The following is a 225,135-nucleotide window of genomic DNA, read 5'->3' as shown; positions in this document are numbered from 1 at the left end:
CGAGCCGGAGTCGAAGCCCACCATGCTGGTGAAGACCACCGGCATCGCCGCTCCCGGCCGCCCGCCCAGCCGGCGGGCCCGCTCGCGCAGCACCCGCACACCCGAGAAGGTGGAGTGCCCGAGGTCCTCCAGGAGCTGGAGGTGCAGCCTCTTGGCCCGCCCGGCGAAGGAGTCCCCGGCGTCGGGGCGGGTCTCCAGCAGGACCAGCGAGGTGAAGTCGCCGATCACCTCGCCGATCTGCGGGTGCAGCGGCGGGCGGTTGAACAGCGTGAGGTTCATGGTCAGTTCGGGCCGCTTCGACCAGCGGCGCAGCACGTCGGCGTAGGCGGCCATGAGCACCGCGGAAGGGGTCAGGCCGCGGCTGCGGGCCGTCTCCTTCACCGCCGCCCACCGCTCGCGCGGCAGCCGGGCGTGCAGCCGGGCGAAGCGCGGCCGGCTGAGCTGCCCCGGCTGCACGGCCAGCGGGAGCTCCGGCGCGGGCGCCAGGGTGTCGAGCCGGTCCAGCCAGTAGCGGCGGTCCTCCTCGAAGCGCCGCTCGCGCTGCGCCTGCTGCTCGGCGAGGACGCAGTCGCGGAAGGTGACCTCCAGCGGCGCGGGCGGCTCCTCCGGACAGCTGTAGAAGCGGAACCAGTCGCGCTGGAAGATCCCGAAGCTGAAGCCGTCCATGATCAGCATGTCCAGGCTCAGGTGCAGCCGCCACCGGCGCTCGTCCAGCCTGGTGGCCCGCACCTCGAACAGCGGCCAGCGGTCGGCCGGCAGCACCTGGTGCGCGAGCTCCTCGCGGATCTGCGCGATCCCGGCCTCCTGCGCGGCCTCGTCCAGCCCGGACAGGTCCAGGGTCCGCACCTCGTACGCGGGCACCTCCGGCAGCACCCGCTGGCGGCCGTCCGGCTGGATGACGGCGCGGAGCATGTCGTGCCGCCGCACGAGCATGTCCAGGCTGCGGCCGAGCCTGGGCACGTCGAGATCGGCGGCGTCGAACTCCAGGTAGCAGTGCGTCGAGTTGCCGCCCAGCTCCACCGCGGGGGTCCGGCCCACCCAGTAGGCCTGCTGGATGTCGGTCAGCGGGAAGGGCTCGTGGCGTTCCTGCGGCCGGGGGGTCAGCGGCTGCGGCCCCTCCGCGGCCTCGGCGGAACGCGAGACGGTCTCGACCAGCTCGTCCCGGCGCAGCTTCATCTCCTCGCGAAGCTCGGGAGTCAGCGCACCGGGAGGCGCCGTCACATGCAGCCGGCCGTCGGCCACCCGCAGTCTCACCCCGCGGTGGTACAACTCGGCGAAGAGGTCCGTGGTAGTCATCTGGCTGCCCTTCTGGCGGATTAGAGGATGAGTTCTTCGAGGGGCTCGCCCGCCGCCGGCTCCTCGTCGCCGGTCGCGACGAGGCTGCGGGCGGCGAGGGACCGGCAGAGCAGGTCCACGACGTCCGCCACGGTGGCCTCGCCGAGCAGCTTCTGGGGCGGTACGTCCACCTGCAGTCCGGTGCGGAACTGCTCGCGCAGCCGCATCGCCCGCAGCGAGTCCAGGCCGACGTCGCCCAGGCGGGAGGCGGGGAAGCGGGTGCGCACGGTCGCCGGGTCGTCGGCGAAGGTGCCGACCATCGCGCTCACCCGGGCGAACAGCGCGTCGGTGAGCGCCCGCCGGGCGCCGTCCGGCTCCTCGACCGCGAGCCGCGCCAGGGTGGCGGCGTCCCACGGCTCGTCGCCGTCCGCGGTGTCCTGCACGGGAACGTCCGGCAGGTCCGCGCGCGCGAACGTCAGCCCGGCGACGGAGACGAGCGGCTCACCGGCGTCGTCGTACAGCTCGACCCCGGCCGCGCCCTCCCCGGTGCGGCGCACGTGGCACCACACCCGTCCGGCCGGCTCCCGGTGGCAGGTCAGGCGGTCCAGCGCCGCCGGCACCCACGGCCCGCCGCCGTCACCGACGGCGAGCGGCGCCGCGGCCAGCAGGCAGACCTCGAACAGGACGGGGTGCAGGACGTAGCGCTCCCCGTCGTCCGGGAGGACGCCGGTGTCCAGCAGCGCCAGCGCCTCGTTCGCGCCCTGCCACCAGCGCAGTGTGACGCTTCGGTAGGCGTCCCCGCAGCTGACGCCGTTCTCGCCGAGCCACGTGTGCAGCGCCTCCGGTTCCCGTTCCGCCAGCCGCTCCCGCAGGCGGCCGAGGTCGGCGCGGGCGGGGGCGGGCGGGTTCTTCTCCGCGGCGCAGGCGGTGAACCGCCGGGTCCACCGGGGGCGCCGGGCGGCGGGGGTGTCGCCCGCCCCGGCCGGGGGGTACCCGGCGCCGGAGGCGGGGCCGGTGCCGCCGGGCGGCGTGGCGGTTCCGGCGCCCGGGGCGGACGGGGCCGCGCCCGCGTCGGCGGTGAAGCCGCGTATCCGGCGGGTCGCGTCCTGCGTCTTTGCCGCCGTCTGGAGCCGCAGGGAACCGCCGCCGGTGAGGAGGACCGGCGGGCCGAGGACGAGGTCCTCGACGGTACGGACGTCCGCCGGGTCGACGCCCTCACCCGCGCTGTGGCGGGCGGCCGCGAGGGCCCATTCGGCGAGGGCGGCGGCCGGCAGGGAGGGGGTGCCGCGCAGCAGGTACTGCCCGGCGTACCAGGGCGCAGGGGCCGTCAGGGTACGGGCGAAGCGCTGCTCGGCGGGGTCGGCGAGGTCGATCTCGCCGCCCAGCAGCGGGTGTACGGGTTCGAGGGCGGACTCGGCCGGGCCGTGGCTGCCGAGGGCCGGCGAGGCGAGCCAGTAGCGGCTGCGCCGGAAGGGGTAGCCGGGCAGGCGCACCTGCTCGCCTGGCTCGGCGGCGCCGTCGAAGGCCGCCTCCCAGCGCACCGGCGCCCCCGCGGTGTACGCCGCGGCCAGGCGGGCCAGCAGCTCACCGGCGGTGGTGGCGCCGGGGTCCAGCTCCAGGCAGACCGACGCGCCCGCCTCCCGCGCGCGGGCCAGGACGTCGCCGCCCGGGCCGAGGAAGCCGCCGGACGCCCAGCGCCCGGGGTCGCCGGGGGCGCCGCCGGCGGCGAGGACGAGCGTGCGGTCCGGGGTGCCGTAGGCGACGCCCGCCGCGGCGGCCCGCAGCGCGTCGACGTGCTCGTCGGCGCGCGCCGCGGCGGCGGCGAGGCGCGCCGCGTCGGCGGGCGTCAGGACACCGGCGGCACACGCCGCGGCGATCTCCCCGACGCCCGCACCCGCGACGACCTCCGGCTCCACCCCGAGGGAGCGGACCAGCCGGAGCAGCGCCAGCTGCCCGGCGAACACCGCGGCCTGCCGGTAGGCGGCGGGCGGTGCGCCGAGCTCGGCCTCCAGTTGCGCGAGCACCTCGGCGTGGGCGGCGGCGAAGACGGGGAAACGTTCCGCCAGTTCCGCGGCGGCGTTCGCGTCCCACGGCACGTCGCCGGTGAGGACGAGCGCGGTCGCCGCGCCCCCCGTACCGGCGGCGGTGCCGGTGACGAGCCCGGGCGCCCCCTCACCGCGCGCCAGCGCCGCGAGCGCGGCCCGCCGCTCGGCGTGCGAGGAGCCCAGCACGACGGCCCGGTGGGCGAACCCGCCCCGCGTACGGGCCAGCGCCCGCCCGATGCCCTCCGCCCCGGCCGGCGGCCGGGCGTCGAGGAAGCTCCCCAGCTCCCCGGCCATGTCGCGCAGCGCCTCCGCGTCCCTGGCCGACAGCACCCACGGCACGAGGGCTGCGCCACTCCCGCCCGCACCCTCCGGACCGGCCGGCGCCGCACCGCCCGTGGCGGCGGCCGCGGCCGGTTCCTCCACGATCAGGTGCGCGTTCGTGCCGCTGATGCCGAAGGACGAGACGCCCGCGCGGCGCGGGCGGCCGGGGGAGGGCCAGGGGGCGGCCTCGGTGGTGAGCGCGACCGTGCCGGCGGACCAGTCGACGTACGTCGAGGGCCGGTCGATGTTCAGGGTGCGGGCGTGGACGCCGGCACGCATGGACATGACGATCTTGATGACGCTCGCCACGCCGGAGGCGGTCTGCGTGTGGCCGATGTTGGACTTCACCGAGCCCAGCCGCAGCGGCCGCCCCTCCGGGCGGTTCCCGCCGTACGTCGCGATGACGGCCTCCGCCTCGATCGCGTCGCCCAGCGCCGTCCCCGTCCCGTGGCCCTCGACCGCGTCGACCTGGTCGGGGGCGAGCCCGGCGGTGTCGAGGGCCTGGCGGATGACCGCCTCCTGGGCGGAACGGCTGGGCGAGGTCAGGCCGTTGGTGGCGCCGTCCTGGTTGACGGCGGAGCCGCGGATGACGGCGAGGACGTCGTGGCCGGCGGCCCGCGCCGCGGACAGCCGCTCCAGGACGAGCAGTCCGGCGCCCTCGCCGAAGCCCATGCCGTCGGCGCCCGCGGCGAACGGCTTGCACCGGCCGTCGCCGGCGAGGGCGCCGCGGCGGCCGAATTCCAGGATGACGTTCGGCGTCGCCATGACGGTGACCCCGCCGGCGAGCGCCAGCTCGCAGTCGCCGCGGCGCAGCGCCTGGCAGGCGAGGTGGATCGCCACCAGCGAGGACGAGCAGGCGGTGTCGATGCTGAGGGCGGGGCCGTGCAGCCCGAGGGCGTACGCGACCCGGCCGGAGGTGGTGCTGGGGGCGCCGCCGATGATCTGCTGGTCGGCCGCACCCTCGGGGAGCGCGCTCTGCGGGCCGGCGCCGTAGTGGCAGTAGGACACGCCGGCGTAGACGCCCGTGCGCGTGCCCCGCAGGCCCGCCGGGTCGATCCCGGCGTGGTCGACGGCGTCCCACGCGGTCTCCAGCAGCAGGCGCTGCTGGGGGTCCGTCACGAGCGCCTCGTGCGCGGTGATCCCGAAGAACCCGGCGTCGAAGCGGTCGGCCCCGGCCGGACCGCCGAGGAAGCCGCCGCGGCGCGCGCCCTCGTCGGGCCCGCCGCCGTGGCTCCCGCCCGGGCCCCAGCCGCGGTCGCCGGGGAAGGGCGAGATGCCGTCCCCCCCGTCCGCGACGAATTCCCACAGCTCTTCCGGCGAGCGCAGGCCCGGCGGGAATCGGCAGCCCATGCCGACGATCGCGACCGGCTCCGCGTCCTTGAGCTCGGCCTCCTGCAGCTTGCGGGCCGCGAGGCGCAGATCGCCGGTGGCCTTCTTGAGGTACTGACGCAGCTTTTCTTCATCAGCCATTGGCCCGCCGGCTCCCGATTCTCCAGAAATTCGCCGCTGTCGAAAGCAAATGATTTAGGATTCAGTGAATCCCGGTCGACCCTACTGTGCGGGGGGCTACCCTGATACCCCACCCCAACCCCTACGCATAAGTCTTACAGGGTCGGCTAAGGGTGGGATAGGGGTTGTTGGGGCATCGGGAGTGGGCTAGTACAGGCCGGTGGCCTGCTGGATCTCCTTCCGGCCGTGCCGGATGCATCTTCGATAGTGAGTTTCTCATATACCGTCGCGCTTTTATTATGGGTAATCTGGACCGCCAGGTCACAACCGTGCCGCGCTGATTCTGCGGGGGAGAGGTACCGTGTCGGGCTCAGTAGCAGTGGATACGCCCTGGGAAAGGGTCGCGGAGTCGATCGAGTTCATTCCCGCCGAATACTCGGTGCGGGACCAGCCGGAATCGGTGGCGCAGGAGATGCTGCGCTGCGGGCCGGCGGAGATCGACCGGCTCGTCGCCGCCGGTCTGCCGTACGAGGAGCGTGACAGCGTACGGCACTTCGACACGAACGACCTCTACAACCTCGGCATGTACTCGAACACCTCGAAGACCCAGCCGGAGATGGCCTTCCGGATGCTCTTCCGGTTCGCCGGCCGCCCGGTCGACGACCTGCTGCGGGCGAAGACCTGGGACTTCCAGGTCCACCTGGAGTGCCCGGACTGCGCCGGGGAGGCCCCGTGGCGCCTGGAGGCGCCGGACATCGACCGGTTCGGCGGACGGCTCGCCGAGGTGGCGGAGCCGGAGCCGGGCAAGGGCTCGGCGACGTACACCGCGACCGTCACCACCATCGGTGCGCGCACCCCGGTGATCTCCCCGGTGCTGCGCGAACTGACGCAGGAGTACCTGGGGCAGGGCTACCGCTGGCAGATGATCCCCGTGCCGATGCAGGCCGACTACGGCCTGGTGCACGAGCTGGGCGCGACGAGCTGCATCGCCGCCAGCCTGCTGCTCACCGAGCGCTTCCGGGACGCCGGCTACCGCGCCGAGGCCAAGCGCGGCTGGTTCTGCGGCGTGCTCGGTGGCGCCCTCGACCTGCCGCACGCCTGCGTCGAGGTCGAGGACGACGACGGCACGCTCAAGACCATCGACATCGCCAAGTCGCAGCTGGCCGCGCGGCTCTCCGCGAGCACCGGCGACTTCCAGGAGCTGTGCCTGGGCTCGATCTACAACAAAGTCATTCCGTCCACCGCTTCCGGCAACGCCGCCCTGGGCTACCACGAGTGCGGCTCGAAGACGCCGGTCCACGTGCGCGCGGATATCCGATCGGTGCGTTGAGGAGACGACTGAACCCATGGCTGTACGCGACATCGAGCCGGTCGAACTGGACCTGGACCGCCTGGAGCAACTGGCCTCGTCGGGCTACTACAACCCCTACACCTACTTCGACTGGCCGGACACCATCGAGCCGGACAAACCGTGGATGAGCGAGAGCCTGACCACGCTGGCCGGCACCGAGATGTGGGACGAGCTGACCCGCGAGCAGCAGGTCGCGCTGACCCGCTACGAGACGATCAACTTCTTCAGCCTCAACATCCACGGCATCCGCGAGCTGATGAGCGAAGTCGTCATGCGCATCCACGAGCGCACGTACGCGGGCGTCTCGGAGTTCATGCACCACTTCATCGGCGAAGAGAACGAGCACATGTGGTTCTTCGCCCAGTTCTGCCTGCGCTACGGAGGCAAGCTCTACCCGGCGCAGCCGAACCTGCAGGCCGACTCCGTCGAGCACCTGTCGCCGCTGGCCCGTGAGCTCATCGTCTTCGCGCGCGTGCTGATCTTCGAGGAGATCGTCGACTACTACAACGCGCACATGGCGACCGACGAGTCGCTGCCGTTCATCGCCCGCGAGATCAACCGGGTGCACCACCAGGACGAGAGCCGGCACGTCGCCTTCGGCCGGATGATCTTCGTCAACCTGCTGGAGCAGGTCAAGCAGCGCAACCCCGACGAGGTCCCGGTGATCGCCGAGTACCTGGAGAGCTACCTCCAGTACAGCATCGCCACCCTCTACAACCCGGCCGCCTACCGTGACGCGGGCATCCCGGACCCGCTGAAGCTGCGGCGGCGGGCGCTGGAGCACCCGGCCCGCAAGGCGGCGCACGAGCAGATCCTCAAGCGCACCCGGCGCTTCCTGGTCAAGGCCGGCGCGAGCGTGGGGGAGCCTGCCCAGTCATGAGCGAACCCATGGCGGCCGTCGAGGAGTTCATCCTCGGCCGCAACCCCAAGCTCGACACCCTGGCCGGCGACTTCGACCTCATCGACAGCCGGGCCATCAACTCGCTCGCCTTCGTCGAGTTCATCTTCCTGCTGGAGGAGCTGACCGGCGAGGCGATCGACCCCGAGGACATCGACCTCGACGACTTCCGGACCCTCGACGCGATCGAAGCGCGATTCTTCAAGCAGAAGGCGGCGTGATGACCACAGCGACCGACAACGGACTGGGCGTTCTCGACGGCGGCCAGCTGCGTCTGCTGCGCGCGATCGACGGGGTCTTCCTGCGCTTCGCCGAGAACTGGCAGGCCCCGGAGTTCCGCTTCCCGTTCCTCATCGGGACCGAGCACCTGGACCGCTTCGACTACTTCGACAACTTCCCGCAGCTGGGCCTGGCCGCCACCCGGCTCGACCCGCCGCGGCTGGCCAAGCTGCTCACCGACGCCGAGCGCCCGGTCGACCGGGTCCCGCCCGAGGTCATGGAGCCGACCGCCTTCGCGCTGCCGTCCGCGGCCTGCTACGCGATCTACGTCGACCTGGCCGGCCGGACGCTGCCCGCCGAGGGCCTCATGCGCACCACCGTGGCCACCTGCTTCCGCAACGAGGACCACTACGCGGGCCTCCAGCGGCTGCTGGGCTTCTCCATGCGCGAGATCGTCTTCATCGGCCCCGAGGACGGTGCGAAGGAGCACCTGGCGCGCGCCAAGGAGACCGTGCTCGCGCTGTGCGCGAAGCTCGGCCTCAAGGTCTCCGTCGAGATCGCGACCGACCCGTTCTTCGACAAGAACAGCAGCAAGGCCAAGATGCAGCGGCTCTTCCCCGTCAAGGAGGAGTTCGTCGTGGACGGCCTGTCGATCGGCTCGGTGAACTACCACCGCAACTTCTTCGGCGAGCGCTGCACCATCCAGGCCGGCGACGACACGGCGCACACCAGCTGCCTGGCCTTCGGCCTGGAGCGCTGGGTGCACACCCTGACGAAGGCGTTCGGCGACACCGCCGCCGCGCTCTCCGCGGTGGAGGCGCTGGCCTGATGCGCACCACGTTGGCAGAGGCGCTCGGGGTCCGGGTCGGCGTGCTCCAGTCCGGGATGGGCGGCGTCGCGGGCCCGGAGCTGGCCTGCGCGGTGTCGGAGGCGGGTGCGGCGGGCTGCCTGGGCGGCTACAAGCTGGCCGGCGACGCGCTGTCGGCCGCCCTCAAGCGGCTGGTGGCGGGCACCGAACGCCCTGTCGGCGTGAACCTCATCCCGGAGGTCGTCGGGCCCGAGGACCTCGACCTGCAGCTCGCCCAGGTGCTGAACGAGACCCCGCGGCACGTCTACGTGTCGCTGTTCGGCATGCCCGAGGACGCGGTCCTCGACCGCGTCACCGCCGCCGGCCGGGCGCTCGTCGTCCAGGTCGGCACGGTCGAGGACGGCGTGCGGGCGGCCGGGCACGGCGCGATCGTCGTCGTGCAGGGCACCGAGGCGGGCGGCCACCTGCTCGGCACGGCGCTGCGCGACGACCTGGTCGGCGAGCTGCGCGCGCTGCTGCCCGACGCCTGCCTGGTGTCGGCCGGCGGCATCGGGTCGGCGGACGAGGCGGCCCGCGCGGCGGAGGCCGGCGCGGACGGGGTGCTGCTCGGCACCGCCTTCGTGGTGGCCCGCGAGTCGATGGCCCACCCGGTCTTCAAGAACGCCGTCGTCGCCTCGCAGAAGGCCGACACGGTCATCTCCGACGTGTACGAGATCGGCTGGCCGGGCCGCCGTCACCGGGTCCTGGCGACCGATGTCACGCGGAATCCCGACCAGCCGAAGAAATTCATCGGCCGCACCGTGGTCGAGGGCAAGCCCTATGTCGTGCCGCGGTTCAGCGCCGCGGTTCCCACGACCGCCACGAGCGGCCGTATCGAGGAGATGGCGATGTACTGCGGGCTGTCCTGCGGTGCCATTTCCGGCGAACTCCCGGCGGCCGAGATCGTCGCCGGATTCGCCCGTATCTTCCCGGGCGCCGAGGCCCTCGAAGCAGGGAAAGGATAATCCGATGCCAGGTTACGAGAACCTGTCCCGTATGGACCTCACCTACCGTGAGGACACCCCGCGGATACCCACGCGTGAAGGGGTCGAGCTCTACTACGAGTCCCGCGGCGAGGGAATTCCCATCACGATGGTCAACCCGTTCTTCCTGACCAGCCCGTCCTGGCGGGTGTTCAGCGAGGAGCTGGAGAAGGACTACCGCCTCCTGAGCTACGACCTGGCCAACCACGGCGCCTCCTCGCACGGGGGCGCCGAGCCCACGTGGGAAGAGCACATGGAGGACCTGATCGCGCTGCTCGACGCGCTGGAGGTCGAGTCCACCTACCTCATCGGGGTCTCGACCTCGACCGTGCTGGCGCGCGAGCTGGCGATCAAGCACCCCGACCGCATCCGGGGCATCGTGCTGACCGGCCCCGTCTTCGGGCCCAAGGGCATGCGCCGCCAGCGGCAGGTGCAGCGGGCGTGGCTGCACACGCTGGAGACCCGCGGCGTGGCCGGGCTGTACGAGCACATGTACCCGGAGGTCTTCAGCGCCGAGATGAACGAGTTCCTCGGCTCCCCGGGCTACCTGGCCTTCCGCGAGGCCTTCTCGGCGCTGTCCACCGTCGAGGACCTGGTCAACGGGCTGTCGCAGGCCATGAAGGACGAGCACAAGCCGGAGATGCTGGCCGGCATCCAGGTGCCGGCGCTCGTCGTCGTCGGCGACGACGACTTCCTGATCGGCCCCACGGCCGCGCAGGAGCTGGCCGCCCAGTTCCCGAACGGCCGCGCCGAGATCATGCCGCGCTGCGGCCACGTGCCCTACGTGGACGACGCGGAGACCTTCCAGGCGCTGGTGGACGGGTTCATCAAGGAAGTGGAAGCACATGCCTGACCAGGCGGAGGAGGTGCGGCAGCGCATCCGGGGACTGCTCGTCGGGCTCTTCACCGACGCGGAGTTCCTCAGCGCCGTCCCCGACTCGGCGTCGCTGCGGCAGGCCGGGGTGTCCTCCAACGCCCTGGTCAGCCTGCTGGTGGCGATGGAGGACGACTTCGGCTTCGAGTGGGACGACGACGTGCAGCCCGAGGTTCTGCGGTCGATCGACTCGCTCGCGGGCCACGTGCTGGCCATCAGGGTCTGAGGGTGCGTGGAGCCCGTCGGTCTGCCGCTTCCCCCCGGGGTGGCGGCGCGGGTCCGGATCGCCTGGCGCCCGGTGCACCCGCCGTACGGCCCCGCGCAGGAGTCGGCGGCGGGCCGCCGGGCGGCGTCGGCGGCGCTGCTGGCGGCCGGCGCCGCCGTGTCGGCCGTGCCGCGCGAGGCGGACGGGCGGCCGCGCTTCCCGGCGGGCTACGCGGGCTCCATCTCGCACACCGCTCGGCTGGCCGTCGCGCTGGTCGTGCCCGGCGCCGCCGGTGCCGGGGTGGACATCGAGGACGCCGTCATCGGCCCGCGGGTCGCCCGCTTCGTGCTGCGGCCGGCGGAGCGCGGTGCGCTGCTCCCGCCCGCGGGGGATTTCACCCCGCGCGAGCTGTTCGCCGCCAAGGAGGCGGCATTCAAGGCCCTGTACGGTCCCCGGACCAGCGACCACATGGTGTTCTGGCGCGTCGAGCTAAATGCTTTTGGCAATTGCCTGGAAGCGTCCTACCGCGGTCTGCGGGTACCGGTCTGGATTCGCTCGGAAGCGGCGCTCACCTTGGCTGTCGCTATTCGAACACATAGCTGACCGCTGTTATTCACGACGTTTATCCCGCACTTTCACATGTGAATTCTGCATGTTTACCGGAATAGCCTGGAGCGGGTAACATGATCCTGCGGGGTCGCAAAACCCGGCCCTTTCCGTGAGGAGGAGTCGTCGTGTCGGATCCTAGGGACATCGCGGTTATCGGTATTGGATGCCGATTTCCGGGAGGAATTGATTCCCCGGAGGCTCTGTGGGATCTGATCGAGCGCGGTGGCGACGCGATCACAGAGATCCCCGCAGACCGGTGGAACGCCGAGGAGATCTACGACCCGGAGAAGGGGGTGCCCGGCCGGACCGTGTCCCGCTGGGGCGGCTTCCTCTCCGACATCGCGGGCTTCGACGCCAAGTACTTCAAGCTCAGCGAGCGTGAGGCGCTCTCGGTCGACCCACAGCACAGGCTCCTGCTGGAGACCTCCTACGAGGCGGTCGAGCACGCCGGCATGCGGCCGTCCGCACTCGCGGGCACCCGCACCGGCGTCTTCGTCGGCATGGCGCACTTCGACTACGCCATCGCCACCGCCGGGGCGCAGGAGCAGGAGAAGATCCACCCCTACGGCTTCACCGGCGGCGCCCCGAGCATGGGCTCGGGCCGGGTCTCGTTCTCGCTGGGCCTCACCGGCCCGTCCCTGACCATCGACACCGCCTGCTCCTCGGGCCTGGCGTCGGTGCACCTGGCCGTGCAGAGCATCCGCAGCGGCGAGAGCGACATGGCGCTGGCCGGCGGCTGCATGGTCATGATGATCCCGGACGCGACCATCTCGTCGTCCGGCCTCGGCATGCTCTCGCCCACCGGCCGCTGCCGGCCCTTCGACCAGGGCGCGGACGGCTTCGTACGCTCCGAGGGCTGCGGGGTGGTGCTGCTCAAGCGCGCGTCGGACGCGGTGGCGGACGGCGACCGCATCCTCGCCGTCATCAAGGGCGTCGCGTCCAACCAGGACGGCCGGACCGAGACCATCACGATGCCCTCGGAGTCCGCCCAGACCGCGGTGCACCGCGCCGCCCTGGCCGACTCGGGCGTCGACCCCGACACGATCGGGCTGGTGCAGGCGCACGGCACCGGCACCCCGGTCGGCGACCCGATCGAGTTCCGCGCGCTCGCCGAGGTCTACGGCCGCGACAGCGCCTGCGCGGTCACCTCGGTCAAGTCCAACATCGGCCACACGGAGTCGGCCGCCGGCACCGCCGGCCTCATCGCCGCCGTCCTGGCGCTCCAGCACGGCGCCGTCCCGCGCACCCTGCACCTCAACGAGCTCAACAAGGAGATCAGCGAGGTCAGCACGCAGCTGTTCGTGCCCGGCGAGATGCAGGCCTGGCCGGACGAGCGGCGGCCCCGGCGCGCGGCGGTCTCCGCCTTCGGCATGAGCGGCACCAACGTGCACGCCGTCCTCGAAGAGGCCCCCGCGCCCGTCGCACCGCCGGCCGCCGAGGACACCGGCGGCGCCGCCGACGAGCGGCTGCTCTTCCCCCTGTCGGCCACCTCCGAGGGGGAGCTCGCGCCGACCGCTACGCGCATTGCGGACTGGCTGGAGGCGCACCCCGAGGTCACGCCGACCGACCTCGGCCACACCCTCGCCCGCTGCCGCGAGCACCGCGACTTCCGCACCGCCGTCATCGCCCGCGGCAGGGACGAGCTGATCGCCGGGCTGCGCGGCGTCGGCGCCCAGGTCGCCGAGCGGCCCCCCACGGCGGTCGTCGGCGACGACACGCGCGGCCCCGTCTGGCTGTTCTCCGGCCAGGGCTCGCAGTGGGCGGGCATGGGCTCGCAGCTGCTGGAGACCGAGCCCGCCTTCGCCGCGAAGGTCGCCGAGATCGAGCCCCTCGTGCAGCGCGAGTCGGGCTTCTCGGTGACGGGCGCGATGACGCACCCCGAGACCGTCACCGGCATCGACCGGGTGCAGCCGACGCTCTTCGCCATGCAGGTCGGCCTCGCCGCCGCCTGGCGGGCGGCCGGCGTCGAGCCCGGCGCGGTCATCGGGCACTCGCTCGGCGAGGTCGCGGCCGCCGTCGTGGCCGGCTCGCTGACCCTCGACGACGGCGTCAAGGTCATCTGCCGCCGCTCCCGGCTGTGCGCCCGCCTGGCCGGCTCGGGCGCGATGGCCTCGATCGAGCTTCCCGCGGCGCGTATCGAGCAGGAGCTGGCCGAGCTGGACGACGTCGTCGTGTCGGTCATCGCCTCCCCGGAGTCCACGGTCATCGGGGGCGCCACCAAGAAGGTCCGCGACCTCGTCGCCGAGTGGGAGCGGCGCGGCGTGCTGGCCCGCGAGGTCGCCGTGGACGTCGCCTCGCACTCCCCGCAGGTCGACCCGATCCTCGACGAGCTGGCGCAGGTGCTCGCCGACCTGCGGCCGCTCGCCGGCACGGTGCCGTTCTACGGGACGGCCCTCGGCGACCCGCACGACCGGCCGTCGTTCGACGCCGCCTACTGGGTGGACAACCTCCGCCAGCCGGTCCGCTTCAGCACCGGCGTGATGGCCGCGCTGGACGACGGCCACCGCGTCTTCCTGGAGCTGTCCCCGCACCCGCTGCTGACCCGCGCCGTCGACCAGTGCGCCCGCTCCGCGAGCCTGCCCGCCACCGCGGTGGCGAGCATGCGCCGCGGCCAGGACATCCCGTACGGCCTGCTGGGCACCCTCGTCGAGGTGTACGCGGCGGGCGGCGGTGTCGACTTCTCCGCCCTCCACCCCGGCGGCAGCCTGGTCGACGCGCCGCTGCCGACCTGGACCCGGCAGCACCTGCTGGTCAAGACGGGCCAGTCGCGGCCCGCCCACACGGTGAGGATCCACCCGCTGCTGGGCGTCCACGTCCGCCTGGACGAGGACGAGGAACGGCACGCCTGGCAGTCGGACGTCGGCACCGGGGTGCTGCCCTGGCTCGCCGACCACCGGGTGCGCGACGTCGCGGCCTACCCCGGGGCGGCGCACTGCGAGTCCGCGCTGAACGCCGCCGCCGAGGTCTTCGGGCCCGGCGCCGAGGTGCACGGCCTGAAGTTCGAACGCATGCTGCTGCTCAGCGGCACCACGCAGCTGTCCACCTCGGCCGCGTCCGAGGCCCCGGGGCAGTTCCGGTGGGAGGCGGCCACCTCCGAGAACGGCGAGCGCTCCCGGCTCGCGTCCGCCACCCTGAGCCCCGCGCCGGCGGACCGGATCGAGCCCGTGCCGCTGGACATCGACCTGCTCCTCGACGAGCACACCGCGGAGCTGTCCGGCGACGAGCTGCGCGGCACCCTGGCCGAGCGCGGCATCCAGTACGGTCCCGCCTTCCAGGGCGCGCTGACGGCCCGCCAGGGCATCGACGAGGACGGCTTCCAGACGGTCCTGGCCGAGGTGAACCTCCCCTCGCCGCTGCGCAGCGGCAACGACGGCTTCCTCGTCCACCCCGCGCTGCTGGACGCCTGCTTCCAGACCGTCGCCGCCCTGCCCGCGGTCTCCGGCGACGGCGAGGGCGGCCTGCTGCTCCCGCTCGAGGTGCAGCGGCTGCGGCTGTGGTCGACGGCCGCGGCCAAGTTCTGCCACGTGCGGCTGCGCTCCGGCGACGGCAACCGGGTGATCGTCGACCTCCAGCTCACCGACACCTACGGTGCGGTGCTGCTGAGCGTCGACGGGCTGGTCATGGGCACCCGGGCCGGCGACGAGGACAACGCCGACCAGCTCCTGGCCGACCGGCTGCTGACCGTCGAGTGGCAGCAGCAGGAGGCCCCGCAGCCGGTGGGCGCGCCCACCGCCGAACCGTGGCTCATCCTGGCCTCGCCCGGGTCCGTGCCCGCTCCCGAGGAGCTGGCCGAGGCCCTCGGCGAGCAGGGCGGCCGGTGCGAGATCAGGACCTGGCCGGTGCCCGGCGAGAAGGTGCCGGTCGCCGACGCCCCCTGGCACGGCGTCGTCATGCTGTGCCCGCAGCCCGCCGGTGAGGAGGGCCCGGAATCTCTCGCCCGCGGTCTGGACCTGGTCGAGTCGGTCGTCGGCGTCGCCCAGGAGCTCGCGGCCGCCGACGGCACCCCGCCCCGGCTGTACGCGATCACCCAGAGCGCGCAGCACGTCGTGCCCGGCGACGAGGTCAACCTGGAGCACGCCGGCGTCCGCGGGCTGCTGCGGGTGATCGGCGCCGAGTTCCCCGACCTGAGGGTCACCCAGATCGACATCCACGCCGACCCGGAGGACGGCCCGGCCGCGAAGAACCTCGCGGCGGAGCTGACCTCCGACACCGCGGACGACGAGACCGCCTGGCGCGCCGACCGCTGGTTCACCGCCCGGCTGCGGCACACGCCGCTCGCCCCCGCAGAACGCCACCCGGCCACGGCGGGCGGCGGGGAGGCCCACGGCGTGCGGATGGAGATCCGCCAGCCCGGCGACCTCGACACCCTGGAGCTCACCGTCGTCCCGCGCCGCGCGCCGGGCGAGGGGCAGATCGAGATCGGCATCGGCGCCGCGAGCATCAACTTCCACGACGTCCTGTTCGCGCACGGCAACTACCACGCCTTCGAGGGCGTGAAGCCCGCGCTCGGCGTGGACTGCGCGGGCACCGTCGTCCGGGTCGGCGCGGGCGTCACCGACTTCGCGGTCGGGGACCGGGTCATGACCAGCGCGGCCACCGAGGGCGCCTGGGGTACCCACGCCACCCTCGACGCGGCACTCGCCGCCCCGGTGCCCGCGAGCCTGAGCCTGGAGGAGGCCGCGGCCGTCCCGGCGGTCTACGCGACCGTCTGGTACGGCCTGCGGGACCAGGCGCGGCTGCGCGAGGGCGAGCGCATCCTCATCCACTCGGCGACCGGCGGCACGGGCCAGGCGGCGATCGCGGTCGCCCGGCTCGCCGGCGCGGAGATCTACGCGACGGCCGGCAGCGAGTCGCGCCGCACGTGGCTGCGCGACCAGGGCATCGAGCACGTCTACGACTCCCGCAGCCTGGAATTCGCCGACCGCATCCGCGAGGACACCGGCGGCGCGGGCGTGGACGTCGTCCTCAACTCCCTGACCGGCGCCGCCCAGCGCGTCAGCCTCGACCTGCTGGCCTTCGGCGGCCGCTTCGTCGAGATCGGCAAGCGGGACATCTACCGCGACGCCAAGCTGGGCCTGGCGCCCTTCCGCCGCAACCTCGCCTTCTACAGCGTCGACCTGGAACTCATGGCGGTCGCCGACCCGGGCCGCCTGGGCCGCCTGCTGCGCGAGGTGTCCGAGCACCTGGCGGACGGCCGGCTCGCCGCGCCCACGACGGCCTCCTTCCCGCTGTCCGAGGCCGCGACGGCGATCCGCCGGATGGCCTCCGCCCAGCACCTGGGCAAGCTCGTGCTCACCACCGACGTGGCACCGGACACCCCGGCCGTGCTCGCCCCCGAGCACGTCCCGGTCTTCCGCCGCGACGGCGCGTACATCATCACCGGCGGCCTCGGCGGCCTCGGCCTGCGGCTGGCCCGGCACCTCGCGGCCGCCGGCTGCGGGCGGATCGTGCTCAACTCCCGCTCCGCGCCCGGCGAGGACGCGGAACGCGAGATCCGGGCGATGCGCGACGCGGGCGCCGAGGTGCACGTGGAGCGCGGTGACATCGCGTCCCCCGACACCGCGCAGCGGCTGGCGGCGGCGGCCCGCGCCACCGGGCTGGAACTGCGCGGCGTGCTGCACGCCGCGGCCGTGGTCGAGGACGCGACGATCCCGAGCATCACCCGCGAACTCCTCGACCGGGACTGGGCGCCCAAGACGTACGGCGCCTGGTACCTGCACGAGGCGACCGCCGCGGACGACCTCGACTGGTTCTGCACCTTCTCCTCGGCCGCCGCGCTGCTCGGCTCACCCGGCCAGGGCGCGTACGCGGCGGCCAACAGCTGGCTGGACGGCTTCACGGCCTGGCGGCGGAGCAAGGGCCTGCCGATGACCACGGTCGCGTGGGGCGCCTGGGGCGAGATCGGCCGCGGCGCCGTGCTCGCCGAGGCGGGCGACACCACCATGATCACCCCCGCCGAGGGCGTCCACGCCTTCGACGCCCTGCTGCGCCACACCCGCCCCTACACCGGCTACCTGCCGCTGGCCCGGGCGCCGTGGCTCACCTCGCTCGCGGCCCGCAGCGTCTTCGCCGAGTCCTTCCGCGACGACCGCGGCGACCACGCGGCGTCCTCCGAGGTGCGCCAGGAGTTCGACGCGCTGGCCGCGGAGGAGCGGATCGGCTGGCTGCGCCGCTTCGTCGCCGGGGAGGCCGCAGCGATCGTGCGCGGCGCCGTCGACCCGAGCCGGCCCTTCAACGACTACGGCCTGGACTCGCTCGGCAACCTGGAACTGCGCACCCGGATCGAGACCAACCTCGGCATACGCATCGCCCCCAAGGCGGTGGCCGAGAACCACTCGGCCCAGGCGCTGGCCCAGCACCTGGCCGACCTCATCGGCAGCCAGGGGACGATATGAAGGCGATCATCCTGACCGGTGCCACCGGGTCGCTCGGCGGCCACCTGGCGGCGGCCCTGCTCGAACAGCCCCACCCCGTCGTCTACTGCCTCGTGCGGGCCTCCGACGCGGCGGTGGCGGACCGGCGGCTGCGCGCGCGGATGGCCGAGATCGGCACCGACGACCCCTCCCGGCTCGTCGCGGTGCCGGCCAACCTGGAGTCGCCCCGGCTCGGCATGCTGCCGCAGGTCTGGAACGACATGACCGAGCAGGTCGGCCAGATCTTCCACTGCGCCGCGTCCGTCCACCTCACGGCCCCCTACCAGCAGCTGGCGCCCGCCAACGTCGGCGGCACCCGGGAGCTGGTGGGACTGGCCACCGCGATCGCCGAGCGGTCCGGCAGCGAGGTCGGCTTCCACTACGTCTCGACGCTCGCGGTCTTCCTCGACGCGATCAGGGCGGGGATCGCGGTGGCCGACGAGTTCACGCCGCCGACCATGCAGACCGCGGGGGAGCTGGGCTACCCGCGCTCCAAGGTCGCCGCGGAGCGCGCGGTGGCCCGGGCCGCCGACAGCGGCGTGGTCGGCACCGTCTACCGCCCGGGGCTCGTCACCGGCGACTCGGTGACCGGCGACACCTCGGCGTCCGACCTGCTCATGCCCGTGCTGCGGGCGGTCGTGGCGATCGGCTACGCGCCGGACCGGGCCGAGGCGGTGCCCGGCGAGGCGGTCGACCTCGTCGCCCGGCACATCGTCCGGCTCTCCCCGGGCGGCACCGGCGGCAGCGCGTACCACATGATCAAGCCGGAACTCGTCTCGCTCATGGGCGCCTTCGACGCGCTGCGGCGGGCCGGCTACCGGCTGGAGGAGGTCGCGCCCGACAAGTGGTGGGAGCTGGCCCAGCAGCGCCGGGACGACCGCGAGGTGGCCCCGCTGATGCACATGGGCCAGATCGGCCGCCGGATGCTGGGACTCGAACCCGACTACCCGATGCCGCCGGTCCGCAGCGACCACACCTACGCGACGCTGCGGCGCTCGTGGCCGGAGCCGGCGCCGCTGGACGACGCCTTCTTCGACCGGCTGGTCGCCCGCGGCTTCCGCCGCTTCGCCCCCGCGCCGCAGGGCTGAGGGGCGCACCGAACGCCGGTGCGCGGGCCCGTGCCCGTGCCCGCGGACCGGCCCGCCGGCCCCGGTCCGTCCCCCGTGGACCGGGGCCGGCTCATCTGTCCGCGCGGCGAGCGCGCAGCCCACCGAGGAGAGTTCCGATGCCACTGGACCGCCTGCTCCGGCACCTGATCGCCTGGCAGAGCCTCGACGGGCCCCCGGTCCCGGACCGCGACCTGACCGTCGCCGAGGCCCGTGAGCGGTACCTGGCGAACGCCGTCCGCACCCGCCGGGAGCAGGACGCCGGCCAGGACGTCACCGCGGAGGCCGGGCAGGCGGACGGCCCGGACGGGACGGCGGTCCCGCTGCGGGTCTACACCCCGCGGTCCGGCGGCGCGCGGCGGGTGCTCACGTACCTGCACGGCGGCGGCTGGGTCCTGGGCGACCTGGACAGCCACGACGAGGTCTGCCGGGTCCTCGCGGCGTCGCTGGACGCCGTCGTGGTTGCGGCCGACTACCGGCTCGCGCCGGAATTCCCCTTCCCCGCCCAGCTGCACGACGCCGTCGCCGCCGTCCGCTGGACGGCCGGCGCCTTCCCCGGGCGGGCACACGTCCTCGCGGGCGACAGCGCGGGCGCGAGCCTGGCGCTCGGCACCGCCCTCCGGGAGCGCGACCTGCCCTACGCGGCCCTCCTGCTCGTCTACCCGCCGGTGGACCCCAGCCTGACCTACGCCTCGGCCAGCGAGTGCGCCAAGGGCTACCTGCTCGGCGTCGACGACATGGCGTGGAACTACGACCAGTACGTCCCCGACCCGCGGCTGCGCGCCGACCCCGCCGTCGACCTGCTGGAGGCCGACCTGCGGGGGCTGCCGCCGGTGCTCGTCGCCACCGCCGAGTACGACCCGCTGCGCGACGAGGCCGTGGAGCTCGTCGCGCGGATGAGCGCCGCCGGGGTGGACGTGGCCCACCTGCCGGGGGAGGGGCTCGTGCACGGGTACTTCCTGATGCAGGCCACCGTGCCCGCGGCCGCCGCGCGCGCCCGGCAGGTCATCGGTGAGCTGGACGCGCTGCTGTCGGCCGCGGAGAAGTGAGCGGGCCGCCCTGCGGCCGGTCAGGAGACGGCGCGTTCCTGCCCGGCGCGCTCCGCCTCCTGGATGCGGCGCAGCCCCTCGACGAAGACGTTCAGCCCGTAGGCGAACCGCTCGGCCGGGTCGGTGCCGGACAGCGAGTCGAGCGCCGCGGCGTACTGCGGCGACACCTGGACGTCGAGCCGGCCGGTGCGCTCCCGCCAGTCGTGGTCGGGCGGCAGCCCCAGCTGCGCCTGCTCCTCTATGGCGTGGCCCAGGACGTAGTAGAACAGCGCGAAACTCACCCAGCCCGCCTGGGCGGGCGGCAGGCCGGCGCGGCAGAGCACCTGGACGGCCTTGTCCGTGCCGATGACCGTGTTCGCGCCGGGCGAGAAGGTGCCGGCCATCACCCGGGCACCGTCGCGGCGGCTGAGCAGCGCGGTGCGCAACCGATTGCCCAGGATGCGCACCTGCTCGAACCACTCGGCCTCCGGCAGCGGGTCCCCGATGCCCTCGACGATCTTGTCGGCCATCGCGTCGAGCAGCGCCTCCTTGTTGGGAAAGTGCCGGTAGAGGGCGCCACCCTGCACGTTCAGCGCTGCACCGAGCTTGCGCATGGTGAGCTGGTCAAGGCCCTCGGAGTCGATGAAGCGCAGGGCCTCGTCGACCACGTCGGCTTTGCGCAGTGGCATCAAAACTCCCTCTGATTGACATCCTCAGGCCGGTATCGTAGCGTGAACAGCGTTCACGTAAACGCTGTTCACGTGAACGTTCGTTCGCTCGTGGTTGCGTTGAGGAGACCTCATGCCCGAGACCCGAGTAACACCCACGCCACCCGCGGTTCTCAGGCCCAATTTTCCGCTCGGTGTTGTCGTGGCCATGTCTTGTCTGGCCCTGTTCATGGTGGTCCTCGACTCGACCATCGTCACCGTCGCGCTGCCCGACATGAAGTCCGGACTGGACCTCTCGAACAGCCAGCAGCAGTGGATCGTCAGCGGTTATCTGATCACCCTGGGCGGCTTCCTGCTCCTCGCCGCGCGGGCCGGGGACCTCTACGGGCACAAGCGGGTGTTCCTGTTCGGCGCGGTGGTCTTCACCGTCGCCAGCCTGGTCGGCGGCCTCGCCGGCGACGGCGGCGTGCTGATCGCCGCCCGCATCGCCCAGGGCACCGGAGCCGCGGCGCTCACCCCCGCGAGCCTGAGCCTGATCACCGCCAGCCACACCGACGAGCACGAGCGCGAGAAGGCGCTGGCCCTGTGGAGCATGATGGGCGGCGTCGCCGGCCTGTTCGGCGTGGTCCTCGGCGGCGTGCTCACCGCGGAGATCAGCTGGCGCTGGGTGCTGTTCGTCAACATCCCGCCCGGCGTCGCGCTGACGGTCGCCGGCGTGATGTTCCTGCTGCCCGCCGCCGGCTCCGGCGAGACCCGGCTCGACCTGCCGGGCGCGCTGTGCGTCACGGTCGGCATCGGGTCGCTCTCCTACGGGCTCTCCGAGGCCTCCAGCAAGGGCTGGGGCTCGGTGGAGGTGGTGGCGCCGCTCGTCGCCGCAGCGGTCCTCGTGGCGGCCTTCCTGGCCGTCGAGGCCAGGAGCGAACGCCCGCTCATCCCGCGGGAACTCGTCCGCCTGCGGACGCTGCGGATCGCGAACGTGCTCATGTTCACGGTGGGCGTGACACTGACCGCGCTGATGTTCTTCCTGTCGCTCTACCTCCAGCAGGTCATCGGCTACAGCGCGCTGAAGACGGGTATGGCGATGCTGCCGATCACCGTCGTCTTCATCATCGGCGGCCTGGTCTCCCGGCAGTTCACCCCCGTGCTGGGCGCGCGCACGATGCTGCTGGCCGGCGGCGCGCTGGCGACCGCGGGCACCGTGTGGCTCGCCACCATCCCGACGCACGCCGCCTACGTCTCGCACGTACTCGGGCCCAACCTGGTCGGCGGATTCGGCATCAGCATCATGCTGCTGGCGGTGACCGTCAGCGGCACGAGCGGCGTCGCCCCGCACAACGCCGGCGCCGCCTCCGGGCTGCTGAACACCTCGCGCCAGATCGGCGGCGCGCTCGGCCTCGCCATCCTCGTGACGATCGCCTCCAACGTCACCTCGCACGCGGGCGGCAGCCACGCCCACGCGCTCGTCCAGGGCTATCGCGTCGCATTTCTCGTGATCGCCGGGTGCATGTTCGTCTCCGCTCTCGCCGCCCTCGCTCTGCCGGCGGCCGCGCCGGCCGAAAAGAAGGACGCCGAGGAGCCGCTCGGCGGTAAGCCGGTGACCACCCGCTCGTAACCCGCGGGGGAAGGCAAACAGGATTCTGCCCGAGAAGCGGGCCGGGACACGGAAACGTGTCCCGGCCCGCTCTTTTGTGTGTCCACCGCGGGCGCGGGGCGCTACGATGCGCGGACTCGCCGCCCCGCGGCCCGCCGGCCCCGTGTTGTCAGTCTCTGCCAAGCGGCGCTAAAATCCGCAGAAGCAATTCTTGTCGCATTTACGGTAACGGCCAATACCGGAATTTCGGTTAATGCCCGAACCTGCACCCGGGGCATGTCTGTCACATGTCCGCGGCACGTTGCGGGATTGTTCAACGGTGGACCGAACCTTTGGCCGAAACCTGTTGACTTCAGTCATCCGGACTGACTATCTTCCATGAATGTCACACGTCGCTCAAAACGGGGGAGCACGGTGCGTTTCTTGATCACCCACGACATCTGTCGTACGGTACGGTTCTGCCGCCGAGAGGCCGGAGCGATCCTTTTCGGACGCGCCGGCCGTACCGGCGGGACCGACCTTCGGCGGGTACCCCGCTTCGAGCCCGGTGTCACGGGTGCCGGAGCCTTCGGGGCCGCCGGTGCGGGTGCTCTCGGCTCACGGCTCGCCCGGATCAGCACGAGGTCGAACGGGTCGCTCCAGGACTGAAGTCCTACTGACCCGTCATTCAGCTGGACCTATTCGCGGCCACCCGGCGAGTCGTTTCTCATTCCAGGGAGCATCGATGCGCATCAGAGTGATGTTATCAGATGATTTGCTGCTGTCCCGGAGTGCGCTCGGCGCATTACTGGAAAAGCGTACCGACATTTCTGTCGCGGGGTCCGTGGGCGGCGACTCGGAAGCCGTTGAATTCGCCGAGACGCATCGCCCGGACATCGCCATCATAGGTTTTGACGGTGCCGACGGCAGCGTGATAAGGGTCGCCGAGAAAATAGGGTCGCTGCCGGAATGCCGAACCCTGCTGCTGGCTGAGAGCTTCACCCGGTCCGTCGTCCGCCAGGCCTTCTCCGGCGGGGTCGACGGAATGCTCCAGCGGCGGGTTCCGCCCAGCTGGTTCTTCGAAGCCCTCCACCGGATCCACCAGGGCGAACGCGTCTTTGACGCCGACTTGACGGTCGCGGCACTGGCCAACGAGGGATGCCCCCTCACCTCACGCCAGCTTTCCGTGCTGGAACGCCTCTCCCAGGGCGACACGACCGTGGAAATAGCCTCCCGGCTTCATCTCTCCGAGGGCACCGTGCGCAATTACCTCTCGTCACTCGTGACGAAACTCGACGCACGCAACCGCATTGACGCCCTGCGAATCGCCAAGGACGCGCGCTGGATCTGAAAGTCCCCGCTTCCCCATGTCGTTCCGCCGATCAAGGGATGGTAATGAACTCGGACGCGCTGACTGCCGATGTCATCGGCGACATCGCCCTCGTCCTCGGGACGTCCAGCCTGCTCGGCGCCCTCGCGCGCAGGATCGGACAGCCCACCGTCGTCGGCCAGATCACCGCCGGTGTCATCCTCGGACCGAGCGTCCTGGGCCGGCTCCCCGGCAACCTGACGGAACGTCTCTTCACCCACGACGCCGTACCCTTCATCTCCCTCATCGCCCAGATCGCCGTCGTGATCTTCATGTTCGGCGTCGGCTACGAGATCGACCTGCGGTCCGTACGGCGGCACCGAAGACCCGTGACCCTCATCGCCGTCGGGGCGATCGCGGTGCCGCTGGCGATCGGCACCACCGTCGCCCTGACCATGGACCACCTCGGCACGATGCACGGCGCGCACACCGAAGGCCGCTCCTTCGTCCTCTTCTTCGGCGTGGCGACCTCGATCACCGCACTCCCGGTGCTCGCGGCGATCGTCCGGGAGCGCGGCATCGCCGGCACCCCCGTGGGTGACATCGCGACCTCCGCGGCGGGCTTCATGGACGTCGTCGCCTGGCTGGTTCTCGCAGCCGCCGTCGTCGGCACCGACGCGGCCGGCGACCGGTCCTTACCCCGGACCATCCTGCTGCTCGCCGGCTTCGTCGCGGTGGCGGTGGTGGTGGTCCGACCCCTGCTCAACCGGACACTCCTGCGCCCCGGTTCGGTGCTGTCCGACAAGGCCGCGATCGCCCTCGTCCTGGCGGCGGCCGGCGCCTGGGCCACCGCCTCCCTCGGGCTGCACCCCATCTTCGGGGCCTTCGTCGCCGGGATGATCATGCCGAAACCGCACGGAGCCCCGGACAAGGGCCTGCTGCGCGCGATGGAGCAGACCGGCGGGCTGCTGCTGCCGCTCTTCTTCGTCGTCACCGGACTGACGATGAACATCGGTTCGCTGGGCGGCGCGGGCTTCGCGGTGCTCGGCGTGGTGCTGGTGTGCGGGATCGTCGGCAAGGTCGGCGCCGGCTACACGATGGCGCGGCTCGGCGGCCTCGGCACCCGGCAGTCGGCCATGATCGGCGCGCTCGTCAACACCCGCGGCCTGACCGAGCTCATCGCCCTCAACGTGGGCCTGAACGCCGGCATCATCGACGCCCGGCTGTTCACCGTCCTCGTCCTCATGGCCCTGATCACGACCTTCATGACCGCGCCGCTGATCACCGTGATCGAGCGGCGGTACCCGGTCGCGGTACACCTGGCCGACCCGCTCGCGGCATCGTCCCCGGAGAGCGGAAGTGCCTCCGAGAGCCCGTACTCGACCGTTCGTCCGCGCTGAACCGGCGCAGCCCTGAATACGAGATGGTGAGTTGTCATGGAGAAACTGGTCGAACGGGACGAGGAAGAAAAGGTCCTCGCCCAGATCTACAGCGAATGTTCCGCGGGCCGATGTCAGATGGTCGCCATCGGCGGCCCGCTCGCACAGGGCAAGACCGCGCTGCTGGACTCCTTCGCGCGTGACGCCGACACCGCCGGCGCCACCGTCCTGAAGGCCACGGCGTCCAGCTTCGAGCGCTACCAGCCGCTCGGCGTCATCGACCAGCTCCTGCGCGGCTACCGGCCGCACCTGAGCGGTGCCGACCTGGAGGTGCGCGCCCTGGTGGAGAGCGTCGGCCAGGCCGGGGCGCACCGCCACCGGGAGCTGTCCGCGCCGATCCTCAGCCTGCTGCACGGCGCCTTCCAGTACCTGACCGACAGCTCGCCGCTCGTGGTGTGCATCGACGACGCGCACTTCATGGACGTCGAGTCGCTCCAGTACCTGCTGGCGCTCATGCGCCGGATGGGCGGCGCGCCGCTGACCGTCGTCCTCGCCTACTGCCCCGGCATGGGCCGCGACACCGTCCAGCGCATCCTCCAGGCCGAGGTGCTGCGGATGCCCAACTGCACCCAGCTGGACCTGGAGCCGCTGTCGGTCACCGGCGCCGCGACCGTGCTGGAGGAGTACTGCGACCTGGAGACGGCCAACCGCCTCGCCGCCGACACCGCGGCGCTGTGCGGCGGCCGCCCGCTGCTGGTGCACGCGCTGGCCGAGGACTGCACCGCCCGCACCGCCGATCCCGACAGCCCGCCGCCGTCCGCCGCCGGCAGCGCCTTCGGGCGCGCCGTGCTGAGCTGCCTGTACCGGGCCGAGCCCGTCGTGCTGCGGATCGCCCAGGCCATCGCCGCGCTCGGGGAGTTCCGCTCGGCGTCGGCCGTCGCCCGGCTGTGCGGCATGGACCCCGGCTCCGTCGAGTGCGTCGTCGCCTCGCCGGGCGTCGGCGGCCTGCTGGAGCACGAACTGCTCGGCCTGCCCTGCGTCCGCGAGGTCGTGCTCGGCAGCCTGCCGGCCAAGGAGCGGCACGAGCTGCGCGGCCGCGCCGCCCGGCTGCTCTACCAGGAGGGCGCCCCCGCCCTCGTGACCGCCGAGCACCTGATGCGCATCGACGACGCCGTCCCGTGGGCACGCCAGGTGCTGTGCGACGCCGCCGAGCAGGCCCTCGCGGCCGGCGACCACGAGCAGGCCGTCGGCTACCTGGAACGCGCCCACCGGGAGTGCGTCGACGGCCGGGAGCGCGTCGAGACCGCCGCCCGGCTCACCGACCTGCTGTGGCACTACGACCCCGCGGCCGTCAAGAGCTACCTGCCCGAACTGGTCGCCGCCGCCGAGGAGGGCGAGCTGTCCGTACGGCAGGCCGTGCCCGTCGTCCGCAGCCTGCTGTGGAACGGTCAGGTCGAGCAGGCTACGCGCGTCATGGCCCGCTTCGGCGACGGCACCTGCCCGCTGACCGGCAAGGACGCGCTGCCGTACGCCGAGCTGATACGCCGCTGGCTGCCGCTCACCTACCCCGGTATCGCGCGCACCGCGGCCGGCGCCGACAGGGCGCGGCCCGCCGCCCGCCCCGGCACCGCCGAGCACCGGGCCGCCGCCGCGTTCGGCGCGGTCCTGCGCAGCGCCGGGGAGGAGGGGGCCGTACCGGCCGCCGAACTGGTGCTCCGCGAGGCCCTGGCCGGAGCCGTCAACCCGGCGTCGTCGCTGGCGTCCCTCATGGTCCTCATCTACTCCGACAACCTCGACAAGGCCTCGGTGTGGTGCGACGCGCTGCGCGCCTCGCTGCGCGGGACGTACGGGCTGGTGTGGAACGCGCTGTTCACCTGCGCGCGCGCCGAGATCCACTACCGCCTCGGCGACCTCGCCAACGCCAACCGGCAGGCGCGGGCGGCGCTCACGCTCATGCCGCGGGAGAGCTGGGGGGCGGCCATCGTCATCCCGCTGTCCCAGCTCATCCTGAGCACCACGGCCATGGGCAACCTCGCGGAGGCCGAGAGCTACCTCGACATCGCCGTCCCCAGCGCCGCCTTCGGCACCCTCGGCGGGGTGGTCTACCTCGACGCCCGCGGCAACTTCCACCTCGCCCGCGGCCGCTACGACGCCGCCCTCCAGGACTTCCTGGCCGCCGGCCACCTGATGAAGCTCTGGGAGGCCGACTGCCCGTCGGCGGTGCCCTGGCGCACCAACGCCGCCCGCGCGTACCTCCACATGGGCCGCGTCGCCCAGGCCAGGGAACTGCTCACCGAGCGCATGTCGCTCTTCCCGCTGGGCCACGCGCGGGCCCGCAGCCTCACCTACCGCACCGTGGCGGCCACCCTGCGGCCCGACGAGCGCCCCCCGGTGCTGCTGAAGGCGGCCAACATCCTCGACCGCTGCGGCGACTCGCTCAACCTCGCCTACACCCTCGCGGACCTGGGACGCGCCTACGAGTCGCTGGGCCAGTCGGTGCAGGCCTGCCGGCACACCCTCAAGGCGCGCACCCTCGCGGAGCGGTGCTCGGCGGCCCCGCTGCCGGACCCTCCGGCCACGGCGGCGGCGGTCCGGGAGAAGGCGGAGACCCGCCCCGCGGGCGAGCCCGGCCCGGCGGCCCGGCGGCTCAGCTCGGCGGAGTGGCGCGTGGCCTCCCTCGCGGCGCGGGGCTCCACGAACGAGCAGATCGCCCGCAAGCTCTTCATCACCGTCAGCACGGTCGAGCAGCACCTCACCCGCGCCTACCGCAAGCTCGGTATCCGCCGCCGCACCCAGCTGCCCACCTCCCTCTCCCAGCTCGTCCCCTGACCCGCCGGCCCCGCCGCGCGCGGGGCCGGCTCAGGGCTGCGCGCTCAGCGCCCCGCACCCGGGCGGAGCTCGTGACAAGATCCAGACCTCACGTGCAGCCGGTCGTGACGCACCCCGCGATAGACATGTTCCGACCACAGGAATGAGCGTGTCGGGCACACACCGCACACGCGTCGCACCGTTCACGGGGGAGCACCATGACCAAGCACGCCCGCACGACCGCCTTCGCCGTCCTCGGCCTCGCCGTCGCCCTCTCGCTCACCGCCTGCGGCAGCGACGGTTCGGGCAAGGACACCTCCGCCAAGGACACCTCCGCCAAGGCAAGCCCCTCCGCGTCGTCTTCCTCGCCCTCCTCGCCCTCCTCCCGGCCTTCGCCCTCCTCGGACAGCGGTTCGTCCACGGACGGCGGCTCCGCGGGCAAGAAGAGCGCGGGGGCCGCGAACGCCGCAGCGGACTCCGGCGGCACGAAGGCGGGTGCCGGTGACGGCGGTGCCGGCCAGGACGGGGGGAACCTCCCGTTCTGCACGACGAAGAACCTGGCCGTCACGGCCGAGAACGTCTCGCCCGACGCGAGCACCGGCACGATCGACATCACCATGACCAACCGGGGCAGCGCCGCCTGCTCCGTGACGGGCTTCGCGGGAATCGGCATCACGGACGAGGACACCACCACGAATCCCGTCGAACGCGGCAGGGCCGAGCCGCGGATCACCGACCTCCGGGCCGGCGGGGCCGCCGTCTTCAACATCTCGTACGAGATCGACAACAGCGGAAAGAGCCTCACACGCCCGACCGCGATCCAGGTGACGCCCCCGAACCAGACCAGCTACGTGACGGTGAAGTGGCCCGCGGGCGCCGGCGACATCAAGGGCTCCTACACCGACGTCCAGGTCTACCCCACGCACAACAAGTAGGCGGGCCGCCTCCGCCGGCCGTCCGGCCGTCCGGGCCGGAGAGGCGCCGTGGCGGCCCCCGCCCGGGCGGCTCACATGTCGGCGAGCACGGAGCGGAACCGCTCGACCAGCGGGTTCCGGTCGCCGGTCCGCCACACCAGGTGCAGGGTGGTCGTCGTCCCGGCCAGCGGGCGGGCGGTGACACCGACCCGGCGCAGCACGCGGTGGGAGTCGGTCATGACGGCCGCGCCGAAGCCGGCTGCGACCAGGGCCAGTACCGTCTGCACGCTGTGTCCCTCCGCGCCGATCCGGGGGGTGACATCCGCCTGGCGGCAGAGCGCGAGGATCTCGTCGTAGGACCGGGGGGAGGTCTCCCGGGGCCACAGCACCAGCGGGATCCGGCCGAGGACGTCGAGCGGGGCGGGACCGGCACCGTGGGCGACGGGGTGGCCGCTCGGCGCGAAAAGGGTCATCGGCTCGTGCCACCAGGCCTGGGTGGTGAGCCCCGGGTCGCGCTGGGGGAGGCGCTGGACGGCGATGTCGAAGCGGCCGTCGAGGACGCCCGCCGACATCTCGGAGTCGCTGAAGCTCTCCTCCAGGCGGAGTTCGACACGCGGCAGTTCGCGGCGCAGCCGCCCGAGCATGCCGCCGAGCGGGCCGTTGATGCCCGATCCGGCGAAGGTGACGGTGAGCCGGCCGCTGCGGCCCTCGGCCGCCAGCCGGACGTCCTCCAGCGCGGCCTCGGCCTCGGCCAGCACGTGTGCGGCCCGCCGGGCCAGTGCCACACCGGCCGCGGTGGGGACCAGGCCCCGGCCCTCGCGGGTGAACAACTCGGTGCCCAGGCGCCGCTCGAGTTCCCTGAGCTGGCGGCTCAGTGTCGGCTGCGTCAGCGCCAGCCGGCGGGCCGCCCCGCTGATGCTGCCCTCCTCGGCGATCGCGACCACGTAGCCGAGCACGCGTAGCTCCATCCATACCTCCCAGGCATGGGAAGCATACCCATTGATGCGCGAAAGGCAGGGCGGCGCCCGTCGGGGGCGATGCTTGAGCCGTCGGAAAGCAGAGCCACCCGGAGGAAAAGTGAACCGCGAAGAGCGTTACGCGTACGGCATGAAGGTCCTGGAGCAGGTCGACGGCGAGGCCGGGCAGCGGGTCGTCGACTCGCTCGCGGACACCTCGCCCGAGCTGGGCCACCAGGTGGTCGCCTGGGCCTTCGGGGAGATGTACGCGCGACCCGAACTGCCGCCCCGCGACCGGCAGCTCGTCACGCTGGGCGTGCTCGCGGCGCTCGGCGGCTGCGAGATCGAGCTGGAGGTGCACATCAACGCGGCCCTCAACGTCGGCCTGACCCCGGTCGAGATCTCCGAGGCCCTGCTGCACACGGCCGTCTACGCCGGGATGCCGCGTTCGGTCAACGCCACCCTGGTCGCCAAGAAGGTCTTCGGCGCGCGCGGGCTGCTGCCCCTCACGAACGCGGCCTGACCGCACCGGGGCAGCGCCGTGGGGCGGGAGGCCGTGGGGCGGTCCTCCGCACGGGCGGCGGTCCCCCGGCCCGGCCGGTCCTCATCGCGCCGGGACGTCCGGCCCGGCGCGGCGGGCACGGTGCTTCCTCCACCGGTGCTTCACCAGCGCCCCCAGTCCTACGGCGGCCGCCAGGGCGAGTCCGCCGAGCCAGGACTGGCCCCACGGGTGGCCGCCGCCGGTGCGACCGCCGAAGTGCCAGACCAGCACGCCGATCGCGTACGTGCCGATCGCGGCTCCCGCCCACCGGATCCGTCTCATGCCCCACCGGATACCCGTGGTCCCGCGCGCGACGCACCCTGCGCAGCGGTCCGGTCACCGTTCCGGGCTTCCGGTGCCCGGGGGATGGGGCGAGGATGCAGCGTGTGGACTTACGGCGGCTGCGGCCGGCGGCAGGCCACGCACTGATCGACGACCCGCCGACCGCGACGGGGACCCGGACGCGCGACGGCCGCGCACCCGGGTCCCGCCGGGGTGCACGGCGGCCGAACCGAGGAAGACCGGCGCCCCATGCACATGTACGACAACCCAGTGATCAGCGGCTTCTATCCCGATCCGAGCGTGTGCCGGGTCGGCAGCGACTACTACGCGGTGAGTTCGAGCTTCGAGTACTTCCCCGGAGTGCCCCTCTTCCACAGCCGCGACCTGGTGCACTGGCGGCAGATCGGCAACGTCCTGGACCGCCCCGGGCAGCTGGGCCTGACCGAGGACCTGCCGTCCTCCCGCGGCATCTACGCGCCGACGATCCGGCACCACGACGGCCTGTTCTACGTGATCACCTCACGGGTGGGCGCCGGCGGAGTGCCCGCCGGGCATCTGGTCGTCACCAGCGAGCGGCCCGAGGGGCCGTGGTCCGATCCCGTCCATGTCGATCTGCCGGGTGTGGACCCGGACCTGGCCTGGGACGACGACGGCACCTGCTGGTGCAGCTGCTCCGGCGTCCGTACGGCGCGCATCGACCCGTCGACGGGGGCCGTGCTGGAGGGCCCGTGGCCGACGTGGTCCGGATCCGGCGGGCAGTACCCGGAGGCGCCGCACCTCCACCGCATCGACGGCTGGTGGTACCTGCTCGTCTCGGAGGGCGGCACGGGTGACGGGCACGCCGTGTCCATCGCGCGCGGCCGCTCCCCCCGCGGGCCGTTCGAACCGTGCCCGTCCAACCCCTTCCTCAGCCACCGCAGTACCGACCTGCCGATCCAGAGCACCGGCCACGCCGATCTCGTCCAGGCCGCGGACGGCACGTGGTGGCTGCTCCTGCTGGGCACCCGGCCCCGCGGAGCCTTCCCCCGATTCCACGTCATGGGGCGGGAGATGTTCCTCGCGCCGGTGCGGTGGGAGGACGGCTGGCCCGTCGTGGACCAGGTCCGGCCCCAGCACCCGGCCCCCTCGGCCTGGCACCCGTGGGCGCCCGAACCCACCCGGGACGACTTCGACGCCGCCACGCTCTCACCGGTCTGGATATCCCCCCGCAGCCGGCCGGACACGTCCTGGTCGCTCGACGACAGGCGCGGGTGGCTGACGCTCTGGGCGGCCGGCCCGAGCCTCGACCGCCCCGGCTGCACCTTCGTCGGGCGCCGCCAGCAGCACCTGGACTGCCGGGTCTCCGCCCGTGTCGATCCGGGGACGGGCCGCGGCGGGCTGTGCGTGCGCATGGACGAGGCACACCACTACGAGATCGAGGTCGGCGGCGGGGAAGCGAGCGTGGTCGCCCGGATCGGCCCGCTGCGGCAGACCGTGGCCCGGTGCGCGGTCCCGTCGGGACCGCTGACCCTGGTCATCGAGACCCGGACGACGGACGTGCTGCCCCCCGCCGTCACCTCCGCCGCCGAACTGGAGCTGGGCCCGCCCGGCGCGGAGGCCGCCGGGCCGGACACACTTGCCTTCTCGGTCGTCGGCACCGAGGAGACGCTGCTGGCCGAACTCGACGGGCGCTACCTCTCGACCCAGCTCAGCACCGGCTTCACCGGCCGGGTGATCGGGATGTACGCCACCGAGGGCAGCGTCGCCTTCGACTGGTTCGACCACGCGCCCGCGACACCCGCCGGTGCGGACGCCGGAACGGACGGTTCCTGACAGACCGCGGGCGGGGACGGGGCACGAGGGGGCGGCCGGTGCCTGCCGCCGGCCGCCTCAGCGGCGCAGGCCGCCGCCGTACGGGCCGTAGAGGTCGAGCAGCCTGGTGCGCGCGTCCTCCAGCCGGTGGCCGATGACCTCGGCGCAGGCGAGGAGGAAGGGGTAGCCGAACTCGGGGTGGTCCTCGCACAGCTGCCGTACGGCGGCCGCGTCGAACTCGAAGGCGCGCACGCCGGTCAGCGCGCGTGCCGACATGTGCCAGTGGCGCGGGGGGAACAGCCAGGACCACCCCAGCAGGGAGCCCTGCCCCAGCTTCTCGACGGCGGCGGCCGGGCAGCCGGGAACGTGCATCTCCAGGGCGACCTCCCCGTCGCGGAGGATCCAGAACCGGTCGGCCCTGCCCTTCTCCTCGAAGATCCGCCGGCCGGCGGGGAAGTCGACCTCCCGCGCGAGGGCCATCAGCCGGTCGAGGTGCTCGTCGGGAAGGGCGGCCAACCGCCCGGTCATCGTCATCTGCTGGGTCGTCATGGTCTGCTCCTCCACCTGGGCGGCGGCCGTCGGACCGGTCACCGGCTCCGGCCGTCACGGCCGTGTCCCCATCGTCGGGCCGGCGCCGCCGGTCCGTCGTGGGCCGAACGGCCCTGCGACGGGGGCCGCCCGGTGCCCGCCGCACCGGGCCGGTCGGGCGGCGGGCGCGGCCGGGGGCTCTCATACGGCGCGCAGGCCGTGGCCGCGGAACTGCGCGCGGACCCGTTCCACGAGATCCGCGCCGGGGACGGGGGTGTCCCTCAGGGGGAACGGGATGCCCAGCGCGTCGTACTTGGCGGCGCCGAGTTTGTGGAAGGGGAGCACGTCGACCTGCTCGACGTTGCCGAGGCCGGCGGTGAAGGAGGCCAGGCCCTCCACCGCGGCCTCGTCGTCGGTCCAGCCGGGCACCAGCACGTAGCGGATGCGGACGGGCACGCCGAGACGGTCGAGGCGGGTGGCGAAGTTCAGGGTGGGGGCCAGGGAGCCGCCCGTGAGCGCGCGGTAGGTGGGCACCTCGAAGGACTTGATGTCGAGCAGGACGAGGCTGGTGTCGGCGAGGAGCCGGTCGGTGGCGCGGGCGCCGAGGAACCCGGAGGTGTCCAGGGCGGTGTGCAGGCCCAGTTCGCGGCAGCGGCGCAGGATCTGCCCGGTGAAGCCGGGCTGGAGGAGGGGTTCGCCGCCGGTCAGGGTGACCCCGCCGCCCGCGGCGCGGAGAAAGGCGGTGTACCTGCCGATCTCCGCCACCACCTCGTCGACGGTCGCCTCCCGCCCGTCGCGCATGTGCCAGGTGTCGGGGTTGGCGCAGTACAGGCAGCGCAGCGGGCAGCCGCTGAGGAAGAGGACGAACCGCGTGCCGGGCCCGTCGACGCCGGTGGACAGGTCCCAGGAGTGGATGCGGCCGGTGGGGGGCGGGCCGGGCAGTGCCCGGTCCGCCGTGCGGCCGGTCGCGGGCTTCACCGGGCGCCGTGGAAGGTGCGGCTGATCACGTCGAGCTGCTGCTCGCGGGTCAGGCGGACGAAGTTGACGGCGTAGCCGGAGACGCGGATGGTCAGCTCCGGGTACTTCTCGGGGTGGGCCATCGCGTCCTCCAGGGTCGCCCGGTCCAGGACGTTGACGTTGAGGTGGAATCCGCCGGTGGCGGTGTAGGCGTCGAGGATGCCCACCAGGTTCGCGGCACGCTCGTCCGGGTCGTGGCCGAGTCCCTCGGGGGTGACGGTCGAGGTCAGCGAGATGCCGTCCCTGGCCTGGTCGTAGGGGATCTTGGCGACCGACAGCGCGGAGGCCACCATGCCGTGCCGGTCGCGGCCGTTCATCGGGTTCGCCCCCGGGGCGAACGGGGCTCCGGCGGGGCGCCCGTCGGGCGTGGCGCCGGTGTGCAGGCCGTAGACGACGTTGGAGGTGATGGTGAGCACCGACTGGGTGTGCTCGGCGCCCCGGTAGGACGGGTGGGCGGCGACCTTCGCCATGAACGACCCGACCAGGCCGGCGGCGAGGGCGTCGGCACGGTCGTCGTTGTTGCCGTAGGCGGGCCAGTCCCCTTCGGTCTCGTAGCCCACCGCGAGGCCGGTGCCGTCCCTGACGACCCTCACCCGCGCGTACCTGACGGCGGAGAGGCTGTCGGCGGCCACCGACAGGCCCGCGATGCCGCAGGCGAGGAAGCGGTGCACGGGGTGGTCGTGCAGGGCCATCTCCAGCCGTTCGTAGGCGTACTTGTCGTGCATGCAGTGGATGACGTTGAGCGCGCCCACGTAGGTGGCGGCCAGCCAGTCCAGCGTGCGGTCGTAGGCCGCGGACAGCTCGTCGTAGTCCAGGTACTCGCCCTCCAGCGGCGCGGCGGGCGGCGCGACCTGCTCACCGGTGATCTCGTCGCGGCCGCCGTTGACCGCGTACAGCAGGGCCTTGGCGAGGTTGACGCGGGCGCCGAAGAACTGCATCTGCCGTCCCACCGCCATCGCCGAGACGCAGCACGCGATCGCGGTGTCGTCGCCGGTACGCGGCCGCATCAGGTCGTCGGACTCGTACTGGATGGCGCTGGTGTCGACGGAGACCTGGGCGCAGAACCTCTTGAACCCGTCGGGGAGCCGGGGCGACCACAGCACCGTGAGGTTCGGCTCCGGCGCCGGGCCGAGGTTGTACAGCGTCTGCAGGAAGCGGAAGGAGGTGCGGGTGACCAGGGTGCGGCCGTCGGTCCCCATGCCGCCGATGGACTCGGTGACCCACGTGGGATCACCGGAGAACAGCGCGTCGTACTCGGGTGTGCGCAGGAACCGCACGATGCGCAGCTTGATGACGAAGTCGTCGATGAGCTCCTGGGCCCGCGTCTCGTCGATGAGCCCTGCGTCCAGGTCGCGCTGGAGGTAGACGTCCAGGAAGGTCGAGGTCCGTCCGAGCGACATGGCGGCGCCGTTCTGCTCCTTCACCGCGGCGAGGTAGCCGAGGTACAGCCACTGGACGGCCTCGTGCGCGGTGGCCGCCGGGCGGGTGACGTCGCAGCCGTAGGAGTCGGCCATCCGGGCGAGTTCGCCGAGCGCGCGGATCTGCTCGGCCAGTTCCTCCCGGTCCCGGATCACCTCCGCGGTGGAGGGCTCCCGGTCCAGCAGGGCGCGTTCGGCGCGCTTGGCGTCGACCAGGCGGGCCGTGCCGTACAGGGCGACCCGGCGGTAGTCGCCGATGATCCGGCCGCGGCCGTAGGCGTCGGGCAGCCCCGTGATGACGCCGGCCTTGCGGGCGCGGCGCATCTCGGGCGTGTAGGCGTCGAACACCCCGGCGTTGTGGGTCTTGCGGTAGGAGCCGAAGACCTTCGTGACGAACGGGTCGGGCTCGTACCCGTAGGCGCGCAGGCCGTTCTCGACCATCCGCAGGCCGCCGTTCGGCATGATGGCGCGCTTCAGGGGCGCGTCGGTCTGGAGGCCGACGATCAGCTCGCGGTCGCGGTCGATGTAGCCGGGGGCGTGCGAGGTGATGGTGGAGGGCGTCGCCGTGTCGACGTCGAGGACTCCCCGGCGGCGTTCCTCGGGCAGGAGGTCGGTGATCCGCGACCACACCGCGAGCGTGCGGTCGGTGGGGCCGGCCAGGAAGTCCGCGCCGCCCTCGTAGGGCGTGTAGTTGGCCTGGACGAAGTCGCGCACCGCGATGTGCCCGCGCCACCGCTCGCCCGTGAAGCCGGCCCAGGGGCCGGCCTGCGCCGGCCGGGTGCTGATCTCGCTGGTCGCCGTCATGGTGACAGCCCCCTCGTCGTGTCGTCGTGTCGGTGTGGTGGTGTCTTCGCTGCCGATCGTCGCCGGGAGCGCTCCCGGCGGGGCAGGGCCGACCGGTCCCGGGTGCGCGCCGGACGGCCCTTCGCACGCCGTGCCGTGCGGTCAGGGGGCGGTGCCGTAGTAGGCGGCGAGCATCAGCTCCCGCATGTCGCCGAGCATCGGCATGCGCGGGTTGGCGGGGGCGCACTGGTCGTCGAAGGCGTTGAGCGCCTGCTGCGGCAGGGCGGCGAGGAACGCCTCCTCCTCCACGCCCATCGCGGCGAACGACGGCTCGATGTGCACGGCGTCGCGCAGCCGCTCGACGGCCGCGGCGTACGAGGCGACGGCCTCGGCGGGCGTGGCGGCCGGGAGGCCGAGCACGCGGGCGATGTCCTGGAAGCGCTCCGGGGCGCGGTAGGTCTCGTACTTGGGCCAGCTGGTGAGCTTGGCCGGCACGCTGCCGTTGTAGCGGACGACGTGCGGCAGCAGCACGGCGTTGGCCCGGCCGTGGGCGATGTGGAAGGTGGCGCCCAGGGTGTGGGACATGGCGTGGACGATGCCGAGGAAGGCGTTGCCGAAGGCCATGCCGGCGATGGTGGCGGCGTTGTGCAGCTTCTCGCGGGCCACCGGGCTGGCGGAGCGGTCGTTCACCGCTGCTTCGAGGTGCTCGAAGACGAGCTTGACGGCGTGCAGGGCGAGGCCGTCGGTGAAGTCGTTGGCGTAGACCGAGACATAGGCCTCGGTGGCGTGGGTGAGGGTGTCGAAGCCGCTGTCGGCGGCTATGGCGGCCGGGAGGGCGGTCGTCAGCAGGGGGTCGACGATGGCGACGCTGGGGGTGAGGGCGTAGTCGGCGAGCGGGTACTTCTTGCCGCGGGAGGGGTCGGAGATGACCGCGAACGGGGTGACTTCCGCGCCGGTGCCGGAGGTGGTCGGGATGCAGACCAGCCGTGCCAGCCGGCCCGGGGCGGGGAAGCGGAAGGCGCGCTTGCGGATGTCGCTGAACTTCTGCCGCATGTCCGCGAAGTCGACGTCCGGGTGCTCGTACAGCAGCCACATGACCTTGGCCGCGTCCATCGGTGAGCCGCCGCCGAGGGCGATGATCGTGTCGGGCCGGAAGGCGCGCATCATGGCCGCCCCGCGCTGGACGGAGTCGATGCTCGGCTCGGGCTCGACGTCGTCGATCACCTGGATCGTGACCGGTTGGTCGCGCCGCTGCAGGACCTGGCTGACGCGGTGGACGTAACCCAGGCGGGTCATCGTCGCGTCGGTGACGACGGTGACGCGGCGGACGCCGGGCATCGAGCCCAGGTAGCGGATGGACTGCGGCTCGAAGTAGATCTTCGGCGGGACCTTGAACCACTGCAGGTTGTTCTGGCGGGTGGTGAGGCGTTTGACGTTGAGCAGATGGGGGGCCGAGACGTTCTCGGAGACCGACGTGCCGCCCCACGAGCCGCAGCCCAGGGTCAGGGAGGGGAGCAGCCCGTTGTAGACGCCGCCGATGGCCCCCTGCGAGGACGGCGCGTTGACGATGACGCGCACGGTCTGCATCCGCTGCCCGTACTCCTCCGCCATCGCCGGGTCGCCGGTGTGGATGACCGAGGTGTGGCCCTGCCCGTGGAAGGCGACCATGGCGGCGGCGTGGCCGAACCCCTGCTCCGTGGACTCGGCCCGCAGCACGGCGAGGACGGGGCAGAGCTTCTCGCGGGTGAGCGGTTCGTCCGGCCCGACCTCGCCGGCTTCGGCGAGGATGACCGAGGTGTCCGCGGGAACGGTGAAGCCGGCCTGCCGCGCGATCCAGTGCGGGCTCCGTCCGACGGCGTCGGGGTTGACCCGCTGCTCGTGTCCGGCCGGGGCGGGCAGGAAGAGGTAGGCCTCCAGCTGCCGCTTCTCCTCCGCCGTCGCGAGGTGCGCGTGCAGCTCGCCGAAGGCCGCGAGGGCCTTGTCGTAGATCTCGCCGTCCAGGATGACGGCCTGTTCCGAGGCGCAGATCATGCCGTTGTCGAACGACTTGGACAGGACGATGTCGTTGACCGCCCGTCGCAGGTCGGCGCTGCGGTGCACGTAGGCCGGCACGTTCCCGGCGCCGACGCCGACCGCGGGCTTGCCCGCCGAGTAGGCCGCCCTCACCATGGCGTTGCCGCCGGTCGCCAGGACCAGCGCGGTGCCGGGATGCCGCATCAGCAGCCCGGTCGCCTCGACCGAAGGCCGCTCGATCCACTGGACGCAGTGCTCGGGCGCCCCCGCCGCCACCGCGGCGTCCCGCACGATCCGGGCGGCCTCCGCACTGCACCGCTGCGCGCCGGGGTGGAAGGCGAAGACCACCGGGTTGCGGGTCTTGAGCGCCAGCAGGGCCTTGAACACGGTGGTCGAGGTCGGGTTGGTCACCGGTGTCACCGCGCACACGACGCCGACCGGCTCGGCGATCTGCACCACTCCCTCGATGTCGTCGCGGGCGACCACGCCCACCGTCGCGAGGTGCGCGAGGCTGTGCGCGACGTGCTCGCAGGCGAACATGTTCTTGGCCGCCTTGTCCTCGACGACCCCGCGGCCGGTCTCCTCGACGGCGAGCCGGGCCAGTTCCGTGTGGTGGTCCAGCGCGGCGACGGAGGCCTTGGCGACGATGCGGTCGACGGCCTCCTGGCCGAGGTCCGCGAAGGCGGCCAGGGCACGGGTGGCGCGCTCGACGAGGAGGTCGACCGCGCGGGCGTCCGGGCCGTCCTCGGCCGGCGCGCCGGGGCCGGTGCCCGCGGGGCGGGGGGCGGGGCGCTCGATCACGGGTGTCGCGGGTGTCACGGGTGCCATGGGGATCTCGTCCTCGGTTCGGCGGGTGCCGGGAACGCCCGGGGGCGTCCCGGCCGGGGGGGCGGACGGTGCGGTGGTTCCGGCGGGAGCCGGTCACGTCCTCAGGCTGTCGCGGCGGGGCCGCCCGGGCCGAGTGCCGAACGGCCCTGCCCGCAGGGCGGTCCGGGGCACCCCAAGGGCGGCGAACGGACCTGCCGCTCCTCGGCGGCAGCAGCCGGCCGGGGCAGTTCCGGGCACGGCCCTGCCCCGGCACGTGGCCGGGGACGGCTCAGCCCCGGCCGGCCAGCAGCAGCGGGCAGGGGGTGCGGTGCGCCACGGCGCGCGCGACGCCGCGCAGCCGGGCCGCCTTCGGCTGTCCCCGCCCCACGACGAGCAGCTCCGCGCCGGCCGAGACGCGCACCAGCGCGTCGGCGGCCCCGAACAGCCTCACGTCGGGCAGCACGCTCACCTGCGGGTACTTCTCCCGCCAGCCGCGCAGCGCGTCGTCCAGCAGCTGGACCTCCTGGTCCTCCCACTCCGCCCGGTCCTCCTCCAGCACGCCGAAGGCCGCACCCCGGCCCGGCGCCGGCAGGTCCCAGGCATGCACCGCCCGCAGCAGGGCGCCCCGTGACGCGGCCTCCTCGAACGCGGCGCCCACGGCGCCCTCGTCCGGGTGCCTCGCGTCGACACCCACCACCACCTCGTGCCTGCGCCCGCGCACGGGGGAGGGCGCCGGCACGAGGGCCACCGGGCACGGTGCCCGGACGGCCACCGCGAGCGCCACTGAGCCGAGCCACGGCCCGTCGAACCCGCCTGCTCCCCGGGTCCCGACCACCAGCAGCGCGGCCCCCTGCCCGGCACCCGGCAGTACCTGGGAGGGCTCTCCGGCGATCTCCCGGGCGTCCACCTCCAGGTCGGGGTGCGCAAGGGCGATGTCACGGGGGACCCCGGCCGGACCGGGCACCGGCTCCGCCCGCCGGGTGGATCCGGCCGTGGAGGGAGCCCGCGGCAGCCCGGGCGGGACCACCGTGACGAGCCGCAGGGCCAGCCCGCGGGCCCCGGCCTCCGCGGCCGCCCAGCGTGCCGCCCGCCGTCCGCCGTCCGAACCGTCCACTCCTGCCACCGCGTACTGCCGCATCCCGCCCACCTCCGGCCGTAGGTCCCGCGGTGCCGTCACCCCGGGCTCCCCCCGCCCACGCTCCTGGGTCCGCCCGTCTCCCGGCCACGGGCCGACCGGCCCCGATCGGGCCCGGACGGCCCATCGCGGGGGAGGGGCGCGGCCCGGGCCGCCGCGCGGGCCCCGTGCGTTCCGCGCCGCACGCGAGGGCGGATCCGCCGCGCCGCCCGTCAGCGGTGGCACAGGAGCCGCGCCCCTCCGGGCAGCCCCCGTCCTGCCTCCGCGGCCGTGCGGGGCCCAGGCCCCGGCATCCCCGGCGAGCTGATCCCGGCGCCCGGAATTGCTGCGGCCGGCGGAGATCTCCGGCAAAGGCGCGCCCCGCGCGGTTCCCGGCCGGCCGCCGGCGCATTCCGTCCGCGCCATGCCGATCCGGGCGCGTGACGAGGTGTTCGGGAACATCGGCCGCACCGGGAAGCGCGGTGGCGCGCCGCTCGGCGGTGTGGACGAGACCGTGCCGCGCACGCCCGCGGTGACCGCCGGTGCGGCTGCCGGGAACGCCCGCCGCCGCACGGCCGCCCGCGACCGGCGGCAGGGGCCGCAGACCTGACGGCAGATCGTGGCGGCCGGCCGTCAGGCCCTCGCCACCGGCGCCCGGAAGGAGGGACGGCAGGGGCGGGAGGCCGCCGGGCGGCAGACCGGCCGCCCGCGTCTCAGCGCCGGCCGCTCCCGGGCTCGGACGGCGACGCGCTGTTCGACGCGATGACGGCGGCCTGCACCCTGCGCTCCACGCCCAGCTTGGCCAGCAGCCGCGAGACGTTGTTCTTCACGGTCTTCTCCGACAGGTACAGCTGCTTGCCGATCTGCCGGTTGGTCAGGCCCTCGCCGATGAGGGCCAGGATCTCGCGCTCCCGGGGGGAGAGGGCGGCCAGCGCCTCCGGCTCGGAAGACACGCCCGAGTGCTCGTCGCGCAGGCTGCTCATCAGACGAGCGGTCGTGGCCGGGTCGAGCAGCGACTGGCCCGAGGCCACCGTCCGTACCGCGGAGACCAGGTCGGAGCCCTTGATCTGCTTCAGGACGTAGCCCGCGGCGCCTGCCATGATCGCGTCCAGCAGCGCGTCGTCGTCGTCGAACGACGTCAGCATCAGGCAGGCCAGCGAGGGCATGGCCGAACGCAGTTCCCGGCACACCGAGATCCCGTCGCCGTCGGGCAGGCGGATGTCCAGCACCGCCACGTCCGGGCGCAGCGCGGGGCCGCGGGCCAGGGCGTGCCCCGCGGACTCCGCCTCGCCGATCACCTCGATGTCGGGTTCGGCGTCCAGCAGGTCGTGGACGCCCCGGCGCACGACCTCGTGGTCGTCGACCAGGAAGACCCGGATCGGGGACTGCGCGGAGAACCGCGGCACGTCGTTCATGAGCGAACCCTCACCTGTCGTCTGCCGGCCCGATGCCGCCCTGGACCTCCGATCATCGCGCGGACGACGGCCCGCGCAAAGGGCCGAACGGCCCTCTGCGCGGGCCGCTCGGTCCCAGGGGCGGGGAGGGCGGGCGGCTCAGAGCCTGTGCAGCCACTCGCCGGCGACGCCGTGCGGGGACGGGGCGACCGCACGCAGCGTGGAGTCGTCCCACTGGCTGGTGAGGCGGTTGTCCACCGCGACGACGCCGTCGATCCGGGCGGTGGCGTTCGCCGCGACGGACACCTCGCTGCGGCGTTCCAGCTCGCCCTCCAGCGTCACGACGCCGTCCTCGACCTTCACCTCCACTGCCGACGGGGACAGCCACAGGGTGTGGACGACCACCTCCTGGACGACCTCCTCGCGGATGTCGGTGTCGGGGCGGAGGAAGACCTGGAGCAGGTCGCGCCTGGTGACGATCCCGACCAGCCGCTCCTCCTCGTCGAGGACCGGAAGGCGCTCGACCCCGTGCTCGGCCATGGTGCGGGCCGAGAAGGCGATCGAGTCGTCCGCGTGGACGGTCACCGGCGGGGTGGACATCAGCCGGCCGGCCGTCAGCGCGGCCGCCTTCGCCGCCGTGCGCCGGGACGCCGGCCCCCGCGGCAGCCGGCGGCGCGCGGTGGTCGCGCCGTCCCGGACCTGGCGGGCCGTCAGGTCCGACTGCGAGACGACACCGACCACCTTCTCGTCGTCGTCGACAACGGGCAGGCCGCTGATCCGGTGGTGTGCCAGCAGGATCGCGATCTGCTTGAACGAGGTCGCCTCCGCGACCCGGACGACGTCACTCGTCATGACGTTGCCGACCTTGCGGTGCTTCATGGTGTGCCTCCTGTGGAGTGCGGGCCGAGCGCGCGGTGCGCGGACGGCGGGGACGGGCGGTGCGGGCGAGGACGGGCGGTGCGGACGAGCGCGGACGGCGAGGACGGGCGGTGCGGGCGGGGACGGGTGGTGCGGCGGAAGTGCCGGTGGCGGGCCGGCGGTTACCCGGCGGCCGTGTTCGCGACGCCGCCGCCGACCGCGGCGGAACCGTCCAGGTACCGCAGGACACCGTCGACCAGGAGCTCCACCTGCGTCCGGACCGGACGCTCGACGGCCGGCCACCGCCCGCCCCTGCCGGGGACGACGACGTAGATGTCGGCGCGGCCCGTCGACGGCAGGCCGTCCGCGGCGATCGTCAGGTGCCCGGCCGTGGTGGGCGGCAGCCGGTGCCGGCCGGTGGCCAGCACCAGCACGCCGTAGGGAACCGTGGTGCCGTCGGTGAGGCAGACCTCCTTGCGGTCGGGGTCGATCGTGGCGACGTCCGCGAGGCGCCGCTCGATCCCGTCGCGCAACCGGACGTCCTCGGGCGGCTGCAGGGTCCCGGGACCGTAGATGCCGAGGGACACCAGCAGGTCGAGTTCCTGGTCGCACGGATCGGCACGGTCGATGACGACGATCCGGTGGGCGGCGGCGTCCAGTGCGGCGCGCAGCCGGTTCGCGGCCAGCGTGCCGGCGGGGCCCGCGCCGGTGATCACTATCTGCTCGTTCACGGGGGCTTCCTCTCGTCGGACGGCACGCGCCCGATCGGGCCGCAGTGCCGCGTTGTGGTCGATCCGGTGGTGCGGCCCGCCGGCGCACGGGTCCCGGGACCGGACGGCGCGGGGGCTCGCGCCGCCACCGGGACAGCGGGGGGGCGGGGCGTTCAGGCGTTGCGGTGGTCCCAGGTGGGGCCGACCCGCGCCCATTCGGTCTCCCAGCGGCCGAGGCGGCGGCGTTCGAGGGAGGCGGCCGCGAGCCCGCCGCCGATCACGGCGCCCGCACAGATCCCGAGCCCCGCGAGCGCTCCCGTGGCGGCCGCACGGCGCCGGGCCGCGGACGGGGAGAGCGGCTCGGCGACCGGCCTGCCGCCGCCGTCCAGCCAGATCGTGGTCCGCTCGCCGCGCCTGAGTCCGTCACCCACCCGCGCCGGAGCCGTACGCGACGCTCCTCCGGGCAGAACGAAGCGCACCCGGGTCCACGGGGCCGTGTAGTCGGCGTCCTCGACCAGTACCGCTGTCACGGGAGAGCGGTCGTGCCGCTGGTGCGCGTACCGCGCGACGGCATCCCCGGCGACGAGCGAACCGGCGAGCGCGGCGCCCGCGACGGCCGCCGCGCCGAGCGCGAACAGCGCCCAGCCCTCCGCCAGGTACGAACGGCGGCGCAGCGGGTTGCGCCGGAACCGCCACAGCACGGTGCTGCGCTTCATGGCCGGCCCTCCCTCTCGAATCTGGACGGACAGCCGCCCGTCGCCTTCACGGTCCCGGGTGGGACCCGCCGCCGTGGAGAGCCGAACGGCCCCCGCGGGAGGGCGGACAGGTCCCTCGATGCGACGCGGAAGGGCCCTGCCGCCACCCGGAGCGGGCCCCCACGATCGGATCGGAAACCCGGCGCGGGAAAGGAGTGGCCATGAGTCCGCCGCAGGTGGTCGTGGGGATCGACGGGTCGGTGCCGTCCTTCGGCGCCCTGGACGTGGCGGCCGGCGAGGCCCGGCTGCGTACCGCCCGTCTCGACGTGATCACCTGCGTCGGTGATCCGGACGAGGCCGGCCCCGTCCTGCGGGCCGCGGCGGCACGGCTCGCCCGGCGCCACCCCGGTGTCCCCGTGACCACGAGCTCGGCCGTCGGCGACCCGGCCGCCGTACTCGCCGAGCGGGGCGCCGGGGCCGCCCTCACCGTCGTCGGCAGCCGCCACGTCCGCGGTGCCGCCGGACTGCTGCTGCACTCGGTGAGCCGGCGGCTGGCGGCACGGACCGTCGCGCCACTGCTCGTCGTGCCCGGTGCGGGCCTGCCGACGGCCCCACGACGGCACCGCGCGGGCGGTCTGCTGCTCGGGCTGGAGAGCGACGCCGACGCGGACGCGGCGCTGTTCGCCTTCGAGGAAGCCGCGCTGCGCGGGGCCCGGCTCGACGTCCTGCACGCCTGGACCTACCGGCCGCCTCCGCCCGGCGCGGCGGGCGGCCGCCCCGGCCCCCCGCACGATCCGGCCGGGCACCGGGCCGGAGCCGGGGCCGCTTCGGCCGCAGGCCTGCTCGCACCGCTGTGCCGGAGCAGCCCGCACCAGGCCCTGCACAGCGGGACGGTGCCCTCCACGCCGTGCCGTGCGCTGATCGCGGCGACCTCCCAGGCGGACCTGGTGGTGATCGGCACCCGCGCGGGTCGCGGCGGGAACGGCTCCCCGCCGGGCCCGGTCGCCCGCGCGTTGCTGCGCCACGCGCACTGCCCCGTCGTGCTCGTCCCGGCTCTCGCCGCCGGGGGCCGCCCGGGCGGTTAGGGGCAGCGGAAGAAGGGACCAGTGGCCCTGGCGGCCGCCCGTGCGGCCCTGTTCCCCGGCAGCGGGGAGGGCAGAAGGTGGTTCAGGCGCGACACCCCCCGAACCCCAGGAGATCCCCATGTCCTCCGTCACGGCGACCACCGAACTCGGCGACCAGGAGCTGCAGGCCCTCGACGCCCACTGGCGTGCGGCGAACTATCTCGCGGTCGGCCAGATCTACCTGATGGCCAATCCGCTGCTGACCGAGCCGTTGCGTCCGGAGCACGTCAAGCCGCGGCTGCTGGGTCACTGGGGCACATCGCCGGGGCTGAACCTGGTGCACACCCACCTCAACCGGGTGGTCAGGGCGCGTGGTCTGGACGCGATCTGCGTGTGGGGCCCCGGGCACGGGGGGCCGGCGGTGCTGGCGAACTCCTGGCTGGAGGGCAGCTACAGCGAGACCTACCCGGACGTCAGCCGGGACGCGGTGGGGATGGGCCGGCTGTTCCGGCAGTTCTCCTTCCCCGGCGGGGTGCCCTCGCACGTCGCGCCCGAGACACCGGGTTCCATCCACGAGGGCGGCGAGCTGGGCTACTCCCTCTCCCACGCCTACGGCGCCGCACTGGACAACCCCGGCCTGCTCGTCGCGTGCGTCATCGGCGACGGCGAGGCCGAGACGGGACCGCTGGCCGCGTCCTGGCACTCCAACAAGTTCCTCGACCCCGTCCACGACGGGGCCGTCCTGCCGATCCTGCACCTGAACGGCTACAAGATCGCCAACCCGACCGTCCTGTCCCGGCTCCCGCAGTCCGAGCTCGACGACCTGCTGCGCGGCTACGGCCACGATCCGCTGCACGTCACCGGCGACGACCCCGCCCAGGTGCACCGCGCGATGGCCGCGGCGATGGACACCGCCCTGGACCGCATCGCCGCCTACCAGCAGGCCGCCCGGGAACAGGGCTCCACCCAGCGGCCCCGCTGGCCGGTCATCGTGCTGCGCACCCCGAAGGGATGGACCGGGCCCGCCGAGGTCGACGGCCTGCCCGTGGAAGGGACCTGGCGCGCCCACCAGGTCCCGCTGTCCGAAGTGCGCGACAACCCGCAGCACCTGCGGCAGCTGGAGGAATGGCTGCGCTCGTACCGTCCCGAGGAGCTGTTCGACGAGGACGGCCGCCCGCGCCCGCAGGTCCTGGAGTGCGTCCCCGACGGTGAGCGGCGGCTCGGCGCCAACCCGCACACCAACGGCGGCCTGCTCCTGCGCGACCTGCCACTGCCGCCGCTGGACCGCTTCGCCGTCCCCGTCGACACACCCGGGGGCTCGCTTCACGAACCCACCCGCGTCCTCGGGGAGCTGCTGGAACAGGTCATGGCCGGCACCGCAGACCGGCGCAACTTCCGGATCGTGGGGCCCGACGAGACGGCGTCCAACCGGCTGCAGGCCGTCTACCAGGCGACCGGCAAGGCGTGGCAGGCGGAGTTCCTGCACGTCGACGAGGATCTGGACCGGCACGGCAGGGTCATGGAGATCCTCTCCGAACACACCTGCCAGGGCTGGCTGGAGGGCTACCTGCTCACCGGGCGGCACGGCCTGTTCTCCTGCTACGAGGCCTTCGTGCACATCGTCGACTCCATGGTCAACCAGCACATCAAGTGGCTGCGCACCACCCGCACCCTGCGCTGGCGCCGCCCCGTCGCCTCCCTGAACTACCTGCTCACCTCGCACGTGTGGCGGCAGGACCACAACGGCTTCTCCCACCAGGACCCCGGCTTCGTCGACCACGTGCTCAACAAGGCCCCCGAAGTCGTCCGCGTCTACCTGCCGCCGGACACCAACACCCTGCTCTCCGTCGCCGACCACGTGCTGAAGTCGAAGGACTACGTGAACGTCGTCGTCGCCGGCAAGCAGCCCTGCTTCGACTGGCTCTCCATGGACGCCGCCCGTGCCCATTGCGCGCGCGGCGCCGGGATCTGGCAGTGGGCGGGCAACGAGGACGGCCGCGCCGAGCCCGACGTCGTCCTCGCCTGCGCCGGCGACGTCCCCACCCAGGAGGTCCTGGCCGCCGTCCAGCTCCTCCGCCGGCACCTGCCGCAGCTGGCCGTACGCGTCGTCAACGTCGTGGACCTCGCACGGCTGCTGCCCCGGGAGGAGCACCCGCACGGCATGCCGGACGCGGAGTACGACGCCCTGTTCACCCCCGACAAACCGGTGATCTTCGCCTACCACGGCTACCCGTGGCTGATCCACCGCCTCGCCTACCGCCGCCGCGGCCACACCAACCTGCACGTCCGCGGCTACAAGGAGATCGGCACCACCACCACACCCTTCGACATGGTCGTCCGCAACGACCTCGACCGCTACCGCCTGGTCATGGACGTCATCGACCGCGTCCCCGGCCTCGCCGTCACCGCCGCCCCCGTCCGGCAGCTCATGGAGGACACCCGGCTGCGCCACCACGCCTGGATCCGCGAGCACGGCACCGACCTGCCCGAAGTCGCCGACTGGAGCTGGGAGGGCTGACCGCGGCACCCCCACCGCACGTCCCTGAGGGGCCCGCCAGGCACGCCTGGCGGGCCCCTCCGTGCGCTCCCCGCCGGGCGACGGCGGCCCGAGCCCAACCGGGCCCGGCAGCAGGGCCGTTCGGCCCCGCACCTCGGGCCGTGGGCCCCCAGCGCCGGCACCCCCGCGCGCAGGACAGTAATGGCGTACCGAACAGCACCCCACCGATCAGGGAGTCATCATGGCCGTCCACCACAACACCCCCCACCGCGCGGCATTCCACCTGCCCACCTGGAACAGGGCATCCGCCGGCAGCGTGAGCGACACGGCCGCCGCCGCCACCGGCGCCACCCTGGCCGCCAGGGCCTCGGCCGCCGTGCGCATCGCGACCGGCTTCGTCTTCCTGTGGGCGTTCCTCGACAAGACCTTCGGCTGGCACTACGCCACCGGCTCCGGCAAGGGCTGGATCGACGGCGGCTCGCCCACCAAGGGCTTCCTGACCGGCGTGTCCGCCGGCCCGCTCCAGTCGTTCTTCCACGACATCGCCGGCAAGGGCTGGACCGACACGCTGTTCATGCTCGCGCTGCTCGGCATCGGCGTGGCCCTCACCGCCGGCATCGCCCTGCGCGTCACCGCCGTCGCGGGCACCGCGCTGATGGCCATGATGTGGGCCGCCGAATGGCCGCCCGCCCAGCACCTGACCGGCGGCGCCCCGAGCATGTCGTCCAACCCGATCGTGGACTACCACGTCATCTACGCCCTCGCGATGATCCTCTTCGCCCTCACCGCGGCGGGCGCCACCTGGGGACTCGGCCGGCTGTGGGCACAGCTCCCCGTCGTCCGGAGCCACCGCTGGCTGCGGTGACCGCGTCCGGCTCCCGCGCTGCGGGGCACCGCCCGACGGGCGGTGCCCCGCAGCGCGCTGTCCCGCCGGGGCAGGAGCCGGCGGGCTACTGCGTCCTCCTGGCCGCGGCCGCGCGGCGCGCGAGATGGACGAGCATCCGCCCCGGCTCCTGGCCCGCACCGCTCACGCGTGCCCCGCTGGGGTCGTGGGCGGTGAACGGCCGTCCGGCGAGGAGCAGGTCGGGCCGGGGCAGGACGACCGATCCGCAGAGTCCGGCGTCCGTGGGTGTGGGGCCGTGGTAGAGGAAGAAGCGGAGCAGCCCGTCGGGACCGGTGCCGGTGACGAGGCAGTGGGCGGGCGGGGTGATGCCGTTGACGCCCTGTTCGTGGATGGTGATGTCGACCAGCGGGAAGGTCACCACAGGGCTCTCCTCTCATCGGGACCGGTGCCGCCATGGTCGTGGACGCGACAGCCGGACGCCAGGGTCCGGCCATTCGTCACCGCCGTCACCGCCGTCACCGCCGTCACCGCCGCCCCCCGCGGCCTCGCCGCCGGCGCACGCCGTGTCGGGCGGCCCTCAGCGGCGGGGACCTCCGTCATCCCGGGAGCGGAACGGCCGGCTCGGGGCCGGCGTGATCAGCACTCGATGACGTTGACCGCGAGGCCGCCGCGGGCGGTCTCCTTGTACTTGACCTTCATGTCCGCGCCCGTCTGCTTCATCGTGGCGATGACCTTGTCGAGGGAGACGTGGTGGCGGCCGTCGCCGCGCATCGCCATCTTCGCGGCCGTCACGGCCTTGACGGCCGCCATGCCGTTGCGCTCGATGCACGGGATCTGGACCAGGCCGCCGATCGGGTCGCAGGTCAGGCCGAGGTTGTGCTCCATACCGATCTCCGCGGCGTTCTCCACCTGCTCGGGGGTGCCGCCGAGGATCTCGGCGAGGCCGCCGGCGGCCATCGAGCAGGCCGAGCCGACCTCGCCCTGGCAGCCGACCTCGGCGCCGGAGATCGAGGCGTTCTCCTTGAAGAGCATGCCGACGGCCCCGGCCGCGAGGAGGAAGCGGACGATGCCGTCGTCGTCCGCGCCCGGGACGAAGTGCTGGTAGTAGTGCAGGACGGCGGGGATGATGCCGGCCGCGCCGTTGGTGGGGGCGGTGACGACGCGCCCGCCCGCGGCGTTCTCCTCGTTGACCGCCATCGCGTAGAGGGTCAGCCACTCGGTGGCGTGCGCGGCCGGGTCGCCCTCGGTGCGCAGCTGGCGGGCCGACACGGCCGCGCGGCGGCGCACCTTCAGGCCGCCGGGGAGGATGCCTTCGCGGGACAGGCCGCGCTCCACGCACTCCCGCATGACCTGCCAGATCTCCAGCAGGCCGGTGCGGATCTCGGCCTCGGTGCGCCAGGCCTTCTCGTTCTCCAGCATCAGCGCGGAGATCGACAGGCCCGTCTCGCGGGAGCGGCGCAGCAGCTCGTCGCCGGTGCGGAAGGGGTGGCGCAGTTCCGTGTCGTCGAGCTTGATCCGGTCGGCGCCGACGGCGTCCTCGTCGACGACGAAACCGCCGCCGACGCTGTAGTACGTCTTGGCCAGCAGTACCTCGCCGCCGTGCCCGCGGGCGGTGAGCGTCATGCCGTTGGCGTGGTAGGGCAGCGAGCGGCGGCGGTGCAGCACCAGGTCGGCCGCCGGGTCGAACGGCACCTCGTGCGCGCCGAGCAGCGCCAGCCGCCGGGCGGTGTGCACGGCGGCCACCTCGTCGTCCGCGGTCTCGACGTCGACCGTGCGCGGGGAGTGCCCGGCCAGGCCCAGCAGCACCGCCTTGGGGGTGCCGTGGCCGCGGCCGGTCGCGCCCAGCGACCCGAACAGCTCCGCACGGACGCCGGCGGTGGCGGTGAGCAGGTCCTCGTTCTTCAGCCGCTGCGCGAACATCCGGGCGGCGCGCATCGGTCCCACCGTGTGGGAACTGGAGGGTCCTATGCCGATGGAGAAGAGGTCGAATACGGAGATAGCCATGGGTCGTGTGCTCCCTGGTCTCCGCGGACGCCGTTGTCCGCGGGGTGCTGCCGGCGGTGCGGGACCGCGGCCGCGGGGCAGGACGTGCCCCCGCGGCCGCGGGCGGTCAGGCGCCGAGGTCCGGGTAGAGGGGGAAGCGCTCGGCGAGCGCCTTCATCCTGGCCCGCAGGCCGTCGGCGTCGAAGACCGGCTGGAGGGCGGCCGCGATGACGTCGGCCACCTCCCGGAAGGCGTCGGCGTCGAAGCCGCGGGTGGCCAGCGCCGGGGTGCCGATCCGCAGCCCCGAGGTGACCATCGGCGGGCGCGGGTCGTTCGGCACCGCGTTGCGGTTGACCGTGATGCCGATGTCGTGCAGCCGGTCCTCGGCCTGCCGGCCGTCGAGGGCGGAGTCGCGCAGGTCGACCAGCACCAGGTGGACGTCCGTGCCGCCGGACAGCACCCTGACACCGACCGCGGCGAGGTCCTCACGGCCCAGCCGCTCGGCGAGGACGGCCGCGCCCTCCAGCGTACGGGCCTGCCGCAGGCGGAACTCCTCGGTCGCCGCGGCCTTGAAGGCCACCGCCTTGGCGGCGATCACATGCTCCAGCGGGCCGCCCTGCTGGCCGGGGAAGACCGCGGAGTTGATCTTCTTGGCCAGGTCGGCGGTGGACAGGATGACGCCGCCGCGCGGTCCGCCGAGCGTCTTGTGCGTCGTGGTCGTCACCACGTGCGCGTGCGGGACGGGCGAGGGGTGCAGCCCCGCCGCGACCAGGCCGGCGAAATGCGCCATGTCGACCATGAGGTAGGCGCCGACGCCGTCCGCGATCCGGCGGAAGGCCGCGAAGTCCAGCTGCCGCGGATACGCCGACCAGCCGGCGATGACCAGCTGCGGCCGGTGCTCCTTGGCCAGCCGCTCCACCTCGTCCATGTCGACCCGCCCGGTCTCGGCGTCGACGTGGTAGGCGGCGACCTTGTAGAGCTTCCCGGAGAAGTTGATCTTCATGCCGTGGGTCAGGTGCCCGCCGTGCGCCAGATCCAGGCCGAGGATCGTGTCGCCCGGCTTGAGCAGCGCGAACATCGCCGCGGCGTTCGCCTGGGCGCCCGAGTGCGGCTGGACGTTCGCGGCCTCGGCGCCGAAGAGCGCCTTGACCCGGTCGATGGCCAGCTGCTCGATGACGTCGACGTGCTCGCAGCCGCCGTAGTAGCGGCGGCCGGGATAGCCCTCGGCGTACTTGTTGGTCAGCACCGAGCCCTGAGCCTCGAGGACGGCGACGGGCGCGAAATTCTCCGACGCGATCATCTCCAGGGTGGACTGCTGGCGGCGCAGCTCGGCGTCGACCTCGGTGGCGACCTCGGGGTCGAAGTCGTGGAGCGACTGGTTCAGGAGCGACATGGGATCTTCCCTCGGGTACGGGTGGGGGGCGAAGGGTCAGGCCGCGGTGAAGTCGTCGTACTCGGCAGCGGTCAGCAGCTCCGCTTCCTCGTCGGCGATCCGCACCTTGAACAGCCAGCCGCCTTCGAAGGGCGCGGAGTTGACCAGCGAGGGATCGTCGGCCACGTCCTGGTTGACCTCGGTGACCTCGCCGGACACCGGGGCGTACAGCTCGCTGACGGACTTGGTGGACTCCAGCTCGCCGCAGCCCTGGCCCGCGGCGATCGTCGAGCCGACCTCCGGCAGCTGGACGAAGACGACGTCACCGAGCGCGTCGGCGGCGTGCGAGGTGATGCCCACGGTGGACACTCCCGCCTCGGCGGGGGAGACCCACTCGTGCTCCTTGCTGTAGCGCAGGTGCTCAGGATTGATGCTCATGACGGAATTCTCCCGGATGCGAAGGGTTGCTGGTGGAAGGGGCGCGGCGGCCTGTGGACAACTCTCGTCCCCTCGGGTGGCCGCGCCGTGTGGATCGGCGTGGACAAGCGGGGTCCCGGCGGGACGACGTGGTGGTCGTTCCGGCGGGCACCCGGCCGGCTCAGCGCTCGCGGCGGTAGAAGGGCAGGGCCACGACCCGGTACGGTTCCCGGCTGCCCCGGATGTCGACGGCGACGCCCGGTGTGCCCGGCGCTGCGGCGGACGCGTCGACGTAGGCCATGGCGACGGGCACCCCGAGGGTGGGCGACGGGGCGCCCGAGGTGACCTCCCCGACGACCGCGCCGTCCGGGCCCGTGACGGCGTACCCCGCGCGCGGCACCCGGCGGCCCTCGGCGACCAGCCCGACGAGCGTGCGCGGCGGCTGCTCCGCGGCCCGTGCCGCGGCCGCCGCCAGTGCCTCGCGGCCGACGAAGTCGCCCGGCTTGTCGAACTTCACGACCCGCCCGAGCCCGGCGTCGAAGGGTGTCGTGTTCGCCGTCAGCTCGTGCCCGTACAGCGGCATCCCGGCCTCCAGGCGGAGCGTGTCGCGGCAGGACAGGCCGCACGGTACGAGACCGGCCCCGGCCCCGGCCGTCAGCAGCGCCTCCCACAGCCGCTCGGCGTCCGCGGGCGCCACGAACAGCTCGAAGCCGTCCTCGCCGGTGTAGCCGGTGCGGGCGATGAGCGCGGGCACGCCCGCGACCGTGCCGGGCAGCCCGGCGTAGTAGCGCAGGGCCGGCAGGTCCGCGTCGGTCAGCGATCCGACGATGCCGGCCGCCTGCGGGCCCTGCACGGCCAGCAGCGCGTAGGCCTCCCGGTCGTCGGTCACGGTCGCGTCGAACTCCGCGGCCCGCAGCGCGAGGGTGTCCAGGACCGTCTGGGCGTTGGAGGCGTTGGCCACGACCAGGTAGCGCTCCTCGGTGAGCCGGTAGACGATCAGGTCGTCCAGGATGCCGCCGTCCGGGGCGCACACCATCGTGTAGCGGGCCCGGCCGACCGCGAGCGCCGACAGATGGCCCACCAGGGCGTGGTCCAGCGCCTGCCCGGCCTGCGGGCCCGTCACGGTGATCTCGCCCATGTGGGACAGGTCGAAGAGCCCCGCGCGGGTGCGGACGGCCTGGTGCTCCTCGCGCTCGCTGCCGTAGCGCAGCGGCATGTCCCAGCCGGCGAAGTCGGTCATGGTGGCGCCCAGCGCGCGGTGGACCGCGTCGAGCGCGGTGCGGCGCGGTGCGGCGGGGGACGGGCTCGGTGCTGCGCTCATCAAGGTGCTCCCAATTGCGGCGGACGGGTCGTGGACTTCCGGCCGGGACTCTTCCCGGCCTCCCCATCTGTCATCGGAACCTGAGAGGTTCACCGTGACCCTGCGGGCCGCGGCTTGCACCTTGGGTGGGGCGGGACCGGTGAACGCGGCCCGCCCGCTTTTCAGATCTGCCTCGTCCGCGCGGTATGTGTGCCTGAGAGATTCAAGGGAGGACTTGCTCCTTCGGCGCCCGCCCCCGCGGTCTGCGAGGGGTGGGACTCTCCCGCGCGGCCTCCAAACGGCCGGTATGCGAATTGTGGGTGCTGCTCGTACTGCGGGTCGTGCGGGTGCTGCTCGTGCCGTCGGTGCAGGTCATGCCCTTCCCGCCGCCGACATGCGCCGCCATCATCGCATGCCCCGGCGTGCGCGGCGGCCAGCAGATAGGGTTTCCGGGCAGGCAACGGGTGGCGCCGACAGCGGCACACAGCGCGGACGAGGATGGACATGGACAATCCGGCACCGTACATATGGCCGGCGAACGAGCTGGAGGAGGTGCTCGCCGCCAGCCTCGGCAACCCCTCCGCGACCCCCCGGCTGCTGGAGGTCCTGGGCCGCTCCCACGTGTGGGTGCCGCTGCCCAACGGCGGCTCGCCCGCGTCCACCGACCTCGACCTGCCCACCGTGGAGCTGGGCGGCGCGCCCTACGTGCCGGTCTTCAGCTCCGAGCAGCAGTACCGGCTCGCCGCCGAGGGCATGTCCTGCACCGTCGCGCCGGTGCGCGAGTTCGCCCGCGGCCTGCCCCCGATGGTCGGCATCGCCGTCAACCCCGGCGGGGCCGTGGGGGTGCCGCTGCCACCCGCTGCCGTCGCCGAGCTGTGCCGCGGCGCCCGGCCGCCCGGGGCGTACGGCGAGCAGGCCCCCAGCGGCGCCCGGGTGCGCCTGTGGGAGCCCGCGCCGGACGAGGAGCCGGTCGACTTCCTGGCCATCACCGCCGCCGAGTACGCCGTCACCCCCGTGGTGCTGAGCGCCCGCCGGGCCATGGCCGCCGTCGAGGAGGAACCGCCCGCGCTCTTCGTCGGAGTGGAACTGGACCGCTGGCAGGAATCCGACCGCGCCGCCGCCATGGACGCGCTCGGGCGTGCGCTGGGCGCCGCGCCGCTGCCCTGGCCGGTCCATCTGATCCTGCTCGACGTCGCCCAGGACCCGGTCGCCGACTGGATGCTGGAGACCGTCCGGCCCTTCTACGCCAGGGACTGACCCGGACCGGCGACCGGTGCGGGCGTATACGAGCCGTATACGAGCCATTTACCCCGTACCGCTTGAGTCGGTCAGCGTTCCACCGGTCAGAGCCGACCTGGTTTGATGGCGTAACGACGGCGTAAGACGAACAGACGGGAAAGGGGCGGTCCGACGTGATCGCGGGCGCGCACGGCGGCGCGGCGGCCGGCCACGTGGAGCAGATGCTGCTCCAGGTGGCCCCGGGCCGCTACGACGCATACGAGAACCTGCTCACGTCGCTGGCCGAGGGCCAGGTGTGGATGCTGCTCTGGCAGGGCGCCCCCGGCACCCCCGACGCCCAGTACGCCGCGATGGAGGTCGCCGGCCACCGCTACGCCCCGTGCTGCACCTCCCCGCGCGAGCTGGGTGCCAGCGGCTGGAACCGCGAGCACGAGGTGGCCGCGGGCCGGGACATCGCGCTCACGCTCTTCCCCGACCACTGCGGCCTGTGGCTCAACCCGCACGCCCCGGGCGGCGGTGTCGGCGTCCCCTGGCCCGACCTGCGCCGCGTCGCCGCGGGCCTCGACCTGCTGCCCGCGGGCCCCCTGCGGATCGGCGAGCCCGCGGTGCAGATGCCGCAGTTCTACGCGCTGCTCGCCACGGCGGCGCAGCGTACGCCCGCGGTACGCGCCCTGCGGCAGGCGTGGGTGCAGCCCGCGCTCGGCGAGGCGTACCTCGCGATCGGCGTCGAGGTCTACGACTCCTCGCCGCAGGCGGTGGAGGCCGTACGGCTGATGATGCAGCAGGCCGTGCCCGGCGTCCCCGAGGGTCTGCCCGTCTCCACGGTCGCCATGTCCGACCCCCACGACCCGGTGGCGATGTGGCTGCGCGCCAACGCCCAGCCCATCTTCGACCGCGACGCCTTCAGCAGCCCGCCCGCCTGGGGCCCGCCGCCGCGCTACTGAGCATCCCGGCCCCCCGCCACCGCGTCCAGCAGGCCCAGGGGCGGCGCCCCGAGCGCCAGCAGCTCGGCGTGGAACGCCGGCAGGGAGAAGCCGGGGGAGCGCTGCGCGCGTTCGCGGGCCCGCATGATCTCCAGCTTTCCCCACGTGTACCGCCCGTAGCCCGCGTCGAAGGTCCCGCGGCGCGCCTCGGAGGCGGCCCCCGCCGGGGCCAGGTGCGCGTCCCTCACGAACAGGTGCGTGGCCTCGGCCACGTCCATCGCGCCGGTGTGCAGCCCGATCGCGCAGGTCAGCCGCGTCACCCGGATGAGCGCCTCCAGGGCGACGCCGATCGCGAAGCGGGGGTCGCGCGCCCGGAATCCCTCGTCGAGGCAGACCTCCTCGACGTAGTGCGCCCAGCCCTCGCAGAAGGCCAGGCTGTGCAGCACCCGGCGGACCGGGCCGGCCGCCCGCCGCAGGGCGCGGCCGTGTGCGAAGTGGCCGGGCGCGACCTCGTGGACGGTGACGGACGGCAGGCTGGTCCGGCTGAAGACCGTCAGCCACTCCTCCCGCTCCTGCGCGGGCCAGTCCGGTTCGGGCGGCGTCACGTGGTACCAGGACGGCGTCTCGGGCTCGCCGGGGCCCGCCCACGTCATCATGGCCATCGCCCAGCGGCGCGAGGGCGGGGCGGGCCCCACCAGGCACTCGCCGTCGAGGTAGGGGGCGAGCCGGCGCTCCCGGGTGAAGGCGATGACCTCCTCGGTGAGCCGGGCGGCGGCCGGGATGACGCCCTCGGCGCTCGGGTGGTCGGCGAGCAGTTCGGGGATCAGGTCGTCGACCGCGCGGTGCGGGTCGAGGGCGCGGCAGGAGTCGGTGAGCAGCTGCCCGAGCCGCACGCGTTCCCGGTCCGCCGCTTCCGCCAGGGCCGTCAGGTCCACCCGCATGCCCTCCTGCGAGCCCATCAGCGCGGCCAGTCCGGGCCCGCCGAGCCGCGGGTCGGGGTCGCCGTGCTCGGCGGCGTGCTCCAGGTGCGCGATCAGCCGGGCGTGTGCGTCCAGCGCGTCGGCCTCCACGCCCTCGTCCGGGTCGAGGCCGAAGGCCAGCCCCCGGGCCGAGCCGAGCAGCGCGGAGGCCACGGGCGCGCTCACCCGGTCGAGTGAGGCCAGCGCCGCGTCCACCGCGTCGGGCCACTGCGCCAGGTGCCGGCGGCGCGCCGCGGCGCGTTCCTTGCGCGGGGCGTATTCCCGGTCGTAGCAGGCGAGTTCGAGGTTGGACAGATGGGGGTAGGGGTCGCGCCGGTGTATCTCCAGCTCGCCGTACTGGACCCGCATCGCCTCCTCGAAGACGCGCAGGTGCGCCTCCTCGTGCGGGTCGGAAAGGCGTGGCGTACTGCGCCGGGCAGCGTCGACCGCGGCGAGGGCGCGGCGTATCCCGTCGGGGGAGAGGTCCTGCACGCGGCCGTCGTACTCGTGCAGCCCGGCCATCTCCCGGACGGTGGGCATCATCAGGTCGCAGACCGCGCGGAGCCGATCATCCATGCTCCGACCGTAGCGTTGCGCCCGCCGCCCGTCTGCCCTCGGGGCGGGTGAGTCGGGCGGTTCGGTGCGGGGCGCCCGGTCAGGTCTGGCCGGCGCTCCTGGCGCGCTCGACGGCGGGGCCGATCGCCCGTACCAGCTCCGCCACCTCGTCCGCGGTCGTGGTGTGGCCGAGGGAGAAGCGCAGTGTCGCGCGGGCGTCCGGGGCGGGGCGGCCCATCGCGAGCAGCACATGGCTGGGCTGGGCGACGCCCGCGGTGCAGGCGGAGCCGGTGGAGCAGGCGATGCCCTGCGCGTCCAGCAGCAGCAGGAGCGCGTCGCCCTCGCAGCCGGGGAAGGTGAAGTGCGCGATCGAGGCGAGCCGGCCCCCTTCCGCCGGGTCGCCGTTGAGCACCGCGTCCGGCACCGCGGCCCGCACCCCGCGGACCAGTTCGTCGCGCAGCGCGCCCACCTGGGCGGTGTACTGGGCGCGGCGCCGTGCCGCCGGCGTGCCCGCGGCCGCGAAGGCCGCGATGGCCGGGACGTCGAGGGTGCCGGAACGGCTGCGCTCCTGCTCGCCGCCGTGCAGCAGCGGGACGGGGGTGTCGTCGCGGCGCAGCAGCAGCGCGCCCACCCCGTACGGGCCGCCCACCTTGTGCCCGGTCACCGTCATCGCGTCCAGGCCCGAGGCCGCGAAGTTCACGTCGGCCTGACCGAAGGCCTGCACCGCGTCGGAGTGCATCGGCACCCCGAACTCCGCGCACACCGCGGCCAGATCGGCGACCGGCAGGATCGTTCCGACCTCGTTGTTCGCCCACATGACGGTGACCAGGGCCGTCTCGTCGGGGCGCGCGGCCAGGGCGTCACGCAGCGCCTCGGGGTGCACCCTGCCGTAGGAGTCGACCGGCAGCCACTCCACGACGGCGCCCTCGTGGTCGGCCAGCCAGTGCACCGCGTCCAGCACGGCGTGGTGCTCCACCGGGCTCGCGAGCACCCTGACCCGGCGCGCGTCGGCCGCCCTGCGCGCCCAGAACAGGCCCTTGACGGCCAGGTTGTCCGACTCGGTGCCGCCCCCGGTGAAGACCACCTCGCTCGGCCGGGCTCCGAGTGCCTCGGCCAGGGCCTCGCGGGACTCCTCGACCGTCCGCCGGGCCCGGCGGCCCGCGGCGTGGAGTGACGAGGCGTTCCCGGTCACCGTCAGGTGCGCGGTCAGCGCCTCGACCGCCTCCGGCAGCATGGGCGTCGTGGCGGCGTGATCGAAGTAGGCCATGGTCCGTCGATTCTACGGGCCGCGCGGCCCGCCTCCCGGCCCTCTGCGGACGCGGCTCCCGGCCGGCCGGCCGGGAGCCGCCGGGGTCAGGCGCGCAGAGCCCGCGCCAGCTGGCGGGACTGCGCCACCAGCCGGTCCTGGGAGTCCCAGACCTCGGCGTCCTCCTCCAGCAGCCCGCCCGCCAGGTTGCGGGTGGTGATCGAGACCCGCACCGGCCCCGGCGCCGGGAGGGCCCGCAGGTGGACGGTCAGCTCGACCGTCGGCACCCACCCGGCCAGGCCCAGGTCGAAGGCGGTCGGCGGCAGGGCGTCGACGGCCAGCAGCAGGGACAGCGCGTCGTGGTCGCGCCCGTCCGCCAGGCCCAGCCACCCGCGCATCTCGCCCGCGCCGGACGGCGCGCCCACCGCCCAGCCGGCGGTCGCCGGGTCCAGGCGCAGATCGAGCCGGCCGAGGATCGCGGTGGAGCCGGTGACCGGACCGCCGCCGGGCGGCGCGTCCTGCGAGCCGACGCAGTCCCCGTAGGACGGCATGAGCGGCGGCTTGGCCGAGGTGCGGACGTCGCCGGGGAGCGCCGCGAGGTCGCCGTAGCCGGCGATCACCCGGATCCGCTCGACCTCGCGTCCCTCGGCGTCGCGCTGGAAGAGCGAGGCCTGCCCGGTGGACATGCTGCGCCCGGCCCGCACCGTCTGCGTCCTGATGACCGCGGGCCCGGGCTCGGAGGCCGTCAGGTAGTGCGCCGTGACGGTCAGCGGGTCGGGGTGCGGCAGCGCGGCGCGCAGCGCGCGGGCGACGACGGCCAGCAGGTAGCCGCCGTTGACGGCCCGGATGATCGTCCAGCCCCCGGAGAGCTCTGCGTCGTACGTGCCCGGTTCGTCCGCCCGTGCGACCACCGTGGTGTCGCGGTCGAACTCGCTGTCCCCGACGGCCGCGCGGGCCGGTGCATCTGCCATGGATCGATGTTACCCATCGGTAGTCGGCGGTTGTCCAGTCCCGGGGACAGTCTCCCGCGTCACCGTCCCGGCGAGGGCCGCACCGGTCCTCACGCGGCAACTCCCGGGGCACGCACGCCCCTTCCGCCTGCACCAGGCCCGGTCCGCCCGGGTGTGCGGGCCTGTGGACAACCGGCGGGGGCCGTCCGGGGCGGGCCGTTACCCTGGACAGGTGAACGACTTCCCCCAGCCCGCAGAGCCGCGCAAGCTGCGCGTGCTCGCCGCCATGAGCGGCGGTGTCGACTCCGCGGTGGCCGCCGCCCGCGCCGCCGAGGCCGGGCATGACGTGACCGGTGTCCACCTGGCCCTGTCGGCGGATCCGCAGAGCTTCCGGACGGGCGCCCGCGGCTGCTGCACGGTGGAGGATTCGCGTGACGCGCGCCGTGCGGCCGACGTCATCGGCATCCCCTACTACGTCTGGGATCTCGCCGAGCGCTTCCGTGAGGACGTGGTGGCGGACTTCGTCGCCGAGTACGCCGCCGGCCGCACCCCGAACCCGTGCCTGCGGTGCAACGAGAAGATCAAGTTCGCCGCGCTGCTCGACAAGGCGCTCGCGCTCGGCTTCGACGCGGTCTGCACCGGTCACTACGCCACGATCGTCACCCGCGAGGACGGCGCCCGAGAGCTGCACCGCGCCGGCGACGCGGCCAAGGACCAGTCGTACGTCCTCGGCGTGCTCGACGAGCGGCAGCTCGCCCACGCCATGTTCCCGCTCGGCGACACCCCGGCCACCAAGGACGAGATCCGCGCGGAGGCCGAGCGGCGCGGCCTGGCCGTCGCCCGCAAGCCCGACAGCCACGACATCTGCTTCATCGCGGACGGCGACACCCAGGGCTTCCTCGCCCGCCGGCTCGGCAGCGCCGAGGGCGCGATCGTCGACGAGAGCGGCGAGCGGGTCGGCACCCACCAGGGCGCGTACGGCTTCACCATCGGCCAGCGCAAGGGCCTGCGGCTCGGCGTCCCCGCCGACGACGGCAAGCCGCGCTACGTGCTGGACATCTCGCCGGTCGACAACACCGTGACGGTCGGCCCGGTCGAGGCGCTCGACGTCACGTCGCTCACCGCGATCCGCCCGCGCTGGTGCGGCGCCCCGCCGGCCGGCCCCGCGGCGTACACGGCGCAGCTGCGTGCCCACGGCGAGGACGTCCCGGTGACGGCCGAGCCCCACGGGGACGAGCTGCACGTCCGTTTCGACGCCCCCGTCCGGGGCGTCGCCCCCGGCCAGGCGGTCGTCCTCTACGACGGCACCCGCGTCGTGGGCTCGGCCACCATCGCCACCACCGACCGTGCCGCGCGCACGACCCGTCACCAGGAGAAGCCCGCGGTGAACGTATGAACATCGGAGTGTTCCTGTCGGCTGCCGACCTGAGCGAGGAGTACACGCAGCCGGCCCGCGAGTTCGGCAAGCTGATGGGCGAGGGCGGCCACACCCTGGTGTGGGGCGGCTCCGAGTCCGGCCTGATGAAGGTCCTCGCCGACAGCGTCCAGGAGGCGGGCGGACGGCTCGTCGGCGTCTCGGTGGAGTTCCTGCAGCACAAGGCGCGGAAGAACGCCGACGAGATGATCGTCACCGTGGATCTCGCCGCGCGCAAGGCCGAACTGCTGCGCCGCAGCGACGCCCTCGTCGTGATGGTCGGCGGCACCGGCACGCTGGACGAGGCCACCGAGATCCTGGAGCTGAAGAAGCACGGACTGCACTCCAAACCGGTGGTCCTGCTGGGCAGCGCCGGTTTCTACGACGGCCTGGAGCTCCAGCTGCGCAGGATGGACGCCGAGGGCTTCCTGCCCCTGCCGCTGTCCCAGCTCGTCCACTTCGCCTCCGACGGGGCGGACGCGCTGGCCTACATAGGGGAGCAGCTGTGAGCGACGCACGCGAGGCCGCCGGCCTGCGGCCGGCCGGTGGGGCGCGCCTTCGCCGAGTGGGCGGAGAAGCGAACGGGGAGCAGTTGTGAGCGACGCACGCGAGGCCGCCGGCCTGCGGACGGCCGGTGGGGCGCGCCTTCGCCGGGTGGGCGGAGAAGCGAACGGGGAGCAGCTGTGAGCGACGCACGCCGCGTGCATCTCGTCACCGGGGCCGGGTCGGGGATCGGGAGCGCCGTCGCGCGGCGGCTGCTGGAGCGCGGGGACGAGGTCTGGCTGCTGGCCAGGAACGCCGCCCGGGCGCGGCAGCTCGCCGAGCTGCATGCGGGCGCCCGCACGCTCGTCGGGGATCTCGCCGAGCCGGCCCGGCTCTCCTGGGCGATCGGCCACCAGTCGCCGCCGAACCGGCTCGACTCGCTGCTGCACGTCGCCGGCACGGTCGAGCTGGGTCTCGTCGGCGACCTGACGCCGAAGGTCTGGCAGGAGACGCTCGCCGTCAACCTCATGGGCCCCGCCGAGCTGACCCGGCTGCTGCTGCCCCAGCTGCGGCTGTCCCGCGGCAGCGTGGTCTTCGTCAACTCCACCTCCGGCCTGAGCGTGAGCGGTGAGTGGAGCGCGTACGGTGCGAGCAAGTTCGGGCTGCGCGCGCTGGCCGACGCGCTGCGCGCCGAGGAGCACGCGGCGGGCGTGCGGGTGACGTCCGTCTACCCGAGCCGCACCGCGACACCCATGCAGCAGAAGGTCCACCAGCAGGAGGGCAAGTCCTACGACCCCTCGCGCTGGATCGACCCGGAGTCGGTGGCCACCACCGTCCTGGCCGCCCTGGACCTGCCGCGGGACGCCGAGCTGACCGACCTCACCGTCCGCCCGGGCCGGTGAGGCGCGGCCCGCGGGCTACCCTTCGGGCGTGATCAGCGACCTGCACCTCCCCCCGGCCACCGCCACCGGCGTCGGCTCGATGCCCGGCACCGACGCCCGCGAGGCGGCCCGTGTGAGCACCGAGGCCCCGCAGGGCCTCCCGTTCCTGCCCGAGCTGCCCGCGCGCGGTCCCGGCGCGGACATGATCGGCCGCAGCGTGGGCCTGCTCGCGGAGCTGTACGCCCGCCTGGAGCCCAGCGGCTGGCGTTTCGGCGACCGCCCGGGCCGGGACACCCGGCGGGCGCGCTCCTGGCTGGGGGAGGATCTGGACGCCCTGGAGGAGTTCACCCAGGGCTACGAGGGCCCGCTCAAGCTCCAGGCCGTCGGGCCGTGGACGCTCGCGGCGTCCGTGGAGACCCGGCACGGCGAGGCGGCGCTGGGCGACCCGGGCGCCTGCCGTGATCTGGCGGGCTCGCTCGCGGAGGGCCTGGCGGCGCACCTGGCGGACGTCCGGCGCCGGGTGCCGGGCGCGCAGCCGGTGCTGCAACTGGACGAGCCGTCCCTGACGGCGGTGCTGGGCGGCCGGGTCCGCACCGCGAGCGGCTACCGCACCTACCGGGCGGTGGACCGCGCGGTCGTGGAGCAGACGCTCCGCGAACTGATCGCGGCGGCCGGGGTGCCGGTGCTCGTCCACTCCTGCGCCCCGGACGTCCCCTTCGGGCTGCTGCGCGCCGCCGGCGTGTCCGGCGTGTCCTTCGACTTCGCCCTGCTCACCGAACGTGACTGGGATGCCGTGGGCGAGGCGGTGGAGGCGGGCACCGCGCTGCTGGCCGGTGTCGTGCCGGGCGCTGACGCCCCATTGTCAGACCCTGCCAGTAGCGTAAGTGGTGTTCGGGCGTTGTGGCGCAGGTTGGGGCTGGCACCGGGGGCGTTGGGGTCCTCCGTCGCCGTGACCCCCTCGTGCGGTCTGGCGGGGGCCTCACCGGCCTATGCCCGTGCCGCTCTCGTGCACTGCGCGCAGGCGGCGCGCTCGCTCGTCGACAACCCTGAGTAGTGAGGAAGGACGGGGTCGTGGAGGACACGGAGATTCCGGCGGAGGCCCGCGAGGAGCACGCGCGCCTTGCCGAGCAGGTCGAAGAGCACCGCTTCCGCTACTACGTCAAGGACGCGCCGGTCGTCAGCGACGCCGAGTTCGACCGGCTGCTGCGCCGGCTGGAGGCGATCGAGGAGGCGCACCCGGCGCTGCGCACCCCGGATTCCCCGACGCAGAAGGTCGCCGGCTCGTACGAGACGGAGTTCACCTCCGTCGAGCACCGCGAGCGACTGCTGTCGCTGGACAACGCGTTCACCGACGAGGAGCTGACGACCTGGGCGGACCGGGTCGCCGCGGAGCTGGGCCCGCCGGACAACGGCCACCACCCCTACCACTTCCTGTGCGAGCTGAAGGTCGACGGCCTCGCCGTCAACCTGACGTACGAGAACGGCCGGCTGACGCGCGGCGCGACGCGCGGCGACGGCCGCACCGGCGAGGACATCACGCCCAACGTGCGGACGATCGCCGGCATCCCCGAGCGCCTCTCGGGCGAGCGCGTACCGGAGCTCGTCGAGGTCCGCGGCGAGGTCTACTTCCCCGGCGAGAAGTTCGAGGAGCTCAACGCCCGGCTGGTCGAGGCCGGCGAGAAGCCCTTCGCCAACCCGCGCAACGCCGCGGCCGGCTCCCTGCGCCAGAAGGACCCGCGGATCACCGCCTCCCGCCCGCTGCAGATGGTCGTGCACGGCATCGGCGCCCGCGAGGGCTTCACCATCGACTGCCAGTCGCACGCGTACGAGCTGCTGCGCGAATGGGGCCTGCCCACCGCGCGGCACAACAAGGTCGCCGGCAGCCTCGACGAGGTGCGCGCCTTCATCGCCCACTACGGCGACCACCGGCTCGACGTGGAGCACGAGATCGACGGCGTGGTCGTCAAGGTCGACGAGATCCCGCTGCAGGGCCGCCTCGGCTCCACCTCGCGCGCGCCGCGCTGGGCCATCGCCTGGAAGTACCCGCCGCAGGAGGTCAACACCAAGCTGGTGGAGATCCGCGTCGGCGTCGGACGCACCGGCCGGGTGACGCCCTTCGCCGTCGTCGAGCCGGTCACGGTGGCCGGCTCCGAGGTGGAGTTCGCCACGCTGCACAACCAGGACGTGGTCAAGAAGAAGGGCGTCCTGATCGGCGACACCGTGGTGCTGCGCAAGGCCGGCGACGTCATCCCGGAGATCCTCGGCCCGGTGGTGGACCTGCGGGACGGGACGGAGCGGGAGTTCGTCATGCCCGCCGAGTGCCCGGACTGCGGCACCCCCCTGCAGCCGATGAAGGAGGGCGACGTCGACCTGCGCTGCCCCAACGCCCGCTACTGCCCCGCCCAGTTGCGCGAGCGCGTCTACTACCTCGCCGGCCGCCGCAGCCTGGACATCGAGGCGCTCGGCTACGTCGCCGCGACGGCCCTGACCCAGCCGCTGGACGCCGAGCCGCCGCTCAGGGACGAGGGCGACCTGTTCTCGCTGGACATCGAGAGCCTGCTGCCGATCCGCTCCTACGTCCTGGACCAGGACAGCGGCCTGCCCAAGCGGGATCCGGAGACGGGCGAGCCCAAGATCGTCACCTTCTTCGCCAACCAGAAGGGCGAGCCGAAGAAGAACGCGCTGGCGATGCTGGACAACATCACGGCCGCCAAGGACCGCCCGCTGGCCCGCGTCATCACGGGGCTGTCCATCCGCCACGTGGGGCCGGTCGCCGCCGCGGCGCTGGCCCGCGAGTTCCGCGACCTCGACCGCATCATGACGGCGGCCGAGGAGGAGCTGGCGGCGGTCGACGGTGTCGGGCCCACGATCGCCGCGTCCGTCAAGCAGTGGTTCGCCGAGGAGTGGCACCAGGAGATCATCCGGAAGTGGCGGGAGGCCGGTGTCACCTTCACCGAGAAGGGCTCGGACGAAGGGCCGAGGCCACTCGAAGGAGTGACGGTCGTCGTGACCGGAACGCTCTCGGCTTATACCCGGGATGGCGCAAAAGAGGCCCTGGGCAGCCGAGGTGCGAAAGTCACCGGTTCGGTGTCCAAGAAAACGGACTTCGTGGTCGCCGGCGACAATCCGGGATCCAAGTTCGACAAAGCCGTGCAGCTCAAAGTGCCGGTGCTGGACGAAGCGGGCTTCACCGCCCTGCTCACGGACGGTCCGGAGGCCGCCCGGGCAATGGCGGTGAATCCCGCGGAGCCCGCGGACACGGGGGAAGCGGCCGGCGCCGCGGAGGGCCCGGGCAGCACCGAAACGGCCGCCGAATCCGGCTGAATGGCCCGGAGATGTCACTCGATCGGCCTATATCAGAATACGTCGATGTGCCTGGTCGCATTCGGGCAACCCCGTTCGATCGGTGCCCGGGACGGCGCCCGGCGGCCTAGTGTTGAGACGCGTCCCCGCCGCGGCGATACGTTCCGGCAGCCGGAACTCCTCGGCGCTCAGGGGGCAATGCCACCTGCTTGCTTCACCGGGCTGGAAGAGGGACGGGCATGCATCCGACGGAGAGTGCCGCAACGGCGCCGCTGCCGCCGCGCGCTCCCGCCGCGCTGCCCTCCCTCGCCCCGTCCCTGTCCCGCTCGCTGGTGCGCACCGCGGTACCGCCCGCCGCGGTGATCTGCCTGGCCGTCGGCATCTGCCGGGCGCTGGAGCACGGCCACGCCCTCTTCCCCGCCGGCACGGGGGGCTGGGGCTTCGCGATCCTGACCGGCATCATCGTCGGCCATCTGGTGGCCATCGGCCGCGACCGCTGGTGGGGCGGCACCGGATCCGGTGCCGCCCTCACGCTCGCCATGCTGCTGGTGCACGGCTGGGTGTCCGCCCTGCTGGTCAGCCTCGCCGTCGTCACCCTGGTGGGCGCCGCCCGGCGGCACCGGTGGCGGCAGGCCGCGCTGTACGGCTCCATCGACATCCTCGGCCTCGGCGCCGGCGCCGCCGTGCTCAGCCTGTGCGGCGCCCATCCGTCGGTCGAGCACCCCTGGGCCCCCGACGTCTGGTCGCTGACCGCCGCCCCGATCGTCGCCGTCGCCGCGCTGACGTACCTGGCCGCGACCCGCGCCCTGCTGTGGTGCGCCTTCGCGCCGCGCGGCGGCGGCCTGCCCACCGTCGCCCGCTCCGCCCTCATGCGGCAGGGCATGCTGGGCTGCGCGCTGCTCGGCATCTCCCCGCTCATCCTGGTCGTCGCGTGCGACAAGCCCGCGCTGCTGCCGCTGTTCTCGGTGCCGCTCATCGCGCTGGACTCCACCTTGTGGATCGCCCACGCCCGCGCCGAGGAGCAGTTGCGCGACCCGCTCACCGGGCTGCCCAACCGCCAGTGGCTGCTGGAGCGCGCCTGGAGCGCGCTGGACGACGCCCAGGAGGACTGCGAGCGCGCCGAGCCCGGCTTCCTGGCCGCGTCCGGCGGTACGGGCACGCACCCGCCGGACGGCTGCGGCCGCGTCGGGCTGATCCTCATCGACCTGGACAAGTTCCGCTCCGTCAACGACACCCTCGGCCACCGTGCGGGCGACCGGCTGCTGCTCCAGGTCGCCGACCGGCTGCGCACCGCCCTTCCGCGTGGTGCCGAGGCCGCCCGGCTCGGCGGGGACGAGTTCGCCGTCCTGCTGCCGGGGTGCGACTCCACCACCCGCGCCCAGCGCGTCGCCCGCACCCTCGTCGCCGCCCTCGCCTCACCCCTCAGCCTCGACGGCCTGTCCCTGGTGCTGGAGGCCAGCGCGGGCGTCGCCGTCTTCCCGGACCACGCCCTGGACGCCGAGGGCCTGCTGCGCCGCGCGGACGTCGCCATGTACCAGGCCAAACGCGACCGCAGCGGCGTCGAGGTCTACGAGGCCACGCGCGACGGGAACACCCCCGACCGGCTCGGCCTGCTCGGCGACCTGCGCCGGGCGCTCGACTCCGGCGACGTCGAGCTCCACTACCAGCCCAAGGTGCGCTTCGACGGCCGGGTCGCCGGCCTGGAGGCCCTGGTCCGCTGGGAGCATCCGGAGCGGGGCCGGGTCAGCCCCGACGAGTTCATCACCATGGCCGAGACGTCCGGCCTGATGCCGCTGCTCACCGAATACGTGCTGGACACCGCGCTCGCCCAGGTCGCCCGCTGGCGCGAACTGGGCCTCGACGTGCCGGTCGCCGTCAACGTCTCGCCGCGCGACGTCCACAGCCCGGGCTTCGCCGGCACGGTCGCCGCCCGGCTGGCGCGGCACCAGGTGCCGCCGCACTGCCTCCAGTTGGAGATCACCGAGCACGTCCTGCTGGAGGATCCGCAGCGGGCCGCCGACACCCTCCTCGGACTCACCGGCCACGGCGTCACGATGTCCCTCGACGACTTCGGCACCGGCTACTCCTCCCTCGTCCACCTGCGCCGGCTGCCGGTCAGCGAATTGAAGATCGACCGCTCCTTCGTGGCCCGGCTCGTCGTCGACACCGAGGACGCGGAGATCGTGCGCTGCACCGTCGACCTGGCCCACTCGCTGGGCCTCATGGTCGTCGCGGAGGGCGTCGAGGACGACGAGACGTGGGAGCGGCTGCGCGACCTGCGGTGCGACGCGGTGCAGGGGTGGCTGGTCGCCGCCGCGATGCCGCCCGAGGAGGCCACGAAGTGGCTCCTCGCCCGAGGCGAGCGCGGCGCCCTCCCGGCGTCCGCCGCCGCGGCGGCCCGCCGGGCCCTTCCCCCCGCGGGCGGGTCCGCGCCCTCGGCGGTGCCGGCCGTCGCACCGGTCGAGCGCCTGTAGCCCGCGGGGAACCGCGCGCGGCCGGCCGCCACCCGCCGGCCGGTGGCCCGGTACGGAACCGGACCGCCCCTGCCGGCCAGTGACGAGCCGCGCCCCGGTGGCGGGCCGGGCGCGTCCGGCGAAAACGCCCGCCCCGCGCGGCAGGCGCCGCCCCCTCCGAGGCGAAGGCCGCGGCCTCCCGGCCCCCCGCAGGGGTAACGGCTTCGCGGGCGCGGGGCCGAGCCCCATAGGATTGGGGCCCACACCGTTGTCTCACCCGCAGAGGATCGAATGAGCATCACGCGCGAGGAGGTAGCCCACCTCGGCCGGCTGGCACGGCTGGAGCTGTCCGCCGATGAGCTGGACCACTTCGCCGGACAGCTTGACGACATCATCGGCGCGGTCGCCCGCGTCTCGGAGGTGGCCGGCGAGGACGTCCCGCCGACCTCGCACCCGCTGCCGCTGACGAACGTGATGCGTCCGGACACCGTCCGGCCGTCGCTCACCCCGCAGCAGGCGCTGTCGGGCGCCCCGGCGCAGGAGCAGCAGCGCTTCAAGGTGCCGCAGATCCTGGGGGAGGACTGATCCGATGACGGACATCATCAGGCTGACCGCCGCGCAGACGGCGGAGAAGATCGCGTCCGGCGAGCTGACCGCGGTCGAGGTGACCGAGGCGCACCTGGCCCGCATCGAGGCCGTGGACGAGAAGGTGCACGCCTTCCTGCACGTCGACCGGGAGGGCGCCCTCGCGCAGGCCCGCGCGGTGGACGCCAAGCGCGCCGCGGGTGAGCCGCTGGGCCCGCTGGCCGGTGTGCCGCTGGCGATGAAGGACATCTTCACCACCGAGGGCGTGCCCACCACGGTCGGTTCGAAGATCCTGGAGGGCTGGATCCCGCCCTACGACTCGACGGTCACGAAGAAGCTCAAGGCCGCCGACGTGGTGATCCTGGGCAAGACCAACATGGACGAGTTCGCGATGGGCTCCTCCACCGAGAACAGCGCTTTCGGCCCGACCGGCAACCCGTGGGACCTGACGCGTATCCCGGGCGGTTCCGGCGGTGGCAGCGCCGCGGCGCTCGCGGCGTACGAGGCCCCGCTCGCGCTCGGCACGGACACCGGCGGCTCCATCCGGCAGCCCGCGTCGGTGACGGGCACGGTCGGCGTCAAGCCCACCTACGGCGGTGTGTCCCGCTACGGCATGGTGGCCTTCTCGTCCTCGCTCGACCAGGGCGGCCCCTGCGCCCGTACGGTGCTGGACGCGGCGCTGCTGCACGAGGTCATCGGCGGCCACGACCCGCTGGACTCGACGTCGATCGACGGCCCCTTGCCGCCGGTCGTCGAGGCGGCCCGCAGCGGTGACGTGCGCGGGATGCGCATCGGCGTCGTCAAGGAGCTGGGCGGCGAGGGCTACCAGCCCGGTGTGGTGCAGCGCTTCCAGGAGTCGGTGGAGGTGCTGCGCGAGCTGGGCGCGGAGGTCGTGGAGATCTCCTGCCCGTCGTTCGTGTACGCGCTCGCCGCGTACTACCTGATCGCGCCCTCGGAGTGCTCCAGCAACCTGGCCCGCTTCGACGCGATGCGCTACGGCCTGCGGGTCGGCGACGACGGCACGAAGTCCGCCGAGGAGGTCACCGCGCTCACGCGCGAGGCGGGTTTCGGCGCCGAGGTCAAGCGCCGCATCATCCTCGGCACCTATGCGCTGAGCTCCGGCTACTACGACGCGTACTACGGCTCGGCCCAGAAGGTCCGCACGCTGATCACGCGCGACTTCGAGAAGGCCTTCGAGCAGGTCGACGTGCTGGTGTCGCCGACCACGCCGACCACTGCGTTCCCGCTCGGGGAGCGGGTAGACGACCCGCTGGCGATGTACCTGGTCGACCTGTGCACCATCCCGGTCAACCTCGCGGGCAACGCGGCGATGTCGCTGCCCTGCGGGCTCGCGCCGGAGGACGGTCTACCGGTGGGCCTGCAGATCATCGCTCCCGCACTCAAGGACGACCGGCTCTACCGGGTCGGCGCCGCCGTCGAGGCCGCCTTCGTGACGAAGTGGGGCCACCCGCTGCTTGAGGAGGCACCGCAGCTATGAGCACCAAGGGCAACAAGAAGAAGGGCAAGGCCGGTACGTACCTGGCCATCGGCAGCACGCTCTTCGCCGCCTTCAGCAACGTCAAGAAGGTCCGTACCGCGCGTGGCGAGCACGACACCCTCCAGCTGATCGACGGTCTGATCCGGGTGGCCGCGGTGGCCACCGGTGTGGCCCTGCTGGTCCGGGATCTGCGCCAGCCGGACGACGACGTGCTGACGGACTGACAGGCCAGGAGGAAGAAACCACGTGACCGTCACGGAACTGCTGTCCTACGAGGACGCGCTCGCGGCCTACGACCCGGTGATGGGCCTGGAGGTCCATGTCGAGCTGGGCACCAGGACGAAGATGTTCTGCGGCTGCTCCACCGCGCTGGGCGCCGAGCCCAACTCGCAGGTCTGCCCGACCTGCCTGGGCCTGCCCGGCTCGCTCCCGGTCGTCAACGAGACCGGCGTCGAGTCCGCCATCAAGATCGGCCTCGCGCTGAACTGCCAGATCGCCGAGTGGTGCCGCTTCGCCCGGAAGAACTACTTCTACCCGGACATGCCGAAGAACTTCCAGACGTCGCAGTACGACGAGCCCATCGCGTACGACGGCTACCTGGACGTCCAGCTGGAGGACGGCGAGGTCTTCCGGGTGCTCATCGAGCGCGCCCACATGGAGGAGGACACCGGGAAGTCCACGCACGTCGGCGGCGCCACGGGGCGCATCCACGGCGCCTCCCACTCGCTGCTGGACTACAACCGGGCCGGCATCCCGCTCATCGAGATCGTCACCAAGCCGATCGAGGGCGCGGGCGCCCGCGCCCCCGAGGTGGCCCGCGCCTACGTCGCGGAGCTGCGCGAGCTGATCAAGGCGCTCGGGGTGAGCGAGGCCCGGATGGAGATGGGCCAGATGCGCTGCGACGTCAACCTGTCGCTGCGCCCGCGCGGCGAGCAGAAGTTCGGCACCCGCAGTGAGACCAAGAACGTCAACTCGCTGCGCAGTGTCGAGCGCGCCGCCCGCTTCGAGATCCAGCGGCACGCCGCCGTCCTCGGTTCCGGCGGCACGATCGTGCAGGAGACCCGGCACTTCCACGAGGAGGACGGGTCCACGACCTCCGGGCGCATCAAGGAGGAGGCGGAGGACTACCGCTACTTCCCCGAGCCCGACCTGGTGCCGGTCGCCCCGTCCCGCGCGTGGGTCGAGCAGCTGCGCGCCGGCCTTCCGGAGCTGCCGCGGCTGCGCCGCAAGCGGCTCCAGGAGGAGTGGGGCATCGCCGACCACGAGATGCAGTCGGTGCTCAACGCCGGGGCTCTCGACCTCATCCTCGCCACCATCGCGGAGGGCGCGGACCCCGCGGCCGCGCGCAAGTGGTGGATGGGCGAGCTGGCGCGGCACGCCAACGAGTCCGGCACCGAGCTGGCCGCGGTGCCGATCACCCCGGCGCAGGTCGCCCGGGTCGCGGCGCTCGTCGCCGCGGGCGACCTCAACGACAAGCTGGCCCGCCAGGTCATCGAGGGCGTGCTCGCGGGCGAGGGCGGCCCGGACGAGGTCGTGGACCGGCGCGGCCTGAAGGTCGTCTCGGACGAGGGCGCGCTCGGCAAGGCCGTGGACGACGCGATCGCGGCCAACGGCGCCATCGCGGACAAGATCCGCGGCGGCAACCTGGCGGCGGCCGGCGCGCTCATCGGCGCGGTGATGAAGGCCACCCGGGGCCAGGCGGACGCCAAGCGGGTCCGCGAGCTGGTCCTGGAGAAGCTGGGCGTCCAGGGCTGATCCCGGGCCGCGCCGGCTCCGACCGGCCGGTCCCGCACGGCGCCACGAAGGACGGCACCCCATCCCGGGGGTGCCGTCCTTCGGCATGTCGCGGTGTATTCCTTATCCGTCTTTTACCCCTTGTGAGGAAGGGCACGAAAGTCCCAAAGGATCATTTCCTCCTGCGACAGTGGGGCGGACGTCGAGTACACAGGAGCAGCTGGTTCATGGCCGCACTCGCACGGTGGTGTCTGCACCGCCGCCTCACCGCCGTGCTGCTGTGGCTCGCGGTCCTCGCCGGTCTCACCGCCGCGGCGGGCGTCGCCGGCTCGGCGTACTCCCGCCACTACGAGGCCCCCGGCACCGAGTCCGGGTACGCCGCCGCCCTGCTGCGGGAGGCCTTCCCCGGGCAGGCGGGCGACAGCGACACCGTCGTCTGGCACACCGGGCACGGCACCGTACGCGACGCCGGTGTCCGGCAGACCATGACCGCGGTCCTGGACGAGGCCCGCCACCTGCCCGGCGTCGCCTCGGTCGACAGCCCGTACGCCGCCGACGGCGGGTCGCAGATCAGCGCCGACGGGCGTACCGCCTACGCCGTCGTCGGCTTCGCCGCGGACGCCGACGCCGTACCGCGCGAACAGGCCCAGGCCCTCGTCGACACCGCCACCGCCGCCCGGCACGGCGACCTGCGGGTGGAGCTGGGCGGGCAGGCGGTCGGCAGCACCGAGAGCGCCGGCGCGCACCTCAGCGAGGTCGTCGGGATCGGCGTCGCCGCCGTGGTGCTGCTGATCGTCTTCGGCTCCTTCGCCGCGATGCTGCTGCCCATCGCGACGGCGCTGGTCGGCTGCGGCACCGCCTACATGGCGATCGTGCTGCTCGGCCACGCCATGACCGTCGCCGACTTCGCGCCCGTGCTGGGCATGCTCATCGGGCTCGGCGTCGGCATCGACTACGCCCTCTTCATCGTCAGCAGGCACCGCAGGGGCCTCAAGCGCGGTCTGGACGTCGCCGAGGCCGCGCAGCAGGCCGTCGCCACGACCGGCAGGGCGGTGGTCTTCGCGGGCGGCACGGTGTGCGTGGCGCTGCTCGGCATGCTGGTGCTGCGGCTGAGCTTCCTCAACGGTGTCGCCGTGGCCGCCGCGCTCACCGTGCTCCTCACCGTCGCCGCGTCCGTCACGCTGCTGCCCGCCCTGCTCGGCTACATCGGAGAGCGCGCCCTCAGCCGCCGTGAGCGCCGCGCGCTGGCCGAGCACGGCCCGCGCCCCGAGCCGCCCGCGGGGTTCGCCGCGCGCTGGTCGGCCTTCGTCGAACGGCACCCGAAGCTGCTGGGTGTGGCGGCCGCGGTGCTCATGGCCGTCCTGGCGCTGCCCGCGCTCACCCTCCACCTCGGCACCTCCGACCAGGGCAACGGCCCCGCCCGGGCCACCACCAGGCAGGCCTACGACCTGCTCGCGGACGGCTTCGGGCCGGGTAGCAACGGCCCGCTCACCCTCGTCGCCACCACGGACGGCGCGCAGGCCAGGATCGCCCTCGACCGCCTGCCCGAGACGCTGCGCGACACCCCCGGCGTCGCCGGGGTCAGCCCCGTCGAGCTGTCCGGCGGCACCGGCGTCATCACCGTCACCCCCGACAGCGCCCCGCAGTCCGGCGCCACCTCGCAGCTGGTCGACCGGCTGCGGCACGACGTGCTGCCCGCCGCCGAGCAGGGCAGCGGGCTGCGCGTCTACGTCGGCGGCCCGACGGCGAGCTACGACGACTTCGCGGACGTCGTGGTCGGCAAGCTGCCGCTGTTCGTCGGCAGCGTCGTCGGCCTCGGCTGCGTACTGCTGCTGGTCGCCTTCCGCTCGATCGGCATCCCGGTCAAGGCGGCGGCGATGAACGTCGCCGCGGTCGCGTCGTCCTTCGGCGTCGTCACCGCGGTCTTCCAGTGGGGGTGGGGTGACGAGTGGCTGGGCCTGGGCAGGGCGGGCCCGATCGAGCCCTTCCTGCCGGTGATCATGGTCTCGGTGCTCTTCGGGCTGTCCATGGACTACCAGGTCTTCCTGGTCAGCCGGATGTACGAGGAGTGGCGCGAGACCCGCGACAACTGCCGGGCGGTACGCGTCGGGCTCGCCGAGACCAGCCGGGTGATCACCTCGGCCGCGGTGATCATGATCGCGGTCTTCCTGGCCTTCGTGCTCAGCGGCGACCGGGTCATCGCGATGTTCGGCATCGGCCTGGCCTCCGCCGTCGCGCTCGACGCCTTCGTGCTGCGCACGCTGCTGGTGCCCGCGCTGATGCACGTCCTCGGCGCCGCCAACTGGTGGCTGCCGGGCTGGCTGGACCGCAGGCTGCCGAAGATCAGCATCGAGGGCCCCGCCCCGGCACCGGCCCCGGCCGCCGCCGTGCCGGAGCCCGCGCCGGTGCTGGTGTCTCAGGGGATCAGCGTCGGGTCGCCCAGCACGGCGGTGGGGCAGTTCCCGTCGTCGTCCGAGACCCACTCCACCCGCAGCCGCAGCACGCCGGAGACGTCGAACCCCTTGTGAAACGGCTTCCCGACCGTCGCCCGGTCGCGGAAGATCCGCTTGCCGTCCGCGACGACGGTGAAGGTCTCACCGGTGTTCGGGCTGTTGTCGTCCAGGCCGATCACGACGTCCAGCGTCGTGTACTTCTTGCCGAGGTTGTACTCGGCGTAGCCGTCCAGGCCGCTCGCGTCGCGGTAGCAGTACGACGAGGTGAGCGAGTCCGGGTACTGCACGCCGTCGACGGCCGCGGTGCCGCGCTCCAGGGAGAAGGTGCTCTCGTCGGTGGGGGTGAGGTCGGCGAGCGAGGCCCCGTCCGCGGCCGCGGGGTCCGTGGTGCCGTCGCCTCCGCCGCCGTTCCCGCCGTCGCCGGGACCGGTGGGGGTGCCGGTGCCGTCGCCCGCGGCGGGCTGCTGCGACGTGGGTGAGCCGGGCGAGGTGGGCGAGCCGGCGCCGCCGGCCGAGGCGGGCGGGGCGGAGGAGTGCCCGCCGGCGTCGTCGTCGCCCTTGCCCCCGCCGGACAGGACGACGCCGAGCGCCGCCCCGCCGCCGACGAGCGCCGCCGCCACCACCGCGGCGAGCGTGATCCGCAGGCCACGCTGCCTCTGCGGCGGCGGCGCGGTGACGGCGGGCGCGGCCACGGGCACCGGCGAGCGGAAGACCGGCTGCGGCGCGTGCACCGGCGGTGGCGGGAGGACCGGCGCGGCGGGCGGCCCCTGGGGGACGGGCGGCGGTACGGGCGCGACCGCCGGTACGGGCGGCCGCTCGGGCCGGGTGGCCGACACGACGAGGGAGCGCAGCTCCCGCACCCACCCGGTGAGCGACGCCGGGCGGGACTCCGGGTCCGCCGCGAAGATCGCCGCGACCCGGGCGGCCCTCTGCGGGGCCAGCCCGGCCAGGGCCGGGAGCGCGAGCAGCGCCTCGCGAAGCGTCTCCGGCACCGTCGCCGGGGCCTCGCCGCTCAGCAGGAAGTACGCGATGGCGCCGAAGGCGTAGCGGTCCGTGGCCGGGCTGCGGATCCCCTCGAAGACCTCGGGCGCCGCGAAGCCGGGGGTGAACCACACCTCGGCGGTCTGGTGTTCGGCGGCGAGCTTGCTCAGGCCGAAGTCCACGAGGGTCGCCTGGCCGTGGTCGTCGATCATCACATTGCCGGGGGAGAGGTCCCCGTGCACGACCCGGCGGCCGGAGGGGGTGGCCGAGCCGCTGTGCAGCCAGTCGAGCACTTCCGCGAGCTGTTCCAGGCAGCGCACCGCCGCGCGGCGCTCCTGCGCGGATTCCAGGGTGCGCTCCGCGCGCCAGTCGCGCAGGTCCAGGCCCTGCACGTGGTTCATGACGAGGTAGAGCGCCCGGCCGCCCGACTCCGGCAGGACGCCCGCGGGATGGGCGGACGGCCCCTCGAAGTGCTCCCGGATCCCGACCACGCCGGGCCGGTGCACGAAGCGCAGCAGCTCGGCCTGCTCCCGCCACTTCGCGCTGACCCGCGCGAACAGCTCGGGGGCGAGGGCCTGCCGGTCGTCGAGCATCTTGACGACGACCGGCTCCGTCGCGCCGCCCAGCTCCAGCTCCGCGAGGTAGAGCACGGCTTCGCCGCCGCGGCCGATCGACCGCCGCAGGCGGTATCTGTCGGGCGCGTCGTCCGGCCCTATGTAGGAGGCGGTGTCCACGCCGCTCAACTTACTCCGGGCGGTTCGCCCCGAGGTGCGACTTGAGCCGGTCCGTGCGGCCCCCCGGCCGCAGGCCCGGTGACGCCCCGGCCCCGCGCCCGCCGGCGCCGCGTACCGGGCAGGGCCTTAGGCGCCTCAGCCGCGGGGGCGGCGTGAGGCGCGGGTCTAAGGAGGCGGAGCCCGCGCGGAGCCCGCGGCTAAGGACCCCGCGGGGGCCAGGGTTGGGGCAGGTGCCCGATGCGCGGGGGGTGCCTCACGGACGAGGCTGGAGGCACCGAGAAGGAGACACACTCCCAAGGAGAAGAAGATGTTCGCGTACGAACTGCACCAGGCCCGTAGGGCCGACCTCACGCAGCAGGCCGACCAGTGGCGCCTCGCCCAGCAGGCCAGGGCGGCCCGGGCCGAGCGCCGCGCGGCGGCCCGCCGCTCCGCCGTCAGACCCGCGGTACGAACCGACCGGGAGGCCGCGGAGAGTCCGCGCCCCGAGCGGCACCACCTGCGCGCGCACGGCGCGTCATGACCGCCGCGCCCGCGGAGGCCCCGACGGGGGCCGGGGCCTCCGCTCCCTCCTCCCGGCCGGTCCGGGCGGAGGGAGCGCGCAAAGTATTGGGTGTCGGCACCGCCCCCGGCCGTGACATGCTCGGGGGCGTGCAGACCCAGTCCTTCAGCCCCGTGTTCATCGGCCGGGACGCCGAGCTGACGCGGCTCGCCTCGGCGCTGGCGGCGGCGGACGCGGGCGAGTCGCAGGCCGTGCTGATCGGCGGCGAGGCCGGCGTCGGCAAGACGCGGCTGATGGAGGAGTTCCTGACCGCCGCGCGTGCGGCGGGGGCGGTCACCGCACTGGGCGCCTGCGTGGAGATCGGAGCGGAGGGCCTGCCCTTCGCCCCGGTGTCCGGCGCCCTGCGCGACCTCTACCGCCGGCTCGGGCCCGAGCTGACCGCCGCCGCGGCGGGCCAGCAGGCCGAGCTGGCGCGGCTGCTCCCGGAACTGGCGAGCCCGGACGGCGCCCCGCGGGACACCTACGACGAGGACGGCCGCGCCCGGCTGTTCGAGCTGACCGTCCGGCTCCTTGAGCGCCTGGGCGCCGACCGCACGCTGGTCGTGGTCGTCGAGGACCTGCACTGGGCCGACCGCTCCACCCGCGAACTGCTCGCGTACCTCTTCCGCTCGCTCCAGCGCTGCCGGGTGCTGGTCGCCGCGACGTACCGTGCGGACGACATCCACCGCCGGCACCCGCTGCGGCCCTTCCTCGCCGAGACCGACCGGCTGCGCCGCGTCGAGCGCCTGGAGCTGTCGCGCTTCACGCGCGCGGAGGTCCGCAGCCAGCTCACCGCGATCCTGCCGGCCGCGCCGGACGAGTCGGTCGTCGACCGGGTCTTCAAGCGCTCGGACGGCAACCCGTTCTTCGTCGAGGAGCTGGCGTGCTCGCTGGGGCTGGGCTGCGCGACGGGCCTGAGCGACTCCCTGCGCGATCTGCTGCTGGTCCGGGTGGAGGCGCTGCCGGAGGACGCCCAGCGGGTGGCGAAGTTCGTCGCCGAGGGCGGCAGCACGGTCGAGTACAAGCTGCTCGCGGCCGTGACCGGGCTGTGCGAGGACGACCTGCTGGACGTGCTGCGCACCGCCGTGGGCGCCAACATCCTGCTGCCCACCGACAGCGGTGAGGGCTACCGCTTCCGCCACTCCCTGGTACGGGAGGCGGTCGGCGACGACCTGCTGCCCGGCGAGCGCAGCCGTATCAACCGGCGGTACGCCGAGGCCGTCGAGGCCGATCCGTCGCTGGTGCCCGCGGACGAGCGGGCCGCGCGGCTGGCCAACTACTGGTACGCCGCCCACGACACCGGCCGGGCGCTGCCCGCGGCGCTCAGCGCCGCCGTCGAGGCGCGGCACCGGCACGCCTACGCCGAGCAGTACCGGCTGCTGGAACGCGCTCTCGAACTGTGGGACGACGCTCCCGCGGAGGTGCGCGCCGGACTGCGGCCCACCGACTACACCGAGGCGTATCCCCCCTGCGACTGCCCCACCGACCAGCCGCTGGACCTCGTCGACCTGCTCGCCGAGATCACCGTCGCCGCGCGTCTCAGCGGTGAGCAGGAGCGCTCCTACACGATGTCCAAGCGGGCGCTGCGGCTGCTGGAGCGCAGCGGCAGTCCCGACCCGCTGCGCGCCGCCTGGTTCTGGGCGCAGCGCGCCTACACGGCCGAGAACCTGGGGCGCAGCGACGGCTGGGAGGAGCTGGCCCGGGCCCGCGAGCTCGTCCGCGGCCTGCCGCCGTCGGCCACGCACGCCGAGGTGCTGGTGAAGATCGCCGGGTGGATCATGGTCCACAAGTCCGGTGCCGAGGGCACCGCCATCGCCGGCCAGGCCGCCGAACTGGCGAGGATCGCCGGGGCCCGCGACACCGAGCTGCACGCCCGCATCACCCTCGGCCTGCTCCAGGCCGACGCCGGTGACGTCGACGGAGGCATCGCCGTCGTCGAGGAGGTGCGCCGGCAGATCGCCGACCGGGCCGCCCCGCGGCTGATATCCCGCACGTACGGCAACCTGTCCTCCGCCCTGGAGGGCGCCGGCCGCTCCGCCGAGGCGGTCCTGGTCAGCCGCGAGGGCCAGGAGCGCGTCGCGGGACAGGTGGCCAACGCCACGAATTCCTGGCTGCTCGCCAACGAGGCCGAGTCGCTGCTCATGCAGGGCTCCCTCCGGGAGGCGGCGCCCAAGTTCACCGCCGCGCGCCGGGCCCAGGACGTCGAGGGCGGTGTGCTGTGCGCGGGCGTCGAGATGTTCCAGGGCTTCCTGGCGCTCATCGTCGGTGACGTCGAGGCCGCCGCGAACCACTACGCCTCCGCCTCCGAGGGCCTGCGCTACGACACCCAGCCGCAGCACCAGATCCCGCTGCGCGGCCTGGGCCTGCGGCTCGCCGCCGTGCAGGGCCGGTACGAGGAGGCGCGGCAGCGGCTGCTCGCCGCGATCGACGCCGGCTTCCCCAACGGCACCGCCCGCTACGCCTGGCCGCTGCTCGCCGACGGAGCCGCCGCCGAGGCCGACGGGCCGTGGCCGCTCACCGGCGACCCGGCCCGCGGGCACGTCCTGGAGCGCATCCGCGCCGCCCTCCGCGAGACCTCGCGGCCCGCGCCCGTCCACAAGGCCTACGCGCTGCGCGTCGAGGCCGAACTGGCCCGCGCGGAAGGGCGCCACGAGCCCGAGCTGTGGGCCGCCGCGGAGGCCGCCTTCGCGGCGGAGGAAAGGCCCGTGGAACTCGCCACGATGCGCTACCGGCACGCCGAGGCGCTGCTCGGCCGCGGGCCCGACACCCGCGAGGCCGCAGGCCGCCTGCTGGCCCTCGCGCACGAGGCGGCCGCCGCACTCGGGGCGAAGCCGCTCGCCGCGGACGTCGCCGCGCTCGCCGCGCGGGCCAGGCTGCCCCTCGACGGTCCCGCGCCCGCGGCCGCTGCGCCGGTGGAGCCCGCCGACCCGGTCGGGGCACTGGGCCTGACGGCCCGGGAGCGCGACGTGCTCCGGCTCGTCGCCGACGGGCGCACGAACCGGCAGATAGCGGAGGAGCTCTTCATCTCGCCGAAGACGGCGAGTGTCCACGTGTCGAACATCCTGGCCAAGCTCGCCGTCGCCACCCGCGGCGAGGCCGCCGCCCTCGCCCACCGCCTCCGCCTCTTCGCCCCCGCGGGGTGAGCGTTTCCGCTCCGGGCGGTCCCGTGCGGCAGGCACCGCGGCCGGCCCGCAGCGTCGCCGCCCCGCAAGGGGGCGGCCCGGAGCAGGAGTTCAGCTCACCGACACGCGCAGGACGCGGTCGTCGCCCGGCTTGGGCGTTCCCCGCCCGTCCGTGTTGCTCGTCGTCACGAGCAGGGTGTGGTCGTCCACGGCCACCACCGTGCGCAGCCGGCCGTACGTCCTGACGAAGAACGCCTGCGGCGCGGCCGCCGCCTTCGTCCCGTCGAGCGGGACGCGCCACAGCCGCTCGCCCTTGAGCGAGGCCACCCAGATGCAGCCCGCCGCGTAGGCGATGCCGCTGGGGGAGGCCTCGTCCGTGTGCCACTGCACGACGGGGTCGACGTACCCGGCGCGGTGCGCGACGCCCTCCACCACGGGCCAGCCGTAGTTCTTGCCGGGCTCGATGAGGTTGAGCTCGTCCCAGGTGTCCTGGCCGAACTCGGAGGCCCACAGGTGGCCTTCGGCGTCCCAGGCGAGGCCCTGGACGTTGCGGTGGCCGGGGGAGTAGACGAGGGAGCCGGAGACGGGGTTGTCCGGCGCGGGCTGCCCGTCGGGCGTCATCCGCAGGATCTTGCCGCCCAGCGAGGACATGTCCTGGGCGAGTCCGCGGTCGCCCGTCTCGCCGGTCCCGGCGTAGAGCATGCCGTCGGGGCCGAAGGCGATCCGCCCGCCGTTGTGGAGGGAGCCGGTGGGGATGCCGCGCAGGATCGTGTCGGGAGCGCCGAGCCGGTCGCCGGCCGAGCGCGCGGGGTCGTAGAGCATGCGCGCGATGCGGTTGTCGGAGTCGGTGCTGAAGTACGCGTAGACCAGGTGGTCGGTGCCGAAGTCGGGGGAGAGGGCGAGTCCGAGCAGGCCGTTCTCGCCGCCCTGGGTGTGGGTGACGCCGGGGACGGTGCCGGCCAGCGTGGTGGTGCCCTTCTCCGGGTCGACGAGACTGACCTTGCCGGTGTCGCGGGAGCCCACGAGCAGCGTGCCGTCGGCGAGCTGGGCGACGCCCCAGGGCGCGGTGAGTTTCGTGGCGACCGTGGCGTCCGCCTTCGCGCTGCCGGTGGCGGCCGCTGCGGGCTCGGTCGGCGTGGCCGGCGCGCTGGGCGCGGCGCCGGTGGTGGCGGCGGTGGACGCGGTCGGTGCGCCCGTGGTGCGCGGCGACAGCGAGGGCCGCATGCCCGGCGGTGTCCCGTCCGAGCACCCCCCGGCCAGCAGCGCGGCGGCCGCCGCCACCGCCGCCCCGCGCACGACCCCGCGCGCCCGTCGCCGACGCCCTGTGCTCACCGTCTGCCCTCGCAAATCGTCCGCCGTGATCATGGTCCCCCGTCCCGTCCCAGCCAAGCACACGGCCGGGCGCGCCGCCCCCAGAACGCCCCCACCCGCCGGGGCTCCCGGCAGCCCGGGGGCGTGCCCTAGCCTCCTGGCCATGAACGACTTCACCCAGGACCCCGCCGCGGGCCGGCGGCCGCAGGTGTGGCTGTCCCTGCCGCCGGACGAGATCGGCGGGCTGCCGGACACCCTCGACTACGTCCACTGGGACGGCACCGGGGACTTCCCCGCCGACCCGGCGGAGGCCGCCTTCTACGTCGTGCCCTACATGAAGGGCGCGACCGCGGGGGCGCTGCCGCTGCCGCACATGACGTCCGTGCAGGTGATCCAGACCCTGAGTGCCGGGGTGGACCACATCACGCCGCACCTGCGGGACCTCGCGCCGGGTGTGCGCCTGTGCAACGCGCGCGGGGTGCACGAGGCGAGCACCGCGGAGCTGACGCTCGCCCTCGTGCTGGCCTCGCTGCGCGGCATCCCGCGTTTCGTCCGCGGCCAGGACGCCGAGAAGTGGTACGGCGGCTTCTATCCCGCGCTGGCCGACCGCCGGGTGCTGATCGTCGGCTACGGCGCCATAGGAGCCGCCGTCGAGGACCGGCTGGTGCCCTTCGAGGTCGAGGTCACCCGGGTCGCGCGCACCGCCCGCAGTTCCCCGCGCGGCCCCGTGCACGCGCTGGCCGACCTGCCCGCGCTTCTGCCGCAGGCCGACGTCGTGGTGCTCACCACGCCGCTGACCGAGCAGACCAGGGGGCTCGCGGGCCCGAAGTTCCTGGCGGCGATGAAGGACGGCGCGCTGCTGGTGAACGTCGCGCGCGGCCCGGTCGTCGACACCGAGGCGCTGCTGGCGGAGACCGGGTCGGGCCGGCTGACGGCGGCGCTCGACGTCACCGACCCCGAGCCGCTGCCCGCCGGGCACCCGTTGTGGCACGCGCCCGGCGTCCTCGTCAGCCCGCACGTGGGCGGCAGCACGTCGGCGTTCCTGCCGCGCGCGCAGCGTTTGATCCGCGCCCAACTGGCCAGGTTCGCCAAGGGGGAGGAACTCGCGAACGTCGTCCACGTGACCGGCTGAGCGGGGCCGCCCACCGCGGAGCGGCACCGGCCGACTGCGGCGGGTGTGCGGCCGCCTCCTTGTGGTTACGCTCAGTAGAGAGACCCTATCGCTGAGTGACGATTCTGGTGTATCGTCCCGAAGCGGGGGCGCCGCGCGCAGCAGACGGCCGCGGTGAGGGAACGACGAGCGAGGTAAGGGGGGCGACGGGCGATGGACGGACCGAGGCGGTTCCCCGGCGGGCACACCCAGCGCACCGCACGACCCGGCCGGCCGCGCGCCGGACGTCCGCTGTGCCCCGTGCACCGGCGGCGCCCGGCGGAGGCCCCGGCGTACGGGACACCGAGGTGACCACCACCGGCGCGGTGCTCGCCGGAACCCGGCCGCGCCCCGGCGGCGGGCTGCTGCCGCAGATCCTGCTGGGCCTGGCGTGCGCGGGCTACACCACCGGGGCGGTGCTCGGCTGGGGCAGCGGCGGGGTGGCCGCCTTCATGGGCGACTTCGGGCTGTCGGCCGCCGCCGCGACCGCCGCCGTCTCGATGCTGCTGTACGCCCGCCGGTGCGGCCCCGGGCACCGCGCGGCGTGGGTGCTCTTCGCGGTGTCCTCACTGATGGCCGCGCTCGGCAACGCGGTGTGGGGCTGGTACGAGGTGGTGCTCTGCCGCCCGGTCCCGCAGACCTCGCCCGCCGACTTCTGCTTCCTGCTCTTCGCGCCGCCCGCCGTGATCGGTCTGCTGGTGCTCGCCAAGCGGCCGGTGACGAAGGCCGGCTGGATCTGCCTGGGCCTGGACACCTGGCTCATCGGCGGCTCGCTGGTCACCCTGTCCTGGAGCCTCGCGCTCGCCCGCGCCGCCACCTACGACGGCCCGAGCACCGCCAAGGTCGCGCTGTCGCTCGCCTACCCGCTGCTGGACATCGTGCTGGTGAGCATGGTGCTGGCGCTGCACTTCCGCCGCTCCGCCGCCAACCGCGCGGCCGTCAACACCGCGCTCGCCGCGCTCGCGCTCACGGTGCTGTGCGACGCGCTGTTCACCTCGCCGCTGCTGCGCGAGCACTACCAATCCGGCCAGATCCTGGACGCCGGCTGGTTCGCCGGCAGCATGCTCATGGCCTACGCGCCCTGGGTCGGCCGCCGCGACCTGCCGCTGCTGCGGCCGAGCGTCACCACCCGCCGGGTGACGGGCTCGCTCGCCGCCCTCACCCCGTACCTGGCCGCGGGCGTCTGCACCCTCGGCATCCTCTACGACATGATCACCGGCGAGAAGTGCGACAAGGTCGTGCTGCTCACCGGCACCACGGTGGTCCTCGCCCTGGTGGTCCGGCAGGCCATCATGCTGCTGGACAACATCGCGCTGACGCAGGAGCTGGCGCAGAAGGAGAACCACTTCCGCTCCCTGGTGCAGGGGTCCAGCGACGTCATCATGATCGCCGCCCCCACGGGGGTGCTGCGCTACGTCAGCCCCGCCTCGGCGGGCGTCTACGGGCGCGATCCGGAGGAGATGGTCGGCACCGAGCTGTCCGCCCACATCCACCCCGACGACCTGGGCCGGGTCGTGCACGAGGTGCGCCGCTTCCTCGCCGCCCCGCCCGGCGAGGAGTCCGCCACCCGCATCGAGTGCCGCATCCGGTCCGGCCGCCGCGGCGGCCCGCACGGCGGCGAGGACGGCTGGCTCAACGTGGAGTCCAGCGTCACCCGCTACCAGGGCGGCCTGATCTTCAACAGCCGCGACGTCACCGAACGCGTCCGCCTCCAGGCCCAGCTGCAGCACAACGCCTCGCACGACCCGCTCACCGACCTGCCCAACCGCTCCCTCTTCCTGGACCGGGTCGGCAAGGCGCTGGCCGGGCGCCGCCCCGGCGACGAGCGGGTCGCGGTGCTCTACGTCGACCTCGACGGCTTCAAGGCCGTCAACGACTCCATCGGCCACCAGGCCGGCGACCACCTGCTCACCCAGGCCGCCCGCCGGCTCCAGGGGGCGCTGCGCGCGGGCGACACCGCCGCCAGGCTCGGCGGCGACGAGTTCGCCGTCCTGGTGTGCGGCGCCGACGAGGAGAAGGCCGCCGAGATCGCCGAGCGGCTGCGCGCCGCCCTGTGCGAGCCCTACCGGGTGGACGGCGGCGAGGTACGGGTCGGCGCGAGCATCGGCATCGCCTTCGGTGAGCCCGGGGGCTCCGCGGGGGAGCTGATGCGCGACGCCGACCTGGCGATGTACCGCGCCAAGCAGGCCGGCAAGGGGCGCGTCGAGGTCTACGCCCCGCAGCTGCGCACGGCCGCCGTGCGCCGCACCGAGATGGCCACCCGGCTGCACCGGGCACTGCACGACGGCGAGTTCACGCTGCTGCACCAGCCGGTCGTGGAGCTGTCAGGCGGCCGTATCGCGGGCGTCGAGGCGCAGGCGCGCTGGCGCTCCTCGCAGGGCATCCTCTTCACCCCCGCGGAGTTCCTGCAGGCCGCCGAGGACACCGACCGCACCGCGGAGCTGGGCCGCTGGCAGCTGGAGCAGGCCGTCGCCCAGGCCGCGCTGCGGTACGGGGCCGGCCACCGGGTGCCCGTCACCGTCAAGCTGTCCGCGCTGCGGCTGCTGCACCGCGACCTGCCCCCCGGCGCCGTCGAGGGCCTGCTGGAGCGGTACGGGCTGCCGCCCGGCGCCCTGGTCGTGGAGCTGACCGGCGGCGCCCCCGGCGTCGCGCTGGACGAGCTGGAGCGGCGGCTGCGGCAGCTGCGCCGCACCGGTGTGCGGATCGCGCTCGGCGGCTTCGGCACCGGCCACGCCGCCCTCGGCGCGCTGCGCACCCTCCCGGTGGACGCCGTCAAGCTGGACCGGGTCTTCGTCGAGGGCGTGGCCGACTCCCCACGGCTGCGGGCGATCACCCGCGGCCTGCTGCGGATGGCCGCCGACCTCGGGCTGCGGACGGTCGCCGACGGGGTGGACCGGCCGGAGCAGGTGCACGCGCTGCGCGAGATGGGCTGCGGCCAGGGCCAGGGCATGGCCTTCTCCGGGCTGCTCGACGAGCACCGGCTGCGCGGCTCGCTGACGCGCGGCGGCTACCCTCTGCCGGGTGATCCGGGCCACCGCGGCGGTCCCGACGGACCCCGCCCCGTACCGCAGGAAACCGCACGTGAGCAGGTTGCGCAGCGCACCGTGCAGCTGCCGTCCTGCCGATCACATAGTGAGACGCGTGTCCCACCCGCTTGACACCCCCAGGGGGGCCGGAGGAAGGTCGAGGCCATGCGCACCCGAATTCTCGTACTTGGAAAGCGCGTCGGCTGACCGAGGCATCATCGCCTCGCACTCGCACCGGCGCGCTCCCCTCGCTTGCCTCACGGCACGAGGGGTTTTTTGTTGTCCGGCAACCGGCCGACGCGCCCACCGCCCCCACTTCACCACCCTCATCTTCGAGAGAAGAGAACGCAGATGACCGAGCAGGCCACCGGGTCCCACCATCCGCAGCCGCGGACCCGCACCGCGGCTCCCGCCGCCTCCCCCGCCGAGCGCATGACGGGTGCGCAGGCGCTCATCCGCTCCCTCGAGGCCGTAGGCGTCGACACCGTGTTCGGCATCCCGGGCGGTGCCATCCTGCCGGCGTACGACCCGCTGATGGACTCCTCCAAGGTCCGCCACGTCCTGGTCCGGCACGAGCAGGGTGCGGGGCACGCGGCCACCGGTTACGCGCAGGCCACCGGCCGGGTCGGGGTGTGCATGGCGACCTCGGGGCCGGGCGCGACCAACCTGGTCACGCCGATCGCCGACGCGCACATGGACTCGGTGCCGATCGTCGCCATCACCGGCCAGGTCGCGTCGAAGTCCATCGGCACCGACGCGTTCCAGGAAGCGGACATCTGCGGCATCACCATGCCGATCACCAAGCACAACTTCCTGGTGACCGACCCCGCCGACATCCCGCACACCATCGCCGAGGCCTTCCACATCGCCGCGACCGGCCGCCCCGGCCCGGTCCTGGTCGACATCGCCAAGGACGCGCTGCAGAACCTGACGACCTTCTCCTGGCCGCCGCAGCAGGACCTGCCCGGCTACCGCCCGGTGACCAAGCCGCACGCCAAGCAGATCCGCGAGGCCGCCCGGCTGATCAACGAGGCCCGCCGCCCGGTCTTCTACGTCGGCGGCGGCGTGGTCAAGGCGCACGCCACGGCCGAGCTGAAGATCCTCGCCGAGCTGACCGGCGCCCCGGTCACCACGACCCTGATGGCGCTCGGCGCCTTCCCCGACAGCCACCCGCAGCACGTCGGCATGCCCGGCATGCACGGCGACGTGTCGGCGGTGACCGCGCTGCAGAAGTCGGACCTGATCGTCGCGCTCGGCGCCCGCTTCGACGACCGCGTCACGGGCCGGCTGGACACCTTCGCGCCCAACGCCAAGGTCGTCCACGCCGACATCGACCCGGCCGAGATCTCCAAGAACCGGGTCGCCGACGTGCCGATCGTCGGTGACGCCCGCGAGGTGCTGGCCGACCTGATCGTGGCCGTCCAGGCCGAGCACGACGCCGGTCACAAGGGCGACTACACCGAGTGGTGGAACCACCTGAACTTCTGGCGCAACACCTACCCGCTCGGCTACGACGTCCCCGCGGACGGCAGCCTCGCCCCGCAGCAGGTCATCGAGCGGATCGGGCAGCTCGCCCCGGAGGGCACGCTCTTCGCCGCGGGCGTCGGCCAGCACCAGATGTGGGCCGCGCAGTTCATCAAGTACGAGCAGCCGGGCACGTGGTTCAACTCCGGCGGCGCCGGCACCATGGGCTACGCCGTTCCGGCCGCGATGGGCGCCAAGGCCGGCCGGCCGGACGCCACCGTGTGGGCGATCGACGGCGACGGCTGCTTCCAGATGACCAACCAGGAACTGGTCACCTGCGCGCTCAACGGCATCCCGATCAAGGTCGCCGTCATCAACAACGGCGCCCTGGGCATGGTCCGCCAGTGGCAGAACCTGTTCTACGGCGAGCGCTTCTCCAACACCGTGCTGCACGCCGGTGCCGAGCACGTCCCCGGTTCCACCCAGGGCGTCGGCTCCATCACCAACCGCGGCACCCGCGTCCCGGACTTCGTGAAGCTCGCCGACGCCATGGGCTGCGTGGGCCTGCGCTGCGAGTCCGCCGAGGACCTGGACAAGGTCATCGCCGAGGCCAACGCGATCAACGACCGGCCCGTCGTCGTCGACTTCATCGTCCACGAGGACGCCATGGTCTGGCCCATGGTCGCGGCCGGCACCTCCAACGACGAGATCATGGCGGCGCGCGACGTGCGTCCCGATTTCAGCGACGACCTCGACGACTGACCGCGCGGAAGAGCGAGAGAAGGAAGCACGAAGACATGTCCAAGCACACGCTCTCCGTCCTGGTGGAGAACAAGCCGGGCGTCCTGGCCAGGATCACCGCCCTGTTCTCCCGCCGCGGCTTCAACATCGACTCCCTGGCCGTCGGCACCACCGAGCACCCGGACATCTCCCGGATCACCATCGTCGTCAACGTCATCGACGAACTGCCGCTGGAACAGGTGACGAAGCAGCTCAACAAGCTGGTCAACGTCCTGAAGATCGTCGAGCTGGACCCGGCCGCGGCGGTCGCACGCGAACTCGTCCTGGTGAAGGTGCGCGCCGACAACGAGACGCGCTCCCAGATCGTCGAGATCGTCCAGCTCTTCCGCGCCAAGACCGTGGACGTCTCGCCCGAGGCGGTCACCGTCGAGGCCACCGGATCGGCCGACAAGCTGGAGGCCATGCTCAAGATGCTGGAGCCGTTCGGTATCAAGGAGCTGGTCCAGTCCGGCACCATCGCCATCGGCCGCGGGGCCCGGTCCATCACCGACCGCTCGCTGCGCGCGCTGGACCGTTCGGCGTAGCGCCCGGCGCCTTCCCGCGCTCGCCGATCCGCATGGCGAGACCCGACAACCCGTATCCGCCCGCCCGACGTACGGTGGGCCGCACAACCCGAAACAAGGAGAACCCCAAGTGGCCGAGCTGTTCTACGACGACGACGCCGACCTGTCCATCATCCAGGGCCGCAAGGTCGCGGTCATCGGCTACGGCAGCCAGGGCCACGCCCACGCGCTGTCGCTGCGCGACTCGGGTGTGGACGTGCGCGTCGGCCTGCACGAGGGCTCGAAGTCGAAGACGGTTGCCGAGGAGCAGGGCCTGAAGGTGCTGCCGGTCGCCGAGGCCGCCGCCGAGGCCGACGTCATCATGATCCTGGTGCCGGACCCGATCCAGGCCCGGGTCTACGAGGAGTCCATCAAGGACAACCTCAAGGACGGCGACGCCCTCTTCTTCGGCCACGGCCTGAACATCCGCTACGGCTTCATCAAGCCGCCGGCCGGTGTCGACGTGTGCATGGTCGCCCCCAAGGGCCCCGGCCACCTGGTGCGCCGCCAGTACGAGGAGGGCCGCGGCGTCCCGTGCATCGCGGCCGTCGAGCAGGACGCGACCGGCAAGGGCTTCGCGCTCGCGCTGTCGTACGCCAAGGGCATCGGCGGCACCCGCGCCGGCGTCATCAAGACCACCTTCACCGAGGAGACCGAGACCGACCTCTTCGGCGAGCAGGCGGTGCTGTGCGGCGGCACCTCCGCGCTGGTCAAGGCGGGCTTCGAGACCCTGGTCGAGGCCGGCTACCAGCCGGAGATCGCGTACTTCGAGTGCCTGCACGAGCTCAAGCTCATCGTGGACCTGATGTACGAGGGCGGCCTGGAGAAGATGCGCTGGTCGGTCTCCGAGACCGCCGAGTGGGGCGACTACGTCACCGGCCCGCGCATCATCACCGACGCCACCAAGGCGGAGATGAAGAAGGTCCTCGCCGAGATCCAGGACGGCACCTTCGCCAACAACTGGATCGCCGAGTACAACGCCGGCCTGCCGAAGTACAACGAGTACAAGAAGGCCGACGAGGACCACCTGCTGGAGACCACCGGCAAGAAGCTGCGCAAGCTCATGAGCTGGGTGGACGAGGAGGCGTAAGGCCCCCGCGCGGCCGCCCGCCGCGCACCCCGGTTGCGTCGCTTCGTGGCGTCCGCACGGTGCACCGTGCACCGTGCACCGGTGGCTGACCGCCATCTGGTACGCACTTTGTACGAAGCGACGCAACCCCTCCGGGTGATCCTTCCATTTCGGCGAAGGCGCGCGATCGCCCCGCCGATACACTGCTCCGACAAGCGCGTTCAGGCTCACAGCGTCGTGCGTCTTCCACGCGGCAAGCCCCCCGAAACCTCCCTGGTAGCGGTCGTACGGGACTCGGCCGCCCACGAAGGACAAGTGAGGACCACGTGAGCCAGAAGCCTGTCGTACTCATCGCAGAAGAGCTGTCGCCGGCCACGGTGGACGCGCTCGGGCCGGACTTCGAGATCCGGCACTGCAACGGTGCCGACCGAGCCGAACTGCTTCCCGCGATCGCCGACGTGGACGCGATCCTGATCCGCAGCGCCACCAAGGTGGACGCCGAGGCCATCGCCGCCGCCCGCAAACTCCGGGTCGTCGCCCGCGCCGGTGTCGGCCTGGACAACGTCGACGTCTCCGCCGCCACCAAAGCCGGCGTCATGGTCGTCAACGCGCCGACCTCCAACATCGTCACCGCCGCCGAGCTGGCCTGCGGTCTGCTGATCGCCACCGCCCGCAACATCCCGCCGGCCAACGCCGCGCTGAAGAACGGCGAGTGGAAGCGCAACAAGTACACCGGCGTCGAGCTGAGCGAGAAGACGCTCGGCGTGGTGGGCCTCGGCCGCATCGGCGTCCTGGTGGCGCAGCGCATGTCGGCCTTCGGGATGAACGTCGTCGCCTACGACCCCTACGTGCAGCCCGCGCGCGCCGCCCAGATGGGCGTCAAGCTGCTGACGCTGGACGAGCTGCTGGAGCAGTCCGACTTCATCACCGTGCACCTGCCCAAGACGCCGGAGACCCTCGGGCTCATCGGCGACGAGGCGCTGCACAAGGTCAAGCCCTCGGTCCGGATCGTCAACGCCGCCCGCGGCGGCATCGTCGATGAGGAGGCCCTGGCCTCGGCCCTCAAGGAGGGCCGGGTCGCGGGCGCGGGCCTGGACGTCTTCGCCAAGGAGCCGTGCACCGACTCGCCGCTCTTCCAGTTCGACAACGTCGTGGCCACCCCGCACCTGGGCGCCTCCACCGACGAGGCGCAGGAGAAGGCCGGTATCGCCGTCGCGAAGTCGGTGCGCCTGGCGCTCGCCGGCGAGCTGGTCCCGGACGCGGTCAACGTCCAGGGCGGTGTCATCGCCGAGGACGTCAAGCCCGCGCTGCCGCTGGCCGAGAAGCTCGGCCGGATCTTCACCGCGCTGGCCGGCGAGGTCGCCGCCCGGCTCGACGTCGAGGTCTGCGGCGAGGTCACCCAGCACGACGTGAAGATCCTCGAACTGAGCGCGCTCAAGGGTGTCTTCGAGGACGTCGTCGACGAGACCGTCAGCTACGTCAACGCGCCGCTGTTCGCGCAGGAGCGCGGTGTCGAGGTGCGGCTGACCACCAGCTCGGAGTCGCCCAACCACCGCAACGTGGTGACCGTGCGCGGCACGCTCGCCGACGGCACGGCCGTCGCGGTGTCCGGCACGCTGGCCGGCCCCAAGCACCTGCAGAAGATCGTCGCCGTGGACGACAACGACGTGGACCTCGCGCTCGCCGACCACATGGCCTTCCTGCGCTACACCGACCGCCCCGGTGTCGTCGGCACCATCGGCCGCATCCTCGGTGAGGTCGGTGTCAACATCGCCGGCATGCAGGTCGCCCGCTCCACGGCCGGTGGCGACGCGCTGGTCGCCCTCACCGTCGACTCGACGATCCCGGCGGGCGTGCTCACCGACATCGCCGGCGAGATCGGCGCCACCTCGGCCCGTGCGGTCAACCTGACGGACTGAGCCTTCGGCACGTCCCCGGCGCCGCCCCCTCGCACCGAGGGGGCGGCGCCGCGGCGTTCCCCGGGCGGAACGTCACAGCCGGGCGGCCTTGAGCGCCATGTGCAGCAGCAGCCGGGCCTCGCCGTCCGCGAGGTCGAGACCGGTGAGCTGCTCGATCCGGGAGAGCCGGTAGTACAGCGTCTGCCGGTGGATGGCGAGCGCGGTGGCCGTCCGCCCGGCCTGGCCGGCGTGGTCGAGGAAGACCTCGGCGGTGTGCGCCAGCTCCTGGTGGTCCGGGGTGAGCAGCGGCGCGACCGCGGGGTCCGGAGGCGTCCCGGTGGGCAGCGCGGTGAGCAGCCGGTAGGGGCCGAGCGTCGACCACTTCGCGATCGGGCCCAGCTCGGGCTGCGCGTGCGCGGCCCGCGCCGCCGACGTGGCCTCGCGCCAGGCCGCGGGAAGCTCGCCCAGCGTGCCGCGCGGCGCGCCGATCCCGGCCACCGCGCCGGGCGATCCCACCGCGTCGAGCAGCCGGGCCGCGGCCGTCCGGGCCGGGCCCAGCACCTCCCGGGCGCGCAGCCGCACCAGCAGCGCGACCAGCTCGCCGCGCCCCCGCTCCGGCACCCGGGCCAGCGCCGCGCCCGACGGGACGGTCCGCAGCCCCGGCAGCGCGCCCGGGGTCTCCCCGGCGGGCGCGCGGACGCACACCAGCGCGTGCGGCTCGTCCGCGTCGCGGTCCAGGGCCAGCCGCAGCGCGTCCTCGGCGGTGTCCCGGTCGGCGCGCCCGGAGGCGGTCAGCAGCGCGCGCAGCGCCCGCCCGGTCTCGGCCCCGGCCAGCGACATCGCGGCGAGCCGCTCGCCGATCCGGCCGGCCACCGCCATCGCGGCGGACAGCTGGGCGGGGGAGTGCTCGGCCTCGTCCAGCAGCCACACGTAGCCGTAGACGAACCCGGCGTGCCGCACGGGCAGGCACAGCCGTCCGCGCACCACGCCCGCGTCGGGGGCGGCGGGGATGCGGAGCGGGCCGGTGGCGCGCGCGATGCCGAACCGCTCGAACCACGCGCGCACCTCCGCGGTGGAGTGGCGGGTCAGGATGGAGCGGGTGCGCACGGGGTCGAGCGCCGCCGCGTCCTCGCTGTCGTGCACCCCGAAGGCGATCAGCCGGAAGTCCCGGTCCTCCAGCGTGGCGGGGGCGCCGAGCAGCGCCGACACCTCGTCGACCAGGTCCTGGAGATCGCTGTGGTCCCCGTACTCAGCTCGCACCCGGCCATTGTCCCTCATACATCTGTATGAGGGACGGCGGGGCGATGCGTGACAGCTGTCGATGGCCGGGCGGGCGGGCGAGGCCTAGATTTCACGGTGTCGGAGCCTGTCCGCCGACGATCCTGCTGTTCCGGACGTGTTCTGGAGGACACCCGTGTTCGGTCCCGTGTTGCTCGCCGCCTCGCGCAGCGACCGCATGCGCCGCGTCGTCGCCGCCGCGCCCGTCACCCGCCCGGTCGTGAACCGCTTCGTCGCCGGCGACGCCCTGCACCCCGCCCTCGACACCGTGCGCGCCCTCACCGCGAGCGGCCTGGACGTCACCCTCGACCACCTCGGCGAGGACGTCACCGACCGGGCCACCGCCACCGCGACCCGTGACGCCTACCTGCGTCTGCTGGAGACGCTGCGCGACGAGCGGCTCGGCGCCCGCGCCGAGGTCTCGGTCAAGCTGTCCGCCTTCGGCCAGGCCCTTCCCGACGGCGGCCACGACATCGCGCTCGCGGGTGTCCGGGCCGTCGCCGAACTGGCCTCCGAGACCGGAACCACGGTGACGCTGGACATGGAGGACCACACCACCGTGGACTCCACGCTCGCGATCCTCGCCGAGCTGCGCAAGGAGCACCCGGGCACCGGCGCGGTCCTGCAGTCCTACCTCTTCCGCACCGAGGAGGACGCCCGCGCGCTCGCCGTCGCCGGCTCCCGGGTGCGGCTGGTCAAGGGCGCCTACAAGGAGCCGGCCCGGGTCGCCTTCCAGAACAAGCGGGACGTCGACAAGGCGTACGTCCGCGCGCTGCGCACGCTCTTCGCCGGCGACGGCTACCCGATGGTCGGCTCGCACGACCCGCGCATGATCGCCATCGCCCAGGAGTTCGCCGCACGCCACGGCCGCGCCCCCGGCACGTACGAGTTCCAGATGCTCTACGGCATCCGCACCGCCGAGCAGCGGCGGCTCGCGGACGAAGGGGAACGTATGCGGATCTATGTGCCGTACGGCGCAGACTGGTACGGATACTTCATGCGCCGCCTCGCCGAGCGCCCCGCCAACCTGGCCTTCTTCCTGCGCTCCTTCGCCCCCGCCGCCGGCCGCTGACGGCCCGACCCCCCGAGGAGACACTCCCATGGACGCCGTGACCCAGGTCCCCGCCCCGGTCAACGAGCCGGTGCACACCTACGCCCCCGGCAGCCCCGAGCGGGCCCGTCTGGAGGCCAGGCTCAAGGAGCTGGCCGCGCACCCCGCCGAGCTGCCGATGACCATCGGCGGCACCGAGCGGATGGGCGGCGGCGAGCGCTTCGACGTCGTGCAGCCGCACAACCACGCGCAGGTCCTGGGCACCTACGCCAACGCCACGGAACAGGACGCGCGCGACGCGATCGACGCCGCCCTGGCCGCGGCCCCGGCCTGGCGCGCGCTGCCCTTCGACGAGCGCGCCGCGGTCTTCCTGCGCGCCGCCGAGCTGATGTCCGGCCCCTGGCGGGAGACGCTGGTCGCCTCCACCATGCTCGGCCAGTCCAAGACCGTGCAGCAGGCGGAGATCGACAGCCCCTGCGAACTCGTCGACTTCTGGCGCTTCAACGTCCACTACGCCCGGCAGATCCTCGCCGAGCAGCCGGTCGTCAACGCGCCCGGCGTGTGGAACCGGCTGGACCACCGGCCGCTGGAGGGCTTCGTCTACGCGATCACACCCTTCAACTTCACCGCCATCGCCGGCAACCTGCCCACCGCGCCCGCCCTCATGGGCAACGTCGTGGTGTGGAAGCCGTCGCCCACACAGACCCACTCGGCGGTGCAGGTCATGCGGGTGCTGCGGGAGGCCGGCCTGCCCGACGGCGTCATCAACCTGGTGACCGGCGACGGCCTGGCGGTCTCCGAGGTCGCGCTGCCGCACCCGATGCTGGCCGGCATCCACTTCACCGGCTCCACCCGGACCTTCCGGCACCTGTGGCGCACGGTCGGCGAGAACATCGAGCGCTACCGCTCCTACCCGCGGATCGTCGGCGAGACCGGCGGCAAGGACTTCCTGGTCGCACACCCCTCCGCGGATCCGGCGGTGCTCAGGACGGCGCTGACGCGCGGCGCCTTCGAGTACCAGGGCCAGAAGTGCTCGGCGACCTCGCGCGCGTACATCCCGCGCTCGATCTGGGAGTCCGGCTTCAAGGAGGACTTCGCGGCCGAGGTCGACGGCATCACGATGGGCGACGTCACCGACCTGTCCAACTTCGTCGGCGCCCTCATCGACGAGCGGGCCTTCGCCAAGAACAAGGCCGCCATCGACCGCGCCAAGGCCGACCCGACGATCGAGGTCGTCGCGGGCGGCACGTACGACGACTCGGTGGGCTGGTTCGTCCGCCCGACCGTGCTCGCCTGCACCGACCCGGGCAACGAGGTCTTCACGCAGGAGTACTTCGGCCCGGTGCTCGCCGTGCACGTCTACGACGACGGTGAGGAAGGGGCCTACGAGGCGATGCTGGACCAGATGGAGTCCGTCGCCGACTACGCCCTGACCGGGTCGGTCATCGCCCGGGACCGGACCGCGGTGACGTACACGACCGAGCGGCTGCGGGACGCGGCGGGCAACTTCTACGTCAACGACAAGTCGACCGGTGCCGTCGTCGGTCAGCAGCCCTTCGGCGGCGGCCGCGCCTCGGGCACCAACGACAAGGCGGGCGCGGCGCAGAACCTGATGCGCTGGACGTCCACCCGGGCCATCAAGGAGGCCCTGGCGCCGCCCACGGACTACCGCTACCCGCACATGGGCTGACGGCGGGCGCCGCGGGCGCTCCCCGACGATCACCCGTTCGCGACCACCGGGTCCGCGAACGGGTGATCGTCTGTCTCAGATAGTAGGAAGTCCGAGTAATTGTGGCGACAGGACGAGCAGGCTGTCCTAGCTTTGTAGGAAGCGAGACGTCTCGCCCATCCGGCGAGCGGCGGAAGTGCGTCCAGCAGGCCACCCGAGCGGGTCACCCCCGCGGCCGGACCCCCGCCCCGTTCCGCGTCCTCCTCGCAGTACCGCGGCACCTCCGCCCGTTCCTCCCGCTTTCTTCCAGGAGTTGATCCCTCATGGACGACACCGCCCGCCAGAACGCCCTGCGCGCCCTCCAGCGCAGCCTGGACCGCCGTGACAACGGCGGCAGCACCGGCCACGAGAACGACTGATCCCACTCCCTGCCGGGGCCGCGCGCCCCTGACCGGGCCGCCGTCCACCGATGTCCGACATGCGGACATCGGATGTCACCGGCTGGGATGGGGAGTACGGTTCCGGACATGTCTCGAAGCCTCAGCCTCGCAGTGATCCCCGGTGACGGAATCGGCCAGGAAGTGGTCGCCGAGGGCCTCAAGGTCCTCTCCGCCGTCCTTCCCTCCGACACCAAGCTGGAGACGAAGGAGTTCGACTTCGGCGCCAAGCGGTATCACGCCACCGGGCAGACCCTCACCGACGAGGACCTGGAGCAGCTCAAGCAGCACGACGCGATCCTGCTGGGCGCGATCGGCGACCCGTCCGTGCCCTCGGGCGTGCTGGAGCGCGGCTTCCTGCTCAAACTGCGCTTCGCCTTCGACCACCACGTGAACCTGCGCCCGAGCAAGCTCTACCCGGGTGTCGGCACCCCCCTCGCGGGCAGCCCGCAGATCGACTTCGTCGTCGTCCGCGAGGGCACCGAAGGCCCCTACACCGGCAACGGCGGGGTGATCCGCACCGGCACCCCGCACGAGGTCGCCACCGAGGTCAGCCTCAACACCGCGTTCGGCATCGAGCGCGTGGTGCGCGACGCGTACGACCGGGCGCAGGCCCGCCCGCGCAAGAAGCTCACGCTGGTGCACAAGAACAACGTGCTCGTGCACGCCGGCCACCTGTGGACCCGGATCTTCGAGCAGGTCGGCCGGGAGTACCCCGAGGTCAGCACCGACTACCTGCACGTCGACGCCGCGACCATCTTCCTGGTCACCCAGCCCGAGCGCTTCGACGTCATCGTCACCGACAACCTCTTCGGCGACATCATCACCGACCTCGCCGCGGCCGTCTCCGGCGGCATCGGCGTCGCCGCGAGCGGCAACATCAACCCCGGCCGTGAGTTCCCGTCGATGTTCGAGCCGGTCCACGGCTCGGCCCCGGACATCGCCGGCCAGTCCAAGGCCGACCCGACCGCGACCGTGCTGTCCGTGGCGCTGCTGCTGCGCCACCTCGGCTACGACGCGGAGGCCGACCGGATCGACGCCGCCGTCCAGGCCGATCTCGCCGAGCGCACCGGCGGCCCCGCCCGCTCCACGGTCGAGATCGGCGACGCGCTGGCCGCCCGGGTTTCCGGCTGACCCGGCACCGCAGGTAGGTACCCGGCCCCGCCACTGCGATAATCGGAGGCGGGGCCGCGTTACGGCCTGGAACTTGGACGTCCTAGCAAATGGGGCGCCACAGGTGGCAGCGGACACGGCAGCAGAACACGACGCACCTGAAGGACACACACCATGACGACGCCCACGATCGAGCTGAAGCCGTCCGCGCACCCGCTGCCCGTCGCCGAGCGCGACGCGATCCTGGCCGACCCCGGCTTCGGCCGCCACTTCACCGACCACATGGTCACCATCAAGTGGACCGAGGGCCGCGGCTGGCACGACGCGCAGCTGGTGCCGTACGCGCCGCTGTCGATCGAGCCCGCGAACATGACGCTGCACTACGCGCAGACCATCTTCGAGGGCCTCAAGGCCTACCGGCAGCCCGACGGGACCGTCGCCACCTTCCGCCCGGAGGCCAACGCCGAGCGCTTCCGGGCCTCCGCCCGCCGGCTGGCCATGCCCGAGCTGCCCGTGGAGACCTTCATCGAGGCCTGCGACGTGCTCGTCCGGCAGGACCGCGGCTGGGTCCCCAGCGCCGGTGAGGCCTCCCTGTACCTGCGGCCCTTCATGTTCGCCACCGAGGTCGGCCTCGGTGTCCGCCCCGCCAACGAGTACCTCTTCGTCGTCATCGCCTCCCCGGCCGGTGCGTACTTCTCCGGCGGTGTCCAGCCCGTCTCCGTGTGGCTCTCCGAGGAGTACGTCCGCGCCGCCCCCGGCGGCACCGGCGCCGCCAAGACCGGCGGCAACTACGCGGCCTCCCTCGTCGCCCAGGCCCAGGCCACAGAGCACGGCTGCGACCAGGTGGTGTGGCTCGACGCGATCGAGCGCCGCTGGATCGAGGAGATGGGCGGCATGAACCTGTACTTCGTGTACGGCAACCGCATCGTCACCCCGGAGCTGAGCGGCTCCCTGCTCCCGGGCATCACCCGCGACTCGCTGCTGCGCATCGCCGCGGACCTCGGCTACGAGGTGGCCGAGGGCCGTATCGGCGTCGACGACTGGCGCAGCCACAACGAGGACGGCAGCCTCACGGAGGTCTTCGCCTGCGGCACGGCCGCGGTCATCACGCCGGTCGGCTCGGTGAAGTCCACCCGGGCCGACTGGGTCGTCGCGGACGGGACCCCCGGCGAGGTCACCATGCGGCTGCGTGCCGCGCTCCTCGACATCCAGACCGGCCAGGCCCCCGACCCCCACGGCTGGATGCACCCGCTCGGCGCGTGACCGCCCCCGCCCCGCGGCGGCGGGTCGCCCGGGGGCGCGGTTCCCCGCGTCCCCGGCGCACCGCCCCGCTCGGCGCAGGCGCCCGCATGGTGAGATCCCGTCCCGCGGAGCGGCGGGGTTGTGCAACACTGACCGCGTGCATCTCGCCGTCATTATTGGCAGCAAGCACGCCGGTCCGCAGTGACGTTGCCCTGACCCCAGTGGAACGTCACCGTGTCCCAGACCCGCGTGCAGACCTCTCGCATCCGCGAGAGGTTTTTTCGTTTCCGGACCACCCGCGCCGGAGGCGGAAACGCACGGGGATGATGGGGGCAAGTGGAGCTGGATCCGCCCGGGGCCGGAGCCCCGGGCGGTAACCCACTCACCACCCGACAGGAGTTTCTCAAGCCATGACTGCCGCACCGCACGACAGCTTCCACGTGTTCGACACCACGCTGCGCGACGGCGCCCAGCGTGAGGGGATCAACCTCACCGTCGCCGACAAGCTGACGATCGCCCGGCACCTGGACGACTTCGGGGTGGGGTTCATCGAGGGCGGCTGGCCCGGGGCGAACCCACGGGACACCGAATTCTTCGCACGAGCCGCCCAGGAGCTGGACCTCGAACACGCCACCCTGGTGGCGTTCGGCGCGACCCGCCGGGCGGGTGGGAAGGCCGCGGACGACCCGCAGGTCAAGGCGCTGCTCGACTCGGGGGCGCCGGTGATCACGCTCGTCGCCAAATCGCACGACCGGCACGTCGAGCTGGCGCTGCGCACGACGCTGGACGAGAACCTGGCGATGGTCTCCGACACCGTCTCCCACCTGGTGGCGCAGGGGCGCAGGGTGTTCGTCGACTGCGAGCACTTCTTCGACGGCTACCGCGCCAACGCCGAGTACGCCACCGCGGTCGTACGGGCCGCGCACGAGGCGGGCGCGTCCGTGGTCGTCCTGTGCGACACCAACGGCGGGATGCTGCCCGCGCAGGTGCAGGCCGTCACCGGACTGGTGCTCGCCGACACCGGCGCGCGGCTCGGCATCCACGCGCAGGACGACGGCGGCTGCGCGGTCGCCAACACCCTTGCCGCGGTCGACGCCGGTGCCACGCACGTGCAGTGCACCGCCAACGGCTACGGCGAACGGGTCGGCAACGCCAACCTCTTCCCCGTCGTCGCGGCGCTGGAGCTCAAGCACGGCCGCCGGGTGCTGCCCGAGGGCGCGCTCGCGAAGATGACCAGCATCTCGCACGCCATCGCCGAGGCCGTCAACCTGCCGCCGTCCACGCACCAGCCGTACGTGGGGGTCTCGGCGTTCGCGCACAAGGCGGGCCTGCACGCCTCGGCGATCAAGGTGGACCCGGACCTCTACCAGCACATCGACCCCGAGCTGGTCGGCAACACCATGCGGATGCTGGTGTCCGACATGGCCGGCCGCGCCTCGATCGAGCTCAAGGGCCGCGAGCTGGGCATCGACCTCGGCGAGGACCGCGAGCTGGTGGGCCGGGTGGTGGCGCGTGTCAAGGAGCGCGAGCTGCAGGGCTACACGTACGAGGCCGCGGACGCGTCCTTCGCGCTGCTGCTGCGCGGCGAGATGGACCGCACGGTGGACGGCGGGCCGCGGCGCTTCTTCCGCACCGAGTCCTGGCGGGTCATCACCGAGGACCGTCCCGACGGCGTGCACGCCAACGAGGCGACGGTCAAGCTGTGGGCCAAGGGGGAGCGGATCGTCGCGACCGCCGAGGGCAACGGCCCGGTCAACGCGCTGGACAGGGCGCTGCTGAAGGCGCTGGAGCGGATCTACCCCAAGCTCGCCGAGTTCGCGCTCGTCGACTACAAGGTCCGCATCCTGGAGGGCACCCGCGGTACCGACTCCACGACGCGCGTGCTGATCACGACCACGGACGGCGAGTTCGAGTGGTCCTCGGTGGGCGTCGCGGACAACGTCATCGCCGCGAGCTGGCAGGCGCTGGACGACGCCTACGCCTACGGGCTGCTGCGGGCCGGGCTCGAACCGCAGGAGTGAGGCGGGCGGCGGGGCGGGCGCCGGGCATCCGGCGGCCCGCCCCGCGCGCGTCAGCACCCGGCGGGAGCGGGGGATCGCGCACGATGGGGGCGCGGACCTGACGTCCGGTGACCAACAGCACACATACTGACGGGTAACCTCCGCGGCCCGGCGGCCATAGGGTGAGCGGCGAACCCTCGACCCGACCCACCGGGAGAACGCATGCGCTCGGCGAAGGACTTCTTCCGCCCGCTGGCCGTGGGGGCGCCGGCCCCCCTGCACGAGGTGCCCTTCCGGCCCTCGCGGATGATCCACTTCTTCGACCCCGGCAACGAGAAGATGGCCGCCAAGGTGCCCGCCCTGGCCCGGCGGGTGGACGTGCTGCTCGGCAACCTGGAGGACGCCGTTCCCGCCGACCGCAAGGAGGCCGCCCGTGCGGGGCTGGTCTCCGTCGCACGGCAGGCCGACCTCGGCGGCACCCAGCTGTGGACCAGGATCAACAGCCTGGACTCGCCCTGGGCCCTGGACGACCTGATCACCCTGGTCACCGAGATCGGCGACCGGCTCGACGTGGTGATGGTGCCCAAGGTGGAGGGCGCCCAGGACATCCACTACGTGGACCGGCTGCTCGCCCAGCTGGAGGCACGCGCGGGCCTGGACCGGCCGCTGCTGGTGCACGCGATCCTGGAGACCGCCGCAGGCGTCGGCAACGTCGAGGAGATCGCCGGCGCCAGCCCCCGCATGCAGGGCATCTCGCTCGGCCCGGCCGACCTGGCCGCGAGCCGACGGATGAAGACCACCCGGGTCGGCGGCGGCCACCCCGGCTACCTCGTCCGCGAGGACCCCCAGGGCGACGCCCCCCGCGTCACGCACCAGCAGGACCTGTGGCACTACACCATCGCCCGCATGGTGGACGCCTGCGCCGCGCACGGCATCCTGCCGTACTACGGGCCCTTCGGCGACATCCAGGACCTCACGGCCTGCGAGGACCAGTTCCGCAACGCCTTCCTGCTCGGCTGCGTCGGCGCCTGGACGCTGCACCCTGCCCAGATCGACGTCGCCAAGCGGGTCTTCTCGCCGGCGCCCGCCGACGTGGCGTGGGCCCGGCGGGTGATCGGCGCGATGGGCGACGGCACGGGCGCCGTCATGATCGACGGCAAGATGCAGGACGACGCGACCTACAAGCAGTGCCGGGTGGTCGCCGAACTCGCCGACGCGCTCGCCGCGCGCGACCCCGAACTGGCCGCCTCCTACGCGGCGGCCGAGAGGGTGGGCCTGTGACGACCGCCCCCGCCGGGACCCCGCGTCCCCGCCGCTCCGTCCTCTACATGCCCGGCGCCAACGAGCGCGCCCTGGAGAAGGCCCGCACCCTGCCGGCCGACGCGCTGATCCTCGACCTGGAGGACTCCGTCGCCCCCGACGCCAAGCCCGCCGCCCGCGAGCGGGTCGCCGCCGCCGTCGCGGCCGGCGGCTTCGGCCACCGCGAGGTGACCGTACGCGTCAACGCGCCGGGCACCCCGTGGCACGCGGACGACCTGAGGGCCGCCGCGCAGGCCGGGCCGGACGCCGTCGTCGTGCCCAAGGTGGACGACCCCGGCACCGTGACCGCCGTGGTCACCGCCCTGGAGGCGGCCGGCGCCCCGGACCGCACCGCGGTCTGGGCGATGGTCGAGACGCCGGCTGCGATGTTCGCCGCGCGGGCGGTCGCGGCCGCCTCCGAGCGGCTGACCGTGCTGGTCCTGGGCACCAACGACCTGGCCAAGGAACTGCACGCCGAGCACGTCCCGGGACGCGCCCCGCTGCTCGGGGCGCTCTCCCTCGCGCTGCTCGCGGCCCGCGCCGAGGGCAAGGCCGTCTTGGACGGTGTCTACAACGACGTCACGGATCTGCCCGGATTCGAAGCGGAAACCCTCCAAGCCCGCCAGTTCGGCTTCGACGGCAAGACCCTCATCCACCCGAAGCAGATCGAGCCCTGCAACCGGATCTTCGCACCGGCGAAGGAGAACGTCGAAAGGGCCCGGAGGATCGTCGAGGCCTTCGATCAGGCCACGTCACAGGGCCGTGGAGTGGTCACCGTGGACGGCAGGATGATCGAGAACCTGCATGTCGAGGAGGCCCGCCGGCTGCTCGCACTGGCCGCCGCGGTCGAGGGCCGCTGACCCGGCGGGGACGGTGAACGAGGCGGGGCCCGCGGATTGCGCGGGCCCCGCGCACGGAAGCGGAACACGGCCGCCGACCGGCTTCTGTGGGATTCCGCCATGAAGCGGCGACGGACACTGTACGAAGTCGATGGCCCATTTCCCGGCTCCCGGCTCGTACTGTCGTTGCATGACCACATCGGAAGAGGTGCCCGCAGAGGTGACCGACACCCGGGGACGGGTGGCCGAGCTCCTCGCCATCCGCGCCCAGGTCGTCGCCGGACCGAGCGAGAAGGCGACCGAGGCACAGCGCGCCAAGGGCAAGCTGACCGCCCGCGAGCGGATCGACCTGCTGCTCGACGAGGGCACCTTCCGCGAGGTGGAGCCGCTGCGGCGGCACCGCGCGACGGGCTTCGGCCTGGAGGAGAAGCGCCCCTACACCGACGGTGTGATCACCGGCTGGGGCGCCGTCCACGGCCGGACGGTCTTCGTCTACGCGCACGACTTCCGGATCTTCGGCGGGGCGCTCGGCGAGGCGCACGCCACGAAGATCCACAAGATCATGGACATGGCCATCGCGGCCGGCGCCCCGCTGATCTCGCTCAACGACGGCGCCGGCGCCCGTATCCAGGAGGGCGTCTCCGCGCTCGCCGGCTACGGCGGCATCTTCCAGCGCAACACGCGCGCGTCCGGTGTCATCCCGCAGATCAGCGTGATGCTCGGCCCGTGCGCGGGCGGCGCCGCGTACTCCCCGGCGCTCACCGACTTCGTCTTCATGGTCCGCGAGACCTCGCAGATGTTCATCACCGGCCCGGACGTGGTCCAGGCCGTCACCGGCGAGCAGATCACCCAGAACGGGCTGGGCGGCGCGGACGTCCACTCCGCGGTCTCCGGCGTCGCGCACTTCGCGTACGACGACGAGCAGACCTGCCTGGAGGAGGTGCGCTACCTGCTCTCGCTGCTGCCGCAGAACAACCGGGAGAACCCGCCGGCCGTCGAGAGCCAGGACCCGGCCGACCGGCGCAGCGAGGCGCTGCTCGACCTGGTGCCCGCCGACGCGAACCGCTCGTACGACATGCACAAGGTCATCGAGGAGATCGTCGACGACGGCGAGTACCTGGAGGTCCACGAGCGCTGGGCCACCAACATCATCTGCGCCCTGACCCGGCTCGGCGGCCAGGTGGTCGGCATCGTCGCCAACCAGCCCGCGTCGCTGGCCGGCGTGCTGGACATCGAGGCGTCCGAGAAGTCGGCCCGCTTCGTGCAAATGTGCGACGCCTTCAACATCCCGATCATCACCCTGTTGGACGTCCCCGGCTTCCTCCCGGGCGTCAGTCAGGAGCACGGTGGGATCATCAGGCACGGTGCCAAGCTGCTGTACGCCTACTGCAACGCCACCGTGCCGAGGATCTCGCTGATCCTGCGCAAGGCCTACGGCGGCGCGTACATCGTGATGGACAGCCAGTCCATCGGCGCCGACCTGACCTACGCGTGGCCGACCAACGAGATCGCGGTGATGGGCGCCGAGGGCGCGGCCAACGTCATCTTCCGCCGGCAGATCGCCGGTGCCGACGACCCCGAGGCCATGCGCGCCGCCATGGTCAAGGAGTACAAGGCCGAGCTGATGCATCCCTACTACGCCGCCGAACGCGGCCTGGTGGACGACGTCATCGACCCGGCGGAGACCCGCGAGGTGCTGATCAGCTCGCTGGCCATGCTCCGCACCAAGCACGCGGACCTACCCTCGCGCAAGCACGGCAACCCGCCGCAGTAGCCCGCACCCGCAGCCGCCCACCCCGCGAACCTGCCGCCCGGCAACCGCCACCACCCCGGTAGCCAGTACCCATGGAGACCACTGTGAGCACACCCGCCGATTCCCTCGTGCGCGTCGAGAAGGGCCATGTCGCCCCCGAGGAGCTGGCCGCGATCACCGCGATCCTGCTCGCCCGGGCCGCGGCCGGCGGTGACGGCGCTCCCGCCCGTCCCGCCCGCTCCACCGCCGGCTGGCGCCGGCTGGAGCGCACCCCGGGCTTCCGCGCCCCGCACTCCTGGCAGGGCTGAGCCCGCCCCGCGCCGTACGCGAAGGGGCCCCGCAACCGGAACGGTTGCGGGGCCCCTTCGCGTACGTGCGCTCAGCGCAGGCGGGCCAGCAGGGCGTGCTCGACGAGGGTGATGAGCGCGCTCTTGGCCTCGGCGCGGTGCCGGGCGTCGGTGGTGATGATGGGCGCCTCGGGACCGATCTGCAGCGCCTCGCGGACCTCTTCGGGGCTGTACGGCTGGTGTCCGTCGAAGCCGTTGAGGGCGATGACGAAGGGCAGGCCGCTGTTCTCGAAGTAGTCGACGGCGGGGAAGCAGTCGGCCAGCCGCCTGGTGTCGACGAGGACGACGGCGCCGATGGCGCCCCGCACGAGGTCGTCCCACATGAACCAGAAGCGGTCCTGGCCGGGGGTGCCGAACAGGTAGAGGATCAGGTCCTGGTCCAGCGTGATGCGGCCGAAGTCCATGGCGACCGTGGTGGTGGTCTTGTCCTGGACGTGGCTGAGGTCGTCGATGCCGGCCGACGCCGAGGTCATGACGGCCTCGGTGCGCAGCGGGTTGATCTCGGAGACGGCGCCGACGAACGTGGTCTTGCCCACGCCGAAGCCGCCCGCCACGACGATTTTCGCGGAAGTAGTGGCGCGCGCCGGGCCGCTAGAGCTTCCGAAGTCCACTGAGCACCCTCTCAAGCAGTGTCACATCTGGCTGTCCGCCGGCGGCCTCGTCGCCGCCCGGCTGGTGAATCGTGACCAGCCCGGCCTCGGCCAGGTCGGCCACCAGGATCCTGACCACGCCGAGCGGGATCGTCAGCAGCGCGGAGATCTCCGCGATCGACTTGACCTCACGGCACAGCAGGCAGATCCGCTGGTGCTCCGGCAGCTGACCGCGCAGCCGCTCGGGGTCCGCGGTGGTGCTGACCAGCGCCTCGATGGCGAGCTGGTAGCGCGGCCTGGTGCGGCCGCCGGTCATGGCGTACGGACGTACGAAACCGCTCGGCGTCTGCGGGCGCCGTCCCGCGGCCGTTGGCTGCGGGTGGTACGGATTCGCAGGCGGCTGGTGCGAGCTGCCGTACGGCTGCGCGCCGGGTGACGTGCTCACGAGTCCTCCTCCTTGCGGCCGCGGTGCCCGCTGCCCGCCCCTGTTCCGGGACGGTCGCGGGCCCGCACGCCCGTTCGCTGGTAAGACGACGCTCAGTCGAGCAGGCTGCCCTGCAGTTCTGCCCTGAGGTCGGGGGTGAGTACGGTGCCTGCGCGGTCGACGAGCAGGGCCATTTCGTAGCCGACGAGGCCGATGTCGCACTCGGGGTGGGCGAGTACTGCGAGGGAGGAGCCGTCGGAGACGGACATGATGAAGAGGAAGCCGCGTTCCATCTCGACGACGGTCTGGTTGACGTTGCCGCCCTCGAAGATGCGGGAGGCCCCGGCGGTCAGCGAGGTCAGTCCTGACGCGACGGCGGCGAGCTGGTCGGCGCGGTCGCGGGGGAATCCGTCGGACATCGCGAGCAGCAGGCCGTCGGCGGAGACCACCACGGTGTGGGACACCCCGGGGGTGTTGTCCACGAAGTTGGTGATCAACCAGTTCAGGTTCTGTGCCGCCTGGCTCATCGGACTCAACTTAGCGCTCCTGGTTCTGTGGGCCGCCGAAGTGGGGGTCGGAGGCCTGTCCGTTCGTGTCAGTTCCAGCAGTGCGCCCTTGCTGGACGCCACGCCGCAGGTTACTCAACCGGCCGCGGACGTCTTCGGGTGCGCGGGAGACCTGTGGGCCGCCCTGCGGGGTCTGCGTTGCGGCACCCGGGACCAGGTTGGCCTTGGGTACCCGCCGTGGCAGGCCGGAGGGGGTGACCCCGCCTGCCTTCGGCTCGCGGACCGTCTCGGCCCGCTGCCAGTTCTCGTCGTTGTTCGACCGCCAACCGGAGGCGTCCGGCTGGGGCTGGTTCTGGGGCTGTGGCGACTCCTGAGCGGGCTGATCCTGCTGTGACGTACGGGGCTTCCGGTCGCGGCGCGGCAGTCCGGCGTCCGTCAGCGAGGGGGAGCCTACGCTGTCCGACGGCTGCTCGGGGAGCTGCGGAACGGATTCGGTTACACCCCCGTCCGATCCCGGCCACTCGCCCTGAGCAGGCCGGTAGTCTGCGGCGCCGGCCTGCTGCCCGCTCCCGCCGCCCGCCGGCGGGTAGCCGCCCGCGCCGTAGCCGCCGTCGCCGCCCGCGTCGTAGGACGCAGGGGCGCTCGTGCCCTGCCGGTCGTACGTCTGCCCGAAGAATCCGTTCTGCTGGGGCGGCTGCCCGTAGCCCTGCGCGTAGGGCTGCTCGTAGCCCTGGCCGTAGGACGTCTCGTAACCGCCCCCCTGGGCGTAGCCGTCCGGCTGCTGCGGCACGGGGTAGCCCTGCGCGTCGTAGCCGCCCTGGAGGGGCTGCTCGTACGACTGCTGGGGGAAACCGGCGTCGTAGCCCTGCGAGTAGCCCTGCGCGGCCTCGTAGCCGCCCTGCGGCCCGTATCCGGCCTCCGGGTCCTGCTGCGGTGCTGCGGCGCCCTGCGCGGGCGCCTGCCGGTGCTCCGGCGGGGCGGGCGGCTCGGCGGCGCGGTCGGCGGCGACGGCCGCCTCCAGCTGCGCCCGGCGGTCGCCGTGCCGCAGCGAGCGGCCCACGGGGTCGAGGCCGCCCTGCTCGTAGCGGGAGTCGTCGAAGCCCAGCTCGGCCGCGGTGCGGCCGCTCGGCGTGGCCGTGCCGAAGGCGTCCGGGACGATCCGCGAGACGGTGAAGTCGTTCTCGCTGCCGCCGAGTTCCTCCTCGCCGCCACCGCCGTGGGTGATCGGCTCGGGCAGCATCACCAGCGAGGTGGTGCCCGCCTGCTCCCCGGAGGGCCGCAGCTGGACGCGGATGCCGTGCCGGTCGGCCAGCCGGCCGACCACGAACAGGCCCATGCGCTTGGCGACCTCGACGTCCACCGTGGGCGGGTCGGCCAGCTTGTGGTTGATGTCGGCGAAGTCCTCGGCGGTCAGGCCGATGCCCTTGTCGTGGATCTCCACCATCACCCGGCCGTCCGGCAGCCGGGTCGCGGTCACCCGCACCTTGGTCTGCGGCGAGGAGAAGGTGGTGGCGTTCTCCAGCAGCTCGGCCAGCAGGTGCACCAGGTCGCTGACCGCGCTGCCGTGGATGTCGGTGTCCGGGATCCCGATCAGCTCGATGCGGTCGTAGGCCTCCACCTCGGAGGCGGCCGCGCGCAGCACGTCGACCAGCGGCACCGCCTGGTTCCACTGCCGGACCGGCTCCTCGCCCGCGAGGACCAGCAGGTTCTCGCCGTTGCGCCGCATACGGGTCGCGAGGTGGTCCATCCGGAAGAGGCTCTCCAGCTGGTCCGGATCCGCCTCGTTGTTCTCCAGGTCCGTGATCAGCTCCAGCTGCCGCTGGATGAGGCCCTGGTTGCGCAGGCTGAGGTTGGTGAAGATCGCGTTGACGTTGCCGCGCAGCAGCGCCTGCTCCGACGCCAGCCGGACCGCCTCGCGGTGGACCTGGTCGAAGGCGCGGGCGACCTCGCCGATCTCGTCGCGGGTGGTGATGGGGATGGGCGCGACCGAGGTGTCCACCCGCCCGGGGTCGGTGCGCGACAGCTGGTCGACCATGGCGGGCAGCCGGGTCTCGGCGATCTCGAAGGCCGCCCCGCGCAGCCGCCGCATGCTGCGGCTCATGGTGCGCGCCATCATGCCGGCCACCACGAAGGCGGCGATCAGCGCGAGGACCACGACCACCGCGTTGACGATCGCGTCCCGCTTGGCGTCGGAGGCGATCTTCGCCGCGTCCGAGGCCGCCTGGTCGGCGAGTGCCACCTCGACGGTGCGGTAGGCGTCGAAGGACAGCGTGGAGGCCGCGAAGTAGGTCTCGGGCGTGATGCCCTCGGCGGCGAGCTGCTCGGTGGTGCGGCCCGGGGTGGCGATCTCGGTGACCATCTTGGTCAGCGCCGGCGGCACCACGAACTGCTGCCCGGCGGCGGTCGCCTTGTCCTTGGCCTGCGCCGCGGCGTCCCGGCCCTTCTGGAGCGCGGCGTTCTGCGCGTCCTTCAGCCGCTGCACGTCCTGCGTGGTGCCGCCGCTGTTGTACTCCTCCAGGGCGATGCCCTCCAGGTACTGGTACGAGCCGAGCGCCGTCTTCATCAGCGCCAGCTCGTCGGGGGAGGGGTCCTGCTCGACCAGGATGTGCATGCCGATCGCGCGGGTCAGCGACTCCGCCGCCTTGGACAGCGAGTCGGCGTAGAGCGTGCGGCCGTAGGCGGTGATGTTGCTGGTGCCGTAGCCCAGCTCGTTGGCCAGCTCCATCAGCGGGTGCTGGATCCTGACGTACCACTCCTCGGTCTGCACGCCGCTGAGCTTCTTGGTGTACGCGGCCTTGCGGAGTGAGGCGAGCTGCGGCTCGACCGAGCGGAAGGTGGCCATCCGGCGCACCAGACCGGCCTCGTGCGGCATGCGGGCCGCCGCGTCGTTGAAGGACTGGGCGGCGGTGTCGGTGGCAACCCGCGCGGCCTTCACGGCCGGGTCGTCGGTCTTCCCGGCGAGCAGCGGAACCACCGTGTTGTCCCGCTCGTTGATCAGTGCGTTGCTGTACGTCGCGGCGGCGCGGACCAGTTCGGCGGTGCGCACCGCGTCGTCGGCCTGGTGCCAGGTGGTGACGGCGCTGTTGACGCGGAAGCCGCCGAAGACGAGGGCGACGAGCACGGGTATGAGGAGGATCGCGTTCAGCCGGGTGGCCACCCGCCAGTTGCGCACGCTGAAGCGGCCGCCCGGGTCGGGCGGTGCGGGGACCTCGCCCGCGCTGTCCGCGGGAGTGCCTCCGGGGCGCTGGGGCGGGGTGAAATTCCCCCGCGGGCCGTGCTCGGACCCCGTCTCGGCTCGCCTGGTGTTCCTCACTGGACCAACAACCTCTCGGCGACGGCGCAACGACGGCCGTTCCTACGCTCGGGTTCTGCGAATTCCAGCACGTCATGGGGGTACTAGCCAAACGTGTGGGAAGAGCGCGGGGGAGGCGTGTCCGGCGTGCGGAGAGCCGACGATCCTCCGAAAACCAGACATACGCCGGCAAATATGTACGCGCTGCGACACCGGCCGAGCGCGTCCCGTGGTCGCCGCGGGCGGAAACTCTCTCGAAATGTTATGAAGGCGGGCCGCCCGTGTCGCACGACACGGGCGGCCCGCCACGAGCCCCTCCACCGGCAAGTCGCCGGTGGCATGTGCTACTTGAGACGTGCCAGCAGGGCGTGTTCGACGAGGGTGATGAGCGCGCTCTTGGCCTCGGCGCGGTGCCGGGCGTCGGTGGTGATGATGGGCGCCTCGGGACCGATCTGCAGCGCCTCCCGCACCTCCTCGGGACGGTACGGCTGGTGTCCGTCGAAGCCGTTGAGGGCGATGACGAAGGGCAGGCCGCTGTTCTCGAAGTAGTCGACGGCGGGGAAGCAGTCGGCCAGCCGCCTGGTGTCGACGAGGACGACGGCGCCGATGGCGCCCCGCACGAGGTCGTCCCACATGAACCAGAAGCGGTCCTGGCCGGGGGTGCCGAACAGGTAGAGGATCAGGTCGTCGTCGAGCGTGATGCGGCCGAAGTCCATGGCGACCGTGGTGGTGGTCTTGTCCTGGACGTGGCTGAGGTCGTCGATGCCGGCCGACGCCGAGGTCATGACGGCCTCGGTGCGCAGCGGGTTGATCTCGGAGACGGCGCCGACGAACGTGGTCTTGCCCACGCCGAAGCCGCCCGCGACCACGATCTTCGCGGAGGTGGTCGACCGCGCCGGCTGCGAGCCGTACGACGGCTGCGGCTGTGCTCTAGAGCTTCCGAAGTCCACTGAGCACCCTCTCAAGCAGAGTCACGTCTGGCTGGCCGCCGGCCTCGCCGCTGCCGGGCTGGTGGATGGCCACCATGCCGGCCTCGGCGAGGTCGGCCACGAGGATGCGGGCCACGCCCAGGGGGATGGCGAGCAGTGCCGAGATCTCGGCCACCGACTTGATCTCGCGCGTCAGGTGGCAGATCCGCTGGTGCTCCGGCAGCAGTCCCGCGTACTGCATCGGGTCGGCGGTGGTGCTCACCAGCGCCTCTATCGCCAGCTGGTAGCGGGGCCTGGTGCGGCCACCGGTCATGGCGTACGGCCGCACCAGCGGCTGGTCGCCTTCCACTCCGTACGGCGCGTGATGTGACGCGCCGTACGGGCCTTGGCCCGGCGAGGCGGGTGGCGGGGTCATGAGGGTCCTCCGTGTCCGGGCAGTGCGTGTCGCGGTGCGGAAAAACGGGAACGTGCGGGCGGATGTTCGGACGGTGGCGCGGGCGGCGGAGGGAGGTCCGCGCGCCCGCGTCGGGTGCAGGGCTACTGCATCAGGCTGCCCTGCAGTTCTGCCCTGAGGTCGGGGGTGAGTACGGTGCCTGCGCGGTCGACGAGCAGGGCCATTTCGTAGCCGACGAGGCCGATGTCGCACTCGGGGTGGGCGAGTACTGCGAGGGAGGAGCCGTCGGAGACGGACATGATGAAGAGGAAGCCGCGTTCCATCTCGACGACGGTCTGGTTGACGTTGCCGCCCTCGAAGATGCGGGAGGCCCCGGCGGTCAGCGAGGTCAGTCCTGACGCGACGGCGGCGAGCTGGTCGGCGCGGTCGCGGGGGAATCCGTCGGACATCGCGAGCAGCAGGCCGTCGGCGGAGACCACCACGGTGTGGGACACCCCGGGGGTGTTGTCCACGAAGTTGGTGATCAACCAGTTCAGGTTCTGTGCCGCCTGGCTCATCGCACTCAACTAACGCTCCTGATGATTCGTACCGAAACCACGGCCGTCGGTGGGCCCGCCACCGGCCTGCCGGCCCTGCTGGATACCCCGCCGGAGGTTGGTCAGCCGGCCGCGGACGTCGTCCGGGGCGCGGGAGACCTGCGGACCGCCCTGCTGCGGCTGCGCCTGCGCGGCGCCGCCGGGCACGAGGTTCGCGCGCGGCACCCGGCGCGGCAGCCCCGACGGGGTGACCCCGCCCGCGGACGGCTCGCGCACCGACTCCGCGCGCTGGCGCAGCGCGTCGTTGGGCGACGTGCGCCAGTTCGGCGTCTCCCGCGGCAGCGGCTGCGCCACCGGCCCTGCGGGCGCGGCCTGCGCCTGCTGGGGGGAGCTCTGCGGGGCGGCGGGCCGCGCCTGCGGGGCGGCCGTACCCGGGCGTTCGGTCGTGCGGGGGCGCTGCGGCGGCGCGGTGCGGCCCACCGGGCGCGGCGCGGGAGCCTGCTGGCCCTGGCCGGCCTGCTCGACGTGGATCTGCTGCATCCGCTCCGCCTGGCCCGTGCGGAACCAGTCGGACTCGATCGCCGAGAAGATCGGCGTCGGCTCGTCCCCGCGCGTCGGGGCCGGCGGCAGCGCCATCGGCTCCGCGGGCTGCGGCTCCTGGCGCGGCTGGTCCCGGCGCGGCTGGAACAGGCCGCGGTGCGAGCCGGTGCCGTCGCCGCCCTCGGGCCCGTCGAGACCCGGCACCTGGTAGGGCTGCTGCGGGGGCAGGCCGTGCCCGGCCGGTGCGCCCTGCGGGCGGCCGGCGGGCGGTGCGAACTGGCCGGTGCCGCCGCCGAAGCCGTCCTCGGCGCGGACGGCCGGGAACTGCGCGGTGTCGCCGGGGCCGCTGCCCTGGCCGGGCTGCACGGGCCGCGGCGGGGCCGGGACCGGCGGGAACTGCGCGGTGTCGCCCGGACCGGCGGGGGCCCGGAAGCTGCCGGTGTCGGCGGGGGCGGCGGGGTTCACCCGGCCGCCGGGGCCGCCGGGGAGCCGGAACTGCCCGGTGCCGTCGCCCTGCTCGCGGCCGGGGCGGGGGAACTGCCCGGTGTCGCCGGGACCGCCCTGCACCGGGAACTGCCCGGTGCCGTACGTCTCCTGCGGCGTGCGGCCGCGCGGGAGGTCCCGCTCGGGGCGCTCGCCGCCGTCCTGCTGCCGGACCGGGAACTGCCCCGTGTCCTCGCGCCGCGGCGCGTCCTGGCCGAAGCCGTCCTGGCCGAAGCCGTCGCGGCCGAAGCCCTCGGGTGCGAAGTCGTCCTCGGCGCGGATCGCCGGGAACTGCGCGGTGTCGCCCGGGCCGCCCTGGCCGGGGCGCCCGCCCTGACCCTGGCCGGGCTGCGCGTCGGGAGTGGCCGACGGGCCCTGGCGCGGGCCGGGACGGCCGCCGAAGACGTCGGAGCGGAAGCCGCTGGGGCCGGTGTCCTGCGTCTGCGGGGCCGGGAACTGCCCGGTGCGCCCGTCCTGACGGGCGCCGAACGGGTCGTCCGCGCCGCCCTGCCGGAAGTCCGCGCGGGCCCCGGTGCCGGGCGCCGGCTCGACGTCCTCGTGGCCGCGCGGTGCGTCCGGCAGGCCGCGGTCGTCGCCGAAGCCCTGGCCCTGCCGGCCCTCCTGCGCCGCCCAGCGGGGCGCCGGGGGCTGCTGCGGGCCACCGGGGCGCCCGGAGGCGTCCGGCACGTTGCCGGGGCTGAGCGCCGGACGCTGCCCGCCGCCCTGCACCTGGCCGCGCTGTGCGGACCTGCCGACCTGCGGCGAGTTGCCGAACGCGCTGGTGAGGCCGGGACCGCCGGGGCCGGACGGCACGGCGCCGGCCGCCGCGGACTGGCCGCCCGGGGCCGGGGCCGGGGCCCCGGGACGCTGGCCGGCGGCTCCGGCGTTCGCCTTGGCGGCGCCCTGCGTGACGTCGACCGGCAGCATGACCAGCGCCGTCGTACCGCCCGAGTCGGACGGGCGGAGCTGGATGCGGATACCGTGCCGCAGCGACAGCCGGCCGACCACGAACAGGCCCATGCGGCGGGAGACGGAGACGTCCACCGTCGGCGGGTTGGCCAGCCGCTCGTTGATGTCGGCCAGGTCCTCCGGGGACAGGCCGATACCGGTGTCGTGGATCTCGATCAGCACCCGCCCGTCGGGCAGGGCGTGACCGGTGACGCGCACCTTGGTCTGCGGCGAGGAGAACGACGTGGCGTTCTCCAGCAGCTCGGCGAGCAGGTGCACGAGGTCGTTGACGACGCGGCCGGTGACCTCGGCCGAGGGCACGGAGGTCAGCTCGATGCGTTCGTACTGCTCCACCTCGGAGGCTGCGGCGCGCAGCACGTCGACCAGCGGGACCGGCCGGGTCCACCGGCGGCCCGGCTCCTCACCGGCGAGGACCAGCAGGTTCTCGCCGTTGCGGCGCATACGGGTCGCGAGGTGGTCCAGCTTGAACAGCGAGGACAGCTGGTCCGGGTCGGCCTCGCGCGACTCCAGTTCGGAGATGAGCGACAGCTGGCGCTGGATGAGGCCCTGGCTGCGGCGCGAGAGGTTGGTGAACATCGCGTTGACGTTGCCCCGCAGCAGGGCCTGCTCGGCGGCGAGCCGCACGGCCTCGCTGTGGACCTCGTCGAACGCGCGGGCCACCTGGCCGATCTCGTCGCGGCTGTTGATGCCGATCGAGGCGACCGAGGTGTCGACGTCCTGCGGGTCGCTGTCGGACAGCTGCTTGACCAGCTCGGGCAGCCGCTTCTGGGCGACCTCCTGGGCGGTCTGCTGCAGCCGGCGCAGCGAGCGGATCATGGAGCGGGCGACGACGAAGGCGCCGACCACGGCGATGCCGAGGACCAGCAGGATGAGCGCGCCGGAGATCAGCGCGTCCTGCTTGGCGGAGTCCTGGAGCTCCAGGGACTTCTGCCGCATCTCCTCCAGCAGCGACTGCTCGATGCGGTTCATCGCGTCGATCTTCGTCTTGGCGGCGTCGTCCCAGTCCAGGTACGACCCCGACAGGCCCGCGATGCCGTCGGGCGAGCGCGCGACACGCACCGCGTCGGTGTCGTGCTTGGTGATGGTGGTGTTGCCGTCCTGGATCGGCTTGAGCAGCTCGGCGCTGCGCGTGCCGTAGATGTTGGCGAACCGGGTGAGGTTGACCTCCTCCTGCGAGGAGGCCAGCTTCATCTCCTGGTAGTCACCGGGCAGCAGGGTGGCCTTGCCGCCGCTCCTGCTCTGGGCCAGGGCCGCGCTGACCACCGCGCGCTGGATCGACTCGTACTCCTTGGCGGACGAGAAGGCCGCCAGGGCACGGGTGCTCGTCACCATGTCGGAGTTCTGGGTCGCCTGCGCCATGTCGACCGACAGGCCCAGCAGGGACTGGATGAAGCTGTCGTACGTGGTGACGGTCTGGGCGATCGACGAGGTCTCGGTGAAGGCGCTGTCGCGCAGCGCGGTGAGGCTCGCGAGCTGGACGTCGATGGCGATGAGGCTGGAGCGGACGCCGCTGTAGAGGTCGCCGGACGACGAGAGGTTGTCGCTCGCGGTGCGGTACGCCTTCTCCGCGCGGTCGGTGGCGGTGCGGGCCTGGGAGACCGCGTCGGTCGTGTGGCCGGACGAGAGCGGTCCGGCGGAGCTGTCGCGCTCCTCGGCCAGGGCGTCGGCCAGCACGGTCGCCTTCTCGGCGATCTCGGTCAGCGAGTCCAGCCGCTGCAGCTGGTCGATGTTCTGCAGCGTGGTGTTGACGCGCATGCCGCCGAGCGCGCCGGCGGTGACCACCGGCAGGGCCAGCAGCGACACCAGGCGGGTACTGATGCGCCAGTTGCGCACGGCTATTCGGGAGCCGGGTTTGCCGTTCAGACCGGTGATCCGGCCCGCCTCGATACCGCTGGGCGTGCTCGTCCGTCCGCCGGCCGCAGACGTGCCCGGCGTGGCCGTCCCGGAGTCGCCCGCCGCCTGCGCAGGACCGTTGCCGGTCCCGCCGGGCTGCTGCTCCGGGTCGCCCGCCGCGCCGCTGTCCCTCTTGAAACGTCCCTGCACTAGCGTCGCAACCTCTGGACCAGGCGTCCCCCGCGGTGAGGCGAAAGGGACGGTGTCGAGTCATGGGGGCCCTGGCCGCCCCGTTCTGAGTGTCGAGGAGGCCGTGCAGGCCCTTCACCGCCGCTCGGCACTCGTGCACGCCCCCTGCGCGCGCCGGCTCGATGTGATGCGGCGGTCCGGGAGATTCCAGCACAGTGCCGGATCCCCCAACAAGGCCCGTAGCCGACCTGTTGGAATCCGTGACCGAACGTGGCAGGACTCCCACGGTGCGTATACCGATGATCTTGTGGATTCCGGCCATTACCGGCATCCCGGACAAGATCACCCAGGTGGTGCGCGGAGGTGTGTGAGCGCTGCGTGCGGGATTTTTCCCCTGTTTCGCCCCGGTTGCCGGATTCCGGTGCGGGCCGGAGTGTCCGTGATGCCGGAAAACGTACGCACTTCGTGAGCAAAATCACAGCCCGTCAGATGACTGGGCCGCCGGGGGCGGGGAATGGGCGCCGCTAACGTTGTGGTGTACACGAGTCGTACCCCTGTCAACCGCGGCCCGCCCGGCGGGTCCCCGAGTCCGCGAGGTCCCGAGCGCCGATGAAGACCACCCTGACGTTCCGCCGGATCGCCAACCCTCGGCGTACCACTCTCGCGCACCTGAAGGACGCCTCGGAACTCACCTCCGCTGTGACGTCCGTCGCGCCCGAGGTGCCCGCCGCGGCGCGCCCGCTGCCGGCCAGGACGGCCAACCCGCGCCGCACCGTTCTCAACGAACTGCCCAAGCCGCCCGCCGCCTGACCCCCGCACCCCGCGGCTGACCTGCGGCGACGCTCCGTCCGGCAAAACGGCCCCGGACGATAGGCTTGCGCTCATGCGCATCGCCAGGTTCTCCATCGACGGCAACGTCGCCTTCGGCGCGGTCGAAGGCGACCAGACCTCCGGCCCGGGCGGTCCCGGCAGCCTGGACGGCCTCGTCGTCGACATCATCAAGGGAGTCCCCTTCGGGGACTTCGAGCTGTCCGGCACGAAGGTGCCGCTGGGCGGGGCGGGCGCCGTACGGCTGCTGCCCCCCGTCCTCCCCAGCAAGGTCGTGGCGATCGGCCGCAACTACGCCGCCCACGCGGCCGAGCTGGGCAACGAGGTGCCGGACGCCCCCTGGGCCTTCTTCAAGCCCTCCACGTCCGTGATCGGACCCGGCGACAGCATCGTCTACCCGTCGTTCTCGCACGAGGTGCACCACGAGGCGGAGCTGGCCGTCGTCATCGGCCGGCTGTGCCGGGAGGTGCCGCGTGAGCGGGTCAAGGACGTCATCCTCGGTTACACCTGCGCCAACGACGTCACGGCGCGCGACACCCAGCGGACCGAGAAGCAGTGGGCGCGGGCCAAGGGCTTCGACTCCTCCTGCCCGCTGGGCCCGTGGATCGAGACCGGTATCGACCTGGCCGGGGCCGCCGACCTGGCGGTCACCGCGACCGTCAACGGCGAGCTGCGGCAGGCCGGACGCACCGGGCAGATGATCCACTCCATCGAGGACATCGTCGTCAACGTCAGCGAGGCGATGACCCTGCTGCCCGGCGACGTCATCCTCACCGGCACCCCGGCCGGGGTCGGTCCGCTGACCCCCGGCGACGAGGTCGCCGTCACCATCGAAGGCATCGGCACTCTCACCAACAAGGTGATCTCGCGTGGCTAGCGCCCCCACCCCCGTTCCCGCGGACTCCGGCATCCGGGTCCGCTTCTGTCCCTCGCCGACCGGCAACCCGCACGTCGGGCTGGTCCGCACGGCCCTGTTCAACTGGGCCTTCGCCCGCCACCACCAGGGCACCCTGGTGCTGCGCATCGAGGACACCGACGCCGCGCGCGACTCCGAGGAGTCCTACACCGCGCTGCTGGACTCCCTGCGCTGGCTCGGCCTCGAATGGGACGAGGGCCCCGAGGTCGGCGGCCCGCACGCGCCCTACCGGCAGTCCCAGCGCATGGACCTCTACGCCGACGTCGTCCGGCGGCTGAAGGAGGCCGGCCACGCGTACGACTGCTACTGCTCCACCGAGGAGCTGGACGCCCGCCGGGAGGCCGCCCGCGCCGCCGGCCGCCCCTCCGGCTACGACGGCCACTGCCGCGACCTGACCGCCGGGCAGGTGGCCGCCTACACCGCCGAGGGCCGCAGCCCCGTCGTGCGCTTCCGGATGCCGGACAGGACGATCACCTTCACCGACCTGGTGCGCGGCGAGCTGTCCTTCAGCCCGGAGAACGTCCCCGACTACGGCATCGTGCGGGCGAACGGCGCCCCGCTCTACACCCTGGTCAACCCGGTCGACGACGCCGCCATGGGCATCACGCACGTGCTGCGCGGCGAGGACCTGCTGTCCTCCACCCCGCGGCAGATCGCGCTGTACGAGGCGCTCACCGAGCTGGGCGTGGCCAAGTACACCCCGAGCTTCGGGCACCTGCCGTACGTGATGGGCGAGGGCAACAAGAAGCTGTCCAAGCGCGACCCGGAGTCCTCGCTCAACCTCTACCGCGAGCGCGGCTTCCTGCCCGAGGGGCTGCTGAACTACCTCTCGCTGCTCGGCTGGTCCTTCTCCGCCGACCGCGACGTCTTCTCCAAGGACGAGATGGTCGCGAAGTTCGAGATCGGCGACGTCAACGCCAACCCGGCGCGCTTCGACCTGAAGAAGGCCGAGGCGATCAACGCCGACCACATCCGGCTGCTGGACCCCGCGGCCTTCGCCGAGGCGTGCGCCCCCTGGCTGCACGCCCCGTACGCGCCGTGGGCGCCGGAGGACTTCGACGAGGCCGCCTGGCAGGCCATCGCGCCCTACGCGCAGACCCGGCTGACGGTGCTCTCCGACATCACCGCCAACGTCGACTTCCTCTTCCTGCCCGAGCCGGCCCACGACGAGGCGTCGTGGGCCAAGGCCATGAAGGAGGGGTCCGACGCGCTGCTGCGCACCGCGCGCGAGAAGCTCGCGGACGCCGACTGGTCGAGCCCGGAGGCGCTCAAGGAGGCCGTCCTGGCCGCCGGAGAGGCGCACGGCCTCAAGCTCGGCAAGGCGCAGGCGCCGGTACGCGTCGCGGTCACCGGGCGCACGGTCGGGCTGCCGCTCTTCGAGTCCCTCCAGGTGCTCGGGCGGGAGCGCGCGCTGGCGCGGATCGACCGCGCCGTCGCCCGGCTCGCGGGCTGAGCGGGGGCGTACGCCGCGCTGTCCGGGGGCACGCCCCCGGCGCCTGACCGCAGCGGCCCCGCGGCCGCCGCCCGGCCCGGTTAGATTGGCCGGTATGGCCATCCGCGCGGTGCTGTGGGACATAGACGACACGCTCTTCGACTACGCCGGCGCCGAGCGCGACGGCATGCGGCGCCACCTGGCACACGAGGGCCTGCCCGACGGTTACGACGACGTCGAGCAGGCCCTCGACCGTTGGCGCGACCTGACCGTGCTGCACTGGGCGCGGTTCGCCGCCGGCGAGGCCGACTTCCCCGGGCAGCGCAGGGACCGGGTGAGGGACTTCCTGGGTGTGCCGCTGCCGGACGCCGAGGCCGAGGAGTGGTTCGGCCGGCACGAGGCGCACTACGAGGCGGCGTGGGCGCTCTTCCCGGACGCCGTGCCCGCCCTGGACGGCCTCGCCGCCGGCTACCGGCACGCGGTGCTGTCCAACTCCGCCTTCGAGCCGCAGGACCGCAAGCTGCGCGCGCTCGGCGTCCGCGACCGCTTCGAGGTGCTGCTGTGCGCCGCCGAGCTGGGCGTCCACAAGCCGGACCCGGCCGCCTTCCACGCCGCCTGTGAGCAGCTGGGGCTGCCGCCGGAGGAGGTCGCGTACGTCGGCAACGAGCCGGACATCGACGCCCGCGGGGCCATGGACGCCGGCCTGCTGGGCATCTGGCTGGACCGCCGCGGAAGCGGCGGCCGCCCGGACCTCACCCGCATCACCGGGCTCGGCGAGCTGGCCGCGATGCTCCGTCCCGATACTCGTTTTGGTGCGGTGTCCCTGATCGGGTAATGTTCTTCCTGCGCCGCCGGAGAGGCCGAAAGGCCCGGACCGGAAGCGCAAGCCGAACAAGACCCGCAGGGGTTGCGTTCTGGTGGGGTATGGTGTAATTGGCAACACGGCTGATTCTGGTTCAGTTGTTCTAGGTTCGAGTCCTGGTACCCCAGCGCGTTTCGTGCGAGCCCCCGTTGTGTAGCGGCCTAGCACGCTGCCCTCTCAAGGCAGTAGCGCCGGTTCGAATCCGGTCGGGGGTACTGATCCTTCACTCCGTCCTCATCGGGTCGCTCCCGGTTCGGACGATGACAGGATCGCCAGGCCTGCCCCCGTTGTGTAGCGGCCTAGCACGCTGCCCTCTCAAGGCAGTAGCGCCGGTTCGAATCCGGTCGGGGGTACGCATCCGCAGATCATGCGAAACCGAGCCCGTCGCGCCAGTCGCGGCGGGCTCCGGTGTTTTCCGGGGCCGGTACGCGGGGTGCGCACGCCGCTGCGCACGCGTCGTGTGTCCCGCGTCACGTCCTCCCGGTCCACGGCGTCGTCGGCGCGGACCGGGCGGGCGGAAGGGCGGGGGAGGGGTCAGCCGGAGCGGCGCAGGGCCTCGGAGAGCCGCGCGGCGGCGTCCACGACGGCCTGCGCGTGCATACGGCCCGGGTGCCGCGTCAGCCGCTCGATCGGGCCGGACACCGACACCGCGGCCACCACCCGGTTCGAGGGCCCGCGTACCGGGGCCGAGACGGACGCCACACCCGGCTCCCGCTCGCCGATCGACTGCGACCAGCCCCTGCGCCGCACGCCGGAGAGAGCGGTGGCCGTGAAGCGCGCGCCCTGCAGCCCGCGGTGCAGCCGCTCGGGCTCCTCCCAGGCCATCAGGACCTGGGCCGCCGATCCGGCCTTCATCGGCAGCGTGGAGCCGACCGGCACCGTGTCCCGAAGGCCGGACAGCCGCTCGGCGGCGGCGACGCAGATGCGCATGTCGCCCTGCCGCCGGTAGAGCTGGGCGCTCTCGCCGGTCACGTCCCGCAGGTGGGTGAGGACGGGGCCCGCCGTGGCGAGCAGCCGGTCCTCGCCGGCGGCGGCGGCCAGCTCGGAGAGCCGGGGGCCGAGGATGAAGCGGCCCTGCATGTCGCGGGCCACCATGCGATGGTGTTCGAGCGCGACCGCCAGCCGGTGCGCTGTGGGGCGGGCGAGACCCGTGGCGCCGACAAGCCCGGCCAGGGTGGCCGGTCCTGACTCCAGTGCGCTGAGCACCAGAGCGGCCTTGTCGAGAACGCCGACGCCGCTAGAGTTGTCCATGCAACGATACTCGCGTCTCACACTCTGAAACGCAAGTTCAATTTCTCCCGGAACCCGTCAGGCTGGGAGGACAGCGCAGAAACACACACCGAGTTGGCCGGGGTCGACGACGCCCCAGGCCGGAGGGACAGCGATGGGTAGGACACTCGCGGAAAAAGTCTGGGACGACCACGTCGTCCGCCGCGCCGAAGGCGAGCCCGATCTGCTCTTCATCGATCTCCACCTGCTCCATGAGGTGACCAGCCCGCAGGCGTTCGACGGGCTGCGGATGAACGGCAGGAAGGTGCGCCGCACCGACCTCACCATCGCCACCGAGGACCACAACACCCCCACCCTCGACATCGACAAGCCGATCGCCGACCCGGTCTCCCGCACGCAGCTGGAGACGCTGCGCAAGAACTGCGCCGAGTTCGGTGTGCGGCTGCACCCGCTGGGCGACGTCGAGCAGGGCGTGGTGCACGTGGTCGGCCCGCAGCTGGGCCTGACCCAGCCGGGCACGACGGTGGTGTGCGGTGACAGCCACACCTCCACCCACGGCGCCTTCGGCGCGCTGGCGTTCGGCATCGGCACCTCGCAGGTCGAGCACGTGCTGGCGACGCAGACGCTGCCGCTGGCCCCGTTCCGGACCATGGCGGTCACCGTCGACGGCGAGCTGCCCGACGGCGTCACGGCCAAGGACCTGATCCTCGCGGTGATCGCGCAGATCGGCACCGGCGGCGGCCAGGGCTACGTCATCGAGTACCGCGGCTCGGCCATCGAGAAGCTGTCGATGGAGTCCCGGATGACCGTCTGCAACATGTCGATCGAGGCGGGCGCCCGGGCCGGCATGATCGCGCCCGACCAGACCACCTTCGACTACCTGGAGGGCCGCGACCACGCGCCCAAGGGCGAGGACTGGGACGCGGCGGTCGCGTACTGGAAGACGCTGCGCACCGACGAGGACGCGGTCTTCGACCACGAGGTGCGCATCGACGCGGCGACCCTGTCGCCGTTCGTCACCTGGGGCACCAACCCCGGCCAGGGCGCGCCGCTGAGCGCGTCGGTGCCCGACCCGGCCTCGTTCGCCGACCCCGGCGACCGGCTGTCGGCGGAGAAGGCGCTGGAGTACATGGGCCTGAACCCCGGGCAGCCGCTGCGCGAGGTCGCCGTGGACACCGTCTTCGTCGGCTCGTGCACCAACGGGCGGATCGAGGACCTGCGGGCCGCGGCCTCCGTCGTCCAGGGCCGCAAGATCGCCGACAGTGTCCGCATGCTGGTCGTCCCGGGTTCGGTACGGGTCGCCCTGCAGGCCGTCGAGGAGGGCCTGGACAAGGTCTTCACCGAGGCCGGCGCGGAGTGGCGGCACGCGGGCTGCTCGATGTGCCTGGGCATGAACCCCGACCAACTGGCGCCCGGCGAGCGCAGCGCGTCCACGTCCAACCGCAACTTCGAGGGACGTCAGGGCAAGGGCGGCCGCACCCACCTGGTCTCCCCGCAGGTGGCCGCCGCGACCGCGGTGCTGGGCCGGCTCGCCTCGCCCGCCGACCTGTCCGACGCGCCCGTACTGACGGAGGTCTGAGCCCCGATGGAAGCCTTCACCACCCACACCGGCCGGGCCGTGCCGCTGCGCCGCGGCAACGTCGACACCGACCAGATCATCCCCGCGCACTGGCTCAAGAAGGTCACCCGCAACGGCTTCGAGGACGGGCTGTTCGAGGCCTGGCGCAAGGACCCGGAGTTCGTCCTGAACCGTCCCGAGCGGCAGGGCGCCACCGTGCTGGTGGCGGGCCCCGACTTCGGCACCGGCTCCTCCCGCGAGCACGCCGTGTGGGCGCTGCAGAACTACGGTTTCAAGACCGTGCTCTCGTCCCGCTTCGCCGACATCTTCCGCGGCAACTCGCTCAAGAACGGCCTGCTCACGGTCGTGCTGCCGCAGGAGACCATCGACGCCCTGTGGAAGCTGACCGAGGCCGACCCGGAGGCGGAGATCACCGTCGACCTGGTCGCCCGCGAGGTCCGCGCCGAGGGCGTGACCGCGTCGTTCGAGCTGGACGACAACGCCCGCTGGCGGCTGCTGGAAGGCCTCGACGACATCAGCCTGACGCTGGCCAACGAGGCGGACATCGCCGCCTTCGAGGCCCGCCGGCCGTCCTTCAAGCCCAGCACCGTCCGGGTCTGAGCCCCGGCGGACGGCTTCGCCCCCCAAGCGCCCCCCGCGTTCTCGCGGGGGGCGCTTCGCTGTCCGCGCACGCCCCTGCCGCGGGTGCACGCGCTCGACCAGAAGACCGGTCCGCGGGCGCCGGAACACCCGCTTGGCCCTGTCAGGCCTGACAACTCGCCGCAGATGGCACAATCGACGCATGGAACCCGACGGCCAACTCCAGCTCTACGGGGTTCTCGCCGCGCGGCTGAAGCAGGCGCACACCCGCGTCGCCAATCCCGAAGTCCCTGATGAGACCAGGCGGGAGTTGACCCGCAGGCTGCTCGCGGTGACCGCCGCGGCCAAGCACGACCTCGCCGACGCGGCCCGGCGTCTCGACGTGCTGACCGCCGAGTTGGACGCCCTCGGAATCCCCGACCGGTGATCGTCTAAGCCCTGAGTGTGTTGCGGCACAAGGGTGATTCGCCCGTTTCGTATTTGATTTGCGGTATATATCCCCCTAGCGTGCGAAAAGGCCCGCACTCATTCGCCGGGCAAGTTTCCGAAGGGGAAGACGTGAACAAGGCGCAGCTCGTAGAAGCGATTGCCGACAAGGTAGGCGGCCGGCAGGCCGCCGCGGACGCGGTTGACGCGGTTCTCGACGCGGTCGTCCGTGCGGTGGTGGCCGGCGACCGGGTGTCGGTCACCGGCTTCGGTTCGTTCGAGAAGGTGGAACGGCCCGCCCGCTACGCCCGCAATCCCCAGACCGGGGAGCGGGTCCGGGTCAAGAAGACCTCCGTGCCGCGCTTCCGCGCCGGTCAGGGCTTCAAGGACCTGGTCAGCGGCGCGAAGAAGCTCCCGCGCAGCGGCGAGGTCTCGGTCAAGAAGGCCCCCAAGGGCAGCCTGACCGGCGGCGGCGCCTCCACCACCGCGCGGACCACCACCAAGAAGGCCGCCGCGAAGAAGGCCACCACCGCCCGCAAGACGGCGGCGAAGAAGACCACCGCGGCCAAGAAGACCGCCGCCACCAAGACCGCAGCGGCGAAGAAGACCGCCGCGAAGAAGGCCTCGACGGCGAAGAAGACCACCGCCAAGAAGGCGCCGGCGAAGAAGGCGACCGCCAAGAAGACCCCCGGCAAGAAGACCGCGTCCCGCAAGACGACGGCCAAACGCGCCGCCGCCAGGTAGGCCGCCCCCACCACCCCGCCGGGGCGCCGTCCGGGCCGCAGTGCCCCCGACGCAGGCCCCGCAGGACCCCAGAACCGGAGTTTCGCACCGGGCCGGGCACCCCCAGGGTGACCCGGCCCGCGCCGCGCCCGGACCCGCACGCCGTGCCGGACGCCGGGGAGCGTCCCCGTGCCCGGACGCCGTGGGGCGGCCCCGGCCTACGCGCCCGGGTCGGGATACGTCTGCAGCGTCACGAAGACCACCCGCCGTGCCGCGCCCTCGCCCTCGGTGCGGATCCGCACCCGCTGGCCCGCGCGCAGCAGCCGCAGGCCGCCCGCGTCGAAGGCCGCCGCGTCGAAGGGCACCGGTGTCCCGTCGTCCAGCAGCACGCTGCCCTCGCGGGTGCCGGGGTCAAAGGTGAACGCGGTGGCTTGCATGGGCCCAGCCTACGGGGTGCCCGCTCACGCGGGGCGGGCCGTGAAGAGGGCGGCGGTGCGCGGGCCCAGGCCCAGCGCGCGGGCCGCGTCCAGGTCGGCCGCGGTGTCGACGTCCTGCCGTACCGAGCGCACCGCGGGCAGCGTGATCTCCCGCGCGCCCGAGGCCAGGTGGCGGGCCCGGGAGGCGCCGCCGAAACCGGGGGAGAGCGGCACGCCCGGCGACGCGGTCAGCAAGGTTGTCCCCACACCCGCCGCATCGGCCAGGAAAGCCCGCCCGGGCCGCCGCGCGGCGTGCGCCAGCACCTCGTCCAGCTCCGCGGGCCGCAGGGCCGGGAGATCGCCGTTGAGCGCCCCGACTGCGGCGCCGGGATCCCGCTCGCGCACCCGCCCGGCGCCGTACCGCAGGGCCGCGTTCAGGCCCGCCGCCGGGAGGTCGGGCAGGACGAGCGCGCCCAGCGCGGCCGCCTCCGCACCCGCCAGCGGGTCGTCGGTGACCACCGTGACGTCCGCCACCCGCGGGCACGCCAGCGCGGCGGCGAGCGTGTCGAGGACGAAGGCCAGCGCGAGCGCCGGGCGCCCCGGCCCCGCGGCGCCCGCGAGCCGGCTCTTGGCCGTCGCGAGCGGTTTGAGCGGCACGACCAGCGACCAGCGCGGCGTCATCTCCACCGGACCATCCACCGCACCATTGTCACCGAGTGCCAGAGGCGCCCCGCAGCCGCCGCGGCCCTGGCGTTAGTCTCTGGTAGCCGCGATGCTGAGCGGCAGCGCCGTCACAACGTAGAGGAGTCCGGGTGTCTGGCCGCAGAATCGGTTTCTGGTACCGCCTGGCGGCCGTCATCGTGAAACCGCCGCTCATTGCGCTGTTCAAGCGGGATTGGCGCGGAATGGAGCACATTCCGGCCGACGGCGGATTCATCACGGCCGTCAACCACAACTCGTATCTCGACCCGCTGTCGTACGCGCATTACCAGTACAACACCGGGCGGGTGCCGCGCTTCCTCGCCAAGGCCGCGCTGTTCAAGCCGAAGTTCGTCGGGTCGGTGCTGCGCGGCACCGGCCAGATCCCGGTCTTCCGGGACAGCTCGGACGCCGCCAACGCCTTCCGCGCGGCCGTCGCGGCGATCGAGAAGGGCGAATGCGTCGCCTTCTACCCCGAGGGCACCCTCACCCGCGACCCGGACCAGTGGCCCATGATCGCCAAGACCGGCATCGCCCGCGTCGCGCTCATGACCAAGGCCCCGGTCGTCCCGGTCGCCCAGTGGGGCGCCAACGAGGCCATGCCGCCCTACGCGAAGGAGAAGCGGCTGCGGCTCTTCCCGCGCAAGACGCTGCGCGTGCTCGCCGGGCCGCCCGTCGACCTCTCGGCGTACTACGGCCAGGAGCCCACCGCCGAGGTGCTGCGCGAGGTCACCGCGGTCATCATGCGCGCGGTGACCGAACTGCTCGCCGAGGTGCGCGGCGAGCCCGCCCCCGAGGGGCTCTTCGACCCGCGCGCGGCACGGGAGGGCAAGTGACGGCACGCTGCGCGGTCTTCGGCACCGGCTCGTGGGGCACGGCCTTCGCCATGGTGCTGGCCGACGCCGGGTGCGAGGTGTCGCTGTGGGGCCGCAGGGCCTCCGTCGCCGAGGCCATCAACACCACACGGCGCAACCCCGACTACCACCCCGGGCTCGAACTGCCCGCCGCCGTGACCGCCACCGCCGACGCCGCCGAGGCGGCGCGGGACGCGGACATGGTCTTCCTCACCGTGCCCTCGCAGACGCTGCGCGGCAACCTGGCCGAGTGGGCGCCGCTGCTGCGCCCCGACGCGGTGCTGGTCAGCCTGATGAAGGGCATCGAACTCGGCACCGCCAAGCGGATGAGCGAGGTCATCGAGGAGGTCGCCAAGGCGGGCCCGGAGCGCGTCGCGGTGCTCTCCGGCCCCAACCTCGCACCGGAGATCGTGCAGCGGCAGCCCGCCGCCTCCGTCGTCGCGTGCGCGGACGACGCCGTGGCCCGGCGGATCCAGGCCGCCTGCCACACCCGCTACTTCCGCCCGTACACCAACACCGACGTGGTCGGCTGCGAGCTGGGCGGTGCCGTCAAGAACGTCATCGGGCTCGCGGTCGGCATCGCCGACGGCATGGGACTCGGCGACAACACCAAGGCCTCGCTCATCACCCGGGGTCTGGCCGAGACCACCCGGCTGGGCCTGGCGATGGGCGCCGACGCGTACACCTTCGCCGGGCTGGCGGGCATGGGAGACCTCGTGGCCACCTGCTCCTCGCCGCTGTCCCGCAACCACACCTTCGGCACGAACCTCGGCCGCGGCATGAGCCTCGCCGAGACCATCGCGACGTCCCGGCAGACGGCGGAGGGCGTCAAATCCTGCGAGTCGGTGGCCGAACTCGCACGGCGCCACGGCGTGGACATGCCGATCACGGAGACCGTGGTCGATATCGTGCACAACGGAAAGCCGCCGGTCGTGGCCGTGCGGGAACTGATGTCACGGTCCGCGAAGTCCGAAAGGTAAGGTCGACGCGACATGACCAACCTGCCTGCACCCCACAGCCAGAGCCCGGGCGGCGAGCCCGCCGCCCCGGCCACCACCGCCCCCGCCCGGGGCGGGTACGACCGCAAGCCGCGGGTCGCCGTCGTCTTCGGCGGCCGCAGCTCCGAGCACGGCGTCTCGGTGGTGACCGCGGCGAGCCTGCTGCGCGCCATCGACCGCAGCAAGTACGACGTCCTGCCGATCGGCATCACCGGGGAGGGGCGCTGGGCGCTCACCGCCGACGAGCCCGACCGGATGGCCATCGCCGACCGCACCATGCCCACCGTGGAGCAGGTCACCGACCACGAGGGCGCCGTGGTGCTGCCCGTCGACCCGGCCAACCGCGAGGTCGTCTACACCGAGGCGGGCGCGGTGCCCAAGGCGCTCGGCGAGGTCGACGTCGTCTTCCCGCTGCTGCACGGCCCGTACGGCGAGGACGGCACGCTCCAGGGACTGCTGGAACTGTCCGGCGTGCCCTACGTCGGCGCGGGCGTCCTGTCCTCGGCCATCGGCATGGACAAGGAGTACATGAAGCGGATCTTCACCTCCTTCGGGCTGGCCGTCGGCCCGTACACGGTGATCCGCCCGCGCGACTGGGAGCGCGACGCCGACGCCGCGCGCGACCGCGTCCTGGCCTTCGCCGCCGAGCACGGCTGGCCGCTCTTCGTGAAGCCCGCCCGCGGCGGCTCCTCCTTCGGCATCAGCAAGGTCGACGGTCCCGAGGGGCTGGACGCGGCCATCGCCGAGGCCCGCCGGCACGACCCGAAGGTCGTCGTGGAGGCGCTGGTGCGCGGCCGCGAGATCGAGTGCGGGGTGCTGGAGTTCGAGGACGGGCCGCGCGCCTCGGTGCCCGCCGAGATCCCGCCGGTCACCGAGCACGCCTTCTACGACTTCGAGGCGAAGTACATCGACTCCGCCGAGGGCGTCGTGCCCGCGCCGCTCACCCCCGAGCAGACCGCGCAGGTGCAGCGGCTGGCGGTCGCGGCGTTCGAGGCCGCGTCGTGCGAGGGGCTGGTGCGCGCCGACTTCTTCCTGCGGGAGGACGGCGAGTTCGTGATCAACGAGATCAACACCATGCCGGGCTTCACGCCCATCTCGATGTACCCGCGGATGTGGCAGGAGAGCGGCGTCGACTACCCCGAGCTGGTCGACCGGCTCATCGAGGCCGCGCTGCGCCGCTCCACGGGCCTGCGCTGAACCGCCGAAACGTCCCTGCGGAGCGGCGGTCCCGCGGGGACGCCACCGCGGCCGTCACACGGTGGACGGGACGGTCCGCCTCACCGCGTCCGCGAGGTCGGTGAGCGGGCCGACGTCCGCGGCGTACTTCTCCGGCAGCGTGACCTCGACGTAGGCCTTCCGGTACGTCGTGGTCAGCCGCAGCGAGCCGTCCGGCCCGTGTTCGACGGACCAGCCCACCCCGTCCACGTCGACGCCGTCGGCCTGCGGATCGTCGTCCACGGCCGGCCGCGGCACCCCGCAGCGCAGCACGATCGCCGGATCACCCCACCCGGCGGTCAGCTCGGAGCGCGGCTTGAGATCATGCCGGGGGAGCCCGCCGACGCGCTGCGGCAGGACCTCGTGCAGCGCTCGGCAGTAACTCGACGTGAGGGCGTCAGGAACCGGCACGGCGGCCGAGTCGTCACCGCTACCGGAGACGGCGAAACCGTACGCCGCCGCCGCGGACAGGCATGCGAGGACGGAGACGTTGATGAGGACGACCCGGTGAAACAGCGCCACCGGACGAGCATAACGGGGGCTAGATATGGACCACGGGGCAGGTGAGGGTGCGGGTGATGCCGTCCACTTGCTGGACTCTGGCCACCACCATGCGGCCCAGCTCGTCGACCGTGTCCGCCCGGGCCCGGACGATCACGTCGTAGGGTCCGGTGACGTCTTCGGCCTGGATGACGCCGTCGATCTTGGAGATCACCTCCGCGACTGCCGAGGCCTTTCCGACCTCGGTCTGGATCAGGATGTAGGCCTGTACCACGGAACCTCCAGGGCGGCTACGAGGATCATGTGGGAAGGGGGACGCCACGTTATCGCGTCGTCGCGCACGGCGGGGAGACCCGCGCGGTACCTGACCCCCGTATTGACGCCGAGAAATGCCGATTGACGCCGATGCGCGCCGTAGCACGCGAGCGGAAGAACCAGAGGGGACGGAACAGATGAAGGGCACTGTGGGGGAGCTGGGGGAGTTCGGGCTCATCAGGGAGCTGACCTCGCGCCTCACCTCGACCCCGGCCGTCAAGATCGGCCCGGGCGACGACGCCGCCGTCGTCGCCGCGCCCGACCGCCGGGTGGTCGCCACCACCGACCTCCTCATCGAGGGCCGGCACTTCCGCCGCGACTGGTCCACCGCCTACGACGTGGGACGCAAGGCCGCCGCGCAGAACCTCGCGGACATCGCCGCCATGGGCGCCGTCCCCACGGCCGTGCTGCTCGGCCTCGTCGTGCCCGCCGAACTCCCCGCCACCTGGCCGGTGGAGCTGATGGACGGCATCCGCGACGAGTGCCAGGTGGCCGGCGCGGCCGTCGTCGGCGGGGACGTCGTACGCGGCGACACCATCACGGTGGCCGTCACCGCGCTGGGTGACCTGCGCAACCGTTCGCCCGTCACCCGTTCGGGGGCGCGTCCCGGCGACGTCGTCGCCGTCACCGGATGGCTCGGCTGGTCCGCCGCCGGCCTCGCCGTCCTCTCCCGCGGCTTCCGCTCGCCGCGCGCCTTCGTCGAGGCCCACCGCCGGCCCGAGCCGCCGTACCACGCCGGCCCGGCCGCGGCCGAGCTGGGGGCGACCGCCATGACCGACGTCAGCGACGGCCTGGTCGCCGACCTCGGCCACATCGCCGCCGCCAGCGGCGCCGACATCGACCTGCGGTCCGCCGACATCGACGTGCCCGCGCAGATGACCGACATCGGGCAGGCCGTCGGGGTCGACCCGCTGCACTGGGTGCTCACCGGCGGCGAGGACCACGCCATCGTCGCGACCTTCCCGCCCGACGTGAAGCTCCCCGCGCGCTGGCGCGTCATCGGCTCCGTCAGCGCGCCCTCCGGCCGCGCCCCGCAGGTCACCGTGGACGGCGCGCCCTGGGAGAAGGCCGGCGGCTGGGACCACTTCGGCCCGGACGCGTGACGGCGTGCCCGCCACCGCACCCGTCCGCGTGCTCTCCGTCGCCGGATCCGACTCCGGCGGCGGGGCCGGCATCCAGGCCGACCTCAAGACGGCGACCGCACTCGGCGCCCACGGCACCAGCGTCGTCACCGCGGTGACCGCGCAGAACTCGCACGGCGTGCACGGTACCTGGGAGCTGCCGCCGGACGCGGTACGCGCGCAGTTCCGCGCCGTCGTGGACGACATCGGGGTGCAGGCCGTCAAGACCGGCATGCTCGGATCCGCGGAGATGGCCGGCACCGTCGCCGACCTGCTCCGCGACGTCGCGGTGCCGGTCGTCATCGACCCGGTGGGCGTCTCCAGCCACGGCGAGGCGCTGCTGCACGAGGACGCGACCGCGGTCGTCCGCGACCGCCTGCTGCCGCTCGCGACCGTCGTCACCCCCAACCTCGACGAGGTCCGGCGGCTCACCGGCACCGTCGTCACCGACGAGGACGGCATGCGGGCCGCCGCCCGCGCCCTCCTCGCCCTCGGCCCGCGCTGGGTCCTGGTCAAGGGCGGCCACCTGCCGGCCGCCGACGCCCCCGACCTGCTCAGCGACGGCCGCACCGAGCACTGGTTCCGCGCCCCCCGCCACGCCGGCGCGCACACCCACGGCACCGGCTGCACCCTCGCGACCGCCCTGGCCACCCACCTCGCCCTGGGCCGCCACGTCCCCGAGGCGGCCGCCCTGGCCAAGACCTTCGTGACCGCCGCGATCACCGCCGGCTACCCCCTGGGCACGGGCACCGGCCCCGTCGACCCCGCCTGGCGCCGCTGAGGCGGCGCCCGCCGGGGCGCGGGCACGCAAAAAGCCGGCCCACCTTCGGTGAGCCGGCTTTTCGAAGCCGGAAGGCCGCGCCGCTGCGGTACGACTGCCGCGTGTACACGCGGCAACGGGCCACTCGCTAGCGCGAGACCTTGCCGGCCTTGATGCACGAGGTGCAGACATTGAGCCGCTTCGGCGTCTTCCCCACAACCGCGCGCACCCGCTGGATGTTGGGGTTCCAACGGCGCGGGGTACGGCGGTGCGAGTGGGAAATGCTGTTGCCGAAGCCCGGCCCCTTGCCGCAGACGTCGCAGTTGGCAGCCACGGGACACTCCAAAGACTTCAGATGCATTTACGAGGAAAAACCCGGGAGAACCCCAGGCAACCGGAGCAGCATACAACGCCTGCACGGCTCCCATGAAATTACCATGCCCCGCCCCCCGCCCCGCCCGCCCGGCGGGCGGGGGCCCGTGGATCCGCCCGCGCGCGGCGCCGGTGGGCTGCAGGCCGGCGGGGGCGGGTGCGGTGGGCGGGGGTACGGGGTGGCGGGGCCGCCCGCCGGTGGGGCGGGGCCCGGGGCGCCGGTGGTTCGGCCGCGTCTGGGGGAGGGCGGCGCGCGCGACCGGGGCGGGATCGGCTGCGGCCGCCCGGCGGGCGGGGGCCCGTGGATCCGCCTGCGCGCGGCGCCGGTGGGCTGCAGGCCGGCGGGGGCGGGTGCGGTGGGCGGGGGTACGGGGTGGCGGGGGCGCCCGCCGGTGGGGCGGGGCCCGGGGCGCCGGTGGTTCGGCCGCGTCTGGGGGAGGGCGGCGCGCGCGACCGGGGCGGGATCGGCTGCGGCCACCCGGCGGGCGGGGGCCCGGCTGGGAGGGCGGCCCGGGGCATTCCCCGGCTCCACCTCGGGCCGCGGTCCGGTCGCGGCCGTCCGCGGCGCGCACGTGCCGGCGGGGCGGGGGCGGCGTCCCGCGGCGGCCGGGGCGGCGGCCGTCGCGAAGGTCCGTCCGTGGGGGGCGGCTAGGCTCGGACGCAGTTGCCGCGCTCGCAGGAGGATCCGTGCCGCCCTCGCTCGACGCACCCACGGTGCGCACTTGGTGCCGGCTCGCCCTCGCGGCCCTCGGCCGCGCCCGCGAGGAGATCGACGCGATCAACGTCTATCCCGTCGCCGACGGCGACACCGGCACGAACCTCTACCTCACCGTGGAGTCCGCCGCCCAGGCGGTGGACGCGGTGTGCGACGGCCATGCCGCGGCGGACCCGGAGGCCGGCCCGTCCCTGCCGGAGGCCTTCCGCGCCATGTCCCACGGCGCCCTCATCGGTGCCCGCGGCAATTCCGGCACGATCCTGGCGCAGCTGCTGCGCGGCATGAACGAGTCGCTCGCGGCGGCCCCGGCGCCGCAGCCGGACGCCGCCGCCCTGTGCCGGGCCCTGCGGGCGGCGGCGGACTCCGCGTACGAGGCCGTGGCCCGCCCGGCGGAGGGCACGATGCTCACGGTCGCCGCGGCCGCGGCGGAGGCGGCGCGGGCCGCGCTGGAGCCCGCGCCCGCCGCCGGCGGCGCATCCCGCGCGGAGGGTGCCCCCGGGGGCGACCTCGGGACGGTCGTCCGGGCCGCGCACCTCGGGGCGCGGGAGGCGCTGGCCGCGACGCCGGGGCAGCTCGGCGTGCTGCGGGAGGCCGGGGTCGTGGACGCCGGCGGGCTCGGGCTCGTCGCCGTGCTGGGGGCGCTGGCCGACGCCGTCACCGGGGAGGCCCCGCGCCGCCGCGAGGCCGCGGGCGCGGCCGCCCGGGCCCCCGTGGTGAAGGCGGCGCAGGAGCATTCCTGCCCGGAGGGCGACGCGGCGCCCGGCGGCCCGGCGTTCGAGGTGATCTACCTGCTGGAGGCGCCGGCTGCCGCCGTCCCGCCGCTGCGGGCCCGGCTGGACGCGCTCGGCGACTCCCTGGTCGTCGTCGGCGGCGACGGGCTGTGGAACGTCCACGTGCACGTCGACGACGTGGGCGCGGCCGTCGAGGCGGGTATCGAGGCGGGCCGCCCGCACCGCATCCGGGTCACCCACTTCGGCGCCCAGACGCGCCGCACACCGGGCGGCCGCGGCCGTGAGCGCGCGGTGGTCGCGCTGGTGCGCGGCGAGGGCATGGCGGCGCTGTGCGAGCAGGCCGGCGCGGTCGTGGTCGCGCTGGGCGCGGGGGAGGCGCCGGCCAGCGGGGAGATCTCCGCGGCGGTCCGGCGCACGGGCGCCCGCGAGGTGATCCTGCTGCCCAACGGCACCGAGCTGCGCCCCGCGGCCGGCGCGGCCGCCGCGCAGGCCCGCGCGGACGGGGTGCGTGTCGCGCTCATCCCGACCCGCTCCGCGGTGCAGGGCATCGCGGCGCTCGCCGTCCACGAGCCGTCGCGCCGCTTCGACGAGGACGTCGTGGCGATGACGTCCGCCGCGGGCGCGACGCGTTACGCCGAGCTGGCCGTCGCCGAGCGCGAGTCGTGGACGATGGCGGGCGTCTGCCAGGCCGGCGACGTCCTCGGCCTCATCGACGGCGACGTGGCGGTGATCGGCGCGGACATCGCCGGGACGGCCGTCCGCGTCCTGGACCGGATGCTCGCGGCCGGCGGCGAGATGGTCACCCTGGTGCTCGGCGCGACCGCCCCGGCGGGACTCGCCACCCGCCTGGAGGCCCACGTCCGCGACACCCACCTCGCGGTGGACACCGTCACGTACGAGGGCGGCCAGGCGTCCTGCCCGCTGCTGATCGGCGTGGAGTAGCGCAGGAGCGGCGCGCGGGCCGGGCGGCGCGGCCTGGTTGTCGGTGGGGTGCGCGAGGATGGGGACGATGACCGGAAATCCGTTGGACGAACCGCTGCGCAAGCTCGTCGGTGACCGCACCGCGAAGGTGCTCGGCGAGCATCTCGACCTGCACACCACCGGTGACCTGCTGCACCACTACCCCCGGCGGTACGCCGAGCGCGGGGAGCTGACGAGGCTCGCCGACCTCCCCGTCGACGAGTACGTCACGGTGGTCGCGCAGATCGCCAAGGCCGACAAGCGGACGTACGGCGGCGGTTCGGGCGTCCGCCTGGAGGTCGTCGTCACCGACGGCAGCGGGTCCCTCACGCTGGTCTTCTTCAGCAAGGCCGCGCACGCGCACGCGCACCGCCTCCTCCCCGGCCGCCGCGGGATGTTCTCCGGCAAGGTGTCGGTCTTCAACCGCACCCGTCAGCTCGCGCACCCGGACTACCAGCTGCTGGACGCCGACGACGACGGCAGGCAGGCGGCCGACGACTTCGCCGGCCGCCGGATCCCGCTCTACCCGGCCTGCAAGCAGATCACCTCGTGGAAGATCGCCCAGGCCGTCGAGACGGCGCTGAACTCACTGGAGGCGACCGGCTGGGCGGGCGTCGGCGACCCGCTGCCCGCGCAGCTGCGCGCCGACCGCGGCCTGGTGGGCCTGCCGGAAGCGCTGGAGAAGGTGCACCGGCCGCGGACGAAGGCCGACGAGGAGACCGCGAAGAAGCGGCTGCGCTGGGACGAGGCGTTCGTCCTCCAGGTCGCGCTGGCCCGGCGCCGGGCCGCGGAGTCGGCGCTGCCCGCGGTGCCCCGCCGCCCCGGTGGGGACGGACTGCTCGCGGCCTTCGACGCCAAGCTGCCCTTCACCCTCACCGAGGGCCAGCAGGCGGTGTCCGCCGAGATCTTCGCCGACCTGGCCACCGACCACCCCATGCACCGGCTGCTCCAGGGCGAGGTGGGCTCGGGCAAGACGCTGGTGGCGCTGCGCGCGATGCTCGGCGTCGTCGACGCCGGCGGCCAGGCCGCGATGCTCGCGCCCACCGAGGTGCTGGCCCAGCAGCACCACCGGTCGATCACCGAGATGATGGGCGAGCTGGCGGAGTCCGCGGGCATGCTCGGCGGCAGCGAGCTGGGCACCAAGGTGGTGCTGCTGACCGGCTCGATGGGCACGGCCGCCCGCCGCCAGGCGCTGCTGGACCTGGTGACGGGAGAGGCGGGCATCGTCATCGGCACGCACGCGCTGATCGAGGACAAGGTCAAATTCCACGACCTGGGCCTGGTCGTGGTGGACGAGCAGCACCGCTTCGGCGTGGAGCAGCGCGACGCGCTGCGGGCGAAGGCGCCCAAGCCGCCGCACCTGCTGGTGATGACGGCCACCCCGATCCCGCGCACGGTCGCGATGACGGTCTTCGGCGACCTGGAGACGTCCGTCCTCGACCAGCTCCCGGCCGGCCGCTCGCCGATCGCCACGCACGTCGTCCCCGCTGCGGAGAAACCGCACTTCCTGAGCCGGGCGTGGGAGCGGGTCCGCGAGGAGGTCGAGGCCGGCCACCAGGCGTACGTGGTGTGCCCGCGGATCGGCGACGACGAGGAGCCCGCCCAGGCGGAGGGCAAGGGCGCGAAGAAGACCGCGAGGACCGCCAAGGCGGACAAGCCCGCCGAGGACGCCGAGCGCCGCCCCCCGCTGGCCGTCCTGGAGGTCGCCGAGCAGCTCGCGGCGGGCCCGCTGCGCGGGCTGCGCGTCGAGGTGCTGCACGGGCGGCTCGCGCCGGACGCCAAGGACGACGTGATGCGCCGCTTCGCCGCCGCGGAGCTGGACGTCCTGGTGGCCACCACCGTCATCGAGGTGGGCGTCAACGTGCCGAACGCGACGGTGATGGTGATCATGGACGCCGACCGCTTCGGCGTCTCCCAACTGCACCAGCTGCGCGGCCGGGTCGGCCGCGGCAGCGCCGCGGGCCTGTGCCTGCTGGTCTCCGAGGCGCACGAGGCGAGCCCCGCGCGGGGCAGGCTGGACGCGGTGGCCGGCACGCTGGACGGCTTCGAGCTGTCCGAGATCGATCTCCAGCAGCGGCGCGAGGGCGACGTGCTGGGCCAGGCGCAGTCGGGCAGCCGGTCCTCGCTGCGCATGCTCACGGTGATCGGTGACCGGGACATCATCGACGAGGCCCGGCAGGAGGCCGTCGCGGTGGTCGGCGCCGACCCCGAGCTGGCCCGCCACCCCGACCTGCGCAGCGCCCTGGAGAGCCTGCTCGACGCCGACCGCGAGCGCTACCTGGACAAGGGCTGAGCCGCGGGCCACGCCGGCGGCGGATAGGGTGCGGAAGGTGAGCAGCTCATGACCCGCGTGATCGCCGGAGCGGCCGGCGGCCGGCGGCTGGCCGTACCGCCGGGCACGGGCACCCGCCCGACCTCGGACCGTGCGAGGGAAGCCCTCTTCTCGACCCTGGAGTCGCTCCGCGGCACCCTCGGCGGCGCGCGCGTCATGGACCTGTACGGCGGCTCGGGCGCCGTGGGCCTCGAAGCGCTGTCCCGCGGCGCCGCGCACGTCCTGCTCGCCGAGTCCGATCCGCGCGCGCTGCGCACCATCAGGGAGAACGCCGCGGCCGTCGGCCTGCCGGGCGCCGAGGTGCGCGGCGGGCGGGCCGAGAAGGTGGCCGCGGGACCGCCGCCCGCGGAGCCGTACGACGTGGTCTTCCTGGACCCGCCGTACGACGTCCCGGACGACGAGCTGCGCGAGATCCTGCTCACACTCGGCGCGGGCGGCTGGCTCGCCGAGGACACACTGGTCACCGTGGAGCGCAGGACCAGGGGAGGCGAATTCCGCTGGCCGGCCGGCTTCGAGCCGCTCCGCTCCCGGCGGTACGGCGAAGCCACTCTTTGGTACGGTCGCGCCGCCCCGGTTACCCACAGGTAACGCCCGTCAGCAGAGCGAGGAGCCTGCCATGCGCCGCGCAGTCTGTCCCGGGTCCTTCGACCCCGTCACCAACGGACACCTCGACATCATCGCCCGCGCCTCGCGGCTGTACGACGTCGTGCACGTCGCCGTGATGATCAACAAGTCCAAGAAGGGCCTCTTCGACGTCGACGAGCGGATCGCGCTCATCGAGCAGGTCACCGCCGATCTCGACAACGTGGTGGTGGAGTCCTTCCACGGCCTGCTGGTGGACTTCTGCAAGCAGCGCGACATCCCGGCCATCGTCAAGGGCCTGCGGGCGGTCAGCGACTTCGACTACGAGCTCCAGATGGCCCAGATGAACATCGGCCTGTCGGGGGTCGAGACGCTCTTCGTGCCCACCAACCCGGCCTACAGCTTCCTCTCGTCGTCTCTGGTGAAGGAAGTGGCCCAATGGGGCGGTGACATCTCGCACTTGGTGCCGGCTCCCGTCCTGGAGGCGCTGAACTCCCGGCTGCGGCAGCGCTAGAGTCGACACGTGGACGTCCAGAAGAAGCTCGACGAGATCGCGGCCACCGTGGCGAACGCCCGGTCGATGCCGATGTCTGCCTCCTGCGTGGTGAACCGGGCCGAACTGCTGGCCATGCTCGAAGACCTCGCCGCGGCGCTGCCCGACTCCCTGGCCCAGGCCCAGGACCTGCTCGGCGACCGCGAGCAGATGGTGGAACAGGCCAGGGACGAGGCCCAGCGGATCATCGAGCAGGCGCACGCCGAGCGCAGCTCGCTGACCGCCGAGACCGCCGTCGTCCGGCAGTCCCGGGACGAGGCCGAGCGCATCCTCGCCGAGGCCCGCCGCGAGGCCGACGAGATCCGCGCCGAGGCCGACGACTACGTCGACAGCAAGCTCGCCAACTTCGAGGTGGTCCTCACCAAGACCATCGGCTCCGTCGACCGCGGCCGCGAGAAGCTGCTCGGCCGCCGGCCCGGCTACGACGAGGGCTACGGGCAGGAATACGCCGAGGACGACCCGGAGGCCCCCGAGCGCAGCAGCGACCCGGAGACGCTGCGCCGCCGCGCCGACGAGTACGTCGACGCCAAGCTCGGCGCCTTCGAGGCGGTGCTCACCAAGACCCTGGAGGCCGTCGGCCGCGGCCGGCTCAAGCTCACCGGGCACAACCCGATCGACGACCTCGCCGCCCAGATCGCCGCGGCCGACCGGGAGACCGGGGAGGACGGCCCGCACCGGCAGTCCGACGCCGACTACCTCGCGGGCCTCGCCGCCCCCGTCGCCGAGCAGGCCGACCTGACGCAGTACGGCTACCGCCCGCAGGAACCCGTGGAGCCGGCCGCCCAGGCCCCGCAGGACCCCGGCTACGGCGGCTACCCGCAGGAGACCTACCAGCAGGACTACGGGCAGGAATACGCCCAGCAGGCCGGCTACGCGGACCCGTACGCCCCGCAGCAGGGCTACGGCCAGGAGCAGCAGGGCTACGACTACGGGCAGCAGCAGCCCGGCTACGGCGACCAGCAGCAGCCCGGCTACGGCGACCAGCAGCAGTACCCGGCGCAGGCCCCGTACCCGCAGCAGGGATACGACCAGGGACAGCCCGCCGCCCTCGACGAGACCAGCTTCTTCGACACCGGCATGATCGACCTCGACCGGCTGCGGGAGCTGGAGCAGGGACGCTGACGGAAGGGCCGCGGACCGCCCCGTTTGGGCGGGGACGGCGGTTCCAGTATCCTGTCACTTCAGCCGTGTGAATCGCCGGCGCTTCTGCCTGCCCATCCGCATCCCGCGACCGGGCAGGCACGACCGAGGAAAGCAGGAGCCCTGAACACCCGCCTTGACCACCGTGAGCCCCTCGTGTTCGACACGCACGAGCTGGGCAGGCGTCCGGGCGCGATGAAGAAGGTCTCCCGCTCGGTGCCGGCCCCCGTGGATCTCGGGATCCGCGACGTCATCGGCGTGCCCGAGGGCGCGACGATCGACTTGGACCTCCGCCTGGAGTCGGTCATGGAGGGCGTGCTCGTCAGCGGCACCGCCCACGCGACCGCCCGGGGGGAGTGCGTAAGGTGTCTGGAGCCCGTCGAGCGCGAGCTCGACGCGGACATCCAGGAGATGTTCTCCTACCCCGACGCCGACACCAGGACCGCCCGCAGGGACGAAGCCGGTGCCGACGCCGAGGCCGACGAGGACGACGACATGCCGGTACTGGAGGACGATCTCTTCGACCTCGAGCCGGTGCTGCGCGACGCGGTGGTGCTCGCACTGCCGATGCAGCCGGTGTGCCGGGAAGACTGCCCGGGCCTGTGCCCCACCTGTGGAGCACGCCTTGCGGACGACCCGGGCCACCACCACGAGGCCACCGACATCCGGTGGGCGGCCTTGCGGGATCTGACACTCGACCCGTCGGATCCGACCATCCAGCAAAACGGTGCCGGAAACGGCTCCGATGACGACCAGGAGAAGTAGCCGTGGCTGTTCCGAAGCGGAAGATGTCGCGCAGCAACACGCGTCACCGCCGTTCGCAGTGGAAGGCTGCGCCCGTGAGCCTGGTGGCGTGCGAGCGTTGCCACGAGCCGAAGCTGCAGCACATCGCGTGCTCCAACTGCGGCACCTACAACCGCCGTCAGGTCCTCGACGTCTGATCGGCAGGTGACAGGCTCCATGTCAGACGCCCCAGCGCCCCAGCAGGCCGCCAAGGACGCCACGACGGAAACAGCCTCGTCCCACACGCTCCTGGAAGGGCGGCTCGGGTACCGACTCGAGCCCGCCCTTCTGGTGCGTGCGCTCACCCACCGCTCGTACGCGTACGAGAACGGCGGGCTGCCCACCAACGAGCGGCTGGAGTTCCTCGGGGACTCCGTGCTCGGCCTGGTGGTCACGGACACCCTCTACCGCACCCACCCGGACCTGCCGGAGGGCCAGCTGGCCAAACTGCGGGCCGCGGTGGTCAACTCGCGGGCGCTCGCGGGGGTCAGCCGCGGGCTCGACCTCGGCGCGTTCATCCGCCTGGGCCGCGGCGAAGAGGGCACCGGCGGGCGGGACAAGGCATCGATCCTCGCGGACACCCTGGAAGCGGTCATCGGCGCCGTCTACCTCGACTGCGGCCTCGACGCCGCCTCCGAGCTGGTGCACCGGCTCTTCGATCCGCTGATCGAGGAGTCCTCCAACCTCGGCGCCGGCCTGGACTGGAAGACCTCCCTCCAGGAGCTGACGGCGAGCGAGAGCCTCGGCGTGCCCGAGTACGTCGTCTCGGAGTCCGGTCCCGACCACGAGAAGACCTTCACGGCTGCCGCCCGCGTCGGTGGTGTCGAGTACGGCACCGGCACCGGCCGCAGCAAGAAGGAAGCCGAGCAGCAGGCGGCCGAGGCCGCCTGGCGCGCCATCCGCAAGACCGCCGCCCCCGCGGCGGGCGGTGTCCCCACCGCGTAGGGCCCGTGGCTGCGCCGCGGGGCGCCCCCTCGGGGCGCGGGACGCTGCGCGGGCATCCACCCGCCGGCCGGCACGAACGGAACCGCCCCTTCGGGCCGGTGACGGCGTGCACCGCACCGGCGGGCCGGCCGCGCGGTTCCCCGCGCCCCTGAAGTGCGTTCGCCCCGTGCGGCAGCGCAGAACGCCCGCCCCGCGGCGGAGCCGTACCGCACCTCGCTGAAGGAGACCCCGTGCCGGAGCTGCCCGAGGTGGAGGTGGTGCGGCGCGGGCTCGCCCGCTGGGCGGCGCGGCGAACCGTCGAGACGGTGAGCGTGCTGCACCCGCGGGCGGTGCGCCGCCACGCGGCCGGCCCGGCGGACTTCGCGGCGGGCCTGCGCGGCGCGGCGCTCGGCGAGCCCCACCGCAGGGGCAAGTACCTGTGGATCCCCCTCCGGCCGGGCACGGCCCTGCTCGCCCATCTGGGCATGAGCGGCCAGTTCCTGGTCAAGCCCGCGGGCGCCCCGCCCGAGACGCACCTGCGGGTCCGCTTCACCTTCGCCGACGAGCTCGGCACCGAACTGCGGTTCGTCGACCAGCGCACCTTCGGCGGCCTGTCGGTGCAGCCCGCCGTGCCGGGCGACCCGGAGAGCCTGCCCCAGCCGCTCGCGCACATCGCGCGCGACCCGCTGGACGACGCCTTCGACGAGGACGCCTTCCACGCGGCGCTGCGCCGCAAGCGCACCACCGTCAAGCGCGCGCTGCTGGACCAGAGCCTGATCAGCGGGGTCGGCAACATCTACGCCGACGAGGCGCTCTGGCGCACCCGGCTGCACTACGAGCGGCCGACCGCGACGCTGACCCGGCCCCGTACCGCCGAGCTGGTGCGGCACATCCGCGAGGTGATGGCCGACGCGCTGGCCGCGGGCGGCACGAGTTTCGACAGCATGTACGTCAACGTGAACGGCGAGTCGGGCTACTTCGACCGCTCGCTGGACGCCTACGGCCAGGAGGACCGGCCCTGCCGGCGCTGCGGCACGCCGATCCGGCGCCGCCCGTGGATGAACCGGTCGAGCTACTTCTGCCCGCGCTGCCAGCGCCCGCCGCGCGCGGGGTGACACCCGCCCGGCGGCGTCCTCAGTAGCCGAAGTCCTGGGTCCACCACGGACCGCCGGAGCCGAAGTGGACGCCGACGCCGAGCGTCGTGTAGTCGCAGTTGAGGATGTTGGCGCGGTGGCCCGGGCTGTTCATCCAGGCGGTCATCACGGCCTCGGCCGTGGCCTGCCCCTTGGCTATGTTCTCGCCGCCCAGATCGGTGATGCCGCGGGCCTTGGCGCGGTCCCAGGGGTCGTCGCCGTCCGGGTCGGTGTGGTCGAAGAAGCCGCGCGCGGCCATGTCGTCGCTGAAGGCCTGTGCCAGGCCGTCCAGCGCGCTGCTGGCGGTGAGCGGCTTGCATCCCGCGGTGGACCGCTCCTGGTTGACCAGTGAGAGGATCGCGGCCCTGGTCGCGGCGACCGTGTCCTTGGTGGGCGAGGCGGTGGCCGGCGAGGTCGGCGGGTGCACGGTGCGCACCGGGGTGGTGGGCGCCGCGCTGGTGCGGGTCGGGGTGGGCTTCGCGGAGGTGGGCGTCGCCCTGGGCGTGGCCTTCGTGGTGGCCGCGGAGGCACTGGGCGAGGGCGTGCCGGAGGCGGACGGGGTGGTGGTGCCGCCGGGCAGCGGGGAGCCGGTGGTGCTCAGCGGGGAGGGCGCGTCGCTGCCGTCCTGCGCGGGGCGGTCGGGGGCGTCGGCCTGGGTGGTGCCCGCACCGTCGTCGTAGCCGAGCCGGTCGGCGACGGAGGACAGCAGCCCGGACGAGCTGACGACCGCGCCGACCGCCAGCGCGGTGGACGTGGTCAGCATCCCGGTGCGCAGCGGGTGGTGCCTGCGCCGCCCGCGGTGACTGCGCGGGGCGGCGGGCTGCTGCGGCGCGGCAGGCTGCGCGTGGCGGCTGTGTCGGCCCACGATTGCGCTCCTCATGCTCCACGGTGCCTCACCCGTTCGAGTGAAGTCCTGCTGCGGGGCGACTGTAGCGAATCGCGCCCGCCGTTGCCGTGATGCGGTCGCAAGCGGTGGCCCGGAGACCGGATAACGTGCGGGCATGAGCGAAAATGTCCGGCTCACCGCCTGGGTGCGCGGCCGGGTGCAGGGTGTCGGCTTCCGCTGGTGGACCCGCGCCACCGCGCTGGAGATCGGCGGGCTGTCCGGCTACGCGGGCAATCTCGCCGACGGGCGGGTCCAGGTCGTCGCCGAAGGCGCCCGTGACCGGTGCCAACGCCTGCTCGACCGGCTGGGGGAGGGCGACACGCCCGGAAGGGTGGACGGGGTGACCGGGATCTGGTCGCAGCCGCGCGGCGGCTACGCCGGCTTCGAGATCCGCTGACCGTCCGGCCGCCGCTCGCGGGCGGTACCCGGACGGCGGAAGTTTTGCGATGCCATGAGGACGACCGGTTGCCATATCCGGGATGTCGTGTCAGGCTGCCCCCATCGAGAATGATCTCGACTCCGGGCGGGTGGCCACCGGCGTGTCGACGCCGTGTTTTCTGAGGCGGACCCTGCGGCTGGGCTGTGATCGTGTTGACCGCCCACATTTTTGGTGAGACGCTGGAAGCCCAGCGCAACGTGGCTCCATGGAATGCTCACAGCGAGCCACGGCATACACCCTGCGCGTGGGCTTTACCCCCTCACCCACGACCCAAACCGCTCTCGGTCGGTCACTCAGCGTGGAGGACCTCTCATCATGGCAAAGGCGCTTCTCGGTTACGTCGGCGGTCCCGACCCGCGACTCCTCTCCGAGATGCGAAGGCTGCAGCAGCGCGTTCAGGACCTGGAAGCCGAGCTGGTCAGGATGCAGGCCCAAAATGACGCTCTGACTGTCGCGTCGCACGAAGAGTCGCTGCTCAGCATGGATGTCGCTCACGGGGAGCCAGTCCTCGCCTGAGCCGGCGCCGGTCTTCGCCGCCGTCACGCGCATCGCGCAGCAACAGCGCTACGGCATCGGCAGTATTCGCACCATTGCAGCACCGCCAAGGGACGCTTCGGCGTCCCTTCGTCGTGGCATTCCCCCCTCCGGTACCGGATGGTCACCGGCTCTTACCGTCTGATGTGCCCTGCACATTCCCTGGTGAAACCGCAGGCGGCTAGTAGAGTCGGCGGGCGTGCATCTCAAGAGCCTCACGCTGCGCGGCTTCAAGTCCTTCGCCTCGGCGACGACGCTGCGCTTCGAACCCGGTATCACCTGTGTGGTCGGCCCCAACGGATCGGGCAAGTCCAATGTGGTCGACGCGCTCTCATGGGTCATGGGCGAGCAGGGGGCCAAGTCGCTGCGCGGCGGCAAGATGGAGGACGTCATCTTCGCCGGCACCACCGGGCGTCCCCCGCTCGGCCGGGCCGAGGTGTCGCTGACCATCGACAACACCGACGGCGTGCTCCCCATCGAGTACGCCGAGGTGACGATCACCCGGATCATGTTCCGCAACGGCGGCAGCGAGTACCAGATCAACGGTGACACCTGCCGCCTGCTGGACATCCAGGAACTGCTGTCGGACTCCGGTATCGGCCGCGAGATGCACGTCATCGTCGGCCAGGGCCAGCTGGACTCCGTGCTGCACGCCGACCCGATGGGCCGCCGGGCCTTCATCGAGGAGGCCGCCGGCGTCCTGAAGCACCGCAAGCGCAAGGAGAAGGCGCTCCGCAAGCTCGACGCCATGCAGGCCAACCTGGCACGTGTCACCGACCTGACCGGTGAGCTGCGCCGCCAGCTCAAACCGCTCGGCCGGCAGGCCCAGGTCGCCCGCCGGGCCGCCGTCATCCAGGCCGACCTGCGCGACGCCCGGCTGCGGCTGCTCGCCGACGACCTGGTCACCCTGCGGGAGGCGCTGCGCGCCGAGGTCGCCGACGAGGCCGCCCTCAAGGAGCGCCGGGCCACCGTCGAGGCCGAACTCGCGGCCGCCACCCGACGCGAGGCCCGGCTGGAGGAGCAGGTGCGCGCCCTCACCCCGCGGGTCAACGAGGCACAGGCCACCTGGTACGCCCTCTCCCAGCTCGGCGAGCGGGTCCGCGGCACCGTGGGCCTGGCCGAGCAGCGCCACCGGCACGCCACCGGCCAGCCCGCGGAGGAGCGGCGCGGCCGCGACCCGGAGGACATGGAGCGCGAGGCCGCCCGCATCCGTGAGCAGGAGGCCGAGCTGACCGAGGCCCTGGACGCCGCCCAGCGCGCCCTCGACGACACCGTCGGCCACCGCGCCGAGCTGGAACGCCGGCTCGCCGAGGAGGAGGCCCGGTTGCGCACCGCCGCCAGGGCCATCGCCGACCGCCGCGAGGGCCTGGCCCGGCTCGGCGGCCAGGTCAACGCCGCCCGCTCGCGGACCGTGGCCGCCGAGGCGGAGATAGAGCGGCTGACGGCGGCCCAGGAGGAGGCCCGCGAGCGGGCGGAGTCCTCGCAGGCCGAGTACGAGGAGCTGGCGGCCCGGGTCGAGGGCCTGGAGGCGGACGACAGCGAGCTGGAGGAGCGTTTCGAGGCAGCGCGCGCCGAGCAGGCCGCCGCCGACGAGGACTTCACCGCCGCCCGCGAGGCCGCCACCGCCGCCGAGCGCCGCCGCGCCGCGGTCGCCGCCCGGCGCGACGCGCTGGAGCCGGCGCTGCGCCGCAAGGACGGCAGCGGCGCGCTGCTCGGCGGCGGCGGCCTGGCCGGGGTGCTCGGACCGGCCGCCACGCTGCTGCGGGTCGCGCCGGGTTACGAGATCCCGGTCGCCGCCGCCCTGGGCGCCGCCGCCGACGCGGTCGCCGTCACCGGGGTCGGCAGCGCGGCGGAGGCGCTGAGGCTGCTCCGCAAGGAGGACGCCGGGCGCGCCGCGCTGCTGCTCGCGGGCGCCCCGGAGCCCGCCCCGCGCCCCGCCGCCGGTCTGCCGGCCGGCGCGCGGTACGCCGCGGAGCTGGTGACGGCGGGTGACGAGCTGGCCGCCGCGGTGCGCACCCTGCTGCGGGACGTCGTGGTCGTGGGCTCGCTGGAGGACGCCGAGGCCGTCGTGACCGCCCGCCCCGAGCTGACCGCGGTGACGGCGGAGGGCGACCTGCTGGCCGCGCACACCGCGGTCGGCGGCAGCGCCAAGGCCCCCAGCCTGCTGGAGGTGCAGGCCCAGGTGGACGAGGCCGCGGCCGAACTGGAGCGGCTCGCGGAGGAGTGCGCCGAGCTGGCCGAGCGTCAGGCCGAGGCCAGGGACCGGCGCGCGGTGGCGTCCCGCGCCGTCGACGAGCTGGGCCGGCGGCGCAGGGAGGCGGAGAAGGCGAAGTCCTCCGTCGCCCAGCAGCTGGGCCGGCTCGCCGGGCAGGCCAGGGCGGCGGCGGGGGAGGCCGACCGGGCGGCCGTCGCGGTCGGCCGCAGCCGGGAGTCCCTGGCGGCGGCCCGCGAGGAGTTCGAGGAGCTGTCCTACCGGCTGGGCGAGGCCCAGCAGGAGCCCGGCGAGGAGGAGCCCGACACCTCCGCGCGCGACCGGCTCGCCGCGGACGGCGCCAACGCCCGGCAGACCGAGATGGAGGCCCGTCTCCAGCTGCGCACCCACGAGGAGCGGGTCAAGGGCCTGGCCGGCCGCGCCGACGGCCTGGACCGCGCGGCCCGCGCCGAGCGCGAGACGCGGGCCCGGGCCGAGCGGCGCCGGCAGCGGCTGGCCTACGAGGCGTCGGTGGCCGCCGCCGTACGGGACGGGGCGCGCGGCCTGCTGGAGTGCGTCCAGGTCTCGCTGGCCAGGGCCGAGGCCGAACGCGTGGCCGCCGAGCAGGCCCGGGCGGAACGGGAGGCGGAGCTGGGGCAGGAGCGGCGCCGCGGGCGGGAGCTCAAGAGCGAGCTGGACCGGCTGACGGGTGACGTCCACAAGGGTGAGGTGCTGGGCGCCGAGAAGCGGCTGCGGATCGAGCAGCTGGAGGCCCGGGCGCTGGAGGAGTACGGCATGGAGCCGGCCGGGCTGGTCTCCGAGTACGGCCCGGACCAGCCCGTACCGCCCTCGCCGCCGGCCGAGGGGGAGGTGCTGCCGGAGGATCCGGAGGACCCCCGCAACCAGCCCCGTCCGTACGTGCGCACCGAGCAGGAGAAGCGGCTGCGGATCGCCGAGAAGGCCTACGCCCAGCTCGGCAAGGTCAACCCGCTGGCGCTGGAGGAGTTCGCGGCGCTGGAGGAACGGCACAAGTTCCTCACCGAGCAGCTGGAGGACCTCCGCAAGACCCGGGCCGATCTGCTCCAGGTGGTCAAGGACGTCGACGAGCGCGTCGAGCAGGTCTTCACCGCCGCCTTCCACGACACGGCCCGGGAGTTCGAGGGCGTCTTCTCCCGGCTCTTCCCCGGCGGCGAGGGGCGGCTGCTCCTGACAGATCCGGACAACATGCTCACCACGGGCGTCGAGGTTGAGGCACGGCCGCCCGGGAAGAAGGTCAAGCGGCTGTCGCTCCTGTCGGGTGGTGAGCGCTCACTGACCGCGGTGGCGATGCTGGTGTCGATCTTCAAGGCACGCCCCAGCCCGTTCTACGTGATGGACGAGGTCGAGGCGGCCCTGGACGACACCAACTTGCAGCGGCTGATCCGGATCATGAGGGAGCTCCAGGAAAGCTCCCAGCTCATCGTCATCACGCACCAGAAGCGGACGATGGAGGTCGCCGACGCGCTCTACGGCGTGTCCATGCAGGGCGACGGGGTGTCCAAGGTGATCAGCCAACGGCTGCGAGAAGGTCAGCGGAAGACCGCCTGACGGCCTACTCCCAGTGGTGGGCCAGGTGGCCTCCGCCAACACTTGGAGGTCCGGCCCCCGGTCGTGGGGGCCGGACGCCGATGGCGAGGAGATACTGTGACCACCAGCGCGGAGCGAGCCTCCGGGACGGGCGACAGCACGCCGCCGGAGCATCTGGGCCACGTCATCTTCATCACGGCCGCCGCGGCCATGGGCGGCTTCCTCTTCGGCTACGACAGTTCCGTCATCAACGGCGCGGTCGAGGCCATCCGCGACAAGTACGACATCGGATCCGGCACGCTGGCCCAGGTCATCGCGATCGCCCTGATCGGCTGTGCGATCGGCGCCGCCACCGCGGGCCGGATCGCCGACCGGATCGGGCGCATCCGCTGCATGCAGATCGCCTCGGTGCTGTTCACCATCAGCGCCATCGGATCCGCGCTGCCCTTCGCCCTGTGGGACCTGGCCTTCTGGCGGATCATCGGCGGCTTCGCGATCGGCATGGCCTCGGTCATCGGCCCCGCCTACATCGCCGAGGTCTCGCCGCCGGCGATCCGCGGCCGGCTCGCGTCCTTCCAGCAGGCCGCGATCGTGCTCGGTATCGCCGTGTCGCAGCTGGTCAACTACGCCATCCTGCAGGGCGCGAACGGCGACCAGCGCGGCAAGATCATCGGCCTGGAGGCCTGGCAGGTCATGCTCGGTGTGATGGTCATCCCGGCGGTGGTCTACGGGCTGCTGTCCTTCACGATCCCCGAGTCGCCCCGCTACCTGCTCAGCGCCGGCCGGGACGCCCAGGCACGGTCGGTGCTCGCCGAGGTGGAGGGCAAGGACGTCGACCTGGACGCGCGCGTCGACGAGATCCGCACGGCCATGCGCCGCGAGCACAAGGCGAGGTTCTCCGACCTGCTCGGCTCGCGCTTCGGCTTCCTGCCGATCGTCTGGATCGGTATCGGCCTGTCGATGTTCCAGCAGCTGGTCGGCATCAACGTCGCCTTCTACTACTCCTCGACGCTGTGGCAGTCGGTCGGCATCAACCCCTCCAGCTCCTTCCTCTACTCCTTCACCACCTCGATCGTGAACATCATCGGTACGGCCATCGCCATGGTCTTCGTCGACCGCGTCGGCCGGCGCCCGCTGGCCCTCATCGGCTCCGCCGGCATGGCCGTGTCGCTGGCGCTGGAGGCCTGGGCCTTCTCCTACCGGCAGGGCACCACGCTGCCCACCGCCCAGGGCGCGGTCGCACTGGTCGCCGCCCACGTCTTCGTGCTCTTCTTCGCCCTGTCCTGGGGCGTGGTGGTGTGGGTCTTCCTCGGCGAGATGTTCCCGAACAAGATCCGCGCCGCGGCCCTCGGCGTCGCCGCCTCCGCCCAGTGGATCGCCAACTGGGCGATCACCGCGAGCTTCCCGAGCCTGGCGGACTGGAACCTGTCGGCGACGTACGTCATCTACACGTGCTTCGCCATCCTCTCCATCCCCTTCGTGGTCTTCTTCGTGAAGGAGACCAAGGGCAAGACGCTCGAGGAAATGGGCTGAGGCGCTCCGACACCCCCGGGCGGGCCGCCGCGGGCGCCCCCGCGGCATCAGCCGAGCGTGGATACTGGTCAGGTTATGGAAACCGTCATCCTTGTCGTAGTCATCGCCCTGGTCGTGATCCTCGGGGCCGGCGGCCTGGTGGTGGGCAGCCGCCGCAGGAAGCAGCAGCCGCCGACCGGCAAGCCGCCGGGCACGCCGACGGCTCCCCCTCCGCCCGCGGAACCGCAGGTCGGGGAGGAGCCCGCGCCGCCGCAGGAGGAATCCCGGCGGACCATCAAAGAGGTCCCGCTGCCGGGGGCCACCGTCGCGCCCGAGACCGTCGAGGAGATCGAGCTCGAACCGGCGCCGCCGCTGGAGCAGCCCGAGCCGACCGCCGGACGGCTGGTCCGGCTGCGGTCGCGGCTGTCCCGCTCCCAGAACACCCTGGGCAAGGGCCTGCTGACCCTGCTCTCCCGCGAGCGCCTCGACGAGGACACCTGGGAAGAGGTCGAGGACACCCTCATCACCGCGGACGTCGGTGTCGCCCCGACCCAGGAGCTGGTCGAACGGCTGCGCACCCAGGTGCGGGTGCTCGGCACCAGGACGCCGGAGGAGCTGCGCGGCCTGCTGCGCACCGAGCTGCTCACGCTCGTCGACCCGACGCTGGACCGGGCGCTGCGCACCGAGAGCCACGAGGACTCGCCGGCCGTCCTGATGGTCGTCGGGGTCAACGGCACCGGCAAGACCACCACCACCGGCAAGCTCGCCCGCGTGCTGGTCGCCGACGGCCGCAGCGTCGTGCTCGGCGCCGCCGACACCTTCCGCGCGGCGGCCGCCGACCAGCTCCAGACCTGGGGCGAGCGCGTCGGCGCCCGCACCGTGCGGGGCCCGGAGGGCGGCGACCCGGCGTCGATCGCCTTCGACGCGGTCAAGGAGGGCATCGCCGAGGGTGCCGACACCGTCCTGATCGACACCGCGGGCCGGCTGCACACCAAGACCGGCCTGATGGACGAGCTGGGCAAGGTCAAGCGGGTCGTCGAGAAGCACGGCCCCGTCGACGAGGTGCTGCTGGTGCTGGATGCCACCACCGGTCAGAACGGACTGGTGCAGGCCCGCGTCTTCGCCGAGGTCGTGGACATCACCGGCATCGTGCTGACCAAGCTGGACGGCACCGCCAAGGGCGGCATCGTGATCGCCGTCCAGCGCGAGCTGGGTGTGCCGGTCAAGCTGATCGGCCTCGGCGAGGGCGCCGACGACCTGGCACCGTTCGAGCCCGAGGCGTTCGTGGACGCGCTCATCGGCGAGTAGCCGGGGCCGCGCCCCGCGCGGCCCCCGACGCGTGAGGGGCACCCGCCACCGGCGGGTGCCCCTCACGCGTTCCCGGTGCTCTCAGACCGGGGAGCGGTCGCGGTGGCAGACGTACGCCAGCGTGCCCAGCAGCAGCCGGGCCTCGGGGGCGTGCGGCGCGCCCTCCGGCGGCGGCTCGCGCAGCCAGCGCACCGGGCCGAGGCCGCCGAGATCCGAGGGCGGAGCGGTGACGTGCTCGCCGGGTCCCAGGCAGCGCAGGTCGAGATCCGCGTCGTCCCAGCCCATCCGGTAGAGCAGATGCGGCAGTTCGGCCGCCGCGCCCGGGGCCACGAAGAACTGCGCCCGCCCCGCGGGGGTCTCCAGCACCGGGCCCAGCCGCAGGCCCATCCGCTCCAGCCGCACCAGCGCCCGCCGCCCCGGCTCCGCGGCCACCTCGATCACGTCGAAGGACCGCCCGGCCGGCAGCAGCACCGCGGCGCCCGGCACCCGCGTCCACGCCTCCGCGGCGTAGGCGGCGGGCGCGCCGGCCGGGATCTCGTCGGCGAAGGGCAGCGGATGCGCGCCCGGCGCCGGGCAGCCGGGGTCGCCGCAGGAGCACGGTCCGCCGCCGCGGGCGACCCGGGCGCCGGGCACGACGGCCCATCCGCAGCGACCCGTGTAGTCACCAACTGTGGTGCACACCCCGGCGTGCAGCCGACGGCGTACGCCCGGGCGCACAGGGGGGCGCGGCCGGGGGAGCTCCCGGACCCCGGTCCGCTGCTGCCGCGCGTCGCGCGACTCCCGCATCCCGCTGATCGTGAACACCATGCACCTCCAACGGATCGCCGCCGCCGATGGTTACGCGCCGGGCCGGTCGTCGGGACCGCGCCGACCAGCGGTGTGTCAAGTGAATCGCCTGTTGCTGCCGAGGAGTTCATTCGTTGGGGTGGCGAAAGGTGGCGTTTCGCCACGGGGGCTCGTCCGGTGCGTGATGGTAGGACTACTTTCGGTTGTGCGTCCCCGGCGGCCGCACGCATGCCTGAACGCGTGCCGTGCGCCTATGCCGCGGGCAGTTCCGGGCGGTCCAGGACCGCGCTACCGGACCCCGGCACTTTCGGCAACCGGCGGACAGGACTCGGCGGACCCTGGTAATCACTGGGTGTCGGGGTCGGGCAAGACCAGGATGGGGGCTTGACCGTGGGCGGCGCAGCAGAAAAGCAGCCCAACGCGCAGCTGAATTCGTGGTTCGTACGCAGCGGCTGGTCCAAGGGCGAGCTGGCGCGTCAGGTGAACCGCAGAGCGCGCGAGCTCGGCGCGCACCACGTCAGTACGGACACCTCACGGGTGCGCCGCTGGCTCGACGGCGAGCAGCCGCGCGAGCCGATACCACGCATCCTCTCCGAGCTGTTCTCCGAGCGCTTCGGGTGCGTCGTCCCTGTCGAGGACCTGGGCCTGCGGGCGGCGCACCAGCCGCCCTCCGGCGGCGACGTGGACCTGCCGTGGGCGGGCCCGCAGACGGTCGAGATGATCAGCGAGTTCTCCCGCAGCGACCTGATGCTGGGGCGCCGCGGCTTCCTCGGCACCTCGCTCGCACTGTCGGCCGGGCCCGCGCTGATCGAGCCCATGCAGCGCTGGCTGGTGCCCACCTCGCCGGCCGGTTTCGGCGCTCCCGAGGCGCCGGCGAAGCCGGCCGCGCCCCGGCCGTCGCGCCTGTCGGAGCAGGAGCTCCAGCTGCTGGAGACGACCACCGCCATGTTCCGCGACTGGGACAACCAGTGCGGCGGCGGGCTGCGCCGCAAGGCGGTCGTCGGCCAGCTGCACGAGGTCACGGACCTGCTCCAGGAGTCGCACCCCGAGGGGGTCGCCCGCCGTCTCTACCGGGTCACCGCCGACCTCGCGTCGCTGGCGGGCTGGATGAGCTACGACGTGGGCCTCCAGCCGACCGCGCAGAAGTACCTGGTGCTGGCGCTGCACGCGGCCAAGGAGGCCGGGGACCGGCCGCTGGGCGCCTTCATCCTGTCCTCCATGAGCCGCCAGATGATCCATCTGGACCGCCCCGAGGACGCGCTGGAGCTGATCCACCTCGCGCAGTACGGCAGCCGCGACACCGCGACCGCCAGGACGCAGGCGATGCTCTACGCGCTGGAGGCGCGGGCGTACGCCAACATGGGCCAGGTCAGCAAGTGCCACCGGGCCGTACGCGCGGCCGAGGACACCTTCACCGAGGTCGGCCCCGGCGAGGACCCCAGCTGGATCAGCTTCTTCACCGAGGCCGAACTGCACGCCGAGAACGCCCACTCCTACCGCGACCTGGCCTATGTCGCCGGCCGCAGCCCCGCGTACGCCTCGCTCGCGCACCCGGTGATGGAGAAGGCCGTGGAGGGCTTCCGCGAGGACACGGTCCACCAGCGGGCGTACGCCCTCAACCTGGTCGGCCTGGCCAGCGTCCACCTGCTCCAGCGCCGGCCCGAGGAGGCGGCGCTGTTCACCGACCGGGCGATGGACGTCGCCAGGAGGCTGCGGTCGGAACGCGTCAACACGCGTATCCGCAAGACCACCCGCACCGCGGTGCGCGACTTCGGCGACCTCCCCGCCGTCGCCGCGCTCGCCGAACGGCTCTCCGTCGAACTCCCCGAGGTCGCGGAAACCGCCTGACCGGGCACTCCCGCGGGCCGCACGCCTTCCCGGCGTGCGGCCCGCGGGCGTTCGGCGGTGATCTCCCGATCCCCCGCGTTCCCACCCGTATACACAATTCACCGAACCGGGGGACGGTTCACCCCCGCGTAACACACCCGACTTCTTCGTCACCGCGGCGAAACACCGTACGGCATCGGCGGAAACCCGGCTCAGCCAATCTCATGGCGAAAACCGGCCCACCCAGCACAGCCCGCTCGGGCCGTTCGGACGACGAGGAGACGCCGATGGCACCAGCCATCACGACGCTGGCCGCGGATGCGCCCGCGCTCGACACCGGTAGTACGGCGTTCATGCTGCTCAGTGCGGCCCTGGTGATGGTGATGACCCCGGGTCTCGCCTTCTTCTACGGCGGCATGGTGCGGGTGAAGAGCGCCCTGAACATGCTGATGATGAGCTTCATCAGTCTCGGCATCATCACCCTCCTGTGGACGCTGTACGGATTCAGCCTGGCCTTCGACTCCGGCAACGGATTCCTCGGCGGCGGCGACTGGCTCGGCATGCGCGGCATAGGAATCGCCGAACTGTGGCCCAACTACGGCATTCCGGTCTACGTATTCGCCGTCTTCCAGTTGATGTTCGCCATCATCACCCCGGCCCTGATCAGCGGGGCCCTCGCCGACCGCGTCAAATTCACCGCGTGGGCGGTCTTCATCACGCTGTGGGCGACGGTCGTCTACTTCCCCGTGGCGCACTGGGTGTGGGCCGGTGACGGCTGGCTGTTCAAGAAGGGCGTCATCGACTTCGCCGGCGGTACGGCGGTGCACATCAACGCGGGTGCCGCGGCCCTCGGCGTCATCCTGGTGATCGGCAAGCGGCACGGCTTCAAGCGCGACCCGATGCGCCCGCACAACCTGCCGCTGGTCATGCTCGGCGCCGGCCTGCTGTGGTTCGGCTGGTTCGGCTTCAACGCCGGCTCCTGGCTCGGCTCGGACGGCGTGGCCGCCGTCGCCTTCACCAACACCCAGGTCGCCACCGCCGCCGCCATGATCGGCTGGCTGATCTACGAGCGGCTGCGGCACGGCTCCTTCACGACCCTGGGCGCGGCCTCCGGCGCCGTCTCCGGCCTGGTCGCCGTCACCCCCGCCTGCGGCTCGATCTCCCCGCTCGGCGCGATCGCGCTCGGCCTGGTCACCGGCGCCATCTGCGCGGCCGCGGTCGGCCTGAAGTACCGTTTCGGCTACGACGACTCGCTCGACGTCGTCGGCGTCCACATGGTCGGCGGCATCGTCGGCTCGCTGTCCATCGGCCTGCTCGCCACCGGCGGCGTCGGCCAGACCGCCAAGGGCGTCTTCTACGGCGGCGGCTGGCACCAGATGGGCCTGCAGCTCATCGGTGTCGGCTCGGTGCTCGGCTACTCGCTGGTGTGCTCCGTGGTGCTCGCGAAGATCATCGACGTGGTCATGGGCTTCCGGGTCACCGAGGACGAGGAGATCGCCGGTGTCGACCAGGTCCTGCACGCCGAGACCGCCTACGACTTCGCCGGCGTCGTCGGCGCCGCCCGTACCGCTCTGACCGGCTCGGACAGCGAGGCCGGTGCTCCCGTTAAGAAGGTGGACGCGTGAAGCTCATCACCGCCGTCGTCAAGCCGCACCGGCTGGACGAGATCAAGGAAGCCCTCCAGGCCTTCGGCGTCCACGGCCTCACCGTCACCGAGGCGAGCGGCTACGGCCGCCAGCGCGGCCACACCGAGGTCTACCGGGGCGCGGAGTACACCGTCGACCTGGTACCGAAGATCCGGATAGAGGTCCTGGTGGAGGACGCCGACGCCGACCAGCTCATCGAGGTCGTGGTGAAAGCCGCCAGAACAGGCAAAATCGGAGACGGCAAGGTCTGGTGCCTGCCGGTCGACACGGCCGTGCGGGTCCGTACCGGCGAGCGCGGCCCCGACGCGCTCTGACCCCCGAACCAGCGCTGGAGAACGAGTGACCGACAGCGTCGAAGCGCAGGACGACAGCTACGCGGCGGCCCGGCTGCGCCTCCTCACCCAGGAGGCGCGGTCCGGGCCGCCGCGCCGCGCCGAGCTGGCGGCGCTCACCGACCGCTGGCTCGCCGGACTCGCCGGGGCCGCCGCGGAGGCGACCGGCGCCACCGGCTGGGCGCTGATCGCCGTCGGCGGCTACGGCCGCGGCGAGCTGTCCCCGCGCAGCGACCTGGACCTGGTGCTGCTGCACGACTCCGAGCGCACCGTCGGCGCCTTCGCCGACCGGCTCTGGTACCCGGTGTGGGACCTCGGCCTGGCCCTCGACCACTCCGTGCGCACCCCCGACGAGGCCCGCAGGGCCGCCGCCGACGACCTCAAGGTGCAGCTCGGGCTGCTCGACGCCCGCCACCTGGCCGGCGACCCCGCGCTCGGCTCCGCCCTGCGCAGCGCCGTACTCGCCGACTGGCGCAACCAGGCACCCAAGCGGCTGCCCGCGCTGCGCGAGCTGTGCCAGGAGCGCGCGGAGCGCCAGGGCGAGCTGTCCTACCTGCTCGAACCCGACCTCAAGGAGGCCCGCGGTGGACTGCGGGACGCCACCGCGCTGCGCGCCGTCGCCGCCTCCTGGCTCGCCGACGCCCCCCGCGAGGGCCTGGAGCAGGCCCGCACCCGGCTGCTCGACACCCGCGACGTCCTCCACCTCGTCACCGGCCGCGCCACCGACCGGCTCGCCCTGCAGGAGCAGGACCAGGTCGCCGCCGCCCTCGGTCTGCTGGACGCCGACGCGCTGCTGCGCCAGGTCTACGAGGCCGCCCGGCGCATCTCCTACGCCTCCGACGTCACGTGGCGCGAGGTCGCCCGGGTGCTGAAGGCCCGCGAGTCGCGGCCCCGCCGCCGGCTGCTCGGCCGCGGCCGCACCACCCCCGCCGCGGGCGTGCCCGAGCGCGTACCGCTGGCCGAGGGCGTCGTCGAGCAGGACGGCGAGGCGGTGCTCGCCCTCGCCGCCAAACCCGACCGCGACCCCGTCCTGCCGCTGCGGGCCGCCGCGGCCGCCGCCCAGGCGGGCCTGCCGCTGTCGCCGCACGCGGTACGCCGGCTGGCCGCCGCCGCGCGACCGCTGCCCGTACCGTGGCCGGCCGAGGCCCGCGAGCAGCTGCTGACGCTGCTGGGGGCCGGGGAGCCGACCGTGCAGGTCTGGGAGGCGCTGGAGGCCGAGGGCCTGGTCACCCGGCTGCTGCCGGACTGGGAGCGGGTGCACTGCCGCCCGCAGCGCAACGCCGTGCACCGCTTCACCGTCGACCGGCACCTGGTCGAGACCGCGGTGCAGGCCGCCGGGCTCACCCGCCGTGTCGGCCGCCCCGACCTGCTGCTGACCGCGGCGCTGCTGCACGACATCGGCAAGGGCTGGCCCGGCGACCACAGCGAGGCCGGCGAGGTCATCGCGCGCGACGTCGCGACCCGGATGGGCTTTCCCGCCTCCGACGTGGAGACCCTCGCGCTGCTGGTCCGCCACCACCTGCTGCTCATCGACACCGCGACCCGGCGGGACCTGGACGACCCGGAGACCGTCCGGGCGGTCGCCGGGACCGTCCGCGACACCTCCACCCTGGAGCTGCTCGCCGCACTCACCGAGGCCGACGCGCTCGCCACCGGTCCCGCCGCCTGGAGCACCTGGCGGGCCTCACTGCTCGCCGAACTCGTCGACCGGGTCGCGGGCGCGCTCGACACCGGGGCGCTGCCCGAGGCCGCCGAGCGCGCGACCACCGCGGAGGAGGAGCGCCTCGCCGTCGAGGCCGCGCGCACCGGAGGGCCGGTGCTGGCGCTGCGCGCGCACGCCGAGCCCGACGCCGAGGGCGAGGCCGCGCACGAGGCGCTGGGCGTGGAGCTGCTGCTCGCCGTGCCGGACCGCCCCGCGCTGCTGGCCCAGGCCGCCGGCGTGCTGGCACTGCACCGGCTCGGGGTGCGGGCCGCGGACCTGCGGGCCGTCGACCCGGTGGGGGAGGGGCCGATCGCGCTGCTGACGTGGCGGGTCTCGGCCGAGTACGGCGCCCTGCCGGAGGCCGCGCGACTGCGCGCGGACCTGGCCCGCGCCTTCGACGGCACGCTCGACATCGAGGCGCGGCTCGCCGAGCGCGAGGCCGCCTACCCGCGGCGGCGCGGCATCACCCCGCCGCCGCCCCGGGTCACGGTGGCGCCCGGCGGCACCTCGCAGACCGCCACCGTGCTGGAGGTCCGCGCCCACGACGCCCCCGGCCTGCTGCACCGCATCGGCCTGGCCCTGACCGCGACCGGCGTGACCGTGCGCTCGGCCAGGATCTCCACGCTGGGGGCGAACGCCGTGGACGCCTTCTACGTCGTCGGCAAGGACGGCAGGGCGCTGCCCCCGCTCCGCGCGGCCGAGACCGCCCGGCAGCTGGAGGCGGCACTGCGCTGAGCAGCCGCCGCGCGAGCCCTCGCCCGCCCCAATCCGGCGGGCGAGGGTTCGACGCCCTCCGGGCCGGATACCCTGGAAGGCGATCGTCTCCCGCCCCCCGACCCGAGGATCTGCAGCCACCGTGTTCGATACGCTCTCCGACCGCCTCGCAGCGACGTTCAAGAACCTCCGGGGCAAAGGCCGGCTGTCCGAGGCGGACATCGACGCCACGATGCGCGAGATCCGGATCGCGCTGCTGGAAGCCGATGTCGCGCTGCCCGTGGTGCGGGCCTTCGTCGCGAGTGTCAAGCAGCGCGCGCTGGGCGCCGAGGTCTCCCAGGCGCTCAATCCGGCCCAGCAGGTCATCAAGGTCGTCAACGAGGAACTCGTCGGCATCCTCGGCGGCGAGACGCGGCGGCTGCGCTTCGCCAAGCAGCCCCCGACGGTGATCATGCTCGCCGGCCTCCAGGGCGCGGGCAAGACGACCCTGGCGGGCAAGCTCGGCCGCTGGCTCAAGGGCCAGGGCCACACCCCGCTGCTGGTCGCGTGCGACCTCCAGCGGCCGAACGCGGTGAACCAGCTCAGCGTCGTCGCCGAGCGCGCGGGCGTCGCGGTCTTCGCGCCCGAGCCGGGCAACGGCGTCGGCGACCCGGTCAAGGTCGCCCAGGACTCCCTCGCGCACGCGCGGACGCAGCAGTACGACATCGTGATCGTCGACACCGCCGGCCGCCTCGGTGTCGACCAGGAGATGATGCAGCAGGCCGCGGACATCCGCGACGCGGTCCACCCGGACGAGATCCTCTTCGTCGTCGACGCGATGATCGGCCAGGACGCGGTCAACACCGCCGAGGCCTTCCGCGACGGCGTCGGCTTCGACGGCGTGGTGCTGTCCAAGCTCGACGGTGACGCGCGCGGCGGCGCGGCCCTGTCGATCGTGCACGTCACCGGCAAGCAGATCATGTTCGCGTCGAACGGCGAGAAGCTGGACGACTTCGACGCGTTCCACCCGGACCGGATGGCGTCCCGGATCCTCGGCATGGGCGACGTGCTGTCGCTGATCGAGAAGGCCGAGCAGACGTTCAGCCAGGCCGAGGCCGAGAAGATGGCGGCCAAGCTGGCGAAGGGCCCCAAGGAGTTCACGCTCGACGACTTCCTGGCCCAGATGGAGCAGGTCCGCAAGATGGGCTCCATCTCCAAGCTGCTCGGCATGCTGCCGGGCATGGGCCAGATCAAGGACCAGATCAACAACCTCGACGAGAAGGACGTGGACCGCACGGCCGCGATCATCAAGTCGATGACGCCGGGCGAGCGCGCCGACCCGCACATCATCAACGGCTCGCGCCGGGCCCGTATCGCCAAGGGCTCGGGTGTCGAGGTCAGTGCGGTCAAGAGCCTGGTCGAGCGGTTCTTCGAGGCCCGCAAGATGATGTCGCGGATGGCGCAGGGCGGCGGCATGCCGGGCATGCCGGGGATCCCCGGCATGGGCGGCGGGCCCGGGCGGCAGAAGAAGCAGCAGAAGCAGGCCAAGGGGCGCCGTCAGTCCGGCAACCCGATGAAGCGCAAGGCCGAGGAGGCCGCCGCCGCGGCCCGCCGCGAGGAGCAGCAGAACCAGGGCGCGGGTCCGGGCGGGAGCCCGTTCGGCCTGCCGGGCGGCGGCGAGGACTTCGAACTGCCCGACGAGTTCAAGAAGTTCATGGGCTGACCCCGGCCGGCGGGCGGTGCCGGGGATGATGGACGCATGCGCGTATCGATCAGAGAGCCCAGGCCCAGCGACGTCGAGGCCCACCGAGCGGCGGTGCTGCGCTCGGTGGAGCACCTCAGCCCGTGGAATCCGGTCGAGCCGGACGTCCTGCCGGACCTGCTCCTGCGGCAGGGCCCCGGGCTGCGTACGTTCCTCGTCCTCGACGACGAGGACGGCGGCATCGTCGGCAAGTGCAACGTCGCCAACATCGTGCTGGCGCGCTTCCGCAACGGCGCCCTCGGCTACGACAGCTACGTGCCCTACAACGGCACCGGCAGGATGACCGAGGGACTGCTCCAGGTCGTCGACCGCTGCTTCACCCCGGAGGCGGAGGGCGGCCTCGGGCTGCACCGGCTGGAGATCAGCGTCCAGCCGGACAACGCCCGCTCCATCGCCATGGCCAAGCGGCTCGGCTTCCGGCACGAGGGCTTCTCGCCGCGGATGCTCTACATCAACGACGCCTGGCGGGACCACGAGCGCTTCGCCCTCACCGTCGAGGAGTGGCCGGGGCTGTAGCCGGGCGGGCCCGGCCCCGGACCGCCGGGCCTCAGCGCAGCAGGGGTGCGAGTCCGCCCGCGCGGCGGGCCAGTGCCTCCAGCTCGTCCAGGGCGCGGGCGGCCCGCTCCGCGGCGTCCGGGTCGCGCTTCGCGAGCCCGCTCGCGGCGAACTCGTCCTCGTCCAGCCGCAGCACGGTGCCGCCGTCCGCGGACACCCACAGGTCGAGGTCCAGGTCCTCCGACACCAGCTCGCCGCCCGCGACGGCCACCGGGCGGGTGACGTCGCAGTACCAGCCCTTGAGCCCGCCCTGCGGGCCGCGCACCTCCTTGACGGCGAACCAGCGGTCGCGCCAGTAGTGCTCGGTGAACACGTCGCCGGGCGCGAAGGCGACGAAGCCGAAGTCACGCGTGTGGGGCAGCGACCAGGGAGCGGTGACGGTCACCCGGACGCCGTCGTCGGCGGTGACGGTCGCGGCGTAGCGGACCTTCTCACGGCCGGCCTTGATCAGGCGGACGGTGACGGGGGCGCCGGGCGGCAGCGGCGCGGGGGAGCGGGGCACGGTGTCGGACATGCCCTCACCCTCGCGGACGCCGCGCCCGGCGGCCACCGGTTTGCCGGCCGGCCGCCGGACGGGTCAGGTACGGGCGACGAGGTAGCGGAAGACGTTGTCCAGGCGGATCGTCCCGTCCGGGCGCCGGTACGGGTGCAGCGCCTCGGCCAGTTCCTTCTCCACCTGCTGCTGGTCGGTCGCGGCCGCCGCCGTGTCGAACAGCCCCGTCGACAGCAGCCCGCGGACCGCCGCGGCCTGGTCCGGATACCCGAACGGGCAGGCCACCCGCCCCGAACCGTCCGGCCGCAGCCCCGCCTCCACCGCCAGGTCCTCCAGGTCGTCGCGCCCGCTGAGCCGGGGAACGGCGCCGGTGCCGCCCCCGCCGCCCGGTTCGGCGAGCCGGGCGGCGACCCGCAGCACCGCGGCGGCCGCGCAGCGCTCGGGCGGCCCCCACCCGGCGAGCACCACGGCGCTGCCCCTGGGCACGGCGGCGGCGACGGCGGCCAGCGCGGGCCGTAACGCCGCCGCGGGCGCCGCCGGGTCGAGGGCGGTGACCACGCCGTACCCGGCGCCGCGCAGCCCGGCGGCGTCCGGCGCCCCGGGACGCAGCGTGAACGGCTCCGCAATGTACGGCGGTCCGGCGGTACGTGCGCCCGTGCGCAATACGCCGAGCCGTTCGCGGGCCAGCCGCAGCCGGGCCGGGTCGCGGTCGTAGCCGGTGACGGCGGCGCCCCGGACCGCCGCGAGCAGCAGGGCGAGGCCCGTGCCGCAGTCGAGGGCCAGCAGCCGGGTGCCGGGGCCGACGCCGAGCCGGTCGTGCACGCGGTCGTAGAGCGGTACGAGCATGCGCTCCTGGATCTCGGCCCAGTCGCGTGCCCTGTCGGTGTGTGCCTTCGCAGGCCTGGATCCGCGAGAGAGAGTAGGTGCCATCGAAGCCCCAATCAGCCGCGCTTCGCCGTGAGCCCCCGTGGGAATGTGTGCCGCACGTGTCCCCGAGAGCCAGACAACTGCTCTTTGCGGGCGCCGTCCAGGGGGTCAGGGAGGCGTTTTCGGTCCGTTCCGCGCCTGTCCTCGGGGGCGTAACCGATTCGGAGTCCGGCGGCCTCGCCCCGTACCATCGCCTCCATGGCAAAGGCTCCCGTTCTCACCCCCCAGGCGGACGACTTCCCGCGCTGGTACCAGGACCTGATCAACAAGGCAGAGCTGGCCGACAACGGCCCGGTCCGCGGCACCATGGTCATTCGACCGTACGGCTACGGCCTGTGGGAGCGGATGCAGCAGGACATGGACGCGCGCATCAAGCAGGCGGGTGCGCAGAACGCGTACTTCCCGCTCTTCATCCCGCAGTCCTACCTGACCCGCGAGGCGGAGCACGTCGAGGGCTTCGCCCCGGAGCTGGCCGTCGTCACGCACGCCGGCGGCAAGGACCTGGAGGAGCCGGTCGTGGTGCGCCCCACGTCCGAGACGATCATCAACGAGTACTTCTCCAAGTGGGTGCAGAGCTACCGTGACCTGCCGCTGCTGATCAACCAGTGGGCGAACGTGGTGCGGTGGGAGCTCCGCCCGCGGCTCTTCCTGCGCACCACCGAATTCCTGTGGCAGGAGGGCCACACCGCGCACGCCACGTACGAGGACGCGCGCGACTACGCGGCGAAGATCCACCGCGAGGTCTACCAGGACTTCATGAACAACGTGCTGGCGATGGACGTGGTGCCGGGCCGCAAGACGGCCAAGGAGCGCTTCGCGGGCGCCATCAACACCCTCACGCTGGAAGGCATGATGGGCGACGGCAAGGCCCTCCAGCTGGGCACCAGCCACGAGCTGGGCCAGAACTTCGCGAAGGCCTTCCACACGCAGTACCTGTCCGCGGAAGGCGAGCAGGAGCACGTCTGGCAGACCTCCTGGGGCAGCACCACCCGCATGATCGGTGCGCTCGTGATGATGCACGGGGACGACAACGGGCTGCGGGTGCCGCCGCGGCTGGCGCAGATCCAGGTCGTGGTGCTCGCGATCAAGGGCGACGACGCGGTGGTCGCCAAGGTGCGCGAGGTCGGCGACAAGCTGACGGCCGCCGGGCTGCGGGTCGTGGTCGACGACCGCACCGACACCCCCTTCGGCCGCCGCGCGGTCGACTGGGAGCTCAAGGGGGTCCCGGCCCGGGTCGAGATCGGCCCGCGCGACCTGGAGGCCGGCACTGCGATGCTGGCCCGCCGGATCCCCGGCGGCAAGGAGCCGGTCGCGCTGGACGCCCTCCCCGCACTGCTGCCCGGGCTGCTGGAGGAGGACCAGGCGCAGCTGCTGCGCGAGTCCCGCGAGCGCCGGGAATCCCGCACTGTGGACGTCTCCGGCATCGACGAGGCGGCCGAGGCCGCGGCCACCGGCTGGGCCCGGATCCCGTGGGCCGACCTCGGTCCCGAGGGCGAGGCCAAGCTCGCTGAGCAGGGCGTTTCGGTGCGGTGCCTGGTCGGCGCCGACGGCGGGGTGCCGGACACCGACGACGCTCCGGGCGCCCTGGCGGTCGTGGCGCGGGCCTACTGACGTCCGCTGACCGAAAACGCGCGTACGTAATACGTGGTTCGTCCGTCCGTGGGGCGGGTGCGCAGGTTCCTCACCGTCCTCCGCACCCGCCCCTCGTCATGCCCATCCCATGCGCATCATCCGTCATCATCCGCACATCAACCGGAACTGACCGATCAGTGCAAATTAATTGGGCTGGCCCGGAATCGGAACACCGGGAGCGCCCGGCTCGTTGTCACGGCGTGAGCACGACACCACCTGTCCTCGCCGCCGAGCTGGCAGTCGCCTGGGCCGACATTCAACGGCACCATCCCGAGCTGCCCGACCTGGCCGCCCCCGAGTCCCTGATCGGAGAGTCGTCGTCCGCGTGCGGTACCGAACTCTCCTTCGAAAGGCTGCTGCACGAAGCCGTGCACGGCATCGCCGCGGCCCGCGGCATCCGTGACACCTCGCGCGCCGGCCGCTATCACAACCGCCGATTCCTGGCCATCGCCGACGAGATGGGCCTCGACCACGCCGAGGAGCCGCACCCCAGCAGCGGCTTCTCCCTCGTGGTCATGCGCCCGGAGACCCGCAAGCGATATCGGCCGACGATCGAGCGGCTGCAGCGTGCCCTCAAGGCGCACACCGTGGCGACCACCGCGGACACCGCGCGTTCCTTCCGCGGTCCCGCCGCGCGGCACGGCTCGTCGGGCGGCGGTGTCCGGGTCAAGGCGGTCTGCGACTGCGGGCGCAACGTCCGGGTGGTGCCCTCCGTGCTGGCCCAGGCCCCCATCATGTGCGGTGCGTGCGGGCAGCCCTTCCGGATTCCCGAGGTCGTGGGCGCTGCCTGAGTGTGGCAGAATGGCCAGCTGAGAACTCGACAGCCGTGCAGGAACCCTCTCTCCTTCGGCTGACGCGTCCGCCGGGCGCACGACTCCCGCAACCCCACGTGGAAGCTCGTCGTGCCCAAACACGTCAAAAACCAGGAGAACCCACTCCCGTGGCAGTCAAGATCAAGCTGAAGCGTCTGGGCAAGATCCGTTCGCCTCACTACCGCATCGTCGTCGCCGACTCCCGTACCCGCCGTGACGGCCGGGCCATCGAGGAGATCGGCCTGTACCACCCGGTGCAGAACCCGTCGCGTATCGAGGTCGACTCGGACCGTGCCCAGTACTGGCTCTCCGTCGGCGCGCAGCCGACCGAGCCGGTGCTCGCCATCCTCAAGCTCACCGGCGACTGGCAGAAGTACAAGGGCCTGGAGGCCCCTGCACCGCTGCAGGTCGCCGAGCCCAAGGCCGACAAGCGCGCGCTGTTCGAGGCCGCGGCCAAGGACACCGCCGACGAGCCCAAGGGCGAGGCGATCACGCCCAAGGCCAAGAAGGCCGAGAAGAAGGCCGACGACACCGCCGAGGCCCCGGCCGCGGCTGAGTCCACCGAGGCCTGAGCGTGCTTGAGGAGGCTCTTGAGCACCTCGTGAAGGGCATCGTCGACAACCCCGACGATGTGCAGGTGGACATGCGCACCCTGCGCCGCGGCAACGTGCTGGAGGTCCGGGTGCACCCCGACGACCTCGGCAAGGTGATCGGCCGCAACGGCCGTACCGCCCGCGCGCTGCGCACGGTCGTGGGCGCGCTCGGTGGGCGCGGCATCCGTGTCGACCTGGTCGACGTCGACCAGGTGCGCTGACCGCCCGCCGTACCGCACGAAACACCGGCTCGGGCCGGGGGTGGCGCTGCCGCTCCCGGCCCGAGCCGTCTGACGTACCCGCGCCGGCCGCAGGCAGGACCGGGGCGGGTACGGCCCCCGTAGCACGCACGAGAGGTGAAGGGCTCCATGCAGCTGGTAGTCGGCAGGATCGGCCGCGCCCACGGCATCAAGGGCGAGGTGAGCGTGGAGGTGCGCACCGACGAGCCGGAGCTGAGGCTCGCGCCCGGCGCCGTCCTCGCCACCGACCCGCCCACCGCCGGGCCGCTGACCATCGCCACCGGCCGTGTGCACAGCGGACGGCTGATGCTGCGCTTCGAGGGCGTCAGCGACCGCAACGGCGCCGAGGCGCTGCGCAACACCCTGCTGATCGCCGAGGTGGACCCGGAGGAGACGCCGGAGGACCCCGAGGAGTTCTACGACCACCAGCTGATCGACCTGGACGTCGTCACCGCCGACGGCCGCGAGATCGGCCGCATCAGCGAGATCAGCCACCTGCCCTACCAGGACCTGCTGGTCGTGGCGCGGCCGGACGGCAGCGAGGTGCTGGTGCCCTTCGTCGCCGAGATCGTGCCGGAGATCGACCTGGAGGAGCAGCGCGCGGTCATCGACCCGCCGCCCGGCCTGCTGGACGACGTCCCGGAGGAGCCGGGGGAGCCGGACGCAGGGGCCACGGGGGACGAGCGCTGACATGCGGATCGACGTCGTCACGATCTTCCCCGAGTACCTGGAGCCGCTGAACGTCTCCCTGGTCGGCAAGGCCCGCGCCGCCGGCCGGCTGGACGTGCGCGTGCACGACCTGCGCGACTGGGCCCACGACCGGCACAACACCGTCGACGACACCCCGTACGGAGGCGGCCCCGGCATGGTCATGATGACCGGCCCCTGGGGCGAGGCACTCGACTCCACCCTCGCCGCGGGATACGAGGCGGGCGCCGGCGGCCCCGCGCTCGTCGTCCCCACCCCGAGCGGCCGCCCCTTCACCCAGCAGCTCGCCGGCGAGCTGGCCACCCGGCCGTGGCTGATCTTCGCGCCCGCCCGCTACGAGGGCATCGACACCCGCGTCACCGACGAGTACCGCACCCGGATGCCGGTGTACGAGATCTCCATCGGCGACTACGTGCTGGCCGGCGGCGAGGCCGCGGTCCTGGTCGTGACCGAGGCGGTGGCCCGGCTGCTGCCCGGCGTGCTCGGCAACGCCGAGTCGCACAGGGACGACTCCTTCGCCCCCGGCGCCATGGCCGACCTGCTGGAGGGCCCCGTCTACACCAAGCCCCCGCAGTGGCGCGGCCGCGGCATCCCCGACGTGCTGCTCAGCGGGCACCACGGCAGGATCGCCCGCTGGCGGCGGGACGAGGCCCTGCGCCGCACCGTCGCCCACCGCCCCGACCTGATCCGGCGCTGCGACCCGGCCGCCTTCGACAAGAAGGACCGGGAGATGCTGAGCATCCTGGGCTGGCAGCAGGGCCCGGACGGGCGATTTGGGCCGAGCCCGCACCTCGTGGAAGAATGAGCGGCTGCTGCCGGTCCGGCGCGCGCCCCTGCCACAGGGGGAACGACGCCCGCCCCGACCGGCCGCGAACCACCTCATCCGACTTGATGTTCCGCCGATGACCTGTGGCATCGGCGAGGAAGCAGACACCGACATGACCAACCTGATCGCGGACGTCAACAGCGCGTCGCTGCGCACCGACGTCCCCGCCTTCCGTCCCGGCGACACCGTCAACGTCCACGTGCGCGTCATCGAGGGCAACCGCTCCCGTGTGCAGCAGTTCAAGGGCGTCGTCATCCGCCGCCAGGGCGCGGGCGTCAGCGAGACCTTCACCGTCCGCAAGGTCAGCTTCTCGGTCGGCGTCGAGCGCACCTTCCCCGTGCACACCCCGATCGTGGAGAAGATCGAGGTCGTGACCCGCGGTGACGTCCGCCGCGCCAAGCTCTACTACCTGCGCGAGCTGCGCGGCAAGGCCGCGAAGATCAAGGAGAAGCGCGAGAACTGAGCGCGCCGCGGGCCGTCCGCGGCGGCCGGATAGGCTCTGGCCCCGATGGACACCGACGTATCACCACCGGAACGCGATCGTTCCCCCACCGCCTGCGAGGCGGAGGCGGAGGAGCGGTCGCGTTCCGCTGTGTCCGGCGGCCGGTGGCCGCGCGCGCTGCTTGCCCTGTGGGTGCAGTGGCGGCGTACGATCCTCCTCGCGGCGGCAGGCGTGTGCGCGATGCTGCTGGTCACCGCCTTCGTGGCACGGCCCTACCAGGTGCCGAGCGGCTCGATGGAGGGCACCTTGCGGATCGGCGACCGGGTGCTGGTCGACAAGCTGGCGTACCGCTTCGGCGGCACACCGCGGAGGGGGGACGTGATCGTGTTCGACGGCGACGGCTCCTTCACCCAGGGACCCGGCACGGACTTCGTCAAACGGGTGATCGGCGTCGGCGGCGACCGGGTCACCTGCTGCGACGCCGAGGGCCGGATCCTGGTCAACGGCCATCCGCTGGACGAGACCTACCTTTATCCCGGTAACACGCCCTCCCGGGTACGGTTCGACATCGTGGTGCCGGACGGAAAGCTGTGGGTGATGGGCGACCACCGCGACGACTCCCGAGATTCACGTGACCACCTGGGCGAACCCGGCGGCGGCACCGTCCCGGTCGGCCGGGTGGTCGGCCGCGCCGACTGGGTCCTCTGGCCGGCCGGCCACTGGACCCGGCTGCGCCGTCCCGCGACGTTCTCCGGCGTGCCCGCCCCGGCCGGTGCGCATGGGTAACCGCGGCAGGGGCCGCCGGACACTGTTCGGCGGCGTGGTGGACACCGGGCCGGAGCCGTCCTCCGCCGAGGACGCCGCGGACACCGGGCCCGGGGACGCGCCGCGGCTGCCGGGCAGCAGCCGGGTCGAGCGGCGCCGGCTGGCCCGCAAGGTGGCCCGCAGGCGGCGGCACTCGCTCGTACGGGAGGTGCCGCTGCTCGTCCTGGTGGCGCTGGTGATCGCGCTGGTGCTGAAGACGTTCCTGGTGCAGGCGTTCGTCATCCCGTCCGGGTCGATGGAGCAGACCATCCAGATCGGCGACCGGGTGCTGGTGGACAAGCTCACCCCGTGGTTCGGCGCCCAGCCGCACCGCGGCGACGTGGTCGTCTTCAAGGACCCCGGCGGCTGGCTGAACGGCGAGCCGAAGCCGAAGTCCGACCCGGTGGTCGTCAAGCAGGTCAAGCAGGTCTTCACCTTCATCGGGCTGCTGCCGGCCAGCGGAGAGCAGGACCTGATCAAGCGGGTGATCGGCGTGGGCGGCGACACGGTGCAGTGCTGCGACGCCCAGGGCCGGCTGCTCGTCAACGGCACGCCGCTCGACGAGCCCTATCTGTACCCGGGTAATCCACCCTCATTGATGAAATTCACCGACCATGTTCCTGAGGGGCGGCTGTGGGTCATGGGCGACCACCGCTCCGATTCCGCCGACTCGCGCTACCACACCAATCAGCCCGGCGGCGGCACGATTCCCGAGAGTCTGGTGGTCGGACGGGCTTTCGTGATCGGCTGGCCGGTCGGCCACTGGCAGCGGCTCAAGGAGCCGGAGACGTTCGCGGGCGTCGCGGACCCCGGTTCTGCGACGACGGCGGACACAGCCGCGACCACTAGTGTGGGCTCGGCCAAGAACGGTCCAAGAACGGACCAGCTCGCGACCCCCGTGGAACTGTCACTCGTTATGGGTGTGGCAGGGCTGCGCCGGAGGCGCGGCGGGCGGCGTTCCAGAGTGAGGAGTGGATGTGGGGGACCTGGTGGTCGGCGCACGATCTGGACCCGGCGAGCCCGAGAAGCGGGATGCCGCGGTGCCCCCGGCCGACGCGTCGGCGGCGGACGCCGCGGTCCCTGGACGCTCCGCGGCCGGGCCGTCGTACGCCGATGGTTCGGGCACCCCGCCCGTTCCGGGAGCCGGGCCGGTTCCCGGAGCGGGGCCGTCGTACGGGGGCTCCGGCGCGGCATCCGCTCCGGCGGCCGGCCGGGGCACGACGCCGGGCGCTGAGGCGCCCGGGGCCATGCCCGGGGCCGTGCCCGCGGGGGTCGGCTTCCCGGCGATGGCCGGCGAGCCGGTCGGCCCGGTGGGGCCCGCCGACCCGGATCCGGAGGACGGCGACGGCGGCGGCGGAATCGACGGGGCGGACGGCGGCGACGGAGAGGCCGGAGGGTCGCGTCGCGCCTCGCAGGGAAAGCCGCGGTCGTTCTGGAAGGAGCTTCCGCTGCTGATCGGCATCGCGCTGGTGCTGGCGCTGCTGATCAAGACGTTCCTGGTGCAGGCCTTCTCGATCCCCTCGGACTCGATGAACAACACCCTGCTGCAGGGCGACCGGGTGCTCGTCGACAAGCTCACCCCGTGGTTCGGCTCGGAGCCCAGCCGCGGCCAGGTCGTCGTCTTCCACGACCCGGGCGGCTGGCTGCCGGAGAACCCGGAGCCCAGCAGCAACCCGGTGGTGCGGGGGCTGCAGAAGGGCCTCAGCTTCATCGGCCTGATGCCGTCAGCCGACGAGAAGGACCTGATCAAGAGGGTCATCGGCGTCGGCGGCGACACCGTGTCCTGCAGCGGCACCGGACCGGTGACGGTCAACGGCAAGGCGCTGGACGAGCCGTACGTCTTCCCCGGCAACACCCCGTGCAGCCCCGACAAGCCCTTCAAGGTGACGGTGCCCAAGAACCACATCTGGGTCATGGGCGACCACCGGCAGGACTCGCTGGACTCGCGCTTCCACATGGACCAGCCGAGCCACGGGTTCGTCGACGACAAGTACGTGGTCGGCCGCGCCATCGTGGTGGCCTGGCCGGTGAACCGCTGGGACTGGCTGTCCATCCCGTCGACCTTCTCGCAGCCGGGCATCTCGGCGGCCGGCGCCGCCGCTCCCGCCGCCGCGGGTGTCGCGGGCGCGCTGCCGCTGGTGATGTGGCGCAGGCGGCGGCTGCTGCTCGCCGCGGGCGGCCCGGTGGCCGGCGACGGCGGTGCGGACGGTGCGGACGGCGACGCGGAAGACAGCTGACCGAGGGGCGTACCGCCGGGTAGGGTTCGGCTCCATGAGCAGCAGCAGCGGTGCGGTGACCAGCACCACGGGAAGCGGGACCGCACGGCGGAGCACGTCCGGCGGTGGCGGCGGGATCGGGCACCGGGTGTCCGGCATCGTCGTGGCCGTCGGCAGCGTGCTCTTCATCGGCTCCTGCGTGTGGGCCGCGCTGGTCTACCGCCCCTACACGGTGCCCACCGACTCGATGGTCCCGGCGGTCCAGCCGGGCGACAAGGTGATCGCCCAGAAGGTCTCCGGCTCGGATGTGCACCGCGGCGACGTCGTGGTCTTCCAGGACAAGCTGTGGGGCAACGAGCCGCTGGTCAAGCGGGTCGTCGGGATCGGCGGCGACACCGTGCGGTGCTGCGACCCACAGGGGCGGCTGCTGGTGAACGGCAAGCCGGTCGACGAGACCTACCTCAAGGGCGGGGCGCCCTCCGGCAAGGACGGTGGGAGCCGGGCCTCGGTCGAATCCTTCAGCACGCGCGTCCCGGCCGGGGAGCTCTTCCTGCTGGGGGACAACCGTTCGGTGTCGCAGGACTCCCGGCTGCACCTGGCCGACGCCGAGGGCGGGTCCGTACCGGCGAGCGACGTGAAGGCCCGGGTGGACGGCATTGCCTGGCCGACGTCGCGGATCGGCCTGCTGCCGCGCACCTCGGCGTTCGACGTCGTCCCCGGCGGGGCTTCCCCGGGGCGGGGGCCGCTGGGCATCCTGGTGGTCGCGGCGCTCGTCGGAGTGGTGTTCATCCTGGGCGGCGCGGCCTACGACCCGCTGGCCAAGCTGCTGCGGCGCAGATGACCACCCCGCCGGCCGCACCGGCTCCGCCCCGTGCCGCCACGGTGTCCGCACCGGCCGTGCGGGAAAGTCCCGCGGTGTCGTGGGAGCGTGTGACGCACAATGGGGTGCACGTACGGCTGAAGGGGAACACACGATGAGCGCCGAGGACCTCGAGAAGTACGAGACCGAGATGGAGCTGAAGCTCTACAGGGAGTACCGCGACGTCGTCGGCCTGTTCAAGTACGTGATCGAGACGGAGCGGCGCTTCTACCTCACCAACGACTACGAGATGCAGGTGCACTCGGTGCAGGGTGAGGTGTTCTTCGAGGTCTCGATGGCCGATGCATGGGTCTGGGACATGTACCGCCCGGCCCGGTTCGTGAAGCAGGTGCGGGTGCTCACGTTCAAGGACGTGAACATCGAGGAGCTGAACAAGGCGGACCTGGACCTGCCCTCGGACGATTCGGGCTTCGGCAGCTGAGGAGTTATCCACAGGGCCGGGATCAAGATCATCTCCAGGGGGCCACTCTCTGTCACAGTCGGTGACGGAGGTGGTACGCATGAACGCGCGAGGTGCGCTGGGGCGGTACGGAGAGGACGTCGCGGCCCGGGCGCTGCAGGCCGCGGGCCTGCGGGTGATCGGGCGGAACTGGCGGCACGGCCGCGGCGGTGAGATCGACATCGTGGCGGCCGAGGGCGACGCCCTGGTGGTCTGCGAGGTCAAGACACGGCGGGCCGGGCCCTTCCAGCACCCGAGGGAGGCCCTCTCGCCCGCCAAACTGTCCCGGCTGCGGTCGCTGGCCGAGCACTGGACCGCCGAGCACGGCGGGGCACCGCCGGGCGGGATCCGGATCGACCTGGTGGGTGTGGTCCTCCCCGACCGCGGGGCACCCGAGGTCGACCACGTGCGGGGGGTGGCGTGATGGGCTTCGCCCGTACGTGCTCGGTCGCGCTGGTCGGTGTCGAGGGCGTGGTGGTCGAGGTCCAGGCCGATCTCGAACCGGGCCTCGCGGCCTTCACCCTCGTCGGTCTGCCGGACAAGAGCCTGGTCGAGAGCCGGGACCGGGTCCGCGCCGCGCTCGTGAACAGCGGCGAGGTCTGGCCGCAGAAGAAACTCACCGTGGGCCTGAGCCCCGCCTCGGTGCCCAAGGGCGGCTCCGGCTTCGACCTCGCGGTCGCCTGCGCGGTGCTCGCGGCCAACGAGCGGATCGCGCCCTCCGCCATCGCCGATCTGATGATGATCGGCGAGCTGGGCCTCGACGGCCGGGTGCGCCCGGTCCGCGGCGTGCTGCCCGCCGTGCTCGCGGCGGCCGAGGCGGGATACCACCAGGTGGTGGTGCCCGAGCGGACGGCGGCGGAGGCGTCGCTGGTGCCGGGGGTCGCGGTGCTGGGCGTGCGCAGCCTGCGCCAGCTGGTGGCGGTGCTCAACGACGAGCCCGTCCCGGAGGAGGAGGACGAGACGCTGCGGGACGGCGGCCGGCCCGACCCGATGCTCGCGGGGCTGACCGTGCCGGGCGGCGGGGTCGGCTCCGGTCTGGCCGTCAGCCTGGGCGGCGGTTCCGGCCGGAGCGGGGCCGAGGGCAGTGCCCCGGTGGGGCCGGACCTCGCCGACGTCGCGGGACAGGGCGCCGCCCGGCTCGCGCTGGAGGTGGCCGCGGCGGGGGCCCACCACCTCTACCTCAAGGGCCCGCCCGGCGCCGGCAAGACGATGCTGGCCGAGCGTCTGCCGGGCATCCTGCCGCCGCTGACACGGCAGGAGTCGCTGGAGGTCACGGCCGTCCACTCGGTGGCCGGCATCCTCCCGGCCGGCCGCCCGCTCGTGGACACCCCGCCGTTCTGCGCGCCGCACCACTCGGCGACGATGCCGTCGCTGGTCGGCGGGGGCAGCGGGCTGCCCCGGCCGGGCGCGGTCTCGCTGGCGCACCGTGGAGTGCTCTTTCTGGACAGTGCCGCCAATACGAGTGGGGCCCCCGGGGCTCGATAGCAACGGGGGCCGCTGCGTGGGGGATGATGTGGGCACCCGCGCCCCCCTGTGCTGGGGCCCATCCCCAGGGGGGCGCGGGCTCGCGCCGGCCCGATGCCCATCGTGGCCGGCCGTCTTGCGTGGGGGGTGGTGTCAGCCTGCCCCCTAGGGCCGTAGCCCCGCACTAGGTGTATCAGGAATTCACCCGATCGAGCGAACGTGTGTGCGATTTTGGGCAGGCTGCGCCGCGCCCAACGGAGTAGGGCCGCGGGGCAGCGGTGCCCCTGTGTTTACCGGTACCCGTCGCCCGGGGCAACCGGTTCAGCGATTTTGGTCCGCCGCAGCGGACTGACAAAGATCATTGCGCGCGTAATCGTTTCGACGTGCCGACCGATCCGCCACTACCCGACTGGGTGGTGCCCCGCCGCCAGGCGCTCGGCCGTCACATCGCCCGCCAACGGCACGCCCGCGGCCGCACGGTCGACGACGTGGCCGAGGCCTCCGGACTCAATCGCAAGACCGTCATGGCCGCAGAGAACGCGCAGGACGTGCCGAGCCTCGTCACCCTGCTGCTGATCGCGGACGCCCTCGGCATCAGCGTCAGCGAGCTGCTGGACGACGGCCCCGCCGCCGCCACGGGGGAAGCAGACGGCAGGGCCACGCGCCCGTGACGATCGGCCGTCACGAGCCGCCTGTGGGCGGCTGCGGGCACCGGCCCGCGCACCGCACCAGATCCCGGCACACGTAGCTGCCCGCCGTGTAGTACCGCGTCACCGCGTCACCAGGATGCTCAGCAAGGCGGGCGCGCGCGTACCCGAGCACCGTCTCCGCGGGCAGCGCCGTGGGCATCGGCGGCGTCTCGGCGAGCTGCTGCTCCAGCCACCCCGCCGCGGCCTCAGCCGACGTGTGCGTGCCCGCGAGCATCGAGCGGGGCTTCCCCAGCCACTCGGCGATCACCAGCGGCGGCGTCGGCGACAGCGGGTCGCGTGCCTCCCTGTCCGGCGGGCGCATGTGGCCGGTGTAGCTGTAGGCGTGCCAGTGCGTCATGGTCCTCTCCTACCAGGTGGGGCCGACAACCGGTCGGCTGTCGGCCCCGGTCGGGTGCTACTGCCTGCCGCAGCCGTCGCCGCCGCCGCAGTCCGGCTCGTCCGCGGGCGGCGTCGGGTCGTCGTCGCCGGGGTCGATCGCGAGTACGATCATGGGTGTCACCTCCCCTCGCGTGAGCGGTGGGTGTGCACCCCTCTCCGGGTCTGCCGCCAAGCTCGGCCCGGCGAGGGGAGATCAGGACGCGGGCGCCTGCGCCCGCAACGCGCGGGACACGACCGAGCCACCCGTGCGGGCCGGGTGACAGGCCCGCCAGTCGCGGCACCACACGACCGCATCCGGCCCGTGGTCCGCCTCGATGTCGTGCACGATGAAGTCGTCAGTCGGCTGGCCGCACCAGCCGCAGATGCGGGTCACTGCGTCTCCCAGGTGAGTTCAGCCCACAGCCCGCGCTCATCCACGGTCAGGCCGTGCGCGGCGGACAGGGCGCGGATGATGATGCCGCCGGGGCCCCGTAACCCGTGCTGGACCAGCGGCCCCGACCCGGACGCCGAGATGCGGCGCCGGCGGCCGGCCGTCGAGACGGTCATCTCGATGAGGCTGGGGCGGCTGGCGAGGACGGCGAGGTACAGCTCGGCGGCTACCTGCCGGGCGTCGGGGTGTACGGCGTGCATGGCGGCCCACTGCCGGGCGGCGCGGGCGTCGGTGGCGGTGGCCGGGAAGGTCCGCTGCCAGGACGTGCCCGTGATGGCGTCCGCTTCGGGCATGGGGTGACCCCGCATTCCGTGTCATTCTGTGTACGGATATCTGCGTTCTGTACTCAGAATCCACGGAGTGTTGGTGCTGGTCAACCCCATCGGCAAATATGTGAGTACAGAAACGAAGTGGATCACTCGGAGGGGTGGCGGTGCGCATGACTGAGCGACCCGAGTACCTGCGCATCGCGGGCGTCCTGCGCGACCAGATCACCACCGGCCAGCTCCCGGCCGGCGCGCGCCTGCCGACCCTGCCGGAGCTGTGCGCCACCTACGGCGTGTCGGAGACGACCGCCCGCAACGCCATGGGGGTGTTGCGCGGTGAGGGCCTCGTTGAGTCCCGCACGCGGGCGGGCACGGTCGTGCGCGAGCGGCCGCCCGTGCACCGCCTCGCCGCCGACCGGTACCGCACCCCGGCCGGCGGCCCGCCGCAGACCGCCTTCACCCGCGACCAGGGAATCGGCTGGAGCGAGTACAAGCTCGACAAGAAGTTCGAGCAGGTGCGCGCCGGTGCCAACCTCGCGGCGCTGTTCGAGGTCGAGCCGGGCGAGCTGCTGCTCGCGAGGCACTTCGTGTTCTACGACAGCGACGCTCCGACGCAGATGTCCACGTCGTACCTGCGGTGGTCGGACGTAGGCGGGACGCCGGTTGCCGATCCGATCCATGAGCCGTGGCCGGGCGGTACCCGCGCGCAGCTCGCCACGCTCGGAATCGAGGTCGTGCGGATCACTGAGGCGTTCAGTGTGGGCATGCCCAGCGAGGAGGAGGCAACCACGCTCCGGATCGGGTCCGCCGTGCCAGTGATCCGCTTCACCCGGCGACACCTCGCCGCCGATGGGCGGGTCGTCGAGGTGGCGCACCCCATCGTCCGCAGGGGCGATGCGACGGTCGTCGAGTTCGCCATCGACCTGGAGGACTGAGCCGAGGGGCGTGGCACGGGGAGGGCGCGCGCCCCTCGGCTACGGGCGCCACCGCGCACCGGAGAGGGGGACGCTCCGGCGTAACCCCGGCGGCGACGCCCTGCGGGGGATGGGGGCAAGCCTGCGCCCGTCAGGCGGGGCGGACCATACGACAATCGGCGTAGAACCGGGCATCCGGGCACCCACGATTGACACCTCGCCTCACGTGAGGCATAGTTAGGCTCTCGGCAGGGACAAGCCCCGCCGCCGCAGAAGGGCCGACCGATGACCTTCACCACCACCTACAGCCACACCATCGAGATCAGCACGGACGGCGAGACCTGGCAGGCCGTCCATGTCGCCGCCGCCCCCGAGGAGTACGACGGCACCCCCCGCTGAGTACGCCGCTGCCGTCCTCAACCAGTGGATCACCGACGAGCACCCCGAAGGTGCCCCCACGGACAACGACGGGAACCCCCTGCTCCGCGTCACCGCCCATCACGCCGGTAGCGACCTCGCCGCCGCCACCGCCTACCCCGTGGGCCAGTGACCGAGGAACTGTGGTCGATCCGGGACGCCGCGCAGTTCCTCGGCGCGGCGTCCACCGGGTCCGCCCGCCGAACCCTGTCCCGCTGGGGCGTGGCCGCCGTCCGCCACGAACCCGGGCCGTCCGGCCGCGTCGAGGCCCGCTACGACGCCGAGCAGGTCCGCCAGGCAGCCGCCAACCGGCCCGGCCGCGGCACCCGAACCGACCTTCGGGCATGACGAAAGCGGCCCACCGGCGCGGTGCCGGTGGGCCATAAGCAGGTGCCATCAGTGGCCGAGCAGCGACGCGGCGACGCCAACGCCGGCGCCAACCACGGCGGCGACGCCGGACGCCCGCCACACCGCCTTCTCCAACGCCCGCAGGCGCGACTCATGGTCGGCAATGTCCCGGGACGTGTCCGTGCGGAACGTGTCCAGGTCATTGGCCGCCCGGGTGGAGCGCTCCACCAGCACCGCAGTGCTGGTCTTGACCTCAGCGAGATCACGGCCCACCTGCACGAACGCCTCACGCAAGTGCGCCAACTCCAATGCGATGGCGGCTGCCGAGTCGGTGGGGACCGGCGCCCCCACTGTCAGACGCCCTTGATCAGCGACGCGCTGTTGCTGTCGCCGAACGCCTTGGCGAGAACGCCCTTCACCAGCGAGTAGGCCGCGGCCACACCGCCGGCGCCGACCGCCTGCCAGAAGCTGGCGTGGCCGACGTTGCCCGCGGTCGCGGTGGTGAGGACGGCGCCGGTGGCGACGGCGAACGTGGCGAGCACGCGCTCACCGAGGTCGAGGCCGTACGTCTTCGCGGTCTTCGCGAGGGCGCCGAGGTCGGACAGGTTGGGCATGGACATGGGGGTCTCCCGGGTGGGTGTCAGTGGTGCGTGGTAGGTCAGGACTTCGCGGGCGCGGGCGCGGGCACGGGCGCGGGCACGTCGGTGGTCGCGGGCGCGGGGTCGCCGTCCACGACCTCCACGCGCACGACCGCGCGCGCGATGGCGTCCTCCACCGCGGCCACGATCGTCTTCGCGTCCGCACCCTTGCCGAGCTGTGCGGCCAGCGCGGTGATCGCGGCCGTCTGCGCCGCCTGCTGTCGGTAGATCGCCTGCACGTAGGCGGAGAGCGACCAGTCCGTCTTCGGGTCGCCGGGTGCGTGCATCCCCGCCGCACCGGTCACCACCTGGCGGGCGATGCGCCGTACGTCGTCGTCGGTCAGGGCCATCGTGTCCTCCGTGGTGCCGCCGGCCCACGCGCGCAGCGCAGCCGGGGTCATGTAGCAGATGGATCGGTCTACGGGCGTGCTGGTGAACTGCCAGAACAGCGCCTTGATGCCGCCCAACACTGGGCGCGTGCGCTGCTCGGCCTGCGTGTAGGTCATGGCCCCCGCGGGGTACGCCGGATACCACAGGAAGTCGCTGTTGCGCGGGTAATGGCCGCGCTTGATGTCGTCGCCGGACGTGTAGCAGCCGACGCGCTGCCGCGGGTGTGCCGCGCGCACGCGGTCGATCCACGCCTCCGCGTACGCCCTGATCTCAGCATCGGACGCGCCCACGTAGTTCTTGCTTCCCTTCGCGCGCTCCAGGTCGAGGGCGTGCGAGAACGCCGGGTGCGCGTCCGCATCGTCGTTGACCGCACCGAGGTAGTTGTCTGCCTCGCGGTGGGCGTCCTGATTGGGCCACCCGTAGTGGTAGCCCATCGGCAGCAGCGACGGTACGGCGAGCACGCCGTCCATGTGCATCTGGTAGTGCTCATCGCGGCTGTGCTCGCCCTCGCTGGCCTTGACCTGCGCGAAGGTGAGGCCCCCGCGGGCGAGCGCGGCCCAGTCCTGCGTGCCCTGGTAGCTGCTGACGTCGATCCCGCGGCTGGTCGCGGCCATCTCACACCACCTCGTAAATCGTGACGATCAAGCTCGTGTTCGTGCCCTGGATCGTCTGGGATGCGGCCGGGCTGCCGACCAGCGTGAACGTGTGGCTGCCCGCGCTCGCGAGGGTGCCGCTGTACTGCTGCGGGATCGTGGAGCGGTTGCCGGACGCCGACGCGGCGAAGGTGCCCAGCGGCGCGACCGTCGCCCCGTCCACAGACAGGCGCACCGTCAGCAGGCTCGTCGTAGCCCCGGTGAGCGTCACGTCCCACACGCACGCCACCGTGTACCGGGCCCCCGCGGTCGCCGTAGTCAGCGTGACCGTCGCCCCCGGCACGGCGGCGTTGGTCGCCGCGCCCGTCACGTTGCCCGTGCCCACCGCCGAGTACACGGCCGGCTGGAGCCGGTTGAGAGTGGACGCGAGGACGCGCTGTCCTGCTGCTACGGGCATGCGGGTCCCCCTACAGTGCGATGATCATTGGGTGGGCGAGGCGCACATCAGCGCCGGACGGCAACGCCTTGGTGATGCCGTTGATGCCGCGGATGACGGTGAACGTCTGCGGGCTGCTGCTGCCCGTGATGCCGGTTACGGTCATGACCTCGCCACTGCACCTGATGTCGAACGGGAACTCGGCGGGGAGCAGCGCGGTGGTGACCCACAGCGGGCCGGCGGTGACCGCCACGGACAGGCTGGTGGCGGTCGCCGAGGCGCCCGCGGCCAGTTGGCTGCCGTCCGTATCCGCCCGGCCGAGCACCGGATCGTCCAGCACGCCGACCGTCCACGGCCCGCCGGGCGTGCAGTTGTACGTGATCGTCCAGTCGGCCCAGCCGATCGTCTCGCTGTACCCCTGCGCCATCAGCGTGATGGTGTCGGGCGGGAGCCACGGCGGGGGGTTGCTGATGGTGATCAAGTCGCCGAGGTCGACGTTGCACGCGGAGCTGATCAGCCCGGGACCTGCCGCCAGATTGACGGTGACCTGCGGGTACCGTGCCTCGTCCCAGGTGCCCAGGTGCAGCAGCCACGACGCGAGGTCGAGCAGCTGATCGTCCGTCTGCACGTTGAGCGCCTGGGATGTGGTGTACCGGCCGACGCCGAGCGGGGGCGCCAGCGTCGACAGGGCCCCAGTGTCGAGCGTGGCCCGCGCCGAGCTCCCAGATGGGCGGCTGATGGTGATGTCGTTGCGGGTGGCCGTGTCGTCCTCGGTCGGCTCCAGCGTCGTCAGGCCCCGCGCCGTGTAGTCGAGGGCGAGCTGCGGCGTCTGGTTGTAGAGGCTCACACGGGGCCTGTACGCCAGAGCAATGGTGTCCCGCGCCTCATACAGCACGCCCACGTCGGCGTCTGTAGCCTCCTCCAGAAGATCGAGTACAGCACCAGGCCGCTGCGGACCCACCTCGGCCGCCCCCGCGGCGCCGTACGGCAGCGTGGCCGGGATGCCCTCCTCGGAGCACAGCCGCGTGTACCGTCCGGCCGCGTCCTCCGTGGCGAACCCACTGTCAGCGCCATTGAACGCCGTGGGCTCGAAGGTGCTGAATACGGCGATGTGGCCAATGGACATACCGGCCAGGGCGGTGGAGAACGCGGTCTTTATCGACGTGACCACGCCAGCGGACCCCGAGAATGACCCCGTGTCCGATAGGCCGCTGCTACCGATTGCGATCCAGGCATACGTGAAATTCACTGTGCTGCCGGACTGCTGTGCCTCCACGTAGAAGCGGCCCCAGTCGCCGGCGAACTTGCTGGGGTTTACCGTTGTGAAGCCGACCAGGCTAGTGCCGTCCGACGCTGTGACATCTACGTGGATGGCAGATGCGCCCACGCCTATGCGCCAGGTCGTGTTGCCGGTCGTGGTGAACACCAGAAACTGCTGGTTTGCGTCACCGGCAGGCATGGTGGGGAGTTTGTAGACGAACTCGATGCACCACGCGCCCGTAGACGCGGCAGATGGGACAGTGCCGAGGATGCTGGCGGCGCTGCCCACGGTCGGCAGCGCGGATGACCCGGGAAGGCTGTCGTCCGCAGCGAACGTCAGCCCCGTCGTGCGCATCGGCTGCACGCCCGCGAGCGGGCTGTACGCCTGCCCTGCGGTGGCGCCGTCCTCCAGCGGCCAGTACGCCACCAGTCCAGCGGCCGAGGGGATACGGCGGCGCAGCGTGGAGTCCAGCGGGCTCGCACCTTGCCCCAGCCGGCGCATGATCCCAGCGGCCTGCACGGGCACGTACACGTCCCCGCCGGACACGTCCCACCGGGACGGCCACGAGCTGATCTCGCCGAGAAATCTGATGCGCCGGTTGGTGATACCTCCCGCGGTCACCGTCCAGGCGCGTCCCGTGGAATCCACGAAAGAGGTCGCACCAGCGGTCAGCGCGGTGAAATCCGGGGCCGCCACGATCGTGCCGCCAATGCCGTTACGGATCTGCGCCGCGTAGATGCGACCACCCGCATTCGCGGCACTCACGAAAACCGTTGACGTAATGTCGCCGATTTCGAGCGGGGCAGTATTGGCGAAAATGCTGGTGACCCCTGCGGACACCTGATCGGTGCCGATCTGCGTCCACGGCCCCGAGAGGCTGGGACCGGTGTAGAAGCGGACGGTATTTCCGCTGGCCCCGTTGTCCACGTCCATCGTCGCCCGCAGGCACAGGCGTGGCTGTAGCGCACTGGCGGTCAGCGGAGCAGTCACGGCCAATTCCGTGGTGCCGTTAGCGCTCCACTCAAAGTAAAACAGTCCCTTGAACAGGAAAGAGCGCCACCCGTATTGGCCGCTCGCGCCGCGCTTCCCGCCGAGCTCAAATACGCCTGTCGACGTCCAATCGACTGGCTGTACGTCAAACCGGATGTCGATATCGCCCGTGATGTCGAGCGCGCTGGCGTCTGGAGTGCTCGCTCGTGCGCGCGGATCCGGATCTGCCGGGACGCCCAGCCATGGGGTGCCGCCGGCTGCGGACACCCGCACCGGGGTGTTGCGCCCGATCTGTCCGTACAGCGGCGACCGTGGGTTCCTGGGGCTGAAGCGCCCGTCCTTGTTGTTCAGCGTCAGCGAGCACGACCCCGGGTCCACGCGGGACCCCTGGTCCTGCCGGCCGCGCGTGATCCGGATCCGGTCCCGCAGGTACACGCGGTCGGTGATGTCCGCCCATGTGCCCCCGGCCTGGATCTCGACCATAGCCCCGGTAGCAGGCACGGACCACCTCCGGGAAACGGGCATCGGGCGGCGTGTCACGCCGCTACGGTGTGGCCGACCACATCCGACCTGGGGGGAACATGCGCATACGTACCGTCGCCGTCGCGCTCGCCGCGGCCGCCACCATCACGCTCACCGGCTGCTCGTCCGGCAGTAGCAGCAACGACGACACGGCAGACGAGCCGAGCGGCACCACGGCGCCTGCGGCCACCACGGCGGCAGTCTCCGACAGCAGCGACGGCAGCCTCGCCGCAGCCGTCACCGCGTACAGCGACGCCTACTTCAAGCCCGACGCAGCCGCGGCCCTGGCGCTGCTCTCCGCCCGCTGCCGAGCACAGGTGACCGCCGAGGCGTACCGGGCCGAACTGGACCAGGCCACGGCCACCTACGGCCACCAGCGGGTGAAGGCGGTCACGGTGGACCGCCTGTCCGGTGACATGGCGCTGGTGTCATACACGTACGACGTGCCCGCGCTTGACCAGCACGGCCAGCCGTGGGCACGCGAGCACGGCGCCTGGCACTACGACGCCTGCTGACCGGTGCGCCCCCGGCCGACAGCCGGGGGCGTCACCCGAACACGCGCTGCACGGATCCGGACCCGCCGCCACCGTCCCGCTGCACAATCGTCCGAATCAGGCGCTTGACCTCATCCGGGCCCGAGACCTCGATACGGATGGTCTGCACACCGGCAGCGCCGCCGCCGGCCGGGCCCGCCCCGGCCCCGGCGAGCGCCCCGGCCCTGGGCCCGGCGCCGAGCGGCAGCGCCATACCACCGCTGATCGCGGACAGCTTGCGTGCGAGCGGCGCCTCGCCGTCCGAGATGCCGTCGACCAGACCGCCCATGATCAGGCGCCCGGCCGGCCGCAGCAGCACCGCGTCCTTCGACGGCGGCCCCTTGTGGAGCGGGATCAGGCTGGTGACATGGCTCAGCGTGCTCGTCAGGGAGCCGATCTCCGACGTGATACCGGAGATCAGACCGCCCATGAGCGACTTGCCTGCCTTGATGAGCAGGCCCGACAGGTCACCGAGCGCACGGACCGCCCGCCCGGGGAGGTCGCCGATCCACGACACGACGGCCGCGAGACCCACCCTGGTGGCGTTGATCATCCGATTGGTGGCGTCGACCATCACCGCGGCCACCTGTCGGGGCAGCGCGGCGATGGCAGCGAGCACCTTGCCCGGCAGCCCCGTGAACCAGCTGACGATAGAGCGGATCAGGTCCGGGATGATGCTGTGACCCACGAGCACGTCGTACAGCCAGGTGAAGAGCCGCACGACCTCCTTGACCAGCCACGACACCCAGCCTGCCACCGTGCCGACCGCGGACTGCAACCCGCCGAGAGCCTTGACCAGCCCGGTGAGGACCGGCACGACCACACCGGTGATGACGTCCGTCGCAAAGATCAGCAGTAGCGTCGTGAGCTGCGCCAGCGGCGGGATCAGCGGCAGGATCGCAGGCAGCAACTGCGAGATGAACATGATCGTCATCGTGGCGAGTTGCGGCAGCAGCGGCGCCACCGCCTGCAAGATCTGCCCGAAGCTCTTGCCGAGCTGGATCAGCACCGGCGTGAGCACGGGGATCAGCGGCGTGAGCTGCGTCAGCAGGTCGAGGAAAACCGAAAGGTACTGGTCCACGAGGTCTTGCACGACCACGGACAGCCCCTTGACCACCGGCTTGAGCGCGGTCCCGAGGGCCACCGCGATCTGCTTGATGGGCCCCGCCAGGTCCGTGAAGATCCCGGTGAGCAGGTCGAGGACCGGCACCAGGATCGGAAGGAGCTGCGCGATCAGGTCCCCCGCCACACCGATCAGCGGGCTGAGCGCGATCACCAGTTTGCCCACGGCCTGCGCCGCACTGAGTAGCACCGGGCCGAGCGCCTTGATGATCGGCGACAGCGCGGCGCCGAGCGCCTGGATCAGCACCTGCGCGGGCGGGCCCAACTCGGCCAGCACCGGGGCGAGGGCGCCGAGCGCCTGCGCGACCAGCGGCCCCAGCGTCTCGCCGAGCGTCTTCATCGTGCCGAACAGGGCGCCGAGTGCGGCCTGCACACCGGGCGATGCGAACGCCGTTTTCATGGCGCCCGTGATGTCCTGGAGGATCCCCAGCCACGACCCGCCGGCCGAGTCCGCGGCCTTGAACACCGAGCCGAGGATCGACCCGACGTTCTTGAGCACGTCGCCGATCTGGCCGATGACCTTGGCGGCCTGGTCGATCGCCGCCGTCATGCCGCCGCTGTTGAAGGACTTCGTAAGCCGGTCCGCGAGGGAGTCCGCGTGGCCGGCGAGATCCTTCGTGAGCCTCTGGAAAAGCGGCGCGCCGGCGGCGGCTACCTGCCCGAAAGCGGTGACGACCTGGCCCGGAATGCGGGTCATGTTGCGGAGCCCCGCGTTGGCGCCGTCCAGCGCCTGCCCGAGGATGCCCGACTTGCCGAGCCCCCGCGCCGCGGCGAACACGCCCTTCGCCATGCCGTTCAGGGCGCCCGCGGTGCCATCCAGGCCGCGCCGCAGGATCGGCAGATCCGTGGCCGCCGTCGCCGCGAGCGCACCGGACAGCCCAGCGAACAGGCGCTGCTGCAGGTCGAGGCGCATGGCGTCCCACGCCGGCTTCAGCGCGATCACCTCGCGCACGAAGCTGCGGGCGTTCGGCGCCAGCTTGGCCATGGCCTGCGCGAACTTGTCCACCCCGCCGGCCCCACCGCCGCCGGCCGCGCCCGCGTTGGCGAGCGCTTCCTGCGCCTGCCGGATCTGGTCGAGGCCCTGTTGCGCCGTGCGCTGCTGCTGCTCCTGCGCGTTGGACAGAGCGAGGGTCTTGTCCGCGACCGCCTGCACGGCCTGCGCCTCGGCGTCCTTGGCGCTCTTGACGCCCTTGCTTCCCTCCACGCCCGCCTTGTTCGCCGCGGCGGTGTCGACTGACAGGCGCTGCACCTGGAGCTGCTGCTCCCGTAGCGCCTGCTGCGCCTTGTCGTAGGCGAGCTGCGCCCGGCTGATCTCCTCGGGGTTGCCGAAGAGCTTGGCCTGCGCGAGCGCGGCGGCCGCGTCCTCGACCGAGTTCTTCGCGTCCTCCTCGGCGTACTGCGCGTCGACGAGGCTGTTGTTCATGTCCTGGAGGTCGCGGGTTGCCTGCTGGCGGGCGTCGTTGACGGCCTGCTGTGCGGCCAGGGCGGCGTGCTGCGCGGCGGTCAGGTCCCGCTCGGCGGCCGCGGTCTGCTGCGCCGCCTGCCGGTTGGCGTAGGCCGCGTTGCTGGTGGCACGAGCGAGGTTGCGCTGCGCGTCGGCCACCTGGTTGGTCGCCTTGGCCGCGCCGCCGACCGCGGGGGCGAAAGCGGCCTTGAGCGCGCCGCCGATCCCCGACGTGCCGAGCTTGACCGCACCCACCGCGGACGCGAGCGCGAGCACCGCCGTCGCCCCGGCAGCCGCCGCGGGCGCGATGGACTCCAGCGTGCCGATCATGGCCGCGATCAGCGGGACCGCGGCACCCACGGCAGCAGCCGACGACGCCACGCTCATCAGCGCGGACGACCCGGCGGCGCCCACGGACGTGAACAGCCCGCCGAGGCTGCCGAAGATCCGCGCGAGCATGCTGACCTGCGACGTGTCCGTGTGGACGTCGATCGTCGGGTCGAGCCGCCCGACCGCGGTAGCCGCAGCCGTGACCCCGGCGAGCGCGGCCGTAGCCGTCCCCGTCGAGGCGTGCACCGTGACCGTGGGGTCAGCGGCGGCCACGGCGCCCGCGGCCGCGAGGGTGGCGTCCAGGGCGGTGACGGCGTGGTCCACCTGCGCCTGCACCGTCACGTCCGGGTGCGTCCCGGACAGCACGGCGAGGCGGGCCCGCAGCGCCTCGATGTCCCGCTGCGCCTCGGCCTGGTCGATGTCGACGCCGATGGTCAGCGATGACATGACCTCCAGGCGCTGCCGCAGGGCGTGCACCTCGCGGTCCGCCGGGCTGGTATCGGCGTCGATGACGACCTCGGGCAGTTCCGACACGGCCTCTTCGAGACCGCGGTGGATCTGCTCGCCGGTGCTGATCGCGGTGGCGCCGAGGTGGCGCATGCCCGCCTCGGCACCGGCGAGGCCCATGACCATGCCGCGGTCGTTGAGATCCACCGTGGCGACGAGCTCGCCCACGCTGAGTGCCATGGCGGACCCCCTACGAGTGGAGTGCCGCCCTGGTCAGAGCGGGATCGTCGATGATCGAGATCTCGTCGCGGGCTACCTGCCGCCACACGGACTCGCCGGACAGGCCAGCGAGCAGCACGCCGAAGCGGCGCCGCGTCAGGCGCCCGATGTCCGCCGGGCCGAGGCGGTACTCCCGCTGGAAGTCCGCCTCGATGTAGCCCCAGTGCTGGAGGACGGCGATTTCGTAGCGGCTCGGCGCGCGGCCCGATTCGGCTGCGCGGATGGCGCTTTTCCCTCAGCCTCGGCGGCCACGACTCGCTCGTACGCCTCGCGGAACGACAGGGGCTGACCAGTACCGTTGGCGACGCCCCACGCGAGGACGACCTTGAACTCTCGCGAACCCATGTCGTTGGCGATCCACTGGTCGAGGACACCCTCGCCGAATACCAAGGCGACCAGCTCGCGCACGTCCTCGTCGGCCGTGGAGTCCCGCAGTTCGTTGACGCGCTGCTGGAACCCCAGCGGCAGGTCGTTGGGCACGCGTACGGTGACGCGGCGGATGACCTCCGTGGCCCCTGCGTCCGCGTTGACCTCGGCCCAGAACGCATCCCACGACGACGTGTCGACCGTCTCGGCGGCCGCCTTACGTGCCGCCATCAGGACTTCGCCGCGGTCGTGCTGGCGCCGGACCGGGTGATGGTCACACCCCAGCTGACCTTGTCGTTGCTGCCGCCGCCCTCGTCGTCCAGCTCGGCCGTGGCCGTCCAGACCTCCCACGTGGTGTCACCGGGCGCGGCGAAGCGGAAGCTGCGCAGGCTGTCGTCGCTCTTGTCGTCGGCCCACGCCTCCACGATGGCCTGCCCGGCGTCCAGGGCCCCGGTGTCCGGGTCCATCAGCCGGAACCCGCCGAGCTTCATGCTCTTGCCGCGCGACATGATCTGCTGCTCGTCGTCACCGTTGCTGGCGAAGGTGGTGGTGTCGGCGTTGTTGCTGGACCGGCTCTTGGTGAAGGTGTTGATGCCGCCGATCGCCACCCACGTGCCGGGGGTGTCGGACTCGACCTCGAACTCGCAGTCGCGAGCGTCGTACTTCTGGGCGGACATGGCGGGCCCTCCTCGGGCATGCAGGGATGGCCCGCCGGCCGGTCGGCCGCGGGCGGATGGTGGTCAGGGGGTCAGGCGGGGCGGTGCGCGCTCGGCGCGTACACCTCGAGCGAGAAGTTCACGACGTACTCGAGGCGGCCGAGGTCGTCCTGCCCCATCGAGCCGGGCGACTGGTTGGCCACGGCGAGGATGAGGCGGGTGCCGTCCGGCAGGTCGACGGGGCCGAGGCCGTGCAGGGCGCCGTACAGCGCCTGCGCGCGGGTGCGCGCCTGTGCGCGGTCGGTCGCGGGCGCACGCACGCGCACTTGGAGCGACGGGGAGTCGTACGGCAGCTTGCTGTCCACCGGGGCGCCGCCGTACACGGTCAGCGTCACCGCGGCGTCCGGGCTGGCGGGCGTGAGGTCGAAGAAGACGTCACCGGGGTAGGTGACGAGGCCCTGCGCGGCGAGGTAGCGAGCGATGCCGTCGTGGAGGTCAGCCACGGGCCCACAGCCTGATCGGCACGGCCATCAGCGCGAGCATAGCTGTGCGCTCGTCCAGCACGGACGACTCCAGGTACTTCGCTCGGCGGCCGGGCAGGTGCTGCCAGTCCAGCTCTTCGTGCTGTCTGACCGCATACACCGTGTCGTAGGAGATCGCGCCGTTCAGGCCCTCCACGGTGACCTTGCCGGACCGTTCGAGGGTGCCCTCACGGAGCGGCACGCGCTGGTTGCTAACGCCGAGGCCGTGCTCCAGCGCGCGCGCCAGTCCCTCGGACGCGGCCTGACGCCCGCGCTCCGTCCACAGGCGGCGGCCCTCCCACCGCACCTCAGCACGCATCGGCATGACGGCCTCCTACACGAGCAGCAGTTCGAGGTGGTCGGGTGTTGGCAGCCCGCGGGTGGTCGCGGGCCACGGCTGCATGACGGTCGTGACACGCCCGTCCGACAACGTGACACGGCTGAGCGCTGGGGCGTCCGGGCCGAGTCGGGCGTACAGCACGGCGGCTGACATAACCTGCGTGCCGTCCGTGCCACGCGCCGCCTTGGCCTTGTTCTCCACGTAGCACTCCACGGTCACCGGGGCGGCGAAGGTGGGGCCGTCCGGCCCCTCCCCCTGCCACGCCTCGATGGTCGCCGTGTCCCTGCGGATCAGCCACCGGGGGATGGTGCCCATCAGGAGATCACCAGGCCGATCGTCAGCACGTCCGGGGTGAGGTCGGGGGAGCGGAGCACGTCCCACACCTCGGACGCGATCTGCCGCGCCGGGCTGGCCTCCGCGCTCACGTTGGTGACGGAGCGCGACAGGTTGACGGAGCCGATCTGCACGCTGCCCCAGCCCGCGCCCATCGCCCCGGTGGAGTCGCCGAGCTCGTCCCACCACGCGGCCTGCGCGCAGCACGCGTCCTTGAACGCCTGCTGCACGAGCGGGTTGGTGGGCAGGCCGTCGCCGTCCGCCTGGTACCAGCACAGCCGGAACACGGCGCTGTCGAGCATGCGCGACGCCTTGGCGAGCAGCGCGGCGGCGTTGTCCGGCGCGGCCGTCCCGGTGTAGGCGGCGAGGTCGTCCGTTGTGGCGTAAGTCGGCACGGCCGCCCACCTCCCGTCAGGCGCTCGCGCCGATGAGGATCACGTCGTACGTGATTGCCGTACCCGCGCCGGAGTTGGCGACCTGGAGCAGGTCCCCGGTCCCGGCGGTCACCGGGTACGCGGTCGCGGCCGGCGCGAACAGGGCGAGGATCCCGCCCGGGCGCACCTTGATCTTGTCCGTGGCGTCCGCGAACGGGCCCACGAACGCGTTCGAGACGGCACCGCCGATCACGACGTCGTTGACGTTGCCGGGCGCGGCGTAGACGATCAGGCCCTTCACGCGGGCGAACGTCAGCGTGGCGCCGATGGCGTCGACCAGCGACCCGGCGAGGTCCAGCGTCTCGCTGGCGCTGGCGGCGAGGGTGCGGGTGTCGGAGAAGATCAGGTCCGCCTGCCCGGCGGCGGTGCCGGACGCGAGGGTGAGCGCCTTGGCGTAGTCGATCGGCGCCCGCACGCTGGTCAGATCCTTGTTGCTGACCTGCACCGCGTTCAGGGTGACGGCCAGCCGTGTGGTGAGCGACATCAGGCGTCACCCTTCCCGTACCGGTCGATGAGGTCCGCCTTGGTCATCGCCGCGGCGTCGTCCGGGGTGGCGCCGTTGGTGACGGCCCAGCCCACCCACTCGTCCTTCGACGCGGACTGCGCCGGCCGGGACGTGATCGCTGTCGGCCCGCCGTCCTCGCTGTCGCCGGTGTACGGCGACCCGTCCTCGTTCACGCGGCGCAGCTCGCCGCGCGTGAGGCGCTTCTCGATGCCCTCGCCGAGGGGGTGCGACATGGCGATGACCATGCCGCCCTCCCCCCGGACGTAGATCAGGTCGGCGGCCATCAGTGCCGCGGCACCTTGAACGCGGTCATGGTCATGGCGACGGAGGTCTCCACGATCAGGGACCCGTCCGACTGGAGGAACCGGCCGGACTCGATCGGGCCGATCCACTGCGTGCCGGAGTTGGCCACGGTGACCACGAGGTTGCCCTGCCCGGCGGCGAGCGCCGGGGGGTACGTGCCCGCGAGCAGGGTGGCCGTGCCGGAACCGCCCGAGGCGTTCGACAGGCGGATGAGCGTCAGCTCGGGGGCGGCCTTGGCGACCTGCCCACCGTTGCCGGCGCCGGACGACACGGAGGTGCCGGCCGGGTCGGACAGGTTGCTGTTGGTGCTGAGGGTGCTGTATGCGACAGCGGTGCGTGCCATGGTGGCTGCTCCTTACGCGGGGTCGATGAAGGCGCAGGCCATGAAGTCCGGGCGCACCAGCTTGGCGCCGTAGAGCATGAGGCCCTTGACGGCGTCCGAGAAGCTGGACTCCGGCCGGTACGCCTCGGTCTTGTTGATCTGCTCGGCGAGGCTGATCGCGGCGTTGGTGCCCGCGATGATCACCTGGGTGTCGCTGGCCGGGTTCGGGGTGTTGTTCGACTCCACGATGTTGAAGCCGGCCGCCCGGCCCACGAAGCCGTTGAGGCGCGCGGAGCCGCCGTCGCCGGACTCGTTCGCCTTGATGAAGCGGGGGTCCAGCAGCAGCGACGCGGTGAACTCGGGGCTGACGACGACGAACCGGCCCTCGGTGGGCACGTTGGCCTTGGCCAGGCGCGTGCGCAGCGGAACGAGCACCTTGTCGTAGGCGTCGGTGACGGTGGTGTGCGTGTCGATCGGCGAGCCGGTCGAGCCGAGGACGTTGGCCGAGACGATGCCGGTGTACAGGCCCGCGAGGTACTGGTCCTGCGTGTCGGCGAGCTTGTACGCGGCGCGGGTCATGGCCTCGGGCATGACGTTGCCGGCGGCCTGGCGGGCGTCCACGTCGTCGACCTTGAACGCGAAGTACTTCGCCTGGTCCACGGTCAGGGTCCGCTGCGCGTCGGTCAGCTCTTCCGGGCTGATGACGGTGCTGTTCGGCACGTAGTCGCCGATGGTCGGGTCACCGATGCTGGTGATGCGCACGGTGTCGCCGGCCTGCGAGATCTCACCCTCGTAGTCGCGGTTGACCATGCCGGGGCCGCCGTAGACGAGGGCCTTGCGCGTGGCGACCAGGAGCCGGGCGCTCCAGATCTCGGGGCGGAATCGAGTGATGGCCACGGGTGGCCCTCCGTTCGGTGGTTGGGGTTACCCGCCGAGGAGGTTGCGAAGGAGCCCGTCGTCTTGGGCCTTCACGATCTGCTCGGGGGTCATGGTGGCGAGGTCGGCCTCGGTGAGCTGCCTCGGTGCGCCGGGGTTGCCGCCGTCGAGGTCGGCGGGGCCCGCGGGGGGTCCGGCCGGCGCGGTGGGGGTGGCGGCGAGCGACGCGTTCGCGGCGACAGCGGCCCTCGCGGCAGCCACGACGGCGGCCGTGTCGGACGGGTCGATGCCCTTGGCCGACTCCAGGAAGCTCACGGAGTCGCGCAGCGCGGCGGGGTTGGCGCCGTGCTCGCTGGCGGTCTCGTACAGGGCGGCGCGCAGCGCGTTCTGCCGGGCGGTCTCCTGCGCGGCGGACAAGCTCGCCTGGAGCTGCGCCGGGTCGGGGGTGCCCTGCGGGGTGATACCGAGGGCCTGCGCGATGCCCTGCAACACGGTCTGCTGCTGCTGTTCGGCGGCGGTCGCCCGCGTGCGGTGGCCGGCGGCCTCCTGGCGGGTGTTGTGGATGAGCGTCTGTGCCCAGTCGGGGAGGCTCGCGACGTCCTGCGGCTGGCCCGCTGGGGGCTGCGCCGGGGGAGTGGCGGGCGGTGCCGGTACGGGCGCGGGTACGACCGGGGCCGGCGGGGTGGGGTCGCCTGCGGGCGCCGGTGCGGCGGGGGCGGGCGGCGGGGTGGGTGTGGACATGACGGGGCCCTCCTGGAGCCGTGTCGGGTGCCGGCCGCGCCTGGCGGCCAGCGGGTTACCGCGCGCTGGTGATCTGCTCGCGCGCTGGTTGGCGGTGCAGCCCGGTGCCCGCGATGTGCTGGCGGATGCGGGCCTGGTACTGGCGGACGCGGGCGTTGGCCGCCCTGCGGTCCGTGTCGGTGAGGGCAGCGGCGGCGCGGCGTTTCCACGCGCGCACCTGGCGCTCGTAGTACCGCTGCCGCTGCGTGTCCTCGTACGTCGCACCTTGCGGGTGCGGCGGGCTCTGGGGGCGCCGGGTGACGCCCGGCAGGTAGACACTCAAGCTGTGGCGGCAGTTCGGGTGCATCAGGCCGGCTGCGCGCGCCTCGGGCAGCGATCCGGCGACGTGCACGGCGACCGTCTCGGGCGGCCGCAGCAGGGTGCCGGGGTCGTCCGCGCGCGGCAGGCGCAGCGTGTGCGGGCCGGACTGGCCGTTGATGGCCAGCACCTCCCCTTCCCAGGGGCGGCACAGCGGGCACTCTAGGGGCGCGTCGGAGACGATCACGAGCTGCTGGCCGAGGGCTTGCAGCTGCTCCACGTGCCCGGTGATCGCGGCGCGGGCGGTGACGGACCGTACGGCCATCTCGGCGTAGGCGGCCATCTCCCACCGGCGCCCGCGCACGTCCGTGAACGACGTGACGCCGCGGGCAGCGAACTGGCCGAGGACGCGGCCAGCGGCCTGCCTGCGGGTCAGCACGCCGAGCAGCGGTGTGGCGGCCACGCGGGCGACCACGGACCGGTAGATGTCCAGGGGCTCGCGGAGGATGCGGCCCCACGTCGGGCCCTGCTCGTGCACGGCGGCGCGGGCGAGGCGGTCGGCGGCGGATGCGCCGGGAAGGTGCCGGGCGACGTAGTGCCGGTGGCCTTCGGCGAGCGCGCCGAGCTCGGCGACGGCGGATTGCCCGCCGCGCCGGTACGCCTCCTCCACCGCGCGGCTGATCGCGCCCGAAGCGTCGCGCTGGAGTGCGGTGGTCACGTCCTCCAGGGCCCGGCGCAGGTCCCCGATCGCGTGCAGCTTGGCCTGCGCCCACGACGGGCTGTCGATGCCCTCCGCGAGCGCCTGCGCGACGATGCGCAGCAGAGCGTCCTCGGCGTCCTCGTACAGCACCGCAACGGCGCGGGCGAGGTCGATCGTGTCCGCGGGGGAGACGGGCATGGGGCCTCCGCTCAGGCCGCGGCCGGGTCACCGCCGGGCGGCAGCAGGTCGTGCCCGCCGGCGCCGTGCATGGTCGGGTCGGAGAGCGGCCCGAGCTGCTGCTCGGTGGTGATCCGCGCGACCTCGGCCTGCACCTGCTCGTCCGGCCACTCGGGGTGGACGAGGCGGACGAGGGTGTCTGTGCTGGCGGCCTGTGCGGTGCGCAGCAGGTTGGCGGTGGTGGCGATGGTCTGCGGGTCCTCGGACACGCTGTCGGCGAACTCCACGGCCACGCCGGGCTGCACGCCACTGCCGTACACCACCTTGTCGATGGCGAGCAGGGTCTCTACGTGGTCCACGAGCGCCGGCCGCCAGTACACGACCTTGGTGTCCCGGGTGGTGAAGCTCTGCCGGTTGCGGGCCACGACCTCGGTGGCGGTCATCGCCACGTCACCCTTGGAGCCGAACGACGCCGCGGAGTATCCGGCGCTGCTGACGATCTGCTCGAACAGGGCCTCGCACGTGTCCCGGTGCTCGGTCACGCGGATGGCGAACTGCACCACGTCGAACTGCTTCCCGGTGTCACCCGGGCGCGGCAGCATGTCGAGGCCGGTCCAGATCTCCCGCTCGGCCTCCCACGACACGCCCTTGCCGGCGCCGTTGGAGGTGAGCATGGAGTTCGGGACGATGACGCGCCCGCGGCCGTTGCGGAGGTCACGCATCCACGACGACCACGACTCGTCCAGCGAGTCCATCAGGGGCTCTACGCCCGCGTAGTCGCTGCGGCCGAGGCGTGCGGCGGCGGGGATGCCCTTCCACAGCCGGTTGGGGCGGATGTTGGGGACGTACGTGGCGGTGAGCTGCTTGATGCCGGTGGGGATGCCCCCGGCGGCGTTCACGCGGGCAGCGAGCGGCGCGGTGGCCGGCTGGTCGTCCAGTGGTACGGCCCGGCCAAGCTTGTCCCGGTCGCCCTTGTACAGCCCGTGCATGATCCAGCCGGGTTCGTGGCGCTCCAGGTGCCGCCACACCGTGCTGCCGTCCGAGGCGACGACGCGCCAGAACGTCACCGCGTTCAGGCGGCCCCACTGCCACTCCGGGACGGCCATGTCGGCGGGCACCGCGTCGGACCACGGCGCCGGGTACAGGTCGCGGTCCCAGCACACGCGCAGGTACACGCCGCCGCCGGCCGCGGCCTGCTCGGCGGCCTCCATGAGCGTGGCGTGGAGGTCGTCTCCGGCAAGCTCATCGAGGCGGGCCTGCGTGGTGGTGTCGTCGCTGCGCAGCTTGGGCGGCTCGGAGAACAGCAGCGAGGCGGAGGTGCGGGCGATGTCCGCGGCGAGGGGCACGTGCAGTTTGGTGCGCTGCTCGCCGGCGGCCGGGGGCTTGCCCCAGAACCAGCGGCTCACGGCGTTGACGACACGCCGGCCGATGCCGCCCTGCTGCGAGGCGTAGAACCCGGTGCCGCCGGGGTCGGTGCCGTAGCGGCCGCCGTAGACGGAGGAGAGTACGTCGGCGTCGCCGCAGTACCAGGCGTCCCACTCGGTGAGCTTGGCGTAGACGGGGGCGAGCTGCTGGGGCGGCCAGGGCTGGTCACTGGTGGGCAGCGGCATCCGGCACCCCCTCGGCGTTGGCCTCGAACCGGTCGGCGGCTTGGCGCAGCACCTCGGCGAGTGCGTGGTCGAGGCGGGGGATGCCTTCGGCGGAGGTGATGACGATGTGGCCGAGGTCGATGGGGTCGCCGCTGTCGCCCACGGTGAGGCGTACGGGGATGTTGGCGGTCCACGCCACGGCGCACCTCCGGCGGGTGTCAGGCCGCGGTGGCGGCGAGGGGTACGTGCGGGCGCCACAGGGCCTCGGTGGTGCGGATCGCGTAGCGCGTCGCATCGAGGGAGTGGTCCTCGGCCTTGACGGGCTTGTCCTCGCCTGCCTCGGCGGCCTTGTCGTCCCATGCGTACGCGGGGAACTCGTTGATCAGCCCGTGGCAGGACTTGTGGACCTTGAACCGGTCAGCGGACAGCAGCGACGACACGGTGCGGATGCCGTCCATGACGGCGTTGTCCGCGCCGTACGGGGTCACCCCGTCGCGGTGTAGCTGCTCGATCATCGACGCGGCAGAGGGGTCTACGACAACGTACTCAGGTCGGACGTGGAGGCCGTCCAGCCAGCCCCGGACCTCGCGGCTGTACTCGGCGTCGGTCATCTGCCGGCGCGTGATGCGCGCCTCATGGCGCCACTCGGACGCGGCGTAGAGCACACCGTCTGAGCCGAGGCCGAGCAGGACCGCGGCGAACGGGTTGAGGGTGCCGTAGTCGATGCCTGCGGCCAGCCAGCGGTGCATGGGCGGCAGCTCGGCGACAACGTGCCGGTCGGGCTCCCACATGTCGTAGACGACGCCTTCGGCGAGGCACCACTCGCCAAGGATGAAGCGGCGGTACCACAGGCCGACGTACTCGGCCTTGAGCGCGGCCACGTAGGCGGGCTCAAGGGAGGGGTTGTCGTCGAGGGTGAAGTGCCAGGTGCCGAGGTTGAGCTGCCCGGCGCGCAGGAGGAACTTCTTCCGGAGCCAGTGCGCGGGCCCGTCCGGGTTGGTCGTGGCCAGCAGCCGCGCCCCGGGCACGCTGAGGCGCGCAAGGAGCTGGTTGAAGAACCCCTCGGGGAGCAGTGTGGCCTCGTCCACGTAGGCGAGGTACACGGTCGCGCCTCGGATGCGGCCCTCAGCGCGTGCGTCGCTGGCGCCGATGAGGTGCACGGTCCGACCGAGGATCACGGCCGTGGTCGCACCGCGGGTGTGGACGACCAGCCCGGCGAGCGGCCCGAACAGCGCCCGATCCTGGAGCGGGTCCAGGATGTTCCGCTCGATGGTCTGGAGCGACCGCCCGCAGATGATGATGAGGCCGGACGAGGGGGCGCCGGCCACGGCGATCAGGAACGCGATCAGCGAGGCGATCGTCTTGCCCGACCGCACGGCGCCGGACCAGACCGACAGGCGGTGCCGTTCGGACTCGGCGATGCTGCGGATCTGTTTGCGGGACAGCGGCAGGGTGTCGAGCATGCTTACCCCCCGCTGTCGGCCTCCTGCTCGGCGATGCGGCGGATGCCGGCGGCGAGGTTGGTGAGCATCGACACGGCGTCGGTCACGTCCGCGCCGCCGCTGTGGTCGTGGCGGTCGAGGGCGAGGTGCTTGTCGACGACGATGCCGACCGCGGTGTAGGCGCTGCGGACGTCGCCGAGCGGGGGTAGTTCGAGGGTGACGGTTTCGGCGCCTTGCGCGGTGCCTACGACGACGGTGTACTCCTCCCACGCGCGGGCGCGGAGGCGGGCGGCGTCGTCGAGGAGGTCGGCGGCCAGGGCGGCGCGGCGGGCCCGGCTGTCCGCTTCTACGGCGCGCGTCGCCTTTTGCGTCTGCGACCGGTCGAACGTGGTCGCATCGCCGGTGGTCTTGGCGAGCTTGGTGACGGTGGCTGCGCCTACGCCGTGCTTGCGGGCGATGGCGTTGCGGGACAGCTTCCCGGCGCGGATGTCGGTGAGGATGGCGGCCCGCTTGGTGTCGTCGAGTGGTCGCGGCACACGAGCTCACCTCCCCTACGTGGGCGTGCTCGGGGTCTCTACGGCGGTGGCGGCGTGCAGCATGCCGAGGCGTTCGGTCCAGCCTTGGCCGTCGCTGTGCACGAGGCTCAGGCGTTCGGCGCCGTCCTGTTGGATGACGCGGAGCAGGACGACGGCGGACGCCACGAGTTCGCCCTCGTCGATGGTGGCGGTGACGCCGAGACTGTCGAGCAGGTCCCCGATGGGGGCGCTCAACTGCGTTCGATGGAGACGAGTGAGCTGGTCTGGATGGCGTAGACGGCCTGGTTGTCCTCGTCCTTGAAGATCGTCAGGGAGCCGTCCTCCTTGAAGTAGGAGGCGGTGACGGTCTTTTGGTACGGGATGCTGGTGGCGCCGGTGTGGGTGACGATGAAGGCCATGGTGGTGTCCTGACGGTGGTGGTGGGCATGGCGAACGCCCCGCGGCGTTGGCCTGCGGGGCGTTCGGTGGCGACCGTCTTGAGCCGCCTTGGCGGGTGTCGCAGCTTCGTGCGACAGGCGGTCGTCCGTTCAGGTTCCGGGCACGCCGGAAGCGGCACCAGTAGATCACGGATTGGTAACGGCGCGCAACTGCGGCTGTGGGCGGGCCTCGCCGCGGTAGGTGCAGCCGGTGATGACGGGGTCGGTGCCTTCGGGTACGTCGCCGTAGTCGTGGGCGCGGCGGTAGGCGTTGGCGGCGTGGTGGACGGCGGCGCGGATGACGTCGGATGCGCGGGCGCCGTTGGCCATGAGCACGGCGAGGTCGGCACGGAAGTCGGCGGTGAGGTGGACGGGGACGTTCTTGCGGTCGGGTGGGATGCTGTTCGCTGCCATGCTGGTGCTCCGGTCGTGGTGAGGCCCGCACGGCGGTTGCGTCGCCGTGCGGGCCGGTCGGCGGTGGGTCAGTGGCCGAGGTGGTACGCGCAGGCGGCGAGCGGGCCGGCGGTGGCGTAGCGGCTGCCGATGATGGGGTTGGGGCACGGCACGTCCGGCGCGTCGCCGAGCACGCAATTCGTCGCGACGACGGCGCTGCTGTACTGGGCGGCGTAGGTGTCCGCGCTCGGGCGGTCGTTGAAGTAGGTCGCGCTGCGGCCGATCAGCACGGTGAAGGGGTAGTGGCGCCCGTCCTCGTCACTGGCGTCCTCCTCGTCGTCCCGCTCCACCTCGGCGGGCAACGCCGAGAGTCGCGTGATCGTCCAGCCGCGCGACTCGGCCTCGGCACGGTCGAGGCGGGTGCAGTTGTCGCACGCGTCCAGGCTGAGGGAGCCCTCGCGGGTCAGGGTGTGGGTGGCGGCCTGACGGCAGTTCCAGCAGGCGCGGAAGGTGGCGGTGGCGTTCATGTTCGTTCTCCCTGCTCCGGGGTGGTTGACCACCTCCAATATGACAGACGCTTGCCGGGTGGTCAACCACCTGTCAGAATCTCTTCATGGCGAACCAGCACAAGCACCCCGTCCGCGGACTGCGCGGCATCCCCACGGACCTGTGGGACGAGTTCGAGCAGGCCACCGGCCGCGCCGGCACCGACCGCTCCGCGGCCCTGCGCGCGTACATGGAGTGGTACGCGGGCCGGCCGGGCGCTGAGTTGCCCGACCGGCCGCCGGCTCAGGCGGCGGACCGTGCAGCGGACAGCGCGCCGTAGAGCTGGACGAGGTCGCGGCCGTGCCACGTGCGGCGGGCGCGGTCGTCGTACGGTGCGGGCGCCGTGCACATCGGGCCGCTGCCGCACGTGATGGTCGCCGCCATCGGGTCGCCAGACGTGGTACGGGCCGTCAGCTCGCCTCCGCACCACGGGCACAGGTCGGCGAGGACCGTGGTACGCCCGTCGCGGCCCAACGCGCGGGCGAGGGTGGTGTGCGCCTGCGCGGTGACACGCTCGGCGTGGTCGCGTAGCACGCCCCGTACGACGCCGTGGAGGTCGGTGGGCTCGGTCTGGTCGAGGCGGTCCTCGATCCAGCAGGCGGCCCAGTGCAGGCCGAGGGCGCGGGATCCGGCGGTGGCGATGGGGGCGCGGCGGTCGAGGTGGCGGAGTCCGGCGTAGTGCCAGCGGTCGGGGTCGTCGCGGCCCACGGTGGTGCTCTGGTGGGCGGCGGCGATGCGGTCGGCGAGGTCGAACAGGTCGGCCTCGATCGACAGTGCGGCGTCGAGGGCGTCGAGGTTGGCGGGTGCGGGGTGCTGGCGGAGGACGAGGGGCAGCCGGCCGATGCGGGGTCGGTCGGCCGGGTCGCCAGGGTCGATGTACCCGCGACCGTGGCGGGGCGGCCACTCGGTGGTGTCGTCACCGTCGAGGCTGTGGCGGAGTTCGCGCGGGGGCCACTCGGGCGCCGGGGGGCGGGCGATGGCGGTGAGGAGGTCGCCCCACTGCTCGCGGATGTCGCGGAGCTGCTGCACGGCGGTGTCGGTCACGACGGGCTCCCGGGGGTGCGGAACGCGCGGCGGATGGCGGCGGTGAGGGCGGTGTCGTCCAGCTCGATGCTGATCACCAGCGGGCGGGGCTCCGGTCCGACTGTGCCGGGGCAGCCGTACGCCTCGGCGTCGATGACGTACGGGAAGCGCGTATACCGGTGCGCGGGGTGGGGGCCGACTTCGCCGCAGGGGCGCCGCAGGTAGCGGGTCCAGTCCGGCCCGGCGGGCTCCGCCTCGGTGGCGGGCTGCGCGCTGCGGATCATGTCGGCGGTGAGGCGCTGGCCGGGCCGGGGCGGCGTGCTGCTGTCGTCGTCCGGCAGGTCGGTCCGCTGCCCGGCAACGGCCTGGTGTGCGGCGCACTTCCACCAGTCGCGCTGCGCCCGCACGCGGGTGATGGCGGCCTCGGCCGCCTCGGCGCGCTCGTTGGCGCGGCGGAGGTCGGCAGCGCAGATGTCGAGGTCGTGCGTGCCGAACCGGCGGGCGTCGGCGTCGGCGAGTGCCGTCACGGCGTCGGCGAGCAGGTCGCGTTCGGCGGGGAGCAGGCGGCCGTCCCGCAGGCGGCTGAGGAGGTGCAGCAGCCGGGTGCGGTCCCGCTGCGTGTCGGCGGCGGGGGAGGGCTCGGCGCCGGGGCAGCGGAAGACGCGGCCCCACACCTCGAAGTCGTGCGGGCCGTGCTGGTCGTCGCGGCGGCAGGGACTGGCGGGCGGCTGGTCGGTCACTTGCCCTCCTCGGGCTGTGGTGCGGGCTCGGGTTCGTCGTCGTCGGCGCCGCCGGGGAACCAGCCCCGGCTGTCTGCGGCGAGGTGCCCGGTCGGCACCGCGGCGAGCAGGGCGACCAGCGTCACGAACAGGGCGTCGGCGAGGGCGGTCACGCGCGGCTCCCGCAGAGGGCGCAGGGCGCGTCGGTCTCCTCCAGGTCGAGGCACACCACGCAGGCCGTGTCCACGTCGTCGACGAAGGTGGCGCCGGTGATGTCGGTGCCGCAGAGGGCGGTGTCGGGGTCGCAGGGGCAGTAGATGTGGTCGAGGTCGCAGCCGGTGCTGGTGGTGGCGGGCGTGGGCGCGGTCGCGGTCGTCATGAGGTGCGCTCCCGGGGCGTCAGCGTGGGGGCCAGGGTCACCAGGCGGTGTGCCAGGGCCAGGGCGACCAGGTGGGTGGTGTTGCGGGCGCCGAGGCGCTGCGCGGCGTCGTCGCGGTGGTTCTTGACGGTGCCGGGGCTGATGCAGAGGCGGGCGGCGGCCTGCTGGTAGGTGTCGCCGTGGGCGAGGCGGGTGACGACGCGGGTCTGTGCGGGGGACAGCAGCGGGCGGCTCACTTCGGCACCGCCGGGGTGGGCGGCGCGGGCAGGGCAACCCCGGCGGGGATGAGCCGGTACCCGATGGCGAGCGCGATCAGCTCGGATGTGGTGCGGGCGCCGACGTGCTTCATGGCGCGCCGCCGGTAGGACTTGACCGTGTCGGGGGTGATGTACAGCTGTGCGGCGATGGCGGCGTACCGGTGGCCCTGCGCCATGAGGACGACGATGCGCTCCTCGGCGGGTGCGAGGTACGGGGCGGTTTTGGTGGCGGTCACAGAAGCCCCCTGAGGGCGTCGAGGGCGGGCCCGCACTGGCCGGTAAGGCACACGGTCTCGCCGTAGGCGTGGAGGTGGGAGTGGTGGCCGGCGGCGGCGAGCTCCCGGGCGACCTGCCGGGCGGCGTTGGGGCCGTGGTGGGCGGTCGCGGGGGGCAGCTCGGGCACGAACGGGTCGGGGTCCGGGGTGGTGCGGAGGGCGGCGGCCAGGGCGGCGGATCCGGCTGCCGCGTGGTCGGCGGCGGGGCCGAGGGCGGCCAGGGCGTGGCGCATGGCGGCGAGCGTCGTCACGACCCACCGTCCGCGGTCTGGTCGAGGTTGTCGGCGTACCGGTGGAGCGCCTTGGTCACGGTGTCCCTGCCGCCGCAGTAGGCGACGCGGGAGCGGTCGCCCCGCTTGCGCATGTCGTTGCCGATCTCCCGCGTCCGGGTCTCCTGCGCGTCGGCCAGCTCACGGGCGTGATCGGCCAGTAGTTCGCGGGCGTCCTCCAGCGCTTCGGCGGGCGTCAGGGCGGGGCTGGCGAGGATGGCGTCGCGCAGGCGCCGCAGCGTCGGCGACAGGGCGTCGTCCGGCTGCGTGGTGTCGGCGGTCGTGTCGATCGACTCGGCGGTGCTCACGACTGACCTCCGGCGAGCTTCCGCAGGGATGCGAGCGCGGCGCGGTCGTCGTCGCCGAACTCGGTGCCGCGGGCGCGCATCTCGTCCTCGGCCAGCTCCAGCGCGAACAGCAGGTACGACCGCTCGCCGTCCGACAGCACCGGCGCCGGGGCGGGCTGCGGCGCGTAACGGTCGGCCACGTACCGCAGCAGGTTCGCCACGGCCTCGGGCTGCATGTTCGAGGCGATGTCGACCGGGCCCTCGTTGGGCACGGTCAGGATCAGCCGGTGCGTCTTGAGCGACGCGACGGCGATCGAGTCGGGGGCGGGCTCGCTCACGCCTGCTCACCGCCCGCCGGGGCCTTGAACCCGCCACGGACGACCGCGCGCCGGACCGCGGTGGCCTCGTGCACCCAGTAGTCCCGATCGGCCTGCTCCGCCTGCACCTGCACGGCAGGAAGTCCCCGCCGTGCAGGTGCCGGCCGAAGCGGTTGTACAGCCACTCCGGCAGCGTGTCGGCGGCGGCCGGGGTGTCGCCCACGAACCGGGCCCACACCGTGTGCTCGCCGAGGGTGCTGCGGGACTCCGCCTCGAACGCCCCGGCGGGCCGGAACGCCGCGAGGCGCCCGGTACGGATCAGCGACGCGGTGGTACGGGCGGAGTCGCCGGTGCTGTACATGCCGACCCGCGCCCACTCGCCCGGGTGGGCGGTCAGGTCGGCGGCGAGCGCGGCAATGGCGCGGGTACGCGGTCCACCGCGCGTGGCAGTCGACGGCGGCGGGGTCTCAAACGTCGTGGTCATGCTGGACTCCTGGCGCATCAGGGATGGGTGGTCAGGCGGCAGGCAGGAAGGCGTCGACGTCGAGCCGAACGCGCGCGGCCTCAACGGCCGAAGCGGCCTGCTCAGGGGTGTCGTAGGTGCCGAGGTTGTGCTTGACCCGGTGGCGCTTGAGCCGAGCCGCGTACCGTCCGCTGCGAGTCAGGTAGACGCCGAGCGGCAACTCGCGCGGTGTGGGCGTGCGGTTCAGGTTGTTGCCGGTGGGCGTGGTCAACCGCAGATTGCTGCGCCGGCAGTCCAGGCGGTTCCGGTTGATGTGATCCACGATCACGCCGTTGTTGGCGCCGGGCTGTACGTTCATGAGCCACCGGTGCACGGTCTTCATGTGCGGCTTGTCCCATATCTGGGCGTAGCCGTGGCTGCCAACCGAGACGGCGCGACCGTTCAGCCGCTCGTACGTCTCAACATCCACCAGCACGGTTGCGAACCCGTCACGTGTGCTGGCGGGTATCTCGACGTACGCGGTAGCCACTAGAAGCCCGTGCCCTGCTGCGACGCCCACGGGTCGGCGGCGGGCTGCTGGCCCCAGCCGGCGCCCTGCTGCTGCGCGGGCTGCTGGTCGCGCCCCTGGCCGCTGTTGCTGCCGGTGGTCTTGGTGACGACGGCGGTGGCGTTCTTGAGCGACGGCGCCACGTCCTCGGCCTCGATTTCGTAGACCGTCCGCTTGACGCCCTCGCGGTCCTCGTAGGACCGCTGCTTGAGCGCGCCGGTCACGATGACGCGCATGCCCCTGCGCAGGGACTCGGCGCAGTGCTCGCCGAGGCTGCGCCACGCGGAGCAGGTCATGAACAGGCTGTCCCCATCGGCCCACTGCTGCGACTGCTTGTCGTACGTGCGCTCGGTGGAGGCGACCCGGAACTTCGCGACGGCGTGGCCGGCCGGAGTCCAGCGAAGCTCCACGTCGTCAACGAGATTCCCGGCGATGGTGATGAGCGTGGCGCCCGCCATGCGGGGCTCCTCTCTGGGCTGCTGCCCACGTCAGGGGCTCGGTTCGGCATTGCAAGCTTCGTACGTTGCTTGCTGGCGAGAAACGTATCACGCGTGCAAGGTCTACGCGACCCGTTCGACCGAGCTCCTCGCGGCGTCCCGTGCGGGCATCTGGCGGCCTGTCGCGCCCACGGTGGGGGCGATGGTCCAGCCGGCGTCTGCGAGCGCCTTGGCGGCGGCTTGGGCGAGCACGGTGGGGTCGTTGACGCCGTCGCGGAGGCGGTCCTCGATGGCGGCGGCCATGGTGGCGCGGGCGGCGAGGGGCGGCAGGCGGGGCGTCACGCCGTGCCCCGGTGCTGCCGGCGGGCGTCGGGCCCGTCGAGGTGGACGAGCGTGGCGGCTTGGGCGAGCCGGGAGGCGAGGCGTTCACCGAGGCGGGTCACGAGATCACGGGTCGCACCGTCGCTCCGGATGGGCAGGTTGGTGGTGATGATCAGCGGCAGGCAGGCGTTGTACCGCTCGTTGAGCAGCCGGTACGTGGCCTCCTCGGTCCACTCGCTGAGCTTCTCGGTACCGAGGTCGTCCAGCAGCAGCAGCGGCATACGGCACAGGCGCCGCAGCTCGTGCTCGCTGCCCTTCTCGGATCCGCCGGGGCGCAGCAGCCCGTACATGTCGGGGGCGGTGGTGGCCAGCATCTCGAACCGGGCGGGGCCGGCGGCGGCGATGTGGCGGAGCGCCCCGTACGCCTGGTGGGTCTTGCCGGTGCCGACCGGGCCGGTGAGGACGAGGAATCCGGCGTCGCGGATGTCGGCGGCGGCGCGGTCGGCCCATGCGGTGATCTGGGGGTGGGTGGCGGTGGCGTCGCGGTACCGGTAGGGGGCGGCGGTTTGCCAGCGGTCGAGGGCGACGCGGGCGCGCTGGCGGCGGTGGTATTCGGGGTGGCCGGGGGTGTCGGGGGTGAGGGTGCGGTCGGTGGGGCCGGACTCGATGGTGTCGAGGCCGCGGGCGCGGAGTTCGGCCATGATGCGGCCGAGCATCGAGGGGCGCTGGCCGGTGATGGTGGTGGGCTCGTGGGTCATCAGAATCCCTGGTCGTTGGCGTAGGCGTCGGCGGGCGGGCAGGTGAAGGGCTGGAAGCCGCCGGCGACGGCGCGGAGTTGCGCGGGCTGCGGGTCGGGTTCGTCGTCCCAGCAGCCCTTGTTGAGCCAGGTGGCGGGGTATTTCGTGTACTTCGGGTCTTGGCCGGCGCGCTCGTTGGCGTACTGGCGGGCGCCTTCGGTGATGCGCGCCGGGTCGGCGCCGGCGGCGACGGCGGCCTTCCACGCCTTGAGGGCGGCGGCGCGGTCGCGCTTCTTGGGGTACAGCAGCCAGAAGTCACCGAAGGCGGTGAGGTCTTCGGCTGCCGGCCGGGTGGTGACCTCGTTGCCGGCGAGGTCGAAGATGAGCGCGCCGCCGAGCGATCCCGCGCCGGCAGGTGCGGAAGAGTCTTTAGGTTCTACGGGAGGTTCAAGGGTGGTTTGGGTGACGTGGGCGTCACCCCGCTCGGACGTGGGCGTCACCCCGCTCGCGACGTGGGCGTCACCCCGCGGGATGACGTGGGCGTCACCGGGTGACGTAGGTGTCACCCCGTACGCGGTGACGTGAGCGTCACCCCGCTCGGACCGGCGGCCGCCACGCGCTCGCGCCGCGGTCATCGCCGCCAGTTCGGCCTGCGCCTGCTCGTCGCCGGCGCGCCCGCCCGGTACGACCCGCTCGGTTGCGAGGTCGTACACCTCCGGCCGCTTGTCGGCGGGCAGATGCTCGGCGAGCCGCTGATCCCCGGGGCGAACGAGGCCGATCTCGCAGAGCGCCTTGACGTCACGCTGCACGGACCGTTCGGATTTGCACGCGTACTTCGCGAGGGTCGGTACGGACGGGTAGGCCCCGCGGCCGGCTGCGTCGGCGTGGTCGGCGAGGCCGATCAGCACGCCGAGCAGTTGCGGCGGCATCGGTGGGGCGTACTTGAGCGCCCACACGGTGGCCTCGATGCTCAAGGGGGGTTCTCCGATCTGGTGGTGCGGGTGCGGTGCTCCCGGGGCGGCGGGCTCGGTGGCCAGCGCCGCCCCGGGGCGATCAGGTGGTGCGGCCGGCGTCCGGCGGGAGGTCGAACAGCGGCTCGGGGTGGGCGATCAGTTCGTGCCCGGGCGTCCAGCGCTGGCAGCCGCGGGAGTGGAGGCCCCAGGACCGGGCGCAGGCGCAGCGGGCCGGCACCTCAATGGCGGTCTGCCCGGGGATGACGGGTGGTGCCGGCCGGTCGGCAAGCGCCCACAGGTCGGCGGCCGTCACGTCATGCACCACCCGGAGTCGCACCCCTCGTCCTCGTCCACGAGCGGCAGCAGGTCGACACCATCCGGGATGGCCTCGCGCAACGGCTTGTTGAAGCGGGTCAGGTAGACGTGGTCCTTACCGAGGACGTCACGCCGCTCGTTCAGCAGCTCTTCCAGCTGGCACGACTTCTCGAACAGCTCGGGCTCGTTGCGGCGCTGCTCGTGCCAGGTCTCCGGCCGGTGGAACGGGCAGAAGTAGCAGCTGCTCTTGGGCGGTACGGGCAGGCCCGCTTCCCGGATGATCCGGGCGCAGTCGGTTCGCCGCAGGCCGAGGTCGAGCAGCGGGTACACGATCCGCTCGTGCGCCTCGCAGCGGCGGTTGTTGGCGCGGCCGATCTCATCGACGCTGATGCCGATCCCGATCGTGGCCGGGGTGGCGACTGTGGCGCCACGGCGCTTCAGCTCCTTGCCGATCACCTTGATCTTGAAGTCGGCGGTGCACGAACGCTGGCCGGGTGCCCCGTTCGACATGCGCACAGGGATCGGCAGGGACCTGGACCCCTCCTTGGTGAGGCGGCCCATCAGCGTTTCGGTGGTGCCGTCGCGCTTGATGCGGTCGAGGACCTCCAGCTCAATCCCGTGGTCGGCCGCGTAGGGGCGGGCGTACTCCTCCAGGTATCGAAGGGTTCCCGGGTTCTCGCTGTCGTCACCGACGTTGGCCATGAGGAACAACTGGAAGTCGATGTCACCGCGGGCGGCGAGGACGAGCAGGGCGGTGGACTGGACGCCACCTCCGTAGCTGATGCTGCGTATGGTCATCGGCGGTGTGCTCCGTTCGGGTTGAGCCAGGCACGGGCGACTGCGGTGCGGGCGGTGGCGCGGTCCCAGACGGCGCCGAGGTAGACGCCGGTGGCGACGGCGGCGAGGCAGGCGCAGCCGCAGGCGGGGGCGCCCCAGGGGGACGCGAGGAGGGCGGTCATGCGGCACGCTCCCGGTCCCGCAGCCGCTCGGCCTCGGCGAGCCGGGCCTGCACGTGGTGGCGGAACACCTCGGCGCGCTGCCGCCACGCGGGGGAGGCGGGCCGGTCGGTGATCTCGCGGTCCAGCCGGGCGTTGATGGCGCGGAGGGTGGTGATCCACCGGCCGCGGATGCGAGGGGCGCGCAGCGCGATGCGGGCGGGCATGTCGGCCCGGCCGGATGCGTCGGCTTCCACGGCCTCGGCGAAGACGTCGTGCGACGCGTGGCGGAGGGCGTTGACGATGGCGGGGTCGGCCTCGGCCCGCGGCGGCACCTGCGGGAGGCTGGTGAGGTGGATCCAGCCGCAGGTGCAGGCGTAGGGGTGCAGGAGGGTGTCGAGGGCCAGCTCGCGCTGGAGCGCGTAGGCGTGGGCGGCTTCGGCGGTGGCGAATCGCTTCTTGTCGGGGGTGGGGCAGCGCTCGGCCATCACGCACCGCCCCGCGGGTCCACGTGGGTCAGGTGGATGCCACCCGCGTAGCCGTCCACGGACACGACGCTGTCGCCGTGGCCGAGGCGCCATGCGGGCGTGCGGGTGCGGGTGCGCAGGGGCTCATCCGCGCGCGTGAGCGGGTACGCCGTGACGGGCGTACCGACCGGGTAGCGGGCGTTCCAGCGGTCCGCGTCGGCGATGACCAGGCCGAGGACGACGGCCGACGTGCACGGCCACGTGACCGACGTCGGATGCACCTCCCATCCGTCGTCTTCGTCGCCGACACCAAGCCAGTAGGCGACGTCGATGGTGCAGCGGCGGCAGACGGTCACCAGGCCGCCGATCGGCTCGTGCCCGTACGTCTCGCCGGTGGCGGGCAGGGCGAGGGCGGGCGGCACGCACACCCGGCACGCGGTGTACCGCGCGCGGGGCAGCGCCTCGATCGGAACGGCCGCCACCGGGTACAGGCCCGGCAGATTGCCCGCGCCGTACCAGCTCTCGCCGTACAGTCCCTCGCCCGCCCGGTACGCCTGCGTGGCACGGCCGTTGGCGAGGGCGTAGCACGCCCGGTCGGCGTGGTACCGGTTACCGCCGGAGGTGACGAAGACGGTCATTGCGCACCGCCGTCCGTGGCGTCGTCGGCCGCCGGGGCGGTCGGCCATTCGTTGCCCCAGTGGTCGCGGTGCCTGCTGCCGCCGTGCCCGGCCGGGCGCACGCACGCCTGCGTGCCGCTGCGGGGCTCGGGCTCCCGGGCACCGCACTCACCCGCAGCGGCATCGGGCTCGGCCGCCATGCGCGCCTTGAACGCGCACGTCTGGCACGCCTGCCCGTACGTGTAGCCGGACCCGCACGCGTCGCACGTCTGGATCTCCGCGGGCTGCGCCGGGGCGAGCGCGGGCAGGACGCGGCCGAGCAGTCCCGCCCGCCACGCCTCGCCCACCGCCGCGCGCCCGTCCTTGCCGAACCGCACGCTGTGGGTGCGGGCGCGGGCCGCGCGCATCTCCACGCCCGGGATGGCCTCCCCGGTCGCCGTGTCCACCGCCGCACCCGCCGCAGTGGCACGGGCGAGCAGGTCCGTACGCCACGCCGGCTGGATCTCGAACGACAGCTTCGGCTTCACCTCGGTCGGGTACGCCTTCCGCACCCACTCGGTGAACGCGTCGGCGTCGGTCACCTGCGCGGCGGCCGAGCCGCTGGAGAGCGACACCGTGCCGACCTTCACCGGCCCGTCCACGCCCGGGATCGTCGCGTCGAACTTCGTCCCGCCCGTCTCCTGCTGCTGCGTGTCGAGCGCCTGCTGCACTGCCGCCCGCGCCGCCTTGTACTGCGCGTCGATCTCGTCCAGCAGGGTCTTCAGCACGGCCTCGGTGGTGATGGCCTCGGCCACCGTCATGGGCTGCTCGGCGGGCGCCTCCGGCTCGGCGGGCTGGGCGCGTTCGCCCGCCTCGGCCTTGAGACGGTTCACGCCGATGCGCTCGGTGATCGTGTCGTAGTGGTGCTGCTCGATCGGGGTCATGGGCTGCTCGGTCACCGGGCACCCCCGGCGGTGCGCAGGACCGCGGTGAACGCTGCGATGTCCTCGGCGCCCACGTCGGGCAGCGCCTTGCCGGTGTGCTGCGCGAGCAGGGTGCGCGTCTCGTCCGCCGACAGTCCCTTGGTCTCGCCGACCTGGTACAGCACCGCGAGGGCGCCGAGGCGGTCCTGCGGCGACGCGGGCGCGCCCGGCAGGGTGGCGGCCGCCGGCTCGGCGGCGGGCGCCTGCGCGGCGTCCTGCGGCTGCTCCAGCCCGCACCCGTCCACCACGCAGAACGAACCGTTGTGCCCGAACTGGCCGTCGTCGGCGTACTCGAACCGGTGCACGTGCGGCGTTGCGTTCGCCTCGGCCGCCGCCTTCCCCTTGCCCACCTCGGCGATCTGGTCGAGGTACCCCGGCCGGGCACCCTCGGCGCGCGCGTCCTGCCAGATCAGCCGCACCGTTGCGGCGTCCGGCGCGGCCATCGCCTCGTGCAGGTAGTCGCGGCCGGCGGGCGTCAGGGACTCCGGCGGCACGTCCGCCGTACCCGCGGCGACCACCTCGGGCGGCGTCTGCTGCACCGACCCGGCCGGGGGAGCGCTCTCCGGGCGGGACGGGGCGGGCGTCGCCTGCTCCCACTGGTCCTGCCCCGGCGCCTGCCGCTGCAACTGCGGCTCGGCCACCGGGATGCCGTCCTGGTCCACGGCGGCCCCCAACTCCTCCGGGGTGTAGATCGCGCCGTGCAGCACCTCCGGGCACGCCGACCGCACGCACTCCGCGACCGCCCGCGCCCGCAGCATCGCCCGCGGGTACTTCTGCCAGTTCGAGTCCGCCTTGCCCGGCAGCAACTTCGCCCGCTCGGCGTCCGCATACGTCCACGTCACCCGGTTCTCGAACTCGGCGTCGTCGTGCCGCCAGATCGAGACGGTGCACTGCCCGTCGCCGATCTGCACGCGCACCCGGTGCCCGGCCTCGCGGGCGCGGGACAGCATCAGGTCCGCGGACTGCGACGGCTTCCCGTTGATGACGTGGATGGTGGTGATGGTGGTGACCACGTCCAGCCCGAGGGCGCGCCCGTACTCCATGGCCCACAGCACGCTGCCGGGGTTGTCGCGGTACTCGCGCGGCAGGAGCGCCGACTGCGCGAGGGACTGGCAGAAGCGCCACGCGTCCTCGGCGGTGAGGTGCGACAGGGACAGGGCTCCGGCGCGCTGCGGCGGCGCGTACACGGCGGGGGTGGCGGTGCGCTCGGCGGCGAGCATGACGGTCATCGGTCGTTCTCCAGTGCGGTGCGGGTGCGGGTCAGGGCGACGGCGGCCGGGGACAGGGCGAGCAGCGCGGCCCGCGTCCCGTCCGCCTCGGCCACACGCATCGAGATCAGGTAGTCGGCGGAGTGCGGGTCGATCACCACGGCATCCAGGTCGAGGACGGCGGCGGCGTGGTGCAGCAGCAGCGCGGTGACGGGGCCGGGCGAGGCGGCGAACGCCTCGGCCAGCTCGTCCAGGACGGGGTGCAGCGGGTGGGGGAGCTGCGGCAGCGGGGCCGGGCGGCGGCGGAACGGCCACATCAGCACTCACCGTCCTCGGCGGGCCACGCGACCGGCAGGCCGAGATCCCGCGCGAGACGCCGCCGGGCCTCCGCGTGCCCCTGCCAGCGGTAGTAGTCGCGGGCGTTGTCGGGGTGGCAGTTGCGGATGGCCGTGATGTACTCGGCGCGCTCGGCCACGAACTCGGCGACCTTGGCGGCCGGCGCCTCCAGCTCGGCGACACGGGCCTCGGCGTCCAGCAGGCGCCGCACGATCGCGGGCACGTGGCGCTCGGCGCGCATCAGGCGCTCGTGGATCAGCGGCGTGTGGCTGTGGCCACCCACCGACAGGGCGTCGCTCACGGCGCGCCGCACGTCCTCGTCCGTTGCGGGCTGGCAGTGGGTGAGGGCCGCAGCGATGGCGGACCGCAGGTGCTCGCTCAGCGGGGCGCTCACGCCGACACCGCCTTCGGGCAGTCGCCGCTGTGCCACAGGGGCCGCGCGTCGTGCGAGTAGCGGTCGCAGTGGGCGCAGTAGTCGGCCGGGCCCTGGCGCGTCTCGTAGACGCCGCGCCAGTCCCACGCGTCGTCGGGCGCCGCGATGTCGTAGTCGGCGGCGCGCGGGTGCTCACCGTCCAGCGCCTCATACCACTCCGAGTCGCCCGCGAGGCGCGCGGCGGCGTCGGCGAGGTTGTCGCCCTCGACCCACACCACGTAGTGGCTGGTGGTCGAGACGAGCACGGGGTACCGGCGCTCCTCGGCGGCGCTCACAGGGCCTCACCGACCACCGGCACGTCGGCCACCGGCCGGGCGGGCGCGGGCTGCGGGTCGCAGACGCTCGCGCACGAGCACGGGCCAACCCCGCCGACGTACGCGCACCCGACGTCGTGACCACCGCGCGGCGGCCAGTCCGCCAGCGTCACGAACCCGTCCGCCACCGACCGCGCGAAGTCCCGCGCCGCGTCCGGCACGGCCACCGCGAGCGGCGGCTCGGCGTCGTCCTCCAGCTCGTGCCGCTGCGCCACCAACTGCGCCGCCCGGTACGCGTCGGCGGCCGGGGACAACAGCGCCTCCGGCAGCGACAACACCACCGGGAACGTCGCCGTGAGCGTGCCCGCCGCCACGTCGAACGTCTGCGGCCGGTCCAGATCCACCGCGGCGCCGTCCAGCCGCCGCAGCAGCCCAGCCACGTACCGGCGCTCCACCGTCAGCAGCTCGATGATGTCGCCCTCGGCGTTGTACGGGACGGCGCGCGTCCGGCGCACCGTCTCACCGCTGCCGTCCGACCACTGCGGGTGCAGCTCCACCCGCGCCACGGACGGCACCAGGTGCCGCAACAGCGCTGCCGCACGGGCCGCACTGATAGGCTGGTCGTTGTAGTTCATCAGCCCCTCCTAGGGGTTCAGGGGCCGCCAGCGGGCGCATCCGCGGCGGCCCTCAGTCATGTGTGAGATCAGGCCGCGATCGGCCAGCACCCGGCAGGCGTGCCGTGCTTGGCGCGCATCGCCGCCACCGCCACGGCCTCCTCAGGCGTCAGGCGGCCCTCCGCCTCGGCGCGGGCCAGACGGCCCAACGCCCGCTCCAGCACCTCGAACGCGCCCGCCCAGCACTCCTCACGCGGCGGCACCGGGGCGGTCACGCCGCGCTCCCGTCCGCCGTCGCCGACACCTCAGCCGGCACGAGCAGCGCAGCCACGGGCACGCCGAGCTCGGCATGGACAGCAGCGGCGATAGGGGCGGTGGGCTCGGTGTGGCCGTGCCACAGCCGCCACGCGGTGTTGCGCGGGAGTCCGAGCTTCGTGGCGAGCTGGTTCGAGTTCTTGATGCCCGCGGCCTTGGCGGCGGAGCGCAGGACGGTTCTGTCGTACATGGCGTACGTTCCTTCCCTGCAAGCATTGCTTGCACGAAAGAAACGTACCACATGTGGAACGTATGCAACCCTCCGCGTCGCCCGGATGTGTCGCACCTTCACGCTTGACACACATCTGCGACCCGCGCAGGATGGAACATCTTCGACGCGTCGTCGCAGGTCAGCCACGGGGGGTGACAATGAGGCTGTGTCAGGATTACGCAGTGGCGCGGTTGCGCACTAGGGGTGATGTTCCATGCGCGGTACATTGCTTGCATGGAACAGACGACGCGCTCCGGCCCGACCGCCGACCAGCGGCGCGCCACCGCCGGCGCCTTCGCCGCGTGGCTGTACGACCGCCTGATCGAGCGCGATTACGACCTCAGCGCCCGCGGCGGCGGACAACGACGCCTCGCCGAACGCGCAGGCGTCAGCGCCGCTACCATCAGCCGCATGCTCAGGGGCGAGGTACTCAACCCCGACCCTGAGATCCTGCGCCGCATCGCCGATGTGCTGGCCCTCCCCTTCGGCGAAGTCCTTGTGCGCGCAGGCATCCTCACCGCCGCTGAACTGTCCGCCGTCCAGGCGGCACCACCGATGGACCGCCCACCCATCACCCCAGAAGAGGCCGCGCGCGACCTCGGGATTGTCGATCCCGTAGCCGTCAGGATGTTCGTCGCGAACGTAGAGGCGGCGCGCGCAGCCCAACACGAGCGGTCCGACAGAGAGCGGACCGGCTGACACGCAGCACGGAGGGCACCTTGCGCACCCGCACACTCACCGGACTCACCGCCGCACTCACCGCCGGAGGCCTCACCTCCACCGGCATCGGCATGCACGTCACGCACACCCTGCACCCCGTAATCGGCGGCCTCGCCCTCATCCTCACCGCCGTACCGGCCGGCCTCGCCGCGCACGCCCGCCGCACCGCCGCCCTCACCGACCAGCAGCGCACCCTAGAGCGCATCGCCGGATACCGGCAGGGCCTCATGGACGCCGCCGCAGGGATCCTCACCACGCCCTCTACGCGCGTGGAAAGCGACAACCCCGAGAGGACACAGCAGTGACCACACCGCCGGCCCACCGCGGGCCGACGCTCTACACCCCGGACGACGACTGGGAGCCGTGGATCGGCTACATCCGGGTCAGCACCTGGAAAGAGGAGAAGATCTCCCCGGAGCTGCAACGCGCCGCCATCGAGTCATGGGCTACCCACACCCGTCGCCGCATCATCGCTTGGGTGACCGACCTCGATGCGACCGGCCGCAACTTCAAACGCCGCGTGATGGGCGCCATCGAGCGCGTGGAGCGACGCGAGGCCCGCGGCATCGCTGTGTGGAAGTACAGCCGCTTCGGCCGCAATGACCTCGGCATCAAGCTCAACGTCACGCGGCTTGAACATGCCGGTGGTCAGCTCGCCTCGGCCACCGAAGAGATCGACGTATCCACCGCGGTCGGGAAGTTCAGCCGCAACATGATGTTCAACCTCGCCGTATTCGAGTCCGACCGGGCTGGCGAGATGTGGAAGGACGCTCACGCCTACCGGCGCGCCGCCGGCCTCCCCGCTACCGGCGGCCGCCGCCTCGGCTACATCTGGCACCCACGCCGCATCCCCGACCCACACCGCCCGGGGGAGTGGATCCTCCAACGGGAGTGGTACGAGCCTGAGCCCGGCGGAGGCGCCGAGCGCATCGCCACCCTCCTGCCCCGCCACATGGCCGGCGAGGGATACGCCAGCCTCGCCGCATGGGTCAGCGGCCTCGGCTACCGCACCCGCCGCGGCGAGCTGTACCGGGCAGACAGCCTCCGCCGCTACATGGACAGCGGATTCGCGGCCGGCCTGCTCCGCGTCCACGACCCCGAATGCGGCTGCGACTACACCGCCGCCGGCGGGCGCTGCTCGCGGTGGATCCACATCGACGGCGCCCACGACGCCCTGAACTCGCCGGAGGAGTGGGAGCAGTACACCGAGTACCGGCAGCGACGCCGCGCCCTCGCGCCCCGCGTCCGCAGCCCCAGCTACACCCTGACCGGCCTCGTGCGGTGCGGCGTCTGCCGCGGCGGGGCCACCGTCACCAGCGCCCGCCGCCGCGGACAGCAGGTGCTCGGATACGCCTACATGTGCGACGCCCGCGCTCACGCCGGCACCACCGTGTGCCCCGTAGGCGTCTGGATTCAACGCGCAGTAGTAGAGGACGAGGTACAGACGTGGGTCCTCGCGCAATCCGAGGCCGAGACCGCCCGGCAGTCCCCACGCCCGGCAGTCGGGCACGACGCCCGCGCGCAGGCCCGTGCAGACCGGGACCGGCTCCAAGCCGAGCACGACCGGCTCGCCGCCGCACTCACCACACTCCGGGTGCAGCGAGCCGCCGACCCAGAGGACTGGGGGCCCGGCGAGTACGAGGCAGCCCGGGACCGTATCCGCCGCGAGCAGGCCGCCGTACAGGAGGCACTCACGACCGCGGCCGAGGCTGCGATCGTGCCGAAGCGGGACGACTACCGGGGGATCCTCGGCGACCTGGCAACAGCGTGGGGCGCGCTGAGCGTGCAGGAGAGGAACGGGTTGCTGCACAAGCTGATCCGCCGGGTGGTGTGCACCCGTGAGGCGCACCGCAGCCGCACGACGCGCATCGAGATCCACCCGCTGTGGGAGCCGGACCCGTGGGAGACGGCGGAGTAGTGCTGACCTGCACCTATTGCTGCCCGTAGGCACCTGTAATGCAGGTGTTGTCCCTGGACGAAGCCCCGGAATTCACGGTGAAGGCCCTCGAAGCGCTGCGGCAGCCGCTGGAGTCCGGGCACGTGGTGGTGGCACGGGCCGCCGGGGTGATGCGGCTGCCCGCCCGCTTCACGCTGGTGCTGGCCGCGAATCCGTGCCCGTGCGGCCGGTATTCGATGCTGGGCGCCGGGTGCGAGTGCTCGCCCACCGCGGTGCGCCGCTACCAGGGCAGGCTCTCCGGTCCGCTGCTGGACCGGGTGGATTTGCGGGTGGAGGTCGAGGCGGTCGGCCGCTGCGAACTCATCGGGCGCGGCCCCGGGGAGAGCACGGCCGTGGTCGCGGCGAGGGTGCGGGAGGCCAGGGAGCGCTCCGCCGTCCGCTTCGCGGGCACACCCTGGCGGGCCAACGGCGACGTGCCCGGCCACGAGCTGCGCACCCGCTGGCCGGTGGCCCCCGGTGCGCTGCACGCCGCCGAGCGCGACATGGAACGCGGCCTGCTCACCGCCCGGGGCCTGGACCGGGTGCTGCGGGTCGCCTGGACCCTGGCCGACCTGGCGGGACACCCCCGACCCGACGCCGAGGACATCCGTACGGCCCTGCAACTGCGGACGGGCGTCAGCCACGGCCTCGCCCCCGCCGGGAGCCTGCGGTGACCGCGACGTCGCCGCCCGGCCCGCCGGACGAGGCGGCGCTGCGGGCGGCGTACGAGGGGGGCGGGGACGCCCGGACAGCCGGGGGTGCGGAGGGCGCCGCGTGCGGTGCGGGGGCCCGGGCCGCACCGGGGGCCGGGGACGCGGCGGCCGCCGGATGGGCGCGGGACGCGGCGGGCGCCGGGTGCGGTGCGGGCGGGGAGGCGGTCACCGGGCTCGCGGTCCACGCCGGATGGGAGGAGCGGCTGGCGCGGGCCGCGCTGACCAGGATCGCCGACCCGGGGGACGAGGTGATGGGGCGGGCGCTGCGGGACCGCGGGGCCGAGGCCGCGCTGCGCGCCGCCCGCGCCGGGCACGCCCTGCCGGGGGCGGGTCCGGACCGCACCGCCCGCTACGCCCGCCGCGCGGCGCGGGCCGATCCGGCGGCGGACCTGGCGGCCGCCCACCGGGTGGGGGCGCGCTTCGTCTGCCCCTCGGACGGCGACTGGCCGGGGCAGCTGGACGACCTGGGGCCGCAGCGGCCGTTCGGGCTGTGGGTGCGGGGCCGGCCGTCGCTGCGCCTGTGGGCGCTGCGCTCGGTCGCCGTGGTCGGCGCCCGCGCCTGCACCGACTACGGCGCCCACATGGCGGCCCGGCTCGGCGCCGGCCTGGCCGAGGCGGGCTGGGTGGTGGTGTCGGGTGCGGCCCACGGGGTGGACCGGGCGGCCCACCGCGCGGCGCTCGGCGCGGGCGGCGCCACGATCGGCGTGCTGGCCTGCGGGGTGGATGTCGCGTACCCGCCGCGCAACACCGCCCTGATCGAGGGGATCGCCGAGCGGGGCCTGCTGGTGGGCGAGCTGCCCCCCGGCGACCATCCGACCAGGAGCCGGTGTGTTAACTGCACCTTCTGAGTGTTGATCGACAGCGCGTTGGCTGTCGGATGTCAGGAGGTGCCAGTGACGTTGAGTTTGCATCGCCAGTTGATGGAAGGGCTGGTGATGGTCCCGAAGGTTGGATCGGTGGTCCGGCTGGATACGCAGCACCCGCAGTACGCGGTGCTGGGTGCCGACGGGGCACCGGTCGCGCCGGTGGAGGCCTACCTTCGGGACTTATCGCTGAGCGACAGCCGTCCGCTGACTGTTCGGAGCTACGCGTACGACCTGCTGCGGTGGCATCGGTTCCTGTGGCTGCTTGACGTCACCTGGGACAGGGCCACGGGGGCTGAGGTGGACGCGATGGTCGGCTGGCTGCGGTCTGCGCCCAATCCGCAGCGGCGGCGCTTCAAGACCGGCGCACCGGAGCCCGGGGCGGTCAATCCGCGGACTGGGAAGCGGCACCTGAAAGCCGGCTACGCCCCGACCACGATCAACCACTGCCTGACCGTGGTCAGCAGCTTCTACGACTTCCACAGCGAGTACGGTCGCGGGCCGCTGATAAGCCCTGTGCCAGCCTCTAAGGAGCAGCGTGAGGCGCTGGCTCACTCCGCGCCGTCGGCGCCGCTGCCGCCCTTCCGGCGGGGGCGGTGGCGCCAGCGTGTGCCCAAGGCCGATCCGCGGGCGATTCCCGACGCGATGTGGGACGAGTTCTTCGCCGTGCTCACGCACGACCGGGACCGGGCCGCGATTTTGCTCTACGTCTCCAGCGGGGCACGGGCCGAGGAACTGCTGGGGGTCACTCCGGCGGACATCGACTGGCAGGGCCAGACGTTCTACGTCATCACGAAGGGGACGCAGGAACGGGAGAAAATACCTGCAAGCCCCCAGGCTCTGGTGATCCTGGCCGCCTATCTGGACGCATCCGGGATGCCGCCAAGCGACGAACGCGTCTTCCGGACCCGCCGTGGTCCCGACAGGCCGCTGAGCTACTGGGCGATGCGTCGGGTCATCCAGCGCGCCAACGCCAAGCTCGGCACCAACTGGACCCTGCACGACCTGCGCCACACCGCGGCCGAGCGCATGGCGAACGACCCCAACCTCACCCTCGTGGAGGTGCAGGCCATCCTGCGACACAAGGAGCTGTCGACCACCGGCCGCTACCTGCGGGCCCGGGTCGAGGACCTCTTCGACGCACTCCAAGCGCACTACAACGCCCCGAAGCCACAGCCGACCATGGCGCCCGGCTACGACCCCGAGGACTTCAAGGCGGTGTTCGGTGGCTGACGCTCCAGCGACGGCGCCCGACGCCTTCACCTTGCGCAACCGGCGGGTGGAGTACGACGATCAGCCGTTCATCCCGGCGCCTGCGTCTCGGTTTGTGACTGCGTCGACCAAAGCGGCCCCCGCCCTGCGGCCGGAGGTGCCTCCGGGACCGTTCGGTGACCTATCCAAGGTTTCATCCTCGGAGATCGGCCGCCTGGCCAGGCTGGAGCTGGGCATCACGATCACACCGCGGCAAGCGAGAGGACTCGATCGGCTGCTGGGGCACCTGGAGACGTTGCCCGGATTGACCTGGCAGGAGCGGTGGGAGGCCGGCGGCTTCGACGGCGACGAGGCCGTCGGCGTGTCGTCCGTCGCCTGCGGCAAGGACGACAGCAATGCTCTGGTGGCCGGCGTGAAGCTGGCCTTTTGCATGAGGATCATCCAGCCCTCCGTTGGCGGTATGCGGGCCAACAAGCTCTTGAAGTACGACGAGCTGTTCCGGGTGCTGCAGCAGGACCCCGACCTGGATGCCTTCTTCAAGGCCGTCGATGCCAGAACGGATCTGGGGCACCCGCACAAGGCCCGGGCGAGGTTCGACCTGGCGGCCGCGTTGACGACCCAGGGCATAGCTCTCGCGGACCTGACGCCGACGGCGCTGTTGTATTACTCCACCGAATCCCGCCGCCTGGGTGTCAGCCGCGGCGCTAGCGGCCGCACGGACCGGTTCGCCGCACTGGGCGCCTGGTCGGTCCTGCACGGCATGGGGCATTTCCCTCCTGGCACGCCCCCTACGCTGCGAGCCTTCATTTCCACCGGCCAGTTGACCGTCGAGCAGTTGGTCGACCGTTATTCGATCGCCAATCAGGAGGTGCGGCAGATGCTCATCGACTACCTTGCCCGCCGCCGCGCGGTGACCGACTACATCACTACTGAGAACCTGGCACGCCGACTGGCCAGCCAGTTCTGGAGCAAAATCGAGCAGATCAAACCCGGCCAAGCGGACCTTGTGCTCAGCCCGGAGGTTTACGACCAGTGGCGGGCAGAGATCCAGCTATGGGACAAGCACAAGGACAAGAAGCGCAAGGACACCAGCGGAATTCTGCTGGCCGTCCGCGCCCTCTACATGGACCTGCACAGTTGGTCGCTGCAGGAGCCTGAGCGGTGGGCCCGGTGGGTTGCTCCCTGCCCGATCCGACGGCGCGACCTGAAAGGCTTCGCCAAGCGCAAACGCGAAGTCCACCAGCGCATGGCCCATCGCGTCCGGATCCGCCAGCCGCTCCTGCCCGCCCTGGTCGCTCACGTCGAGGCCCGGCACGAGCACTTCGCCGGCCTTCTGCAGGCAGCTCGGGACATTCCGCTCGGCCAGTCCTTCACCTACGGCGGCCAGCACTACCGGCGCAAGAACTCCCAGCGCGACCGGCAACGGGCCCGGCACGACCAACAGCCACCGATAAGGGTGCTGGACCCCGACGGAGCGACGGTCGACGTCACCGCCGCCGAGGACACCGCCTTCTGGGAGTGGGCCCAGATCGAAGTCATGCGACACAGCGGAATCCGCGTCGAGGAACTGGTCGAACTGACCCACCTGAGCATCCGGCAATACCGCCGGCCCAACGGCGAGGTCATCGCGCTGCTGGTCGTCGCCCCCTCCAAGAGTGACCGCGAGCGGGTCATTCCGATGTCGGCGGACCTCTTCCACGCCATCGCCCAGATCATCCGCCGGCTCACCGCCGACGGTCAGCCGATCCGGCAGCTGAACCGCTACGACCCTTACGAAAAAACCTGGTCAGAGCCGATGCCGTTCCTGTTCCAAAGGCAGATGGGCACCGTCCACAGCGTTATGTCACCGACCACGGTCCTACACATGCTCGCCCGCAGCTGTGAGGAGTTGGCCGAGACCAATCCGGCCTTCGCCGACATGACCTTCACCCCACACGACTTCAGGAGGCTCTTCGCCACCGACATCATCAACGGCGGCCTGCCGATCCACATCGGAGCGGCTCTGCTCGGTCACCTCAACCTGCAGACCCTCCAGGGCTACGTTGCGGTCTTCGCCGAGGACGTCGTTGCCCACTACCAGCGATTCCTCAACCATCGGCGGACCCTGCGACCAGAGAGCGAGTACACCGACGTCAGCCCCGAAGAGTGGGCGGACTTCGAAGAGCACTTCGACAAGCGCAAGGTCGAGCTCGGCAACTGCGCTCGCCCCTACGGGACCGCCTGCAACCACGAGCACGCGTGCATCCGCTGCCCGATGCTGCAGGTCAACCCGAAGATGCTTGGCAGACTCGGCGAGATCGAGAAGGATCTGCTGCTCCGCCGCAAACGGGCTGAAGCAGAAGAATGGCATGGTGAGATCGAGGGCATCGATCTCACCCTGACCTTCCTCAAGGCCAAACAGGCCGAAGCCGCGCGCCTGACCCGGAGGCCGCCCGTGGGCCTGGGCATCCCCGGCATCAGGCCGCAAGACGGCTGACAAGGCAAGCTACAGACGCGCTGCCGGGGAGACTCAAGTCTCCCCGGCAGCGCAGCACCATCGGTCCCGTGTCACAGTCATACGTGTGGGGCCCAGCTAGCTCCTGGGCCCCACACGCATCACCGAGACTTCTTGGCCCACCTTTCCCTCGTGATCATTAATGCCCGAGCGAACACCCAGAGTGACACCAGGCCATACCCGACGAGGATGAAGCCGAGCAGCACCTCGTTCTTAGTCGACCACACGAGGGACACCGTCACGGTTCCGGCGGTGGCAGCCACGGCCGACAACTGCGCAAGCGAGTTCACCCGACGCGATCGAGATTTCGGGCGCCGCTGCAGTCGAGTGCGGATAGCTCCGCCCGCGACAAGGCCGAGAGCGAAGATGAGCGCCTGCAGATACCGGCGAATATTCTCGCCGGGGCTGGGTTCGTCGCCCTTCGACGTCAGGATGTCGTGCAGGTCCGGCTCCCAGACCTCGTGATAGAAGAACCTCCATTCCTTGAAGGGCATCATCACCACGGTGCACCGCAAGATCAGGAAAGGGAGCCGTGAGGTGACCGCCTTCTTGATCATGGCTGCCAATTCGAGCAGCACAGCGGCAATGAGCGCCGCTACGACCGCCAACGTCCAGTCGGCGAGCGTGAACGCGGCGAGGTGCTGCAGGAGGCTACTGTCTCCGTTGGCGCCTTCCGCCAGGAGTGCGACCATCTATTTTCCGTCCTAGGTGGTGAGACCTGGGCTAAATCCAGGTTGGCGATCTGAGACCCTTGTGGCCTCGTGCAATTCGGCAAGCGCAAGGCGCGCGGTCCGAGCGCCTTCGCCGGTGATCTTGTAGTAGCGACGGGCGGGTCGGCCCGCTTCGGCAGGGTCGATCTCCTCCTGCTCGGCTTTGATCACGCCTTGCCGTTCTAGACGGGCCAGGATCGGATACAGTGATCCGCTCTTCAGTCCCGTGGCTCGCATGATTTCCCTGCCGTAGTGCCTGTTCTGAATGTCGTCGAGCAGCTCCTTTAGAACTTTTGCCGTGGCGGGCGTGAGATTGATGTGGTCCATACGCGTCCCTGGGCTCGGTCTCCTCGGGGCCCTACAGGTGTTGGCGCACCGGCGGTAGGGCCCCGCTCTGGCGGGTAAGTAGCGACTCTACCTAGGGTCACGTTGGTGAGTCAAAACCCCACGTCCCGCACGGCCTGCCCTCTCCGAAACAAGATCAACTTGCTTGGTGCAGAGAAGCTTCGTGCTGCGCAACCGGGTGATCGCCGCCCTGACCCGCGGCACCGTGGTGGTCGAGGCGCGTTACCGCAGCGGCTCGCTCGTCACCGCGCGCCGGGCCGCGACGCTGGGGCGGATCACCATGGGGGTGCCGGGCCCGTGCACGAGCGGGCTGTCCGAGGGGGTGCACGAGCTGCTGCGGGACGGGGCGGCCGTGGTGACGGACGCCGCGGACGTCGTCGAGCTGGTGGGCGAGATCGGCGCCGACCTGGCACCGGAGCGGCGCGGTCCGGTGCTGCCGCGCGATCTGCTCGGGCCCGCGGCGGCCCGGGTGCTGGAGGCCGTGCCGGGACGGGGTGCCGCGGACGAGCGGGAGATCGCCGCGGAGGCCGGGGCCTCCTGCGACGACACGCTGGGCAGGCTCGTCGAATTGCAGGCGCTCGGCTTCGTCGAACGGCTGGACGGGAGGTGGCAGTTGGTCCGTACCGCACGCGACAGCTCCGCGCGGCCCGCCGGTTGACGCCGACGGCACACCATCAGGTGACACCGCAGCCCTGTGACCTGGGGCGACTGCCGGGAGTGGCGTCCGGGCCGCAGAGGCGGCCCATCATGTCCGGTGCGGGTCTTCCGGAGCAACCGTGCCGGGGCCCGCAGCCGGTCCGGTGCCCGTGCGGCCACAGAGGAACGTATCTGCGCATGTCCCGAACGGATGACGTAGCAATGAGCGACACTATGGTCACGCTACGCTCTCGGAGGCTCGATTCCCCGTCCACGTCACGGCAGAACGGCTCACAACGACGCATGCCCCAGCACACCCCCGGGTCCGAACGGGAGACGGCCGCGACCGCGGCCCCCGCCGCCGCTCGGCCCCCTGCCCCCACGTCGCTCGACGAGCTGTGGCGGACGTACAAGTCCACGGGGGACGCGCGGCTGCGCGAGCAGCTGATCCTGCACTACTCGCCGCTGGTGAAATACGTCGCCGGCCGCGTCAGTGTCGGGCTTCCGGCCAACGTCGAGCAGGCGGACTTCGTGTCCTCGGGGGTCTTCGGGCTGATCGACGCGATCGAGAAGTTCGACCCGGACCGCGCGATCAAGTTCGAGACCTACGCCATCACCCGGATCCGCGGCGCCATGATCGACGAGCTGCGCGCGCTGGACTGGATCCCGCGCTCGGTACGCCAGAAGGCCCGGGCGGTGGAGCGCGCGTACGCCACGCTGGAGGCCAAGCTCCGCCGCACCCCCAGCGAGCCGGAGGTGGCTGCGGAGATGGGCGTCGGGCTGGAGGAGCTGCACGGCGTCTTCAGCGCGCTGTCCCTGGCCAACGTGGTGGCACTGGAGGAGCTGCTGCACGTCGGGGCGGAGAGCGGCGACCGGCTCAGCCTCGTCGACACCCTGGAGGACACCGGCGCCGACGACCCGGTCGAGGTCGCCGAGGACCGTGAGCTGCGCCGCCTGCTCGCCCGCGCCGTGAACACCCTCCCCGAGCGCGAGAAGACCGTCGTCACCCTCTACTACTACGAGGGCCTGACCCTGGCCGAGATCGGCCAGGTGCTGGGTGTCACCGAGAGCCGGGTCAGCCAGATCCACACCAAGTCCGTGCTTCAACTGCGGGCAAAGCTCGCCGACGTCGGCCGCTGACGGCGCCTCCGCAGTGTCTACAGTGGTGGGATGCCCAGGATTCGAGCGGCCTCGGTGGCCGAACACCGCACGATGCAGCGCCGGGCCCTGCTGGACGCCGCCCGCGCCCTGCTCTCCGAGGGCGGCACGGAGGCGCTGACCTTCCCCGCCCTCGCCGAGCGCACCGGGCTCGCCCGCTCCTCCGTCTACGAGTACTTCCGCTCCCGCGCCGCCGTCGTCGAGGAGCTGTGCGCCGTCGACTTCCCCGTCTGGGCCGCCGAGGTCGAGGCCGCGATGCAGGCCGCGGGCACCGCCGGGGAGCGTATCGAGGCCTACGTCCGCAGCCAGCTCGCCCTCGTCGGCGACCGCAGGCACCGCGCCGTCGTCGCCATCTCCGCGGGCGAGCTGGACGCAGGGGCCCGGGAGAAGATCCGCGCCGCCCACGGCGGCCTGGTGGCCATGGTCGTCGCGGCCCTCTCCGACCTCGGCCACGCCGAGCCGCGGCTGACCGCGATGCTGCTCCAGGGTGTCGTCGACGCCGCGGTACGCCGTATCGAACTCGGCGCCGCCGAGGACCCCGAGGTGATCACCCGCGCCGCCGTGGCCATGGCGCTGCGCGGCGTCACCGGCTGACGCCGAAGACCGGCAGCAGCCGCGACGGCCCGCCGCGCCGTATCGAGCGGGGCAGCAGCGACAGCGGGTCCAGGTACACGTCACCGCCCGGCCCCGAGCGCAGCAGCCCCCAGTGCAGGCACGCCTCCGGGCAGTGCGCGAGCGCGCCCTCCAGCACGCCCACCCGCTGTCCCGCCGCCACCTCGGCGCCGACCGCGACCGCGGCCCGCACCGGCTCGTACGTGATCCGCAGATCCGGCCCGATCCGCAGCACGAGCACCCCCCGACCCGCGACCTGCCCGGTGAAGACCACCTCGCCCGGCGCCGCCGCCCGTACCGCCGCGCCCGGCCCGGCCCGCAGATCCGCCCCGCGGTGCCCGGGCCCCCACGGTGTCGCGGGCGCCTCGAACGCGCGCAGCACCACCGGCCGCCCGCGCGGCCCCTGCCCCGCCACCGGCCAGCTGCGCCCCGCGCCCTGCCGTGCCGGAGCAGCCGCTCCCGGCCCCCCGGCCCCTCCCGGCGCGCCGCCCGCAGCCGCGAGCAGCGCCGTCACCATCGTCAACCACACTGCTGTGAACGCCATGGCACGACGATCCCGCATCCGGCCGGCGAAAGACGATCATGGTCGCCGCCTGTGGAAAACTCGGGTGTCGCCCGGGACTCCACGGGTCCCGTACACTTTCTCTGGCGATCCGGGTCACCGGGTCGACTTCGCACGCCCCGCCATCAGCCCCGTCTCCGGGGCGGTGGCCGCGCCCCTCGGTCCCTCGTGGCACGGCGCGCCGGGGCGTCAGGCGCGACCGCCGTCCGGCTGTCGCGGTAACCGAGCACTTCAAGGAGTACGGCCATGGCCGTCGTCACGATGCGGGAGCTGCTGGAGAGCGGCGTCCACTTCGGGCACCAGACCCGCCGCTGGAACCCGAAGATGAAGCGCTTCATCTTCACCGAGCGCAACGGCATCTACATCATCGACCTGCTCCAGTCGCTGTCGTACATCGACCGCGCCTACGAGTTCGTCAAGGAGACCGTCGCGCACGGCGGCTCCATCATGTTCGTCGGTACGAAGAAGCAGGCGCAGGAGGCCATCGCCGAGCAGGCCTCGCGCGTCGGCATGCCCTACGTCAACCAGCGCTGGCTGGGCGGCATGCTCACCAACTTCTCGACCGTCTACAAGCGCCTGCAGCGCCTCAAGGAGCTCGAGGAGATCGACTTCGAGGACGTGGCCTCGTCCGGCCTGACCAAGAAGGAGCTCCTGGTCCTCTCCCGCGAGAAGGACAAGCTGGAGAAGACCCTCGGCGGCATCCGCGAGATGCAGAAGGTGCCGAGCGCCGTCTGGATCGTCGACACCAAGAAGGAGCACATCGCCGTCGGTGAGGCGCGCAAGCTCCGCATCCCGGTCGTCGCGATCCTCGACACCAACTGCGACCCCGACGAGGTCGACTACAAGATCCCGGGCAACGACGACGCGATCCGCTCCGTCACGCTGCTCACCCGCGTGATCGCCGACGCCGTCGCCGAGGGCCTGATCGCCCGCTCCGGCGCCGCGCTGGGCGACAAGAAGGCCGAGGGCGCCTCCGAGCCGCTGGCCGAGTGGGAGCGCGACCTGCTGGAAGGCGAGAAGAAGGCCGACGACGCGGCCGAGGCCCCGGCTGCCGCCGAGACCGAGGCTCCGGCTGCCGCTGAGGCCGAGACCCCGGCCGCCGCCGAGCCCGAGGCCCCGGCCGCGGACGCTCCGGCCGCCGAGGGCGACGCCGAGCAGGCCTGACCTGAGGCCGGCCGGCCGACCACGGCCGCCGGCCCCACGCGTGACGACGGCGGGGGCCTGCGCCCCCGCCGTCCACCCGTAGATCCACCGACCATTCGGGAAGAGACACAGACCCATGGCGAACTTCACCGCCGCTGACGTCAAGAAGCTCCGCGAGCTGACCGCCGCGGGCATGATGGACTGCAAGAACGCCCTCACCGAGGCCGAAGGCGACCTGGACAAGGCCGTCGAGATCCTCCGCGTCAAGGGCCAGAAGGGTGTCACCAAGCGCGAGGGCCGCTCGGCCTCCAACGGCGCCGTGGTGTCCCTGATCGCCGACGACAACACCGAGGGCGTCCTGGTCGAGCTGAAGTGCGAGACGGACTTCGTCGCCAAGGGCGACAAGTTCGTCGCCGTCGCCGACGCCATCGCCGCGCACGTCGCCGCCAGCAAGCCGGCCGACATCGCCGCGCTGCTCGGCTCGGAGATCAAGCCCGGCCAGACCGTGCAGGCCTTCGTCGACGAGGCCAACGCGACCCTCGGCGAGAAGATCGTGCTGGACCGCTTCGCGCAGTTCGCCGGCACCTACGTCGCCTCCTACCTGCACCGCACCAGCCCGGACCTGCCCCCGCAGGTCGGCGTGCTGGTCGAGCTGGACAAGGCCGACGCGCAGACGGCCAAGGACGTCGCCCAGCACATCGCCGCCTTCGCTCCGAAGTACCTGACCCGCGACGAGATCGACGCCGAGACGGTGGAGAACGAGCGCCGCGTCGCCGAGGCCACCGCCCGCGAGGAGGGCAAGCCCGAGGCCGCCCTGCCGCGCATCGTCGAGGGCCGCGTCAACGGCTTCTTCAAGGAGAACGTCGTCCTGGAGCAGTCCTTCGCCAAGGACGCCAAGAAGACCGTGCAGAAGGTGCTCGACGAGGCCGGCGTGACGCTGAAGGCCTTCGCGCGCTTCCGCGTGGGCGTCTGACCCGGGAGCCCGCTAGGGTCGTACGCGACCGGCCGCCCGCCGGCCGGCCGCAGAGGTGACAAGGAGGCCATTGCCGTCACGGGAACCCACAAGGACCCGCGGCAGTGGCCTCCTTTGTACGTGCACGAGGAGATCTCCATGAACCAAGCCGCCGCTCAGGCCCCGACCGGCGCGCCCGGCGCGGGCGCGGGCCGCCGTTTCCTGCTCAAACTGTCCGGCGAGGCCTTCGCCGGGGGCGGCGGGCTCGGTGTCGACCCCGACGTCGTGCACGCCATCGCCCGCGAGGTCGCCGCGGTCGTCGCGGACGGCTACGAGCTCGCCCTCGTCATCGGCGGCGGCAACTTCTTCCGCGGCGCCGAACTCCAGCAGCGCGGCATGGACCGGGCGCGCTCCGACTACATGGGCATGCTCGGCACGGTCATGAACTGCCTGGCGCTCCAGGACTTCCTGGAGAAGGAGGGCGTCGAGACCCGGGTGCAGACCGCCATCACCATGGGCCAGGTCGCCGAGCCGTACATCCCGCTGCGCGCGGTGCGGCACCTGGAGAAGGGCCGCGTGGTGATCTTCGGCGCGGGCATGGGCATGCCGTACTTCTCCACCGACACCACCGCCGCCCAGCGCGCGCTGGAGATCGACGCGGCCGCCCTGCTCATGGGTAAGAACGGGGTCGACGGGGTCTACGACTCCGACCCCAAGCTCAATCCGGACGCGACCATGTTCGACGCCCTGGAATACGGCGAGGTCATCGCGCGCGACCTGCGCGTCGCCGACCTCACCGCCATCACCCTGTGCCAGGACAACAAGCTGCCGATCCTGGTCTTCGAATTGCTCGCCGAGGGCAACATCGCCCGCGCGGTCAAGGGTGAGAAGATCGGCACACTGGTCAACACCCAGGGCACCAGGGGCTAGCCGCAGGCCGCCACGGGGCATCAGGGGATGGACAACACGCTGCCGGTCGGACACCGTGCAGGACAGACGCGCGCAGGGGCCGCGCCCGCAGGGCCCCGCCTTCTGAAAACCAGGAGCACATGGTGATTGAAGAAACCCTCCTCGAGGCCGAGGAGAAAATGGAGAAGGCCGTCGAGGTCGCCAAGGACGACTTCGCGGCGATCCGTACCGGCCGCGCGCACCCGGCGATGTTCAACAAGATCGTGGCCGAGTACTACGGCACGGTCACCCCGATCAACCAGCTGGCGTCCTTCGCGGTGCCCGAGCCGCGGATGGCGGTGATCACCCCCTTCGACAGCAGCAGCCTGCGCAACATCGAGGAGGCGATCCGCAACTCCGACCTCGGCGTCAACCCGAGCAACGACGGCCGCATCATCCGGGTGGTCTTCCCGCAGCTCACCGAGGAGCGGCGGCGCGAGTTCATCAAGGTCGCCAAGGGCAAGGGCGAGGACGCCAAGATCTCCATCCGCAGCGTCCGCCGCAAGGCCAAGGAGACCCTGGACAAGCTGGTCAAGGACGGCGAGTCCGGCGAGGACGAGGTGCGCCGCGCCGAGAAGGAGCTCGACGACACGACGGCGAAGTACGTCGCCCAGGTCGACGAGCTGCTCAAGCACAAGGAAGCGGAGCTGCTGGAGGTCTGACGGCCTCGCGCCGTCCCGCCCCTCCCGGGCCCCGCGGGGCCCTTCACGGGCCTCCCGCGGCCCGTTCCGGGCCCGGCCACGGCCCGAGGGCCCGCCGGCCCGCACCCGCCCCTCCGCACACCCCGACGACGACGCGAGGCGAAGCTCAGTGAACGACTCTTCCTGGGGCGCTTCGCCGCGCGCCGGTCACCGGGGAGTAACGGAGAACACCGCGCACGCCGCGGCCGCCGACGTCGCCGCGGCCGCGGTCACCGCCCCGGCGGCGTATTCCGCGGCGGAAAGCCGCACCGGGAGGAAGACTCCAGCTATGCCGCCCTCGCCGCCGGCGTCCCAGCCGACGCCTCCGCCGCCCGCCCCCGCGAAGAAGTCCGCCGGGCGGAACCTCCAGGCGGCGATAGGCGTGGGCGTCGGCCTCGGCGTGGTGGTGCTGGCGTCGCTCTTCCTCGTCAAGCAGGTCTTCGTCGGCGTCGTCGTGGTGGCCGTCGCGGTCGGTGTGTGGGAGCTGACGTCGCGGCTGGCCGAGCGCAAGGGCATCCACGCGCCGCTGGTGCCGCTCGTGGCGGGCGGCGCGGCCATGGTGATCGCCGGGTACCTGCGGGGTGCCGACGGGGCGTGGATCGCAATGGCGCTCACCGCGCTGGCGGTCCTGGTCTGGCGCATGGCCCAGCCCCCGCACGACTACCTCAGGGACGTCACGGCGGGCGTCTTCGTGGCCTTCTACGTGCCCTTCCTCGCCACCTTCGTGGTGATGATGCTCGCCGCGGACGACGGTCCCCGCCGGGTGCTGGCCTTCCTGGTGCTCACCGTGGTCAGCGACACCGGCGCCTACGCGGTCGGCTGGCGCTTCGGCCGCACCAAGCTCGCCCCCCGCATCAGCCCCGGCAAGACCCGCGCGGGGCTGGCCGGCGCGATCGGCTTCGCCATGGTGGCGGGAGCGCTGCTGATGGAGTTCTCCATCGACGGCGGCCACTGGTGGCAGGGGCTGCTGCTGGGCCTGGCCGCCGCGGTCAGCGCCACCCTCGGCGACCTCGGCGAGTCGATGATCAAGCGTGATCTCGACATCAAGGACATGGGCACCCTGCTGCCGGGCCACGGCGGCATCATGGACCGCCTCGACAGCCTCCTGCCGACCGCCCCCGTCGTCTGGCTGCTGCTGGCGGCCTTCGTCGGCCAGGGCTGACCCCGGCCCCGTCCCGGCGGCCCCGCCGGGACGCGGCACGGGCTTCCCCCGCGATCCGGGACACCGGAGGAGTCATGCCTGTGCCCGGAGAACTGACCGCATCGCCGCGGCCTGCCAGGGAGTCCGGGCCCCAGCATGTCGAACGTCTTCGCCATGGCGTGGGGGCCAACCACGGTTCCGCCGATGCCCCCGAGGAGATCAAGGGTCTCCCTCATCCGCGCCGCTTCCTTCGTCGGCATCGACGCCCTGAACGTGGGCCGGATTTGGTTCGCTAGCAGGGTCGCTTGCGCAAGCGTCCTCGGCTGCTAGCGGATCCGCCCGCAGGGCGGTCCTTTCTGCCGTGCGTTTCAGGCGGGGGCCGACGAGGGGGCGGGGAACACCACCCAGACCACCGCGAATCGGTACTGTGGAAGGGAACTGATTCCCTCGAACACCGGAACGAGCCCCCGGAGGCACTGTGACCGGCGAGAACGCGCCCGCCTACGACGTCGCGATGACGCACTTCATCGTGTCCGACGACGTCGAACGTTCGCGACGCTTCTACACCGAGGTCCTCGGCGGCCGGGCCCTGCGCTCGGGCGTCCCGTCGATCATCGAGTTCCACAACGGCTGGATCATCATCAACGAAGGCGGCGGCCCCACCGACGACAAGCCGACCGTCGTGCTGGAGACGCCGCAGGACCCGGACCGGGTCAGCAGCTTCCTGAACCTGCGGGTCTCGGACATCCACGCCGTGTACGCCGACTGGTCCGCGCGGGGCGCCGAGTTCATCACGCCGCCGATCGAGAGAGGCTTCCCGGAGATCCGCTGCTTCCTGCGGGACCCCGACGGGTACCTGATCGAGGTGGGGCAGACCACGCGTCCGGGCGGGTGGCCGCCCAAGGCCCCCTGACCGCGGGGCCGCCCGGGGAGCCACCGCGCTCGGAACCACGGGGACCGGGACGGCGGCGACTGAGACGGCGGTGACCGAGAACTGAAGACCGGACGCCGGAGACGGCGGCGCGGGGGGGGGGGGCCCCGGGGGCGGGGCGGCCCCCCCCCCCCCCCGGGGGGCCCCCCCCCCCCCCCCCCCCCCCGGCGCGGGGGCCCCCCCCCCCCCCCCCCCCCCCCCCGCCCCCCGCCCC

General features: G+C 73.0%; 219 protein-coding genes, 3 tRNA genes, 3 pseudogenes and 1 riboswitch (1 of these 226 running past the window's edge). Of the genes and pseudogenes, 123 read left to right on the top strand and 102 right to left on the bottom strand.

All coding sequences use genetic code 11. The features are described 5' to 3' along the window. Together ACH4SE_RS15780 and ACH4SE_RS15775 are read right to left on the bottom strand one after the other, a co-directional pair. Positions 1 to 1,296, bottom strand: the beginning of a protein-coding gene (locus ACH4SE_RS15780; protein ID WP_398543942.1) for an amino acid adenylation domain-containing protein. The gene continues 2,094 nt to the left of window position 1, outside the view; 1,296 of the gene's 3,390 nt are visible here — the first part of the coding sequence; its start codon is at positions 1,294 to 1,296; its stop codon lies beyond the left edge, outside the window. Positions 1,297 to 1,316: 20 nt separating this feature from the next. Continuing rightward, positions 1,317 to 5,111 (bottom strand): type I polyketide synthase, encoded by a 3,795-nt coding sequence (locus ACH4SE_RS15775; RefSeq protein ID WP_398543941.1) that lies wholly within the window; start codon positions 5,109 to 5,111, stop codon positions 1,317 to 1,319. Positions 5,112 to 5,451: 340 nt separating this feature from the next. On the opposite strand from ACH4SE_RS15775, the gene ACH4SE_RS15770 reads away from it, so the two are divergent. The 11 genes from ACH4SE_RS15770 (at position 5,452) to ACH4SE_RS15720 (ending at position 19,644) form a co-directional block, all read left to right on the top strand. Beyond that, positions 5,452 to 6,420, top strand: coding sequence for a hypothetical protein (locus ACH4SE_RS15770; protein WP_398543940.1), 969 nt, complete (start codon positions 5,452 to 5,454; stop codon positions 6,418 to 6,420). Positions 6,421 to 6,436: 16 nt separating this feature from the next. Continuing rightward, positions 6,437 to 7,321 (top strand): diiron oxygenase, encoded by an 885-nt coding sequence (locus ACH4SE_RS15765; protein ID WP_398543939.1) that lies wholly within the window; start codon positions 6,437 to 6,439, stop codon positions 7,319 to 7,321. Continuing rightward, a complete protein-coding gene (locus ACH4SE_RS15760; RefSeq protein ID WP_398543938.1) occupies positions 7,318 to 7,560 on the top strand; it encodes an acyl carrier protein in 243 nt (80 codons plus the stop codon). Before ACH4SE_RS15765 ends, ACH4SE_RS15760 begins: the two co-directional genes overlap by 4 nt. Beyond that, positions 7,560 to 8,387 carry a hypothetical protein gene (locus tag ACH4SE_RS15755; protein ID WP_398543937.1) on the top strand — a complete coding sequence of 276 codons (828 nt, stop codon included), beginning with the start codon at positions 7,560 to 7,562 and terminating at the stop codon, positions 8,385 to 8,387. The genes ACH4SE_RS15760 and ACH4SE_RS15755 overlap by 1 nt, the downstream gene beginning before the upstream one ends. Next, a complete protein-coding gene (locus tag ACH4SE_RS15750; protein WP_398543936.1) occupies positions 8,387 to 9,370 on the top strand; it encodes an NAD(P)H-dependent flavin oxidoreductase in 984 nt (327 codons plus the stop codon). Before ACH4SE_RS15755 ends, ACH4SE_RS15750 begins: the two co-directional genes overlap by 1 nt. Before the next feature lie 4 nt (positions 9,371 to 9,374). Continuing rightward, positions 9,375 to 10,241 carry an alpha/beta fold hydrolase gene (locus ACH4SE_RS15745; RefSeq protein ID WP_398543935.1) on the top strand — a complete coding sequence of 289 codons (867 nt, stop codon included), beginning with the start codon at positions 9,375 to 9,377 and terminating at the stop codon, positions 10,239 to 10,241. Next, a complete protein-coding gene (locus tag ACH4SE_RS15740) occupies positions 10,234 to 10,488 on the top strand; it encodes a hypothetical protein (RefSeq protein ID WP_398543934.1) in 255 nt (84 codons plus the stop codon). Before ACH4SE_RS15745 ends, ACH4SE_RS15740 begins: the two co-directional genes overlap by 8 nt. A gap of 6 nt (positions 10,489 to 10,494) precedes the next feature. Continuing rightward, a complete protein-coding gene (locus ACH4SE_RS15735) occupies positions 10,495 to 11,070 on the top strand; it encodes a 4'-phosphopantetheinyl transferase superfamily protein (RefSeq protein WP_398543933.1) in 576 nt (191 codons plus the stop codon). Positions 11,071 to 11,201: 131 nt separating this feature from the next. Beyond that, positions 11,202 to 17,471: a sulfolipid-1 biosynthesis phthioceranic/hydroxyphthioceranic acid synthase gene (gene pks2, locus ACH4SE_RS15730; RefSeq protein ID WP_398543932.1), complete on the top strand. Its 6,270-nt coding sequence runs from the start codon at positions 11,202 to 11,204 to the stop codon at positions 17,469 to 17,471. Further along, positions 17,468 to 18,577, top strand: coding sequence for an SDR family oxidoreductase (locus ACH4SE_RS15725; RefSeq protein ID WP_398543931.1), 1,110 nt, complete (start codon positions 17,468 to 17,470; stop codon positions 18,575 to 18,577). Before pks2 ends, ACH4SE_RS15725 begins: the two co-directional genes overlap by 4 nt. A 137-nt stretch (positions 18,578 to 18,714) precedes the next feature. Then, a complete protein-coding gene (locus ACH4SE_RS15720) occupies positions 18,715 to 19,644 on the top strand; it encodes an alpha/beta hydrolase (protein WP_398543930.1) in 930 nt (309 codons plus the stop codon). 20 nt (positions 19,645 to 19,664) lie between these two features. On the opposite strand, the gene ACH4SE_RS15715 is transcribed toward ACH4SE_RS15720, so the two are convergent. Beyond that, positions 19,665 to 20,312: a TetR/AcrR family transcriptional regulator C-terminal domain-containing protein gene (locus ACH4SE_RS15715; protein ID WP_398543929.1), complete on the bottom strand. Its 648-nt coding sequence runs from the start codon at positions 20,310 to 20,312 to the stop codon at positions 19,665 to 19,667. Positions 20,313 to 20,499: 187 nt separating this feature from the next. Between ACH4SE_RS15715 and ACH4SE_RS15710 the strand changes: the two genes are divergently transcribed. The 5 genes from ACH4SE_RS15710 to ACH4SE_RS15690 all read left to right on the top strand — a co-directional run bounded on the left by ACH4SE_RS15710 (position 20,500) and on the right by ACH4SE_RS15690 (position 28,292). Continuing rightward, on the top strand, positions 20,500 to 21,903 hold the full coding sequence (locus ACH4SE_RS15710; protein ID WP_398543928.1) for an MFS transporter: 1,404 nt from the start codon (positions 20,500 to 20,502) through the stop codon (positions 21,901 to 21,903). A 703-nt stretch (positions 21,904 to 22,606) separates the two neighbouring features. Then, on the top strand, positions 22,607 to 23,212 hold the full coding sequence (locus ACH4SE_RS15705; protein ID WP_398543927.1) for a response regulator transcription factor: 606 nt from the start codon (positions 22,607 to 22,609) through the stop codon (positions 23,210 to 23,212). Positions 23,213 to 23,256: 44 nt separating this feature from the next. Continuing rightward, the gene (locus ACH4SE_RS15700; protein ID WP_398543926.1) at positions 23,257 to 24,570 is read left to right on the top strand and encodes a cation:proton antiporter; all 1,314 of its coding nucleotides are present in this window, start codon (positions 23,257 to 23,259) and stop codon (positions 24,568 to 24,570) included. A gap of 36 nt (positions 24,571 to 24,606) precedes the next feature. Next, on the top strand, positions 24,607 to 27,378 hold the full coding sequence (locus tag ACH4SE_RS15695) for an AAA family ATPase (protein WP_398543925.1): 2,772 nt from the start codon (positions 24,607 to 24,609) through the stop codon (positions 27,376 to 27,378). A 197-nt stretch (positions 27,379 to 27,575) separates the two neighbouring features. Next, on the top strand, positions 27,576 to 28,292 hold the full coding sequence (locus tag ACH4SE_RS15690) for a DUF4232 domain-containing protein (RefSeq protein ID WP_398543924.1): 717 nt from the start codon (positions 27,576 to 27,578) through the stop codon (positions 28,290 to 28,292). Between the two features lie 71 nt (positions 28,293 to 28,363). Here ACH4SE_RS15690 and ACH4SE_RS15685 read toward each other — a convergent pair whose 3' ends face one another. Then, a complete protein-coding gene (locus ACH4SE_RS15685; protein WP_398543923.1) occupies positions 28,364 to 29,239 on the bottom strand; it encodes a LysR family transcriptional regulator in 876 nt (291 codons plus the stop codon). A 139-nt stretch (positions 29,240 to 29,378) separates the two neighbouring features. Between ACH4SE_RS15685 and ACH4SE_RS15680 the strand changes: the two genes are divergently transcribed. After that, positions 29,379 to 29,750 carry a carboxymuconolactone decarboxylase family protein gene (locus ACH4SE_RS15680; protein WP_398544099.1) on the top strand — a complete coding sequence of 124 codons (372 nt, stop codon included), beginning with the start codon at positions 29,379 to 29,381 and terminating at the stop codon, positions 29,748 to 29,750. An 81-nt stretch (positions 29,751 to 29,831) separates the two neighbouring features. Here the strand turns inward: ACH4SE_RS15680 and ACH4SE_RS15675 are convergent, their stop codons facing one another. After that, positions 29,832 to 30,050: a hypothetical protein gene (locus tag ACH4SE_RS15675; protein ID WP_398543922.1), complete on the bottom strand. Its 219-nt coding sequence runs from the start codon at positions 30,048 to 30,050 to the stop codon at positions 29,832 to 29,834. Between the two features lie 249 nt (positions 30,051 to 30,299). Between ACH4SE_RS15675 and ACH4SE_RS15670 the strand changes: the two genes are divergently transcribed. Beyond that, positions 30,300 to 31,862, top strand: coding sequence for a glycoside hydrolase family 43 protein (locus ACH4SE_RS15670; RefSeq protein WP_398543921.1), 1,563 nt, complete (start codon positions 30,300 to 30,302; stop codon positions 31,860 to 31,862). Positions 31,863 to 31,919: 57 nt separating this feature from the next. Here the strand turns inward: ACH4SE_RS15670 and ACH4SE_RS15665 are convergent, their stop codons facing one another. From ACH4SE_RS15665 to ACH4SE_RS15645, 5 genes are all read right to left on the bottom strand, one after another. Beyond that, positions 31,920 to 32,390 (bottom strand): cyclic nucleotide-binding domain-containing protein, encoded by a 471-nt coding sequence (locus tag ACH4SE_RS15665; RefSeq protein WP_398543920.1) that lies wholly within the window; start codon positions 32,388 to 32,390, stop codon positions 31,920 to 31,922. 180 nt (positions 32,391 to 32,570) lie between these two features. After that, positions 32,571 to 33,347 carry a pyruvate formate-lyase-activating protein gene (pflA, locus tag ACH4SE_RS15660; protein WP_398543919.1) on the bottom strand — a complete coding sequence of 259 codons (777 nt, stop codon included), beginning with the start codon at positions 33,345 to 33,347 and terminating at the stop codon, positions 32,571 to 32,573. After that, entirely contained in the window at positions 33,344 to 35,608 is a 2,265-nt protein-coding gene (gene pflB / locus ACH4SE_RS15655) for a formate C-acetyltransferase (RefSeq protein WP_398543918.1), read from the bottom strand. Before pflB ends, pflA begins: the two co-directional genes overlap by 4 nt. 141 nt (positions 35,609 to 35,749) lie before the next feature. Then, positions 35,750 to 38,428: a bifunctional acetaldehyde-CoA/alcohol dehydrogenase gene (adhE, locus tag ACH4SE_RS15650; RefSeq protein WP_398543917.1), complete on the bottom strand. Its 2,679-nt coding sequence runs from the start codon at positions 38,426 to 38,428 to the stop codon at positions 35,750 to 35,752. A 268-nt stretch (positions 38,429 to 38,696) separates the two neighbouring features. Beyond that, positions 38,697 to 39,545 carry a universal stress protein gene (locus ACH4SE_RS15645; RefSeq protein WP_398543916.1) on the bottom strand — a complete coding sequence of 283 codons (849 nt, stop codon included), beginning with the start codon at positions 39,543 to 39,545 and terminating at the stop codon, positions 38,697 to 38,699. Positions 39,546 to 39,945: 400 nt separating this feature from the next. On the opposite strand from ACH4SE_RS15645, the gene ACH4SE_RS15640 reads away from it, so the two are divergent. Continuing rightward, positions 39,946 to 40,131, top strand: a complete 186-nt coding sequence (locus ACH4SE_RS15640; protein WP_398543915.1) for a hypothetical protein — start codon at positions 39,946 to 39,948, stop codon at positions 40,129 to 40,131. A 103-nt stretch (positions 40,132 to 40,234) separates the two neighbouring features. Here ACH4SE_RS15640 and ACH4SE_RS15635 read toward each other — a convergent pair whose 3' ends face one another. From ACH4SE_RS15635 to ACH4SE_RS15620, 4 genes are all read right to left on the bottom strand, one after another. Further along, positions 40,235 to 40,936, bottom strand: a complete 702-nt coding sequence (locus ACH4SE_RS15635; RefSeq protein WP_398543914.1) for a response regulator — start codon at positions 40,934 to 40,936, stop codon at positions 40,235 to 40,237. Between the two features lie 138 nt (positions 40,937 to 41,074). Further along, a complete protein-coding gene (locus ACH4SE_RS15630; RefSeq protein WP_398543913.1) occupies positions 41,075 to 41,794 on the bottom strand; it encodes a CBS domain-containing protein in 720 nt (239 codons plus the stop codon). 161 nt (positions 41,795 to 41,955) lie between these two features. Next, a complete protein-coding gene (locus tag ACH4SE_RS15625; RefSeq protein WP_398543912.1) occupies positions 41,956 to 42,504 on the bottom strand; it encodes an FAD-dependent oxidoreductase in 549 nt (182 codons plus the stop codon). A gap of 152 nt (positions 42,505 to 42,656) precedes the next feature. Beyond that, positions 42,657 to 43,199 (bottom strand): hypothetical protein, encoded by a 543-nt coding sequence (locus ACH4SE_RS15620; protein WP_398543911.1) that lies wholly within the window; start codon positions 43,197 to 43,199, stop codon positions 42,657 to 42,659. A 200-nt stretch (positions 43,200 to 43,399) separates the two neighbouring features. On the opposite strand from ACH4SE_RS15620, the gene ACH4SE_RS15615 reads away from it, so the two are divergent. From ACH4SE_RS15615 to ACH4SE_RS15605, 3 genes are all read left to right on the top strand, one after another. After that, positions 43,400 to 44,263, top strand: a complete 864-nt coding sequence (locus tag ACH4SE_RS15615) for a universal stress protein (RefSeq protein ID WP_398543910.1) — start codon at positions 43,400 to 43,402, stop codon at positions 44,261 to 44,263. Between the two features lie 118 nt (positions 44,264 to 44,381). Beyond that, positions 44,382 to 46,760 carry a phosphoketolase gene (locus ACH4SE_RS15610; protein ID WP_398543909.1) on the top strand — a complete coding sequence of 793 codons (2,379 nt, stop codon included), beginning with the start codon at positions 44,382 to 44,384 and terminating at the stop codon, positions 46,758 to 46,760. Positions 46,761 to 46,980: 220 nt separating this feature from the next. After that, positions 46,981 to 47,604, top strand: coding sequence for a hypothetical protein (locus ACH4SE_RS15605; protein ID WP_398543908.1), 624 nt, complete (start codon positions 46,981 to 46,983; stop codon positions 47,602 to 47,604). An 85-nt stretch (positions 47,605 to 47,689) separates the two neighbouring features. Here the strand turns inward: ACH4SE_RS15605 and ACH4SE_RS15600 are convergent, their stop codons facing one another. The 5 genes from ACH4SE_RS15600 to gcvT form a co-directional block, all read right to left on the bottom strand. After that, complete coding sequence (locus ACH4SE_RS15600) at positions 47,690 to 48,004, bottom strand: hypothetical protein (protein WP_398543907.1); 315 nt, start codon at positions 48,002 to 48,004, stop codon at positions 47,690 to 47,692. 215 nt (positions 48,005 to 48,219) lie between these two features. Beyond that, a complete protein-coding gene (locus ACH4SE_RS15595) occupies positions 48,220 to 49,587 on the bottom strand; it encodes an L-serine ammonia-lyase (protein WP_398543906.1) in 1,368 nt (455 codons plus the stop codon). 106 nt (positions 49,588 to 49,693) lie between these two features. After that, positions 49,694 to 50,959: a serine hydroxymethyltransferase gene (gene glyA, locus ACH4SE_RS15590; RefSeq protein WP_398543905.1), complete on the bottom strand. Its 1,266-nt coding sequence runs from the start codon at positions 50,957 to 50,959 to the stop codon at positions 49,694 to 49,696. 36 nt (positions 50,960 to 50,995) lie between these two features. Continuing rightward, positions 50,996 to 51,376 carry a glycine cleavage system protein GcvH gene (gene gcvH, locus ACH4SE_RS15585; protein WP_398543904.1) on the bottom strand — a complete coding sequence of 127 codons (381 nt, stop codon included), beginning with the start codon at positions 51,374 to 51,376 and terminating at the stop codon, positions 50,996 to 50,998. A 160-nt stretch (positions 51,377 to 51,536) separates the two neighbouring features. Then, positions 51,537 to 52,676, bottom strand: coding sequence for a glycine cleavage system aminomethyltransferase GcvT (gene gcvT / locus ACH4SE_RS15580; protein ID WP_398543903.1), 1,140 nt, complete (start codon positions 52,674 to 52,676; stop codon positions 51,537 to 51,539). Between the two features lie 171 nt (positions 52,677 to 52,847). Next, positions 52,848 to 52,951: riboswitch (glycine riboswitch) on the bottom strand. A 208-nt stretch (positions 52,952 to 53,159) separates the two neighbouring features. On the opposite strand from gcvT, the gene ACH4SE_RS15575 reads away from it, so the two are divergent. After that, on the top strand, positions 53,160 to 53,912 hold the full coding sequence (locus tag ACH4SE_RS15575) for an enhanced serine sensitivity protein SseB (protein WP_398543902.1): 753 nt from the start codon (positions 53,160 to 53,162) through the stop codon (positions 53,910 to 53,912). Positions 53,913 to 54,067: 155 nt separating this feature from the next. After that, positions 54,068 to 54,838, top strand: a complete 771-nt coding sequence (locus tag ACH4SE_RS15570; protein WP_398543901.1) for an enhanced serine sensitivity protein SseB C-terminal domain-containing protein — start codon at positions 54,068 to 54,070, stop codon at positions 54,836 to 54,838. Here the strand turns inward: ACH4SE_RS15570 and ACH4SE_RS15565 are convergent. The 3 genes from ACH4SE_RS15565 to ACH4SE_RS15555 form a co-directional block, all read right to left on the bottom strand. Then, positions 54,832 to 56,352: a DUF885 family protein gene (locus ACH4SE_RS15565; protein WP_398543900.1), complete on the bottom strand. Its 1,521-nt coding sequence runs from the start codon at positions 56,350 to 56,352 to the stop codon at positions 54,832 to 54,834. The two genes, ACH4SE_RS15570 and ACH4SE_RS15565, sit on opposite strands and share 7 nt — an antisense overlap. A gap of 79 nt (positions 56,353 to 56,431) precedes the next feature. Next, positions 56,432 to 57,598 carry a cysteine desulfurase family protein gene (locus tag ACH4SE_RS15560; RefSeq protein WP_398543899.1) on the bottom strand — a complete coding sequence of 389 codons (1,167 nt, stop codon included), beginning with the start codon at positions 57,596 to 57,598 and terminating at the stop codon, positions 56,432 to 56,434. An 86-nt stretch (positions 57,599 to 57,684) separates the two neighbouring features. After that, a complete protein-coding gene (locus ACH4SE_RS15555) occupies positions 57,685 to 58,548 on the bottom strand; it encodes a thioesterase family protein (protein WP_398543898.1) in 864 nt (287 codons plus the stop codon). Between the two features lie 211 nt (positions 58,549 to 58,759). Here ACH4SE_RS15555 and mnmA point away from each other — a divergent pair, with 211 nt between their 5' ends. The 11 genes from mnmA (at position 58,760) to ACH4SE_RS15500 (ending at position 73,406) form a co-directional block, all read left to right on the top strand. Further along, positions 58,760 to 59,923 (top strand): tRNA 2-thiouridine(34) synthase MnmA, encoded by a 1,164-nt coding sequence (mnmA, locus tag ACH4SE_RS15550; RefSeq protein WP_398543897.1) that lies wholly within the window; start codon positions 58,760 to 58,762, stop codon positions 59,921 to 59,923. Next, positions 59,920 to 60,450, top strand: a complete 531-nt coding sequence (locus ACH4SE_RS15545) for a TIGR00730 family Rossman fold protein (RefSeq protein WP_398543896.1) — start codon at positions 59,920 to 59,922, stop codon at positions 60,448 to 60,450. The genes mnmA and ACH4SE_RS15545 overlap by 4 nt, the downstream gene beginning before the upstream one ends. 174 nt (positions 60,451 to 60,624) lie before the next feature. Next, positions 60,625 to 61,326 (top strand): SDR family oxidoreductase, encoded by a 702-nt coding sequence (locus tag ACH4SE_RS15540; protein WP_398543895.1) that lies wholly within the window; start codon positions 60,625 to 60,627, stop codon positions 61,324 to 61,326. 79 nt (positions 61,327 to 61,405) lie between these two features. Further along, on the top strand, positions 61,406 to 62,359 hold the full coding sequence (locus ACH4SE_RS15535; RefSeq protein ID WP_398544098.1) for a methionine synthase: 954 nt from the start codon (positions 61,406 to 61,408) through the stop codon (positions 62,357 to 62,359). A gap of 17 nt (positions 62,360 to 62,376) precedes the next feature. Next, positions 62,377 to 64,629 carry an NAD-dependent DNA ligase LigA gene (gene ligA / locus ACH4SE_RS15530; protein ID WP_398543894.1) on the top strand — a complete coding sequence of 751 codons (2,253 nt, stop codon included), beginning with the start codon at positions 62,377 to 62,379 and terminating at the stop codon, positions 64,627 to 64,629. 218 nt (positions 64,630 to 64,847) lie between these two features. Continuing rightward, on the top strand, positions 64,848 to 67,082 hold the full coding sequence (locus ACH4SE_RS15525) for a putative bifunctional diguanylate cyclase/phosphodiesterase (protein ID WP_398543893.1): 2,235 nt from the start codon (positions 64,848 to 64,850) through the stop codon (positions 67,080 to 67,082). Between the two features lie 270 nt (positions 67,083 to 67,352). Then, complete coding sequence (gene gatC / locus ACH4SE_RS15520; protein ID WP_398543892.1) at positions 67,353 to 67,646, top strand: Asp-tRNA(Asn)/Glu-tRNA(Gln) amidotransferase subunit GatC; 294 nt, start codon at positions 67,353 to 67,355, stop codon at positions 67,644 to 67,646. A gap of 4 nt (positions 67,647 to 67,650) precedes the next feature. Next, on the top strand, positions 67,651 to 69,144 hold the full coding sequence (gatA, locus tag ACH4SE_RS15515; RefSeq protein WP_398543891.1) for an Asp-tRNA(Asn)/Glu-tRNA(Gln) amidotransferase subunit GatA: 1,494 nt from the start codon (positions 67,651 to 67,653) through the stop codon (positions 69,142 to 69,144). Next, complete coding sequence (locus ACH4SE_RS15510; protein ID WP_398543890.1) at positions 69,141 to 69,368, top strand: hypothetical protein; 228 nt, start codon at positions 69,141 to 69,143, stop codon at positions 69,366 to 69,368. The genes gatA and ACH4SE_RS15510 overlap by 4 nt, the downstream gene beginning before the upstream one ends. A gap of 22 nt (positions 69,369 to 69,390) precedes the next feature. Continuing rightward, complete coding sequence (gene gatB / locus ACH4SE_RS15505) at positions 69,391 to 70,899, top strand: Asp-tRNA(Asn)/Glu-tRNA(Gln) amidotransferase subunit GatB (RefSeq protein WP_398543889.1); 1,509 nt, start codon at positions 69,391 to 69,393, stop codon at positions 70,897 to 70,899. 206 nt (positions 70,900 to 71,105) lie between these two features. Continuing rightward, positions 71,106 to 73,406 (top strand): MMPL family transporter, encoded by a 2,301-nt coding sequence (locus tag ACH4SE_RS15500; protein WP_398543888.1) that lies wholly within the window; start codon positions 71,106 to 71,108, stop codon positions 73,404 to 73,406. Here the strand turns inward: ACH4SE_RS15500 and ACH4SE_RS15495 are convergent. Then, a complete protein-coding gene (locus ACH4SE_RS15495; protein WP_398543887.1) occupies positions 73,295 to 75,046 on the bottom strand; it encodes a protein kinase in 1,752 nt (583 codons plus the stop codon). The two genes, ACH4SE_RS15500 and ACH4SE_RS15495, sit on opposite strands and share 112 nt — an antisense overlap. Positions 75,047 to 75,353: 307 nt before the next feature. On the opposite strand from ACH4SE_RS15495, the gene ACH4SE_RS15490 reads away from it, so the two are divergent. Next, positions 75,354 to 75,566 (top strand): hypothetical protein, encoded by a 213-nt coding sequence (locus tag ACH4SE_RS15490; protein WP_398543886.1) that lies wholly within the window; start codon positions 75,354 to 75,356, stop codon positions 75,564 to 75,566. 128 nt (positions 75,567 to 75,694) lie between these two features. Continuing rightward, entirely contained in the window at positions 75,695 to 78,727 is a 3,033-nt protein-coding gene (locus ACH4SE_RS15485) for a BREX system ATP-binding domain-containing protein (protein WP_398543885.1), read from the top strand. 90 nt (positions 78,728 to 78,817) lie between these two features. Here the strand turns inward: ACH4SE_RS15485 and ACH4SE_RS15480 are convergent, their stop codons facing one another. Continuing rightward, complete coding sequence (locus ACH4SE_RS15480) at positions 78,818 to 80,038, bottom strand: PQQ-dependent sugar dehydrogenase (RefSeq protein ID WP_398543884.1); 1,221 nt, start codon at positions 80,036 to 80,038, stop codon at positions 78,818 to 78,820. A 142-nt stretch (positions 80,039 to 80,180) separates the two neighbouring features. On the opposite strand from ACH4SE_RS15480, the gene ACH4SE_RS15475 reads away from it, so the two are divergent. The 6 genes from ACH4SE_RS15475 (at position 80,181) to serA (ending at position 89,988) form a co-directional block, all read left to right on the top strand. Beyond that, positions 80,181 to 81,149 (top strand): 2-hydroxyacid dehydrogenase, encoded by a 969-nt coding sequence (locus ACH4SE_RS15475; protein WP_398543883.1) that lies wholly within the window; start codon positions 80,181 to 80,183, stop codon positions 81,147 to 81,149. A gap of 326 nt (positions 81,150 to 81,475) precedes the next feature. Then, positions 81,476 to 84,325 carry a putative bifunctional diguanylate cyclase/phosphodiesterase gene (locus ACH4SE_RS15470; RefSeq protein WP_398543882.1) on the top strand — a complete coding sequence of 950 codons (2,850 nt, stop codon included), beginning with the start codon at positions 81,476 to 81,478 and terminating at the stop codon, positions 84,323 to 84,325. A gap of 219 nt (positions 84,326 to 84,544) precedes the next feature. Then, a complete protein-coding gene (locus tag ACH4SE_RS15465; protein WP_398543881.1) occupies positions 84,545 to 86,419 on the top strand; it encodes an acetolactate synthase large subunit in 1,875 nt (624 codons plus the stop codon). Between the two features lie 35 nt (positions 86,420 to 86,454). Continuing rightward, positions 86,455 to 86,982, top strand: coding sequence for an acetolactate synthase small subunit (ilvN, locus tag ACH4SE_RS15460; protein WP_398186926.1), 528 nt, complete (start codon positions 86,455 to 86,457; stop codon positions 86,980 to 86,982). Positions 86,983 to 87,091: 109 nt separating this feature from the next. Further along, positions 87,092 to 88,090, top strand: coding sequence for a ketol-acid reductoisomerase (gene ilvC / locus ACH4SE_RS15455; RefSeq protein WP_398543880.1), 999 nt, complete (start codon positions 87,092 to 87,094; stop codon positions 88,088 to 88,090). Between the two features lie 305 nt (positions 88,091 to 88,395). Further along, positions 88,396 to 89,988 (top strand): phosphoglycerate dehydrogenase, encoded by a 1,593-nt coding sequence (gene serA / locus ACH4SE_RS15450; protein WP_398543879.1) that lies wholly within the window; start codon positions 88,396 to 88,398, stop codon positions 89,986 to 89,988. 72 nt (positions 89,989 to 90,060) lie between these two features. On the opposite strand, the gene ACH4SE_RS15445 is transcribed toward serA, so the two are convergent. Next, on the bottom strand, positions 90,061 to 91,245 hold the full coding sequence (locus ACH4SE_RS15445) for a PucR family transcriptional regulator (protein WP_398543878.1): 1,185 nt from the start codon (positions 91,243 to 91,245) through the stop codon (positions 90,061 to 90,063). 136 nt (positions 91,246 to 91,381) lie between these two features. On the opposite strand from ACH4SE_RS15445, the gene ACH4SE_RS15440 reads away from it, so the two are divergent. The 9 genes from ACH4SE_RS15440 (at position 91,382) to ACH4SE_RS15400 (ending at position 102,956) form a co-directional block, all read left to right on the top strand. After that, on the top strand, positions 91,382 to 92,317 hold the full coding sequence (locus tag ACH4SE_RS15440) for a proline dehydrogenase family protein (RefSeq protein WP_398543877.1): 936 nt from the start codon (positions 91,382 to 91,384) through the stop codon (positions 92,315 to 92,317). A gap of 28 nt (positions 92,318 to 92,345) precedes the next feature. Continuing rightward, a complete protein-coding gene (pruA, locus tag ACH4SE_RS15435) occupies positions 92,346 to 93,986 on the top strand; it encodes an L-glutamate gamma-semialdehyde dehydrogenase (RefSeq protein ID WP_398543876.1) in 1,641 nt (546 codons plus the stop codon). A gap of 506 nt (positions 93,987 to 94,492) precedes the next feature. Further along, positions 94,493 to 95,536: a 3-isopropylmalate dehydrogenase gene (locus ACH4SE_RS15430; protein WP_398543875.1), complete on the top strand. Its 1,044-nt coding sequence runs from the start codon at positions 94,493 to 94,495 to the stop codon at positions 95,534 to 95,536. Between the two features lie 153 nt (positions 95,537 to 95,689). Continuing rightward, entirely contained in the window at positions 95,690 to 96,778 is a 1,089-nt protein-coding gene (locus ACH4SE_RS15425; RefSeq protein WP_398543874.1) for a branched-chain amino acid aminotransferase, read from the top strand. Positions 96,779 to 97,167: 389 nt separating this feature from the next. Further along, a complete protein-coding gene (gene cimA, locus ACH4SE_RS15420; protein ID WP_398543873.1) occupies positions 97,168 to 98,778 on the top strand; it encodes a citramalate synthase in 1,611 nt (536 codons plus the stop codon). Positions 98,779 to 98,979: 201 nt separating this feature from the next. After that, a complete protein-coding gene (locus ACH4SE_RS15415) occupies positions 98,980 to 100,038 on the top strand; it encodes an HpcH/HpaI aldolase/citrate lyase family protein (protein ID WP_398543872.1) in 1,059 nt (352 codons plus the stop codon). Beyond that, positions 100,035 to 100,916, top strand: a complete 882-nt coding sequence (locus ACH4SE_RS15410) for an HpcH/HpaI aldolase/citrate lyase family protein (protein WP_398543871.1) — start codon at positions 100,035 to 100,037, stop codon at positions 100,914 to 100,916. Before ACH4SE_RS15415 ends, ACH4SE_RS15410 begins: the two co-directional genes overlap by 4 nt. A gap of 169 nt (positions 100,917 to 101,085) precedes the next feature. After that, on the top strand, positions 101,086 to 102,669 hold the full coding sequence (locus tag ACH4SE_RS15405) for an acyl-CoA carboxylase subunit beta (protein ID WP_398543870.1): 1,584 nt from the start codon (positions 101,086 to 101,088) through the stop codon (positions 102,667 to 102,669). A gap of 71 nt (positions 102,670 to 102,740) precedes the next feature. Next, positions 102,741 to 102,956, top strand: a complete 216-nt coding sequence (locus ACH4SE_RS15400) for an acyl-CoA carboxylase subunit epsilon (RefSeq protein WP_398543869.1) — start codon at positions 102,741 to 102,743, stop codon at positions 102,954 to 102,956. 71 nt (positions 102,957 to 103,027) lie between these two features. Here the strand turns inward: ACH4SE_RS15400 and ACH4SE_RS15395 are convergent, their stop codons facing one another. From ACH4SE_RS15395 to ACH4SE_RS15360, 8 genes are all read right to left on the bottom strand, one after another. Next, positions 103,028 to 103,606, bottom strand: coding sequence for a GTP-binding protein (locus tag ACH4SE_RS15395; RefSeq protein ID WP_398186889.1), 579 nt, complete (start codon positions 103,604 to 103,606; stop codon positions 103,028 to 103,030). Further along, positions 103,587 to 104,126 (bottom strand): DUF742 domain-containing protein, encoded by a 540-nt coding sequence (locus tag ACH4SE_RS15390; protein ID WP_398544097.1) that lies wholly within the window; start codon positions 104,124 to 104,126, stop codon positions 103,587 to 103,589. The genes ACH4SE_RS15395 and ACH4SE_RS15390 overlap by 20 nt, the downstream gene beginning before the upstream one ends. Next, complete coding sequence (locus ACH4SE_RS15385) at positions 104,123 to 104,536, bottom strand: roadblock/LC7 domain-containing protein (protein WP_398543868.1); 414 nt, start codon at positions 104,534 to 104,536, stop codon at positions 104,123 to 104,125. The genes ACH4SE_RS15390 and ACH4SE_RS15385 overlap by 4 nt, the downstream gene beginning before the upstream one ends. Positions 104,537 to 104,546: 10 nt before the next feature. Beyond that, positions 104,547 to 107,828, bottom strand: a complete 3,282-nt coding sequence (locus tag ACH4SE_RS15380) for a nitrate- and nitrite sensing domain-containing protein (RefSeq protein ID WP_398543867.1) — start codon at positions 107,826 to 107,828, stop codon at positions 104,547 to 104,549. A 323-nt stretch (positions 107,829 to 108,151) separates the two neighbouring features. Further along, positions 108,152 to 108,757: a GTP-binding protein gene (locus tag ACH4SE_RS15375; protein WP_398543866.1), complete on the bottom strand. Its 606-nt coding sequence runs from the start codon at positions 108,755 to 108,757 to the stop codon at positions 108,152 to 108,154. Further along, positions 108,738 to 109,151, bottom strand: coding sequence for a DUF742 domain-containing protein (locus ACH4SE_RS15370; RefSeq protein ID WP_398543865.1), 414 nt, complete (start codon positions 109,149 to 109,151; stop codon positions 108,738 to 108,740). Before ACH4SE_RS15370 ends, ACH4SE_RS15375 begins: the two co-directional genes overlap by 20 nt. Before the next feature lie 122 nt (positions 109,152 to 109,273). Then, positions 109,274 to 109,687, bottom strand: a complete 414-nt coding sequence (locus ACH4SE_RS15365; protein WP_398544096.1) for a roadblock/LC7 domain-containing protein — start codon at positions 109,685 to 109,687, stop codon at positions 109,274 to 109,276. 9 nt (positions 109,688 to 109,696) lie between these two features. Next, complete coding sequence (locus tag ACH4SE_RS15360; RefSeq protein ID WP_398543864.1) at positions 109,697 to 113,701, bottom strand: nitrate- and nitrite sensing domain-containing protein; 4,005 nt, start codon at positions 113,699 to 113,701, stop codon at positions 109,697 to 109,699. A gap of 588 nt (positions 113,702 to 114,289) precedes the next feature. Here ACH4SE_RS15360 and ACH4SE_RS15355 point away from each other — a divergent pair. The 7 genes from ACH4SE_RS15355 to ACH4SE_RS15325 all read left to right on the top strand — a co-directional run bounded on the left by ACH4SE_RS15355 (position 114,290) and on the right by ACH4SE_RS15325 (position 118,071). Then, complete coding sequence (locus ACH4SE_RS15355) at positions 114,290 to 114,490, top strand: hypothetical protein (RefSeq protein ID WP_398543863.1); 201 nt, start codon at positions 114,290 to 114,292, stop codon at positions 114,488 to 114,490. Positions 114,491 to 114,563: 73 nt separating this feature from the next. Further along, positions 114,564 to 115,385, top strand: a complete 822-nt coding sequence (locus ACH4SE_RS15350) for a fumarylacetoacetate hydrolase family protein (protein WP_398543862.1) — start codon at positions 114,564 to 114,566, stop codon at positions 115,383 to 115,385. Beyond that, entirely contained in the window at positions 115,378 to 116,877 is a 1,500-nt protein-coding gene (gene gltX, locus ACH4SE_RS15345; protein ID WP_398543861.1) for a glutamate--tRNA ligase, read from the top strand. The genes ACH4SE_RS15350 and gltX overlap by 8 nt, the downstream gene beginning before the upstream one ends. A gap of 94 nt (positions 116,878 to 116,971) precedes the next feature. Then, a complete protein-coding gene (locus ACH4SE_RS15340; RefSeq protein ID WP_398543860.1) occupies positions 116,972 to 117,691 on the top strand; it encodes an HAD family hydrolase in 720 nt (239 codons plus the stop codon). Positions 117,692 to 117,774: 83 nt separating this feature from the next. Continuing rightward, positions 117,775 to 117,846, top strand: a tRNA-Gln gene (locus ACH4SE_RS15335). A 14-nt stretch (positions 117,847 to 117,860) separates the two neighbouring features. Further along, positions 117,861 to 117,933: transfer RNA gene (locus ACH4SE_RS15330), tRNA-Glu, on the top strand. A 65-nt stretch (positions 117,934 to 117,998) separates the two neighbouring features. Next, positions 117,999 to 118,071: transfer RNA gene (locus ACH4SE_RS15325), tRNA-Glu, on the top strand. 181 nt (positions 118,072 to 118,252) lie between these two features. Here the strand turns inward: ACH4SE_RS15325 and ndgR are convergent. Further along, a complete protein-coding gene (gene ndgR, locus ACH4SE_RS15320) occupies positions 118,253 to 118,969 on the bottom strand; it encodes an IclR family transcriptional regulator NdgR (protein ID WP_033173104.1) in 717 nt (238 codons plus the stop codon). A 133-nt stretch (positions 118,970 to 119,102) separates the two neighbouring features. On the opposite strand from ndgR, the gene leuC reads away from it, so the two are divergent. The 4 genes from leuC (at position 119,103) to ACH4SE_RS15300 (ending at position 122,276) form a co-directional block, all read left to right on the top strand. Next, the gene (gene leuC / locus ACH4SE_RS15315) at positions 119,103 to 120,527 is read left to right on the top strand and encodes a 3-isopropylmalate dehydratase large subunit (protein WP_398543859.1); all 1,425 of its coding nucleotides are present in this window, start codon (positions 119,103 to 119,105) and stop codon (positions 120,525 to 120,527) included. Positions 120,528 to 120,533: 6 nt separating this feature from the next. Continuing rightward, positions 120,534 to 121,127, top strand: coding sequence for a 3-isopropylmalate dehydratase small subunit (gene leuD, locus ACH4SE_RS15310; RefSeq protein WP_398543858.1), 594 nt, complete (start codon positions 120,534 to 120,536; stop codon positions 121,125 to 121,127). Between the two features lie 181 nt (positions 121,128 to 121,308). Next, entirely contained in the window at positions 121,309 to 121,533 is a 225-nt protein-coding gene (locus tag ACH4SE_RS15305; RefSeq protein WP_031518937.1) for a hypothetical protein, read from the top strand. A gap of 131 nt (positions 121,534 to 121,664) precedes the next feature. After that, positions 121,665 to 122,276 (top strand): HU family DNA-binding protein, encoded by a 612-nt coding sequence (locus ACH4SE_RS15300; RefSeq protein WP_398543857.1) that lies wholly within the window; start codon positions 121,665 to 121,667, stop codon positions 122,274 to 122,276. A gap of 197 nt (positions 122,277 to 122,473) precedes the next feature. Here the strand turns inward: ACH4SE_RS15300 and ACH4SE_RS15295 are convergent, their stop codons facing one another. Together ACH4SE_RS15295 and cofC are read right to left on the bottom strand one after the other, a co-directional pair. Further along, positions 122,474 to 122,692: a hypothetical protein gene (locus ACH4SE_RS15295; RefSeq protein WP_398186844.1), complete on the bottom strand. Its 219-nt coding sequence runs from the start codon at positions 122,690 to 122,692 to the stop codon at positions 122,474 to 122,476. Positions 122,693 to 122,716: 24 nt separating this feature from the next. Continuing rightward, entirely contained in the window at positions 122,717 to 123,352 is a 636-nt protein-coding gene (gene cofC, locus ACH4SE_RS15290; protein ID WP_398544095.1) for a 2-phospho-L-lactate guanylyltransferase, read from the bottom strand. A 131-nt stretch (positions 123,353 to 123,483) separates the two neighbouring features. On the opposite strand from cofC, the gene ACH4SE_RS15285 reads away from it, so the two are divergent. From ACH4SE_RS15285 to ACH4SE_RS15275, 3 genes are read left to right on the top strand one after another with little or no spacing between them, the layout of a single operon-like run. Continuing rightward, positions 123,484 to 124,206: a lysophospholipid acyltransferase family protein gene (locus ACH4SE_RS15285; protein WP_398543856.1), complete on the top strand. Its 723-nt coding sequence runs from the start codon at positions 123,484 to 123,486 to the stop codon at positions 124,204 to 124,206. Continuing rightward, positions 124,203 to 125,204: an NAD(P)H-dependent glycerol-3-phosphate dehydrogenase gene (locus ACH4SE_RS15280; protein ID WP_398543855.1), complete on the top strand. Its 1,002-nt coding sequence runs from the start codon at positions 124,203 to 124,205 to the stop codon at positions 125,202 to 125,204. Before ACH4SE_RS15285 ends, ACH4SE_RS15280 begins: the two co-directional genes overlap by 4 nt. Before the next feature lie 12 nt (positions 125,205 to 125,216). Then, positions 125,217 to 126,419, top strand: a complete 1,203-nt coding sequence (locus tag ACH4SE_RS15275; protein WP_398543854.1) for a D-alanine--D-alanine ligase family protein — start codon at positions 125,217 to 125,219, stop codon at positions 126,417 to 126,419. Between the two features lie 54 nt (positions 126,420 to 126,473). Here ACH4SE_RS15275 and ACH4SE_RS15270 read toward each other — a convergent pair whose 3' ends face one another. Both ACH4SE_RS15270 and ACH4SE_RS15265 read right to left on the bottom strand, forming a co-directional pair. After that, positions 126,474 to 126,959, bottom strand: coding sequence for a DUF3515 domain-containing protein (locus ACH4SE_RS15270; RefSeq protein ID WP_398543853.1), 486 nt, complete (start codon positions 126,957 to 126,959; stop codon positions 126,474 to 126,476). Positions 126,960 to 126,978: 19 nt separating this feature from the next. Beyond that, a complete protein-coding gene (locus ACH4SE_RS15265) occupies positions 126,979 to 127,212 on the bottom strand; it encodes an Lrp/AsnC family transcriptional regulator (protein WP_031518955.1) in 234 nt (77 codons plus the stop codon). A gap of 178 nt (positions 127,213 to 127,390) precedes the next feature. Between ACH4SE_RS15265 and ACH4SE_RS15260 the strand changes: the two genes are divergently transcribed. Then, positions 127,391 to 128,356, top strand: a complete 966-nt coding sequence (locus tag ACH4SE_RS15260) for a thiamine-phosphate kinase (RefSeq protein WP_398543852.1) — start codon at positions 127,391 to 127,393, stop codon at positions 128,354 to 128,356. Positions 128,357 to 128,360: 4 nt separating this feature from the next. Beyond that, positions 128,361 to 129,155, top strand: coding sequence for a bifunctional hydroxymethylpyrimidine kinase/phosphomethylpyrimidine kinase (thiD, locus tag ACH4SE_RS15255; protein ID WP_398543851.1), 795 nt, complete (start codon positions 128,361 to 128,363; stop codon positions 129,153 to 129,155). A 127-nt stretch (positions 129,156 to 129,282) separates the two neighbouring features. On the opposite strand, the gene rpmB is transcribed toward thiD, so the two are convergent. Next, complete coding sequence (gene rpmB, locus ACH4SE_RS15250; protein WP_033173090.1) at positions 129,283 to 129,468, bottom strand: 50S ribosomal protein L28; 186 nt, start codon at positions 129,466 to 129,468, stop codon at positions 129,283 to 129,285. Positions 129,469 to 130,193: 725 nt separating this feature from the next. Here rpmB and ACH4SE_RS15245 point away from each other — a divergent pair. The 9 genes from ACH4SE_RS15245 to mutM all read left to right on the top strand — a co-directional run bounded on the left by ACH4SE_RS15245 (position 130,194) and on the right by mutM (position 139,341). After that, entirely contained in the window at positions 130,194 to 131,894 is a 1,701-nt protein-coding gene (locus ACH4SE_RS15245) for a DAK2 domain-containing protein (protein WP_398543850.1), read from the top strand. A 67-nt stretch (positions 131,895 to 131,961) separates the two neighbouring features. Next, positions 131,962 to 134,205: an ATP-dependent DNA helicase RecG gene (gene recG / locus ACH4SE_RS15240; protein ID WP_398543849.1), complete on the top strand. Its 2,244-nt coding sequence runs from the start codon at positions 131,962 to 131,964 to the stop codon at positions 134,203 to 134,205. A gap of 48 nt (positions 134,206 to 134,253) precedes the next feature. Next, entirely contained in the window at positions 134,254 to 134,832 is a 579-nt protein-coding gene (gene rsmD / locus ACH4SE_RS15235; protein WP_398543848.1) for a 16S rRNA (guanine(966)-N(2))-methyltransferase RsmD, read from the top strand. Positions 134,833 to 134,860: 28 nt separating this feature from the next. After that, positions 134,861 to 135,340, top strand: coding sequence for a pantetheine-phosphate adenylyltransferase (gene coaD, locus ACH4SE_RS15230; RefSeq protein ID WP_398543847.1), 480 nt, complete (start codon positions 134,861 to 134,863; stop codon positions 135,338 to 135,340). A gap of 9 nt (positions 135,341 to 135,349) precedes the next feature. Further along, positions 135,350 to 136,501 (top strand): cell division initiation protein, encoded by a 1,152-nt coding sequence (locus ACH4SE_RS15225; RefSeq protein ID WP_398543846.1) that lies wholly within the window; start codon positions 135,350 to 135,352, stop codon positions 136,499 to 136,501. Positions 136,502 to 136,675: 174 nt separating this feature from the next. After that, positions 136,676 to 137,284 (top strand): YceD family protein, encoded by a 609-nt coding sequence (locus ACH4SE_RS15220; protein ID WP_398543845.1) that lies wholly within the window; start codon positions 136,676 to 136,678, stop codon positions 137,282 to 137,284. Between the two features lie 2 nt (positions 137,285 to 137,286). Beyond that, entirely contained in the window at positions 137,287 to 137,460 is a 174-nt protein-coding gene (gene rpmF, locus ACH4SE_RS15215) for a 50S ribosomal protein L32 (RefSeq protein ID WP_398186802.1), read from the top strand. A 19-nt stretch (positions 137,461 to 137,479) separates the two neighbouring features. Next, positions 137,480 to 138,247: a ribonuclease III gene (gene rnc / locus ACH4SE_RS15210; RefSeq protein WP_398543844.1), complete on the top strand. Its 768-nt coding sequence runs from the start codon at positions 137,480 to 137,482 to the stop codon at positions 138,245 to 138,247. Between the two features lie 230 nt (positions 138,248 to 138,477). Further along, positions 138,478 to 139,341 carry a bifunctional DNA-formamidopyrimidine glycosylase/DNA-(apurinic or apyrimidinic site) lyase gene (gene mutM, locus ACH4SE_RS15205; RefSeq protein WP_398543843.1) on the top strand — a complete coding sequence of 288 codons (864 nt, stop codon included), beginning with the start codon at positions 138,478 to 138,480 and terminating at the stop codon, positions 139,339 to 139,341. A 19-nt stretch (positions 139,342 to 139,360) separates the two neighbouring features. Here mutM and ACH4SE_RS15200 read toward each other — a convergent pair whose 3' ends face one another. After that, positions 139,361 to 140,224, bottom strand: a complete 864-nt coding sequence (locus ACH4SE_RS15200; protein WP_398543842.1) for a CAP domain-containing protein — start codon at positions 140,222 to 140,224, stop codon at positions 139,361 to 139,363. Between the two features lie 136 nt (positions 140,225 to 140,360). Here ACH4SE_RS15200 and ACH4SE_RS15195 point away from each other — a divergent pair, with 136 nt between their 5' ends. From ACH4SE_RS15195 to ftsY, 5 genes are all read left to right on the top strand, one after another. After that, a complete protein-coding gene (locus tag ACH4SE_RS15195) occupies positions 140,361 to 140,642 on the top strand; it encodes an acylphosphatase (protein WP_398543841.1) in 282 nt (93 codons plus the stop codon). A 357-nt stretch (positions 140,643 to 140,999) separates the two neighbouring features. Further along, positions 141,000 to 141,200: a hypothetical protein gene (locus ACH4SE_RS15190; RefSeq protein ID WP_398543840.1), complete on the top strand. Its 201-nt coding sequence runs from the start codon at positions 141,000 to 141,002 to the stop codon at positions 141,198 to 141,200. A gap of 217 nt (positions 141,201 to 141,417) precedes the next feature. Further along, positions 141,418 to 144,996 carry a chromosome segregation protein SMC gene (gene smc / locus ACH4SE_RS15185; protein ID WP_398543839.1) on the top strand — a complete coding sequence of 1,193 codons (3,579 nt, stop codon included), beginning with the start codon at positions 141,418 to 141,420 and terminating at the stop codon, positions 144,994 to 144,996. A 96-nt stretch (positions 144,997 to 145,092) separates the two neighbouring features. Continuing rightward, positions 145,093 to 146,508 carry a sugar porter family MFS transporter gene (locus ACH4SE_RS15180; RefSeq protein WP_398543838.1) on the top strand — a complete coding sequence of 472 codons (1,416 nt, stop codon included), beginning with the start codon at positions 145,093 to 145,095 and terminating at the stop codon, positions 146,506 to 146,508. Positions 146,509 to 146,583: 75 nt separating this feature from the next. Then, positions 146,584 to 147,795, top strand: a complete 1,212-nt coding sequence (gene ftsY / locus ACH4SE_RS15175) for a signal recognition particle-docking protein FtsY (RefSeq protein ID WP_398543837.1) — start codon at positions 146,584 to 146,586, stop codon at positions 147,793 to 147,795. An 81-nt stretch (positions 147,796 to 147,876) separates the two neighbouring features. Here ftsY and ACH4SE_RS15170 read toward each other — a convergent pair whose 3' ends face one another. Beyond that, positions 147,877 to 148,602, bottom strand: coding sequence for a bifunctional DNA primase/polymerase (locus ACH4SE_RS15170; RefSeq protein ID WP_398543836.1), 726 nt, complete (start codon positions 148,600 to 148,602; stop codon positions 147,877 to 147,879). Positions 148,603 to 148,965: 363 nt separating this feature from the next. Here ACH4SE_RS15170 and ACH4SE_RS15165 point away from each other — a divergent pair, with 363 nt between their 5' ends. From ACH4SE_RS15165 to ACH4SE_RS15140, 6 genes are all read left to right on the top strand, one after another. After that, positions 148,966 to 150,429 (top strand): hypothetical protein, encoded by a 1,464-nt coding sequence (locus tag ACH4SE_RS15165; RefSeq protein WP_398543835.1) that lies wholly within the window; start codon positions 148,966 to 148,968, stop codon positions 150,427 to 150,429. 266 nt (positions 150,430 to 150,695) lie between these two features. Further along, positions 150,696 to 152,033 (top strand): ammonium transporter, encoded by a 1,338-nt coding sequence (locus ACH4SE_RS15160; protein ID WP_398543834.1) that lies wholly within the window; start codon positions 150,696 to 150,698, stop codon positions 152,031 to 152,033. Next, positions 152,030 to 152,368: a P-II family nitrogen regulator gene (locus ACH4SE_RS15155; RefSeq protein WP_398543833.1), complete on the top strand. Its 339-nt coding sequence runs from the start codon at positions 152,030 to 152,032 to the stop codon at positions 152,366 to 152,368. The genes ACH4SE_RS15160 and ACH4SE_RS15155 overlap by 4 nt, the downstream gene beginning before the upstream one ends. A 25-nt stretch (positions 152,369 to 152,393) precedes the next feature. Further along, positions 152,394 to 154,823: a [protein-PII] uridylyltransferase gene (locus tag ACH4SE_RS15150; protein WP_398543832.1), complete on the top strand. Its 2,430-nt coding sequence runs from the start codon at positions 152,394 to 152,396 to the stop codon at positions 154,821 to 154,823. Positions 154,824 to 154,944: 121 nt separating this feature from the next. Further along, the gene (gene ffh, locus ACH4SE_RS15145; RefSeq protein ID WP_398543831.1) at positions 154,945 to 156,504 is read left to right on the top strand and encodes a signal recognition particle protein; all 1,560 of its coding nucleotides are present in this window, start codon (positions 154,945 to 154,947) and stop codon (positions 156,502 to 156,504) included. 36 nt (positions 156,505 to 156,540) lie between these two features. After that, a complete protein-coding gene (locus ACH4SE_RS15140) occupies positions 156,541 to 157,059 on the top strand; it encodes a GNAT family N-acetyltransferase (RefSeq protein ID WP_398543830.1) in 519 nt (172 codons plus the stop codon). 31 nt (positions 157,060 to 157,090) lie between these two features. Here the strand turns inward: ACH4SE_RS15140 and ACH4SE_RS15135 are convergent, their stop codons facing one another. Both ACH4SE_RS15135 and ACH4SE_RS15130 read right to left on the bottom strand, forming a co-directional pair. Continuing rightward, a complete protein-coding gene (locus tag ACH4SE_RS15135) occupies positions 157,091 to 157,612 on the bottom strand; it encodes a DUF402 domain-containing protein (protein WP_398543829.1) in 522 nt (173 codons plus the stop codon). Positions 157,613 to 157,675: 63 nt separating this feature from the next. Next, entirely contained in the window at positions 157,676 to 158,521 is an 846-nt protein-coding gene (locus ACH4SE_RS15130) for an SAM-dependent methyltransferase (protein WP_398543828.1), read from the bottom strand. A 195-nt stretch (positions 158,522 to 158,716) separates the two neighbouring features. On the opposite strand from ACH4SE_RS15130, the gene proS reads away from it, so the two are divergent. The 15 genes and pseudogenes from proS (at position 158,717) to ACH4SE_RS15055 (ending at position 170,244) form a co-directional block, all read left to right on the top strand. Further along, the gene (proS, locus tag ACH4SE_RS15125) at positions 158,717 to 160,129 is read left to right on the top strand and encodes a proline--tRNA ligase (protein ID WP_398543827.1); all 1,413 of its coding nucleotides are present in this window, start codon (positions 158,717 to 158,719) and stop codon (positions 160,127 to 160,129) included. Positions 160,130 to 160,350: 221 nt separating this feature from the next. Then, on the top strand, positions 160,351 to 160,941 hold the full coding sequence (locus ACH4SE_RS15120; protein WP_398543826.1) for a hypothetical protein: 591 nt from the start codon (positions 160,351 to 160,353) through the stop codon (positions 160,939 to 160,941). 149 nt (positions 160,942 to 161,090) lie between these two features. Beyond that, positions 161,091 to 161,534: a 30S ribosomal protein S16 gene (gene rpsP, locus ACH4SE_RS15115; RefSeq protein WP_398543825.1), complete on the top strand. Its 444-nt coding sequence runs from the start codon at positions 161,091 to 161,093 to the stop codon at positions 161,532 to 161,534. Between the two features lie 2 nt (positions 161,535 to 161,536). Beyond that, a complete protein-coding gene (locus tag ACH4SE_RS15110) occupies positions 161,537 to 161,776 on the top strand; it encodes an RNA-binding protein (protein ID WP_031519041.1) in 240 nt (79 codons plus the stop codon). 147 nt (positions 161,777 to 161,923) lie between these two features. Beyond that, positions 161,924 to 162,484 carry a ribosome maturation factor RimM gene (gene rimM / locus ACH4SE_RS15105; RefSeq protein WP_398543824.1) on the top strand — a complete coding sequence of 187 codons (561 nt, stop codon included), beginning with the start codon at positions 161,924 to 161,926 and terminating at the stop codon, positions 162,482 to 162,484. Position 162,485: 1 nt separating this feature from the next. Further along, on the top strand, positions 162,486 to 163,307 hold the full coding sequence (trmD, locus tag ACH4SE_RS15100) for a tRNA (guanosine(37)-N1)-methyltransferase TrmD (protein WP_398543823.1): 822 nt from the start codon (positions 162,486 to 162,488) through the stop codon (positions 163,305 to 163,307). Between the two features lie 133 nt (positions 163,308 to 163,440). Further along, complete coding sequence (gene rplS, locus ACH4SE_RS15095) at positions 163,441 to 163,791, top strand: 50S ribosomal protein L19 (protein WP_398544094.1); 351 nt, start codon at positions 163,441 to 163,443, stop codon at positions 163,789 to 163,791. Between the two features lie 45 nt (positions 163,792 to 163,836). Continuing rightward, positions 163,837 to 164,556, top strand: a complete 720-nt coding sequence (gene lepB / locus ACH4SE_RS15090; protein WP_398543822.1) for a signal peptidase I — start codon at positions 163,837 to 163,839, stop codon at positions 164,554 to 164,556. Continuing rightward, positions 164,549 to 165,808 (top strand): signal peptidase I, encoded by a 1,260-nt coding sequence (gene lepB / locus ACH4SE_RS15085; RefSeq protein WP_398543821.1) that lies wholly within the window; start codon positions 164,549 to 164,551, stop codon positions 165,806 to 165,808. The genes lepB (ACH4SE_RS15090) and lepB (ACH4SE_RS15085) overlap by 8 nt, the downstream gene beginning before the upstream one ends. 13 nt (positions 165,809 to 165,821) lie before the next feature. Continuing rightward, on the top strand, positions 165,822 to 166,811 hold the full coding sequence (gene lepB, locus ACH4SE_RS15080; RefSeq protein WP_398543820.1) for a signal peptidase I: 990 nt from the start codon (positions 165,822 to 165,824) through the stop codon (positions 166,809 to 166,811). A gap of 34 nt (positions 166,812 to 166,845) precedes the next feature. Continuing rightward, a complete protein-coding gene (gene lepB / locus ACH4SE_RS15075) occupies positions 166,846 to 167,631 on the top strand; it encodes a signal peptidase I (RefSeq protein ID WP_398543819.1) in 786 nt (261 codons plus the stop codon). Between the two features lie 133 nt (positions 167,632 to 167,764). Beyond that, positions 167,765 to 168,091 carry a DUF2469 domain-containing protein gene (locus tag ACH4SE_RS15070; RefSeq protein WP_031519062.1) on the top strand — a complete coding sequence of 109 codons (327 nt, stop codon included), beginning with the start codon at positions 167,765 to 167,767 and terminating at the stop codon, positions 168,089 to 168,091. A gap of 79 nt (positions 168,092 to 168,170) precedes the next feature. Further along, positions 168,171 to 168,533 (top strand): YraN family protein, encoded by a 363-nt coding sequence (locus ACH4SE_RS15065; RefSeq protein WP_398543818.1) that lies wholly within the window; start codon positions 168,171 to 168,173, stop codon positions 168,531 to 168,533. Next, positions 168,533 to 169,576 (top strand): annotated as a pseudogene (locus tag ACH4SE_RS15060) (ATP-binding protein); the annotation flags it as partial. The gene ACH4SE_RS15065 and the pseudogene ACH4SE_RS15060, both read left to right, overlap by 1 nt. Positions 169,577 to 169,956: 380 nt before the next feature. After that, positions 169,957 to 170,244, top strand: a complete 288-nt coding sequence (locus tag ACH4SE_RS15055; RefSeq protein ID WP_398543817.1) for a helix-turn-helix domain-containing protein — start codon at positions 169,957 to 169,959, stop codon at positions 170,242 to 170,244. A gap of 10 nt (positions 170,245 to 170,254) precedes the next feature. Here the strand turns inward: ACH4SE_RS15055 and ACH4SE_RS15050 are convergent, their stop codons facing one another. From ACH4SE_RS15050 to ACH4SE_RS15040, 3 genes are all read right to left on the bottom strand, one after another. After that, positions 170,255 to 170,620 (bottom strand): hypothetical protein, encoded by a 366-nt coding sequence (locus ACH4SE_RS15050; RefSeq protein WP_398543816.1) that lies wholly within the window; start codon positions 170,618 to 170,620, stop codon positions 170,255 to 170,257. Positions 170,621 to 170,854: 234 nt separating this feature from the next. After that, positions 170,855 to 171,034, bottom strand: coding sequence for a hypothetical protein (locus ACH4SE_RS15045; protein ID WP_398543815.1), 180 nt, complete (start codon positions 171,032 to 171,034; stop codon positions 170,855 to 170,857). After that, positions 171,031 to 171,384, bottom strand: coding sequence for a hypothetical protein (locus ACH4SE_RS15040; protein WP_398543814.1), 354 nt, complete (start codon positions 171,382 to 171,384; stop codon positions 171,031 to 171,033). Before ACH4SE_RS15040 ends, ACH4SE_RS15045 begins: the two co-directional genes overlap by 4 nt. Before the next feature lie 146 nt (positions 171,385 to 171,530). On the opposite strand from ACH4SE_RS15040, the gene ACH4SE_RS15035 reads away from it, so the two are divergent. Further along, positions 171,531 to 172,292, top strand: a complete 762-nt coding sequence (locus ACH4SE_RS15035; RefSeq protein WP_398543813.1) for a GntR family transcriptional regulator — start codon at positions 171,531 to 171,533, stop codon at positions 172,290 to 172,292. Positions 172,293 to 172,817: 525 nt separating this feature from the next. Beyond that, entirely contained in the window at positions 172,818 to 173,036 is a 219-nt protein-coding gene (locus tag ACH4SE_RS15030) for a hypothetical protein (protein WP_398543812.1), read from the top strand. A 48-nt stretch (positions 173,037 to 173,084) separates the two neighbouring features. On the opposite strand, the gene ACH4SE_RS15025 is transcribed toward ACH4SE_RS15030, so the two are convergent. The 5 genes from ACH4SE_RS15025 to ACH4SE_RS15005 are packed head-to-tail and all read right to left on the bottom strand — an operon-like array spanning position 173,085 to position 177,827. Beyond that, positions 173,085 to 173,330 carry a hypothetical protein gene (locus ACH4SE_RS15025; protein ID WP_398543811.1) on the bottom strand — a complete coding sequence of 82 codons (246 nt, stop codon included), beginning with the start codon at positions 173,328 to 173,330 and terminating at the stop codon, positions 173,085 to 173,087. Positions 173,331 to 173,389: 59 nt separating this feature from the next. Beyond that, the gene (locus ACH4SE_RS15020; RefSeq protein ID WP_398543810.1) at positions 173,390 to 173,656 is read right to left on the bottom strand and encodes a hypothetical protein; all 267 of its coding nucleotides are present in this window, start codon (positions 173,654 to 173,656) and stop codon (positions 173,390 to 173,392) included. 38 nt (positions 173,657 to 173,694) lie between these two features. After that, positions 173,695 to 174,678 (bottom strand): glycoside hydrolase family 25 protein, encoded by a 984-nt coding sequence (locus tag ACH4SE_RS15015; protein ID WP_398543809.1) that lies wholly within the window; start codon positions 174,676 to 174,678, stop codon positions 173,695 to 173,697. Position 174,679: 1 nt separating this feature from the next. Further along, positions 174,680 to 175,114, bottom strand: a complete 435-nt coding sequence (locus tag ACH4SE_RS15010; RefSeq protein WP_398543808.1) for a hypothetical protein — start codon at positions 175,112 to 175,114, stop codon at positions 174,680 to 174,682. A 10-nt stretch (positions 175,115 to 175,124) separates the two neighbouring features. Further along, a complete protein-coding gene (locus tag ACH4SE_RS15005) occupies positions 175,125 to 177,827 on the bottom strand; it encodes a hypothetical protein (RefSeq protein ID WP_398543807.1) in 2,703 nt (900 codons plus the stop codon). Positions 177,828 to 177,925: 98 nt separating this feature from the next. Here ACH4SE_RS15005 and ACH4SE_RS15000 point away from each other — a divergent pair, with 98 nt between their 5' ends. Continuing rightward, positions 177,926 to 178,381, top strand: coding sequence for a hypothetical protein (locus tag ACH4SE_RS15000; protein WP_398543806.1), 456 nt, complete (start codon positions 177,926 to 177,928; stop codon positions 178,379 to 178,381). A gap of 31 nt (positions 178,382 to 178,412) precedes the next feature. Here ACH4SE_RS15000 and ACH4SE_RS14995 read toward each other — a convergent pair whose 3' ends face one another. The 21 genes from ACH4SE_RS14995 to ACH4SE_RS14895 form a co-directional block, all read right to left on the bottom strand. After that, positions 178,413 to 181,982 carry a hypothetical protein gene (locus ACH4SE_RS14995; RefSeq protein ID WP_398543805.1) on the bottom strand — a complete coding sequence of 1,190 codons (3,570 nt, stop codon included), beginning with the start codon at positions 181,980 to 181,982 and terminating at the stop codon, positions 178,413 to 178,415. Positions 181,983 to 182,117: 135 nt separating this feature from the next. Beyond that, positions 182,118 to 182,618 carry a hypothetical protein gene (locus ACH4SE_RS14990; protein WP_398543804.1) on the bottom strand — a complete coding sequence of 167 codons (501 nt, stop codon included), beginning with the start codon at positions 182,616 to 182,618 and terminating at the stop codon, positions 182,118 to 182,120. After that, positions 182,618 to 183,064 carry a phage tail tube protein gene (locus tag ACH4SE_RS14985; RefSeq protein ID WP_398543803.1) on the bottom strand — a complete coding sequence of 149 codons (447 nt, stop codon included), beginning with the start codon at positions 183,062 to 183,064 and terminating at the stop codon, positions 182,618 to 182,620. Before ACH4SE_RS14985 ends, ACH4SE_RS14990 begins: the two co-directional genes overlap by 1 nt. 71 nt (positions 183,065 to 183,135) lie before the next feature. Next, positions 183,136 to 183,546, bottom strand: coding sequence for a minor capsid protein (locus ACH4SE_RS14980; RefSeq protein WP_398543802.1), 411 nt, complete (start codon positions 183,544 to 183,546; stop codon positions 183,136 to 183,138). Continuing rightward, positions 183,539 to 183,889: a hypothetical protein gene (locus ACH4SE_RS14975; RefSeq protein ID WP_398543801.1), complete on the bottom strand. Its 351-nt coding sequence runs from the start codon at positions 183,887 to 183,889 to the stop codon at positions 183,539 to 183,541. Before ACH4SE_RS14975 ends, ACH4SE_RS14980 begins: the two co-directional genes overlap by 8 nt. 9 nt (positions 183,890 to 183,898) lie before the next feature. Then, on the bottom strand, positions 183,899 to 184,219 hold the full coding sequence (locus ACH4SE_RS14970; RefSeq protein WP_398543800.1) for a hypothetical protein: 321 nt from the start codon (positions 184,217 to 184,219) through the stop codon (positions 183,899 to 183,901). Beyond that, complete coding sequence (locus ACH4SE_RS14965) at positions 184,219 to 184,632, bottom strand: hypothetical protein (RefSeq protein WP_398543799.1); 414 nt, start codon at positions 184,630 to 184,632, stop codon at positions 184,219 to 184,221. The genes ACH4SE_RS14970 and ACH4SE_RS14965 overlap by 1 nt, the downstream gene beginning before the upstream one ends. A gap of 16 nt (positions 184,633 to 184,648) precedes the next feature. Beyond that, positions 184,649 to 185,155: a hypothetical protein gene (locus ACH4SE_RS14960; RefSeq protein ID WP_398543798.1), complete on the bottom strand. Its 507-nt coding sequence runs from the start codon at positions 185,153 to 185,155 to the stop codon at positions 184,649 to 184,651. After that, entirely contained in the window at positions 185,155 to 185,460 is a 306-nt protein-coding gene (locus tag ACH4SE_RS14955; RefSeq protein ID WP_398543797.1) for a hypothetical protein, read from the bottom strand. Before ACH4SE_RS14955 ends, ACH4SE_RS14960 begins: the two co-directional genes overlap by 1 nt. Beyond that, positions 185,460 to 185,822 carry a hypothetical protein gene (locus ACH4SE_RS14950; RefSeq protein ID WP_398543796.1) on the bottom strand — a complete coding sequence of 121 codons (363 nt, stop codon included), beginning with the start codon at positions 185,820 to 185,822 and terminating at the stop codon, positions 185,460 to 185,462. The genes ACH4SE_RS14955 and ACH4SE_RS14950 overlap by 1 nt, the downstream gene beginning before the upstream one ends. 12 nt (positions 185,823 to 185,834) lie before the next feature. Next, positions 185,835 to 186,698, bottom strand: coding sequence for a P22 coat protein - protein 5 domain protein (locus ACH4SE_RS14945; protein WP_398543795.1), 864 nt, complete (start codon positions 186,696 to 186,698; stop codon positions 185,835 to 185,837). A gap of 27 nt (positions 186,699 to 186,725) precedes the next feature. Beyond that, entirely contained in the window at positions 186,726 to 187,418 is a 693-nt protein-coding gene (locus ACH4SE_RS14940; RefSeq protein WP_398543794.1) for a hypothetical protein, read from the bottom strand. A 55-nt stretch (positions 187,419 to 187,473) separates the two neighbouring features. Next, positions 187,474 to 188,613, bottom strand: coding sequence for a phage minor capsid protein (locus tag ACH4SE_RS14935; RefSeq protein ID WP_398543793.1), 1,140 nt, complete (start codon positions 188,611 to 188,613; stop codon positions 187,474 to 187,476). 11 nt (positions 188,614 to 188,624) lie between these two features. Next, the gene (locus ACH4SE_RS14930; RefSeq protein WP_398543792.1) at positions 188,625 to 190,202 is read right to left on the bottom strand and encodes a phage portal protein; all 1,578 of its coding nucleotides are present in this window, start codon (positions 190,200 to 190,202) and stop codon (positions 188,625 to 188,627) included. Continuing rightward, positions 190,183 to 190,380: a hypothetical protein gene (locus ACH4SE_RS14925; RefSeq protein WP_398543791.1), complete on the bottom strand. Its 198-nt coding sequence runs from the start codon at positions 190,378 to 190,380 to the stop codon at positions 190,183 to 190,185. Before ACH4SE_RS14925 ends, ACH4SE_RS14930 begins: the two co-directional genes overlap by 20 nt. A 19-nt stretch (positions 190,381 to 190,399) precedes the next feature. Continuing rightward, on the bottom strand, positions 190,400 to 191,644 hold the full coding sequence (locus ACH4SE_RS14920; RefSeq protein WP_398543790.1) for a PBSX family phage terminase large subunit: 1,245 nt from the start codon (positions 191,642 to 191,644) through the stop codon (positions 190,400 to 190,402). 2 nt (positions 191,645 to 191,646) lie between these two features. Beyond that, positions 191,647 to 192,159 (bottom strand): hypothetical protein, encoded by a 513-nt coding sequence (locus ACH4SE_RS14915; RefSeq protein WP_398543789.1) that lies wholly within the window; start codon positions 192,157 to 192,159, stop codon positions 191,647 to 191,649. Positions 192,160 to 192,174: 15 nt separating this feature from the next. Beyond that, positions 192,175 to 192,393 (bottom strand): hypothetical protein, encoded by a 219-nt coding sequence (locus ACH4SE_RS14910; RefSeq protein WP_398543788.1) that lies wholly within the window; start codon positions 192,391 to 192,393, stop codon positions 192,175 to 192,177. Continuing rightward, complete coding sequence (locus tag ACH4SE_RS14905; protein ID WP_398543787.1) at positions 192,390 to 192,557, bottom strand: hypothetical protein; 168 nt, start codon at positions 192,555 to 192,557, stop codon at positions 192,390 to 192,392. Before ACH4SE_RS14905 ends, ACH4SE_RS14910 begins: the two co-directional genes overlap by 4 nt. Positions 192,558 to 192,722: 165 nt before the next feature. Next, positions 192,723 to 192,989: a hypothetical protein gene (locus ACH4SE_RS14900; RefSeq protein WP_398543786.1), complete on the bottom strand. Its 267-nt coding sequence runs from the start codon at positions 192,987 to 192,989 to the stop codon at positions 192,723 to 192,725. A gap of 68 nt (positions 192,990 to 193,057) precedes the next feature. Then, on the bottom strand, positions 193,058 to 193,495 hold the full coding sequence (locus ACH4SE_RS14895; protein WP_398543785.1) for a hypothetical protein: 438 nt from the start codon (positions 193,493 to 193,495) through the stop codon (positions 193,058 to 193,060). A gap of 86 nt (positions 193,496 to 193,581) precedes the next feature. Here ACH4SE_RS14895 and ACH4SE_RS14890 point away from each other — a divergent pair, with 86 nt between their 5' ends. After that, positions 193,582 to 193,794: a hypothetical protein gene (locus ACH4SE_RS14890; RefSeq protein ID WP_398543784.1), complete on the top strand. Its 213-nt coding sequence runs from the start codon at positions 193,582 to 193,584 to the stop codon at positions 193,792 to 193,794. Here the strand turns inward: ACH4SE_RS14890 and ACH4SE_RS14885 are convergent. The 27 genes from ACH4SE_RS14885 to ACH4SE_RS14755 form a co-directional block, all read right to left on the bottom strand. Continuing rightward, positions 193,758 to 194,558, bottom strand: a complete 801-nt coding sequence (locus ACH4SE_RS14885; protein ID WP_398543783.1) for a hypothetical protein — start codon at positions 194,556 to 194,558, stop codon at positions 193,758 to 193,760. The genes ACH4SE_RS14890 and ACH4SE_RS14885 overlap by 37 nt on opposite strands. Next, the gene (locus ACH4SE_RS14880) at positions 194,555 to 195,277 is read right to left on the bottom strand and encodes a hypothetical protein (protein ID WP_398543782.1); all 723 of its coding nucleotides are present in this window, start codon (positions 195,275 to 195,277) and stop codon (positions 194,555 to 194,557) included. The genes ACH4SE_RS14885 and ACH4SE_RS14880 overlap by 4 nt, the downstream gene beginning before the upstream one ends. Next, positions 195,274 to 195,429 (bottom strand): hypothetical protein, encoded by a 156-nt coding sequence (locus ACH4SE_RS14875; RefSeq protein ID WP_398543781.1) that lies wholly within the window; start codon positions 195,427 to 195,429, stop codon positions 195,274 to 195,276. The genes ACH4SE_RS14880 and ACH4SE_RS14875 overlap by 4 nt, the downstream gene beginning before the upstream one ends. Next, positions 195,426 to 195,635: a hypothetical protein gene (locus tag ACH4SE_RS14870; protein WP_398543780.1), complete on the bottom strand. Its 210-nt coding sequence runs from the start codon at positions 195,633 to 195,635 to the stop codon at positions 195,426 to 195,428. The genes ACH4SE_RS14875 and ACH4SE_RS14870 overlap by 4 nt, the downstream gene beginning before the upstream one ends. Continuing rightward, positions 195,632 to 195,871 (bottom strand): response regulator transcription factor, encoded by a 240-nt coding sequence (locus ACH4SE_RS14865; protein WP_398543779.1) that lies wholly within the window; start codon positions 195,869 to 195,871, stop codon positions 195,632 to 195,634. The genes ACH4SE_RS14870 and ACH4SE_RS14865 overlap by 4 nt, the downstream gene beginning before the upstream one ends. Then, a complete protein-coding gene (locus ACH4SE_RS14860) occupies positions 195,868 to 196,128 on the bottom strand; it encodes a response regulator transcription factor (RefSeq protein WP_398543778.1) in 261 nt (86 codons plus the stop codon). Before ACH4SE_RS14860 ends, ACH4SE_RS14865 begins: the two co-directional genes overlap by 4 nt. After that, positions 196,125 to 196,418 carry a hypothetical protein gene (locus ACH4SE_RS14855; protein ID WP_398543777.1) on the bottom strand — a complete coding sequence of 98 codons (294 nt, stop codon included), beginning with the start codon at positions 196,416 to 196,418 and terminating at the stop codon, positions 196,125 to 196,127. Before ACH4SE_RS14855 ends, ACH4SE_RS14860 begins: the two co-directional genes overlap by 4 nt. Then, positions 196,415 to 196,744 carry a hypothetical protein gene (locus ACH4SE_RS14850; protein ID WP_398543776.1) on the bottom strand — a complete coding sequence of 110 codons (330 nt, stop codon included), beginning with the start codon at positions 196,742 to 196,744 and terminating at the stop codon, positions 196,415 to 196,417. The genes ACH4SE_RS14855 and ACH4SE_RS14850 overlap by 4 nt, the downstream gene beginning before the upstream one ends. Continuing rightward, positions 196,741 to 197,061 (bottom strand): hypothetical protein, encoded by a 321-nt coding sequence (locus ACH4SE_RS14845; RefSeq protein WP_398543775.1) that lies wholly within the window; start codon positions 197,059 to 197,061, stop codon positions 196,741 to 196,743. Before ACH4SE_RS14845 ends, ACH4SE_RS14850 begins: the two co-directional genes overlap by 4 nt. A 494-nt stretch (positions 197,062 to 197,555) precedes the next feature. After that, positions 197,556 to 197,978, bottom strand: coding sequence for an HNH endonuclease (locus tag ACH4SE_RS14840; RefSeq protein WP_398543774.1), 423 nt, complete (start codon positions 197,976 to 197,978; stop codon positions 197,556 to 197,558). Between the two features lie 53 nt (positions 197,979 to 198,031). Further along, on the bottom strand, positions 198,032 to 198,508 hold the full coding sequence (locus ACH4SE_RS14835) for a single-stranded DNA-binding protein (protein WP_398543773.1): 477 nt from the start codon (positions 198,506 to 198,508) through the stop codon (positions 198,032 to 198,034). Positions 198,509 to 198,610: 102 nt separating this feature from the next. Next, positions 198,611 to 198,829, bottom strand: coding sequence for a hypothetical protein (locus ACH4SE_RS14830; RefSeq protein ID WP_398543772.1), 219 nt, complete (start codon positions 198,827 to 198,829; stop codon positions 198,611 to 198,613). Beyond that, positions 198,826 to 199,566 (bottom strand): ATP-binding protein, encoded by a 741-nt coding sequence (locus ACH4SE_RS14825; protein ID WP_398543771.1) that lies wholly within the window; start codon positions 199,564 to 199,566, stop codon positions 198,826 to 198,828. The genes ACH4SE_RS14830 and ACH4SE_RS14825 overlap by 4 nt, the downstream gene beginning before the upstream one ends. Continuing rightward, on the bottom strand, positions 199,566 to 200,519 hold the full coding sequence (locus tag ACH4SE_RS14820) for a helix-turn-helix domain-containing protein (protein ID WP_398543770.1): 954 nt from the start codon (positions 200,517 to 200,519) through the stop codon (positions 199,566 to 199,568). The genes ACH4SE_RS14825 and ACH4SE_RS14820 overlap by 1 nt, the downstream gene beginning before the upstream one ends. Before the next feature lie 79 nt (positions 200,520 to 200,598). Then, on the bottom strand, positions 200,599 to 200,811 hold the full coding sequence (locus ACH4SE_RS14815) for a hypothetical protein (RefSeq protein ID WP_398543769.1): 213 nt from the start codon (positions 200,809 to 200,811) through the stop codon (positions 200,599 to 200,601). Further along, complete coding sequence (locus tag ACH4SE_RS14810) at positions 200,808 to 201,611, bottom strand: phosphoadenosine phosphosulfate reductase (protein WP_398543768.1); 804 nt, start codon at positions 201,609 to 201,611, stop codon at positions 200,808 to 200,810. Before ACH4SE_RS14810 ends, ACH4SE_RS14815 begins: the two co-directional genes overlap by 4 nt. Beyond that, the gene (locus ACH4SE_RS14805) at positions 201,608 to 201,772 is read right to left on the bottom strand and encodes a hypothetical protein (protein ID WP_398543767.1); all 165 of its coding nucleotides are present in this window, start codon (positions 201,770 to 201,772) and stop codon (positions 201,608 to 201,610) included. The genes ACH4SE_RS14810 and ACH4SE_RS14805 overlap by 4 nt, the downstream gene beginning before the upstream one ends. After that, a complete protein-coding gene (locus tag ACH4SE_RS14800) occupies positions 201,769 to 202,236 on the bottom strand; it encodes a hypothetical protein (protein ID WP_398543766.1) in 468 nt (155 codons plus the stop codon). Before ACH4SE_RS14800 ends, ACH4SE_RS14805 begins: the two co-directional genes overlap by 4 nt. Further along, entirely contained in the window at positions 202,236 to 202,853 is a 618-nt protein-coding gene (locus ACH4SE_RS14795; RefSeq protein ID WP_398543765.1) for a hypothetical protein, read from the bottom strand. Before ACH4SE_RS14795 ends, ACH4SE_RS14800 begins: the two co-directional genes overlap by 1 nt. Then, complete coding sequence (locus ACH4SE_RS14790; RefSeq protein ID WP_398543764.1) at positions 202,850 to 203,770, bottom strand: hypothetical protein; 921 nt, start codon at positions 203,768 to 203,770, stop codon at positions 202,850 to 202,852. The genes ACH4SE_RS14795 and ACH4SE_RS14790 overlap by 4 nt, the downstream gene beginning before the upstream one ends. Beyond that, positions 203,767 to 205,023, bottom strand: coding sequence for a recombinase RecT (locus ACH4SE_RS14785; RefSeq protein ID WP_398543763.1), 1,257 nt, complete (start codon positions 205,021 to 205,023; stop codon positions 203,767 to 203,769). The genes ACH4SE_RS14790 and ACH4SE_RS14785 overlap by 4 nt, the downstream gene beginning before the upstream one ends. Further along, complete coding sequence (locus tag ACH4SE_RS14780) at positions 205,020 to 205,325, bottom strand: hypothetical protein (protein WP_398543762.1); 306 nt, start codon at positions 205,323 to 205,325, stop codon at positions 205,020 to 205,022. Before ACH4SE_RS14780 ends, ACH4SE_RS14785 begins: the two co-directional genes overlap by 4 nt. Next, the gene (locus ACH4SE_RS14775) at positions 205,319 to 205,732 is read right to left on the bottom strand and encodes a hypothetical protein (RefSeq protein ID WP_398543761.1); all 414 of its coding nucleotides are present in this window, start codon (positions 205,730 to 205,732) and stop codon (positions 205,319 to 205,321) included. The genes ACH4SE_RS14780 and ACH4SE_RS14775 overlap by 7 nt, the downstream gene beginning before the upstream one ends. Next, positions 205,729 to 206,046, bottom strand: coding sequence for a hypothetical protein (locus ACH4SE_RS14770; RefSeq protein WP_398543760.1), 318 nt, complete (start codon positions 206,044 to 206,046; stop codon positions 205,729 to 205,731). Before ACH4SE_RS14770 ends, ACH4SE_RS14775 begins: the two co-directional genes overlap by 4 nt. Next, positions 206,043 to 206,660: a hypothetical protein gene (locus ACH4SE_RS14765; RefSeq protein WP_398543759.1), complete on the bottom strand. Its 618-nt coding sequence runs from the start codon at positions 206,658 to 206,660 to the stop codon at positions 206,043 to 206,045. The genes ACH4SE_RS14770 and ACH4SE_RS14765 overlap by 4 nt, the downstream gene beginning before the upstream one ends. 68 nt (positions 206,661 to 206,728) lie before the next feature. Then, entirely contained in the window at positions 206,729 to 206,914 is a 186-nt protein-coding gene (locus ACH4SE_RS14760; RefSeq protein WP_398543758.1) for a hypothetical protein, read from the bottom strand. Next, a complete protein-coding gene (locus ACH4SE_RS14755) occupies positions 206,911 to 207,144 on the bottom strand; it encodes a helix-turn-helix domain-containing protein (RefSeq protein WP_398543757.1) in 234 nt (77 codons plus the stop codon). The genes ACH4SE_RS14760 and ACH4SE_RS14755 overlap by 4 nt, the downstream gene beginning before the upstream one ends. A gap of 255 nt (positions 207,145 to 207,399) precedes the next feature. On the opposite strand from ACH4SE_RS14755, the gene ACH4SE_RS14750 reads away from it, so the two are divergent. The 7 genes and pseudogenes from ACH4SE_RS14750 to ACH4SE_RS14720 all read left to right on the top strand — a co-directional run bounded on the left by ACH4SE_RS14750 (position 207,400) and on the right by ACH4SE_RS14720 (position 215,085). Beyond that, positions 207,400 to 207,864 carry a helix-turn-helix domain-containing protein gene (locus ACH4SE_RS14750; RefSeq protein ID WP_398543756.1) on the top strand — a complete coding sequence of 155 codons (465 nt, stop codon included), beginning with the start codon at positions 207,400 to 207,402 and terminating at the stop codon, positions 207,862 to 207,864. A 20-nt stretch (positions 207,865 to 207,884) separates the two neighbouring features. After that, the gene (locus ACH4SE_RS14745) at positions 207,885 to 208,190 is read left to right on the top strand and encodes a hypothetical protein (RefSeq protein WP_398543755.1); all 306 of its coding nucleotides are present in this window, start codon (positions 207,885 to 207,887) and stop codon (positions 208,188 to 208,190) included. Continuing rightward, positions 208,187 to 209,803, top strand: a complete 1,617-nt coding sequence (locus ACH4SE_RS14740; RefSeq protein WP_398543754.1) for a recombinase family protein — start codon at positions 208,187 to 208,189, stop codon at positions 209,801 to 209,803. The genes ACH4SE_RS14745 and ACH4SE_RS14740 overlap by 4 nt, the downstream gene beginning before the upstream one ends. Before the next feature lie 44 nt (positions 209,804 to 209,847). Beyond that, positions 209,848 to 210,495, top strand: a pseudogene (locus ACH4SE_RS14735) (ATP-binding protein); the annotation flags it as partial. After that, positions 210,492 to 211,382 carry a DNA-processing protein DprA gene (locus ACH4SE_RS14730; protein WP_398543753.1) on the top strand — a complete coding sequence of 297 codons (891 nt, stop codon included), beginning with the start codon at positions 210,492 to 210,494 and terminating at the stop codon, positions 211,380 to 211,382. The pseudogene ACH4SE_RS14735 and the gene ACH4SE_RS14730, both read left to right, overlap by 4 nt. Before the next feature lie 3 nt (positions 211,383 to 211,385). Continuing rightward, a complete protein-coding gene (locus tag ACH4SE_RS14725; protein WP_398543752.1) occupies positions 211,386 to 212,630 on the top strand; it encodes a tyrosine-type recombinase/integrase in 1,245 nt (414 codons plus the stop codon). Then, a complete protein-coding gene (locus ACH4SE_RS14720) occupies positions 212,623 to 215,085 on the top strand; it encodes a tyrosine-type recombinase/integrase (RefSeq protein WP_398543751.1) in 2,463 nt (820 codons plus the stop codon). Before ACH4SE_RS14725 ends, ACH4SE_RS14720 begins: the two co-directional genes overlap by 8 nt. A gap of 119 nt (positions 215,086 to 215,204) precedes the next feature. On the opposite strand, the gene ACH4SE_RS14715 is transcribed toward ACH4SE_RS14720, so the two are convergent. Both ACH4SE_RS14715 and ACH4SE_RS14710 read right to left on the bottom strand, forming a co-directional pair. After that, complete coding sequence (locus tag ACH4SE_RS14715; RefSeq protein WP_398543750.1) at positions 215,205 to 215,795, bottom strand: hypothetical protein; 591 nt, start codon at positions 215,793 to 215,795, stop codon at positions 215,205 to 215,207. A gap of 12 nt (positions 215,796 to 215,807) precedes the next feature. Beyond that, a complete protein-coding gene (locus tag ACH4SE_RS14710; protein ID WP_398543749.1) occupies positions 215,808 to 216,140 on the bottom strand; it encodes a PadR family transcriptional regulator in 333 nt (110 codons plus the stop codon). Between the two features lie 133 nt (positions 216,141 to 216,273). Between ACH4SE_RS14710 and ACH4SE_RS14705 the strand changes: the two are divergent. The 3 genes and pseudogenes from ACH4SE_RS14705 to ACH4SE_RS14695 form a co-directional block, all read left to right on the top strand. Then, positions 216,274 to 216,816 (top strand): annotated as a pseudogene (locus ACH4SE_RS14705) (DNA-processing protein DprA); the annotation flags it as partial. Positions 216,817 to 217,097: 281 nt separating this feature from the next. Next, entirely contained in the window at positions 217,098 to 217,934 is an 837-nt protein-coding gene (gene whiG / locus ACH4SE_RS14700) for an RNA polymerase sigma factor WhiG (RefSeq protein WP_398543748.1), read from the top strand. Between the two features lie 54 nt (positions 217,935 to 217,988). After that, positions 217,989 to 218,546, top strand: coding sequence for a TetR/AcrR family transcriptional regulator (locus ACH4SE_RS14695; RefSeq protein WP_398544093.1), 558 nt, complete (start codon positions 217,989 to 217,991; stop codon positions 218,544 to 218,546). On the opposite strand, the gene ACH4SE_RS14690 is transcribed toward ACH4SE_RS14695, so the two are convergent. Next, a complete protein-coding gene (locus ACH4SE_RS14690) occupies positions 218,536 to 219,108 on the bottom strand; it encodes a peptidoglycan DD-metalloendopeptidase family protein (RefSeq protein WP_398543747.1) in 573 nt (190 codons plus the stop codon). The genes ACH4SE_RS14695 and ACH4SE_RS14690 overlap by 11 nt on opposite strands. 264 nt (positions 219,109 to 219,372) lie before the next feature. Between ACH4SE_RS14690 and rpsB the strand changes: the two genes are divergently transcribed. From rpsB to ACH4SE_RS14660, 6 genes are all read left to right on the top strand, one after another. Continuing rightward, positions 219,373 to 220,290, top strand: a complete 918-nt coding sequence (rpsB, locus tag ACH4SE_RS14685) for a 30S ribosomal protein S2 (protein WP_398543746.1) — start codon at positions 219,373 to 219,375, stop codon at positions 220,288 to 220,290. Between the two features lie 115 nt (positions 220,291 to 220,405). Then, positions 220,406 to 221,242, top strand: a complete 837-nt coding sequence (gene tsf, locus ACH4SE_RS14680) for a translation elongation factor Ts (RefSeq protein ID WP_398543745.1) — start codon at positions 220,406 to 220,408, stop codon at positions 221,240 to 221,242. Between the two features lie 138 nt (positions 221,243 to 221,380). Beyond that, positions 221,381 to 222,151 (top strand): UMP kinase, encoded by a 771-nt coding sequence (gene pyrH, locus ACH4SE_RS14675; RefSeq protein ID WP_398543744.1) that lies wholly within the window; start codon positions 221,381 to 221,383, stop codon positions 222,149 to 222,151. A gap of 122 nt (positions 222,152 to 222,273) precedes the next feature. Next, on the top strand, positions 222,274 to 222,831 hold the full coding sequence (gene frr, locus ACH4SE_RS14670) for a ribosome recycling factor (RefSeq protein WP_398544092.1): 558 nt from the start codon (positions 222,274 to 222,276) through the stop codon (positions 222,829 to 222,831). 148 nt (positions 222,832 to 222,979) lie between these two features. Then, on the top strand, positions 222,980 to 224,011 hold the full coding sequence (locus ACH4SE_RS14665) for a phosphatidate cytidylyltransferase (protein WP_398543743.1): 1,032 nt from the start codon (positions 222,980 to 222,982) through the stop codon (positions 224,009 to 224,011). Between the two features lie 493 nt (positions 224,012 to 224,504). Continuing rightward, the gene (locus ACH4SE_RS14660) at positions 224,505 to 224,903 is read left to right on the top strand and encodes a VOC family protein (RefSeq protein ID WP_398544091.1); all 399 of its coding nucleotides are present in this window, start codon (positions 224,505 to 224,507) and stop codon (positions 224,901 to 224,903) included. The last annotated feature ends 232 nt before the right edge of the window (positions 224,904 to 225,135 follow it).

It is taken from the genome of Streptomyces sp. NPDC020983 (genome assembly GCF_044333485.1).
Taxonomy (GTDB): Bacteria; Actinomycetota; Actinomycetes; order Streptomycetales; family Streptomycetaceae; genus Actinacidiphila.
Note: the sequence above shows the minus strand (reverse complement) of the source record. Positions and strands in the feature narration are given on the sequence as shown.

Bases quoted from the DNA above. Each gene is read 5' to 3' on its own strand.
- ACH4SE_RS15775 (WP_398543941.1), bottom strand. From the start codon at position 5,111: ATGGCTGATGAAGAAAAGCTGCGTCAGTACCTCAAGAAGGCCACCGGC.
- ACH4SE_RS15765 (WP_398543939.1), top strand. From the start codon at position 6,437: ATGGCTGTACGCGACATCGAGCCGGTCGAACTGGACCTGGACCGCCTG.
- ACH4SE_RS15760 (WP_398543938.1), top strand. From the start codon at position 7,318: ATGAGCGAACCCATGGCGGCCGTCGAGGAGTTCATCCTCGGCCGCAAC.
- ACH4SE_RS15755 (WP_398543937.1), top strand. From the start codon at position 7,560: ATGACCACAGCGACCGACAACGGACTGGGCGTTCTCGACGGCGGCCAG.
- ACH4SE_RS15750 (WP_398543936.1), top strand. From the start codon at position 8,387: ATGCGCACCACGTTGGCAGAGGCGCTCGGGGTCCGGGTCGGCGTGCTC.
- ACH4SE_RS15745 (WP_398543935.1), top strand. From the start codon at position 9,375: ATGCCAGGTTACGAGAACCTGTCCCGTATGGACCTCACCTACCGTGAG.
- ACH4SE_RS15740 (WP_398543934.1), top strand. From the start codon at position 10,234: ATGCCTGACCAGGCGGAGGAGGTGCGGCAGCGCATCCGGGGACTGCTC.
- ACH4SE_RS15725 (WP_398543931.1), top strand. From the start codon at position 17,468: ATGAAGGCGATCATCCTGACCGGTGCCACCGGGTCGCTCGGCGGCCAC.
- ACH4SE_RS15720 (WP_398543930.1), top strand. From the start codon at position 18,715: ATGCCACTGGACCGCCTGCTCCGGCACCTGATCGCCTGGCAGAGCCTC.
- ACH4SE_RS15715 (WP_398543929.1), bottom strand. From the start codon at position 20,312: ATGCCACTGCGCAAAGCCGACGTGGTCGACGAGGCCCTGCGCTTCATC.
- ACH4SE_RS15710 (WP_398543928.1), top strand. From the start codon at position 20,500: ATGTCTTGTCTGGCCCTGTTCATGGTGGTCCTCGACTCGACCATCGTC.
- ACH4SE_RS15705 (WP_398543927.1), top strand. From the start codon at position 22,607: ATGCGCATCAGAGTGATGTTATCAGATGATTTGCTGCTGTCCCGGAGT.
- ACH4SE_RS15700 (WP_398543926.1), top strand. From the start codon at position 23,257: ATGAACTCGGACGCGCTGACTGCCGATGTCATCGGCGACATCGCCCTC.
- ACH4SE_RS15695 (WP_398543925.1), top strand. From the start codon at position 24,607: ATGGAGAAACTGGTCGAACGGGACGAGGAAGAAAAGGTCCTCGCCCAG.
- ACH4SE_RS15690 (WP_398543924.1), top strand. From the start codon at position 27,576: ATGACCAAGCACGCCCGCACGACCGCCTTCGCCGTCCTCGGCCTCGCC.
- ACH4SE_RS15685 (WP_398543923.1), bottom strand. From the start codon at position 29,239: ATGGAGCTACGCGTGCTCGGCTACGTGGTCGCGATCGCCGAGGAGGGC.
- ACH4SE_RS15680 (WP_398544099.1), top strand. From the start codon at position 29,379: ATGAAGGTCCTGGAGCAGGTCGACGGCGAGGCCGGGCAGCGGGTCGTC.
- ACH4SE_RS15675 (WP_398543922.1), bottom strand. From the start codon at position 30,050: ATGAGACGGATCCGGTGGGCGGGAGCCGCGATCGGCACGTACGCGATC.
- ACH4SE_RS15670 (WP_398543921.1), top strand. From the start codon at position 30,300: ATGCACATGTACGACAACCCAGTGATCAGCGGCTTCTATCCCGATCCG.
- ACH4SE_RS15665 (WP_398543920.1), bottom strand. From the start codon at position 32,390: ATGACGACCCAGCAGATGACGATGACCGGGCGGTTGGCCGCCCTTCCC.
- pflB (WP_398543918.1), bottom strand. From the start codon at position 35,608: ATGACGGCGACCAGCGAGATCAGCACCCGGCCGGCGCAGGCCGGCCCC.
- adhE (WP_398543917.1), bottom strand. From the start codon at position 38,428: ATGGCACCCGTGACACCCGCGACACCCGTGATCGAGCGCCCCGCCCCC.
- ACH4SE_RS15645 (WP_398543916.1), bottom strand. From the start codon at position 39,545: ATGCGGCAGTACGCGGTGGCAGGAGTGGACGGTTCGGACGGCGGACGG.
- ACH4SE_RS15640 (WP_398543915.1), top strand. From the start codon at position 39,946: ATGCCGATCCGGGCGCGTGACGAGGTGTTCGGGAACATCGGCCGCACC.
- ACH4SE_RS15635 (WP_398543914.1), bottom strand. From the start codon at position 40,936: ATGAACGACGTGCCGCGGTTCTCCGCGCAGTCCCCGATCCGGGTCTTC.
- ACH4SE_RS15630 (WP_398543913.1), bottom strand. From the start codon at position 41,794: ATGAAGCACCGCAAGGTCGGCAACGTCATGACGAGTGACGTCGTCCGG.
- ACH4SE_RS15620 (WP_398543911.1), bottom strand. From the start codon at position 43,199: ATGAAGCGCAGCACCGTGCTGTGGCGGTTCCGGCGCAACCCGCTGCGC.
- ACH4SE_RS15615 (WP_398543910.1), top strand. From the start codon at position 43,400: ATGAGTCCGCCGCAGGTGGTCGTGGGGATCGACGGGTCGGTGCCGTCC.
- ACH4SE_RS15610 (WP_398543909.1), top strand. From the start codon at position 44,382: ATGTCCTCCGTCACGGCGACCACCGAACTCGGCGACCAGGAGCTGCAG.
- ACH4SE_RS15605 (WP_398543908.1), top strand. From the start codon at position 46,981: ATGGCCGTCCACCACAACACCCCCCACCGCGCGGCATTCCACCTGCCC.
- ACH4SE_RS15595 (WP_398543906.1), bottom strand. From the start codon at position 49,587: ATGGCTATCTCCGTATTCGACCTCTTCTCCATCGGCATAGGACCCTCC.
- glyA (WP_398543905.1), bottom strand. From the start codon at position 50,959: ATGTCGCTCCTGAACCAGTCGCTCCACGACTTCGACCCCGAGGTCGCC.
- gcvH (WP_398543904.1), bottom strand. From the start codon at position 51,376: ATGAGCATCAATCCTGAGCACCTGCGCTACAGCAAGGAGCACGAGTGG.
- gcvT (WP_398543903.1), bottom strand. From the start codon at position 52,676: ATGAGCGCAGCACCGAGCCCGTCCCCCGCCGCACCGCGCCGCACCGCG.
- ACH4SE_RS15575 (WP_398543902.1), top strand. From the start codon at position 53,160: ATGGACAATCCGGCACCGTACATATGGCCGGCGAACGAGCTGGAGGAG.
- ACH4SE_RS15565 (WP_398543900.1), bottom strand. From the start codon at position 56,352: ATGGATGATCGGCTCCGCGCGGTCTGCGACCTGATGATGCCCACCGTC.
- ACH4SE_RS15560 (WP_398543899.1), bottom strand. From the start codon at position 57,598: ATGGCCTACTTCGATCACGCCGCCACGACGCCCATGCTGCCGGAGGCG.
- ACH4SE_RS15555 (WP_398543898.1), bottom strand. From the start codon at position 58,548: ATGGCAGATGCACCGGCCCGCGCGGCCGTCGGGGACAGCGAGTTCGAC.
- ACH4SE_RS15545 (WP_398543896.1), top strand. From the start codon at position 59,920: ATGAACATCGGAGTGTTCCTGTCGGCTGCCGACCTGAGCGAGGAGTAC.
- ACH4SE_RS15535 (WP_398544098.1), top strand. From the start codon at position 61,406: ATGCCCGGCACCGACGCCCGCGAGGCGGCCCGTGTGAGCACCGAGGCC.
- ACH4SE_RS15525 (WP_398543893.1), top strand. From the start codon at position 64,848: ATGCATCCGACGGAGAGTGCCGCAACGGCGCCGCTGCCGCCGCGCGCT.
- gatC (WP_398543892.1), top strand. From the start codon at position 67,353: ATGAGCATCACGCGCGAGGAGGTAGCCCACCTCGGCCGGCTGGCACGG.
- gatA (WP_398543891.1), top strand. From the start codon at position 67,651: ATGACGGACATCATCAGGCTGACCGCCGCGCAGACGGCGGAGAAGATC.
- ACH4SE_RS15510 (WP_398543890.1), top strand. From the start codon at position 69,141: ATGAGCACCAAGGGCAACAAGAAGAAGGGCAAGGCCGGTACGTACCTG.
- ACH4SE_RS15500 (WP_398543888.1), top strand. From the start codon at position 71,106: ATGGCCGCACTCGCACGGTGGTGTCTGCACCGCCGCCTCACCGCCGTG.
- ACH4SE_RS15490 (WP_398543886.1), top strand. From the start codon at position 75,354: ATGTTCGCGTACGAACTGCACCAGGCCCGTAGGGCCGACCTCACGCAG.
- ACH4SE_RS15475 (WP_398543883.1), top strand. From the start codon at position 80,181: ATGAACGACTTCACCCAGGACCCCGCCGCGGGCCGGCGGCCGCAGGTG.
- ACH4SE_RS15465 (WP_398543881.1), top strand. From the start codon at position 84,545: ATGACCGAGCAGGCCACCGGGTCCCACCATCCGCAGCCGCGGACCCGC.
- ilvN (WP_398186926.1), top strand. From the start codon at position 86,455: ATGTCCAAGCACACGCTCTCCGTCCTGGTGGAGAACAAGCCGGGCGTC.
- ACH4SE_RS15445 (WP_398543878.1), bottom strand. From the start codon at position 91,245: ATGAGGGACAATGGCCGGGTGCGAGCTGAGTACGGGGACCACAGCGAT.
- pruA (WP_398543876.1), top strand. From the start codon at position 92,346: ATGGACGCCGTGACCCAGGTCCCCGCCCCGGTCAACGAGCCGGTGCAC.
- ACH4SE_RS15430 (WP_398543875.1), top strand. From the start codon at position 94,493: ATGTCTCGAAGCCTCAGCCTCGCAGTGATCCCCGGTGACGGAATCGGC.
- ACH4SE_RS15425 (WP_398543874.1), top strand. From the start codon at position 95,690: ATGACGACGCCCACGATCGAGCTGAAGCCGTCCGCGCACCCGCTGCCC.
- cimA (WP_398543873.1), top strand. From the start codon at position 97,168: ATGACTGCCGCACCGCACGACAGCTTCCACGTGTTCGACACCACGCTG.
- ACH4SE_RS15415 (WP_398543872.1), top strand. From the start codon at position 98,980: ATGCGCTCGGCGAAGGACTTCTTCCGCCCGCTGGCCGTGGGGGCGCCG.
- ACH4SE_RS15405 (WP_398543870.1), top strand. From the start codon at position 101,086: ATGACCACATCGGAAGAGGTGCCCGCAGAGGTGACCGACACCCGGGGA.
- ACH4SE_RS15400 (WP_398543869.1), top strand. From the start codon at position 102,741: ATGGAGACCACTGTGAGCACACCCGCCGATTCCCTCGTGCGCGTCGAG.
- ACH4SE_RS15385 (WP_398543868.1), bottom strand. From the start codon at position 104,536: ATGAGCCAGGCGGCACAGAACCTGAACTGGTTGATCACCAACTTCGTG.
- ACH4SE_RS15370 (WP_398543865.1), bottom strand. From the start codon at position 109,151: ATGACCCCGCCACCCGCCTCGCCGGGCCAAGGCCCGTACGGCGCGTCA.
- ACH4SE_RS15365 (WP_398544096.1), bottom strand. From the start codon at position 109,687: ATGAGCCAGGCGGCACAGAACCTGAACTGGTTGATCACCAACTTCGTG.
- ACH4SE_RS15355 (WP_398543863.1), top strand. From the start codon at position 114,290: ATGAAGACCACCCTGACGTTCCGCCGGATCGCCAACCCTCGGCGTACC.
- ACH4SE_RS15350 (WP_398543862.1), top strand. From the start codon at position 114,564: ATGCGCATCGCCAGGTTCTCCATCGACGGCAACGTCGCCTTCGGCGCG.
- ACH4SE_RS15340 (WP_398543860.1), top strand. From the start codon at position 116,972: ATGGCCATCCGCGCGGTGCTGTGGGACATAGACGACACGCTCTTCGAC.
- ndgR (WP_033173104.1), bottom strand. From the start codon at position 118,969: ATGGACAACTCTAGCGGCGTCGGCGTTCTCGACAAGGCCGCTCTGGTG.
- leuC (WP_398543859.1), top strand. From the start codon at position 119,103: ATGGGTAGGACACTCGCGGAAAAAGTCTGGGACGACCACGTCGTCCGC.
- leuD (WP_398543858.1), top strand. From the start codon at position 120,534: ATGGAAGCCTTCACCACCCACACCGGCCGGGCCGTGCCGCTGCGCCGC.
- ACH4SE_RS15305 (WP_031518937.1), top strand. From the start codon at position 121,309: ATGGAACCCGACGGCCAACTCCAGCTCTACGGGGTTCTCGCCGCGCGG.
- ACH4SE_RS15295 (WP_398186844.1), bottom strand. From the start codon at position 122,692: ATGCAAGCCACCGCGTTCACCTTTGACCCCGGCACCCGCGAGGGCAGC.
- cofC (WP_398544095.1), bottom strand. From the start codon at position 123,352: ATGACGCCGCGCTGGTCGCTGGTCGTGCCGCTCAAACCGCTCGCGACG.
- ACH4SE_RS15275 (WP_398543854.1), top strand. From the start codon at position 125,217: ATGACCAACCTGCCTGCACCCCACAGCCAGAGCCCGGGCGGCGAGCCC.
- ACH4SE_RS15260 (WP_398543852.1), top strand. From the start codon at position 127,391: ATGAAGGGCACTGTGGGGGAGCTGGGGGAGTTCGGGCTCATCAGGGAG.
- recG (WP_398543849.1), top strand. From the start codon at position 131,962: ATGACCGGAAATCCGTTGGACGAACCGCTGCGCAAGCTCGTCGGTGAC.
- rsmD (WP_398543848.1), top strand. From the start codon at position 134,254: ATGACCCGCGTGATCGCCGGAGCGGCCGGCGGCCGGCGGCTGGCCGTA.
- coaD (WP_398543847.1), top strand. From the start codon at position 134,861: ATGCGCCGCGCAGTCTGTCCCGGGTCCTTCGACCCCGTCACCAACGGA.
- rnc (WP_398543844.1), top strand. From the start codon at position 137,480: ATGTCAGACGCCCCAGCGCCCCAGCAGGCCGCCAAGGACGCCACGACG.
- ACH4SE_RS15195 (WP_398543841.1), top strand. From the start codon at position 140,361: ATGAGCGAAAATGTCCGGCTCACCGCCTGGGTGCGCGGCCGGGTGCAG.
- ACH4SE_RS15190 (WP_398543840.1), top strand. From the start codon at position 141,000: ATGGCAAAGGCGCTTCTCGGTTACGTCGGCGGTCCCGACCCGCGACTC.
- ftsY (WP_398543837.1), top strand. From the start codon at position 146,584: ATGGAAACCGTCATCCTTGTCGTAGTCATCGCCCTGGTCGTGATCCTC.
- ACH4SE_RS15170 (WP_398543836.1), bottom strand. From the start codon at position 148,602: ATGGTGTTCACGATCAGCGGGATGCGGGAGTCGCGCGACGCGCGGCAG.
- ACH4SE_RS15160 (WP_398543834.1), top strand. From the start codon at position 150,696: ATGGCACCAGCCATCACGACGCTGGCCGCGGATGCGCCCGCGCTCGAC.
- ACH4SE_RS15140 (WP_398543830.1), top strand. From the start codon at position 156,541: ATGCGCGTATCGATCAGAGAGCCCAGGCCCAGCGACGTCGAGGCCCAC.
- ACH4SE_RS15135 (WP_398543829.1), bottom strand. From the start codon at position 157,612: ATGTCCGACACCGTGCCCCGCTCCCCCGCGCCGCTGCCGCCCGGCGCC.
- ACH4SE_RS15130 (WP_398543828.1), bottom strand. From the start codon at position 158,521: ATGGCACCTACTCTCTCTCGCGGATCCAGGCCTGCGAAGGCACACACC.
- proS (WP_398543827.1), top strand. From the start codon at position 158,717: ATGGCAAAGGCTCCCGTTCTCACCCCCCAGGCGGACGACTTCCCGCGC.
- rimM (WP_398543824.1), top strand. From the start codon at position 161,924: ATGCAGCTGGTAGTCGGCAGGATCGGCCGCGCCCACGGCATCAAGGGC.
- trmD (WP_398543823.1), top strand. From the start codon at position 162,486: ATGCGGATCGACGTCGTCACGATCTTCCCCGAGTACCTGGAGCCGCTG.
- rplS (WP_398544094.1), top strand. From the start codon at position 163,441: ATGACCAACCTGATCGCGGACGTCAACAGCGCGTCGCTGCGCACCGAC.
- lepB (WP_398543822.1), top strand. From the start codon at position 163,837: ATGGACACCGACGTATCACCACCGGAACGCGATCGTTCCCCCACCGCC.
- lepB (WP_398543821.1), top strand. From the start codon at position 164,549: ATGGGTAACCGCGGCAGGGGCCGCCGGACACTGTTCGGCGGCGTGGTG.
- lepB (WP_398543820.1), top strand. From the start codon at position 165,822: ATGCCCGGGGCCGTGCCCGCGGGGGTCGGCTTCCCGGCGATGGCCGGC.
- lepB (WP_398543819.1), top strand. From the start codon at position 166,846: ATGAGCAGCAGCAGCGGTGCGGTGACCAGCACCACGGGAAGCGGGACC.
- ACH4SE_RS15070 (WP_031519062.1), top strand. From the start codon at position 167,765: ATGAGCGCCGAGGACCTCGAGAAGTACGAGACCGAGATGGAGCTGAAG.
- ACH4SE_RS15065 (WP_398543818.1), top strand. From the start codon at position 168,171: ATGAACGCGCGAGGTGCGCTGGGGCGGTACGGAGAGGACGTCGCGGCC.
- ACH4SE_RS15050 (WP_398543816.1), bottom strand. From the start codon at position 170,620: ATGACGCACTGGCACGCCTACAGCTACACCGGCCACATGCGCCCGCCG.
- ACH4SE_RS15040 (WP_398543814.1), bottom strand. From the start codon at position 171,384: ATGCCCGAAGCGGACGCCATCACGGGCACGTCCTGGCAGCGGACCTTC.
- ACH4SE_RS15035 (WP_398543813.1), top strand. From the start codon at position 171,531: ATGACTGAGCGACCCGAGTACCTGCGCATCGCGGGCGTCCTGCGCGAC.
- ACH4SE_RS15020 (WP_398543810.1), bottom strand. From the start codon at position 173,656: ATGTCCATGCCCAACCTGTCCGACCTCGGCGCCCTCGCGAAGACCGCG.
- ACH4SE_RS15015 (WP_398543809.1), bottom strand. From the start codon at position 174,678: ATGGCCGCGACCAGCCGCGGGATCGACGTCAGCAGCTACCAGGGCACG.
- ACH4SE_RS15010 (WP_398543808.1), bottom strand. From the start codon at position 175,114: ATGCCCGTAGCAGCAGGACAGCGCGTCCTCGCGTCCACTCTCAACCGG.
- ACH4SE_RS15005 (WP_398543807.1), bottom strand. From the start codon at position 177,827: ATGGTCGAGATCCAGGCCGGGGGCACATGGGCGGACATCACCGACCGC.
- ACH4SE_RS15000 (WP_398543806.1), top strand. From the start codon at position 177,926: ATGCGCATACGTACCGTCGCCGTCGCGCTCGCCGCGGCCGCCACCATC.
- ACH4SE_RS14995 (WP_398543805.1), bottom strand. From the start codon at position 181,982: ATGGCACTCAGCGTGGGCGAGCTCGTCGCCACGGTGGATCTCAACGAC.
- ACH4SE_RS14990 (WP_398543804.1), bottom strand. From the start codon at position 182,618: ATGGCGGCACGTAAGGCGGCCGCCGAGACGGTCGACACGTCGTCGTGG.
- ACH4SE_RS14985 (WP_398543803.1), bottom strand. From the start codon at position 183,064: ATGTCCGCCCAGAAGTACGACGCTCGCGACTGCGAGTTCGAGGTCGAG.
- ACH4SE_RS14975 (WP_398543801.1), bottom strand. From the start codon at position 183,889: ATGCCGATGCGTGCTGAGGTGCGGTGGGAGGGCCGCCGCCTGTGGACG.
- ACH4SE_RS14970 (WP_398543800.1), bottom strand. From the start codon at position 184,219: ATGGGCACCATCCCCCGGTGGCTGATCCGCAGGGACACGGCGACCATC.
- ACH4SE_RS14960 (WP_398543798.1), bottom strand. From the start codon at position 185,155: ATGTCGCTCACCACACGGCTGGCCGTCACCCTGAACGCGGTGCAGGTC.
- ACH4SE_RS14955 (WP_398543797.1), bottom strand. From the start codon at position 185,460: ATGGCCGCCGACCTGATCTACGTCCGGGGGGAGGGCGGCATGGTCATC.
- ACH4SE_RS14950 (WP_398543796.1), bottom strand. From the start codon at position 185,822: ATGGCACGCACCGCTGTCGCATACAGCACCCTCAGCACCAACAGCAAC.
- ACH4SE_RS14940 (WP_398543794.1), bottom strand. From the start codon at position 187,418: ATGTCCACACCCACCCCGCCGCCCGCCCCCGCCGCACCGGCGCCCGCA.
- ACH4SE_RS14935 (WP_398543793.1), bottom strand. From the start codon at position 188,613: ATGCCCGTCTCCCCCGCGGACACGATCGACCTCGCCCGCGCCGTTGCG.
- ACH4SE_RS14930 (WP_398543792.1), bottom strand. From the start codon at position 190,202: ATGCCGCTGCCCACCAGTGACCAGCCCTGGCCGCCCCAGCAGCTCGCC.
- ACH4SE_RS14920 (WP_398543790.1), bottom strand. From the start codon at position 191,644: ATGCTCGACACCCTGCCGCTGTCCCGCAAACAGATCCGCAGCATCGCC.
- ACH4SE_RS14905 (WP_398543787.1), bottom strand. From the start codon at position 192,557: ATGGCCTTCATCGTCACCCACACCGGCGCCACCAGCATCCCGTACCAA.
- ACH4SE_RS14900 (WP_398543786.1), bottom strand. From the start codon at position 192,989: ATGGCAGCGAACAGCATCCCACCCGACCGCAAGAACGTCCCCGTCCAC.
- ACH4SE_RS14895 (WP_398543785.1), bottom strand. From the start codon at position 193,495: ATGAACGCCACCGCCACCTTCCGCGCCTGCTGGAACTGCCGTCAGGCC.
- ACH4SE_RS14890 (WP_398543784.1), top strand. From the start codon at position 193,582: ATGGCGAACCAGCACAAGCACCCCGTCCGCGGACTGCGCGGCATCCCC.
- ACH4SE_RS14870 (WP_398543780.1), bottom strand. From the start codon at position 195,635: ATGACGACCGCGACCGCGCCCACGCCCGCCACCACCAGCACCGGCTGC.
- ACH4SE_RS14835 (WP_398543773.1), bottom strand. From the start codon at position 198,508: ATGGCGGGCGCCACGCTCATCACCATCGCCGGGAATCTCGTTGACGAC.
- ACH4SE_RS14825 (WP_398543771.1), bottom strand. From the start codon at position 199,566: ATGACCCACGAGCCCACCACCATCACCGGCCAGCGCCCCTCGATGCTC.
- ACH4SE_RS14810 (WP_398543768.1), bottom strand. From the start codon at position 201,611: ATGACCATACGCAGCATCAGCTACGGAGGTGGCGTCCAGTCCACCGCC.
- ACH4SE_RS14805 (WP_398543767.1), bottom strand. From the start codon at position 201,772: ATGACCGCCCTCCTCGCGTCCCCCTGGGGCGCCCCCGCCTGCGGCTGC.
- ACH4SE_RS14800 (WP_398543766.1), bottom strand. From the start codon at position 202,236: ATGGCCGAGCGCTGCCCCACCCCCGACAAGAAGCGATTCGCCACCGCC.
- ACH4SE_RS14795 (WP_398543765.1), bottom strand. From the start codon at position 202,853: ATGACCGTCTTCGTCACCTCCGGCGGTAACCGGTACCACGCCGACCGG.
- ACH4SE_RS14785 (WP_398543763.1), bottom strand. From the start codon at position 205,023: ATGACCGTCATGCTCGCCGCCGAGCGCACCGCCACCCCCGCCGTGTAC.
- ACH4SE_RS14765 (WP_398543759.1), bottom strand. From the start codon at position 206,660: ATGAACTACAACGACCAGCCTATCAGTGCGGCCCGTGCGGCAGCGCTG.
- ACH4SE_RS14755 (WP_398543757.1), bottom strand. From the start codon at position 207,144: ATGTACGACAGAACCGTCCTGCGCTCCGCCGCCAAGGCCGCGGGCATC.
- ACH4SE_RS14750 (WP_398543756.1), top strand. From the start codon at position 207,400: ATGGAACAGACGACGCGCTCCGGCCCGACCGCCGACCAGCGGCGCGCC.
- ACH4SE_RS14715 (WP_398543750.1), bottom strand. From the start codon at position 215,795: ATGGTCGCACTCCTGGCGGAAGGCGCCAACGGAGACAGTAGCCTCCTG.
- ACH4SE_RS14710 (WP_398543749.1), bottom strand. From the start codon at position 216,140: ATGGACCACATCAATCTCACGCCCGCCACGGCAAAAGTTCTAAAGGAG.
- whiG (WP_398543748.1), top strand. From the start codon at position 217,098: ATGCCCCAGCACACCCCCGGGTCCGAACGGGAGACGGCCGCGACCGCG.
- ACH4SE_RS14690 (WP_398543747.1), bottom strand. From the start codon at position 219,108: ATGGCGTTCACAGCAGTGTGGTTGACGATGGTGACGGCGCTGCTCGCG.
- rpsB (WP_398543746.1), top strand. From the start codon at position 219,373: ATGGCCGTCGTCACGATGCGGGAGCTGCTGGAGAGCGGCGTCCACTTC.
- tsf (WP_398543745.1), top strand. From the start codon at position 220,406: ATGGCGAACTTCACCGCCGCTGACGTCAAGAAGCTCCGCGAGCTGACC.
- pyrH (WP_398543744.1), top strand. From the start codon at position 221,381: ATGAACCAAGCCGCCGCTCAGGCCCCGACCGGCGCGCCCGGCGCGGGC.
- ACH4SE_RS14660 (WP_398544091.1), top strand. From the start codon at position 224,505: ATGACGCACTTCATCGTGTCCGACGACGTCGAACGTTCGCGACGCTTC.